Origin of the sequence: Spiroplasma platyhelix PALS-1 (assembly GCF_021496725.1) — a bacterium.
GTDB lineage: Bacteria > Bacillota_I > Bacilli_A > Mycoplasmatales > VBWQ01 > Spiroplasma_D > Spiroplasma_D platyhelix.
The window spans coordinates 519,043-744,499 of sequence record NZ_CP051215.1 but is presented as its reverse complement, the minus strand read 5'-3'; the positions used below and the strand labels follow the sequence as shown (position 1 = coordinate 744,499).

202 protein-coding genes, 9 tRNA genes, 1 pseudogene, 1 riboswitch and 1 other annotated feature (1 of these 214 cut by a window edge) are annotated in these 225,457 nt (G+C 28.4%); of the genes and pseudogenes, 147 read left to right on the top strand and 65 right to left on the bottom strand.

Annotated elements, in window-relative coordinates:
- Positions 1 to 252 precede the first annotated feature (252 nt).
- The 15 genes from SPLAT_RS03530 to metG all read left to right on the top strand — a co-directional run bounded on the left by SPLAT_RS03530 (position 253) and on the right by metG (position 13,501).
- Entirely contained in the window at positions 253 to 1,065 is an 813-nt protein-coding gene (locus SPLAT_RS03530; protein ID WP_168105036.1) for a tRNA (adenine-N1)-methyltransferase, read from the top strand.
- 188 nt (positions 1,066 to 1,253) lie between these two features.
- Positions 1,254 to 1,388, top strand: coding sequence for a 50S ribosomal protein L34 (rpmH, locus tag SPLAT_RS03525; protein WP_168105035.1), 135 nt, complete (start codon positions 1,254 to 1,256; stop codon positions 1,386 to 1,388).
- A 35-nt stretch (positions 1,389 to 1,423) separates the two neighbouring features.
- Entirely contained in the window at positions 1,424 to 1,768 is a 345-nt protein-coding gene (rnpA, locus tag SPLAT_RS03520; RefSeq protein ID WP_168105034.1) for a ribonuclease P protein component, read from the top strand.
- A gap of 1 nt (position 1,769) precedes the next feature.
- On the top strand, positions 1,770 to 2,969 hold the full coding sequence (gene yidC, locus SPLAT_RS03515) for a membrane protein insertase YidC (RefSeq protein WP_168105033.1): 1,200 nt from the start codon (positions 1,770 to 1,772) through the stop codon (positions 2,967 to 2,969).
- 29 nt (positions 2,970 to 2,998) lie between these two features.
- Positions 2,999 to 3,592, top strand: a complete 594-nt coding sequence (locus tag SPLAT_RS03510) for a R3H domain-containing nucleic acid-binding protein (RefSeq protein ID WP_168105032.1) — start codon at positions 2,999 to 3,001, stop codon at positions 3,590 to 3,592.
- A gap of 50 nt (positions 3,593 to 3,642) precedes the next feature.
- Positions 3,643 to 4,989, top strand: coding sequence for a tRNA uridine-5-carboxymethylaminomethyl(34) synthesis GTPase MnmE (gene mnmE, locus SPLAT_RS03505; RefSeq protein ID WP_168105031.1), 1,347 nt, complete (start codon positions 3,643 to 3,645; stop codon positions 4,987 to 4,989).
- A gap of 17 nt (positions 4,990 to 5,006) precedes the next feature.
- Positions 5,007 to 5,828: a TatD family hydrolase gene (locus SPLAT_RS03500; RefSeq protein ID WP_168105030.1), complete on the top strand. Its 822-nt coding sequence runs from the start codon at positions 5,007 to 5,009 to the stop codon at positions 5,826 to 5,828.
- Between the two features lie 18 nt (positions 5,829 to 5,846).
- Positions 5,847 to 6,401, top strand: a complete 555-nt coding sequence (locus SPLAT_RS03495; RefSeq protein WP_168105029.1) for a DJ-1 family glyoxalase III — start codon at positions 5,847 to 5,849, stop codon at positions 6,399 to 6,401.
- A 12-nt stretch (positions 6,402 to 6,413) separates the two neighbouring features.
- A complete protein-coding gene (locus SPLAT_RS03490) occupies positions 6,414 to 6,731 on the top strand; it encodes a hypothetical protein (RefSeq protein WP_168105028.1) in 318 nt (105 codons plus the stop codon).
- Positions 6,732 to 6,757: 26 nt separating this feature from the next.
- Complete coding sequence (rsmA, locus tag SPLAT_RS03485) at positions 6,758 to 7,588, top strand: 16S rRNA (adenine(1518)-N(6)/adenine(1519)-N(6))-dimethyltransferase RsmA (protein WP_168105027.1); 831 nt, start codon at positions 6,758 to 6,760, stop codon at positions 7,586 to 7,588.
- A 95-nt stretch (positions 7,589 to 7,683) separates the two neighbouring features.
- Entirely contained in the window at positions 7,684 to 8,697 is a 1,014-nt protein-coding gene (locus tag SPLAT_RS03480; RefSeq protein WP_168105026.1) for a ribose-phosphate diphosphokinase, read from the top strand.
- 13 nt (positions 8,698 to 8,710) lie between these two features.
- Positions 8,711 to 9,280 (top strand): aminoacyl-tRNA hydrolase, encoded by a 570-nt coding sequence (pth, locus tag SPLAT_RS03475; protein ID WP_168105025.1) that lies wholly within the window; start codon positions 8,711 to 8,713, stop codon positions 9,278 to 9,280.
- Positions 9,281 to 9,305: 25 nt separating this feature from the next.
- Positions 9,306 to 10,601, top strand: coding sequence for an adenylosuccinate synthase (locus SPLAT_RS03470; RefSeq protein ID WP_168105024.1), 1,296 nt, complete (start codon positions 9,306 to 9,308; stop codon positions 10,599 to 10,601).
- Positions 10,602 to 10,612: 11 nt separating this feature from the next.
- Positions 10,613 to 11,908 (top strand): adenylosuccinate lyase, encoded by a 1,296-nt coding sequence (gene purB / locus SPLAT_RS03465; RefSeq protein ID WP_168105023.1) that lies wholly within the window; start codon positions 10,613 to 10,615, stop codon positions 11,906 to 11,908.
- A gap of 15 nt (positions 11,909 to 11,923) precedes the next feature.
- A complete protein-coding gene (gene metG / locus SPLAT_RS03460; protein ID WP_168105022.1) occupies positions 11,924 to 13,501 on the top strand; it encodes a methionine--tRNA ligase in 1,578 nt (525 codons plus the stop codon).
- Between the two features lie 63 nt (positions 13,502 to 13,564).
- On the opposite strand, the gene SPLAT_RS03455 is transcribed toward metG, so the two are convergent.
- The 4 genes from SPLAT_RS03455 to SPLAT_RS03440 form a co-directional block, all read right to left on the bottom strand.
- Positions 13,565 to 14,038 carry an IS3 family transposase gene (locus tag SPLAT_RS03455; RefSeq protein ID WP_268833984.1) on the bottom strand — a complete coding sequence of 158 codons (474 nt, stop codon included), beginning with the start codon at positions 14,036 to 14,038 and terminating at the stop codon, positions 13,565 to 13,567.
- Positions 14,039 to 14,219: 181 nt separating this feature from the next.
- Complete coding sequence (locus SPLAT_RS03450) at positions 14,220 to 14,804, bottom strand: hypothetical protein (RefSeq protein ID WP_168105021.1); 585 nt, start codon at positions 14,802 to 14,804, stop codon at positions 14,220 to 14,222.
- Positions 14,749 to 15,216 (bottom strand): hypothetical protein, encoded by a 468-nt coding sequence (locus SPLAT_RS03445; RefSeq protein ID WP_168105020.1) that lies wholly within the window; start codon positions 15,214 to 15,216, stop codon positions 14,749 to 14,751. The genes SPLAT_RS03450 and SPLAT_RS03445 overlap by 56 nt, the downstream gene beginning before the upstream one ends.
- Positions 15,217 to 15,670: 454 nt before the next feature.
- Complete coding sequence (locus SPLAT_RS03440; protein ID WP_168105283.1) at positions 15,671 to 16,003, bottom strand: DDE-type integrase/transposase/recombinase; 333 nt, start codon at positions 16,001 to 16,003, stop codon at positions 15,671 to 15,673.
- Positions 16,004 to 16,116: 113 nt separating this feature from the next.
- Between SPLAT_RS03440 and SPLAT_RS03435 the strand changes: the two genes are divergently transcribed.
- Positions 16,117 to 16,323 carry a hypothetical protein gene (locus SPLAT_RS03435; protein ID WP_168105019.1) on the top strand — a complete coding sequence of 69 codons (207 nt, stop codon included), beginning with the start codon at positions 16,117 to 16,119 and terminating at the stop codon, positions 16,321 to 16,323.
- 105 nt (positions 16,324 to 16,428) lie between these two features.
- Here SPLAT_RS03435 and SPLAT_RS03430 read toward each other — a convergent pair whose 3' ends face one another.
- Positions 16,429 to 18,969: a vitamin B12-dependent ribonucleotide reductase gene (locus SPLAT_RS03430; RefSeq protein ID WP_168105018.1), complete on the bottom strand. Its 2,541-nt coding sequence runs from the start codon at positions 18,967 to 18,969 to the stop codon at positions 16,429 to 16,431.
- 176 nt (positions 18,970 to 19,145) lie between these two features.
- Between SPLAT_RS03430 and SPLAT_RS03425 the strand changes: the two genes are divergently transcribed.
- The 6 genes from SPLAT_RS03425 to SPLAT_RS03400 all read left to right on the top strand — a co-directional run bounded on the left by SPLAT_RS03425 (position 19,146) and on the right by SPLAT_RS03400 (position 26,458).
- Positions 19,146 to 19,757, top strand: a complete 612-nt coding sequence (locus tag SPLAT_RS03425; RefSeq protein WP_168105017.1) for a deoxynucleoside kinase — start codon at positions 19,146 to 19,148, stop codon at positions 19,755 to 19,757.
- A gap of 125 nt (positions 19,758 to 19,882) precedes the next feature.
- Positions 19,883 to 20,722 (top strand): Pr6Pr family membrane protein, encoded by an 840-nt coding sequence (locus SPLAT_RS03420; protein ID WP_168105016.1) that lies wholly within the window; start codon positions 19,883 to 19,885, stop codon positions 20,720 to 20,722.
- Between the two features lie 51 nt (positions 20,723 to 20,773).
- Positions 20,774 to 21,478: an ABC transporter ATP-binding protein gene (locus SPLAT_RS03415; RefSeq protein ID WP_168105015.1), complete on the top strand. Its 705-nt coding sequence runs from the start codon at positions 20,774 to 20,776 to the stop codon at positions 21,476 to 21,478.
- Entirely contained in the window at positions 21,479 to 22,432 is a 954-nt protein-coding gene (locus tag SPLAT_RS03410) for a hypothetical protein (protein WP_168105014.1), read from the top strand. It abuts the gene before it with no gap.
- 4 nt (positions 22,433 to 22,436) lie between these two features.
- On the top strand, positions 22,437 to 24,998 hold the full coding sequence (locus SPLAT_RS03405) for an endo-beta-N-acetylglucosaminidase (protein ID WP_168105013.1): 2,562 nt from the start codon (positions 22,437 to 22,439) through the stop codon (positions 24,996 to 24,998).
- A 125-nt stretch (positions 24,999 to 25,123) separates the two neighbouring features.
- Positions 25,124 to 26,458, top strand: coding sequence for a hypothetical protein (locus SPLAT_RS03400; protein WP_168105012.1), 1,335 nt, complete (start codon positions 25,124 to 25,126; stop codon positions 26,456 to 26,458).
- A gap of 94 nt (positions 26,459 to 26,552) precedes the next feature.
- On the opposite strand, the gene SPLAT_RS03395 is transcribed toward SPLAT_RS03400, so the two are convergent.
- Positions 26,553 to 27,260, bottom strand: a complete 708-nt coding sequence (locus SPLAT_RS03395) for a hypothetical protein (protein ID WP_168105011.1) — start codon at positions 27,258 to 27,260, stop codon at positions 26,553 to 26,555.
- 79 nt (positions 27,261 to 27,339) lie between these two features.
- Between SPLAT_RS03395 and SPLAT_RS03555 the strand changes: the two genes are divergently transcribed.
- A complete protein-coding gene (locus tag SPLAT_RS03555; RefSeq protein WP_444853130.1) occupies positions 27,340 to 27,489 on the top strand; it encodes a hypothetical protein in 150 nt (49 codons plus the stop codon).
- A gap of 25 nt (positions 27,490 to 27,514) precedes the next feature.
- Here the strand turns inward: SPLAT_RS03555 and SPLAT_RS03390 are convergent, their stop codons facing one another.
- Together SPLAT_RS03390 and SPLAT_RS03385 are read right to left on the bottom strand one after the other, a co-directional pair.
- The gene (locus tag SPLAT_RS03390; RefSeq protein ID WP_168105010.1) at positions 27,515 to 27,721 is read right to left on the bottom strand and encodes a hypothetical protein; all 207 of its coding nucleotides are present in this window, start codon (positions 27,719 to 27,721) and stop codon (positions 27,515 to 27,517) included.
- 171 nt (positions 27,722 to 27,892) lie between these two features.
- The gene (locus SPLAT_RS03385) at positions 27,893 to 28,252 is read right to left on the bottom strand and encodes a hypothetical protein (RefSeq protein ID WP_168105009.1); all 360 of its coding nucleotides are present in this window, start codon (positions 28,250 to 28,252) and stop codon (positions 27,893 to 27,895) included.
- A gap of 768 nt (positions 28,253 to 29,020) precedes the next feature.
- Between SPLAT_RS03385 and rpsF the strand changes: the two genes are divergently transcribed.
- From rpsF to rpsR, 3 genes are read left to right on the top strand one after another with little or no spacing between them, the layout of a single operon-like run.
- Positions 29,021 to 29,545, top strand: coding sequence for a 30S ribosomal protein S6 (rpsF, locus tag SPLAT_RS03380; protein WP_168105008.1), 525 nt, complete (start codon positions 29,021 to 29,023; stop codon positions 29,543 to 29,545).
- 9 nt (positions 29,546 to 29,554) lie between these two features.
- Complete coding sequence (locus SPLAT_RS03375; RefSeq protein WP_168105007.1) at positions 29,555 to 30,040, top strand: single-stranded DNA-binding protein; 486 nt, start codon at positions 29,555 to 29,557, stop codon at positions 30,038 to 30,040.
- 14 nt (positions 30,041 to 30,054) lie between these two features.
- The gene (gene rpsR / locus SPLAT_RS03370; protein WP_168105006.1) at positions 30,055 to 30,279 is read left to right on the top strand and encodes a 30S ribosomal protein S18; all 225 of its coding nucleotides are present in this window, start codon (positions 30,055 to 30,057) and stop codon (positions 30,277 to 30,279) included.
- Positions 30,280 to 30,315: 36 nt separating this feature from the next.
- On the opposite strand, the gene SPLAT_RS03365 is transcribed toward rpsR, so the two are convergent.
- The 3 genes from SPLAT_RS03365 to SPLAT_RS03355 are packed head-to-tail and all read right to left on the bottom strand — an operon-like array spanning position 30,316 to position 32,179.
- On the bottom strand, positions 30,316 to 30,507 hold the full coding sequence (locus tag SPLAT_RS03365) for a hypothetical protein (protein WP_168105005.1): 192 nt from the start codon (positions 30,505 to 30,507) through the stop codon (positions 30,316 to 30,318).
- A 57-nt stretch (positions 30,508 to 30,564) separates the two neighbouring features.
- Positions 30,565 to 31,329 (bottom strand): hypothetical protein, encoded by a 765-nt coding sequence (locus tag SPLAT_RS03360; RefSeq protein WP_168105004.1) that lies wholly within the window; start codon positions 31,327 to 31,329, stop codon positions 30,565 to 30,567.
- Between the two features lies 1 nt (position 31,330).
- A complete protein-coding gene (locus SPLAT_RS03355; RefSeq protein ID WP_168105003.1) occupies positions 31,331 to 32,179 on the bottom strand; it encodes a hypothetical protein in 849 nt (282 codons plus the stop codon).
- 190 nt (positions 32,180 to 32,369) lie between these two features.
- Here SPLAT_RS03355 and SPLAT_RS03350 point away from each other — a divergent pair, with 190 nt between their 5' ends.
- From SPLAT_RS03350 to SPLAT_RS03290, 13 genes are all read left to right on the top strand, one after another.
- Positions 32,370 to 34,367: a DHH family phosphoesterase gene (locus tag SPLAT_RS03350; RefSeq protein ID WP_168105002.1), complete on the top strand. Its 1,998-nt coding sequence runs from the start codon at positions 32,370 to 32,372 to the stop codon at positions 34,365 to 34,367.
- Complete coding sequence (gene rplI, locus SPLAT_RS03345) at positions 34,339 to 34,782, top strand: 50S ribosomal protein L9 (RefSeq protein ID WP_168105001.1); 444 nt, start codon at positions 34,339 to 34,341, stop codon at positions 34,780 to 34,782. The genes SPLAT_RS03350 and rplI overlap by 29 nt, the downstream gene beginning before the upstream one ends.
- Before the next feature lie 11 nt (positions 34,783 to 34,793).
- Positions 34,794 to 36,155 carry a replicative DNA helicase gene (gene dnaB, locus SPLAT_RS03340; RefSeq protein ID WP_168105000.1) on the top strand — a complete coding sequence of 454 codons (1,362 nt, stop codon included), beginning with the start codon at positions 34,794 to 34,796 and terminating at the stop codon, positions 36,153 to 36,155.
- A gap of 116 nt (positions 36,156 to 36,271) precedes the next feature.
- Positions 36,272 to 37,027, top strand: a complete 756-nt coding sequence (locus tag SPLAT_RS03335; RefSeq protein ID WP_168104999.1) for a hypothetical protein — start codon at positions 36,272 to 36,274, stop codon at positions 37,025 to 37,027.
- Positions 37,028 to 37,029: 2 nt separating this feature from the next.
- Positions 37,030 to 37,506, top strand: a complete 477-nt coding sequence (locus SPLAT_RS03330) for a 23S rRNA (pseudouridine(1915)-N(3))-methyltransferase RlmH (RefSeq protein WP_168104998.1) — start codon at positions 37,030 to 37,032, stop codon at positions 37,504 to 37,506.
- A gap of 38 nt (positions 37,507 to 37,544) precedes the next feature.
- A complete protein-coding gene (locus tag SPLAT_RS03325; protein WP_168104997.1) occupies positions 37,545 to 38,231 on the top strand; it encodes a uracil-DNA glycosylase in 687 nt (228 codons plus the stop codon).
- A 95-nt stretch (positions 38,232 to 38,326) separates the two neighbouring features.
- The gene (locus SPLAT_RS03320; protein WP_168104996.1) at positions 38,327 to 39,250 is read left to right on the top strand and encodes a hypothetical protein; all 924 of its coding nucleotides are present in this window, start codon (positions 38,327 to 38,329) and stop codon (positions 39,248 to 39,250) included.
- An 11-nt stretch (positions 39,251 to 39,261) separates the two neighbouring features.
- Positions 39,262 to 40,401 (top strand): bifunctional folylpolyglutamate synthase/dihydrofolate synthase, encoded by a 1,140-nt coding sequence (locus SPLAT_RS03315; protein ID WP_168104995.1) that lies wholly within the window; start codon positions 39,262 to 39,264, stop codon positions 40,399 to 40,401.
- Between the two features lie 3 nt (positions 40,402 to 40,404).
- Entirely contained in the window at positions 40,405 to 41,106 is a 702-nt protein-coding gene (locus tag SPLAT_RS03310; RefSeq protein WP_168104994.1) for a folate family ECF transporter S component, read from the top strand.
- Positions 41,099 to 42,439, top strand: a complete 1,341-nt coding sequence (gene cysS / locus SPLAT_RS03305; protein ID WP_168104993.1) for a cysteine--tRNA ligase — start codon at positions 41,099 to 41,101, stop codon at positions 42,437 to 42,439. The genes SPLAT_RS03310 and cysS overlap by 8 nt, the downstream gene beginning before the upstream one ends.
- 15 nt (positions 42,440 to 42,454) lie before the next feature.
- Complete coding sequence (rlmB, locus tag SPLAT_RS03300) at positions 42,455 to 43,180, top strand: 23S rRNA (guanosine(2251)-2'-O)-methyltransferase RlmB (RefSeq protein ID WP_168104992.1); 726 nt, start codon at positions 42,455 to 42,457, stop codon at positions 43,178 to 43,180.
- An 80-nt stretch (positions 43,181 to 43,260) separates the two neighbouring features.
- Positions 43,261 to 43,821, top strand: a complete 561-nt coding sequence (locus tag SPLAT_RS03295; protein WP_168104991.1) for a hypothetical protein — start codon at positions 43,261 to 43,263, stop codon at positions 43,819 to 43,821.
- A gap of 20 nt (positions 43,822 to 43,841) precedes the next feature.
- The gene (locus SPLAT_RS03290) at positions 43,842 to 45,074 is read left to right on the top strand and encodes a replication-associated recombination protein A (protein ID WP_168104990.1); all 1,233 of its coding nucleotides are present in this window, start codon (positions 43,842 to 43,844) and stop codon (positions 45,072 to 45,074) included.
- A gap of 1 nt (position 45,075) precedes the next feature.
- On the opposite strand, the gene SPLAT_RS03285 is transcribed toward SPLAT_RS03290, so the two are convergent.
- Positions 45,076 to 45,654 (bottom strand): ECF transporter S component, encoded by a 579-nt coding sequence (locus SPLAT_RS03285; RefSeq protein WP_168104989.1) that lies wholly within the window; start codon positions 45,652 to 45,654, stop codon positions 45,076 to 45,078.
- 115 nt (positions 45,655 to 45,769) lie between these two features.
- Between SPLAT_RS03285 and rpmG the strand changes: the two genes are divergently transcribed.
- The 3 genes from rpmG to nusG are packed head-to-tail and all read left to right on the top strand — an operon-like array spanning position 45,770 to position 47,024.
- Entirely contained in the window at positions 45,770 to 45,919 is a 150-nt protein-coding gene (gene rpmG, locus SPLAT_RS03280; RefSeq protein ID WP_168104988.1) for a 50S ribosomal protein L33, read from the top strand.
- 11 nt (positions 45,920 to 45,930) lie between these two features.
- Positions 45,931 to 46,377 (top strand): preprotein translocase subunit SecE, encoded by a 447-nt coding sequence (secE, locus tag SPLAT_RS03275; protein WP_168104987.1) that lies wholly within the window; start codon positions 45,931 to 45,933, stop codon positions 46,375 to 46,377.
- 26 nt (positions 46,378 to 46,403) lie between these two features.
- On the top strand, positions 46,404 to 47,024 hold the full coding sequence (gene nusG, locus SPLAT_RS03270; RefSeq protein WP_168104986.1) for a transcription termination/antitermination protein NusG: 621 nt from the start codon (positions 46,404 to 46,406) through the stop codon (positions 47,022 to 47,024).
- Between the two features lie 206 nt (positions 47,025 to 47,230).
- Here the strand turns inward: nusG and SPLAT_RS03265 are convergent, their stop codons facing one another.
- From SPLAT_RS03265 to guaA, 11 genes are all read right to left on the bottom strand, one after another.
- A complete protein-coding gene (locus SPLAT_RS03265; RefSeq protein ID WP_168104985.1) occupies positions 47,231 to 48,454 on the bottom strand; it encodes an Mbov_0401 family ICE element transposase-like protein in 1,224 nt (407 codons plus the stop codon).
- 129 nt (positions 48,455 to 48,583) lie between these two features.
- Positions 48,584 to 59,200 (bottom strand): beta strand repeat-containing protein, encoded by a 10,617-nt coding sequence (locus tag SPLAT_RS03260; RefSeq protein ID WP_235083222.1) that lies wholly within the window; start codon positions 59,198 to 59,200, stop codon positions 48,584 to 48,586.
- A gap of 90 nt (positions 59,201 to 59,290) precedes the next feature.
- The gene (locus tag SPLAT_RS03255; protein ID WP_168104971.1) at positions 59,291 to 59,944 is read right to left on the bottom strand and encodes a hypothetical protein; all 654 of its coding nucleotides are present in this window, start codon (positions 59,942 to 59,944) and stop codon (positions 59,291 to 59,293) included.
- A 342-nt stretch (positions 59,945 to 60,286) separates the two neighbouring features.
- Positions 60,287 to 60,991: a hypothetical protein gene (locus SPLAT_RS03250; RefSeq protein WP_168104970.1), complete on the bottom strand. Its 705-nt coding sequence runs from the start codon at positions 60,989 to 60,991 to the stop codon at positions 60,287 to 60,289.
- An 89-nt stretch (positions 60,992 to 61,080) separates the two neighbouring features.
- The gene (locus SPLAT_RS03245) at positions 61,081 to 61,314 is read right to left on the bottom strand and encodes a hypothetical protein (RefSeq protein ID WP_168104969.1); all 234 of its coding nucleotides are present in this window, start codon (positions 61,312 to 61,314) and stop codon (positions 61,081 to 61,083) included.
- 179 nt (positions 61,315 to 61,493) lie between these two features.
- Positions 61,494 to 64,535, bottom strand: a complete 3,042-nt coding sequence (locus tag SPLAT_RS03240) for a hypothetical protein (RefSeq protein ID WP_235083221.1) — start codon at positions 64,533 to 64,535, stop codon at positions 61,494 to 61,496.
- A 67-nt stretch (positions 64,536 to 64,602) separates the two neighbouring features.
- Positions 64,603 to 65,289, bottom strand: coding sequence for a hypothetical protein (locus tag SPLAT_RS03235; protein WP_168104967.1), 687 nt, complete (start codon positions 65,287 to 65,289; stop codon positions 64,603 to 64,605).
- A 156-nt stretch (positions 65,290 to 65,445) separates the two neighbouring features.
- The gene (locus SPLAT_RS03230) at positions 65,446 to 66,219 is read right to left on the bottom strand and encodes a hypothetical protein (protein ID WP_168104966.1); all 774 of its coding nucleotides are present in this window, start codon (positions 66,217 to 66,219) and stop codon (positions 65,446 to 65,448) included.
- A 138-nt stretch (positions 66,220 to 66,357) separates the two neighbouring features.
- Complete coding sequence (locus tag SPLAT_RS03225; RefSeq protein ID WP_168104965.1) at positions 66,358 to 66,591, bottom strand: hypothetical protein; 234 nt, start codon at positions 66,589 to 66,591, stop codon at positions 66,358 to 66,360.
- Positions 66,592 to 66,764: 173 nt separating this feature from the next.
- Complete coding sequence (gene guaB, locus SPLAT_RS03220; RefSeq protein ID WP_168104964.1) at positions 66,765 to 68,234, bottom strand: IMP dehydrogenase; 1,470 nt, start codon at positions 68,232 to 68,234, stop codon at positions 66,765 to 66,767.
- Positions 68,235 to 68,244: 10 nt separating this feature from the next.
- A complete protein-coding gene (guaA, locus tag SPLAT_RS03215; RefSeq protein WP_168104963.1) occupies positions 68,245 to 69,783 on the bottom strand; it encodes a glutamine-hydrolyzing GMP synthase in 1,539 nt (512 codons plus the stop codon).
- Between the two features lie 183 nt (positions 69,784 to 69,966).
- Between guaA and SPLAT_RS03210 the strand changes: the two genes are divergently transcribed.
- The 6 genes from SPLAT_RS03210 to SPLAT_RS03185 all read left to right on the top strand — a co-directional run bounded on the left by SPLAT_RS03210 (position 69,967) and on the right by SPLAT_RS03185 (position 75,039).
- Entirely contained in the window at positions 69,967 to 71,103 is a 1,137-nt protein-coding gene (locus SPLAT_RS03210) for an acyltransferase family protein (protein WP_168104962.1), read from the top strand.
- A 147-nt stretch (positions 71,104 to 71,250) separates the two neighbouring features.
- On the top strand, positions 71,251 to 71,688 hold the full coding sequence (gene rplK / locus SPLAT_RS03205; protein ID WP_168104961.1) for a 50S ribosomal protein L11: 438 nt from the start codon (positions 71,251 to 71,253) through the stop codon (positions 71,686 to 71,688).
- Positions 71,689 to 71,699: 11 nt separating this feature from the next.
- The gene (gene rplA / locus SPLAT_RS03200; protein ID WP_168104960.1) at positions 71,700 to 72,383 is read left to right on the top strand and encodes a 50S ribosomal protein L1; all 684 of its coding nucleotides are present in this window, start codon (positions 71,700 to 71,702) and stop codon (positions 72,381 to 72,383) included.
- Between the two features lie 148 nt (positions 72,384 to 72,531).
- A complete protein-coding gene (locus tag SPLAT_RS03195; RefSeq protein WP_168104959.1) occupies positions 72,532 to 72,918 on the top strand; it encodes a hypothetical protein in 387 nt (128 codons plus the stop codon).
- A gap of 15 nt (positions 72,919 to 72,933) precedes the next feature.
- Entirely contained in the window at positions 72,934 to 73,290 is a 357-nt protein-coding gene (locus SPLAT_RS03190) for a hypothetical protein (RefSeq protein ID WP_168104958.1), read from the top strand.
- A gap of 120 nt (positions 73,291 to 73,410) precedes the next feature.
- Positions 73,411 to 75,039 carry an MATE family efflux transporter gene (locus tag SPLAT_RS03185; RefSeq protein ID WP_168104957.1) on the top strand — a complete coding sequence of 543 codons (1,629 nt, stop codon included), beginning with the start codon at positions 73,411 to 73,413 and terminating at the stop codon, positions 75,037 to 75,039.
- A 29-nt stretch (positions 75,040 to 75,068) separates the two neighbouring features.
- Here the strand turns inward: SPLAT_RS03185 and SPLAT_RS03180 are convergent, their stop codons facing one another.
- Entirely contained in the window at positions 75,069 to 75,353 is a 285-nt protein-coding gene (locus SPLAT_RS03180) for an HU family DNA-binding protein (RefSeq protein WP_168104956.1), read from the bottom strand.
- Between the two features lie 247 nt (positions 75,354 to 75,600).
- Here SPLAT_RS03180 and SPLAT_RS03175 point away from each other — a divergent pair, with 247 nt between their 5' ends.
- Positions 75,601 to 77,241: an ABC transporter ATP-binding protein/permease gene (locus tag SPLAT_RS03175; protein ID WP_168104955.1), complete on the top strand. Its 1,641-nt coding sequence runs from the start codon at positions 75,601 to 75,603 to the stop codon at positions 77,239 to 77,241.
- A gap of 51 nt (positions 77,242 to 77,292) precedes the next feature.
- On the opposite strand, the gene SPLAT_RS03170 is transcribed toward SPLAT_RS03175, so the two are convergent.
- Entirely contained in the window at positions 77,293 to 77,841 is a 549-nt protein-coding gene (locus SPLAT_RS03170; protein WP_168104954.1) for a hypothetical protein, read from the bottom strand.
- A gap of 255 nt (positions 77,842 to 78,096) precedes the next feature.
- Between SPLAT_RS03170 and rpsL the strand changes: the two genes are divergently transcribed.
- From rpsL to SPLAT_RS03135, 7 genes are all read left to right on the top strand, one after another.
- The gene (rpsL, locus tag SPLAT_RS03165; protein WP_168104953.1) at positions 78,097 to 78,519 is read left to right on the top strand and encodes a 30S ribosomal protein S12; all 423 of its coding nucleotides are present in this window, start codon (positions 78,097 to 78,099) and stop codon (positions 78,517 to 78,519) included.
- 17 nt (positions 78,520 to 78,536) lie between these two features.
- A complete protein-coding gene (gene rpsG / locus SPLAT_RS03160; RefSeq protein ID WP_168104952.1) occupies positions 78,537 to 79,007 on the top strand; it encodes a 30S ribosomal protein S7 in 471 nt (156 codons plus the stop codon).
- A gap of 13 nt (positions 79,008 to 79,020) precedes the next feature.
- Positions 79,021 to 81,123, top strand: coding sequence for an elongation factor G (gene fusA, locus SPLAT_RS03155; protein WP_168104951.1), 2,103 nt, complete (start codon positions 79,021 to 79,023; stop codon positions 81,121 to 81,123).
- A 140-nt stretch (positions 81,124 to 81,263) separates the two neighbouring features.
- Positions 81,264 to 82,508 carry an elongation factor Tu gene (gene tuf, locus SPLAT_RS03150; protein ID WP_168104950.1) on the top strand — a complete coding sequence of 415 codons (1,245 nt, stop codon included), beginning with the start codon at positions 81,264 to 81,266 and terminating at the stop codon, positions 82,506 to 82,508.
- A gap of 113 nt (positions 82,509 to 82,621) precedes the next feature.
- Positions 82,622 to 83,428, top strand: coding sequence for a hypothetical protein (locus SPLAT_RS03145; RefSeq protein ID WP_168104949.1), 807 nt, complete (start codon positions 82,622 to 82,624; stop codon positions 83,426 to 83,428).
- A 99-nt stretch (positions 83,429 to 83,527) separates the two neighbouring features.
- The gene (locus SPLAT_RS03140; RefSeq protein WP_168104948.1) at positions 83,528 to 84,391 is read left to right on the top strand and encodes an aldo/keto reductase; all 864 of its coding nucleotides are present in this window, start codon (positions 83,528 to 83,530) and stop codon (positions 84,389 to 84,391) included.
- Positions 84,392 to 84,421: 30 nt separating this feature from the next.
- Complete coding sequence (locus tag SPLAT_RS03135) at positions 84,422 to 87,244, top strand: cation-translocating P-type ATPase (RefSeq protein ID WP_168104947.1); 2,823 nt, start codon at positions 84,422 to 84,424, stop codon at positions 87,242 to 87,244.
- Between the two features lie 8 nt (positions 87,245 to 87,252).
- Here the strand turns inward: SPLAT_RS03135 and SPLAT_RS03130 are convergent, their stop codons facing one another.
- Together SPLAT_RS03130 and SPLAT_RS03125 are read right to left on the bottom strand one after the other, a co-directional pair.
- Positions 87,253 to 88,950, bottom strand: a complete 1,698-nt coding sequence (locus SPLAT_RS03130) for a dicarboxylate/amino acid:cation symporter (protein WP_168104946.1) — start codon at positions 88,948 to 88,950, stop codon at positions 87,253 to 87,255.
- Between the two features lie 22 nt (positions 88,951 to 88,972).
- A complete protein-coding gene (locus tag SPLAT_RS03125; RefSeq protein ID WP_168104945.1) occupies positions 88,973 to 90,403 on the bottom strand; it encodes an FAD-dependent oxidoreductase in 1,431 nt (476 codons plus the stop codon).
- Positions 90,404 to 90,680: 277 nt separating this feature from the next.
- Here SPLAT_RS03125 and SPLAT_RS03120 point away from each other — a divergent pair, with 277 nt between their 5' ends.
- Complete coding sequence (locus SPLAT_RS03120; RefSeq protein WP_168104944.1) at positions 90,681 to 92,864, top strand: hypothetical protein; 2,184 nt, start codon at positions 90,681 to 90,683, stop codon at positions 92,862 to 92,864.
- A gap of 54 nt (positions 92,865 to 92,918) precedes the next feature.
- Here SPLAT_RS03120 and SPLAT_RS03115 read toward each other — a convergent pair whose 3' ends face one another.
- From SPLAT_RS03115 to nrdF, 5 genes are all read right to left on the bottom strand, one after another.
- On the bottom strand, positions 92,919 to 93,923 hold the full coding sequence (locus SPLAT_RS03115; protein ID WP_168104943.1) for an alpha/beta hydrolase: 1,005 nt from the start codon (positions 93,921 to 93,923) through the stop codon (positions 92,919 to 92,921).
- Between the two features lie 156 nt (positions 93,924 to 94,079).
- Entirely contained in the window at positions 94,080 to 94,553 is a 474-nt protein-coding gene (locus SPLAT_RS03110; protein ID WP_168104942.1) for a DUF4430 domain-containing protein, read from the bottom strand.
- The gene (locus SPLAT_RS03105; protein ID WP_168104941.1) at positions 94,528 to 95,712 is read right to left on the bottom strand and encodes a hypothetical protein; all 1,185 of its coding nucleotides are present in this window, start codon (positions 95,710 to 95,712) and stop codon (positions 94,528 to 94,530) included. The genes SPLAT_RS03110 and SPLAT_RS03105 overlap by 26 nt, the downstream gene beginning before the upstream one ends.
- Positions 95,713 to 95,776: 64 nt before the next feature.
- Positions 95,777 to 98,389, bottom strand: coding sequence for a class 1b ribonucleoside-diphosphate reductase subunit alpha (gene nrdE, locus SPLAT_RS03100; RefSeq protein ID WP_168104940.1), 2,613 nt, complete (start codon positions 98,387 to 98,389; stop codon positions 95,777 to 95,779).
- Between the two features lie 20 nt (positions 98,390 to 98,409).
- Positions 98,410 to 99,432, bottom strand: coding sequence for a class 1b ribonucleoside-diphosphate reductase subunit beta (nrdF, locus tag SPLAT_RS03095; protein WP_168104939.1), 1,023 nt, complete (start codon positions 99,430 to 99,432; stop codon positions 98,410 to 98,412).
- A gap of 147 nt (positions 99,433 to 99,579) precedes the next feature.
- A riboswitch (cobalamin riboswitch) is annotated at positions 99,580 to 99,746 on the bottom strand.
- 221 nt (positions 99,747 to 99,967) lie between these two features.
- Here nrdF and SPLAT_RS03090 point away from each other — a divergent pair.
- The 9 genes from SPLAT_RS03090 to SPLAT_RS03050 all read left to right on the top strand — a co-directional run bounded on the left by SPLAT_RS03090 (position 99,968) and on the right by SPLAT_RS03050 (position 108,587).
- Complete coding sequence (locus SPLAT_RS03090; protein WP_168104938.1) at positions 99,968 to 101,584, top strand: MATE family efflux transporter; 1,617 nt, start codon at positions 99,968 to 99,970, stop codon at positions 101,582 to 101,584.
- Between the two features lie 130 nt (positions 101,585 to 101,714).
- On the top strand, positions 101,715 to 102,662 hold the full coding sequence (gene hprK / locus SPLAT_RS03085; RefSeq protein WP_168104937.1) for an HPr(Ser) kinase/phosphatase: 948 nt from the start codon (positions 101,715 to 101,717) through the stop codon (positions 102,660 to 102,662).
- Between the two features lie 25 nt (positions 102,663 to 102,687).
- On the top strand, positions 102,688 to 103,893 hold the full coding sequence (locus SPLAT_RS03080) for a prolipoprotein diacylglyceryl transferase (RefSeq protein ID WP_168104936.1): 1,206 nt from the start codon (positions 102,688 to 102,690) through the stop codon (positions 103,891 to 103,893).
- A complete protein-coding gene (gene trxB / locus SPLAT_RS03075; protein WP_168104935.1) occupies positions 103,877 to 104,827 on the top strand; it encodes a thioredoxin-disulfide reductase in 951 nt (316 codons plus the stop codon). The genes SPLAT_RS03080 and trxB overlap by 17 nt, the downstream gene beginning before the upstream one ends.
- A 27-nt stretch (positions 104,828 to 104,854) precedes the next feature.
- The gene (gene whiA, locus SPLAT_RS03070; protein WP_168104934.1) at positions 104,855 to 105,796 is read left to right on the top strand and encodes a DNA-binding protein WhiA; all 942 of its coding nucleotides are present in this window, start codon (positions 104,855 to 104,857) and stop codon (positions 105,794 to 105,796) included.
- Positions 105,797 to 105,809: 13 nt separating this feature from the next.
- Positions 105,810 to 106,079, top strand: a complete 270-nt coding sequence (locus SPLAT_RS03065; protein ID WP_168104933.1) for a helix-turn-helix domain-containing protein — start codon at positions 105,810 to 105,812, stop codon at positions 106,077 to 106,079.
- 117 nt (positions 106,080 to 106,196) lie between these two features.
- Positions 106,197 to 106,661 (top strand): hypothetical protein, encoded by a 465-nt coding sequence (locus SPLAT_RS03060; RefSeq protein WP_168104932.1) that lies wholly within the window; start codon positions 106,197 to 106,199, stop codon positions 106,659 to 106,661.
- Positions 106,662 to 106,679: 18 nt separating this feature from the next.
- Entirely contained in the window at positions 106,680 to 108,287 is a 1,608-nt protein-coding gene (gene tyrS / locus SPLAT_RS03055; RefSeq protein ID WP_168104931.1) for a tyrosine--tRNA ligase, read from the top strand.
- A 144-nt stretch (positions 108,288 to 108,431) separates the two neighbouring features.
- Positions 108,432 to 108,587, top strand: coding sequence for a hypothetical protein (locus SPLAT_RS03050; RefSeq protein ID WP_168104930.1), 156 nt, complete (start codon positions 108,432 to 108,434; stop codon positions 108,585 to 108,587).
- A 58-nt stretch (positions 108,588 to 108,645) separates the two neighbouring features.
- On the opposite strand, the gene rpsD is transcribed toward SPLAT_RS03050, so the two are convergent.
- Positions 108,646 to 109,257 (bottom strand): 30S ribosomal protein S4, encoded by a 612-nt coding sequence (rpsD, locus tag SPLAT_RS03045; RefSeq protein ID WP_168104929.1) that lies wholly within the window; start codon positions 109,255 to 109,257, stop codon positions 108,646 to 108,648.
- A gap of 285 nt (positions 109,258 to 109,542) precedes the next feature.
- Here rpsD and SPLAT_RS03040 point away from each other — a divergent pair, with 285 nt between their 5' ends.
- A complete protein-coding gene (locus SPLAT_RS03040) occupies positions 109,543 to 110,316 on the top strand; it encodes a Pr6Pr family membrane protein (protein WP_168104928.1) in 774 nt (257 codons plus the stop codon).
- 32 nt (positions 110,317 to 110,348) lie between these two features.
- On the opposite strand, the gene SPLAT_RS03035 is transcribed toward SPLAT_RS03040, so the two are convergent.
- Positions 110,349 to 111,533 carry an acyltransferase family protein gene (locus tag SPLAT_RS03035; RefSeq protein ID WP_168104927.1) on the bottom strand — a complete coding sequence of 395 codons (1,185 nt, stop codon included), beginning with the start codon at positions 111,531 to 111,533 and terminating at the stop codon, positions 110,349 to 110,351.
- Between the two features lie 243 nt (positions 111,534 to 111,776).
- Between SPLAT_RS03035 and rplM the strand changes: the two genes are divergently transcribed.
- The 11 genes from rplM to SPLAT_RS02980 all read left to right on the top strand — a co-directional run bounded on the left by rplM (position 111,777) and on the right by SPLAT_RS02980 (position 120,415).
- A complete protein-coding gene (gene rplM, locus SPLAT_RS03030; RefSeq protein WP_168104926.1) occupies positions 111,777 to 112,220 on the top strand; it encodes a 50S ribosomal protein L13 in 444 nt (147 codons plus the stop codon).
- Positions 112,221 to 112,223: 3 nt separating this feature from the next.
- On the top strand, positions 112,224 to 112,634 hold the full coding sequence (gene rpsI / locus SPLAT_RS03025; protein ID WP_168104925.1) for a 30S ribosomal protein S9: 411 nt from the start codon (positions 112,224 to 112,226) through the stop codon (positions 112,632 to 112,634).
- 72 nt (positions 112,635 to 112,706) lie between these two features.
- Positions 112,707 to 113,306, top strand: a complete 600-nt coding sequence (locus SPLAT_RS03020; RefSeq protein ID WP_168104924.1) for an IMPACT family protein — start codon at positions 112,707 to 112,709, stop codon at positions 113,304 to 113,306.
- Positions 113,307 to 113,367: 61 nt separating this feature from the next.
- A tRNA-Ile gene (locus SPLAT_RS03015) sits at positions 113,368 to 113,444 on the top strand.
- Positions 113,445 to 113,591: 147 nt separating this feature from the next.
- Positions 113,592 to 114,674 carry an ABC transporter ATP-binding protein gene (locus SPLAT_RS03010; RefSeq protein WP_168104923.1) on the top strand — a complete coding sequence of 361 codons (1,083 nt, stop codon included), beginning with the start codon at positions 113,592 to 113,594 and terminating at the stop codon, positions 114,672 to 114,674.
- Complete coding sequence (locus SPLAT_RS03005; protein ID WP_168104922.1) at positions 114,674 to 116,080, top strand: ABC transporter permease; 1,407 nt, start codon at positions 114,674 to 114,676, stop codon at positions 116,078 to 116,080. Before SPLAT_RS03010 ends, SPLAT_RS03005 begins: the two co-directional genes overlap by 1 nt.
- An 89-nt stretch (positions 116,081 to 116,169) precedes the next feature.
- A complete protein-coding gene (gene hpf / locus SPLAT_RS03000; protein WP_168104921.1) occupies positions 116,170 to 116,604 on the top strand; it encodes a ribosome hibernation-promoting factor, HPF/YfiA family in 435 nt (144 codons plus the stop codon).
- A gap of 208 nt (positions 116,605 to 116,812) precedes the next feature.
- Positions 116,813 to 117,121, top strand: coding sequence for a hypothetical protein (locus SPLAT_RS02995; protein ID WP_168104920.1), 309 nt, complete (start codon positions 116,813 to 116,815; stop codon positions 117,119 to 117,121).
- 10 nt (positions 117,122 to 117,131) lie between these two features.
- Positions 117,132 to 118,793 carry a DAK2 domain-containing protein gene (locus SPLAT_RS02990; RefSeq protein ID WP_235083220.1) on the top strand — a complete coding sequence of 554 codons (1,662 nt, stop codon included), beginning with the start codon at positions 117,132 to 117,134 and terminating at the stop codon, positions 118,791 to 118,793.
- A gap of 23 nt (positions 118,794 to 118,816) precedes the next feature.
- On the top strand, positions 118,817 to 119,410 hold the full coding sequence (locus tag SPLAT_RS02985) for a Dph6-related ATP pyrophosphatase (protein ID WP_168104919.1): 594 nt from the start codon (positions 118,817 to 118,819) through the stop codon (positions 119,408 to 119,410).
- Positions 119,411 to 119,602: 192 nt separating this feature from the next.
- The gene (locus tag SPLAT_RS02980) at positions 119,603 to 120,415 is read left to right on the top strand and encodes a hypothetical protein (protein ID WP_168104918.1); all 813 of its coding nucleotides are present in this window, start codon (positions 119,603 to 119,605) and stop codon (positions 120,413 to 120,415) included.
- Positions 120,416 to 120,449: 34 nt separating this feature from the next.
- On the opposite strand, the gene SPLAT_RS02975 is transcribed toward SPLAT_RS02980, so the two are convergent.
- From SPLAT_RS02975 to SPLAT_RS02935, 9 genes are all read right to left on the bottom strand, one after another.
- Positions 120,450 to 121,115 (bottom strand): hypothetical protein, encoded by a 666-nt coding sequence (locus SPLAT_RS02975; protein ID WP_168104917.1) that lies wholly within the window; start codon positions 121,113 to 121,115, stop codon positions 120,450 to 120,452.
- Positions 121,115 to 122,308, bottom strand: coding sequence for a phosphoglycerate kinase (locus SPLAT_RS02970; RefSeq protein WP_168104916.1), 1,194 nt, complete (start codon positions 122,306 to 122,308; stop codon positions 121,115 to 121,117). The genes SPLAT_RS02975 and SPLAT_RS02970 overlap by 1 nt, the downstream gene beginning before the upstream one ends.
- 89 nt (positions 122,309 to 122,397) lie before the next feature.
- On the bottom strand, positions 122,398 to 123,402 hold the full coding sequence (gene gap / locus SPLAT_RS02965) for a type I glyceraldehyde-3-phosphate dehydrogenase (RefSeq protein ID WP_168104915.1): 1,005 nt from the start codon (positions 123,400 to 123,402) through the stop codon (positions 122,398 to 122,400).
- A 133-nt stretch (positions 123,403 to 123,535) separates the two neighbouring features.
- Positions 123,536 to 124,402, bottom strand: coding sequence for an ATP-binding protein (locus SPLAT_RS02960; RefSeq protein ID WP_168104914.1), 867 nt, complete (start codon positions 124,400 to 124,402; stop codon positions 123,536 to 123,538).
- Between the two features lie 43 nt (positions 124,403 to 124,445).
- Positions 124,446 to 125,555: a DnaD domain protein gene (locus SPLAT_RS02955; protein ID WP_168104913.1), complete on the bottom strand. Its 1,110-nt coding sequence runs from the start codon at positions 125,553 to 125,555 to the stop codon at positions 124,446 to 124,448.
- A gap of 195 nt (positions 125,556 to 125,750) precedes the next feature.
- A complete protein-coding gene (gene mutM, locus SPLAT_RS02950; protein ID WP_168104912.1) occupies positions 125,751 to 126,581 on the bottom strand; it encodes a DNA-formamidopyrimidine glycosylase in 831 nt (276 codons plus the stop codon).
- A 12-nt stretch (positions 126,582 to 126,593) separates the two neighbouring features.
- Entirely contained in the window at positions 126,594 to 129,215 is a 2,622-nt protein-coding gene (gene polA / locus SPLAT_RS02945; protein ID WP_168104911.1) for a DNA polymerase I, read from the bottom strand.
- 486 nt (positions 129,216 to 129,701) lie between these two features.
- The gene (locus SPLAT_RS02940; RefSeq protein WP_168104910.1) at positions 129,702 to 131,648 is read right to left on the bottom strand and encodes a hypothetical protein; all 1,947 of its coding nucleotides are present in this window, start codon (positions 131,646 to 131,648) and stop codon (positions 129,702 to 129,704) included.
- 145 nt (positions 131,649 to 131,793) lie between these two features.
- Complete coding sequence (locus SPLAT_RS02935) at positions 131,794 to 133,941, bottom strand: hypothetical protein (RefSeq protein ID WP_168104909.1); 2,148 nt, start codon at positions 133,939 to 133,941, stop codon at positions 131,794 to 131,796.
- Positions 133,942 to 134,116: 175 nt separating this feature from the next.
- Between SPLAT_RS02935 and SPLAT_RS02930 the strand changes: the two genes are divergently transcribed.
- The 10 genes from SPLAT_RS02930 to SPLAT_RS02885 all read left to right on the top strand — a co-directional run bounded on the left by SPLAT_RS02930 (position 134,117) and on the right by SPLAT_RS02885 (position 147,348).
- Entirely contained in the window at positions 134,117 to 138,820 is a 4,704-nt protein-coding gene (locus SPLAT_RS02930; RefSeq protein WP_168104908.1) for an ABC transporter permease, read from the top strand.
- A gap of 86 nt (positions 138,821 to 138,906) precedes the next feature.
- Complete coding sequence (ftsY, locus tag SPLAT_RS02925; RefSeq protein ID WP_168104907.1) at positions 138,907 to 139,893, top strand: signal recognition particle-docking protein FtsY; 987 nt, start codon at positions 138,907 to 138,909, stop codon at positions 139,891 to 139,893.
- Positions 139,886 to 140,200: a YlxM family DNA-binding protein gene (gene ylxM / locus SPLAT_RS02920; protein ID WP_168104906.1), complete on the top strand. Its 315-nt coding sequence runs from the start codon at positions 139,886 to 139,888 to the stop codon at positions 140,198 to 140,200. The genes ftsY and ylxM overlap by 8 nt, the downstream gene beginning before the upstream one ends.
- Positions 140,201 to 140,226: 26 nt before the next feature.
- Positions 140,227 to 141,057, top strand: a complete 831-nt coding sequence (locus SPLAT_RS02915) for a TIGR00282 family metallophosphoesterase (RefSeq protein ID WP_168104905.1) — start codon at positions 140,227 to 140,229, stop codon at positions 141,055 to 141,057.
- Between the two features lie 21 nt (positions 141,058 to 141,078).
- The gene (locus tag SPLAT_RS02910; protein ID WP_168104904.1) at positions 141,079 to 142,041 is read left to right on the top strand and encodes an alpha/beta fold hydrolase; all 963 of its coding nucleotides are present in this window, start codon (positions 141,079 to 141,081) and stop codon (positions 142,039 to 142,041) included.
- Positions 142,042 to 142,063: 22 nt separating this feature from the next.
- On the top strand, positions 142,064 to 143,260 hold the full coding sequence (gene metK / locus SPLAT_RS02905; RefSeq protein ID WP_168104903.1) for a methionine adenosyltransferase: 1,197 nt from the start codon (positions 142,064 to 142,066) through the stop codon (positions 143,258 to 143,260).
- A 120-nt stretch (positions 143,261 to 143,380) separates the two neighbouring features.
- Entirely contained in the window at positions 143,381 to 144,004 is a 624-nt protein-coding gene (locus SPLAT_RS02900) for a hypothetical protein (protein ID WP_168104902.1), read from the top strand.
- Positions 144,005 to 144,607, top strand: a complete 603-nt coding sequence (locus SPLAT_RS02895) for a hypothetical protein (RefSeq protein WP_168104901.1) — start codon at positions 144,005 to 144,007, stop codon at positions 144,605 to 144,607.
- An 88-nt stretch (positions 144,608 to 144,695) separates the two neighbouring features.
- Positions 144,696 to 146,393, top strand: coding sequence for a phospho-sugar mutase (locus SPLAT_RS02890; RefSeq protein WP_168104900.1), 1,698 nt, complete (start codon positions 144,696 to 144,698; stop codon positions 146,391 to 146,393).
- A complete protein-coding gene (locus tag SPLAT_RS02885) occupies positions 146,386 to 147,348 on the top strand; it encodes a 3'-5' exoribonuclease YhaM family protein (RefSeq protein WP_168104899.1) in 963 nt (320 codons plus the stop codon). The genes SPLAT_RS02890 and SPLAT_RS02885 overlap by 8 nt, the downstream gene beginning before the upstream one ends.
- A 40-nt stretch (positions 147,349 to 147,388) precedes the next feature.
- On the opposite strand, the gene SPLAT_RS02880 is transcribed toward SPLAT_RS02885, so the two are convergent.
- The 4 genes from SPLAT_RS02880 to SPLAT_RS02865 all read right to left on the bottom strand — a co-directional run bounded on the left by SPLAT_RS02880 (position 147,389) and on the right by SPLAT_RS02865 (position 152,110).
- Positions 147,389 to 147,766, bottom strand: a complete 378-nt coding sequence (locus tag SPLAT_RS02880) for a hypothetical protein (protein ID WP_168104898.1) — start codon at positions 147,764 to 147,766, stop codon at positions 147,389 to 147,391.
- A gap of 7 nt (positions 147,767 to 147,773) precedes the next feature.
- Complete coding sequence (locus SPLAT_RS02875; protein ID WP_168104897.1) at positions 147,774 to 148,208, bottom strand: HIT family protein; 435 nt, start codon at positions 148,206 to 148,208, stop codon at positions 147,774 to 147,776.
- Positions 148,209 to 148,295: 87 nt separating this feature from the next.
- Entirely contained in the window at positions 148,296 to 150,044 is a 1,749-nt protein-coding gene (locus SPLAT_RS02870) for a hypothetical protein (protein ID WP_168104896.1), read from the bottom strand.
- Positions 150,045 to 150,055: 11 nt separating this feature from the next.
- The gene (locus tag SPLAT_RS02865; protein WP_168104895.1) at positions 150,056 to 152,110 is read right to left on the bottom strand and encodes a hypothetical protein; all 2,055 of its coding nucleotides are present in this window, start codon (positions 152,108 to 152,110) and stop codon (positions 150,056 to 150,058) included.
- A gap of 223 nt (positions 152,111 to 152,333) precedes the next feature.
- Between SPLAT_RS02865 and SPLAT_RS02860 the strand changes: the two genes are divergently transcribed.
- The 5 genes from SPLAT_RS02860 to SPLAT_RS02840 all read left to right on the top strand — a co-directional run bounded on the left by SPLAT_RS02860 (position 152,334) and on the right by SPLAT_RS02840 (position 156,533).
- Complete coding sequence (locus SPLAT_RS02860; protein ID WP_168104894.1) at positions 152,334 to 153,614, top strand: aminotransferase class V-fold PLP-dependent enzyme; 1,281 nt, start codon at positions 152,334 to 152,336, stop codon at positions 153,612 to 153,614.
- A complete protein-coding gene (sufU, locus tag SPLAT_RS02855; RefSeq protein WP_168104893.1) occupies positions 153,598 to 154,044 on the top strand; it encodes a Fe-S cluster assembly sulfur transfer protein SufU in 447 nt (148 codons plus the stop codon). Before SPLAT_RS02860 ends, sufU begins: the two co-directional genes overlap by 17 nt.
- Positions 154,044 to 154,604: a 5-formyltetrahydrofolate cyclo-ligase gene (locus tag SPLAT_RS02850; protein WP_168104892.1), complete on the top strand. Its 561-nt coding sequence runs from the start codon at positions 154,044 to 154,046 to the stop codon at positions 154,602 to 154,604. The genes sufU and SPLAT_RS02850 overlap by 1 nt, the downstream gene beginning before the upstream one ends.
- Before the next feature lie 167 nt (positions 154,605 to 154,771).
- On the top strand, positions 154,772 to 155,119 hold the full coding sequence (locus SPLAT_RS02845) for a S1 RNA-binding domain-containing protein (protein WP_168104891.1): 348 nt from the start codon (positions 154,772 to 154,774) through the stop codon (positions 155,117 to 155,119).
- A 106-nt stretch (positions 155,120 to 155,225) separates the two neighbouring features.
- Entirely contained in the window at positions 155,226 to 156,533 is a 1,308-nt protein-coding gene (locus SPLAT_RS02840) for a glucose-6-phosphate isomerase (protein ID WP_168104890.1), read from the top strand.
- A 41-nt stretch (positions 156,534 to 156,574) separates the two neighbouring features.
- Here SPLAT_RS02840 and SPLAT_RS02835 read toward each other — a convergent pair whose 3' ends face one another.
- Positions 156,575 to 156,892: a hypothetical protein gene (locus SPLAT_RS02835; protein WP_168104889.1), complete on the bottom strand. Its 318-nt coding sequence runs from the start codon at positions 156,890 to 156,892 to the stop codon at positions 156,575 to 156,577.
- Between the two features lie 152 nt (positions 156,893 to 157,044).
- On the opposite strand from SPLAT_RS02835, the gene SPLAT_RS02830 reads away from it, so the two are divergent.
- The 7 genes from SPLAT_RS02830 (at position 157,045) to SPLAT_RS02800 (ending at position 157,732) form a co-directional block, all read left to right on the top strand.
- Positions 157,045 to 157,118: transfer RNA gene (locus tag SPLAT_RS02830), tRNA-Val, on the top strand.
- Between the two features lie 22 nt (positions 157,119 to 157,140).
- Positions 157,141 to 157,217: transfer RNA gene (locus SPLAT_RS02825), tRNA-Thr, on the top strand.
- A gap of 1 nt (position 157,218) precedes the next feature.
- A tRNA-Tyr gene (locus SPLAT_RS02820) sits at positions 157,219 to 157,305 on the top strand.
- 11 nt (positions 157,306 to 157,316) lie between these two features.
- Positions 157,317 to 157,391, top strand: a tRNA-Gln gene (locus tag SPLAT_RS02815).
- A 17-nt stretch (positions 157,392 to 157,408) separates the two neighbouring features.
- Positions 157,409 to 157,483 (top strand) — tRNA-Lys (locus SPLAT_RS02810).
- A gap of 20 nt (positions 157,484 to 157,503) precedes the next feature.
- Positions 157,504 to 157,591: transfer RNA gene (locus tag SPLAT_RS02805), tRNA-Leu, on the top strand.
- Positions 157,592 to 157,650: 59 nt separating this feature from the next.
- Positions 157,651 to 157,732 (top strand) — tRNA-Leu (locus SPLAT_RS02800).
- Positions 157,733 to 157,819: 87 nt separating this feature from the next.
- On the opposite strand, the gene SPLAT_RS02795 is transcribed toward SPLAT_RS02800, so the two are convergent.
- Both SPLAT_RS02795 and SPLAT_RS02790 read right to left on the bottom strand, forming a co-directional pair.
- Entirely contained in the window at positions 157,820 to 158,176 is a 357-nt protein-coding gene (locus SPLAT_RS02795; RefSeq protein WP_168104888.1) for a hypothetical protein, read from the bottom strand.
- Positions 158,177 to 158,178: 2 nt separating this feature from the next.
- Positions 158,179 to 158,967 carry a polysaccharide deacetylase family protein gene (locus SPLAT_RS02790; RefSeq protein WP_168104887.1) on the bottom strand — a complete coding sequence of 263 codons (789 nt, stop codon included), beginning with the start codon at positions 158,965 to 158,967 and terminating at the stop codon, positions 158,179 to 158,181.
- A 217-nt stretch (positions 158,968 to 159,184) separates the two neighbouring features.
- Between SPLAT_RS02790 and SPLAT_RS02785 the strand changes: the two genes are divergently transcribed.
- The 5 genes from SPLAT_RS02785 (at position 159,185) to SPLAT_RS02770 (ending at position 162,031) form a co-directional block, all read left to right on the top strand.
- Entirely contained in the window at positions 159,185 to 160,711 is a 1,527-nt protein-coding gene (locus tag SPLAT_RS02785) for a sodium-dependent transporter (RefSeq protein ID WP_168104886.1), read from the top strand.
- A gap of 4 nt (positions 160,712 to 160,715) precedes the next feature.
- The gene (locus SPLAT_RS03545; RefSeq protein WP_268833907.1) at positions 160,716 to 160,844 is read left to right on the top strand and encodes a hypothetical protein; all 129 of its coding nucleotides are present in this window, start codon (positions 160,716 to 160,718) and stop codon (positions 160,842 to 160,844) included.
- A gap of 30 nt (positions 160,845 to 160,874) precedes the next feature.
- Positions 160,875 to 161,330, top strand: coding sequence for a hypothetical protein (locus SPLAT_RS02780; protein WP_168104885.1), 456 nt, complete (start codon positions 160,875 to 160,877; stop codon positions 161,328 to 161,330).
- 73 nt (positions 161,331 to 161,403) lie between these two features.
- A tRNA-Gly gene (locus SPLAT_RS02775) sits at positions 161,404 to 161,478 on the top strand.
- Between the two features lie 97 nt (positions 161,479 to 161,575).
- Entirely contained in the window at positions 161,576 to 162,031 is a 456-nt protein-coding gene (locus SPLAT_RS02770) for a DxFTY motif-containing membrane protein (protein ID WP_168104884.1), read from the top strand.
- A 24-nt stretch (positions 162,032 to 162,055) separates the two neighbouring features.
- On the opposite strand, the gene SPLAT_RS02765 is transcribed toward SPLAT_RS02770, so the two are convergent.
- A complete protein-coding gene (locus SPLAT_RS02765) occupies positions 162,056 to 163,192 on the bottom strand; it encodes a hypothetical protein (protein ID WP_168104883.1) in 1,137 nt (378 codons plus the stop codon).
- A gap of 471 nt (positions 163,193 to 163,663) precedes the next feature.
- Here SPLAT_RS02765 and SPLAT_RS02760 point away from each other — a divergent pair, with 471 nt between their 5' ends.
- The 6 genes from SPLAT_RS02760 to SPLAT_RS02735 all read left to right on the top strand — a co-directional run bounded on the left by SPLAT_RS02760 (position 163,664) and on the right by SPLAT_RS02735 (position 169,627).
- Positions 163,664 to 164,665, top strand: coding sequence for a hypothetical protein (locus tag SPLAT_RS02760; RefSeq protein WP_168104882.1), 1,002 nt, complete (start codon positions 163,664 to 163,666; stop codon positions 164,663 to 164,665).
- Between the two features lie 182 nt (positions 164,666 to 164,847).
- On the top strand, positions 164,848 to 166,398 hold the full coding sequence (locus SPLAT_RS02755) for an OLD family protein (RefSeq protein WP_168104881.1): 1,551 nt from the start codon (positions 164,848 to 164,850) through the stop codon (positions 166,396 to 166,398).
- A 572-nt stretch (positions 166,399 to 166,970) separates the two neighbouring features.
- Positions 166,971 to 167,318 (top strand): hypothetical protein, encoded by a 348-nt coding sequence (locus SPLAT_RS02750; RefSeq protein ID WP_168104880.1) that lies wholly within the window; start codon positions 166,971 to 166,973, stop codon positions 167,316 to 167,318.
- A gap of 19 nt (positions 167,319 to 167,337) precedes the next feature.
- Positions 167,338 to 168,426: a DUF2971 domain-containing protein gene (locus SPLAT_RS02745; RefSeq protein ID WP_168104879.1), complete on the top strand. Its 1,089-nt coding sequence runs from the start codon at positions 167,338 to 167,340 to the stop codon at positions 168,424 to 168,426.
- 270 nt (positions 168,427 to 168,696) lie between these two features.
- Entirely contained in the window at positions 168,697 to 169,146 is a 450-nt protein-coding gene (locus SPLAT_RS02740) for a hypothetical protein (RefSeq protein WP_168104878.1), read from the top strand.
- Positions 169,094 to 169,627, top strand: a complete 534-nt coding sequence (locus SPLAT_RS02735; RefSeq protein WP_168104877.1) for a hypothetical protein — start codon at positions 169,094 to 169,096, stop codon at positions 169,625 to 169,627. Before SPLAT_RS02740 ends, SPLAT_RS02735 begins: the two co-directional genes overlap by 53 nt.
- Here SPLAT_RS02735 and SPLAT_RS02730 read toward each other — a convergent pair.
- Complete coding sequence (locus tag SPLAT_RS02730; protein ID WP_268833983.1) at positions 169,624 to 170,748, bottom strand: type IV secretory system conjugative DNA transfer family protein; 1,125 nt, start codon at positions 170,746 to 170,748, stop codon at positions 169,624 to 169,626. The genes SPLAT_RS02735 and SPLAT_RS02730 overlap by 4 nt on opposite strands.
- A 401-nt stretch (positions 170,749 to 171,149) precedes the next feature.
- Positions 171,150 to 171,225 (top strand) — a sequence feature (ribosomal protein L21 leader region).
- A gap of 7 nt (positions 171,226 to 171,232) precedes the next feature.
- Here SPLAT_RS02730 and rplU point away from each other — a divergent pair.
- The 3 genes and pseudogenes from rplU to rpmA form a co-directional block, all read left to right on the top strand.
- A pseudogene (gene rplU / locus SPLAT_RS02725) lies at positions 171,233 to 171,523 on the top strand (50S ribosomal protein L21); the annotation flags it as partial.
- 187 nt (positions 171,524 to 171,710) lie between these two features.
- Positions 171,711 to 172,025 (top strand): ribosomal-processing cysteine protease Prp, encoded by a 315-nt coding sequence (locus SPLAT_RS02720; protein WP_168104874.1) that lies wholly within the window; start codon positions 171,711 to 171,713, stop codon positions 172,023 to 172,025.
- 1 nt (position 172,026) lies between these two features.
- Entirely contained in the window at positions 172,027 to 172,314 is a 288-nt protein-coding gene (gene rpmA / locus SPLAT_RS02715; protein WP_168104873.1) for a 50S ribosomal protein L27, read from the top strand.
- A gap of 65 nt (positions 172,315 to 172,379) precedes the next feature.
- On the opposite strand, the gene SPLAT_RS02710 is transcribed toward rpmA, so the two are convergent.
- Complete coding sequence (locus SPLAT_RS02710) at positions 172,380 to 173,723, bottom strand: hypothetical protein (protein WP_168104872.1); 1,344 nt, start codon at positions 173,721 to 173,723, stop codon at positions 172,380 to 172,382.
- Between the two features lie 109 nt (positions 173,724 to 173,832).
- Here SPLAT_RS02710 and coaBC point away from each other — a divergent pair, with 109 nt between their 5' ends.
- The 12 genes from coaBC to SPLAT_RS02650 all read left to right on the top strand — a co-directional run bounded on the left by coaBC (position 173,833) and on the right by SPLAT_RS02650 (position 189,556).
- Entirely contained in the window at positions 173,833 to 175,005 is a 1,173-nt protein-coding gene (gene coaBC, locus SPLAT_RS02705) for a bifunctional phosphopantothenoylcysteine decarboxylase/phosphopantothenate--cysteine ligase CoaBC (RefSeq protein WP_168104871.1), read from the top strand.
- 20 nt (positions 175,006 to 175,025) lie between these two features.
- On the top strand, positions 175,026 to 176,315 hold the full coding sequence (gene obgE / locus SPLAT_RS02700) for a GTPase ObgE (RefSeq protein ID WP_168104870.1): 1,290 nt from the start codon (positions 175,026 to 175,028) through the stop codon (positions 176,313 to 176,315).
- Positions 176,316 to 176,328: 13 nt separating this feature from the next.
- Positions 176,329 to 177,072, top strand: coding sequence for an NAD(+) synthase (gene nadE, locus SPLAT_RS02695; protein ID WP_168104869.1), 744 nt, complete (start codon positions 176,329 to 176,331; stop codon positions 177,070 to 177,072).
- An 11-nt stretch (positions 177,073 to 177,083) separates the two neighbouring features.
- The gene (locus tag SPLAT_RS02690; RefSeq protein WP_168104868.1) at positions 177,084 to 177,815 is read left to right on the top strand and encodes a YebC/PmpR family DNA-binding transcriptional regulator; all 732 of its coding nucleotides are present in this window, start codon (positions 177,084 to 177,086) and stop codon (positions 177,813 to 177,815) included.
- A gap of 59 nt (positions 177,816 to 177,874) precedes the next feature.
- Entirely contained in the window at positions 177,875 to 178,264 is a 390-nt protein-coding gene (locus tag SPLAT_RS02685) for a helix-hairpin-helix domain-containing protein (RefSeq protein WP_168104867.1), read from the top strand.
- Between the two features lie 115 nt (positions 178,265 to 178,379).
- Positions 178,380 to 181,343 (top strand): protein translocase subunit SecDF, encoded by a 2,964-nt coding sequence (gene secDF / locus SPLAT_RS02680; RefSeq protein WP_168104866.1) that lies wholly within the window; start codon positions 178,380 to 178,382, stop codon positions 181,341 to 181,343.
- A gap of 43 nt (positions 181,344 to 181,386) precedes the next feature.
- Positions 181,387 to 181,908 carry an adenine phosphoribosyltransferase gene (locus SPLAT_RS02675; protein WP_220190935.1) on the top strand — a complete coding sequence of 174 codons (522 nt, stop codon included), beginning with the start codon at positions 181,387 to 181,389 and terminating at the stop codon, positions 181,906 to 181,908.
- Between the two features lie 4 nt (positions 181,909 to 181,912).
- On the top strand, positions 181,913 to 184,141 hold the full coding sequence (locus tag SPLAT_RS02670; protein WP_168104865.1) for a RelA/SpoT family protein: 2,229 nt from the start codon (positions 181,913 to 181,915) through the stop codon (positions 184,139 to 184,141).
- A 63-nt stretch (positions 184,142 to 184,204) separates the two neighbouring features.
- On the top strand, positions 184,205 to 185,473 hold the full coding sequence (gene hisS, locus SPLAT_RS02665) for a histidine--tRNA ligase (protein WP_168104864.1): 1,269 nt from the start codon (positions 184,205 to 184,207) through the stop codon (positions 185,471 to 185,473).
- Positions 185,474 to 185,486: 13 nt separating this feature from the next.
- On the top strand, positions 185,487 to 187,244 hold the full coding sequence (gene aspS, locus SPLAT_RS02660; protein WP_168104863.1) for an aspartate--tRNA ligase: 1,758 nt from the start codon (positions 185,487 to 185,489) through the stop codon (positions 187,242 to 187,244).
- A 57-nt stretch (positions 187,245 to 187,301) separates the two neighbouring features.
- The gene (tkt, locus tag SPLAT_RS02655; protein WP_168104862.1) at positions 187,302 to 189,323 is read left to right on the top strand and encodes a transketolase; all 2,022 of its coding nucleotides are present in this window, start codon (positions 187,302 to 187,304) and stop codon (positions 189,321 to 189,323) included.
- Positions 189,323 to 189,556 carry a YneF family protein gene (locus SPLAT_RS02650; protein WP_168104861.1) on the top strand — a complete coding sequence of 78 codons (234 nt, stop codon included), beginning with the start codon at positions 189,323 to 189,325 and terminating at the stop codon, positions 189,554 to 189,556. The genes tkt and SPLAT_RS02650 overlap by 1 nt, the downstream gene beginning before the upstream one ends.
- A 16-nt stretch (positions 189,557 to 189,572) precedes the next feature.
- Here the strand turns inward: SPLAT_RS02650 and plsY are convergent, their stop codons facing one another.
- On the bottom strand, positions 189,573 to 190,268 hold the full coding sequence (gene plsY / locus SPLAT_RS02645) for a glycerol-3-phosphate 1-O-acyltransferase PlsY (RefSeq protein WP_168104860.1): 696 nt from the start codon (positions 190,266 to 190,268) through the stop codon (positions 189,573 to 189,575).
- Positions 190,255 to 190,992 carry a SemiSWEET family sugar transporter gene (locus tag SPLAT_RS02640; protein WP_168104859.1) on the bottom strand — a complete coding sequence of 246 codons (738 nt, stop codon included), beginning with the start codon at positions 190,990 to 190,992 and terminating at the stop codon, positions 190,255 to 190,257. Before SPLAT_RS02640 ends, plsY begins: the two co-directional genes overlap by 14 nt.
- 412 nt (positions 190,993 to 191,404) lie before the next feature.
- On the opposite strand from SPLAT_RS02640, the gene parE reads away from it, so the two are divergent.
- The 4 genes from parE to budA all read left to right on the top strand — a co-directional run bounded on the left by parE (position 191,405) and on the right by budA (position 198,190).
- Positions 191,405 to 193,333 (top strand): DNA topoisomerase IV subunit B, encoded by a 1,929-nt coding sequence (gene parE / locus SPLAT_RS02635; protein WP_168104981.1) that lies wholly within the window; start codon positions 191,405 to 191,407, stop codon positions 193,331 to 193,333.
- A 60-nt stretch (positions 193,334 to 193,393) separates the two neighbouring features.
- Entirely contained in the window at positions 193,394 to 195,880 is a 2,487-nt protein-coding gene (gene parC, locus SPLAT_RS02630) for a DNA topoisomerase IV subunit A (RefSeq protein WP_456242939.1), read from the top strand.
- 91 nt (positions 195,881 to 195,971) lie between these two features.
- Positions 195,972 to 197,438, top strand: coding sequence for a sulfite exporter TauE/SafE family protein (locus SPLAT_RS02625; RefSeq protein WP_168104857.1), 1,467 nt, complete (start codon positions 195,972 to 195,974; stop codon positions 197,436 to 197,438).
- 17 nt (positions 197,439 to 197,455) lie between these two features.
- Positions 197,456 to 198,190: an acetolactate decarboxylase gene (budA, locus tag SPLAT_RS02620; RefSeq protein WP_168104856.1), complete on the top strand. Its 735-nt coding sequence runs from the start codon at positions 197,456 to 197,458 to the stop codon at positions 198,188 to 198,190.
- Here budA and SPLAT_RS02615 read toward each other — a convergent pair.
- The 3 genes from SPLAT_RS02615 to SPLAT_RS02605 all read right to left on the bottom strand — a co-directional run bounded on the left by SPLAT_RS02615 (position 198,187) and on the right by SPLAT_RS02605 (position 200,804).
- Positions 198,187 to 198,687 (bottom strand): hypothetical protein, encoded by a 501-nt coding sequence (locus tag SPLAT_RS02615; RefSeq protein ID WP_168104855.1) that lies wholly within the window; start codon positions 198,685 to 198,687, stop codon positions 198,187 to 198,189. The two genes, budA and SPLAT_RS02615, sit on opposite strands and share 4 nt — an antisense overlap.
- A complete protein-coding gene (locus SPLAT_RS02610) occupies positions 198,675 to 199,169 on the bottom strand; it encodes a Panacea domain-containing protein (RefSeq protein ID WP_168104854.1) in 495 nt (164 codons plus the stop codon). The genes SPLAT_RS02615 and SPLAT_RS02610 overlap by 13 nt, the downstream gene beginning before the upstream one ends.
- A 147-nt stretch (positions 199,170 to 199,316) precedes the next feature.
- On the bottom strand, positions 199,317 to 200,804 hold the full coding sequence (locus SPLAT_RS02605; RefSeq protein ID WP_168104853.1) for a YfcC family protein: 1,488 nt from the start codon (positions 200,802 to 200,804) through the stop codon (positions 199,317 to 199,319).
- Positions 200,805 to 201,005: 201 nt separating this feature from the next.
- On the opposite strand from SPLAT_RS02605, the gene SPLAT_RS02600 reads away from it, so the two are divergent.
- The 4 genes from SPLAT_RS02600 (at position 201,006) to SPLAT_RS02585 (ending at position 204,822) form a co-directional block, all read left to right on the top strand.
- Positions 201,006 to 202,769 (top strand): APC family permease, encoded by a 1,764-nt coding sequence (locus SPLAT_RS02600; protein WP_168104852.1) that lies wholly within the window; start codon positions 201,006 to 201,008, stop codon positions 202,767 to 202,769.
- Positions 202,770 to 202,833: 64 nt separating this feature from the next.
- Positions 202,834 to 203,475 (top strand): nitroreductase family protein, encoded by a 642-nt coding sequence (locus SPLAT_RS02595; protein ID WP_168104851.1) that lies wholly within the window; start codon positions 202,834 to 202,836, stop codon positions 203,473 to 203,475.
- 168 nt (positions 203,476 to 203,643) lie between these two features.
- Positions 203,644 to 204,489 carry a hypothetical protein gene (locus tag SPLAT_RS02590; protein WP_168104850.1) on the top strand — a complete coding sequence of 282 codons (846 nt, stop codon included), beginning with the start codon at positions 203,644 to 203,646 and terminating at the stop codon, positions 204,487 to 204,489.
- Positions 204,490 to 204,606: 117 nt separating this feature from the next.
- On the top strand, positions 204,607 to 204,822 hold the full coding sequence (locus SPLAT_RS02585; RefSeq protein WP_168104849.1) for a hypothetical protein: 216 nt from the start codon (positions 204,607 to 204,609) through the stop codon (positions 204,820 to 204,822).
- Between the two features lie 48 nt (positions 204,823 to 204,870).
- On the opposite strand, the gene mnmA is transcribed toward SPLAT_RS02585, so the two are convergent.
- The 6 genes from mnmA to SPLAT_RS02555 form a co-directional block, all read right to left on the bottom strand.
- Positions 204,871 to 205,980, bottom strand: a complete 1,110-nt coding sequence (gene mnmA, locus SPLAT_RS02580) for a tRNA 2-thiouridine(34) synthase MnmA (RefSeq protein ID WP_168104848.1) — start codon at positions 205,978 to 205,980, stop codon at positions 204,871 to 204,873.
- Positions 205,981 to 206,065: 85 nt separating this feature from the next.
- Positions 206,066 to 206,653 (bottom strand): hypothetical protein, encoded by a 588-nt coding sequence (locus tag SPLAT_RS02575; RefSeq protein ID WP_168104847.1) that lies wholly within the window; start codon positions 206,651 to 206,653, stop codon positions 206,066 to 206,068.
- 78 nt (positions 206,654 to 206,731) lie between these two features.
- Complete coding sequence (locus tag SPLAT_RS02570) at positions 206,732 to 207,205, bottom strand: hypothetical protein (RefSeq protein ID WP_168104846.1); 474 nt, start codon at positions 207,203 to 207,205, stop codon at positions 206,732 to 206,734.
- A gap of 82 nt (positions 207,206 to 207,287) precedes the next feature.
- Entirely contained in the window at positions 207,288 to 208,685 is a 1,398-nt protein-coding gene (locus tag SPLAT_RS02565) for a DEAD/DEAH box helicase (RefSeq protein ID WP_168104845.1), read from the bottom strand.
- A 468-nt stretch (positions 208,686 to 209,153) separates the two neighbouring features.
- Positions 209,154 to 209,657, bottom strand: coding sequence for a hypothetical protein (locus SPLAT_RS02560; protein WP_168104844.1), 504 nt, complete (start codon positions 209,655 to 209,657; stop codon positions 209,154 to 209,156).
- Between the two features lie 10 nt (positions 209,658 to 209,667).
- On the bottom strand, positions 209,668 to 211,218 hold the full coding sequence (locus SPLAT_RS02555; protein WP_168104843.1) for an AAA family ATPase: 1,551 nt from the start codon (positions 211,216 to 211,218) through the stop codon (positions 209,668 to 209,670).
- Between the two features lie 189 nt (positions 211,219 to 211,407).
- Between SPLAT_RS02555 and SPLAT_RS02550 the strand changes: the two genes are divergently transcribed.
- The 9 genes from SPLAT_RS02550 to SPLAT_RS02505 all read left to right on the top strand — a co-directional run bounded on the left by SPLAT_RS02550 (position 211,408) and on the right by SPLAT_RS02505 (position 222,977).
- The gene (locus SPLAT_RS02550) at positions 211,408 to 213,558 is read left to right on the top strand and encodes an ATP-dependent Clp protease ATP-binding subunit (RefSeq protein WP_235083219.1); all 2,151 of its coding nucleotides are present in this window, start codon (positions 211,408 to 211,410) and stop codon (positions 213,556 to 213,558) included.
- A gap of 72 nt (positions 213,559 to 213,630) precedes the next feature.
- Positions 213,631 to 214,644, top strand: coding sequence for a heat-inducible transcriptional repressor HrcA (gene hrcA, locus SPLAT_RS02545; protein WP_168104841.1), 1,014 nt, complete (start codon positions 213,631 to 213,633; stop codon positions 214,642 to 214,644).
- A 21-nt stretch (positions 214,645 to 214,665) separates the two neighbouring features.
- A complete protein-coding gene (locus tag SPLAT_RS02540; RefSeq protein WP_168104840.1) occupies positions 214,666 to 215,256 on the top strand; it encodes a nucleotide exchange factor GrpE in 591 nt (196 codons plus the stop codon).
- Positions 215,257 to 215,274: 18 nt separating this feature from the next.
- Positions 215,275 to 217,107 carry a molecular chaperone DnaK gene (gene dnaK, locus SPLAT_RS02535; protein ID WP_168104839.1) on the top strand — a complete coding sequence of 611 codons (1,833 nt, stop codon included), beginning with the start codon at positions 215,275 to 215,277 and terminating at the stop codon, positions 217,105 to 217,107.
- A gap of 14 nt (positions 217,108 to 217,121) precedes the next feature.
- Positions 217,122 to 218,282: a DnaJ C-terminal domain-containing protein gene (locus tag SPLAT_RS02525; RefSeq protein ID WP_168104838.1), complete on the top strand. Its 1,161-nt coding sequence runs from the start codon at positions 217,122 to 217,124 to the stop codon at positions 218,280 to 218,282.
- Positions 218,283 to 218,406: 124 nt separating this feature from the next.
- On the top strand, positions 218,407 to 219,630 hold the full coding sequence (locus tag SPLAT_RS02520; RefSeq protein WP_168104837.1) for a thiamine pyrophosphate-dependent enzyme: 1,224 nt from the start codon (positions 218,407 to 218,409) through the stop codon (positions 219,628 to 219,630).
- Between the two features lie 2 nt (positions 219,631 to 219,632).
- A complete protein-coding gene (locus SPLAT_RS02515) occupies positions 219,633 to 220,670 on the top strand; it encodes an alpha-ketoacid dehydrogenase subunit beta (RefSeq protein ID WP_168104836.1) in 1,038 nt (345 codons plus the stop codon).
- A 38-nt stretch (positions 220,671 to 220,708) separates the two neighbouring features.
- On the top strand, positions 220,709 to 221,968 hold the full coding sequence (locus tag SPLAT_RS02510) for a dihydrolipoamide acetyltransferase family protein (RefSeq protein ID WP_168104835.1): 1,260 nt from the start codon (positions 220,709 to 220,711) through the stop codon (positions 221,966 to 221,968).
- A gap of 10 nt (positions 221,969 to 221,978) precedes the next feature.
- Positions 221,979 to 222,977 (top strand): NAD(P)-dependent oxidoreductase, encoded by a 999-nt coding sequence (locus SPLAT_RS02505; protein WP_220190934.1) that lies wholly within the window; start codon positions 221,979 to 221,981, stop codon positions 222,975 to 222,977.
- A gap of 12 nt (positions 222,978 to 222,989) precedes the next feature.
- Here SPLAT_RS02505 and SPLAT_RS02500 read toward each other — a convergent pair whose 3' ends face one another.
- A complete protein-coding gene (locus SPLAT_RS02500) occupies positions 222,990 to 223,961 on the bottom strand; it encodes a hypothetical protein (protein WP_168104834.1) in 972 nt (323 codons plus the stop codon).
- A gap of 343 nt (positions 223,962 to 224,304) precedes the next feature.
- Between SPLAT_RS02500 and rpsP the strand changes: the two genes are divergently transcribed.
- The 4 genes in view from rpsP to trmD are tightly spaced (at most 20 nt apart) and all read left to right on the top strand, a layout consistent with a single transcriptional unit that may run on beyond the window.
- On the top strand, positions 224,305 to 224,658 hold the full coding sequence (gene rpsP, locus SPLAT_RS02495) for a 30S ribosomal protein S16 (RefSeq protein ID WP_168104833.1): 354 nt from the start codon (positions 224,305 to 224,307) through the stop codon (positions 224,656 to 224,658).
- A gap of 20 nt (positions 224,659 to 224,678) precedes the next feature.
- Entirely contained in the window at positions 224,679 to 224,924 is a 246-nt protein-coding gene (locus SPLAT_RS02490; RefSeq protein WP_168104832.1) for a KH domain-containing protein, read from the top strand.
- 5 nt (positions 224,925 to 224,929) lie between these two features.
- Complete coding sequence (rimM, locus tag SPLAT_RS02485; RefSeq protein ID WP_168104830.1) at positions 224,930 to 225,445, top strand: ribosome maturation factor RimM; 516 nt, start codon at positions 224,930 to 224,932, stop codon at positions 225,443 to 225,445.
- On the top strand, positions 225,438 to 225,457 hold the 5' portion of the coding sequence (trmD, locus tag SPLAT_RS02480; protein ID WP_168104828.1) for a tRNA (guanosine(37)-N1)-methyltransferase TrmD. The gene runs 802 nt beyond the window's last position; only the first 20 of its 822 coding nucleotides appear in the window; the start codon lies at positions 225,438 to 225,440; its stop codon lies off the right edge, out of view. The genes rimM and trmD overlap by 8 nt, the downstream gene beginning before the upstream one ends.

Genomic DNA, 225,457 nt, shown 5'->3' with positions numbered 1-225,457 from the left:
AGGGTACCTCTAACTTAATGTGAATAAAATGTGGATAAATGTTGAAAACTTTTTCTTATTTGAAAATTAATCTTATTATATCTAAATTATTATTAAAGCGTTGAATAAAACTTTTGTATTTTTTTAATTATAAAAAATATTAAGTAATATAGAAAAAGTTATACCAAATAAGAATAATAATTTGTTTTTAATGTGAATAACTGCTTTATTAAATGTTATAATTGATAATATTTGAAATAAAAGAGGAAACTTATGAAAGTTAAAAATAATGAATTAATTATCTTATTTAATCCAAAAATGCAATTTAAAATTATTTTCCAATCAGAAATGGAATTTTCAACTCATAAAGGAATAATAAAATTTCCTAAATTATTAAAGTATGGTCAAATTGTTACAACTAATAGAGATGAAAATTTTATTATTTTACATGCAAACTTGGCAGATAAAATGTTGAAAGTTACTAGATCAACAACAATTGTTTACCCTAAAGATTGAGGAATGATAGTTACTGAGCTTGGTATTAGTTCAGGAAAAAAAATAATTGAAATTGGTACAGGTAGTGGTGCTTTGACTTTTACTTTGGCAAATATTGTTGGAGCTAAAGGAAAAATTGATAGCATTGATATTAGTAAGGAAAAACAAGATCAAGGAAAAAATAATTTTAATTTATATAGTGAATTTAATAATACAACATGACATATTATTGATTTAGCAAAAGAAAAAATTAAACTTAGTCCAGCTGATGCTTTGTTTATTGATATTCCTGAACCATGAACTTTACTTAAAGAAGCACGTATTTTATTAAAAGACGGTCATACTGTTGGTTTACTTTGTCCAACTTTTGAACAAGTGAAAGAAACAGCTAATGCTTTAAATGAGTTTGGATTTACTAGAATTCGTTGTAAAGAATTAATTGAAAGAACAATTTATGTTCGAGAACGAAGTACAAGGCCAGCAGATATTTTTAAAGGTCATACTGCTTTTTATCTTTTTGCAGAAAAAATTGCAGACAAAGAATTAAAAAAAATGAGTAAATTAAAAATTCGTCAAATAATAGAAAGATAGTAAAATTATTTAAAAGTCATTGAATTATTAGGATTATAATTATAAAATTAATTGTAAAATATTTTTAAGAATATACTTTTTTTGGTAAACTTATTATTGATATTATTAAAAATATAATTACTTTAATAGTTCATTAATTTAAGATAAATTATTTTTTAAAAAATGATTATATAAAAAAGGAGAAAAAAATGAAACCAACATATAATCCAAGTAAAATTAAACATAAAAGAACTCACGGATTTTTTGCTCGTATGAGTTCACCAACTGGACAAAATTTAATTAGTAGAAGAAGAAGAAAAGGTCGTAAAAGATTAACAGCTTAATCAATTAAAGTTGATAAAAATAATTAGGTGAAATAATGAAGAAAAAATATCGCTTATTAAAAAATTATCAATTTGAAAAATTGATTGTTAATGGCAAATATGTATCTAATCAGGAATTTTTTATTTATTATTTTTATCGTAATGATAAAGGTACAATTCGAGTTGGAATTTCAGTACCTAAAAAGCGAGTTAATAAAGCTTTTATTCGTAATAAAATTAAACGTCAAATTAAACATATGTTGAATGATGTTAAAAAAGAATGATCAATTGATATTGTGGTTATGGTGAAAAAAAATTATTTAAATAATGATTATAATACTAATAAGATTTCTTTACTTAACCTTTTAAAAAAGGTTTCAATGAAAGAGGAAAATAAATAAAATGAGATATAAGCAATTTTTATTTCCTGAAGAACAAAAGAAAACTCAATGGTTAAAAATAACTTGAAAATGAACAAAAATTGTTTTAGGAACATTTTTGTTAGTTTCAACAATTTGAGGCTGTGGACAAATGATGGGTGACTCTAATGTTGCTACTAGTTCAGTTGTTTCACTTTATGATTTTCAAAAGCATAACATTGCTGCTGTTTTTTTTGAATTATTAATTGGAACTGATGGAGTTTTTAAGCACCATGTATTTCATTTTGAAAATGGCGCAATTTATGAATATTCATTTAATGGAATTAGTACTTGAGGACAAGCTTGAGCTGAAACTAAATCACCATTTTATGGTTTATTTGTTTATCCTATTGCTTGGCTTCTAGTAAATATTGCTCATGGCATGAGTGGTGGTTATACAAATATAGTTAATCCTGTTGCAGTTCTTTTTGCGATATTATTTACAACTTTAATTATTAAAATGATTACTTTAGTGTTTACATTTAAAGCGCAACAAAATCAAGAAAAAATGCAGGCCATCCAATTAAAAACATCTGAAATTCAGGCAAAATATAAATATTCGCGTGATCCCCAAGCAAAACAAAAAATGCAAATGGAATTAATGGGTATTTATAAAAAAGAAGGAATTAATCCAATTGCTTCTTTCATTCCAATGTTTTTATCAATTCCATTTTTAACTGCAATGTTTACTGTGATTAAGTCAACAACATTATTAAAAACAACACAAATTGGATTAATTAAATTAATTGAAACTCCTTGATCAATGATAACTCATGGAGAATGAATTTATTTAGTGATTGTTGTTGTTTACTTACCAATTCAATTAACTTCAATGTTGCTACCAATGTTTTTAAATCGTTCTCGACAAAAAGTAAAAACAAAAGAATCAAAAGCAGCAATGAAAAAGCAAGTTATCATTCAATCAGTATTTATTGTTTTATTTACTGCCTTTGTTTTTGGTACTCCTTCTGGGGTAGGAATTTACTGAATTATTTCTGGTGGAATTCAAATTATTCAAACACTTGGATTCCATTACTATAACAAACAAAAAAGAAATCGTTATAAAAGAAAAGGAACAATTCAAGAATCTTTTAGTACAAAAATTAAAAATCAGTTTAACAAAATTACAAAAATTAATCAGAGACAAAAACCCAAAAAAGCTAAAATTAGTTTAAAATATTAATTAGATTATATTTTGATGTGGGTGAACTAATGGAAGTAAAAATTTTTAAAAAACAAATTGAGTTAGATAATTTTATTAAAGAATTAGATCAAGAAACTTTTTATAAGTTGTTAAGTAGTGAAAAAAGTTTATTTCGTACAACAAGTAAAATTTTAGTTTTTAGTAATAAGGATGTTGAAGAATATTTAGTAGCTCAGTTTCATAAAATTTTAGAAATTTTTGCTATCGAGGATGTTCAACAAAAAATATATTTAAACGATAATCGTTTTTATCTAAAAGTTATTTATGAAAAAGAAAATTCTTTATTATTAAAAAAATACGGCTATGTTATTAGTGCAATTCAAAATTTATTAATTAGTTACATCTTTAGCAAATTTGCTAAATGATATCAAGTTTCAATTAATGTCAACAATCATTTGCACAATCAAAAATATTTTTTAAAGAAACAAATTTATTTTGCAATTAAAAATATTAAAGAAACTGATAAACCATTTCATTTCAAACCAATGCCTAATGATCAAAGAAAAATAGTGCATGAGTTAGTTAAGAGTATTGAAGGTTTTTCAAGTTTCTCACAAGGAAATGGTTTTCTGCGCCATATTGTACTTAAAGCAGAAGAATAATTAGTAATTTAGCCTAAGGAGAACCTTAGGCTTTAATTTGGTGAATCAATATGAAATATATTAACGATACAATTGTTGCAAGTGCTTCAGCTTTAGTCAACCAATCAATTAGCATCATCAGAATTTCTGGTTCTGATACTTATAGTTTAGTTGACAAAGTTTTTAGCAAAGATATTAAGCAACAAAAAGGCTACACTTTAATTAATGGTTATATTCATGATGGAAAAGGTAACAAGATTGATGAAGTAGTTTTAGCGTGTTACAAAGCACCTAAATCTTTTACTGGTGAAGATAGTATTGAAATTAATTGTCATGGTGGGATTTTAGTTACACAAAAAATTATTAAATTATTGCTTAATTTAGGGATGAGAATGGCTGAACGAGGTGAGTTTAGTAAGCGTGCTTATTTAAATAATAAAATTAATTTAGTCCAAGCAGAAGCAATTAATGATTTAATTTTTGCTGAGAACGATGCAACTTTAAAAACAGCAATTAATAGTCTTGGTAGTTTTACAACAAACTTAATCAATAATTTATCAGATGACTTACTAGCTTTGATAGCTCAAGTGAATGTCAACATTGACTATCCTGAGTATAATGATATCGAAGCAGTTACTGATGAAAGTATGACAACTGCAGTAGATCAATTTCTAACAAAAATTAAAACAATTAAAGAACATAGTGAAATTACACAAATTATTAAAAATGGTGTTGAGACAGCAATTATTGGTAAGCCAAATGTTGGTAAGTCTTCTTTACTAAATGCTTTATTGAAAGAAGATAAAGCAATTGTTTCAGAAATTCAAGGTACAACTAGAGATTTAGTTGAAGGAAAAATTAATCTTGGTGACTTTAGTTTGAATTTAATTGATACAGCAGGAATTAGAGAAACAGAAGATCAAATTGAAAAAATTGGTATTGCTAAAAGTAAGGCAATAATTGCTAAGGCACAATTGATAATTTTAGTTGTTGATGGGTCAAAAGAGCTAACAAAAGAAGATTATGATTTATTAAAATTGATTGCAGATAAAAATTATATTATTGCTGTTAATAAAACTGATTTAGGGTTAAAATTACAAATGGAGGGTACTATTAAAATTAGTGCTTTAAAGCAAGACATCAATAATTTAATTCAAGCAATTAAAAATAAAGTTGTGACAACTAAAATTGACTTTAATAATGAGTTACTCTTAACTAACACTAGACAATTAGCATATTTAGATGAGATTGAAAGTAATATCAGTCAAGCTAGTGAAGAATTAAAAAATGGAGTTTCAGTTGATTTAGTTGTTGTTTATTTACAAAAAGCCTGAAATTTATTATTATCAATTCAAGGAAAAGATAACCAAATTAATTTAATTGATGAAATTTTCAAACGATTTTGTTTGGGAAAATAAAATTAAGGGGAGAACTAATGGTAAATAATGGAATTTTTGATACACATTGTCATCTAATGTCAGAGCATTATGAAGAAGAAGATATGATGAATATTTTGAATAATGCTTTTTTTGCTGGTATTGGCAGTATTCTTAATGTTTCTTATGATTTAAAAACTAGTAATCAAGCAGTCAGTCAAGTTTATCAATATAAAGAAGATAAAAATATTCCAAAAATTTATGCTGCAGTTGGAATCCATCCAACAGAAGCTGAAACTTGTGATAAAGAAACAATTAAGCAACTAACAAAATTAGTACAAACAGGGGATGTAATTGCTATTGGTGAGATTGGTTTAGATTATTTTCATAAAAATGCTGATCCTGAAGTGCAAAAAAAATGATTTATTGAACAATTAAAAATAGCAAAAAAATTTGATTTACCAGTTTTATTACATATTCGTAATGCTTTTGATGATGCTTATCAAATTATCAAAACAGAAAAAATTACTAAAGGTATTTTGCATTGTTTCACTGGGACAACTGAGATTGCTCAAAAATTTTTAAAGTTAGGTTTTTATGTTTCTTTTGCTGGTAATGTTACTTATAAAAATGCTAAAGACTTACAAGAAGTAGCAAAACATATTCCTAATAATCGTATTTTAGTTGAAACAGATGCTCCTTATTTAACTCCCGAGCCTCTTAGAGGCAGAAAGCCTGATAAAATGACAGGTCTAACAATTAATTATCCAGTTAACATTGTTTTTACTGTCAGAAAAATTGCAGACTTAAAAAGTCTACCAGAACAAAATATTCGTAAAATAACTAATGAGAATGCGATAACTTTATTTAATTTAAAATAACAAGATAAGGTGAAAATTATGAGTGACATCAAAGCAGCAATATTTCTAGCAACAGGCTATGAAATGGGTGAAGCTATCATCACAATTGATCTTTTAAGAAGAGCAAAAATTACTGTTGACTTAGTTAGTGTTACTGAAGAACTTTTAGTAAAATCAAGTCATAACGTTGAAATTAAATGTGACAAAATAATTCAAACAATTAATTTTTCTGATTACAAGATTTTAATTTTGCCTGGGGGCAGTACAGGAGTAGAAAATTTAAATCAAGTACAACTATTAAAAGATAAATTAGTTGAGTTTAGTAATGATGAAAATAAATTAGTAGCAGCAATTTGTGCAGCACCACAAATTTTAGGCCAATTAAATTTATTAGACAATAAAAAAGTAACTTTTTATCCGGGTTGCGATCAAGGATTAGATAAAGCAATTAAAACTAGTGAACCAGTTGTTGTTAGTGGTAACATTATTACAGGGAAATCAATTGGTTGTGCTTTTCAATTTGCTTTGAAAATTGTTAGCATTTTATTAAATAAAGCAAGTGCTGATGAAGTAAAGCAAGCACTAGAATTTTAGAAGGAAATAGATATGGCAGTAAATGAGAGTTATTTAAGATTTTCAGCAATAATTGGAATGCTTTTTTCAGCAGGTTTTTTTGTGCTTTCAATTATTTATGCATTTATTAGTAACTTATCAATGATGTGGATTACATTTTTAGTTGTGATTGCGTTAATTGAAATTATTGTTTTTTCATTTTCTGTTCTGATGCTGTTGAATCCAAAAAGAAGAATATTTTTTGTTGGGTTGATTGGTTTGTTTGCTGGATTAGTGCCAGGGATTATGATTTTAAGTTTTTATTTTAAAACTAAAAGAGCGTTGATAAAAAATTTTGAGAATAACACTTAAAATTTTTTATTTTTGAGGTTGAATTTATGAAAGAAGTTAAGGCAATTTTAGCAGAAAACAATTTACATCCAATTAAAGGCTTTGGCCAAAATTTTTTATTTGATAAGAACATCATTAAAAAAATTGCTAGTGTGACTGATATTGAAAATAAAAATGTCATTGAGATTGGTACTGGGTTGGGTCATCTAACAAAATTTTTAGTTGCGAAGGCTAAAAAAGTTGTTACAGTAGAAATTGATAAGAAGCTAGGTGCTTATTTAGAGCAAGAATTTAAGGATACTAAAAATTTAACAATTATTAACTATGATTTTTTAAAGTTAAGTTTAGCAGGTTTGATTGAAAATGAATTTGATGGTGATAAGGATATTGTTGTGATTGCAAATTTACCTTACTATCTAACTTCACCAATTATTTTAAAGTTACTAGAAAATATTCAATTTTTTTCTGCGTTTGTTCTGATGATGCAAAAAGAAGTTGCTCAAAGATTAAATGCTGAAATTGGAACAAAAAGTTATAGCAACTTATCTGTTATGTGTCAGTTTTATTGTCAAGTTAAAGTGATGTTTGATGTCAAACCACAATCATTCTTTCCAGCACCTAAAGTTACTAGTAGTGTTGTTTTGTTTGAAGTACGTGATAGTGTTACTTTAGAAAATGAAAAGCAATTTTGATTTTTTGTTCGTTCATGCTTTGCTAGTAAACGAAAAACTTTAATTAATAATCTAACAGCATATCTACCAAAAGATCAAGCTATTGCATTATTGGCTTCATTAAATTGACCACTAACAATTAGAGCTGAGAATCTAACTTTTAAAATGTTTTACGAATTATTTTTAATTTTAAAGGATAAAATCTAATTAAAATAATTTTAATTTAAAAATAATTGTTGTTTTATTAGTATAATGAAATTAGACAAAAAAGTTGATTAGACAAACAAAGAAAGGAATAATTGATGAGTGGTTTAGAAAAAGATAATGTTGTTGTTTTGGGATTAAGTGCAAGTAAAGAATTTAGTGAATTAGTTTGTCAGAAATTAAATATCAAACCAGGAGAAATTGAGGTCAGCCGTTTTGCTGATGGTGAATTTAATATTCAATTAAAAACTTCAGTGCGTGGCAAGGAAGTTTATTTAATTCAATCAACATCACCATCAGTCAACGAAAATTTAATGGAATTATTAATTACAATTGATGCTTTAATGCGAGCATCAGCAGCTAAGATTCATGCTGTCATTCCTTACTTTGGGTATGCACGCCAAGATCGTAAAATGACAGGTCGTCAACCAATTACATGTAAATTAATTGCTAATTTATTAGTTACAGCAGGCATCAATCGTTTGATGACTGTTGATTTACATTCTCCACAAGAGCAAGGATATTTTGATATTCCAGTTGATGATTTAAGAGCAACACAAGATTTAGCTGCTTACATTATTCAACAAAATATGGAAGATTTAGTTGTTGTTTCTCCCGATCATGGTGGTGTTACTCGTGCAAGAAGATTGGGTAATTTTCTTAATTGTGGTTTAGCAGTTATTGATAAAAGAAGAGCAAAGCCAAATGAAAGTACTGTAGAGTTTGTGCTTGGTGATGTCAAGGATAAGAATGCTATCATTATTGATGACATGATTGATACAGGTGGAACAATTATTAATGCAGCAAAAGCAATCAAACAACATGGTGCTAAATCAATTCATATTCTAGCAACGCATGGTCTTTTTAGTGTTGATGCAGCACAAAAGTTTACGCAAGTAATTAAAGAAGGAACAATTAATCAAGTTGTTGTGACAGATACAATTAGTATTGTTAATGAAAAGCAATTTGATGGTTTAAAAGTTATCTCAATTGCTGGGTTTATTGCGGATATGATTAATGCTTCAATTAATAATGAATCACTAACGGCAGTTTATGATGGTAAAACTGAAACTTTAATTACTGAAGTTAAAAAAATAAGTGATAGTAAATAAAGGAATTAAAACAATGAAATTGATTGTTGGATTAGGCAATCCAGGAAAAAAATATGAGTTAACGCGACATAATGCTGGATTTATTGTTCTTGATAGTTTAAGCAAGGAACTAAAGGTTTCACTAAAACAACATAAATTTGATGGTGAGTTTGTTAAGACAAAATATAAAAGTCAAGATGTTATCTTATTAAAGCCTTTAACATTTATGAATTTATCTGGTAGTTGTGTTGTTAGTTTTATGAATTATTTTAAAATTAAATCAGAAGATGTTCTGATTATTCATGATGAGATTGATTTACCTTTTGGTCGCATTCAATTTAAAAATAAAGGATCAGCAGCTGGCCATAATGGTCTTACTGATATTTTTGAAAAAACAAAAGCAAAAGATTTAATGCGTTTGAGAATTGGTGTTGGTAGAAATGCTAAGTTTAGTACTGTTGACTGAGTTCTAAGCAATTTTGATTATCAAGAATTGTTACTTATCAACAATAATGAAAAGTTTTTTGTTGATGCAATTCTAACTTGATTGAAAGATGACAACATTACTAATCTAATGAATAAATTTAACAATCAACAATTTTAAGTAAAAAAATGAAAGAGGAAAAATAATGTTAGAAACAAAATATCAAACAACTGCTGTTATTGGGAGTCAATGGGGTGATGAAGGTAAGGGAAAAATTACAGATTACTTTGCTCAAAATGCTGATGTGATTGTTCGTTGAAGTGGTGGAGATAACGCTGGACACACGATTGTTTTTGACAACAAAAAATTTAAATTGAGTATTATTCCCTCAGGAATTTTTAATCAAAAAGTTACTTGTGTGATAGCTAATGGTTGTGTTGTCAACTTAGAGAAGCTAGTTAGTGAGATCAACTATTTAAAAGAAAATGGCTACAGCTGTGAGAATTTAAAAATTTCTGATCGTGCTCATATTATTTTTCCTTATCATTCTGCCTTAGATGAATGTCAAGAATTAGCTCGAAAAGAGCAAGCAATTGGAACAACAAAAAAAGGGATTGGGCCTTGCTACGCTGATAAGATGAATCGTGTTGGCATCAGAATTGGTGATTTACTTGACAAAGAAGAATTTGTCAAGAAACTAACATTTAATGTTGAACATAAAAATAAGATCTTAAAGTTGGTGTACAACTGTCAAGAAACTTTTGATGTTACAAAAATTACTGATCGTATTTTTAATGAATTACTACCACAATTTCAAAACTATATTACTGATACAAGAGTTTTATTAGATGAAAAAGTAAAAGCAAATCAAATTGTGTTGTTTGAAGGAGCACAAGGAAGTTTACTTGATTTAGATCATGGAACTTATCCATTTGTTACTTCTTCTCATCCAATTGCCAGTTCAATTGCAACAGGTACAGGTTTGTGTTTAAAAGCAGTAACAAACATCATTGGCATTACAAAAGCCTACAATACAAGAGTGGGTGAAGGAGTTTTTCCAACAGAATTTGAAGATGAAATTGCAAGAACAATTCGTGAAGTTGGTAACGAATATGGAACAGTTTCAAAACGTCCAAGAAGAATTGGTTGATTTGATGCTGTGATTTTAAAGTATAGTGCTGAAATTAATGGCTTTACAGGTTTAGCGATTATGTTACTAGATGTACTGTCAGGAATAAAGGAATTAAAGATTTGTACTAGTTACTTATTAAATAATCAAGAAATTAAATACGTTCCTAGTCAAATTAAGAATTTTGCTCAATGTCAGCCGCAATTCATTACTATGCCAGGTTGAACTGAAGACATCACTAAGGTTACTAGTTTTGATCAACTACCAATTAATGCTCAAAACTATTTAAAGAAAATTAGTGAACTTGTTGGTGTGCCAATTACTATGTTTTCAGTTGGACCAAACAGAACCCAAACAATCTTAGTTCAGTAAGGAGGCTAATTATGATTGATCGTTATATTACAGAAGAGATGACAAAGATTTGAAGTAAAGAAAATCGTTTTACTTTATGATTAAAATTTCAAATTGATGTTTGTCAAGCTTTAAAAGAATTAAATATTATTAGCGAAGATGATTTTTCTAAAATTAAAGCAAATACTAAATTAGATTTACCTTTGATGGATAAATTAGAACAACAATTAAAACATGATGTTGTTGCTTTCACAAGAATGTTAAGTGCTAATTTACAAAGTGAAAGTCGTTGAATTCATTATGGCTTGACTTCAACTGATATGGTTGATAGTGTGCAAAATTATCAAATTAAGTTAGCTAATCAAATTATTGATGGTGATTTAGTAGCCTTACAAAAGCAATTAAAAGATTTAGCAATGAAATATAAAGAACAATTAATTATTGGTCGTACCCATGGTATTTTTGCTGAACCTACTAGTTTAGGTTTAAAGTTTGCTTTATGATACGATGAACTTAATCGTCAAATAGCACGTTTTAAATTAGCAAGAGAACAAATTGAAGTAGTGAAGATTACTGGTTCAGTTGGTAATTTTGCTCATGTGTCACCAAAAGTAAGTGAGATAGTTGCTCAAAGTTGAGATATGAAAGTAGATAGTTGTGCCACACAAGTTGTGCAAAGAGACCGTCATGCTTTCTTGTTAGCAACTTTAGCTAACATTGCTTCAACAATTGAAAAGATTGCTTTAGAAATTCGTTTAAGTCAACGTAGTGAAGTCAACGAATTACTAGAGGGATTTTCAAATGAACAAAAAGGTTCAAGTTCCATGCCACATAAAAAAAATCCAATTGCTTCAGAAAATATTATGGGTCTAGCAAGATTAATTCGTAGTTATGTTAGTGTTGGCTATGAAAATAATTTACTATGATACGAACGTGATATCTCGCATAGTTCTAACGAAAGAATCATCTTTCCTGATGTCTATCATAGTCTAGATTTTATTGCTAAGAGGATGACAGAATTGCTAACAAACTTAGTTGTCAACACCCAAGCAATGAATGATAATTTAAAGCAAGCAAATAACATTTATTTTTCTCAACCAGTGTTGCTAGCAATAATTAAAAATAATCCTGAGCTAACAAGAGAAGAAGCTTATGATTTTGTGCAAAAAGTTACGCTAACAGCACAAAAAGAAAATCAGGATTTTAAAATAGTACTAAAAGAAAATGGTGTTGATAAATATTTATCTGACGAACAGTTAAATCAATGTTATAATGAAAAGCAATTTCTAAGTAATGTTGATTACATTTTCAACAAAGTATTTAAATAGAAGAAAGAGTAGAAAATGGCTAAACGTTTTTATGTTACAACTCCAATTTATTATCCTAGCAATATTTTACATTTAGGTCATGCCTACACAACAACGATTGCTGATATTTTGGCGCGTTATAAAAAAAGTCAAGGCTATGAAGTTTTTTTCTTAACTGGTTCAGATGAACATGGTCAAAAAATTGCTAAGTCAGCAGCAGCAAAAAATCTTGAACCAAAAGCATTTGTTGATCAGATTGTTGCTGAGTTTAAAGATTTATGAGCTAAATTAAAAATTGACTATACGCATTTCATTAGAACAACTGATGAAAGCCATATCATTACTGTGCAAAAGATTTTTAGTACCTTACTGAAACAAGGTGACATTTATTTAGACAAGTATCAAGGATGATATTGTGTTTCTGATGAAGAGTTTGTTACTGACTTACAAATTGATAAGGCAACTAACACTTGTAAAAATTGTGGTGGTAAGCTAATTGAGTTAGCAGAAGAATCATATTTCTTTAAGATTAGTGCTTATAGTCAAAAGCTTTTAGCTTACTATCAAGAGCATCCTACTTTTATTTTTCCTGAAAGTAGAAAAAATGAAATGATCAATAATTTCATTAAACCTGGACTAACTGATTTAAGTGTCACTCGTACTAGTTTCACTTGAGGTGTTCCAGTGTTAGAGAATCCTAAGCATGTTGTTTACGTGTGGATTGATGCATTGAGTAACTATTTATCTGCGCTTGGTTACTTGCAAATAGATGATAGCAATTTTCAAAAATTTTGAGTTGATGAAGAATGTGAGATTGTCCAGTTACTTGGTAAGGAGATCACAAGATTTCATACTATTTACTGACCAATCTTATTGATGAGTTTAAATTTAAGACAACCAAACAGTATTTTGTCACATGGATGAATCATCAATGATGAAGGTAAGATGTCAAAGTCAAAAGGTAATATTATTGATCCAAGAATTTTGATTGAACGCTATAGTGCCGATGCTTTACGTTGTTTCTTAATTAAAGAAATTAGTTTTGGTTCAGATGGAAAATATAGTCATGAAGGATTTTTAAATTTTTTCAATGCTTATTTAGTGAATGATTTAGGAAACTTATTGTCTCGTATCCTAACGATGATTAGTAAGTATTCAGATAGTAAAATTCCTAAGTTTGAGAACAAAGAAATTAAAAAGTATCAAAGTGAGTTAATTTTTGATTTCCAAACAACAATCAAAGATTTTCAAATTACTATGGATCAATATCAAGTAACTGATGCAGTTGAAGTTGTTTGAAAGTTGATTGCCAAGTTGAACAAATTGATTGATGACATCAAGCCATGAGATTTATTTAAAAACCAACAAACAGCAGAATTGAATAATGTTCTAAATTTATTTGCTAATGGATTGATGATCATCAGTATTTTACTAGCACCGATTTTAGTTGATGCATCTAGTAAGATGCAAGAGCAATTAGGAGTTCAACCAACTAGCACTTTAAGTCCTGAGTTCGATTTGAATAGCATTGCTGGTAGTCAAGTTGATAAGAAAGAATTATTATTTAAACGTTTAGATGTCCAAGTAGAATTAGATTATTTGAATAGCAAATAAAAAAGTCACTTAGTGTTAAGTGGAGTGCTACCTATAAAGTAGACAAGTAAAATAAAAAGTTAATTATAGTCTAACACGATATGATTGATAAAAGTTTATTCATTCATGAATTAAATTAATCATATCGTGTTTTGTTTTGATAAACTTATTATAGATAGTTTCTTTCTTAAGAATTGAATGGAAACTTTCAATAACTGCATTATCTAATGGTGTTCCTTTTCTTGAATAAGAAGGATTTAGTCCATAAGATTTGCATACATTTTTATATTGAATGGAAGTATACTGAAATCCTTGATTAGAGTGCAGTATTAAACCATTCAATTTTTCTTTATTTGTAAGTAATAGTGCTGATTTTAATGTTTCAATAACTAATTTGATATTATTTTCTTCACTAATTTTGTAAGCAATAATTTCACGATTATATAAATCAATAATTGTGCTTAAATAAAGATATTTTTGTTCATATGGAATTCTAATATATGTAATAGCAGTTACTCGTTTTTCATTTGATTTATTAGCTTTGAAATTTCTTTGTAATAAATTAAAGGTAGAATTTTTTAGAGATTGATAATTAGGGAAGTTGAAGAATATATTGTTCTTCCAAATGAACTAAAAAATTTAAAAATTGGTGAAGCATATTATAAAATACTACTACCGAGTTCTAAACAACTGATTGATAAGATAATTATTAAACAATAAAAAGGCCTTAAGGCCTTTTTTAAACATAAGTTCGATTACCATAATAATTATTTAGTTTATCAAAATGGTGATTATTAAATTCTTTATTAACTTTATTAATTGTTTTTTGATTCGGATTTGGATATTTAATTATGTCATTATGATGATAACTATATTTTTTTATAGTTTCTTCTTTACAATGTTTCTCATTATAATGCTTATCAAATGCATCATAAATTTCTAAAAACACTTCATCTTGAATTTTTTTATCAATTGTAAGAACATATAAAAAAATTCATTTTTTTAAAATTTGTTTATAATAAGGTCTTTCAATAATTTCATTTTCCAATTTTTTAAAATCTATAGGTAATTTTAAATTATACTTTTTTTCGTGTTTAAAATAATCTTCAAAATAAATCTTTTTGTTCAAATTTCCATCAACTATATCTAAAAATTGTATTAATGAATCAAATTGATTAATTATATATTTATTGCTTAATTTATTTTTATCCTTAAACCTTAATTTAACGTACTCAGTAACTAACTTATACAATAAATCAATTTGAAAATTATTCAGTATGCTTTTCTTCAATTTTTCTTGGTTTGTTGTAAAAATTAGTTCCATAGCTTTCCCCTCTACTTACCTCTTTTTCATTCGTACTTTTTGTTTCGTCAATAATATTATCTGTCAACTGTTGTTCTTTGTCATTCATTGTTTGAGATTCATCTTGGTCAAAGTTCATAGAAAATTCTTTATCACCATCTTTTAAATATATACTTTTAACTTTTTGTCATCTTTTAGAATTATTTTGATTGGTTGCAGCTCCCGATCCATCCGCAAGCTCTAAAACAGTATTTCTAAACTCTTTAGATTTTTTAGCATCAGCATCAATTTTTTTTCTAGTAATTACTACTTGTGCTTGATTATCAATTATTTCTTGATGTTTTTTCTTTCTTTTTTCACATCACGACTTAATTGCTTTAAAAATTTTATAAATATTAAAGGGATTAATAACTTTTAAAATTCAATTTCACATACTCTATACCCCCTACCTTGTGATCAATCCCCCTTTTTTAATACTTTTTGATAATGGTAATTAATTGTTAACTCATTTATTTGATTCATTATAACATAAAGCAAATAAAAAAATAAGATCAAATTTTTGTTCATCCCTACCTCCTAATTGAGATTTTTAATTGTGGAATATTCTTAATCTTTAATTACTTTTTCAAAACTTAGTTCTAAATTCATGTGTTTTTCCCAAAAAGTAATCGTTGTAATTTCATTTTCATTTTCATATCTAATATTAAAAATAACCCTTTAAATTCATCTTATTTTTCTTAATTCGTTATCATCTGTTGCAAAGCTAATTAAAAATAAAATTTATTCCACAATTATTTTAGCAGAAGAAAAATTATTTACAATTAAAAAAGTGCATTATGTTCATTGGAGTGCTAGCTATAAAGTAGACAAGTAAAATAAAAAGTTAATTATAGTCTAACACGATATGATTGATAAAAGTTTATTCATTCATGAATTAAATTAATCATATCGTGTTTTGTTTTGATAAACTTATTATAGATAGTTTCTTTCTTAAGAATTGAATGGAAACTTTCAATAACTGTATTATCTAATGGTGTTCCTTTTCTTGAATAAGAAGGATTTAGTCCATAAGATTTGCATACATTTTTATATTGAATGGAAGTATACTGAAATCCTTGATCAGAGTGCAGTATTAAACCATTCAATTTTTCTTTATTTGTAAGTAATAGTGCTGATTTTAATGTTTCAATAACTAATTTGATATTATTTTCTTCACTAATATTCGTTCACTGCTTTTCTTAATAAAAATGATTCAGATTTAGTTAATCGTAGTTTTTTTATTTTTCAAAAAATGATTTGATTTTTTATTTTTTATGTTTCTACTCAAAGTTTTATGACATATTTTAATGCTAAAGGTAAAAATTGAGTTTTGATGTTTCATGCTTTATTGACTAATTTAATTGCTAATATTCCTTTTTTGATTCTTTTTGCAGAAACTGAATTAGTTATTAGTGTAAATGTTATTACATGAGTTTTTTCTTTGACTCAAGTAATTGCTTGGCTTTTAATGATTTTATTTATCTATTTTGAATTTAAATAATATATGATAGCTTAGTAAAAAATGCTTCAGGAAACTTTTTTCTAAAGATTCACACGAAGCATTTTATTATTAAAAGTTGAGTTTTACTATATTAATAAAATAATTTTATAGACCGCATTTAGTTTGCATCCCACAGTTGTTGCAAGTGAAGCATCCTGATGAAAGAACTAGGATACCCTCTTTACACATTTGACATAAGTCTCCTAGATCGGTTCCAATCTTACGATCTTGGCGATCACTTCGTCAGCCTGGCTTGACAGGTTTAGATGTTTCTTCAAATTCCGCAGTTAGTGTTGCTGTTAGACCAAGGTCAATTAAGTTTACTTGTTCTTGCAGTTGGTTGCTTTCATCATCTGATAGTGAAAGCACTTGACTGTCTCTTGAACCATCAACATAAACTGTTCCACCTTTAGCTCCACCAAGGTAGAGATTGTAGTAAATTTTTTCTACTTGCTTTACTGAGTAGCCTTTAGGTGCGTTAACTGTTTTTGAGATTGATGAATCAACTCAGCGTTGAATGATACATTGAACATCAGCATGTTCTTTAGGTTCTAATTGCATTGCTGCGATAAAAATATCAGGAAGTGCTTTTTCTTTGAATTCAGGATGATAGTTCAATCATTCTTTAGCGATGTTAGCCTTAACTTCCATGAATTTTCCTAAACGACCACTTCTAAAATATGAGAAGGCAAAGTAAGGTTCAAGTCCAGTTGAAACACCAACCATAGTTCCTGTTGAACCAGTAGGAGCAACTGTTAGTAAGTGCGAATTACGGATACCATATTTTAAGATATCTGCTCTTATATCTTCAGGCATAGTTTTCATAAAACCTGTGTTGATGAAATCTTCACGACTTGCTAGAAAAGGAAATGAACCTTTTTCTTTTGCAATGGCAATTGAAGCACGATAGGCACTAGTAGAAATTGTTTCAAAAACTTTATTTGTTACTTCATTTGCTTCTTTTGAACCATATTTTAGATTTGCTCAAATTAATAAGTCATGTAGTCCCATTACCCCAAGACCAATTCTTCTTTCACCAAGTGCTTGTTTTTTATTTGGTTCTAAAAAATAAGGAGTTGCATCAATCACATTATCTTGTAAGCGCACACATGTAGTGACACTGTCACTTAATTTTTGATACAGTACTTCATGAGTTTCTTTGTCAACAAAGTTAGCTAAATTAATCGCAGCTAAATTACAAACTGAATAAGGTGCTAGTGGTTGTTCGCCACAAGGGTTAGTTGCAACAACTTTCATGCCATAAGCACGAGCATTAGTCATTTCATTTGCTTTATCAATAAAGAAAATTCCTGGTTCAGCTGAGTAAGTTGCACAGAAGTTAATTAGATCTCATAAGTCACTAGCTTTGATTGTTTTATAAGTTTTAATTGGGTAACCCATTTTTTCTCATTCATGGATGTCACCAATTTTATTTCAGTTCTCATCGTATCCTTGCTTTTGGGTTACTGTGTAGTTTTCAAGATCGGGAAATCTTAATTCTCAATCACCATTATTGCCAACAGCTTGCATAAATTCATCAGAAATAGTTATAGAAATATTAGTTCCTGTTAGGAAGTTTTTTCTTAAAACTTTTCACTCACCGCCTAAAGCTAATTTTTGTTTAGCATTTTCGATGATGTTACCTTTAAATAATTCTTCATGGTTTAAAATTGCTTGATAGGATTCGTGTTCTTCTTCTGACAGTGGTTCAAATTTTAATTTTTTAGTTGCTTCTTGACGAATAATTTCTGATTTTGAGTTTTCTTTCAATCATAGAAGAATTTTTGGATTTTGCATTTTTGAGATGATAAATTCAATGATGTCAGGATGTCAGTCAGCAAGCATGATCATTTGTGCTCCACGACGAGATCCGCCTTGTTCAACTAAATGAGTTAAAGTAGAAAGGTCATTTAATCAAGAAACTGAACCTGATGATTTACCACCAACACTCTTAGCTATAGTTCCTTTTGGTCGTAAAGTAGAGCCATTGGAACCAACTCCACCACCATGAGACATAATTTCCATTACTTGTTGTCTATGGCTTGCAATTCCTTCTCTTGAGTCTTTAATGAAAGGCATGACAAAACAATTAAAGAAAGTAACATCAGAATCGCTACCGGCACCATATAGAACTCTTCCTGCAGGAACAATGTTAAGATTTTTTAATTCATGATAGAAATTATTTAGTTGTGCTTTTTGTTTTTCTTCTGTATCTTCTTGAGCAGATAGACTTTTGCTAACACGATAAGCAATTTGTTCATAAAATAATTCTAATGGTTTTTCTAATTCATATTTTTGCTTATGAACGTATCCAGCTTTACCAGAAAGTTTAATTAAATTAGGGTCAATTGAAAGAGCATATTCTTCTTCAATTTTTACAGCATAAGTTTGCTCATTAATTTGTTCACTTACATATCCAATTGCTCTTGTTGGAAAAACTGGGTCTTCTTTAATTACTGTGATAACTAAATCACCAATTTTTAAAGTATTTAAATTTTTATCTTTTTGTGAATAACGATCAAGCATTACCATTCTTGATACACCTTCGTGGGTAATTTGATAGTTTTTTTCAATTGTTTTTAAGTGCGGAAAGTGTTGCACTAAATCCTTATTTAATTTCTCAACCAATTTCTTATCATATAACATTTCATCTACCTTCTCCGTCTTTCGTAATTAATATACTATCAAATTTTAAGAAAAAAAATTGATAATTTGATAAGAAATTAGAATTAGGTATTTTTTTCTTTTTTTGACATAAAAGAAAATTTTAAAGTGTTGTAAAAATGGTATAATTTAACCGCATTAAAAAAATGGAGGAAGTCATGAAAATTGTTTTAGCAGGTGTTGTTGGTGTTGGTAAAAGTACGATTAGTGATAAGCTAGCACAAAAGTTAAATTTTAAGGTGATGCAAGAACCTGTAGCAGATAATCCGTATTTAGATGATTTTTATGGTAACCCAAAAGAGTTTGCTTTTAAGATGCAAATATTTATGTTGATGGCACGAAGCAAACAATTAAAAGCAGCAATTGATGAAGAGAATGTTATCTTTGATCGTAGCATTTTAGAAGATCCAATTTTTGTTGAAGTTTTAAAAGCACAAAATAATATTAGTGATGTTGACTATCAAGTTTATTATGATTTTTACAATCATGTTGTTGTTTCATCTTTATATTTTGATCCAAAAATCAAACCAGATTTAATTGTTTACTTACAAGTTACAACAGATAACGCGATAAAAAGAATTGTTCAAAGAGGTCGAGAATCAGAGAAGCATGTAGATTCTGGATATTGAGAATTATTGAACCAAAAGTATCAAGAATGATATCAAAAGAATAAGGATAAATTTCCTTTCTTAGTAGTAGATACTAATAGTAAGAATCCAGATGAAATTGTTGAAGAAATTATCACCACAATAAAAAATAGCAGTAGTTAATTATGAAATTAGCTAATGCTATTTTTTATGCTGGGTTATTATAAAAAAACACTCAATGCTTGATGAATGATATAATAAAAAAATTAAAGGGTTATTTTATTGAGGACAAATTAAGGGTTGAGAGAATGAGTAAATTATGACTTTCTATTATTAAAAATAATAAATATTTTTTTAGTATCTTAGCTTTAATTTTAGTTTTTGCAGCTTTTTTGATTAGTGATTTAGTCTTCACAATTTACTATCCTCAAATGTCTGGTTCTTCTAGTTTTATTAGCCCAACAGAAAGATTAAGTATTTATTTTTCTTTTTTTACGACACAAACTAATTATTTAGTTGTCATTTATTTATTTTTTACTTTACTTGCTGAGAGATTAGATAAGAAATTTAAGGTTAACTTTCATTTGCTTTTAGCAATAACTGTTTATATTACTGTAACAATGTTTGTTTTTTGAACAGGCTTGATTGGTGACATTTTAGAAGCAGGAACACAAAATTATTGGTCTCAAGCTTATGCCTGAATCAAAACAATTGTCTTGCATTTCATTATTCCAGTGATTATGATTGTTTATTTTGTACTGATTAGTGGTAAGAATCAAATTTCTTATAAAACATACTACAAATTATATATCTGACTAATTTTGGTTTATCCAGTTTTGTATCTAACAGCTGTGATGATTCGGGGTGACTTACGTTATCAACAAGGCTATCGTGGTTCATCTTGTTTTCCATATTTCTTTTTAAATTATCATCAAAATGGTGTTCTTGTTTTTGGGTTAGCAATTTTCTTGATTTTAATTTTTATTTTGTTGTTGATTCATCTTTATATTTGAGTGAACAATTTTCGCTTTAAACAAATTGCTAACAAAAAACTTTTAGCTCAAAAAGAAGTTGCCGAAGTAACAAATGAACAAGTTTTAATTGAACAAAAAGAGCCTCTTACTAAGACTGAAAAATTGAAAAAATAACGAAATAGTTTAAACTATAAAATTTTAGTTTGATGTTATAATTTAGACATTATGATTAGTGATTGTGTTATTGAAGTTAAAAATCTTCATAAAAAAATAGGAAAGTTATCAATTATTAGTGATGTTAGTTTAAAGATTTTAAAAGGCGAAAGGATAGCAATAATTGGTGCAAATGGTTCAGGAAAAACTACTTTGATTGAACTAATTTGTGGTATCACTAAACCAACTTCAGGAAAAATTTCTATCAACAGTGATGCTATACGGATTAAAAGAATTGGTTTGCAATTTCAAGAAGGTTACTGACCAGCAGGAGTAACTCCTAAAGCAATAATTAAGTATTATGTTGGCAAAAGAGCTAATAGTGAAGAAATTAAAAAATTGATTGATATTTTTGGTATTAAAGCATTTTATAATAAGCATTTAAATAATCTTTCTGGTGGAGAAAAGCAACGCTTCAATGCAATGTTGGCAATTATCAATGATCCCGAAATTTTAATTCTTGATGAATTAATCACTGGTCTGGATTTAAAAATTCAAGTAAAATTAATTAATTTTTTTAAAGAATTTTTAAATGACAAACATAAAACTTTATTAATGATTTCTCATATTCCAGAAGAAGTAGAAAATTTATGTGATCGCTTTATTTTATTAGAAAATGGCAAGGTTATTAATGATCTAAAAGTAAAAGACATTGTTAGTGAATATGGTTCACTTAGAATATTTATGGAAAAATATTATTGGCAAAGTGGTGAATAGATGAAAAAAATAAAAAATAGTTTTATCAATTGGCAGCTTTGATTGAATAAACAAATTAGTAATCTTAAATGAAAAAAAATGAAAAGTAATTCAGAAAATTTTATTTTTTTCTTAAGAAAAAATTTATGATTGCTACTATCATCAGTTTTTAAAAGTTTAAAAATTTATATTTATGTTTTTATTATTCCTTTAGTTTTATTGATTGTAGTTTTTGCTTATCAATCATATGGGGGGGTGAATCAGCCTTTACCACCAATAGTTGCAGGTTATTTATTAATTCCTGGTTTTGGGTTGATATTAGGAATAAATAATTTAATTTCTGAATGAAAAGCTTCAATTTTCTTAAAAAGAATTAATTTGCTTGGAACAAGCAAGTCACAATTTTTGCTGTCAATTTGAATTGTTGGTTATTTATTAGGTTTGATTTCAACAATTTTTTGTGGAGCATTAGTTACTTTATTTGCTCAGGCACTTAATAGTACTAAGAATCCATTTTTAGAAATGTTTGCTTTTTTAAGTTATGGAACTACTCAGGAAGTTGTTAATGCTTGATTAGGATTATTTTTAGGAATTTCGACTGTCATCCTTAGTTCAATTGGCTTAGCAACTTTAATTGCTGGTGCTTTTCGTAATATTGCTTTGATTCAAAGTTTAGGAATTTTAGTAATTATTGTTACTTTTGTTTTTTCTGATTTATTTTTAAATCCAGTGATGCTAGCAAGTGTCAAACCTTTAATAATCTTTAGTTATTTTGTGCCACAAAAATATGGTGCTTGAACAGTTTTTTATGCTGTTTCAGCAGGTAACTTAGATTATTTCTTACCTAATCCTGGGTCAAAGCAAATTACAATTAGTTTTTTAAGTATCACTTGGCCAATTATTAATAGCTTGCTATATTGTTTAGGTTTATTTTTACTTTCTTTAATTACTTTTAAATGAAATAATCGAGGTTAGAGAAGTGAAAAAAATTATTCTTGCTTTCAGCACATTTGTTTTATTTCTACCAATCTTTAATATTTTTCTTTTTGCTTGTAGTTTTAATTTTTTAAATATTGATTTAGCAAATTTAAGTGACTATAATTGAAAAAAAGAAGAGCCTAATTTTCCTGGCTATCAAAGTGTCAGTTTAAGAGATAAAGTGATTACTAATAGTGGTGACTTGTCATATGTGAACAATCAACGCTATCTTGATTATAAAAATTTTAATACTGGGTTTAAAAATTTAGATGCCATTAAAAAACAAGCTGTTACTGGTGTGCCAATGAATAGTGCTTTCAATCCAAATGGTAATTATTTAAAAGATTTTGGTGAATCGCAAAAATCATTGATGTTTCAACAAGTTAACAGTATTTTAGATTGAGATCCAAATATTGATCATGATGCTAAATATAATCAAGGCGACTATTCTTATATTCAAAGTAAGAAAGTAGCAAATAAATGAGTGAATAGTCAAGATGCTAATGTGCAAACGCAAATTTTAGGTTTAGGTGTCAAGGCTACTAGTGCGATGAATAGTGTTGTTGGTTCAAATCGAATTTTTAATTTAAATTTTAATAATTGACAATATAGTGATCGTTTTGTTGCTTGAGCAGGTGCTGAAAGTGAAGGAATTATTGTTCCTCCAGCAGCAGATGAAATCAATGCTGCTCATGTTAATGGCACAAAGATTTATGGTCAAGTTTTTTTAGATGGCTATCATGGCTTGACTAAAGCAATGTTGCGTGATTTTTTAAAACGTGATGATAGTGGTAATTTTCAAATTGTTGATGTCTTAATTAATATGTCTAAATATATGGGGTTTGATGGTTGATTTTGAAATAATGAACCTAATGGTTCATGACAAAATGGTTTAATTATGGATAATCAAATGTCAGTAGAAATCATCAATCAGTTTAATAAGAAAGTGCAAGAAAGTACTGATTCTGAGATTAAGCATTTAGAATTACTTTTATATAAAGATCATGGAATTTTAGGATATTATGAAAATGGTCAACCAATTGATACTTGAGCAAATAAATTAGCTGAAGTTAATCATGGTCAATTTTTGCAAGACTTTTATAGTTATCCAAATGATAGTAACAAATGAAGTCAAAATCACCAACAATTTAATAGTTTTGATATTTATAATATGTATAACCTTGGTGGATGGGTTAATGGTGAAATTTTTTATAATGAAAAAAGAATTGGAACAAGAGATATACGTGAATTAACACAAAGACATTTAGATCAAAATGGTCGAGAATATCAAAATTTGGGTAAGGAACTTACTGATCGTGATAATAATAAATGAACTTTTGATGGTAGAAATCAAAATTCTTTATCAATTTTTCAAGCAACAACAGCATTTGATTTAGCAGGAATTTATCTAGATCGATTAGGACATCAACCAACAATTAGTGATGATGTTTTTGCAACAATGTATGCTAACTACTATGACGATATGATCTACACTGGTCAGCATCGTTATTTAACTAATCAAGATAAAGGAACAACTTCTTGAGATTCAGATTTTTCTATTAAAGATTTGAGTTATGGTGTTGGTAATTTAGTCCAAGAAAATACAATTTTATTTGATGATGCATCTGGGGTTGATAACGTTAGCAATTTTAAAACTAATTTTTCAACTGGTCAGGGTCAAATTTTTGTTAGTGATGATGGTAGTGTTGTTAAAAATTATCCATGAAATAATCGTCGTTTATTTGATACGCAACCAACTTATAAATGAAATATTGAAACAGCAAGTAATAAAATGCCAAGTAGTGATGTGTTTGGCTTTTATGATTATTATCAACCGTATCGTAAAGGAAATTCAATTGCTTTAGGTAGTGGTTTTGATGACAAAGGGAAAGTTCTACCTTTTGGGTTGAAAGAAAAAATTAATTGAAACATTATGGGAACCAACTACAATAAAGCGAATAAAAAAGTAAATTTTAAATATAAAATGACTGATGAAAAGGATAATTGAGAAAATCTTAGCGATAGCATTGGTGTGAAGATTTTAGTTACTTTTGCTGATGGTAGTACAAAAGAAATTGGAGTTGAAGAAGTTCCAGATGTTAATGGCTGAGTTACTATTTCATCTGATTTATCAACAATAGGAGAATTATCTAATAAGATTGCAAAATTGGGATTAAGTATCAATCCACTTAAAGCAGATGCACCAAAAATTAAGTTTAATGTTGGTGAGATGACAGTTAACTTTAATGAGAACAAACAAGATCAATTAGAAAACCAAACTTATATTACAGATTTAACTAGTGAGAACGCTGTTACTAGAGGTAACAAAACTTCTTTAAGACTTAATTGAAACGTTGATAGCAGCTTACATGAGCAAATTGCTTACTATGAAATTTACATCCAAAAAGCTTTTGGTGACACACTTTTTGTTGGACAAACAGTTAACAATAATTATTATCTAAAAAATTTGTTAATTAGTAATAATGACAAAATTATTATCAAAACAATTAATAAATACAATTCTGAAAATTCAAGTTTTCAATCATGAAATTTAAAAAATTAATTTATTAATCGTTTAAGGTACATTTTGTATGAGAAATAAATAAAATACTATCTCCTTAATTTAGCTGTTGATATGTCAATTTAAATATTGGCTTATATAATAACTCAAAAAAGGAGGTAATAATTATGAATTTAAAAGACCAACCATTTAAATGATATTCACCGAAAAACACAGAGGATGGTAGTTTAGATGCGTGAGCAAACGACCCTTGTTCAATCTTATATGATAAGGAACAAAAATTATACTATAGCTGAATGTTATTTAGAAATGGAAGAGATTTTCCATCAGGATGAGTTGAAATGGTTTCATCTGATTTAAATACATGAACTCAAACTGAAATTCGTATTAAAGAAGGAAGAGAATTTTTTCAAATAAGTTATCCACCTGCTGCTATGGGAGGTTCAGTTTGAATTGATGATAATGGACAATTCTTTGATAAAGGAGATGTCGTATTTTTAATCTCAATGCAAGAGTGTAAGATAATGGATAGTCAAACATCAGTAAGAGGAGTTAAAGCAAATCAAGATTATACAGGAGATAGTGGAATTGCTTATTATGTTTCACACGGTTTAGGGAAACCAATTTACAAAGCTGGAGTTTTAGCACCACAAGGCAAGAATCCTACAAGCACTGATTGAAGAGATCCTTACGTATATGAAACAGATAAAGGATTATACTTTGCAATCTCAGCTCATGATCGTGTTGAGTTTTGAAAAATTAACAGCTTTAACACAGATGATATTGAAAAAGTAGATCAATTATATGTTCGTCCTTTTGGAGTTGAAGTGCCAAATGTTATTAGATTTGGAGAAAACACTTGATACATCTGTTGTTCAGTTCAAGATGCTCCAGAAGGTAAACCTTTTCAATCAGCATATTGATATTTATGTAATTTAATTGAAGGAAAGTTTAAAGTTTATGCTCAAGGTCAACATGAATATGGAACTGAGGGCTATGCACAAAGAGTTGCAAATCCATGACAAACAAGAATTGCACCATTTGCAATTTCAAGAACAATGGCTGCCAACTGAGCTTACAATACAGATATTTGAGAATGAAAAGGTGGATGTTTTGGTAGTGAACAGTTAACAATTAAAGATAATAATGCTTTTCTAGCACCTTATGATTGAATTGGAAATTATTCTGATAATGGAACAGCAGTTTATAAATTAAAAGCAAAAGAAATGGTTCAAGGATATCGTTTAAAATTCAATAAAGGAGATTTTATCTTTCATTTAAAATCTAATAAAATCACTTGAAATAATAATGTTAACACTACATTGCTTAAATGAACATCAACTGGTGGACCAGCAAATGAAAATGATGATATTATCATAGTTTGAAATAAAACAACATTAACTTTTTATAACATTACTCAAGGGTGAAATGCACATTTCATGTTACCACAATCAACAACTCATACTCTAAATGCTAATGCTATGGGGCTTATTAATTATTAATTTTTTTATGAAACTTGTTAGACTATTATAATTAAAAAAATAACTCAAACAAAGAGTTATTTTTTTACGTATTAGTAGTTTTAAATTAATTAATTTATCTTATTAAAATTGCTAAAATAGTAGCTAATGTAGATATAGTTGCTAATGTTAAACTTAGAATTGAAATTATTTTAGGGAATTTACTTTCAATATATCTATGACCTTTGTAAGTTAACATTATATCTTCTATTTTAATTTTATATTCAATAAAAAAACCACCAGAAATTATTTTTGCTTCAAAACATTTTCTTTTTTGATTTCAGTTCTCTTTTGTGTTATCTGATTTTAATTTAATTAATTTTTTATTAACTATTTCTTGAATGTAAAAAAGTTCTTCAAGACTAGCATTCATAAAATCATTTTTATAATCTATTAAGTTATTAAGAGTAATTTTTAGATTTTTCTTATAAAAAATTCTGTTGTTTATCTTTTTCATAAGATAACTTTTATAATTTTTATATGCTTTTCATTCTAGTGTTACATCAAAATTATTAGATAATTTTGCTTTATAAATATATTCATCTTTTTCTGAATTACTTTTTATTAATTTTCCTACAATAAAAATTTGTTTAATATACATATTTATATCACTGACTAAAGATACTCTAGTAGGGTAAACAAACTTTTTATATTGAATAATGTAATCAATTATGGCAATTTCATAATTAGAAAGTTCTAATTCTTTATCTTTATTTCTTAATAACAGATTCATATATTTAAGAATTTCTTTTCTTTTAAAAGGTTCTTTTTTAGTTTTTTTCATTTATGTCCTCTTTTAAAAATTTAATATTTTTTATCTTTTTTATAATTACTTGTATAGTAATGATGTGAGTTTTTAGCGACTGCTTCGCAAATTATTCTGGATATGTATAATTCTTCAGATATGTTATTACATTGAATGTCAGGCTATTTTATTTAGCCATCCTTTTATGTTAGTTTTAAGTTTAATTTACATCATTTACTTTATTATCAGTAAAACAATTTATTCATAATCAATAAGTACAAGCCCACATAACATTAATTTCATAATGAAATAACTAAAGATATTATTGATATTATGATTGCAATTGAACTTAGAGTTCATGTTATAAAAGCTCTTTTTCAATTATTTCGTTCTTTATAAGTTTCATGTTGTCTTTCTTCAGCATTTTTTGCTTGATCTTCTTTAATTACTCGATCTAGCTTTTCAGCTGAATTTATATCATTTCTATTGCTTCAATCCATTTTATTATTGCCTTTCTTTAATTACACTCACAGCATCCGTAACATAAATCATATTTATAACAAGAAAATAACTCTCTTAATTCTTTATATGTTGATGCACTTAAATTTATTTCAGATTTAGCACATTTAATTTCTTTTAAAAATGGTTGTTTTTCAAACATTTTTTACTACTTATGATTTAATTGCTTTAATAAGCTCAATAATGAATCAATATGTAAATGGTAATAGTATCATAATTAAAGTTCCTCATCAGGGCATTACTTTAGTAATTGACATTAATATTGTTGTTAGCATTCATATAGCATATATAAGTAAAGCATAAAGTAAAAAATTATCTTGAATATTTTCTAGTATTTTTCTACCAAAACTTTTTTTGCTTTGATCAATTTTGACATCTCCTTTATTGTCAGTAATAGTTATACTATTATTTTTATCAATATTTTTTTCTGTACTACGATTATTTTTATTGTTTCCTATGTCAGTATTATTTGAATTAGTAGTGTTATCATTAATACCTTGTTTGTCTATCATTTTTTATCCTTTCTTTACAAAACAAAGAGGTTACAACTTTATACCCTTTTATAATTCATTATAACTCGATTTCTTTTTTTCGCAACTAAACTGTAGGACGACAAACTTATAAAAATTTTTTAATATTGGTACATTTGCCGAAAGTAATATTTCTATTTTAAAGTCTTTATTTGGTTTTAATAATAAAGCGTTAGGTTAAGTTACTTATAAGAGTTAAGTTTACGTTTAGCTAAAATGAATGGTCTTAATATTTTAGATTTGCTTAAGCAGGAAGTTATCCAGAATAATTTATATACGAAACTTTTTTATCGACGTTCTTATTGGAATAAAGTTGATCGTAATAACCAGGATTATTTTTTGATATTGAGTTACCTTTGTTAAATTTAAAGAGTAGTAACTGAATCAGATGGATTCTTAATTACAAAGATAATTAGTTTAATGACATTTTTTATGATTTTAGGACAAGATATTTTGACATAGTTATTTTTGTGTTATTTGAAATTAGTATTTTACTTGATTTTTTATTTTTTTCTTGTTAAAAATAATAAAGAATATAAAATCTGTTAGCTTAAGTTTAGTTTTTAAATTAAATGTAAGCTCTTTTCCAAAAATAATTTCTTACTCCCTGAAATACTGATATATTGACATACTTAGGGCATAATTATATAATTAATAAACGAGTTAATTAATTAATATTAAATTAAATAGAGATATTGAATCTTTAACTCCTTGCTCACTAGAGCCATAAGTCCAAAAGGAGGTTTCTCAATGCAGGAAACTAAATTCAACAATTATGAAATCATGTATATTGTTGACGATCAAAATCCAGAAAAAGCAAACTTAATTAAAAAAGAGTTTGTTGAAATTCTAACTAAAAATAATGGTAAAATTACAAAAGAAGAAGATTTTATTCGCCAATTCGCTTACAAAATCAATCATAAAAATTCAGGACATTACTTTATTCTTCAATTAAGTACAACACCAGAAAATATTGCTGACTTTAATCGTATTTTTTCAATTAAACAAAAGCAAGGTGATGTAGTTAGAAAATTAGTTATTAATTTAGATGAAGAAAAAATTAATACTTTTAAAGAAAGAAAAGAAAGTCCAAAAAAACCTGAATTTACTCGAGAATACAATCGCGAACCAAGAGTAAAAACTTTAGATACTCCTAAAGCTGAAGTAAAACAAGAATTAGCAAAAACTAATAAAGAAGTTACTGAAGTTAAACAGGAAACACAAGAAAATTCTTCAGAAAAAAGCACAAAAAAAGAAAATACTGAAGAAAAATAGGGGGCACTTATGAATCATGTAACATTAATTGGTCGAATCACACGAAACTTAGAATTAAGAAAAACTAGCACAGGAAAAAATTATGTTTTCTTTAGTGTAGCAGTTGATGATTCAAGTAATAGAACAAATTTTATTAATTGTATTGCTTGAAATCGTGTTGCTGAAAATATGACAAAGTTTGTTGGCAAAGGATCTTTAATTGCAGTAGCAGGTCATATCACAACAAGAAAAGATAATCGAGACCAATATATTACTGAGGTTTCAGCACATAGTGTTTCTTTTCTAGACAGTCGTAGAAGAGATATTATTAATGATAGCGTTAGCAGTAACGCAAATGGTTCAGAATTCCAAAAAAATAATATTGAAAAAACTAATGAAGTAAATATTGATGAAGCAATCAAAAATACTGAAAGTTATGATACAGAAATTAGTTTTGTAAATAATAGTAGCTTAGATAGTAGTGACTCAGATGATGAGGCTATTATTTGAGATTAAAATAAGGAGAAATTATGAATAGAAATCGTGTTCACACAAGAAAAAAATATTGTCAGATTACTAAAAATCAAATTAAATATATCGATTATAAAGATATTGAATTATTAAAGAAATTTATGTCTAACAACAACAAAATTTTACCAGCAAGAGCAACTGGAACAAAACCAAAGTACCAACGTCAAATTGCTACAGCAATTAAACGTGCACAAATCATGGCTTTGTTACCTTACTCAGTTTAGAATCAAATAAAAAGAGAAGAATAATCTTCTCTTTTTTTATTTAATTTTTATTTTCTTAACTAATTTTTTAGTTCCTTTAACACTGTATTTAATAATTACATATAACAACATTAATGGTAGCCCAAGAGTTCACATTATAACCAAAGTTAATGTCCCATATTCAGTTGGTTCAGACATTACTCCATTGATTACTTCACCTACTACATCACGTTTGTTTTCTTTTTCCATAACTTTTCCCCTTACATGTATTGATATCTTAAAAAAAGAAATTTAAAATCTTATTTTTTAGTTTGAAAATTCTTTTTGTGCTTGATTAACGTAAGCAAAGAAATTATTAATTATAATGTCAGGAAAATAAATTGATTGTTCAGAGTTTTCGATGATCACATCATATTTTTCTTTACTAATACGCTTAATAAATATTGCATATATTTTTAAATAATTATTGAATAAGGTGATTAATTTAATATCATATTTTTCTTCATTAGTTTTTTTATTGATTAGTTTTTTTATTTTTCTTTGATAGTTTCGTTGTTGAAATTGAAAAGGATAGTCTTGAATAGTATTTTGACTGTGTCCAATTATTTGAAAGCTTTTTATATTTTTAAATTTAATTTCTGATTGGAATTTTTTAAATGTTTCAACTGCTTCTTTTTTAGAATAAATACCAATTTCTTTTATTTCATTTCAAAATTTTTTAAATAAAATAAAGATTAAAGCATCAGAAAGTAAAAATACAATGATAAAAGGAATAAATAATAAGATATTTTCTCCTTGATATATATCTTTAGTTACATTAAATCAAATTCATAAAAACATTGATAGTGCAAGACAATTAAATAAAGTAAAGAAAACAAATCAACTTACATATTTATATTTATATTCCTTAATAATAAAAGGTAAATTTTTTAATTTAAATATACTAACGCAATTATTTGTGTATTGAACTCACATTTTATGCCCAGGAAAATATGCTCCAGCAACAGATGATCCAACGCAAATTAGAAATAATAAAAATTCTAATAAGAAAAATTCAAGTTGTTCTGACATTTTATTTATAGACACTAATTCAAGTTGATATTGTTGAGATTACTGGAACTAGTGCAAGAACTGCTGGAAATGCTCAACTTGTAGCAGTTACTGTAGTAGCACCTGCAATTAATGTTATATATGCAAATTTATAAAATATATGACCTAAATAATAAATCATACTACCTCAAATAATTGCTTTATCAATTTTACTTAATTCTTTATCATATTCTACTAATGCTCCATTTAATGCAGTTGTTATTCCTCCAGAAACAGTACTAATTGTAGTACATGCTATTGCTCAAGGAATGCTAATACCAAATCATCAAGCTGCTGCTCAAAATCCTGCAGCAGCTATAGCAGAAGTTGCAGTTATAGTTGTAAAGATTGCTTTTTCAATTCTTAAATTTTTAACAAATGTTTCTAATTTAGCAAAATCTTGCGCATCACTAAATGTTGTTACATTAGTTGTTGAACTTATTTGATTATTAATAATATTAGATTGGTTTTGTAAAGATTTATGATAATTTTCTTTAAAATTGCTATTTTCAGTTGAAAGATATTCAATAATTTGATTTAAATCAAAATTTTGATTTTGAAATAATTGAATATATTCATTTGCTTTTTTTTGAGCATATGCAATTATTTCATCAATATTTCTCGCAGAAAAATTTGTTACTTCTGCTTTATGAGTTTCTTTAAAATTTTTAAAATAATCATTATTAATATTTTTAAGTAAACTTCAATCAATGTCTGATTCGCTATTACTTTGATTAATTTTATTTTGATGAGTTTGAACATTAGTAGTTAATAATGTTGTTGCTGTGCCTGTTAAAATAAGCGCACTAAAAATACTTAACCCTTTTTTCATAATAAAAACCCCCTAGATTCTTAAATATAATCTTACCTTATTATTTTTGATTGACATTTAATTTAATGACATTTTAATGACATTTTTGACTTATCATTTCAACAAACTTATTAGATATTATGTTAATCTTAGATATAGTATAATTAAAGAAAGTAAATTAGATAGTACTATTGAATATAGGAAGTGTAATGTGTTTAAATCTCTACGTAATTATCATTTAATTATGATTGTATGATTAATAATTGAAATTTTAATTGGCTTGACTTATTTTATTATCAATATCAATTCAAAAATTGATGTTGTTACTGTTGTCATTATTTTATCTTTAGTGATTGGTAACTTTTTAATTATTTGTCTTTATATTTTTCTTTTTAGTTTGTGAATTAGACAAAGATATATTAGTACTGCTGAAGTTATTAAATTGAATAATACGCAAGCGCTAACTTTTGGTAGTGTTGGGATGATTATCTTAGATCATGATTTAACTATTATGTGAATTAGTGAATTCTTAGAAGATAAAGGATTAGGAAAATTAATTGGAAAATCAATTGTTAAATTATCAAAAGATTTTGAACAATTAATTAACAACAATATTCATAAGATTACTTTAAAGATTGAAAATATGCTTTATGATGCAATTTATTTAACTCAAACAAGAACAATCTTATTGCAAGAAACAACTAAGTATCATTTATTATATGATAAGTTGCAACATGAAAAATTAGTTTTTGGTGTTATCAATGTTGACAATTTTTATAATTCTTTACAAAAGTTAAGAGTAGAAAATCAAATTCGTGTTGAAGCATTTATCAAAACAGAATTAAATAATTTTGCTGCTGATTATTCATGTTTACTATTAGGAAATATTGAAGATGGTTACACAGTGCTGTTGTATCAAAATGAATTTGAAAAAGCAAAAAATGATAACTTTCAGTTGATTAAAAATGTTCGTGAAGGAGTAAAGAAATTTAAAGCTGACATCACGCTATCTGCTGGATTTTCATATGGGAATGCAATTAATAAGGATTTATATGAACTTGCAATTGAAGCTAAGGAATTAGCTGTTTATCGTGGTGGTGATCAAGTAGTTATTCGTGAGTTTGGTGGTAACACAATTTTTATTGGTGGAACAATTGAAGCAAAACAATCTGAATCAAAAATTAACATTAGAATGTTTGCACAATCTTTATACAATGAAATTAAGTTAGCAAAAAATGTTTTAGTTATGGGGCATCAAAATGCTGACTTTGATAGCATTTCATCAGGAGTTGCGATTGTTGAGATTGCGAATAATTTAAATTGTCAGGCTCACTATATTGTTAATCAAAATGAACTAGATTCTAAGACTAAAGAAGTATTGGAACAATTAGTTCCAGAAGAATATATTGACGCTAATTTTGTTAATAGTAAGCAAGCATTAAAATTATTGCATCCAAATACTTTATTAGTTATTGTTGACACCCACAATCCAAAAAGAGTTGATACTCCTGAGGTTTTAAATAAAGCTTCAAAAGTTATTGTGATTGATCATCATCGTGTTTCGGATGAAGTTATTTACAATACTGTAATTTCTTATATTGATGCTGGGACTTCTTCAACTGCTGAATCACTAGCAGAAATTATGTACTACAATGATTTTACTAATATTGAAAATGACTTTTTATGAAATTTAATGTTAGCAGGAATTTTAATTGATACTCATAACTTACAAGTTCGAACAACAAGAAGAACTTTTGAGGCTTGTGGATTATTAATTGAATGAGGAGCTTCAATTGCTAAAGTTAAGGGCTTATTGCAAGATACTTTAAGTGAATTGATTGAAAAATTTGCTTTAATTAGTAAAGCAAAAACAATTAAAAAAGGATTCTTAGCAGTTATTGCTGATGAAAATGAAGAATATCATCCAACATTTTTAGCACAAATTTCAGAAATGTTACTTGATTTAAAAGAATGTCGTGCTGCTTTTACAATTGGCTATGATAAGCAAAAGCGTGCTTGTTTGTCAGCAAGAAGTAATGGTGAGATTAATGTTCAGATTATTTGTGAGAGTTTAGGTGGTGGTGGTCACTTTAGCGCTGCTGCTGTTCAGGATAGTAAATTATCATTAAAAGAGTTGTATAATAAATTAGTCCACGCAATTGAAAGTGAGGTTTATCAAAGTGAAGGTAATACTTTTAAACGAAGTTAAGAATTTAGGTAAGATTAATCAAGTAGTAGAGGTTAGTGATGGTTATGCTAAGAATTATTTGTTTCCTAATAAACTAGCAGTTTCTGCAACTGAAGATGCATTAAAAGTAAACAAAAAAATTAAAGCTGATGAAAAGGAAATGGCTTTAGAAAAGATTAAATATTATCAAAGCATCAAAAGTGATTTAGAAAAACTTACTTTAGAGTTTTATTTAAATAGTAAAGATGGTAAAGTAGCAAATGCAATTTCAGCAAAACAAATTTGTGCCTACTTGCATTTTAATTTTGGGATTGAACTTGATAAGCATAAGTTTGTTAACTTTAAACCAATTAAAGCACTTGGTACAACTGAAGTAACAGTGAAGTTATATTCAGATGTCCTTGCTAAATTTAAAATTAAAGTTAGTGAAAAATAAGGAGTTGATTTATGAGTGAAAATCAAGAGCGAAATCAAGATTTTATTAATGAAGTTGAAGTTAATGTTTTAAGTGCCATGATTCAATCGCCTAAAGCTTGTGAGAGTGCTTTGACTTTACTGAAAGATCAAGATTTTACAGTTAAAAATAATCAAGTGATCTTTCAAACAATTGTTGAATTATTTAAAAATAATAAAGGAATTGATGTTACAACAATTAGTGATACGTTAGTAAAAAAGAACTTTTTAGCAAGAATTGGTGGGATTGATTATTTATCTTATTTAATTCAAAACTATATCAGTGATGCTAATGTTAAAGAGCACATTAATATTTTAGTTGAAAGAACAACAAAACGTCAGTTAGGGCAAGCATTAAAAAAAATTGAAGATGACTTACAAGGTGATAAAAAAATTACTGATATTTTAATTGATGCAGAAGCTGAGATTGTTCAGGTTAGCAGCGAAAGAAATAGTGAAGAATTGTTGCCAATTTCTGAATCAATTGATGATGTTGTTGAAAAAATTGAACAATTGCAAAAGTCAAATCAAAATCTAACTGGTATTACTTCAGGAATTAATAATCTTGATAATTTGACTAGTGGTTTTCAGTCAGGTGATTTTATTATCTTAGCAGCAAGACCTTCAATGGGAAAAACTGCTTTAGCTTTAAATTTTGCTTTAAATGCTGCGAACAGTTTAAAGCAAAAAGATGAAGCAGTGCTAATTTTTTCTTTAGAGATGCCAAAGGATCAATTAATCACAAGAATGATTTCTTGCCAAGGAAATTTTGATGCTCATAAATTACGTAGCAAATTTAAATTCACGCAAGATGATTGAAGAAGAATTAGCAATACAGCAGAACAACTAAAACAAAAGACAATTATTATTGATGATAGTCCAGGATTGCGAATTTTAGAACTGCAAACAAAATTAAGAAAATTAGTTCGTGAGTATGATATTAAGTTAGTGATTATCGATTACTTACAATTGCTAACTGGTTCAACTAGTAGTGAATCAAGACAACAAGAAGTATCAAATATTTCTCGTAGTCTAAAAATTTCTGCTCGAGAATTAAATATTCCAATTATTTGTTTGTCTCAATTATCGCGTTTAGTTGAACGAAGAGAAGAAAAAAGACCTTTGATGTCAGACTTAAGAGAATCAGGTGCAATTGAACAAGATGCTGATTTGATTATGTTTCTCTATCGTGATGATTACTACAAAGAAAAAAATGGTGAGGACTCAACAAAAGAGACACAAGAAAATCACGTAGCAGAAATTATCATCTCTAAGCATCGTAATGGTCCAACCGGTAAAGTTGAAACAGTATTTATTCCTAAATGAGGTAAATTTGAAAACTATCAAAACTCATAAGTTTCTTAAATAGACTTATGAGTTTTTCTTTTTTAATTTTTGCTTTTTTAGTTAAAATAAGTTAAAATTGACAATAGCAAACTTTTTAAAATTAAAGGAGAATTAAATAAAATAATATGAAAAAAATACTTGCCTTTTTCTCAGCAGTTGCATTTTTAGGAAGTACAACTTTAGCAGTTAGTGCTTGTGGTGTTTCTAAAGGTGATAATATTGAGGTAGTAATTAAAGAGGCTCCCAAAAAAGCTGAAAATAATCAAGATCCACTTACTGAGTATGTATACAATAATCAATATAATTATAGTGGTGTGAATGCTAACTATCTTATAGCACTAGCAGGACAAACAGCAACAGATAAGATTTATAATTTTAAACAACCTGGAACAGAATGAGAAGAATTTTATTCATCTGAAGTATGACAACGTAAATCTTTTTCAAGTTTTCATTATGAACCTACTGGTTCAGAAGATGCATTTTCTTTTAGAGGTCAGGGTGGTCAAGAATTTATTGTTCAATTAAAAAATAATGATGCAAGTGATGATACAAATAAAGTAATGTCATATTGATTTATTACTAGTGCTAACCCAGGAGATGACCCAGAAAAAGATAATATTGTTGTTCCAAATTCATCTGAATTTAATGATGATACAAAAATAATTACTAGATCTGGTTGAATTCATTTATTTTTAGTAATTGGTGATTTTCAAATTGATTTTAATGCTGAGATTAATTTCAATTTTACTAAAATTACTGATGTAAACAATCAACCAGTTGTGATGTTGGATATTACTACTTTTACTAAACCACTTGGTGATGCTAGCTTTGAGAATCCACCGTATGATAGAATTGCTAACCTTGCGCTAACAAAAGTTTAATTATGTTAGATATTGTTATTATTTGTGTGGGCAAAATTGATAAGCAATATTGAAAATCAGCTTATCAAGAATACTATCAGAGATTACAAAATAATGCTAAAGTAAAAGTTCATATCATTGATGAAATTAATCTTGATAAAAATATTAATGTTAATTTAAAATTAGAATCTGAAAAAATTAATGATTTATTATTTAAGTATACAGACTATCAATCGTTCTTATTAGACTTAACAGGGCAATTAATTAGTAGTGAAGAACTAGCAGAAATGATTATTAAAAATCAAAACTATTATCAAGGAAAATTATTATTTATTATTGGAGGTAGTAATGGAGTGAGCCAAGAATTAAAAAATAATCAAAAAATTAAAAAATTAGCTTTTGGCAGAATTACTTTATTACATCAATTAGCACAAGTTATTTTATTAGAGCAATTGTATCGAGCATTGCAAATTATTAATCATAAGCCTTATCATAAGTAAATTACAGTGGTTATATTAATAAAGAAGGAGAAATAATGATGGCTCAAAAATTATTAGTAGATAGTTCGTGAAGTGATTTTTTTATTCTTGAACAAAAGAAGCCTTACTTTCAAGAGTTATTAGTTAACATAAAAAATGAATATCAAAAGTATCAATGTTTTCCAAAATGAGATAATATATTTCAGGTATTTTCGCTAACTCCTTTAGATAAAGTAAAAGTTGTTATCTTAGGTCAAGATCCTTATCATCAACCAAATCAAGCTCATGGGTTGGCTTTTAGTGTTTTGCCAGGTATTACACTACCTTCAAGTTTAAGAAATATTTTTCAAGAATTAAAAGATGACTTACAAATTGATAATCAAGAAACTGGTTATTTAATTGATTGAGCAAAAGAAGGAGTCTTTTTACTAAACACTGCATTAACAGTTCGTTATAATTCTGCTAATAGTCACAGTCACTACAACTGGAATGTTTTTACTGATAATGTTCTATCTTATTTAAATGAAAAGAAAGAGCGCTTAGTTTTTATTTTATGAGGCAACAATGCTAGACAAAAGAAAGAATTAATTGACACTACTAAACATTTAATTGTTGAGAGTCCTCATCCTTCATTTTTTAGTGCTAACAAAGGTTTCTTTGGTTCAAAACCATTTAGCAAAACAAATGATTGATTAGCAGCAAATAATCAAATTCCAATTAATTGAAAGTTAGCAAAAAGTAAATAGCACTAAGCAAAATATAAATAAAGTATTATAGCAATCTTAAGTAATGATATGATATACTTGACAAAATAAAGTGAAATAGTGAATGGCGGTCGAAAATGATTTTTAAACTTAACGCAAATGATAACTTTTCTCTCTTTAGTGGTAAGACTGCTATTTATTTAATTATTGCTTTTAGTTTCATTATCTTGACTTATATTTTAGTAAACGTTTTTTGAAGATGATTGAAAAAAGATAAATATAAGGGGCCACGTTTTACAACAAAAAATATTGCTTACATTACCATGCTTACTTCAGTTTCGGTTGTTGCAACAATTGTTGTTTCATTGACAATCCCAATTACTGTTTTGCCTCCGGTTCGGTTGGCAATTGAAGGGTTGATGATTAAAATTTCTGGTTACATGTTTGGACCTGTAATTGGAATTATTTCAGCAACAATTACCGATATTTTAGTTATGTTGTTTGTTCCTTCCTACATCAATCCGGTTTATATTTTTTGTATTATTTTAATGGGATTTCTTGCTGGGGTTGCTGGAGTTTTAAAAATTAAATTAAAGAAACATCCTTGAGTAATTTTTCTTTTAATTAATGTATTTATGTTGTTTTTTGCTGGTGGTGGAGCTTATTTTGCTTTACAGTATCCAGAAGAGAGCATTCCGCTATCAGCTGGCATCACAATGAATAAGTATGCTGTTGTTGGCGTTATTGCTGGTGGTGGACTTCTTACTTTATTAGTTATTTATATTTGATTATTTTTTTATTGAAAAAATAGTGAGAAGCAAAAAATTTATGATATCTTGCCAATTATTCTTTTAGCGGTTGTTTCTGAGTATGCTGTTACAGTTTTGATTGCATCATATGCAGATATGAGTTTCTTATCGGCTTCAGCAGCAAAAGATTATGGGTTGACCATGATTCCGAGAATTGTCATGGCACCATTAAAAATTATTATCAATTCTATTATCATTTACATAACTTGAAAAACTGTTAATCCTTTAATTACTATTGATAATCTTAATTAAAGAGGTTTAATGTGACTGATAAATTTTGAACTTGATTGGCAAAATATCCATCAAATGATAGTTTTAAAAAATTAAAAATTTTAAAAGAAAAATATTTAATTTCTGATCAGCAAATTAAATATATCCATGTGACTGGAACAAATGGTAAGGGATCAGTAGCTCGTTATTTATATGCAGTTTTAAGTCAAGGATTAAAGTTAAAAGTTGGTTTGTTTACTTCACCTCATATTTTAATTGTCAACGAAAGAATTATTGTTGATGATGAAATGATTAGTGATGAAGATTTATTAAGAATTAAAAATTTAATAAGTGATGATGTAGAAAAGTATCAATTAGGTTTTTTTGCAATTTTAACTTTAATTGCTTTAATTTATTTTCAAGAGCAAAAGGTAGATTGAGCAATTATTGAAGTTGGTATTGGTGGTCTATTTGATGCAACAAATATCATTCGTAGTGACTATGCTATTTTAACATCAATTGCTAGAGATCATAGTGAAGTTTTAGGTCATAGTTTGTTAGCAATTTTAAAACAAAAAATAGGAATTGTTAAATTAACAACTAAAAAATTTTTTGTTTTTGGAAACATTAGCGTTAATTTGAAGCGTAGTCTTACTGATCAATTATTGAAATTTCCAAACACTGAAATTTATTTTGCTAAAAAAGTTATCAATCAAGGTTACATTTTAGAAAATCAAACACTGGCAGTTGTAGTTATTCAAACTTTATTTCCTACTTTTGATTCAAAACTACTTTGAAAAATTATTAAAAGAACAAAAGTTAATTTGCGTTTTCAAGTAGTGAAGATTCTTGATAAGATAATTTATTTTGATGCTGCTCATAATTTAGCAGGCATTCAAGCATTAATTAAAATGATGGAACTAAATAATATTAAAATTGATCAAATTATTTTTTCTGCTTTAGCAAATAAAAGACCAAATACTTTGATTAAAAAATTAACTAATAATTTAACCTCTAATATTTTTGTTTGTCAAAATAATCATCCATTAAGCATTAGAGCTCAAAAATTTACTTTTGACAAAATGATTTTAGAGCAAAAGCAAAATAGTACAATATTAGTAACAGGTTCTTGTTACTTTGCAGCATTAGTTTATAAAGAGTTTTTGTTGAAAAAGAAAGAATATGAGGATTAATCAATGGTTTTTTTATGGTTGAATCTTGCTTCAGGGTTGATAATCTTATTTATTTTTCTTTTAATTATCATTTTGGATCATAAAAATTTTAGATCTGACTTACAAAACATTAAATCAATTGTGTTAGCAGCAATCTTAGTTGCTATAGCAGTTGCTTTAAATACAATAACAAAAGTTTTTTTACATTCAGTTATCTTTGAAATTAAGCTTGGAAACTTTGCTCTAGTTTTAATTGGTTTTTTTGCTGGAGGAGCATTAGGATTTTTAGCAGGAATTGCAGCAGATTTTTTAGGACTAATTATTTTTAGTTCAGGAGCAACAATTTTATTTTTTACTCTAACAAGTATTCTTTGATGTATCTTACCTTATTATCTTGTTAGATTGCTTAGTAAAATTTATACTAGTAAGTGAACAACTTATTTTTATTTAGTTCTAACATATGCTTTTACATTATTATTAATTACCGGAATTAATCCAATTGTTCTAAAATATATGTATAACTTAAATGATGGATGATGAGTATTATATTTGCCAAGAATTATTAAATATCCACTTGATCTTACAGTTAATGGGTTGGCATTAGTGGTTGTATATCGTATATTTACTAATAGCATTAGTTTAAATACTAAGATTTATCAGCCAGAAAGAAAAAAAGATAAAAATTTAAATTTACAAATAGAACAAGAAGGAGACATGAATGATTAAAATTTTTGATAGTATGTCAAAAACAAAAAAAGAATTAACAACTAATAAAATTGTTGATTTATATTTATGTGGACCAACTGTTTACAATTATATCCACATTGGAAATATTAGACCGGTTTTAGTGTTGGATGTTTTGCATCGTTTGTTACTTCATCAAGAGTTTCAAGTTAACTATGTTCATAATATTACTGATATTGATGATAAGATTATCCATCAAGCAGAAAAAGAGCAAGTAACAGAATCAGAATTAAGTGAAAAATATTTGCAAGCTTATTTAGCAGATTTAAAAATGCTAAATATTCTAATTCCAAAAAAAATGCCTAAAGTAACTGATTTTATTCCTGAGAATATTAAATTTATTGAAGAACTGGTTACTAAAAAATATGCTTATGTTGCAGGTAGTGATGTTTACTTTCAAGTTGATAAGATTTCAAGTTATGGTACTTTATCTAATAAAAATCCAAATGAATTGATGCCTAATGCTAGAATTAGTAACAAAGAAAATAAAGTTTCAGCTTTTGATTTTGCTTTATGAAAAGATACTAAAGTTGGAATAAATTGAGAAAGTCCTTGAGGTAAGGGTCGACCAGGTTGGCACACAGAATGTGTGGTGTTCATCAATAAAGAATTTGCTGGTAAGACAATTAACTTACATGGAGGAGGAATTGATTTAAAATTTCCTCATCATGAAAATGAAAGAGCACAATTTTTAGCTGCTACTAATCAAGAATTAGCAAATATTTGATGACATAATGGTCATATAAATTTAGCAAGTGAAAAAATGTCAAAATCATTAAACAATGTTATTTTAGTTAAGGATTTTTGTCAGCAGTATCATCCTTTTGTTTTACGTTACTTAATTTTAAACCATGATCATCAGCAACCGATTGACTTTACTGAACAGTTAATTATTGAAGCAGTTAGCACAATTAAAAAATATCATGGATTTTTACAATTATGAAGTTATAATACTTTTGTTAGTGAAATTGAAATTCAACAAAAACAATATCATGAATCTTACTACCAATCAATAGTTACATATTTAAGTGATAATATTAACACAACTAATACTTTTGCAGTAATTAGTAATATGATTAAAGATTTAAATCAAGCATTAAATAAGAAAGATTTTAGCACTGACAATCAAAATATTTTCAGTACTTTAGTTTTTGCTTTGGAAATTTTAGGATTCAATTTTGAATTTGGCAACTATTCAGAAGAAATCAAAGCAAAAATTAAAGAATGAGAAGAATTAAAAGTTAAAAAGGATTTCAAAAAAGCCGACTTAGTTCGTTCTGAGTTACAAAATTTAGGAATTCTACCAAAAAATTAATTAAAGGAAAAAAATATGTTCTCATATATCTATGGCTATCATCCAGTTTTAATGTCTTTAGAAAAAGATTCATTAGTGAAAGCAAAAAAAGTTTTGCTTGTTGCAAAGAAGCATTCAGAATTACTTGTAAAATTAAAAAAATTAAATATTCCTTTTGAATATATTAGTTTAGAAAAAATGAATAATTTATTAAAAACAACAAAACATCAAAATATTTGTTTGCAAGTTGCAGACTATCGTTACTTTGAACTTGATGAAATTTTCAATCGAGCACCAAAGCATAAATTTTATCGTTTTTTAGTTTGTGACAAAATTACTGATCCTCATAATTTTGGATCAATGTTGCGAATTGCAGCAGGTAATGATTTCGATTGTGTTGTAATTTTAAGTCGCAATCAAGTGCAAGTCAATAGTACAGTTGCTAAGGCAGCAGCAGGTGCATTAAGTGTTGTTCCAATTTGTCAAGTTAGTAATCTTAGCAACACAATTAATTTCTTACAACAAAAGCATTTTTGAATGCTAGCAGCAGATAAGAATGATCAAGCGGTGAACTATCAAGATTTAAAATACGATCATCACTTAGCATTAATTATTGGTAGCGAAGGTGAAGGTGTAAGCAATAACATTTTAAAAAAAGCTGATTATGTTGTTGCAATTCCAATGAGTGAAAAAATTGAATCTTTTAATGCTAGTGTAGCTTGTGGGATTATTGCTAATAATATTTATTTAAAAACAAAATAATCATACAAATATTTGATAAAAATCAAAAATTTTTGCTTTCTGGTTTATCTTAATTATTAAGATAGAAAGGAAGTAAGATTATGAGTGATGAAGAATTACTTTATTTGTATCTTATTGCTCAGAATCAATGAGCATTTAATTTTTTGTATCAAAAGTATCAAAATATTATCTTGGTTCTGACAAGAAAAACCTTTAGGAAATTTTTTTCTGTACCTTTAGAATTAAGTGATTTAGAAAGTGTTACTTATTTGATTTTTTATCAAAGTGTTTTTAATTTTCAAGTTAAGAAAAATAAAAGTTTTAAAAATTTTTTGTTAACTAATTTAAATTGAGGGATATTAAAATATTTAAAAAAGTATTTAAATAAGAATCATCAAATTTTAAACACAGCACTAACCGACCAAGATTATTTTTTCAATAGGAATTTAAGTTTTCAAAATCATTTCATTCAAGATGATTATTCGAATTTAATTAACGATAGCAATTTAAAATTAAGTTTTTATGAGCAAAATGTTTTACAATTAAAATATCAAGGCTATTCTAATCAAGAAATTATGGCAAAATTAAATTTAACTTATAAACAGATTGATAATGCTTTTCAAAGAGCAACTTGAAAATTAAAAAATCTTAATAGGATATAAAGATAAGTAGGAGTAGAAAAATGTTAGAACCATTAGCAACAATTTTAAGACCAAAAACTTTAACTGATGTCATTGGTCAAACTCATTTGGTTAATTCAGAAAATGGTGTGATTTTTAAAATTATTGAAAAACAATTTTTACCATCATTAGTTTTACATGGTTTACCAGGAACAGGAAAAACTTCTCTAGCACAAGTGATTGCGCAAGAACTAAAAATTCCTTTTGCTGTTTTTAATGCTGCAATTGATAAGAAGCAAGACTTAGAAAAAATCTTTAACTTAGCAAAGAAAGAAAAAAATTATTTATTAATTATTGAAGAAATTCAAAGAATGAATCGTGATCGTCAAGATTTGCTTTTGCAATATTTAGAGCAAGGAACTTTTACTTTAATTGCATGTACTAGTGAGAATCCTTATTTTGTTGTTAACCCTGCTTTAAGAAGTCGATGTTTAATTGTAGAATTAAAACCAATTAGTGATGGTGAAATGTTTATTGGATTAAAAAGAGTAATTAAAGAAAATAAAATTTTTAAACTTAACATCACTGATCAAGCTTTAAAAATGATTTGTACTTTAGCTAGTGGAGATTTACGTGTAGCAATCAATATTTTAGAACTAAGTAATAACTTATATCCAAAAACTAAAATTGACATTAAATTAATTAGTAATATTGTTCCAAAAGCTAGTTCTTGAAACTTTAAAGAAGGCAACGAGCATCATGACTTGAAATCAGCATTGCAGAAATCAATTCGTGGTAGCGATGTTGATGCAGCTATTTATTATCTAGCAAGATTGTTAGCTAGTGGTGATTATGAAGCATTGTTAAGAAGAATGCTAATTATTGCTTATGAAGATATTGCTTTGGGTAATCCTGCTGTTTGTTTGAGAGTACAAGGAGCTATTGCTGCGTTTAGACAAATTGGCATGCCTGAAGGAATAATTCCTTTAGGTCTTGCAGTTGTTGAAATGGCATTAAGTGAAAAATCAAATAGTACTAATCAAGCAATTCAAAAAGCCTATCAAGATGTTTTAGATGGTAAAATTTATCCAATTCCAGATTATTTAAGAAGTGGTGTTTCAATAAGTAAGAAAAAGAATTACAAGTATCCGCCAAACTTTAAAAATTCATATGTTAAGCAACAATATCTACCAGATGAGTTAGTGAATGTTAGTTATTATGTGCCTAAAGATACTAGTCTTTATGAGAAAAAAATTAATCAATTGTATCAGCAGTTTACTAATAAAATAAATTAATTTAATAAATTCTTTTTAGCGCTAAGGCAATTGGAGGAAATATTAAAGCAGTAAGAATTAATTCTGGCAAATAATTAGTAAGTAAAATCATTCAACTAAATATTTCAAAGAGTTCGTTTTGATCAGAATAAATTATTGGTCCAAGATTGTAAACAAAAAGAAAAACAAATAATGTATTGAAAGTTGTAGCAATAAAACATAAAAAAAACTTTTCGATTAACGAATTAAAATTGACATTTTTAATGCTAAAAGCAATCAACCCAGTAATAGTACCCATTAAAATTCTTGGAACAATTGAAAATAAAGGGTTGATGAAAATAAACGCCGTAGCAGATGGATATAAAACTGATTGGATTAAAGAAGAAAGACCAAATAAAAAACCATATAAAATTCCACAACTAATTAAATTTGTTTTTGTTGTTAAATTAAAAACTTCTAGACTGACTAAAAATAAGATTGGCATTAAAGTAATTTTAAATATTCCAAGTGGCAAATACCCTAATCATGGCACTAAAGTGAAAAGTAAAAAGATGCTAAGTAAGAAACTATTGATAGTAAGAGTATGAATATTTATTTTCATTAGTGTTGCCTTTTTATTTTTCTTTTATTATAATAGGTTTTTCTAATTAAATATAATTAAATTGACAGTTATTTTAATTAATAATATAATTAAAAAGTGATTTTTAGGAGCAAAAATGAGTGATAAAGTAATTTTAATTTGTACAGTTTGTTTGAATAGAAACTATCATAATTATAAAAATAAACTCAATCATAAGACAAGATTAGAATTGATGAAATTTTGTCCTCATTGCAAGAAGCATACTTTGCATAAGGAATCTAGATAGGAGGGTTTATTGTGGGGAAAAAATCAAAGGATAACGAAGAAGTTAAAGAAGAAAAACCACAAATAAATCAAGAGAAGATTGAATTACTAAAAAATAAATTTAATTTTTTAAGAAAAGTTAAACCTTTAAAATTTAGAAAATCTAGATCTAATTATGAAAAATTTGATCCTAGCAAAATTGACAAAACTAAAATTGTTGATATGAATGCAATATGAGAAAAACAAAAAAAAGAACGAACAGCAGAAGAAAAATATTTTTATCGTAAAGAAGCAAAAACTTATCATAAGTATTTCTTCTTATATTTGTCTAGAGAAGTTAGAAGAACTAGATGAACACCAAGAAAAGAATTAAATAGAAAATTTTGAATTACAGTTTTATTTATTGCTTTTTTTGCAGGCTTATTTGCTTTACTTGATTGAGGGTTAATAGAACTGTTTAGAATTGCTAGAATTACTTAAATTAAAAATGGAGATGTTTACAAATAATGAACAAAAAAGATGAAGATATCAAAGATATTGATAATTCTCAAGAATTAGAAGAATTAAAACAACACGCACAATGATATGTTATTAACTGTAACAAAGGTCATGAAAGAAGAGTTTATGAAGATTTAAAGCAAAAAATTGAAACTTTAAATCTGAAAGACAAAATTTTTGACATCAAAATCGTTGAAGAAGTAATACTTAATAAAGATAAAAAACCAGAAACAAAAAATGTTTTCCCAGGTTACATTTTTATTAATATGATTATGACTGATGAAACTTGATACGATGTTCGTAATACTCCGGGGGTAACTGGATTTATTGGATCTAGTGGCCGAGGAATTAAGCCACTTCCACTCTCAGAAAAAGAAGTTAACACAATGTTGTATCGTGATAACAAACAAGTTAAAAAAGAACCTATTGTTAAGAAAGATAAAAGTGAAGAACGTGATTTTGACTTGAATGATTATGTTCATATTATTTCAGGAGCTTTAAAAGGTCATGAAGGTCAAGTTGGTCAATTAGATGATGATAAGGGTGTAGCTACAGTTAATATCGATTTCTTTGGTCGTTCTACACCAGTAAAAGTAGAATACGTTTGTTGCAAAAAAGTTTCTTCTTAATTGCTGATTGAAAACCTTTTTAATTTTTAATTAAAAAGGTTTTTTTATTATGTTTTTTATTCATGGAAATAAATATTAGATAATTTTTAAGATAACGATAGGCTTTTTATTTTGGTAGATAAGAATAATTTTTCTTAAGCCTTAAATTCTCTTACATTATAATACTAATTATTTTTTTGTCATGTAAAATGATAATTTAAAATATTTTAATTAATAAAGTTTTCTTTTAGCAGCTCATTTATGTTGATTCCATTAAAGTCAGCAATATGTAAAGTTAGGATTTTCAAATAAGTATTCTTACTAAATGCTTTTGATCCATAACCTAATAATGATTTAACATGATGAGATATTGTACTTTCAATATTACACCCAATATTAAAATTCTGATTCTGATTACTGATTCCTTGACTTTTTTCATTATTAATTAGATAGTATTTTAATTGTTTTAATTTTAAATTTTTATAGTTATCATGAAATCATAAGTCAGATAAAGTTTGAATCATTGCCTGGTAGTCACCATTAAAAAATAGAAATCTTAAAGTTTCATAAATTGGTTGCAAATTTCGGTTGTTAGGATTAAATAATTGTCTTATTTTTCTAACTGTGTGGAACCGATCAAGAATGTAGACACTATTAGGCCAATATTTTTGAGAATTCCTAATTCAAGGGGCACCATCACCACTGATGATTACTTTAGTTTGTTTGCTATTGCTGTAAAAATTGCTAGCAATTTTTTGAATTTTTTCAAAAAATGCTTTTGTGTTGATTCGTTCTTCTTTTTTAGTAAGAAAAACATATATTTTTGAATTCTTTAAAATTTTTTTATTATCTTTTGATTTTTCTAGATCATAACCAGTATGAAACAAAACAACTCTAATTCGAAATTGTTGTTTTTTGTTGTTTTCTTTTAAATTTAAAAATGTATCATCAATATTTACATATAAGTATTTGTCTAATTTAATTGGTGTGACTTTTTTAGCAATGATTTCGTCTAAAGAATCAATTTTAGTGCGATTGATGAGGTTACTGATAGTATTGATGGTAAGATTTGCTGTTGGAAAGCAATCTAAAATATCTTGATAGCGTTTTCCTTGAGCGATTAAGGAAAGAATTTTAATATGTAGGTGAGTAGTTACTCTTTGATACTTTTTAATTCCAAGAGCGATGTCAGAAAGATAAGTAAACTGATAGTGATTTTTATTTCAAATTAAGTAACGATGTCGCTTGTATGTTACTTTTCCAAAAATTGTTATCAGCGTTCTTTTTCTTACACCATGTGGAATATAGCCATTTTCTTTTCTTCAATTTGAGTTAAAAATTTCTTTATCTTTATTTTCATATTCTTGTTTTAATTGTAATAGTGCATAGTTAAAGATTTTCTTATTTTGTTTTTCATAAAAGTTAAGATGATTTTCAATAATTGAACTCATTTTATCCCCTCTCTTTACTCCCTTCCATATATATAAGCATAAATTAGTTTTAAAATAAAGCGTCATTGGAGTGGCCAATGACGCTTTTAGTTTATTTATTTAGTTTAAAATATTTTATTTATTAATAAATTAAAATCTTTCTTCTAGACTTATAATTCTACCAACTTTTGAAGAACCAGCTTTATCATGAATTGTGATTCCTGTATTTGTAGCTGTAAGTTGAATGATATTAGCATTGCCTAGTCCTGGATTTGTTTCATTAAAACCATCAAAATATGTTTCTAAAGGCATATCAGTTCCTGTTCATATAAATTCTTTATAAATTTTACTTGTAGTATCATCAACAGAATTTCAATGGAAACTAACTCGATATTTTTGATTATTTGCTAAGTCATATTTAAAGAATCTTGAACTTTGGCTGAATCCCACATTTGTTCATCTTGAAATATTTGTTTTAATTTCGTTGATAGCTCCAACAATAGTTTTATTATTTGTTGTTAATCCTTTATCAGTTTTAGTTTGTTTACTTTCTAAACTATTGTTTGTTATGGTTTCATACTGTATGACACTTTCTTGAAAAATTGAGAAATCATCATAATTTACTTTTTTAGCGTTTATTTCATTTATGGCTCCAACAATAGTTAGATCTTCTGTTCCTAAATTATCATCTGTGACATTTTGTTTTTCATTCACCTCAGATGATTTAACATAGTCTGATTTAATATCAGTTAGATCTTTAGTATTTTGTTCGATTGCTGTAGTTTGTTTGTCGCTGTTTGATTTAACTTCGTTGATGGCTCCTACAACTGTTTTAATTGTTGTGTTTAATGCATTGTCAGTTTTGTTTTGTTTTATGTCTAGTTGGTTACCTAGATCAGAACCTTTAACATAGTCTGTTTTGATTTCATTAATATCACTAGTGTTTTTAGTAATATTGGTTGTGTTTTGGTTGATGTTTGTTGTGTTTTGTTCGATTGCTGTAGTTTGTTTGTCGCTGTTTGATTTAATTTCGTTGATGGCTCCTACAACTGTTTTAATTGTTGTGTTTAATGCATTGTCAGTTTTGTTTTGTTTTATGTCTAGTTGGTTGCCTAGGTCAGAACCTTTAACATAGTCTGTTTTGATTTGATTAATGTCATTAGTGTTTTGGTTAATATTAACTGTATTTTGATTAATGTTAGTTGTGTTTTGTTCGATTGCTGTAGTTTGTTTGTCGCTGTTTGATTTAACTTCATTGATAGCTCCTACAACTGTTTTAATTGTTGTGTTTAATGCATTGTCAGTTTTGTTTTGTTTTATGTCTAGTTGGTTGCCTAGGTCAGAACCTTTAACATAGTCTGTTTTGATTTGATTAATGTCATTAGTGTTTTGGTTAATATTAACTGTATTTTGATTAATGTTAGTTGTGTTTTGGTTGATGTTTGTTGTATTTTGTTGAATATTTTTTGTGTTTTCACTAATGTTAGTTGTGTTTTGTTCGATTGCTGTAGTTTGTTTGTCGCTGTTTGATTTAACTTCATTGATAGCTCCGACAACGGTTTTGGTTGTTGTGTTTAGTCCATTATCAGTTTTGTCTTGTTTTGCTTCAACGTCAACACTTTCAAGGTAATTTTCTTTAATGTATTCAATGTCAGTTGTTTGAGTGTCATTGATTGATTTAATTTCGTTGATGGCTCCTACAACTGTTTTAATTGTTGTGTTTAATGCATTGTCAGTTTTGTTTTGTTTTATGTCTAGTTGGTTACCTAGATCAGAACCTTTAACATAGTCTGTTTTGATTTGATTAATGTCATTAGTGTTTTGGTTAATATTAACTGTATTTTGATTAATGTTAGTTGTGTTTTGGTTGATGTTTGTTGTATTTTGTTGAATATTTTTTGTGTTTTCACTAATGTTAGATGTGTTTTGTTCGATTGCTGTAGTTTGTTTGTCGCTGTTTGATTTAATTTCGTTGATAGCTCCGACAACGGTTTTGGTTGTTGTGTTTAGTCCATTATCAGTTTTGTCTTGTTTTGCTTCAACATTAGCGCTTTCAAGATAGTTTTCTTTAATGTATTCAATGTCACTAGTGTTTTTAGTAATATTGCTTGTGTTTTGTTCGATTGTTGTAGTTTGTTTGTCGCTGTTTGATTTAATTTCGTTGATAGCTCCGACAACGGTTTTGGTTGTTGTGTTTAATGCATTGTCAGTTTTGTTTTGTTTTATGTCTAGTTGGTTACCTAGGTCAGAACCTTTAACATAGTCTGTTTTGATTTGATTAATGTCATTAGTGTTTTGGTTAATATTAACTGTATTTTGATTAATGTTAGTTGTGTTTTGTTCGATTGCTGTAGTTTGTTTGTCGCTGTTTGATTTAACTTCATTGATAGCTCCGACAACGGTTTTGGTTGTTGTGTTTAGTCCATTATCAGTTTTGTCTTGTTTTGCTTCAACGTCAACACTTTCAAGGTAATTTTCTTTAATGTATTCAATGTCACTTGTTTGAGTGTCATTGATTGATTTAATTTCGTTGATGGCTCCTACAACTGTTTTAATTGTTGTGTTTAATGCATTGTCAGTTTTGTTTTGTTTTATGTCTAGTTGGTTACCTAGATCAGAACCTTTAACATAGTCTGTTTTGATTTGATTAATGTCATTAGTGTTTTGGTTAATATTAACTGTATTTTGATTAATGTTAGTTGTGTTTTGGTTGATGTTTGTTGTATTTTGTTGAATATTTTTTGTGTTTTCACTAATGTTAGTTGTGTTTTGTTCGATTGCTGTAGTTTGTTTGTCGCTGTTTGATTTAATTTCGTTGATAGCTCCGACAACGGTTTTGGTTGTTGTGTTTAATGCATTGTCAGTTTTGTTTTGTTTTATGTCTAGTTGGTTACCTAGGTCAGAACCTTTAACATAGTCTGTTTTGATTTGATTAATGTCATTAGTGTTTTGGTTAATATTAACTGTATTTTGATTAATGTTAGTTGTGTTTTGTTCGATTGCTGTAGTTTGTTTGTCGCTGTTTGATTTAACTTCATTGATAGCTCCTACAACGGTTTTGGTTGTTGTGTTTAGTCCATTATCAGTTTTGTCTTGTTTTGCTTCAACGTCAACACTTTCAAGGTAATTTTCTTTAATGTATTCAATGTCACTTGTTTGAGTGTCATTGATTGATTTAATTTCGTTGATGGCTCCTACAACTGTTTTAATTGTTGTGTTTAATGCATTGTCAGTTTTGTTTTGTTTTATGTCTAGTTGGTTACCTAGATCAGAACCTTTAACATAGTCTGTTTTGATTTGATTAATGTCATTAGTGTTTTGGTTAATATTAACTGTATTTTGATTAATGTTAGTTGTGTTTTGGTTGATGTTTGTTGTATTTTGTTGAATATTTTTTGTGTTTTCACTAATGTTAGTTGTGTTTTGTTCGATTGCTGTAGTTTGTTTGTCGCTGTTTGATTTAATTTCGTTGATAGCTCCGACAACGGTTTTGGTTGTTGTGTTTAGTCCATTATCAGTTTTGTCTTGTTTTGCTTCAACATCAGCGCTTTCAAGATAGTTTTCTTTAATGTATTCAATGTCACTAGTGTTTTTAGTAATATTGCTTGTGTTTTGTTCGATTGTTGTAGTTTGTTTGTCGCTGTTTGATTTAATTTCGTTGATAGCTCCGACAACGGTTTTGGTTGTTGTGTTTAATGCATTGTCAGTTTTGTTTTGTTTTATGTCTAGTTGGTTGCCTAGGTCAGAACCTTTAACATAGTCTGTTTTGATTTGATTAATGTCATTAGTGTTTTGGTTAATATTAACTGTATTTTGATTAATGTTAGTTGTGTTTTGTTCGATTGCTGTAGTTTGTTTGTCGCTGTTTGATTTAATTTCGTTGATAGCTCCGACAACGGTTTTGGTTGTTGTGTTTAGTCCATTATCAGTTTTGTCTTGTTTTGCTTCAACGTCAACACTTTCAAGGTAATTTTCTTTAATGTATTCAATGTCACTTGTTTGAGTGTCATTGATTGATTTAATTTCGTTGATGGCTCCTACAACTGTTTTAATTGTTGTGTTTAATGCATTGTCAGTTTTGTTTTGTTTTATGTCTAGTTGGTTACCTAGATCAGAACCTTTAACATAGTCTGTTTTGATTTGATTAATGTCATTAGTGTTTTGGTTAATATTAACTGTATTTTGATTAATGTTAGTTGTGTTTTGGTTGATGTTTGTTGTATTTTGTTGAATATTTTTTGTGTTTTCACTAATGTTAGTTGTGTTTTGTTCGATTGTTGTAGTTTGTTTGTCGCTGTTTGATTTAATTTCGTTGATAGCTCCGACAACGGTTTTGGTTGTTGTGTTTAGTCCATTGTCAGTTTTGTCTTGTTTTGCTTCAACATCAGCGCTTTCAAGGTAATTTTCTTTAATGTATTCAATGTCACTTGTTTGAGTGTCATTGATTGATTTAATTTCGTTGATGGCTCCTACAACTGTTTTAATTGTTGTGTTTAATGCATTGTCAGTTTTGTTTTGTTTTATGTCTAGTTGGTTACCTAGATCAGAACCTTTAACATAGTCTGTTTTGATTTGATTAATGTCATTAGTGTTTTGGTTAATATTAACTGTATTTTGATTAATGTTAGTTGTGTTTTGGTTGATGTTTGTTGTATTTTGTTGAATATTTTTTGTGTTTTCACTAATGTTAGTTGTGTTTTGTTCGATTGTTGTAGTTTGTTTGTCGCTGTTTGATTTAATTTCGTTGATAGCTCCGACAACGGTTTTGGTTGTTGTGTTTAGTCCATTGTCAGTTTTGTCTTGTTTTGCTTCAACATCAGCGCTTTCAAGATAGTTTTCTTTAATGTATTCAATGTCACTAGTGTTTTTAGTAATATTGCTTGTGTTTTGTTCGATTGTTGTAGTTTGTTTGTCGCTGTTTGATTTAACTTCGTTGATGGCTCCGACAACGGTTTTGATTGTTGTGTTTAGTCCATTGTCAGTTTTGTCTTGTTTTGCTTCAACATCAGCGCTTTCAAGATAGTTTTCTTTAATGTATTCAATGTCACTAGTGTTTTTAGTAATATTGCTTGTGTTTTGTTCGATTGTTGTAGTTTGTTTGTCGCTGTTTGATTTAACTTCGTTGATGGCTCCGACAACGGTTTTGATTGTTGTGTTTAGTCCATTGTCAGTTTTGTCTTGTTTTGCTTCAACGTCAACACTTTCAAGGTAATTTTCTTTAATGTATTCAATGTCACTTGTTTGAGCGTCATTGATTGATTTAATTTCGTTGATGGCTCCTACAACTGTTTTAATTGTTGTGTTTAATGCATTGTCAGTTTTGTTTTGTTTTATGTCTAGTTGGTTGCCTAGGTCAGAACCTTTAACATAGTCTGTTTTGATTTGATTAATGTCATTAGTGTTTTGGTTAATATTAACTGTATTTTGATTAATGTTAGTTGTGTTTTGTTCGATTGTTGTAGTTTGTTTGTCGCTGTTTGATTTAACTTCGTTGATAGCTCCTACAATAGTTATATCTACAGTTGTTAAATTAGCATCAGTTTTGTCTTGTTTGTTATTTAAAGAATTATTTGTAATATTTTGATATTGAAGAACACTTTCTTGGAAACTTGTAAAGTCAATATCATTTACTTTAGAAGTATTTAGTTCATTGATGGCTCCGACAACGGTTTTGGTTGTTGTGTTTAGTCCATTGTCAGTTTTGTCTTGTTTTGAATTTATTTGACTGATTAAGTCAGAACCTTTAATATGGTCTTCTTTAATTGTGTTAATATCATTTTTATTTTGTTCGATGCTTTCAGTTAGTTTAGATCCTTCAATATAGTCTTCTTTAATTGAATCAATATCATCTCTATTTTGTTTAATTCTTGAAGTTAGTTCAGAACCTTTAACATAGTCTGTTTTGATTTGATTAATGTCACTTGTGTTTTGTTCGATTGCTGTAGTTTGTTTGTCACTGTTTGATTTAATTTCGTTGATGGCTCCGACAACGGTTTTGGTTGTTGTGTTTAGTCCATTATCAGTTTTGTCTTGTTTTGCTTCAACATCAGCGCTTTCAAGATAGTTTTCTTTAATGTATTCAATGTCACTAGTGTTTTTAGTAATATTGCTTGTGTTTTGTTCGATTGTTGTAGTTTGTTTGTCGCTGTTTGATTTAACTTCGTTGATAGCTCCAACAATAGTTATATCTACAGTTGTTAAATTAGCATCAGTTTTGTCTTGTTTGTTATTTAAAGAATTATTTGTAATATTTTGATATTGAAGAACACTTTCTTGGAAACTTGTAAAGTCAATATCATTTACTTTAGAAGTATTTAGTTCATTGATGGCTCCGACAACGGTTTTGGTTGTTGTGTTTAGTCCATTGTCAGTTTTGTCTTGTTTTATGTCTAGTTGGTTACCTAGATCAGAACTTTTAACATAGTCTGTTTTGATTTGATTAATGTCATTGCTGTTTTGGTTAATATTGGTTGTGTTTTGGTTAATATTAACTGTATTTTGATTAATGTTAGTTGTGTTTTGTTCGATTGCTGTAGTTTGTTTGTCACTGTTTGATTTAACTTCGTTGATGGCTCCAACGACGGTTTTGATTGTTGTTTTTAATCCATCATCAGTTTTGTCTTGTTTTATGCTTATCATATTATTTACATCAGATGAATTAACATAATCTAGTTTAATTTCAGCTAGGTCTTTTGTGTTTTGTACGATGTTTGCGATTTGTTTGTCGCTACTTGTTTTAATTTCGTTGATGGCTCCGACAACGGTTTTGATTGTTGTGTTTAGTCCACTATCAGCTCTGTCTTGTTTTGCTTCAACATCAGCGCTTTCAAGATAGTTTTCTTTAATGTATTCAATTTCACTAGTGTTTTGACTAATCTTAGATGTATTTTGTTGAATGTTTTTTGTGTTTTGTTCGATTGCTGTAGTTTGTTTGTCACTGTTTGATTTAACTTCGTTGATGGCTCCAACGACGGTTTTGATTGTTGTTTTTAATCCATCATCAGTTTTGTCTTGTTTTATGCTTATCATATTATTTACATCAGATGAATTAACATAATCTAGTTTAATTTCAGCTAGGTCTTTTGTGTTTTGTACGATGTTTGCGATTTGTTTGTCGCTACTTGTTTTAATTTCGTTGATGGCTCCGACAACGGTTTTGATTGTTGTGTTTAGTCCATCATCAGTTTTGTCTTGTTTTGCTTCAACGTCAGCGCTTTCAAGATAGTTTTCTTTAATGTATTCAATGTCACTAGTGTTTTGACTAATCTTAGATGTATTTTGTTGAATATTTTTTATGTTTTGTTCGATTGCTGTAGTTTGTTTGTCGCTGTTTGATTTAACTTCGTTGATGGCTCCGACAACGGTTTTGGTTGTTGTTTTTAATCCATAATCAGTTTTGTCTTGTTTTATGCTTATCATATTATTTACATCAGATGAATTAACATAATTTAGTTTAATTTCAACTAGGTCTTTTGTGTTTTGTATGATGTTTGCGATTTGTTTGTCGCTACTTGTTTTAATTTCGTTGATGGCTCCGACAACGGTTTTGATTGTTGTGTTTAGTCCATTGTCAGTTTTGTCTTGTTTTGCTTCAACATCAGCGCTTTCAAGGTAATTTTCTTTAATGTATTCAATGTCAGTTGTTTGAGTGTCATTGATTGATTTAATTTCGTTGATGGCTCCTACAACTGTTTTAATTGTTGTGTTTAATGCATTGTCAGTTTTGTTTTGTTTTATGTCTAGTTGGTTACCTAGATCAGAACCTTTAACATAGTCTGTTTTGATTTCATTAATATCACTAGTGTTTTTAGTAATATTGGTTGTGTTTTGGTTGATGTTTGTTGTATTTTGTTGAATGTTTTTTGTGTTTTGTTCGATTGCTGTAGTTTGTTTGTCGCTGTTTGATTTAACTTCGTTGATAGCTCCTACAACGGTTTTGGTTGTTGTTTTTAATCCATCATCAGTTTTGTCTTGTTTTGAATTTATTTGACTGATTAAGTCAGAACCTTTAATATGGTCTTCTTTAATTGTGTTAATATCATTTTTATTTTGTTCGATGCTTTCAGTTAGTTTAGATCCTTCAATATAGTCTTCTTTAATTGAATCAATATCATCTCTATTTTGTTTAATTCTTGAAGTTAGTTCAGAACCTTTAACATAGTCTGTTTTGATTTCATTAATATCACTAGTGTTTTTAGTAATATTAGTTGTGTTTTGTTCGATTGCTGTAGTTTGTTTGTCGCTGTTTGATTTAATTTCGTTGATAGCTCCTACAACGGTTTTGGTTGTTGTTTTTAATCCATAATCAGTTTTGTCTTGTTTTGCTTCAACGTCAACACTTTCAAGGTAATTTTCTTTAATGTATTCAATGTCAGTTGTTTGAGTGTCATTGATTGATTTAACTTCATTGATAGCTCCAACGACGGTTTTGGTTGTTGTGTTTAGTCCATTGTCAGTTTTGTTTTGTTTTATGTCTAGTTGGTTACCTAGATCAGAACCTTTAACATAGTCTGTTTTGATTTCATTAATATCACTAGTGTTTTTAGTAATATTGGTTGTGTTTTGGTTGATGTTTGTTGTGTTTTGTTGAATATTTTTTGTGTTTTCACTAATGTTAGTTGTGTTTTGTTCGATTGCTGTAGTTTGTTTGTCGCTGTTTGATTTAACTTCGTTGATAGCTCCAACGACGGTTTTGGTTGTTGTATTTAGTCCATTATCAGTTTTGTCTTGTTTTGCTTCAACGTCAGCACTTTCCAGGTAATTTTCTTTAATGTATTCAATGTCAGTTGTTTGAGTGTCATTGATTGATTTAATTTCGTTGATGGCTCCTACAACTGTTTTAATTGTTGTGTTTAATGCATTGTCAGTTTTGTTTTGTTTTATGTCTAGTTGGTTGCCTAGGTCAGAACCTTTAACATAGTCTGTTTTGATTTGATTAATGTCATTAGTGTTTTGGTTAATATTAACTGTATTTTGATTAATGTTAGTTGTGTTTTGGTTGATGTTTGTTGTATTTTGTTGAATATTTTTTGTGTTTTCACTAATGTTAGTTGTGTTTTGTTCGATTGCTGTAGTTTGTTTGTCGCTGTTTGATTTAATTTCGTTGATAGCTCCGACAACTGTTTTAATTGTTGTGTTTAATGCATTGTCAGTTTTGTTTTGTTTTATGTCTAATTGGTTACCTAGATCAGAACCTTTAACATAGTCTGTTTTGATTTCATTGATATCACTAGTGTTTTTAGTAATATTGGTTGTGTTTTGGTTGATGTTTGTTGTATTTTGTTGAATGTTTTTTGTGTTTTCACTAATGTTAGTTGTGTTTAGTTCGATTGCTGTAGTTTGTTTGTCGCTGTTTGATTTAACTTCGTTGATGGCTCCGACAACGGTTTTGGTTGTTGTATTTAGTCCATTATCAGTTTTGTCTTGTTTTGCTTCAACGTCAGCACTTTCCAGGTAATTTTCTTTAATGTATTCAATGTCAGTTGTTTGAGTGTCATTGATTGATTTAATTTCGTTGATGGCTCCTACAACTGTTTTAATTGTTGTGTTTAATGCATTGTCAGTTTTGTTTTGTTTTATGTCTAGTTGGTTACCTAGATCAGAACCTTTAACATAGTCTGTTTTGATTTCATTAATATCACTAGTGTTTTTAGTAATATTGGTTGTGTTTTGGTTGATGTTTGTTGTATTTTGTTGAATATTTTTTGTGTTTTCACTAATGTTAATTGTGTTTTGTTCGATTGCTGTAGTTTGTTTGTCGCTGTTTGATTTAATTTCGTTGATAGCTCCGACAACGGTTTTGGTTGTTGTGTTTAGTCCATTGTCAGTTTTGTTTTGTTTTATGTCTAGTTGGTTACCTAGGTCAGAACCTTTAACATAGTCTGTTTTGATTTCATTAATATCACTAGTGTTTTTAGTAATATTGGTTGTATTTTGGTTGATGTTTGTTGTATTTTGTTGAATGTTTTTTGTGTTTTCACTAATGTTAGTTGTATTTTGTTCGATTGCTGTAGTTTGTTTGTCGCTGTTTGATTTAACTTCGTTGATAGCTCCGACAACGGTTTTGGTTGTTGTGTTTAATTCATTGTCAGTTTTGTTTTGTTTTATGTTTAGTTGGTTACCTAGGTCAGAACCTTTAACATAGTCTGTTTTGATTTCATTAATATCACTAGTGTTTTTAGTAATATTGGTTGTGTTTTGGTTGATGTTTGTTGTATTTTGTTGAATGTTTTTTGTGTTTTCACTAATGTTAGTTGTGTTTTGTTCGATTGCTGTAGTTTGTTTGTCGCTGTTTGATTTAACTTCGTTGATGGATCCAACAATAGTTTTGATTGTTGTATTTAATCCATTGTCAGTTTTGTTTTGTTTTATGTCTAGTTGGTTGCCTAAATCAGAACCTTTAACATAGTCTGTTTTGATTTCATCAATATCAGTTTTATTTTTAGTAATAATTATATTTTGTTTGTCGCTGTTTGATTTAACTTCATTGATAGCTCCTACAACAGTTTTATTTATGGTATTTAAGTCATCATGAGATGAATCTTGTTTTGAATCCAAAATATCATTAGTTATTAATTTGTATGCTTCATAATCACTTGATAGAAGACTAACACTATTTATAATGATAGTATCGTTGTTTGCACGTGCTCTTGCTTCTGCATTTAATTGATCTACTGTAGCAAACGCAGCAAAAATATCTTCTTCTAGATTAGTAGTTTCTGGAATATTATCTTCTAAGGTTTTTACTTTATTAGGTTTTTCTTTCATTTTTTTTCTCTCCTCTTTAATTAAATAGAGAAAAAAACAATCATAAAAATAAGAAAAGTAATATTGAAATTAAATTATTTTAATATAGATTTATTCTGTTAGGGTGAAAATAATTGAGAATGATCCTTCTAACTGAATTGAAATGCCTATAACACTTAATTGAGTATTATAATCTGCAAATTTTGCTCCAGCTTGAATTAACCCAAGATTATTAATTTTGTAATCAACATCTTTTTCATTCATTTGACCTTCATTTAAAGTGCTATCGACAGACAATATTATTTGATTTTGAATATTATTTGCCTTAATTGCACTCAATCCATTTGCTTCATTTGCATTTATTGCAATAGATTGAATTGAACGATCATTAATATTTTCTTGTGAATTTATTCTTATTGTAAAATTTCCTGTAGCTTTTGTACTAGTAGATAAACTATCAATAGTAATATGAATATTATCTAAACTAGCACCTTGTTTTATAGTGTCTAAATTATTTATTTTATAATCAACATTTTCATCTAGATTTAAACTAGTCATTTTATTATTTATGTTTGCTTGAATATCGCTTTTTATTTTTATTGCTTCTTGCTCTTTTATTGATTTCATATGTTCTACTTTTGCTAAATAATTAAGGCTTTGTTCATTTAAATTAATTTTTTGTGAATTATTTTTTTGTTGGCCTATAGTAAAATATAGTATTATTGGGATACTTAAACATCCAACTATTGTTATGATTAAAATCATTACTTTCATCGTATTTTTTTTCAGGTTGTTCGTCTCCTATATTTTATAAATATAATTTAAGTAAGGTAGTATTTGAACTAATTATAATATATTTAGTTTTAGAAATTATGTAAATAGATATTTAATAAAATTTGATTTTTTAATAAAAGTGAACGGAATTTAGTTTTAAATTATTCATCAATTTCATTTTTTATATTTTTAATGTTATTAGGTGTTTTTTCAATTGTTTTATAATTGTGAACTGTTTTATTGCTGAAATAACTAATAATAATCCCTAATGTGCAGATTATTATATTAACTATTAGAATAATCAACATTGATTTTTTCTCCTTATCAGTTATTTTAAATTTTCTTTCTGTATATAGTTATTTTGATTATTTTTCTACGTGCTTCAAGTCAATTTTTTATTTCTAAAATTTTTTTTGAAGCTGTAAATATTAAATTTAGTGAAGATGTAGCAGAATAGTCTAAAACTACATTATGACTAGGTATTTCAGAATTTAGATGACTTGGTCTTTCTAATACTCCAATAATCTTTGCTTTAGTAATTGTTTCAAATTCAAAAACAAAGAGATGTCAGTAAGTTTCATCATAGTCATCAAAGAAATACCAGTCATTATTAATAGTTACTTCTTTAAATTTAGTATATATTTTTGCTTCTAATTGATCTATCATTTTAGTAATTGATTCAATAAAAATATTAATATTATTTTGTAAAATTTTATGTTGTTCATCTAAATAGGATTTATCAACAGTAGTAATAATTTGTGCATTAATTTCATTAATAGCTTCTACAATAACTTTAGATGATGTTGCTAATGAAGTATCAATTTTACTTTGCTTATTATTTAATATAGGATCATTTGTAGTTTTATAATCTTGATAATCTTTTGATAAGAGATTAATACTATTATTTAGTAAGATATCGGTATTTGCACGCAATTTTGATTCATTATTTAATTGTTCTATTGTAGCATAGGCAACAAGATTAGAATTTTCTAGAGTATTGTGTTTTAAGGTTTTTATTTTTTTAGCTTTTTCTTTCATTTTTGCTCCTCTTTTAATTTGCTAGAAAAAGCAAATATCAAAAGTAAAAATTAGTATTAAGTTTATTTTTTGTCTTTGTTAGTTTTCTTTTATGAAATAGGAAATTTATATCAGATTCCGTGCGCACTTCTGCGATACCCATCTTTTCTTGCTGCTTGCGTGTAAGACGCAATGATTGAATTTTTTGCAATTTTGTATTTTTGATGATTTTTTTGATAACCATAAACTTTTAGTATTGCTTCTTCAATAGTTTCATAAACTCCAAGACAATGATCAGTTTTACTATCATATCTTGCAAAAAAATAATTTTTACTCTCTTTCATGTTTTTAAACCTCCAAAATTTATAAAAACTTAATATTTATTTCTCCTTTCTTATCAAGTTATTTTGAATTTAAAATTTAAGTGGTTTTTATCTACCAATTATTAAAGTCAACCCGTACTAAAAATAAGGCACTATTAGATATCTAATAGTGCTTTATTATTTACTTAGTTAGAAAGAGATTAAGAGGCTTGTTCTAACGCAATAATTCGTCCAATTGTTGAACTACCTATTTTAGTACTAATTTGAATTCCTGTGCTTGTTGCTATTAATTCAACAACATTTGCACTACCTAATAGAGTAAGGTTAAGTAGTTGAATGTATATAGAAGGAAATGTGTCACTATAAGTTTCAAGTGAGATATTAGTTCCAGTTCATGTAAATTCTTTGTAGATTTTACTTGTAGTGTCACTTGCACTTCAATTGTAAGCAATTCGATATTTTTTATTGGTTGTTAAATTGTAATTTCATGTTCTTGCATTTACACTTGTTCCAACAGCAGTTCAAATTTGAGCACTTGTTTTAATTTCATTGATGGCTCCAACAATAGTCTTATTTGTTGTGTTTAGAGCGTTATCAGTGATATTTTGTTTTAAAGCTAAAGCACTATTTGCAGTAGAAGTTTTCATATAGTTTGTTTGAATGTTATTTATATCATTAGTGTTAGTATTGATGCTTGTTGTTTGGTTATCAGAAATTATTTTTAATTCATTGATAGCTCCAACAACAGTTATATCTGAAGTTGTTAAATCAACATCATATTTATCTTGCTTGTTGTTTAAAGCGTTATTTGTAATATTTTGATATTGAAGAACACTTTCTTGGAAGCTTTCAAAGTCAATGTCGCTTACTTTAATAGTATTTAGTTCATTGATAGCACCAACAACAGTTTTATTAGATGTTGCTAATGAAGTATCGTTTTTGTCTTGTTTAGTATCTAGTTCGTTTCCTAGATCAGATCCTTTAACATAGTCTGTTTTGATTTGATTAATGTCATTAGTGTTTTGGCTAATGTTAGTAGTATTTTGGTTGATGTTTGTTGTTTGAGTGTCGTTGACTGATTTGATTTCGTTGATAGCTCCAACGACGGTTTTGTTGGTTGTGTTTAGTTCATTGTCAGTTTTGTCTTGTTTAGTATCTAGTTCGTTTCCTAGATCAGAACTTTTAACATAGTCTGTTTTGATTTGATTAATGTCATTAGTGTTTTGGGTAATGTTAGTAGTGTTTTGGTTGATGTTTGTTGTTTGAGTGTCGTTGACTGATTTGATTTCGTTGATGGCTCCAACGACGGTTTTGTTGGTTGTGTTTAGTTCATTGTCAGTTTTGTCTTGTTTAGTATCTAGTTCGTTTCCTAGATCAGAACTTTTAACATAGTCTGTTTTGATTTGATTAATGTCATTAGTGTTTTGGCTAATGTTAGTAGTATTTTGGTTGATGTTTGTTGTTTGAGTGTCGTTGACTGATTTGATTTCGTTGATGGCTCCAACGACGGTTTTGTCGGTCGTGTTTAGGCCATCATCAGTTTTGTCTTGTTTAGTATCTAGTTCGTTTCCTAGATCAGAACTTTTAACATAGTCTGTTTTGATTTGATTAATGTCATTAGTGTTTTGGGTAATGTTAGTAGTGTTTTGGTTGATGTTTGTTGTTTGAGTGTCGTTGACTGATTTGATTTCGTTGATGGCTCCAACGACGGTTTTGTTGGTTGTGTTTAGTTCATTGTCAGTTTTGTCTTGTTTAGTATCTAGTTCGTTTCCTAGATCAGAACTTTTAACATAGTCTGTTTTGATTTGATTAATGTCATTAGTGTTTTGGCTAATGTTAGTAGTATTTTGGTTGATGTTTGTTGTTTGAGTGTCGTTGACTGATTTGATTTCGTTGATGGCTCCAACGACGGTTTTGTCGGTCGTGTTTAGGCCATCATCAGTTTTGTTTTGTTTTATGTCTAGTTGGTTACCTAGATCAGAACCTTTAACATAGTCTGTTTTGATTTCAGTTATATCGGCAGTGTTTTGGTTGATGTTTGTTGTTTGAGTGTCGTTGACTGATTTGATTTCGTTGATAGCTCCAACGACGGTTTTGTCGGTCGTGTTTAGGCCATCATCAGTTTTGTCTTGTTTAGTATCTAGTTCGTTTCCTAGATCAGAACTTTTAACATAGTCTGTTTTGATTTCAGTTATATCGGCAGTGTTTTGGTTGATGTTTGTTGTTTGAGTGTCGTTGACTGATTTGATTTCGTTGATGGCTCCTACAACTGTTTTAATTGTTGTGTTTAGGCCATCATCAGTTTTGTTTTGTTTTATGTCTAGTTGGTTACCTAGATCAGATCCTTTAACATAGTCTGTTTTGATTTGATTAATGTCATTAGTGTTTTGGCTAATGTTAGTAGTATTTTGGTTGATGTTTGTTGTTTGAGTGTCGTTGACTGATTTGATTTCGTTGATAGCTCCAACGACGGTTTTGTTGGTTGTGTTTAGTTCATTGTCAGTTTTGTCTTGTTTAGTATCTAGTTCGTTTCCTAGATCAGAACTTTTAACATAGTCTGTTTTGATTTGATTAATGTCATTAGTGTTTTGGCTAATGTTAGTAGTATTTTGGTTGATGTTTGTTGTTTGAGTGTCGTTGACTGATTTGATTTCGTTGATGGCTCCAACGACGGTTTTGTCGGTCGTGTTTAGGCCATCATCAGTTTTGTTTTGTTTTATGTCTAGTTGGTTACCTAGATCAGAACCTTTAACATAGTCTGTTTTGATTTCAGTTATATCGGCAGTGTTTTGGTTGATGTTTGTTGTTTGAGTGTCGTTGACTGATTTGATTTCGTTGATGGCTCCAACGACGGTTTTGTCGGTCGTGTTTAGGCCATCATCAGTTTTGTCTTGTTTAGTATCTAGTTCGTTTCCTAGATCACTTGCTTTAATATAGTCTGATTTAATATTATTGATGTCACCAGTATTTTGATTGATGTTTGTTGTTTGAGTGTCGTTGACTGATTTTAATTCATTGATGGCTCCGACAACAGTTTTATTAGTTGTAATTAATGTATTATCATTTTTATTTTGTTTATTATTTAATGTAGCATTAGTCGTACTTTTAAAACTTTGATAGTCGTTTGATAAAAGATTAAGACTATTATTTATCAAACCATCATTGTTTGCACGGGTTCTTGCTTCATTATTTAAATCATCTATTGTTGCATAGACAACATAGGGTTCTATTTTTTCTTTCATTTTTTCTCCTTTTTTGAGAAAAAGCAATGGTTAAAAATAAAAAAGCAATATTAAGTTTATTTTTTATTTATTGTAGTTGGAAATTAATTGAAAATGTTCCTGTTAAATGTTTGCTAGATGTAATAGGTCTAACACTTATTTGAGTGCTGTAGTCACTAAATTTTGCTCCACTTACAATTAAGCTTAAATTAACAATTTCATAGTCTATGTTTAGGCGATTTGTTTGACCTTCATTTAGAGCATCATCAACACCAACTATAATATTACGTTGAATATTATCTGCAGTCATTGCTCCTAAGTTTTCTGATTCATCAGTAGGAACATTAATAGTTGAAATTGAACGATCACTCATATTTTCTCTAATATTTAAAGTTACTATTAAACTTCCTATAACTTTTGTGCTAGAGCTAACACTATTAACATTGACAGAAACATTGGTTAAGTTAACTCCACTTTTAATAGTATCTATATTGCTAACTGTGTAGTCAGTTTCTGCTTCTAGACCTAAGCTAGTCATTTTAGTACTTATTTTTGATTGAATATCACTTTTTATTGTATTTGCTTCTTGCTCTGTTATTGAAATGGCATGTTGAACATCTGCTAGAGAAGTAACATTTTGTTCTTGTAGATTAATTTTGGTTGTAGTACTAGTATCTTTTTGTCCAATAGTAAAGTATAAAATTATTGGGATGCTTATACAGGCAAGAATTGCTGAACTTAAAAGTGTTATTTTAAGTATTTTATTTTTATTCAAGATTAGTCTCCTACATCTTATATTTTTTATTTTCTTTAATTAAAGTACGATTATATGCTAATTATAATATAATTTAAATTTAAAAATTGGATAATAGATACTTAGAAATAAAGGTAAAATTAATATAATTTTATGTTTGATTTCTTTTATTGAAAACTACTTCTTTCTATATATAGTTATCTTGCTTATCTTTCTACGTGTTTCGAGTCAATTTTTAATTTCTAATGTTTTTTGTGAAGCTGTAAATATTAAATTTAATGAAGATGTAGCAGAATAATCTAAAACTACATTATGACTAGGTATTTCAGAGTTTAGATTACTGGGTCTTTCTAATACTCCAATAATTTTCTTTTTAGTAATTGTTTCAAATTCAAAAACAAAGAGATGTCAGTAAGTTTCATCATACTCATCAAAAAGATATTTATCGTCATTAACATTTGCTTCTTTAAATTTAGTATATATTTTTGTTTCGAATTGATTTATCATTTTAGTAATTGATTCGTCTATATAAGATTTATCAACAACACTTGCCATTTGTACACTAAGTTCATTGATATTATTTTTATTTTGTTCGATGCTTTCAGTTAGTTTAGATCCTTTAATATAGTCTTCTTTAATTTCATTAATGTCATCTCTATTTTCTTTAATTCCTGAAGTTAGTTCAGAGCCTTTAATGTAGTCGGAGTTGATTTCATTGATGGCTCCAACAATAGTTTTGTCTGTAGTATTTAGAGAGTTATCAGTTCTATCTTGTTTATTATTTAAGATTATAGTACTTGTTTTTTTATAGTTTTCATAATTTGTGGATAGACTATTAACAGTATTTATTATTACAGTATCATTATTTGCACGAGTTTTTATTTCTTTATTTAATTGATCTATTGTGGCATATGTATCATTAGCTTGTGTTAGATTTGATTTTTCTTGCATTTTTTATCTCCTTTTTAATTTTTATGAGTGATAAGTATTTAACAATAAAAATAGAATTGATAAAGTTTTGATTTTTAAGTTTTTGTTTGATAAAAGAGTGTGCGAACTTTTTTCAATAAAAATAGATTTTAATTTTTTTTATGAAATAGGAAATTTGTATCAAATTCCATGTGCACTTCTACGGTAGCCATCTTTTCTTGCTGCTTGCGTGTAGGACGCAATGATTGAATTTTTTGCAATTTTATATTTTTGATGATTTTTTTGATAACCATAAACTTTTAGTATCGCTTCTTCAATAGTTTCATAAACTCCAAGACAATAATCAGTTTTACTATCATATCTTGCAAAGAAATAGTTTTTGCTTGCTTTCATATTAAAACCTCCAAATTTTTATCAAAACTTAATTAATCTTTTTTCCTTTCTAACAGAGTTAATTTGAATTTAAAATTTAAGTGGTTTTTATCTACCAATTATTAAAGTCAACCCGTTGAAATAAAAAAAGAACGATGTTTATCGTTCTTTTTTTGAATATTTTTTAGTTTACTTTATTTATTGTAATTTGGAGCTTCTTTGACTAGTTCAACATCATGAGGATGTGATTCTTTTAAGCTAGCATTGGTAATTTTGACAAATTTTGTTTTATTTCTTAGATCTTCAATATTTTTGCTTCCGGTGTAACCCATACCACTTTTTAAGCCACCAATTAATTGAAAGACAACATCTTTTACTTTTCCTTTGAATGGTACTCTTGCTTCAATGCCTTCTGGTACAAGTTTGTTAGCTGATTTTTGGAAATAGCGATCGCTACTTCCTCTTTTCATTGCGGCAATAGAACCCATACCGACATATGTCTTATATTTCTTACCATTAGCAATGATTTCTTCTCCTGGTGATTCTTCTGTTCCAGCAAAGATGTTTCCAAGCATCACTGAGTGTGCTCCAGCAGCTATTGCTTTGACAATGTCACCAGAATATTTAATTCCACCATCAGCTATCAATGTTACATCCTTATCTTTTGCTCAATTGTAAACTTCATTAATAGCAGTGATTTGTGGAACACCAACTCCAGCAACAACACGGGTTGTGCAAATACTTCCTGGTCCAACTCCTACCTTAATACAATTAGCTCCAACTTCAGTTAATGCTTGCGCACCTTCTGCTGTACAAATATTTCCAGCAATGATGTCAATATCTTGATATTTTTGTCTAATTGCTTTAACAGTATCTAGAATACCTTTACTATGACCATGAGCTGAGTCAACAACTAAAGCGTCAACTTCAGCTTTAATTAAAGCATCAACTCTTGCCATAGTGTCTTCTGCAACCCCAACAGCAGCAGCAACTCTTAATCGTCCTCTTTGATCCTTACAAGCATTAGGATGATCAATAGCCTTATCAATATCTTTTGTTGTGATTAAGCCGGTTAGAGTGTTTGTATTATCAACAATTGGTAGTTTTTCAATCTTATTTTTTAACATGATTTGTTTTGCTTGATCAAGAGTTGTTTCTGGTGTTCCTGTGATTAAGTTTTCTTTTGTCATGATAGTATCAACTGTTTCAGAAAAGTTTTCAAAATATTTCAAATCACGATTAGTTACAATCCCAATTAACTTTTTATTTTCATCAACAATGGGTAGTCCAGAAATTTTATATGTTGCCATGATTTTATTTGCTTCACTTACGGTTGTTGAAGATTTTATAGTAATTGGATCTTTGATAAAACCTGATTCATTACGTTTAACTTTTTGTACTTCTAAAGCTTGTTCTTCAATTGTTAGGTTTTTATGAATTACTCCTATTCCTCCCGCACGTGCAATTTCAATTGCAAGAGCAGATTCAGTTACTGTATCCATTGCAGCAGATAAAATTGGAATATTTAATTCAATATTTTTTGTTAGTTTTGTTTTTAAGTTAACTTCATTTGGTAGGACATCAGAATAAGCAGGAACTAATAACACATCATCAAATGTGATTCCTTCATTTATTATTTTGCCATTTAAATTATTGTTTTCCATTTTTTTCCTCCTATTCTCATTCTATTGTTCCGGGTGGTTTAGAAGTAATATCATAAACTACACGGTTTACTTTTTTTACTTTATTAATTATTTCATTGACAACTTCTTCTAGAAATTCTCAAGGTAGATGAGTTGTTGTTGCTGTCATGAAGTCAATTGTGTTGACACATCTTAGAGCAACAACATAATCATATGTACGATTGTCCCCCATGACGCCAACAGTTTTGACTGGTAGTAAAGTAACAAATGCTTGTGATGTTTTATTGTACCAATCTTCTTTAATTAGTTTTTTGATGAAGATATCATCTACTTCTCTTAAGATATCACATTTTTCTTTTGTAACTTCACCAATAACTCTAATACCAAGTCCTGGTCCAGGAAAAGGATGACGATTAATCATGACATCAGGAATTCCTAGTTCTCTACCTACTTTTCTTACTTCATCTTTAAATAAGTTTCTTAAAGGTTCAAGTAGACTAAATTTTAAATCTTCAGGTAGTCCACCAACATTATGATGTGACTTAATTGTTTTTGAGTTATGTTCTTCTGATGAAGATTCAATCACATCAGGATAAATTGTTCCTTGTGCTAAAAATTTAGCGTTGTTCAATTCTTGCGCTTGTTTGTTGAAGACTTCAATAAAATTATGTCCAATGATTTTTCTTTTTTCTTCTGGATCAGTAATTCCTTTTAGAGCATTATAAAATTGTTCTTGTGCATCAATTAATTTGATATTGATATCAAATTCTTTTGCATAGATATTCATTACATTTTCAGCTTCATTTTTTCTTAATAAACCTGTATCAACAAAAATACATGTTAGTTGTTTGCCAATTGCTTTTGAAAGCAGGACAGCAGCAACACTAGAATCAACTCCACCAGATAGCCCTAAAATTACTTGTTCACTACCAACAGTTGTTTTAATCTCTTGAATTTTTTCTTTAATAAATTCTTGCATTGTTCAATCTTTGTTACAATTAGCAATTTTAAATAAAAAGTTTTCAATCATTTGGATACCATATTCTGATTGAGTAACCTCAGCATGAAATTGGATGCCATAGATATTTTTATTTAAATTTGCAATAGCAGCAACACTACTATCAGAATAAGCTAATTGTACAAATTCTTTTGGCATTTGAGTTAGATGGTCAGCATGGCTCATTCATACTTGGCAATCATTTTTCACATTTTCAAATAATTTATTTTCTTGTTTATCTAAATGTAAAATGGCTTTGCCAAACTCTTGACTATTAGCTAGTTCAACTTTGCCACCAAAAATTTCAGTAATTAATTGCATGCCATAGCAAACACCAAGAATTGGTAAGTTTAAATTAAAAATTTCTTGATCAATACTATAAGCATCATTAGCATAAACACTTGAAGGACCACCTGATAAAATAATCCCTTTTAGATTTTGATATTTTTTTAAATCGTTTGCGGTTGTGTTAAATGATACAACTTCAGCGTAAACATTCAATTCTCTTATTCTTCTTGCTAGTAATTGTGTGTATTGGCTTCCATAATCTAAAATAATTATTTGGGTATTCATTTAGTTCTCCTTGATATGTTAAAAGAAATTATAGTTAATATAAGTATAATTTAATTTTAAATATTTTACTCTTATCGTCACTTATTGTAAACATTTTAGCGATTTTTAAAAAAAGTATTTTAAAAAAGTATAATAGTCAATATAATTAAATTAGTAAGGATGAAATAGAGTTGAAGGGGTTTAATGATAGATTTTTTTGATATAAAACAAAATAGTGCTATTAAGACACGCGAAAGTGGTATTGAATTATTAAGAATTTTATCAATCTTTTTTGTTGTTGTCATTCATGAAATTCCTACTTTTTTGCCTTATGACAATTTATTTGTTCTTATGGGTCGAATTATTAGTTGACCAGCAATTTTTTCATTTGCCTTTATTACTGGATATTTTTTAATTCTTAGAAATAATGGTGGGAATAAAGTTAAGCGTTTTTTATGATTATCTTTAGAGATTGTTATTTGAAGAATATTGATTGCTTCAATTTATTTAATTGTTACTTCAATTGTTGAAGGTTACACGATTAATCAATTTTTTAACAATTTTTTTGGTGAAATTATTTTAGATTTATTTTCGATTAGATTTTGATATTTTTGAGGAATTATTTTTATTTATTTAGTCTTTCCATTTTTTGCTAGTTATTTAGAAAGTAATTATGAGACTGGTAAGAAGTTACTAAAATGAATTTTAATATTTTTCTTTTTAATTACTATTATGGCGACAATTGGTTCACTTTTAATTAAAGTACTGAGCTATAATTTTTCACTTTATGATGATGAATATACTTTTGGTGTGGTGTTATTTGCTGCTATTTTGGGTGGATATTGACACTTAATAGAAAAAGAAAAACGATTGCAATATAATTGAAAAACACAATTATTTGCTTTAGCAGGACTTATCATTGTTTATTTAATTAATTTTTCATTTGCATGATGATTAAATGATAGTGATTCAGCATTAACATACTTAAATACTTTATGATATTTAGCTGGAGGATTTTATTTTTTAATATTTAAAGGATTTAAATTTCATAGTAATTTTATTAATTGATGATCAGGTTTAAGTTGATGAATTTATGTGCTTCATAATGGTACATATTTGCCAAGAGGATGAGCTTTAGCAATAATGCGTACTACTAGTCTTGATCTTTATAGTTGTACAATTTTATCAATTTTACTTTGTTATTTTATTACTTTAGTTTTGGTGCTAGCAACACAAAATTTTGATCGTTTTGTTTTTAAGCCTTATATTTGATTAAGTTGAAAAACTTTTTGAGTAAAAATCTGAAAATATAATAAAAGTCCCAATAAAATTAAAAAATAATTTCAGTCAATAAATGGTTATTTAATTAAGAAAATATTGCAGATTTGTTAGATTAATGTTATTATTTACCAGTACTATTTTAATAGTGCCGTGTGGAAGATTTAATCGTTATTACCACAGTGAGAACTAAAAAGGAGAAGGTTGCTCATGGCTCAAGTTAAAGATCCAAATATTAACCGAATTGCTACAATTCAATTACCTGCTGGGTTAGCAAAACCTGGTGCTAGTTTAGCTTCTTTTGGGATTGATATGCCAAAGTTTTGTCGTGAATTTAATGACAAAACTAAAGATCAAAAAGATGAAACTAATCCAGTTCCAATTCCAGTTAAAATTATTGCTTTCAAAAACAAGGATTTTAAGTTCGAAATTAAAACTCCACCAACAACTTTTTTAATTAAAAAATTATTAAAATTAGAAAAAGGAAGTTCTAATGCTAAGTTAACAAAAGTTGGCAAAATAACTAAAGAACAAATTACTGAAATTGCTAAAATTAAAATGCCTGATTTAAATGCTTATGATTTAGAGGCTGCAATTAAAATTGTTGCAGGTACTGCTAAAAACATGGGTATTAATGTTGAAGAATAAGGTGAATTAAAATGATTAAAAAAAGTAAAAGATTTCAAGAATTAGCAAAATTAGTAGATAGAACAACAGTTTATTCTTTAGAACAAGCAATTAGTTTAGCAAAACAAACATCAACTTTAAAATTTGATGCAACAGTGGAAGCTGTTTTCCGTTTAAATCTTGACCCAAAAAAAGCAGAACAAATGCTTAGAGGATCAATTGTTTTACCAGAGGGAACAGGAAAAACTCAAAAGGTATTAGTACTTACAACTACAAAAGAAAAAGAAGCAATTGCTGCAGGAGCAGATCTTGTAGGAGATAAAGAAATGATTACTAAGATTCAAGGTGGTTTCCTTGACTTTGATATCATTGTTGCAACTCCAGAAATTATGTCAGAATTAGGTAAGATTGGTAAGATTTTAGGACCAAAAGGTTTAATGCCAACTGCTAAATTAGGAACAGTAACAACAGATGTTGCTAAGGCAATTAATGATATTCGTAAAGGTAAGATTGAATATCGTGTTGATAAAAATGGTAACATTCATGTTATTTTAGGAAAAGTTTCTTTTTCAGAAAATCAATTGAAAGCAAACTATCAAACAATTTTAAATACTTTAAGAAAAGCAAAACCTGCTACTGTTAAGGGTGCATATATTAAAAATATTAGTATCAGCACAACAATGGGACCAGGAATTAAAGTAACAATTGAAGACTAAAAAAATCACCATTTAGGTGATTTTTTTATTTATCAAAATTAATAAATTTAAGTTTATTGAAATTTTCTTTTCTTTTCAGAATGGTTTTTTGTATAATTTATATGTTATTAAGTTTGAGACAAGTTATTTAAAAGAAAGGAAGAGATCAATGCGTTTTTTAAAATGATTTAAGAAACAAAATTGAGGGATTAAAGTTGGCTACATTGCATTGGTAGTTAGTTTTGTTGCTTTAGTATTAGGACTAATTTTAATTGGCACAGCTAATTTTGTTCCAAAAGATTCTGCTGCAACAAGTCCTAATTTAATTGGAAATGGATTTGAGATGATGTATAAAAATGGTGTTTCGCCTTTTCTAACTAGTCAAGGGTATGCTGATTTTAAAAATTCCTTTTCAGCAGGTGCTGGTTTTGTTTCTGCACCTTTAATTCAATTAATATTTGGGATTGTTTTCTTAATAATTCTGCTGCCAACTTTTGGTGGTATTTGTATTTTGGCATTAGCATTTGGTTACTTTAAAAGATGATTATATACTTAAAAATTTGGTTAGTTGATGAAAGAGAACAATAAAGTTTCTTTATTAGATTGAAGATTTAAATTTGGAATTTTTCTTTTAGTTCTAACTTTTCTTTTAATAGTTATTGCCTTAATATTATTGCCAACAGCAAAATTTACTAATCGTTTTGATTCTTATCTAGGAAACGGGTTTTGAGCACTAAATCATTACAGTTTGAAAGATTTATTATTTAATTGAACTAGTCTTGATGACCAAGCAGTGGTAGATGCTTATTTGACTCATCCTTTTTCTCAAGTTTTTGTTGCTTTATTATTTCTTTTAGTCTTAGCACCAATCTTGATAATTTTAGGATTTGCCTTAGTTGTAAGATGATGAATTAAAACCAGAATTTAATAAAAAGATAATAAAAATTAATCAATTTTTTTGATTAGTTTTTATTTTAATGAAAATTTGAATAAAGAAATACAAAGAATTATATAATTAAGTTGATTTAGAAACAGAATGGAAAAAAGTATGAGTTTATTCAAAAAATCAAATGAGCAGATAAAGCTACAAAAAATAGAAGCTAAAAAAACTAAAAGTCTTGATGCAAAATTTAAAAGACAAAATATTTTTACTAATTATAATCCATGAAGTGCCATTTTTATTATGGTGACCCCAACTATTATCTCAATGGTGATTTTTTCAACTTATCAAATTTTTGATAAGTGGATTGCTACACAATGAGGTGGGGGAGATGTTATTGGCCGTTATCGAGATCTTATTGATATTCCTCCAAGTGAAGCTTTAAAAATAATCAATATTGCAACGACTTATGCTGCAGTTCCTGCTTCAATTGCTATTGCTTTTTCAGTGTTAGTTTCAATTGGAACTTCAGTTAAGTTTTCAATTGCTTATGGTAAGAACAATAGTGATAAAATGTCTAATTATGTTGGGAATGGTTTTGTAACTTCAGTTATCATTTCTGCATTTTTTACACTTGGAATGTATTTTCTTATTCCTTTAATTATTAATTTTCAATCTGGAGGTAGTGGTACTGCTGTTGATCCAATTATTAAGGATATCATCAACAAAGAAGCAATTAGATTTTCTCGAATTCTAGTTTTAGGTTCACCATTATTATTTATCAGTAACTTTTGATTGAATTTATTAAGAAGTGAGGGACGAGTAATTGCAAATATTGTCATCATTTTGATTTCTTGTTTGACTAATATTATGCTTGACTTTATTTTTGTTATCCCAGGTAACTTAGGAATGGCAGGAACAGCATATGCAACAATTATTTCTTGATTCTTAATTATTGTCATGGCACTCTTGCTAATTTATTATAGTGGTTCTAATTTACGATTTAAGTTTAATAACTTAAAGTTAAAAAAGGCATTAGTATTTGGAATTTTATTAATTGGAATTAGTGCTTTATTAGAAAGTGCTGCTCAAAGTATGTTAGCTATGTTCACAACAAAAATTCTTAATACTATTCCTGCACCAACTGACTATCCTAATGATTCTAATATTCCAATTTATGTTCAACTTTATGGTGGGATTATGCCTTGATTGATTTTAATTAATGCACCAATTATTGGTGTCAGTCAAGGAGCAAGAAGTTTGGTTGGTTATGTTTATGGAACAAAGAATTACTATCGTGTCTGACAAATCATTTGAAGATTAATTATTTTATTGTTAGTTCTTTTAACTATATCTTTACTATTAGTTATTACAGCAGGACAATATATGATGCATGCTTTTGGAGTTGATTTGGCAATGGCTAAGCATTTCAAGAGTTACATAATCATGCAATTTGCCTTTTATCCATTAGCAACTTTACATTTTATTGCTATCATCTTTTTTCAAGGAAGCAATCATGGCAGAGTTGCGTTATTTGCCAGCTTACAAAAAACAGTGATTATGCCAACATTATGTTTGGGATTAGGATACTTAATTGCTAATTCTACAAGTAATGGATTTTATTTCTATATGATGGTTGGGTTGATTGATTTATTTGCTGCTCTTGTGTTGCTACCGCTTCTGCTTTATACCTTTAGTAAAGTACGAAGGTTTATCAAAAAACCTGCAGAAGAAGAAATTTCAAATCCTGAAACTGAAAATCGTGAGGTTGAAGTTTTAAGAATCAAACAGAAATAAAAAATGCTTAGTTAACTAAGCATTTTTTTCTATGACTCAAATTTTTGAACTTCAGTTTTTAGGTCTTTTGCAACGTTTAATTTAATAACTCTTTTAGCAGGGATACGAATACTTTCTCCAGTTTTTGGGTTTCTTCCATTTCTTGCTTTATAGTTTGTTATTTTAAATGTTCCAAATCCTCTAATTTTTACATTTTCACCTTTGATTAGTGAATCAGAAATACTACTAAAAATTTTATTAATTACTTCTTGATATTGTTTATCAGTCATATTTAATTCTTTTTTAGTTTGTTCAAAAAAATCATTTTTTTTCATTAATACTCAACCCTTTCCTTTCGTTTTATTGAAGATAATTTAATATTTAAATCACATTTTTATTATAGCAAAATTAATATAAATGTTGGTTTTAAAGCATATCAGAGTACTTTAAATATACTTAGGATTTAAATAACAATGCAAAATTGTTTTTTCTTTAATTAAATTAAATAATTTCGCAAACATTTTATTTAAATGATAAAATATGTCAGACAATCATTTTATTATTTATGAAGGGAAAAAATTAATGCCAAAATTAGCAACAAAAACAGGTTTAAAAAGAAAACCATTTGATAAAAAGAAACCCTTAGTTGAACTAAAGAATGTTACTAAAAAGTATAAGAATAAAGTTGCTTTAGATGGGATTGATTTTGTTATTAAGTCAGGTGATCGTATTGGTATTATTGGGGCTAATGGTTCTGGTAAATCAACTATGAGTGAAATTATTGGTGGCATTAGACAACCTACTTCAGGAGAAGTTATTCGCCAAGATAATTTAGTTATTGGTTTGCAATTTCAAGATTCAAAGTATCCAATCGGAATTTCTGTTATGGATATGATTAAATATTATCTTCATACCTTTAGTATTGAAATGTCAGAGTCACAATTAAAAGAACTGTTAAGAACTTATCAAATTAATGGCTTTGAAAATAAATTTATTGAAGGTCTATCAGGAGGACAGCAACAACGTTTAAATATTTTATTAAGTGTGATTCATGATCCTGATTTGGTTATTTTAGATGAAGTTTCGACAGGATTAGATATTGAAGTTCGTGCACAAATTTTTGATTTCTTAAAACAAAATATTGTTAAGAAAAAGAAAGCAATGATTCTGGTAACTCATATGATGAGTGAAGTTGAAGATTTTTGTGAAAAATATATTTATGTTCATAATGGTGTTATCAAAGATGCTGGAAAAGTTAAGGATTTAATCAAAGAGTATGGTTCAGTTCATGAGTATACTTGAAAAATGTTTGAAGAAAACAAGAAAGCTGATTTAAAGAAACAATACGAAGAAGAAGAAAAGCAAGCTAAAGAAAAAGCAGATAAAGCATCAAATAAGAAAAAGAAAAACAAAGTTGATCACTTAATTAGTGAAAATAAAGATTATGGCAAGAATTGACCATTAATTTCTTTAATGTTGAAGTACTACTATAAAGGTTTCTTTGTACCATTCTTCTTATTAGCTTACCCAATCTTGATTTTATTCTTACAAGGATTTGCTTTTAGTACTATGGATGCTGATCCTAATACTGGAATTCTGCCAATTCATAGTTTGGTCGGTTCAATTAGTATGGTGCAGGCTATGTCGGTAGGAATCTTTATTATTCCTCAGACAATATTAGAATTTAAAAATAGTGTTCTGATGAAAAGAATTGGTGCAACAAATATCAAACCAGTATTCTTTGTTATCTCAGTTATCTTTATTGGATTTATTTTTATTATGATAGCATTTCTATGAACATTATTATGAGCAGGGATTTTCTTTGGTCATAAATTTGGATGAAATGTAGTAGCTTTACCAAGTGACATTCTACCAACAATTCCTTTTTTAATAATTTTAATCATCACTTCAATCAGTTTGGGAATGATGTTTGCTTCAATTTTCAAATCAACAACATCTTTTATTGCAGTTTCTAATGTTTTCTATCTACCAGTAGCCTTTTTAAGTGGAGGTTTTGTTCCAATTGAAATGATTACTAATAGTGAAATTTTAAAATATGTTACTTACATTAACCCATTCAAATACTGTTTGGATCCATTCTTAGCAGCTTGAAATGGTAAGTTTGTTTTCCAAAGTATTTATTATGCATATATTCCAATATCACTTGCTATCATTGCAGTGTGTATTGGATTTGCAGGATGAAAACTACGTTGACAAGCATAATTTCATTTTAAAAAAACTTCTTAATTTAATTAAGAAGTTTTTTTTATTAATTTATAAAGTTCAATTATATATAAATTCAAAGTTTGATTGCATTTGTTCTTGTTTTAAAGGTAGAATTTCTGATTGGTAGTTAATTAATTCAAGACTTTTAGAGATACCTAAAATTTCATAGTTAAGATTTAATGTAATTAGTTTTTGAGTTCCTGATATATTCATTAAAATGTTTTCAAATTGAACAAAATCTGAATTAATTAATTCTACAAGAGTAAAGCTTGATTCAAAGAGTCATCCAACACCAAAAATATCTGAGTTATCAGCTATAAAATTTCATCTTGGAAATCTGTCAAATTCTAAGTTTGCTTTCTTTTCTTTGTGTTCTTTTTTTAAGTTTTTTAGTAAAGGTAATAAATCGTTTAATTGAAAACTTTGAGTGCTACCATTTGATACATCATATTTTAAAATATTTGTTGAGTATTTAATTTCTTGACTAGTAGGATTTATATTTATCTTTAAATTATTTTTTTGAGTGTTGATGGCGTTAGCAATTGTTCCAAATCCAAGTCCAATAATGCTTGATAGAATCACTAGATGTTTTTTCATTATTTCCCCCTTTTTATATCTTAGATACATTTTAAGTCTATAAATTTTTAATACAACTGCTAATGAGATTAATTTATAAAAAAATGAGTTTAAATATTAAATTTTTTTATTTAAAAATAATGAAATATTTTAGTAGATTTTGGTTGACTATTATAGTATTTATCGGTATTATATCTATTGGACTGTTTTTATGATACACACGGAGTTGTGTATATAATAATATGTAAAAAATTTATAATTAAGGAGATTTAATTAATGCCTACAATTAATCAATTAGTACGTAATGGTCGAAAAATCAAAAAGTATAAATCAAAATCTCCAGCTTTAAATGTTGGATATAATACTTTAGAAAAACGTGTAACTAAGATTAGTGCTCCTCAAAAACGTGGAGTAGCTGTTCGTGTTGGAACTATGACACCTAAGAAACCTAACTCAGCTTTAAGAAAATATGCTCGTGTGCGTTTAAGTAACTCAATGGAAGTAACTGCTTACATTGGTGGTGAAGGACATAACCTGCAAGAACACTCAATTATTTTAATTCGTGGAGGAAGAGTAAAAGACCTTCCTGGGGTTAGATATCATGTTGTTCGTGGAACTTTTGATACTGCTGGTGTTGCCAACCGTAATCAAAGTCGCTCATTATATGGGACAAAAAAACCTAAGAGTAGTAAGGCTTAAGAAGGAGTGTTTATAAAATGAGTAGAAAAAATCAAGCAATCAAGCGTGAATTAGTTCTTGATCCAGTTTACGAATCAAAATTGATAACTCAATTAGTTAACTCAATTATGGTATCTGGAAAGAAAAGTTTAGCACGAAAAATCGTTTACAAAGCTTTAGACATCGTTAAGGAAAAAGCTAATGATGAACCTTTAAAGGTTTTTGAAAAAGCAATTGAAAATATCAAACCACAATTAGAAGTTAAAACAAGAAGAATTGGTGGAGCAAACTACCAAGTTCCAATTGAAGTAAGTGAAGCACGAAAAACTACATTAGCAATTCGCTGATTAGTTTCTTATGCAAGAATAAGAAATGGTAGAACTATGGAAGATAAGTTAGCATTAGAAATTTTTGATGCTGCTCAAGGAAATGGTTCTGCAGTTAAGAAACGTGATGAAATCCATCGTGCAGCAGAAGCAAATAAAGCTTTTGCTCACTATAAATGATAATTAAGGAGAAATTATGGCCCGAGAATATTCGCTAAATAATACAAGAAACATTGGTATTATGGCTCATATTGATGCAGGAAAGACAACAACAACAGAAAGAATCCTTTTCCACACTGGTAAGATTCATAAAATTGGTGAGGTCCACGAAGGAGCAGCTACTATGGACTGAATGGTTCAAGAGCAAGAACGTGGGATCACTATTACATCTGCTGCAACAACTGCATTTTGAACTCATGATAGCAATAAATATCGAATTAATATTATTGATACTCCAGGTCACGTTGATTTTACTGTTGAAGTTGAACGCTCTTTAAGAGTGTTAGATGGAGCTGTAGCAGTATTAGATGCTCAATCAGGAGTAGAACCTCAAACTGAAACAGTTTGAAGACAAGCAACAAAATATAAAGTACCAAGAATTGTTTTCGCAAACAAAATGGATAAGATTGGTGCAAACTTTGCAAACTCAGTTGCAACATTACATTCTCGTTTGGGTGCAAGAGCATTTGCGATTCAATGACCAATTGGTGCAGAGAATGATTTTGTGGGAATCATTGATTTGGTTACTTTAAAGGCGTATAGTTTTGATGGTAAGCCACAAGAAATCTATCAAGAGATTGCTATCCCAGATCATTTAAAAGCAGAAGTTGATCAAAGAAGAGCAATGCTAATTGAAGAATTAGCTCATCACAATGATGAATTATTAGAAAAATATCTTGAAGGACAAGAAATCTCAGTTCCTGAGATTAAAAAAGTAATTCGTGAACTAACAATTCAAGCAGAATTCTTTCCAGTTTTATGTGGAAGCGCCTTTAAAAATAAAGGTGTTAAGCTGATGTTAGACGCTGTTGTGGATTATCTACCATCACCACTTGAGGTTCCTGCAATTAAAGGAATTCTACCAAATGGCGAAGAAGTAGAAAGACATTCATCAGATGATGAACCATTCTCTGCTCTAGCATTTAAAGTGATGACTGACCCTTATGTTGGAAGACTAACTTTTATTAGAGTTTATTCTGGAACATTAAAATCAAGTTCTTATGTCTTAAATTCAACTAAAGATAACAAAGAACGTGTTGGAAGAATCTTACAAATGCATGCCAATCATCGTGAAGATATTGATCAACTTTATGCTGGTGATATTGCCGCGATTGTTGGATTGAAGTCAACAACAACAGGTGATACTTTATGTGATGACAAGAATGAAATTATTTTAGAAGCAATGGTTTTCCCTGAACCAGTTATCTCATTAGCTTTAGAACCAAGAACTAAAGCTGACCAAGAAAAAATGAGTTTAGCATTAGGAAAACTAGCAGAAGAAGATCCAACTTTCAGAGTAAGTTCAGATCATGAAACTGGTCAGACAATTATTTCTGGGATGGGTGAATTACACTTAGATATTCTAGTTGATCGTCTATCAAGAGAGTTTAATGTTCAAACTAACACAGGTAACCCACAAGTTGCTTATCGTGAAACAATCAAAGCAATTTGCGATCGTGCTGAAGGAAAATATATTCACCAATCAGGTGGACGTGGTCAGTATGGTCATGTAATCATGAAACTTGAACCAAATCCAAACAAAGGATTTGAATTTGTTGATAAAATTGTTGGTGGAAAAATTCCAAGAGAATATATTAAACCAGTACAAGAAGGTCTAGAAGAATCATTAGAAAATGGATTGATTGCCGGTTATCCTGTGATTGATGTTAAGGCAACTTTATATGATGGTTCATTCCACCCAGTTGACTCATCAGAACGTGCTTTCAACATTGCTGCTTCAAAAGCATTGCAAGACAATAAAGATAAAATCAAACCTGTTCTATTAGAACCGATTATGGATGTTGAAGTTGTTGTTCCTGGTGACTATTATGGAGCTGTTGTTGGAAAGATTTCTGGAAAACGAGGAACAATTGAAAATGATGAAACTCGTGGAGATGCTTCAGTAATCAAATGTAAAGTTCCATTAGGAGAAATGTTTGGTTACGCTACAGAACTACGTTCAATGACTCAAGGAAGAGGAACATACACTATGAGTTTCTCTCACTATGCTGAAGCACCAAAATCAGTTACTGAGGAAATTGTTGGTAAGTATGAAAAATCAAGAATCTCAAAAAAGTAAGATAAATATTGCATATTAAATAAAATTACTTTAAAATTATTTTAGTTTCTTAGTTAGGAAAATAGATACTAAAAGCTAATTAATAAGGAAAAAAACTAATCAAAACAAAAAGAAACATTTTAGAAATTTAGGAGGAAGAAATGGCTGAAATTAAAAAACCTACAACAGGCGCAAAAGAAGAATTTATCCGTGATAAAACACACGTTAATGTTGGAACAATTGGTCACGTTGACCATGGAAAAACAACTTTAACTGCTGCTATCACTAAATTCTGTCATGATCATATAAGTGAAGGATATAAAGGAACTTATGTTGCTTACGATAACATTGATCGTGCCCCAGAAGAAAGAAAACGTGGTATTACAATTAATACTGCTCACGTAGAATACGAAACACCAAAACGTCATTATGCTCACGTTGACTGTCCAGGTCACGCTGACTATATTAAAAATATGATTACAGGTGCTGCACAAATGGATGGATCAATCTTAGTTGTTTCTGCAACAGATGGACCAATGCCACAAACTCGTGAACATTTACTATTAGCTCACCAAGTAGGAGTTAAAGACATTGTTGTATTTTTAAATAAATGTGACATGGTTGATGATCCAGAATTGATTGAACTAATTGATGTTGAAGTTCGCGAATTATTATCAGAATACGGATTTGATGGAGACAATGCAAGTATTATCCAAGGTAGTGCTAAAGGTGCTCTTGATGGAAAATCAGAATGAGTAGAAAAAATTCGTGAATTATTAGACGCAGTTGATACAAAAATTCCTGATCCTGTTAGAGATACAGAAAAACCATTGCTATTAGCTATTGAAGATGTTTTCAGTATTTCAGGAAGAGGAACAGTTGTTACTGGAAGAATTGAAAGAGGAAGAATTAAGACTGGTGAAGAAGTTGAAATTATTGGTTTAGATAAACAAACAATTAAAACAATCGTAACTGGTGTTGAAATGTTTAAAAAAATCTTACCTCAAGCTCAAGCCGGAGATAACGTTGGATTACTATTAAGAGGAGTTAAACGTGAAGACGTTGAACGTGGACAAATTGTTGTTGCACCAGGCAGTGTAAAATCTTACAAAGACTTTAAAGCAACAATTTATGTTCTTAAAAAAGAAGAAGGTGGAAGACACACTCCATTCTTTGCTAACTATCGTCCTCAATTTTACTTCCGTACTACTGATGTTACTGGAGAAGTTCATGGCATTACTGACATGGATGATAAGAACAAAGTAGAAATGGTACAACCTGGAGATACTGTAACAATTGATGTTAAGTTATTAAAAAATGTTGCTCTTGAAGATGGAACAGAATTCTCAATTCGAGAAGGTGGAAAAACTGTCGGAGCAGGTACTGTTACTAAGATTATCGCTTAATCAACAGTAAAAAATAAAAAGAATGAAAGTTAACTTTCATTCTTTTTTTAGTAGCATAATTCGTAATTGGTTTATAATTAACAATAGATTAGGGTTTAGAAAGAAAGGAATATATGAAGGAATTTGAAATAAATGGCATTCAATTGGAGATTGATCAAAAGGTAGTTAGCAAGTTTCTTAAGCAAATTAGTTATCCAATTGCAATTATTGATTTTGAAACTTTCCGTACTTTTCAAAAAAATAATTTTCCAGCCCAAGCAAAAAAAGACTTTCTTGAGAAAATTTTTTCGGTTGCTTTTTTAATTATCAACAAACCTGAAGATTTAACACCAGCTAAATTAGCTAGTAAAAAATTACGCTTATTTTCAAAGACACAGCTACCAAAAGAAAAAAAGTTTGCTGATTTTAATAATTTGTTAGAATTTCAAATGATTTTTTATCGTTTTCTAATCAACAAATTATTAAAGTATCATGTCAAGTCACTAGTCTTTTTAGGTTCAAGAACAGAAGTCAACTTATTGAAAAATTATCTCTCTTATTCTTTTGATGATAAAAAATATAAAGATAAGCTTAGTTACTTTTTTCAACGCAATAAAATTTTTGATGTTTACGATATCTGAAATAATGATGCTGTGGTCAATTTACCGCAATACAAAGATAAGAAAAATAAAAACAATCGCATTGGTGCTACAAAGAAAACAATGTTTCTCATTAAAAATGATGATGCTTATTGAAAAGTTTTAAAGCCAGAATCTGTCATCTCAAACAATGATATCGGAAGAACAATCGATCAATATTTTAGTGACAAACTTGCTTTATTAGATAATTTTTTACCCTATGTTGCTGACCACAATCAAAATGATGTCTTGGTTGGAGCAACAATTTTATCTTTTCTTTATGCTTATTGTCAGAAAAAGTAGGCTATCTTCTTTTATTCTAAGACTTAGCATGATTAATTTAGTATAATAATATTATCAAATAATTTAGGTTGAATCGCCTTGAAAGAAAGGAAGATTTTTATGACAAGAGAAGAAATTCTAACACACAAAATTAAATTAAATAATGGAGTTCTGATGCCACAATTTGGTCTAGGAACTTATTTAATGAATAAACAAGATGAAGCCTATCAAGCAGTACTTGTTGCTTTAGAGAATGGCTATCGTCATATTGATACTGCACAATATTATAAAAATGAAACAGAAATTGGACGAGCATTGAAAGATTTTCTAGCAAAACATCCAGAAGTAAAAAGAGCAGATATTTTCATTACATCAAAAATTTGAAATGATGATCATGAGTATGAAAAAGCTAAACAAGCTTTTAGTGAAATTTTAAAAAGGTTAGATGTTGAATATTTAGACTTATGTTTAGTGCACTGACCAACTAAAAATCGCTATCAATGTTGAAAATTTTTAGAAGAAGCCTATCAAGCAGGTAAGGTTAGAGCAATTGGTGTTTCTAATTTTAAAGTTCATCATTTAGAAGACTTTTTAAAGCAAGTGAAAATTAAGCCAATGGTCAACCAAATTGAAACTCATCCTGGGTTCAATCAATTAGATGTTGTTGAATTTTGTCAGAAAAATGATATTGTAGTGACATCTTGAAGAACTATGATGGGTGGTAAAACAGATGAAATACCACTATTAGTTGATTTAGCAAAGAAGTATCAAACTTCAACAACTCAGATTGCTTTAAAGTGAGCTTGACAATTAAATGAAATTATTATTCCAAAATCTGTCACACCAAAAAGGATTATTGATAATCCTAATATTGGCAGTTTCACACTAACAGAAGAAGAAATTACAGCAATTAATAATTTGCCACAAAAAAGAATTGGTGCAGATCCTGATGATAAGAGTGTCTGAAAGAATTTAATTGATTAGTAATTATAATAATTAGAGAGGATATGATCTATGTTTTGAAATGAAGATATTAACAAAATTAAAGAGAACTTAAATACTGACTTAGAAAAAGGTCTAACAGATAAGCAAGCATTTAATTTATTAAAGCAAAATGGTCCTAATGCTTTGCCAACTAGTAAAAAGAAATCAATTTTTACAATGTGTGTTGAACATTTGATTGAACCTTTTACTTTTGTTTTGATTGCACTTTTAATTATTGCAGCAGTGTTAAATAAATGAGCTGAAGTAATTGTTATTTCTTTGATTGTTGTTTTAGAAATGGTTCTAAGTATCTATCAAGAACGAAAAGCAATGAATTCTTTAGACTCTTTAAAAAAATTAGTTAAAGAAAATGCAGTTGTGATTCGAGAAGGAAAGAAGTTTACTATTGATGTCAAGAATTTAGTTGTTGGCGATTTAGTTTATTTAGAAGCAGGAATGTTTCTTCCTGCTGATGTTCGAATTATTCAATCTTTTAATTTGAGGGTTAATGAATCGCTACTAACTGGAGAATCAAATTTAATCATGAAAACAATTGATCCAATTGCTAAAGAAAACTTATCAATTGGTGATCGTACTAATATGGCTTTTATGTCAACAATGATTGCTGCAGGTAGTGGATTAGGGATTGTTGTTGCAACAGGAAAAAATACTGAAATTGGTAAGATTACTAAATTGTTGCAAGATGAAGAAGAACCTAAATCACCTTTAAGTAGACAAATTACTTTTATTGTTAGAACTATTTGTCTTTTTGCTTTAGCATTAGGAATTTTTATTTTCTGTATCCAATATCTTGTTTCAGGGAATAGTTGAGTAGATGCCTTAGTCTTTACAATTGCTTTGGTTGTTGCTGTTATCCCAGAAGGTCTGAGTGTTATTGTTACAGTTTCTTTATCTTTAGGAAGCAGAAGAATGGCTAAGCACAATGCCATTGTTAAGCGTTTGAATGCTGTTGAGACATTAGGACAAGTTAACGTTATTTGTTCTGATAAGACAGGGACACTAACAGAAAACCGTATGACAGTTACTAAATATTTTGTCAAAGATGAAGTTGAAGAAGAAAAGACTTTAAAACTATCAACATTGCAACGAAAATTATTCTTACAATGTTTAGTTTTAGATAACAATAGTTCAGTTGCTGATAAGAAAATTACTGGTGACCCAACTGAAATTGCGTTATTAAAGTGAGCAGAAGACTTAAAACTTAATTCAAATAGTATTCAAAAAAGTTATCCAAGAGTTCATGAGTTACCTTTTGATTCAGAAAGAAAATTGATGTCTACAGTTAATAAATATGATGCTAAGCAATATTTATTTGTTAAGGGTGCAGCAGATAACTTATTAAAGCGCTGCACACATTATTTAATTGATGATAAGAAGTTTAAAATGACTGAGGAATTTAAAACAAACTTGATTGCTAAGTTACAAGAAATGTCAGATCAAGCTTTAAGAGTTCTTGGTGCAGCTTATAAAGAAATTGCTACAAAAAAACCTAATTTTAATAATATTGAACAAATGGAAAAGAATTTAATTTTCTTAGGTTTAGTTGGGATGATTGATCCACCAAGAAGAGAAATTAAGGAAGTTTTAGTTCACACAAGAGAAGCTGGGATCGACACTAAGATGATTACTGGCGATCATTTAAATACTGCAGTTGCAATTGGTAAAGAACTAACAATTTTAGATAATAAAGAACAAGCGCTAAGTGGTGAACAAATTGATAAATTAAGTGATAGAGTTTTAAAGCGTGATATTCATAAGTATCAAGTCTTTGCTCGTGTGTCACCACAACATAAAGTTCGTATCATTAAAGCTTTACAAGCAAATGGGAATATTGTTTCAATGACTGGGGATGGTGTCAACGATGCACCAAGTTTAAAAGCTGCCAACATTGGTGTTGCGATGGGAGTCACAGGAACGGATGTAGCAAAAGAAGCTTCACAAGTTGTTTTGACTGATGACAACTTCCTAACAATTGTTGATGCAATTGAAGAAGGAAGAAATATCTACAATAAATTAAAAAGAATAATTTGTTTCATCATCATTACTAATTTAGCTCAGGTTCTTGCCATTACAATTGGGATATTTCTTAATTGAGGAGACTTGCTGTCAGCACTACAAGTTTTATGAATCAACTTAATTGTTGAATCATTTTTAGCAATTACTATGTCAATGGGGCCAAATAACCCAAGGTTGATGAAAGAGAAGCCGATTGCTAAAAAGGAGAATATTTTACGGGGCAGTTGGAAGTTTATTATTTATGTCAGTTTAATCACAGCTACACTTTTGATCGTAACTTATAAATTCCTACCATTAGGTTTAGAAACTAGTGTTGATGTTGAAGGCTATATCTATGCTTTTGTTTTCATGTCTAATGCGCCAGTTTTTTATTCAATGTCTTTTGCTGTTGGTAGAAATGACTTTATGCTTAATAAGATGTTGCTACAAAATCGACCATTTTTAATTTCAGTCTTGATTGCATTCATAATTAATGTTGGGATTGTTTTCATCCCAGGAGTTAACACTGCTTTTGGAGTTGAAGGAAGTATTAACTTTGTTGAATGAATTTGCTGTTTTGCAATTGCTATTGTGCCAACAATTTTATTAGAATTATTTAAAGGATTTCTAGTTTTGATTAAACCGAAAGTAGATAAAAAAATGGAAGAAGAATTTCCTGAATTTGCTGCTAAGCAAAAAGCAAAAGCAGAAAAGAAAAGAAAAACTGAAGATAAAATTCTAGCAAAAAAAGAAAAGCATGATGAAGAAGTAGATAAGAAAATTGAAAAAACAAAAGCCAAAATTGATAAGAAGAAAAAAAAGAAAAATAAAAAATAGCCTTAAGGCTATTTTTTATTTGTTTTGATTACTTTAATTTTATTTCTTAATTCAAGTTTTAGTTTTTTAATTTCAACAGTTTTATGTTCATTGTTTTTTAGTTTTATTTCGTTGATTTTTACTTGATACTCGCTTCTTAAATCATTGATTGATTTTTGTTTAGCTTTTCTTTTTTCAATTTTCTTACCATATTTTTTATTTAATAGATAGAGTGGTTTGAAAGGATAATTTTTTAAATTGAGTTTGTCGTCATCAATCATATCATTTTGCCGTGCAACAATTGACGTTGCTTGCAGGCCTCCAGAAATATTAACAGCAGTTCTTCCCATATCAAATAAACCATCTAAAGCACCAATAATTCCATAAACTGAGGCATAATAGCCTCCAAATCCTAACCCACCAAGTACACCAGCAGTAACAACAGCAGCAGTTCCAGGTACACCAGCAATTCCCAATGAAGCAATTAAAGTAATGATTAACCCATTAATAAATAATAAGGCAATAGTTCATTGTGGAAAGTCACCTTGATTGATGACTGAGAATCATAAGAAAGATAAAATAATTCCAGCTTGAACACCAGCACAACCACTAAGACCAATTGTTGTTGAAAGTGGCATAATCGTGTCGCTTACTTCTTCTTCTACTTTTAAATCATTTTTTAAAGAGTCAAGCGCAATTGGTAGAGCAGCATTTGATGATTGTGATGTGAACCCAGTAACAATTGGTCTTTGTGCTTTTTTCAATCACTCTCAAGGATTTACACCAAAGAGGTATAGTGTTAGTAAGTGTCAAATGAAAGTAATAACTAATGCTAAGTAGGCAACACCAATGATAATACCAATATCACCTAATCGGGCAATTGGTTGATTTATAATAGCACTAGCAAGCATACTCATAACAGCAAATGGCATTATTTTAATAAACATTGTTAGAATTGAGATAATAATTTTTCACATGATTTCTAGACTGTTACGAGCTTTATCCATTTGTGCTTCATTTCTTTTTGTTAGTTTTTTAATTGCATAACCAACTAAAGCACCAAGGATAATAACTGGAATGATTAGAAATTGCGTAAAGATGCCAATAAAACTATTAGGGATATATCCAGCAATTAAAGCTGGTAACCCAATGGTACTTGTTTTGTCATAGCTACCTTCAGCACTTAATTGAAAATTTTGACCAATTTTAAAAACCATTCCTAAACCAAAAGCAATACAGAAAGCAACAGCAACATTAACTAATAAAATTGCAATTCCTGAAATAGACATTTTAACTAATTTATTAGTAGCTGCTAATTTTTTAGCACTAATTCGTGCAATAGCTAAAAAGACAATTGGTACTGTTAGCATTGTGATTCCAGTGATGAAAATATTTTTAATTAATTCTACTCAACGAGCAGTTTGGCCAGCTCATTCAATATAGTTGGGGTTATCAACTGGTGGATCAACATTTCCTGGTAGAATTGGATTTGTAATATTATTGTTGTTAAAGCCAGTAATAGCTTGAATTGAAATTCCAAAAACTAATCCTAAACTAAGTCCAATAAAAATCCGAATGGGAAATTTAATTTTTGTTTTTTTAATAAAAATTGATAACGCAGTGATAATAGCAAAGAAAATTATAATTGCTACTACACTTTCTCAATGCGAGATTCCGAGAAAATCCCGTAGTAGATCAATGTTATCATTATCAGCATTAAGATACATGATTGATGTTTCCTTTCTAATTTTATTTTATTTTTCTAGCAGCAATCTGGATAATATCAGTAGTTGTTGCAAAAGGGGGTGCGTAAACTAGATCAAGATACTGTAAGTCTCTTACATCCATCTTATTTCAAATTGCTGTTGATAAAGCATCAATTCTTAAAACTGCTTTATTGTATCCAGCCATTTCAGCGCCAAGGATTTGATAAGAAACCTTATCATAAAATAGTTTTAAATATAATGGTTTTGAAGAAGGAAAATAAGTTGGAGTATCAGTGTTTTTTATGAAGATACTAGCAATGTTTTCTGGTTTTCAGTAATCATCTTTAATTCCTACTCTTGCAAGTTCTAAATGTTTGACTCTAATGATACTAGCACCAAGTGTTCCTGGTCAAACTTCTTTTTTATAAGGGTACATAATATTATTAGCAATTATACGTGCAATTTTGTTTGCACTAGTTGCTAGAGGTAAATAGTTATTAGTTTGATTAGTTTGATTGATAATTGTTGCACAATCTCCGCCACTAAAAATGTTTTCATAAGCAATTTTTCTGACATTTTTATCTTTACTGTCAGTATTATCAATTAAAACTTCTCCATATTCATTGATAACTATAGCATTATTTTTTGCTAGTTTGATATTGTTTTTTGTTAGAAAACTAGTGTTAGGAGTGAAACCTGATGCTAATAGTACTAAGTCACAATCAATTTGTTTACTATTATTAGTTTCTAAACTTATAATAACATTATCTTTAACATTTAACTTATTAACTGTTGTATTAAGAAGAACTTTAGCATAATGTTCTGATTTTTTTGGTTTGTTCTCAACTTTGTTTGTACCAGTTATTTCATTATAAATTAATGGACTAAATTCTTGATCAAAAACATTGGCCATTAACCGGTCTTTAACTTCAATAATTGTGACAGATTTTTTTAATTTAAGACATGTTTCAGCCATTTCTAGTCCAATAAAACTACCACCAATGATAGCAATTTTTTGAGCATTTTTAATCATTGCTTTAATATTAATGGCGTCTTCTTTATTGATAACAGTAAAGAGGTTTTTTGGTTGGGATTGTAGATCAAAAGGAGAGAAGACATTAGGTTTTGCTCCTGTTGCAATTACTAGATATTTATATTTAAAAGTTTTTTGTTCTTTCTTTTTATTTTCATAAGTAAGTTCATTTTTTTCTGGGTTAATATTGTTAACATTATGATTTAAATGAAAATGAATTTTGCTTTTGTACTGTTCATTTTTAAAATCTTTTACTGTTCTAGCATTTAGCAATGCTTGTTTTTTAAAATCATTAGCAATAAAGTATGGAATTCCACATGCACCAAGTGATATATAGTTATGATTTTGAAAAACATGAATATTTAGTTTTTCGTGTTCTCTAGATAATTTACTAGCGACTCCCATCCCAGCTGCACCAGCACCAATAATTGCTATTTTCATATTACTTCCAACCCTTTCTTTATTTTGATTTTATGTATTATTAATTTTAATCAAAAAATGAAAAATAGTTAAGAGAAAGTTATTTTTTTCAAGATAAAAATTAGCAATTAGTTTGCTTAATTAATTGCTTTTAGATACTTTTTTAATATTTTTTTCTTTTTTGTTCTTAGTTTATTAAGATAAAGCATACTTCTTATTGTTGCTAATATGACAATAAAAAAATCCATATATATAATCAATGTGTAAAAAAAGAAATTATACCAAAGGAGGGTTTAATATGAGCCGCTTAATAAAAGTATCTGGAGATGCACCTTATTCTAAACAATATATTGAAGATGGAAGAAGAATGAATGAAACTGATGACCTTAATGGAATGGTAGGTAAACTTGATTTAGTAGTTTCTAAACTTGATCAAATGATTACTGGAGTTGACGATTATCAAATCGTAGATGATAGTACTAATGAAATGTGTAAAGTAATTGACAAACTTACTAAGGTAGTTAATACTCTTGTTCAATCTGGTTGTGAAAACGAAAATGACAAAAATAAAAAAGATTGCGAAGCTACTTGTGATATTAATAAAGCAGTTGACAAACTTGGTAAGATAATTTGTAATCTTATTAAACTTGTTGATGAAAATGATAGTTGTAAAAAAGATTGTGATAGCAAATGTGATATTAGCGAAATTAGTAAATTAGTTGATAAAACTAGCAAAGTAGTATGTACTCTTGCTAAAATTGTTGAAAAAATTAGTTGCAGACAAGAATATAACACTGAAAAAATTCTTGAGGAAGTAGAAAAAATTGGGCAAGATCAAGCTTTATTACTTGAAAAAGTTGCTAAACTTGACAAACTAGATAAGCTTGACAAACTTGATGGAATGGCAGATTCAATTGCTAAGGTTGAAGCAGGTCAAGCAACGATGGGTGAGAAAGTAGATGCGGCTAAGGCTTCAGTGGATGGTATGGCGGATTCAATTACTAAGATTGAAGAAGGTCAAGCAACGATGGGTGAGAAAGTAGATGCGGCTAAGGCTTCAGTGGATGGTATGGCGGATTCAATTACTAAGATTGAAGAAGGTCAAGCAACGATGGGTGAGAAAGTAGATGCGGCTAAGGCTTCAGTGGATGGTATGGCGGATTCAATTACTAAGATTGAAGAAGGTCAAGCAACGATGGGTGAGAAAGTAGATGCAGCTAAGGCTTCAGTGGATGGTATGGCGGATTCAATTACTAAGATTGAAGAAGGTCAAGCAACGATGGGTGAGAAAGTAGATGCAGCTAAGGCTTCAGTGGATGGTATGGCGGATTCAATTACTAAGATTGAAGAAGGTCAAGCAACGATGGGTGAGAAAGTAGATGCAGCTAAGGCTTCAGTGGATGGTATGGCGGATTCAATCACTAAGATTGAGGAAGGTCAAGCAACGATGGGTGAGAAAGTAGATGCAGCTAAGGCTTCAGTGGATGGTATGGCGGATTCAATTACTAAGATTGAAGAAGGTCAAGCAACGATGGGTGAGAAAGTAGATGCGGCTAAGGCTTCAGTGGATGGTATGGCGGATTCAATTACTAAGATTGAAGAAGGTCAAGCAACGATGGGTGAGAAAGTAGATGCAGCTAAGGCTTCAGTGGATGGTATGGCGGATTCAATTACTAAGATTGAAGAAGGTCAAGCAACGATGGGTGAGAAAGTAGATGCGGCTAAGGCTTCAGTGGATGGTATGGCGGATTCAATTACTAAGATTGAAGAAGGTCAAGCAACGATGGGTGAGAAAGTAGATGCAGCTAAGGCTTCAGTGGATGGAATGGCGGATTCAATCACTAAGATTGAGGAAGGTCAAACAGCATTGACAGAAACTCTTGGACAAGTATCAGATAAAGTGGATGCAAATACTACTGCTGTGCAAGGTATGGCGGATTCAATCACTAAGATTGAGGAAGGTCAAACAGCATTGAATGATAAAATTGATGCAAATCAAGCAGCATTGACAGAAACTCTTGGACAAATATCAGATAAATTGGATGCAAATACTACTGCTGTGCAAGGTATGGCGGATTCAATCACTAAGATTGAGGAAGGTCAAACAGCATTGACAGAAACTCTTGGACAAGTATCAGATAAAGTGGATGCAAATACTACTGCTGTGCAAGGTATGGCGGATTCAATTGCTAAGATTGAACAAGCTCAAGCAGCATTGACAGAAACTCTTGGACAAGTATCAGATAAAGTGGATGCAAATACTACTGCTGTGCAAGGTATGGCGGATTCAATTGCTAAGATTGAGGAAGGTCAAACAGCATTAATTGGGAAAATTGATGCTAATCAAGCAGCATTAATTGCAAAAATTGATGCTAATCAAACTGCTGTAAATGATAAACTTACATCAATGGATGAAAAATTAGATAAACTTATTCCAACTAATCCAGAACAACCAGGCGAAGGAGAAAATCCATCTGCCTAAAACTTAAATATTAAAAAATAAAACTATGAATTACTATTCATAGTTTTATTTTTTTTAAACTAATTGTTGATCAATGTAAGTTAGAACTAATGTACTAAGTGGTTCTTTATGCTTTTGATTGAATTCATCATAAATAGTGACACCATTGTCGCCAAGTAAAAAGCTTTGACCATGGAGTGCTTTATCAATTAAATACATTTTACTTTTTACTGGTTGTTCATAGCGAATTTTTTCATGATAGAGTTCTTCAGTATTAGTGTAACTAACAAAATTATCAGCCTTGCCATGTAAGAATAACGCTGGGATATTAGGAATATATTTTAAATATTTAATTGGTTTCAATACCGTTAGATCAGAGATGCCAGTTGTTTTTTTAATAGTTTTACGGAAAATATTAACCATAAAATTAGTTGGGACAAAAGTATGATTATGAATTTTATCGATATAAGCTTGTTCTAATTCTGCAAAAGTTGAATCACAAATTACTAATCTAACTTTTTCATTGCTAGGAAATTTATTATATAGTTCACTTCACATTACTACAGATGCAGAACCTAAAGAGAAGCCATAAAGGATGATATTTTCAGGATGATACTTATCAGTAATTAAATTAATGACATCTTGTAAATCATGAGACTCTTTTTTACCAAATGTTGTTGGTGCAGCATTGCTTTGCCCATGATTTCTAGCATCATATCAAACAACATTGTAACCTGCTTCTAAAAAGATATAAGCTTGTTTGAAAATTCAGTATCTTGTGTTAGTAACTCCATGAAGTAAGAATATTACTCGATTGTTGTTAGCATTTTTAACTGGTGATTCAATATAGTCTCCAACTAAGATTAGTTTATCAATTGTTGTTTTAACTTTAAAGTTAGTAATTTTTTCATTCTTGACTAGTGAATTTCAATAGGCAAGATATATTGGTCATTTGTTTAGTTCTTTACCAATAATTGGTTGAAATTTTGCATTATAAGTTAAACAAGCTTGAAACATATCAATTGAATCAATATCAACATTACTTTTTAATTTGAAGATATTAATATTTGTGTTTTTCATTTGTTTTCTCCTTGTTTTTTTAATAGTTAAATAAATTATAATATCAAGGAGCGATTTTTTGTAGATAAATGATTAATAATTAAGCATTTCATAATTTTATAAAATTAGTTAGATTTATGTAAAATTTTCTAAGATTATCATATAAAAATTCATTTATTAATAATGTTGGTAACGTAATTCTATTTTATCACCGTTATGGATAAGCAAGTCAGCAATTCCAACACCAGATATCTCACCATTATTGTAAACCATTCAATAATAAGGATCTTTTGATGCGATGGTTTGTTTTTCTTGATTATTATAATAACTAATTGCGTCAAGTCATGTCCCATTGTGAGTTAAATAAAAAGTTTTGGAATCTTGTATCATTAAATTAGCTAATGTTTTTTGAGTTGTTTGATATATATAAGTAAATAATTTAGTACTACCATTTTCTTCGTTATAAGCAGAAACATTAATATTTAGTAATTGATTTTTTTCTAGTTCATTTTGATTTTTTAGAACAAAGTATTTTGGTAAATAAGCAATATTAATTATTGCTGAAGTACCAAATAAAATTAGAAATAAACTACCTGCAACTCATCTTCAAAAATTTTTTTTATTTTTAAATTGATTTTTTTCTTTTTTCATTATTTAGCTCCTGAGATGTGTTTTTTCTTCTGTTGATTAAATATTTACTTGAATAATTTAAAGAAAATATAAATAAGAATAGAATTAATAGTGATGAAATTATTACAAAAATAGAATGAATATTTAAAGATTGATAGTTTTTATAACCAGTTAAATAGTTATTTGTAAACTTAGTAGTTTCTTGACTGTTAAATGAAAAGTATTTTTTTTGGTTTAGATAATTATTAATAACTTCTTCTTTAAAAGAATTTTTTAAATTAATTATTTGTGGTGTTCTAAAAAGAGTATTTCCATCATTAATAATTTTTAGAGTGAAACCTCAATGAGGAGTAAAGATATTTTTTAGATTTCCATTCTTATCGTTTCAAACTTGATTTATTGTGCTTTGAAACAGAAAAAGATGATTAATTTTAGTTTGCTGTAAAGTAAAAGAATTTTTTTCAATCAAACTTAATGGAACATTCATGCCAATAACAGATTGATTAATTCATCTGTTGTATAAATCTAATTGAGAAAATTTTTGATTTTTATCTTTAACTCAACTTGATTCAAGATTTTTTTCTGTTGAAAGGTTTTTTTCTCATTGATTAGTATTTCATCAATCTTGACTTTTTCCTTGTCTTGAAGAAGGTAAACTGCCATATTGCTTAAACATTTCTTTTTCTTGCGTTGTTAGAGAATCTCATTTGTTACTATTTATAATTTCTTTAAATTTGTCATTTTCCATTAAAGCAATGTTAGCTACAGAAGTATCTTGAGTAATAAATCTATTATTAGTATAAGTTGTGTTATTAATTTTTGTTCAAGTAATTGGTGTTTCAATTCCAACAGTTCAAGTTTTTGCACTATCATCAACTACCACATTTTGAATTGCTTCATCAATACTATTTGCTTCTGGTAAGTAGAGATAAAGGTTTTTGTTTTGATTAAAATCCATTCAATCTTTTTGTTGAAAATAGTCTTGCTTGTCTTGATGTTTGTTAACTAATAAGTAATGATCATAGCCAACACTAATTTCATTTGGATTGCCTTGAATCATTTGATTGATTCAAGGCGGTACTTCATTTTTTTGATTATTTTCTAAAATGTAAGTTGCAGCAGAAATTGTTCCTGTTGAACCTAATGTAATAGATGTTAGTAAACTAAATAGTTTGATCATTCTTAATCCTCTTTTCTGAAACTTGTTCTATCAACTAATTTTTTACTTAAATATATTTTATAAATTATATAACACAAGCATCACATTGATAATTTTCACTATTTTCTAAAACTTCTTGTCTAACGCGAACATAATAAATTGATGAGCAGCCTTGCTTAAAAGCTTTAATATAAGCTTTATTTAAATCACGTGTAGTTGTTTTGTCTGTCATAAAGAGAGTTAATGATATTGCTTGATCAACATGTTGTTGTGCTGCTGCAGCGATATCAATAATTGGATTAGGTCCAATTTCATATGCTCCAGACAAATAATAAGGTAAATTATCAACATTAATTTTGTAAGCTGGAACATATACTCTTCCTAATTTGCCTTCTTTACGAACTTCAACTGGAGATACAATTGGTTGTAAACTTGGAGTACATGCAGATAAATAACTAATTGAACCAGTTGGTGCTACTGCCATTAAATGAGAATTAGCGATTCCTATTGTTTTAATTTTTGTTACTAATTTTTTTCAATCATTTTGTGTGGGAATTTCAATTTGATATTTATCAAATAATTCTTTAATTTTTTTTGTAGCTGGTTTTCATTTCTCCTTATCACATTGAGTATATTTATCAAAATAAGAACCATCAGCAAATTTTGAATTTTTAAATTCAACAAATGAACCAAAATGCTCTGCTAATTTATTTGAAGCTTTAAAAGCATGATAAGCCATAGTGTAAAAGAAAATATTAGTAAAATCAACGGCTTCTTTAGAGTTATAAAAAATATGATTTGTTGCTAAAAAACCATGTAAATTCATTGCTCCTAGACCAAGAGCATGATTGTTTTTATTGCCTTCTTTAATTGAGGGTGCAGTAGATAAGTTACTATTTCTAGAAACATGATCTAAAGCATAAATTGCTTCTTCAATTGATTGGGAAAATTCACTACCACTTTCCATCATTTTAGCGATATTAACACTTCCTAAATTACAAGAAATATCTTGGCCAATATGCTTAAAGCTTAAATCATTATTATATTTGCTAGCTGTGCTAACTTGAATAATTTCACTACATAAGTTGCTCATAACAATTCTACCTGGATGAGCATTACGATTATTTACTGTATCATCAAATAATAAATAGGGATAGCCACTTTCAAAATGTAATTCTGCAATTGTTTGAAATAATTTTCTTGCACTAATAAAAGTTTTTTTAATTTTTGGATTATTCAACATCTTGTAATATTCTTGAGTGACAGAAATATCAGTCATTGATTTTTTATAAACTTTTTTAATATCATAAGGACTAAAAAGTGCCATATCTTTATTATCTTTTGCTAATTCAAAAGTGATATTTGGAATTACTATTCCTAAAGATAAAGATTTAATCCTAATTTTTTCATCAGCATTTTCTCTTTTTGTATCTAAAAATGACATAATATCTGGATGATGAGCATTTAAATAAACTGCACCTGCTCCTTGTCTTTGTCCTAATTGATTAGCATAAGAGAATGAGTCTTCTAAAATTTTCATCACTGGAATTACACCTGTAGCTTGATTAGCAATATTTTTAATTGGTGCACCACATTCTCTTAGATTTGTTAAACATAAAGCTACCCCGCCACCAGATTTTGAAAGTTGCAAAGAAGTTGAAATACCACGAGCGATTGATTCCATGTTATCTTCAATGCGTAAAAGATAACAAGAAACATATTCACCACGTTGTTTTTTGCCAGCATTTAAGAAGGTTGGTGTAGCTGGTTGGAATCTACCTAACATTATTTCATTTAAGATTTTTTTTGCTTTACTAATTTTGCCATCACCAAAGAATAACGCATTCATGATAACTCGATCTTCATAATTTTCTAAATATTCTTTTCCATCAAAACTTTTTAAAGCATAAGCATTGAAAAATTTTAAAGCAGATACAAAAGTTGGAAAATAATGATTGTAACTATAAGCTTGGTTTGTTAAATTTTCAATTTTAGCAATTGAATATTTATTTATTATTTTTTCATCATAATATTTATTTTTAACTAAATATTCAATTCGTTCTTTGGTACTATTAAATTTTTTTGAATTAGGGATAATGTGATTTTTTAGATAAGATTTTGCTGCAGCAAAATCTAGTTTAAAATTATCTTTATCTCAATCAAATAATTTTGTTTTTGCATTTAGAGTAATATATTCATCAGATTCAAAATTACCTGATAGAGTTGAAATTTTTTTATTTTCAGGTTTTATTCAAAAATCTACTAAAATATTTTTTATTGTTTCTACATCATTTTTAGTTCCTAATAATTCAAATTGATAGAGTAGGGGTACATTTAATTTTTTTGAAAGAATTGGGCCTGCCATCGCAAATGTATTACCAAAATTTGTGTTTCCAGAAGCCATTATTCCACGACAAAGATCACGATTTTGTTTTTTATTTAAAAAATTAATTACTTGCTTTGGAACAGCGCCACTTTTAAATTCACCACCACCGCTATAAGTTGGTGTAATGAGTACATACTCTTGATCAACTAAGATTTCTTCTTTTATGTCATAAGGAATTCTTGAATTTTTTACTTCTAATTTTTGAATAAATCTATGAGTATTGTTAGAAGTTGATGAAAAGTAAACAATATAAATTTTTCCTTGAGGTTTTACTATTTTTTCATTTGTAACTTTGATTACATCATTATGCATTTTTTATTTTTCTCCTTAAATTAAAATTCTCAATCTTCATCTTCAGTTTCTTCACTAATTCCCATAACATAAGATGAACCATTTCCTGAAAAAAAGTCATGATTTTCATCTGCTCGTGCAGATAGTTGAGTAAAAATTTCTGGTGCAATTCTTGTTTCTTCTTCAGTAAAAGGTGAATCATAACCCAAATTTTGTAAGAATTTTCCAGCATTATATAAACTAAATCTAATTGCATCTTCTGCTAAATTAAAACCTTGATAAAGTTCTGTTAGATATTTCTTTTCTAAATCAATTAATTGATTTAGTAATTCAAAAACAAACTTTTTCATTTCTAGTTGCTTTTCTATTGAAAGTTTTTTAACTTTTCTTTGATATTTATAACCACTATAGTAGTTATGAATTACTTTATCTCTTAAAATTAATCGAATAATATCAGAAGTGTTTGATAACTTACCACGAGCTGATAAATAAAATGGTAAATAAAATCCCCCATATAATAAAAATCCTGGCATAAGTGCAGCAGCAACTTTTGATTTTAATGGATCTTTATTAGAATAATAAGGAATTAATGCGCGTGCTCGATTTTGTAAACTTTCTGTATTGATAACTCATTCATGAGCTTCTTCAATTTGTTCACTAGAACATAAAGTTGAAAAAATTGTTCCATATGCACGAGCATGAACAGCAACCATAAAAGCAAAATTAGCATAAATAACTTGTTCATGGTCAGTTAAGGAATGAGGAATTTGTGCTGTATCACAAACAGTTGCTTGGATTGTATCTAATAGTGTTAAACCTGTAAATGTTCTTGTAACTAATTGTTGTCATTCAAAAGTTAAACTTTTTCATGAAGTTAAATCATTTGATACTGGAATTTTTTCTGGTAGTCAGAAGTTTTGTGTTACACGAGTTCAGACTTCTAAATCTTTATCATCATTAATGAAGTTTCAGTTTACTGAACGCATTTTGCCTTTAAATCCATTGTTAGCATATTCCAATGGTGAAAGAGATTTTTGATAATAATTGTTTTTATTTTCTATCATTATTTTCCTCCATTTTTTTTACTAACTAAAAAATGCCTATAGGAGGCATTCGTTGAAATTAAAATTATTTTATTTTTTCATTATTTTTAAAATTAAAAAGATAATGAAAATTATTTAAAATAATTAAATATTCACCCCCAGGAATAGTAACTTTGTGAAAATTAGACCGGTCTACTGGCTTGGCTTCATTTTACTAGTTAGCCTTCTCAAAACAATTGTTTCAATGGTATATCTAACGTTCATCAGCTTTACAGTTGCTGGGACAGCAAAGAATTCTCATCTTTTTCCCGAACATCTAATTTTCATTTTTTAGTTGTAAGGTTATTTTACTTTTAATATTTATATTTGTAAAATGATTTAATTTTTTTGTCAAAATTTAGTTTGTTTAATCACTAATTTTTTGTTATAAATAAAGTAAGAAATTTATTCTAGTTTATAATTAAATTGAATAGTAAATAAGAAAAAATTTTCATGAAAAAATTTTAATTATTTTCATGATATTTTATTTTGATGAAGTAAGAAATAGGGTAGTGATATGAATCTATTAACAGAACGTGAGAAAAAATTACGTTATGGCAAACCATGGCTAACAATTTTATATTTTTGTATCCCAACTGTTCTGATTATGTTTATTCAAGGATTTTATAATATTATTGATAAGACATTAGCTTTACAATTTGCTGCTGGAGATTTAAGTTCAGATCCATTTTATGTTGCATTATATAATCAAATGAAAAGTACAACAGTAGATATCATCCCTCTTAAAGAAATGAAGATTTTTATTAATGTTGCAACGCAATATGCAACTCAAACTTATAATTTACTGTTTGCTTTTGCAGTTATGGCAGGTATGGGTTGTGCTATGAATTTTTCAATTGCTTTTGGACAAAGAAATGAAAAAAAGATGCATGAGATTACTGGGAATGGTTTTTCGTTTACAATTATCTTTTCAATTTTTATCTCTTTTATGATATTTTGTTTGATTTTTCCTGGCTTTAATTCCGTCTTTATCAGGAGTCAGATGGGTGGAATTTATAACCCAATTACTAATTATTTAGCTTGAGACTACTCATTTTTAATGTTGCTTGCAGCACCTTTAATGTTCTTAAGTTACTATTTTGTTTCTTTACTACGTAGTGAAGGAAGAATGGGTTGAATTGTTCTGATTATGGTTACTTCAGTTTTAATCAATAGTGGAGCAGCAATCTTTTTTATGAAAGTATGTCATTTAAAGATGCAAGGAGCAATGCTTGGAACTGTTTTTTCATGATTAGTACAAGTAATTTGAGGATTTATCATTGTTTTTCGTTTTAGAACTAGTTACACAAGATTTAGTTGATCAAATTTAATTCATTTAAAATTTGAAAATATTTGATTGTTTTTAAAAGCAGGACTACCTAACTTTATTGCTGGAGTTTCTTTTGTTGTGGTTTCTTTCCTTTCTACGAGTCTGGTCGTCAATTTACCTAATCAGAAAATTGATAATAACGTTTCAATTTTACAAGAATTGATGTCGTCTATTTCACCATGAATGGGGTTGATATTTTCTGCTGCAACAGGAATCTCTCAAGGTGCTCGAGCAGTGATTGCTTATAATTTTGGCGCCAAAAAATACAATCGAATTTGACAAATTTTAAAGCGTAGTAGTATTTTATTCTTTGTTTGATTTATTTTTGTCTTGATTATGTTGGCATCTGTTGGTGACAAGATGATGTTGATGTTTGCTTTTCCAGAAGAATATGTCCAACAATATCGTTGATGATTGCTTTTAAGTTTTGCTTCTTATCCTTTTGCATCCTTTACTTTAATTTGTTTTACTTTGTATCAAGGAATTAATAAGTCACTTTTAGCATCCTTTACTAATAGTTTACGAGCATTTACTATTGCTCTACCAATGATTGGATTAGGCTATCTTGTAGCGACTTTAACTGGTAATTCAATTTTCTATTTCCTTTTCTTTGGCTTGATTGATTTTGTTTCGTCCTTAATTTTAATTCCAATTTTGATTCAGAGTTGAATTAAATATAAAGATAAATTAATTGATGTTCCTGATAACTTTAAAATTCATAAAGAGCATGGTGAAACTGTTACTGAAAAGAAAGAACCATCAAAGAAATCAACAGTAAAATTAAAAGCAAAAAAACACTCTTAGACTGAAAATAATAGTGAATTAGCAAGAATATATGTTATAATTAAATCCTTGATTATTTTAATAATAAAGGATACTTTTGACCTTATTTTAAAGTATAATTTAGTTATTATAATAGTCGTTAGGTGAAGAGATGAAAAATTTTACAATCAAAAATATTATTCAAAAATTTGATTTAAAAGTTTTATATCAAAATAAAAATATAGATTTAAATAAGATATTAATTACTATCCCAGGTGTAAATCGTGGTGGTTTACAATTGATGGGTTTTAAAAGCAAGAGAGTTTCAATTTTAAGAAGAGTAATCCTATTAAGCAGTACAGAAAGTGAGTATCTTGATACTTTAAGTTCAGATACTTATGAAAGTCATTTTAAAAATATTTTACAAGATCATATTCCTGCCATTTTTGTGACACCAAATTTTAAGCATACTCAAAAATTATGTAAGATTGCTGAAAAACTAGAAAGTAAAGTAGTAATTATTCAATTTTTTGGTGACAGCTCTGAGTTTGCAAATACTGTTACTTTATATATTGCTGAAAATTTAGCTCCGGGTACTCGTATACATGGAACTTTAGTTAATATTTTTGGTCATGGTGTTTTAATTACGGGAGCTAGTGGGATTGGTAAGTCAGAAACAACTTTGGAATTAATCCGTAATGGTCATTTATTTATTGGAGATGACAGTATTGAAATCTTAAAAATTAACAATAAGATTATTGGTCGCAGTAATGAGATGGTTAAAAATTTAATTGAGATTAGAGGAATTGGTATTTTAGATGTTACAAAAATGTATGGATATCATGTTGTTCTACCTGAAAGTCAAATTCAACTGATTATTAAATTAGCTGGTGCTAATAGTAGCACTTTAAATAAAATTGATCGTTTAGGAACTAATTTAAAGTTTCAACAATATTTTAATGTTAAGATTCCAACTATTAAACTTCCTGTTACTTCAGGAAGAAATTTAGCTGACTTAATTACATCTGCTGTTATCAGTATGAAATTAAAAGAAGCTGGCGAAGATAGTGCAGTGCAATTTGAACAAGAAGTTGTTGAAAATTTAAAAAATGGTAAGTAAAAATTAAGAATATAGGTGTTAAATAGTGCATATTTTTTCAGGATATAACGATTCAATTGCGAATATTCCTGGAACTTCAATTCATATTTATTCAATTTTAATGGGAATTGCAGTTTTAGTAGTGCTTTTTTCTTCATGATTTAAAATGTATCGTAGAAATATTCCAACACGAACACTTGAAGGATCTGTTTTTATCATTATTCCTTGTGGCTTGTTAGGTGCGAGACTTTGGTATGTTTTAAATCATACAGATATGGTTCATGGCTTTATTGATGTGATTGCTGTATGACAAGGTGGAATGGCAATTCAAGGTGGTATTTTTGCTGGCTTGATTGTTGGATTAATTATTTTTTATCGAGCATCTTTAAAATATAAGATTTCAATGTGAGTTTATCTTGATTGTATTTTACCTAATATCTTGTTAGGACAAGCAATTGGAAGATGAGGTAATTTTTTTAATCAAGAAATTTTAGGTTGAGATACTGGTCAAGCTTTTCCATGACTACCATCATGAATTAATGATCATTTGCATTATCCTAATGATCATGTTGAAGTTTATCGACATCCATTATTCTTATATGAATCAATTGCTTCTTTAGTTGGATGAGTATTTTTAATTTTTGTTCTTCCTAAGATAGGATTTTGATTTAGTAAGAAACCTTGAAAGATTGAAGCAGAAAAATATCAACCATTATGAATTAAAGAACCAATTGTTAAGAGTGACTACTATCAACCTTGAAAGGTTGTAAAAAAACTTCATTCTTATCGTAAATGAAAGAAATCATGTTGAGAAAAAGCTTATTATGATTTTGAACCAGAAAAGTCTTTGATTAAAGATACTAAGTTGAGAACTTTTAAAGCAATTAAAGTTACTCCAACAATGAATGGTGTACAAAAGATTTTTGTTAGTCAAAAGAATTTTTTCAGAAAGATAACTAACAAGTTCTATCAAGATGCTTCACCTTTAAATCAAAGTTACAATCCTAATCAGTACAAGTTAACTTATACAGGTGCTATGGGAGCAGGATACTTTATTTTTTATGGTATTATTAGGGTAATCTTAGAACCTTTTCGTTATGCAAGTGATATCATGATGATTGGTTCAGTACGAACTTCTATTTTAGTGTCAGTTTTATGAATTATTTTAGGAATCGTGTTACTAGTATTTGCACAATTTATTGCAAGCAAAAAATTTAGAAAAAAGGGATGATTATATGAAAAGCAATATTAAAGCAACAGATAATTATGATTTAATTATCATTGGTGCTGGTCCAGCAGGAATGACAGCAGCAATTTATGCTCAAAGAGCTAATTTGAAAACAGTTATTATTGAAAAAGCTTTACCTGGTGGAAAAATGACAAGAACTTCAGAAGTTGAAAACTATCCAGGATTTGATTTTATTGATGGTCAAACTTTAGCTTCAAAGATGCATGAGCAAATTGAAAAATTAAATGTTGAAGTTATTTATGATGAAGTTGTTAGCATTGACGATGATATTAATCATACTAGCAAGACAGTCAATTTACTGGGCAACAAAAAATTAACAGCCAAAGCAGTGATTGTTGCTACAGGTACTGTTGAAAAGAAAATTGGTGTTCCTGGTGAAGATGAATACTATGGTAAGGGTGTTTCTTATTGTGGTGTTTGCGATGGTTTTTTATTTAAAGATAAAACAATCACTGTTGTTGGAGGCGGATATGCTGCTTGTGAGGAATCATTATATCTAACAAGAATGACTAATAATTTAAATTTAATTCACCGTCGTGAAGGTTTTCGTGCAGACGATAAGACAGTTGCAAGAGTAAAAAATCATCCTAATATTAATATGCATGTCAATTATCGTGTTGTTGAAGTACTGGGTGACCTTGATAAAGTGGTTGGATTAAAAATTGAAAACACAGAAACTAAAGAAGTTAGTGAAATCAAAACTGATGCTTTATTCCCTTATATTGGTAGTGATCCAATTAGTGAGTTTGTAAGACATTTAGGTGTTTGTGATGAGGAAGGTTATATTTTAGTTGATGATACTTGTCAAACGAAAATTCCTGGTTTATTTGCTGCAGGAGATGTCATAAAAAAGAATTTACGACAAATCGTAACTGCAACAAATGATGGAGCCATTGCTGCACAATATATCATTAACTATATTGATAATGTGAACTAATAAAGGTAAAATAAAGAGGTGATACTAATGTCATCGTTTACTATGATGATAAAAGACGAAATTTGTCAAAAGTCTTTTGCAGATTGCTGCCAAAAATCGTTGCTTTCAGCTTTTATTAGTTTAAATAAAATACGTAATAATGGTCGTGAAAATTTAATTAAGATTGCTAGTTTTCATAAACCAACAATTAAATTAATTGCTACCTTGTTGAAAAATCAATTTCAAGAAAGTAATATTAGAATAAAAACAATTAAATATCAAAAAACTAATCGTTACCTGATTGAAGTATTAGATTTAACTAATAAAATAACTGATGAGTTATGTTTGCAAGATGAAAGTTTTGATTTTGCAAATAAAATTATAAAAAAACATTGTATTAGAGCATATATCGCTGGAATTTTTTTAGTATCTGGAAGTATCAATTCACCAAAAACTTCTAATTATCATTTGGAGTTACAATTTGATAGCATGAATTTTGCCAGATTAGTTCAAAAATTATTGGCAAAAAACTTTAAATTAAATTTTAAGTTTATTAAACGTAGAAATAAATTTGTTCTTTATTTAAAAAGATCTAATGATATTTCTGATTTCTTGAAATTATTAGATTGTCCACAAGCAGTTTTTAATTTTGAAGAAAAAAGAATTACTAGAGAGTTGCTGAATACGATTAATCGTTTTAACAATATTGATATTTCTAATCAACAAAAAGCTTTTAACGCTAGTTTAAAGCAAATTGCAATGATTAATAAAATAAAAGAGCTTAATGGGTTTAATGAATTATCTGATAAATGTCAAATTCTAGCTAATATTAGATTAGCTAATCAAGATGCTTCATTAAATGAATTGAGTGAAGAGTTCTATCAAAAAACTGGAGAAATGATTACAAAATCAGGGGTTAATCATTTAATGAGGGAATTAAGGAAAAAGTATCACGAAATTGTTAGCAATCTAACTTCTGATGCTTTTTAAAAAGAGGTGTAGAATGATTAATATTATTAATAGAGAGTTTGAAAATAAAGATTTACAAAGAAAAGATTTTTTAGTAGCATTTGGCAGAAGAATGAAACAGTTACGTCATCAAAAAGGTAAAAAATTTTCGCAAGAAAAATTAAGTGAAGTAAGTGGACTGCATCGAAATTACATTTCAGATGCAGAAAGAGGAACAAGAAATGTTTCATTAGTAGCAATTTTTAAAATTATTCATGGGTTGGATGTAACAATTGCGGAATTCTTTGCTGAAGGATTCGAGTAGAATATTTAAAAAAAGAATGTCTTATTTAGAGACATTCTTTTTTTAATTGTCCTTAATAAAAATCGTAAAGTGTTATAATAAGTAATAAAGTTGATTAAATTAAAGAGGTGAACTATAGTGGATATCAATAATAATAACAATCAAAAAAAATCTGATCAATTTTTAGATGAAGTTATCTCACCAATGTTTGGTCATGAATATCAAAATCGTGTTGTTCCTGGAAAGAATGAAGAAAAAAAAGTAGATGATGAATGTCTGACAGAAACAAATTATTTAGAAAAGCAAATTGAAGAAGAACTAGAAGCTCAAACTAAGATAGATAAAGCAAAACAATATCAAGAAAGTTCAAAAACAGATACAGATGTTTTACGACAATATCACAAGCAAAAAGAAAATGAAGAGATTAAAGCTGCATTACCTTCTAATTATTTAAATTTTCGTGACAATTTAGAAAAAACTTCTGATCTATCAACTATTTCTGATTTTGATCTTAGTGTTGTAGAAGATTTGAATTATGAATCTAGTAACACTAATGCTACTAGCACTGTTTCAGAAATTCTTGATGAAATTTTTGATAAATAGAACTAACTAGGAGTAAAAATGACAAATAATATTATTGATGAATTAAAATGACGCAATCTCGTGAAGGACATTAGTAATTCAGACAAGATTTTAAATGCGCAAAAATTACAAAAAGGAATTTATTGCGGTTTTGACCCAACAAATGATTCTTTACATTTAGGAAATTTAATGCAAATTATCTTATTAAGAAGATTTGCTTTATTTGGTTTTCAAGCAATTGCTCTTGTTGGAGGCGCAACTGGGATGATTGGTGATCCAAGTGGTAAGAGTCAAGAGCGTAACTTATTAGATACTGAACAATTAGCAAATAATCTTAAATCAATTAGTAAGCAACTAACAAGTTTGGTTAACCATAAAGCTACTAGTGATTTTAATGCTTTAGAATTAATTCGTGAGTTTAATTTGTTGAATAATAATGACTATGAAATGTTAGATATGGTTTTTAAAAGTATCAATCCTAATGCACAATATCAAAATAGTTTAATTGCAGTTTTAAAAAAATTACCTTTACCACTGCAAGAAGTTGGATTATCTAATCAAGAGTTGAATGAATTCTATCAAATTTTAAAATTAGATCCCAACTATTTAAAGCAACAAGAAAATTTAGCAAATTTAAATTTCTCAGACTTACTAGGTTACATCAAAGTTTGAACTCAAGCTTGAGTTCAGTTTTCTGAACTAACATGAGGCCACAGCGCAACTAATGCCATTAAGAATATTAAAGTGCTAAATAATAATGACTGATTGGGACAAATTAATATTATTAATTTTTTAAGAGATGTTGGAAAGGATTTCAACATCAATCAAATGTTGGGCAAAGAAATGGTTGCTAAACGTTTAGAAACTGGGATTTCTTATACTGAATTTTCTTATATGGTGCTACAAAGTTATGATTTTTATCACTTATATACTAAAGAAGAATGTTTCTTACAATCTGGAGGAAGTGATCAATGAGGCAACATCACTACTGGCCTTGAGTTGATTAGAAAAAAAGTTGGTGAGAGTTCACAAGCAGCAGGGCTAACAATTAATTTACTAACTAAAGCTAACGGTGAAAAATTTGGTAAGAGTGAACAAGGAGCAATCTTTCTAGCAGCAGAAAAAACTTCAACTTATGATTTCTATCAATTTCTTTTCAATCAAGAAGATAGTGATTTAAAGAAACTACTAGCTGCGCTAACTTTCTTTGAAGAAGATCAAATTGCTTTCATTTTGAATTTACATCAAAAAAATCCTAAGTTAAGAATTGGTCAAAAAATTCTAGCAGCTGTGGTGACAATTTTTATTCATAAGTTACCCGGATACTTTCAAGCGCTAAAAATTACTAATGCATTATTTAAAGATGAAATCAAACAACTAACAGCACAAGAAATTTTAGCAATATTTAAAGATGTGCCAATTATCAAACAAGTTAGTGATCAAAATCTTGCAACGCTTTTAGTTGATAATAAAATTTGTCAGTCAAAAAGACAAGTGAAGGATTTACTTAATGATGGAGCTATTAGTGTCAACGGTGAAAAAATGACTGATGAGAATGTTGTTATTAGTAAAAAAGCAGCAATTAATCAACAAATAACACTAATTAAAAAAGGAAAGCGTCACTATTATCTTGTGTTCCATGAATAGTGGATGTTATTAAGTATTTGGTTTTTAAAATTCTTATTTAATAAACATGTCAAATATAAAAAGAGATGCAATAATTAAATTGCTTAAACTAAAGGGTAAATAGTTTAAAGTATTTTATTTATAAATTTTGAAAGAGGTACATTAATGGGGAATGAAACTAAAAAATCAGATACTTTTGTTACTTATGCAACATTAGAGCAATTAAATGCAGAAGCAAGAGTGAGAGCAAATAATGATCAAATCGTCATCAATACAATTAATGTTTTAGAAGATAGAATTAAAGCATTAGAAAATAAATAAAGTATATAAAAAAATAAAAAAATCGTTGTTAGTTAACTAACAACGATTTTTAGTTTTCTTAAGCACGACCATATGATTCAATTACAAGTGCTTCTTGTAAGTCAGAGTTTAATTCTTCTCTGATTGGTGCTCTTAAATACTTACCAGTGAATGTTTTTTTATCAAATTCAACAAATGGTAGAGTTGAAGCATTTACTTGTAAAGCTTCTACAATCTTAACATTTTTCTTTGATTTTTCATCAATAGTAATAATATCATTAATTTTTACTTGGTATGAAGGAATATCAATTCTCTTCCCATTAACTAATACATGTCCATGATTTACTAATTGTCTTGCACCATTTCTTGTTAGAGTTAACCCAAAACGATAAACAATATTGTCTAATCTTGATTCTAAAATAGTTAATAAATTAGTACCAGTAACACCATGTTGCATTTTAGCTTTGTTAAATGCATTTTTTAATTGTCTAGCATTTAAACCGTAAGTAAAACGAATTTTTTGTTTTTCTTGTAGTTGTTGACCATAAGTAGAAAGTTTAACTTTTTTTGCTCCGTGTTGACCTGGAGCGTAAGTACGTTTCTTACCTTTAGTAAATTCCTTACCTGATTCTAAAACAGAAAAACTTAATCTTCTTGATTTCTTAAACATTGGTCCTGTATATCTTGCCATAAAAAAACCTCCTTATGTGCGTAAACAAACACAAAGAGACTTTAATAAATCCTTATTAAGAGAGTTTTTCTTTCGTCTGAACAGCTCAGATTACTTTCAATCAATTAGAACAAAATATAAATTGAAAAACTTTTTTAGACTTAATAATATTTATTTGCTGCTTTTGTGAATTGCTAATTAATTATAGTAGATATGTAGATATTTGTCAAATTGACAGCATGAAAGTAAGAATTAATTTTTGCTTTGTTATAATTTAGTTAATTTAGGTTAAAGGAGATATATATTTTGCAAGTTTTTAAATCTTATCTAACAGATTGAAAGTTTTATTTTAAGCTTATTTTTAGTTTATTTTTCATTGCAACATTATTGTATAATTGATTAAATCCGCTAATTAATGGAATTACAGTTTCTGATGCTGAGAAAGAAATAGCACCAAATTGAGAATGATTTATTCAAGATAAAGGAGACTACACCTTAAATTTCTTTTCTTACTTTACAATTCAAACTAATATTTTTGTTGCTTTATGATTTCTTCTTTCTGCAATCTTTCATAGTCAAGAAGGTAAGAAAACGAGTAAGTGATTTGGTCCATATATGGCATTAGGAGTAACAACATTCATTACCATTACAGGACTTATTTATAATACTATGTTGCTTCCAACACAAATAAATATTACAGGTTTCTCTTTTTGATTTACTAGTGTTGTTGAACATATGATTGTTCCCATTGTGATGATTGTTTACTTCTTAGCTTTTATGAATAAAGAAAAAGGATCAGTTTTAGAAACTAAAAAATTCTTAAAAGAAAAACTTGTTATATTTTATGTTTATCCAATTGTTTGATTAGTTACGATGTTGATTCGTGGTGAGTTTCGTTATAATGCTGGTAAGGCATTTGCTTATCAATATTTCTTTATCAATATTCATACCAAATCTTATGGTCTAGCAGGTTGAGCTTGATTGATTATTGCTTTAGTTTTAATTGGTTTAATTGTCTTGGGATTTACAACCTTATATAATTGAATTATTTATAAGCAACAAGGTAAAAATAAAAAATAGTTCTAAGGATTCTTAGAACTATTTTTTATTTGCTATAATTTAATTTTTTTATTGCTTTTGCTATCTTCAACATTAACTTTTTTGTTTTTAAAAACAAAATCTTTAGATTTATTGATAACATAATGAGTTAATGAGACACCTTTAGCAACACCATATTCTACTGGATAAATAATAACGCTTGAAAAAGCGATAGTGATCACTGCAATTAATAAAGTTGATAAAATACCTTTTATTTCAGCATTAGCAATTCCGCCAAAAATATTTGGTGCAATTGTATCATTAACAATATTCATAAATGCAAAATGATAAAGAAAAATTGGTACTGATAGTTTTCCTAAGAAGTTAAAAAATCAGTTATAGTTTCATTTTAAATTTTGAAAAATAATGAATATTGCTAAAGCAGAAATAATAGTGAATGGTTGACTTGTATCTTTATTAGCAAAAGTTGCAGGTACTTCTGCTACGCTATCATATCCTCCAACAACTCAATTAGCCGCCATAGTAAATAATGAAACTTTTAAAGTAGCAAATAAAATTAAGTTGATTACTTCAATTGTAACTAAAGTAGTAATTGCAATTTTTAGTGTCAGATTTTTTGGTTTTGGTTGTGCACCATAAAGTTTTCATCATGCACCAAGCATATAAATAATCATAAAGAAAATAATTTGTCCAGCAGCTACTAATCTTTGTGGATAGACAATTATATTCATTGTAAAGAATCAGATGAAATAAAAAATAATAATAAATGTTAATGAATATCATTTATTAACTGATTTTAGACCAAAATTAAGAAAGGGTGCTAGTAAGTATAAGATTGGAATTGTTCAAAAATATCATCATGGTCCTCATCCAAATGCTAGTACTCATTCTCAACTAACACGATAACGAGCATTTTCATGAATTAAATCATATTTAAAGAAAAAGAAAGAAATGAAAATATTTATTAAATAAAATATTAATAACATTCATAAATATTTTAGAATCTTTGCTTTGCTACTATTAGCTAAGAAAAAGCCACTTAAAATGATAAATAATGGTACTGGTACGACTAAAAAAATATTAAACACTGATCATGTTCAAGTATACTTGCTACCTAAACAATGAAATGCTAGAACAAAGAAAGCACCTAAAAAACGCAATAGTTCATATTTACTTGTTCTTTGAGTTTTAACTTTATTTTTTTCAGCAACTAATGGTTCAATTGTTTTTTGATTCATAAAATTTACCCCCTTTTTATAATCAAAATTTTATTAATTTACCCCTTTCTTAATTAATTGTATTTTACATAAAAAAAATTTAAAAAATAGGTTTTCAAACTAATTTTTAAAAAATAATTTTTTTATAAAAAAATGTGACTTTAATTAAGTTATGGTTGCTTTAATTAATAATATTGAGTATAATTACTAATGCTTTAAGCAATTGTAGCCCCGGTAAAGTTACAATTCAAGGAGAAGCAAATTATGCGTCAAACAACTATGAAATTCGATAACATTGAAAAAAAATGATATGTTATTGATGCTACTGGAATTGTTTTAGGGCGTTTAGCAAGTGAAGTTGCTAAAAAATTACGTGGTAAAGATAAAGCTATCTTTACTCCATATATTGACTGTGGTGATTTTGTTATTATTATTAACGCTGACAAAATTAAACTAACAGGCAAAAAGCTGCAAGACAAGAAGTATTACAATCACTCACAATATCCAGGTGGATTAAGAGTGCGTAAAGCTCAAGACATGTTAAATAAAAATGCTGCAGAAGTAATTGAAATTGCTATTAAAGGAATGCTTCCAAGCACAACTTTAGGTAGAAAACAATTAACTCATTTACATGTTTATAATTCTGATCAACATCAACATCAAGCTCAAAACCCTGAAGTTTGAGTGTTAGATCAAAAGAAGGAGTAACCAATGGCAACAACTAATAAATTAACTACATATAGTAGTTCTGGTGGAAGAAAAAGTTCAGTTGCACGTGTTCATTTAACAAATGCTGCTGCAAAAGGTAGTGTTTTAGTGAATGGTGTAGAACCAATGACTTTCTTTGCCCAAGAATTGTTAGTTAAAGATATGTTACTACCTTTAAATGTAACTGATACTTTAACAAAATTTGATGTTCGTATTAATGTTGATGGTGGTGGAAAATCTGGTCAAGCAGGAGCAGCACGTTTAGCTATTGCTAAAGCTTTAATGAAAGTATCTAAAGAATATCGTGATGTGTTACGCGCTAATGCATTACTAACTAGAGATGCTAGAATTAAAGAACGTAAAAAATATGGATTAAAAGCAGCACGTAAAGCGCCACAATTCTCAAAGCGTTAGAAAGAGTTTTTTTATTAAAACTCTTTTTTCTTTTTCTAGTAAATAAATAATTTAATAAGGTAGGCGAAAGTATTGAAAACTGTTGCTCAGAAGTTATGATCTAAATCGTACACAATTAAAAATTCTAAATTTGAAGTTTCTATCAATCAAATAACTAATGTTGCTGAAGCTGAAACTTTTTTGCAGGAACATCAAGATCAAAAAGCAACACATAATTGTTACGCTTATATTGTTGGGTTTCCAGAACAAATTAAAAGATTCAATGATGATGGTGAACCAAATAAATCAGCAGGATTTGCAATTTTAAAAATTCTAGAAGAAAAGCAACTAACTAATATTATTGTTTTAGTTAGACGCTATTTTCAACCACCAAAATTAGGAGTAGGGCATCTTATGAGAGGCTATCAGCAAGGATTATTAAATTATCTAGCAGTAGCAAAATTACTAGCGATTGTTCCAAGTAAGGAGTATCAAATTGTTGTTCCAGTTGCTCTAATCAATTTAATTTATCAGTGACAAAAAATTTATCATTTTTTAATTTTAAAGCAAACAAGTGATGATTTAAAAGTAACTTTTATTATCAATCTTGCAAAAGAAAAAGATACTCTACCCTATCATTCTGAAGTTGATGTTACTTACCTTAAAGATAGTTTTTTAATTAGTGCCAATTAATTTTAAGAAAAGATTGCATTACTAAAATATTGCATATATAATATTTTTGTTGCTTTTCTATGGGGCTATAGCTCAGCTGGTTAGAGCGCACGCTTGATAAGCGTGAGGTCGTTGGTTCAAGTCCAATTAGCCCCACCATTATTTAAATATTGGAAATAAAATAAACTTTAAGTAAAGTTTATTTTTTTTATTGAAAAATTTAAACCATAAAAAAATATTTTTTTGCTGAGATATTAGGGTAAAATTAGAAAATATATAACAGTAAAAAAGAAAGGGTAGAAATAAATGGTAGAACAATCAAATCAACTTGTTAGTAAACAGGTAATTAAAAATAAAGCGTCCACCCTTACTACTGCACAAAAGAGTGAAAAAGTTTCTTTTAAAGAAAAAATCAGCAAAATTTTTAATGCTCATAAAACTAAAAAAGTTAATAAAGAATATGCAGATTACGCAATTTACATTAAAGATTTCACTAAAAAATTTAAAAAATTTGTTGCTGTTGATAATGCAACAATTAAAGTTAAAAAGGGAACAATTCATGGATTTATTGGTCCAAATGGTAGTGGAAAAACAACAACAATTAAATGTTTAATTAGTGCAATGATTCCAACTTCAGGACAGTTATTAGTTCATGGTCAAGATTCATGAACAGTAGCGGCAAAGAAACATATTGGTTACATCCCAGAAGCAGCAAGATTTCCCAAACGAATTAGCACTTATGACTACTTAGTATCAATGGGAGAAGTTAGTGGTTTAAGTACCAAACAAGCAAAAAAGAAAAGTGAAGAAATTTTAAAAGATTTAAATCTATGAAAATTTAAAAAACGTAATCCTAACGCTTATTCTTCAGGAATGAAGAAAAAGGTTCTTCTTGCTCAATCATTACTAAATAATCCAGATATTTTAATTTTGGATGAACCAGCAGCGAATTTAGATCCAACTGCTCGAACAGAATTATTTAATGATTTAAGAAAATTGCGTAAGCAAGGAAAGTCAGTTTTGATTTCTTCGCATATTCTTTCAGAATTACAAGCTTTAGCTGATGAGGTAACTATTTTAAATTATAGTAAGGTTGTTTATCATGGATCAGTTAAGCAAGATAAAGCTAAGTATGAACTTAATACTAGTGATAATGCTAAATTAATAAAACTTTTAGAAGCAAAAGAGTTTCAGGTTGAAAAATATGAAAAGCATTTATTAGTAGATATTAAAAAAGATGAAGAGATTAATCAAGTTATCTCAATTGCTTTAAAGGCAAAGATAACTATTAAATTATTAAAGCCTTACATTCTTGATTTACAGTCAATGTATGAAAAGATTGTTATGGAAAATAATCCTAATAAACCGCAAAAGAAAGGGAAACAATAATGCCAATATTTCGTTATACTTTGAAGAAAATTTTAGTTTCTCCTTCAACTTGAGTAATTTTTGCTCTTACTTTAGCAGTCTTAGGTTTAAGTTGATCACTACCAGTTGCTTTACTTACTAGTAGTGGTCAAAAAATTGATTGAACAAAGGATTTAGTCTTATCAATGTTTTTACCAGCTTGAAAAATATTATCTTTTACTGTATTTATTAGTTTAATGTTGCTAATCTTTATTGGTGTCAAAGCAACACAAATTTTTCGTGATGAGATTGATGATGGAACTTTATTAATCTTAGTTTCAAAACCAATTAGTAGAAATCGTATTTGAGCAGAAAAATGATTATCTTTTCAAGTAACAATTGTTTCTTTTCTTTTCTTTAATATTCTTCTAGGAGGGTTGCTATTAGCTATACCAGGAATTGGTGGTTCAGTTGTTTATTTAACTTTACTTCCTTACATGGGAATTTTATTTGGTATTGGTTTACTATTTGATTTAATTTTTACTTCAATTGTTTTATTGATGTCTTTAGTTTTAAATAGTAAAGCAACAATTGCAATTACTGTTGGTTTTGCTGCTTTAATTAATGTTTTTTCACAAGCAATTGAACCTTTAGTTGTTATTCCGTCTACTTATTTTGAATTATCACATGCAACAGCAGTCTATCATGATTTTGAGAAGAAAGTTACTAGTGACGATATTACTTGGTTTGAAGGACAACTAAATAATTCAAATTACAAATCAGATATTTCAACAATTATGAAAAAAGTTTATAGCACTAATATTCCTGATGTTCCTGCTTATCCTAGTTATTATGATCCAGTGAGAGAACAAGAAGAAGTACATAAAATTATTGCTAAGCCTGCAGATTATCCTGCATATTCTGATGAAGAAGTTGCTTTACTTAAACATATTGATAGTTTTTCTAATGCTTTTCGCCAATGAAAAGAACAAAGTTATGAAGAATTAATGACTTCAAATTATGTAGGAAGAGGTAATGGTACAGGAGGAATAGTAATAGCTCCAAAAAATTATGTTGATTATAGTGTTTATAATGTTATTGAAGCCTTGAATTTGACAATTAGTCAAAATGAATTAGATAATTTTAATACTAAGATTACTCAAAAAAGAGTTATGCGTTATTTCAATATTTTTTATCAGCTATCTTATTTATGAAGTGGAGCATGAGGAGAAAATAATGCTTTATATATTTCTAACTTAGAGTATCAAAATTCTGGTGATCCTTATTTAATTGCTTTTGATAAGGATGATAATAATTATAAAGTTGATACTAGTAGTGGCACTACTAAGATTATTAATTTCCCAGCTTTAATTACTGTTTATTTACTTTTAGGGGTAGGACTACTGGGCACTAGTTGATATGTCTTCAATCGTCGTGATTTTAGTTAATTAATTTTATTTGGTTTTATAAAATGCTTTTTTATGAGAAAATATTAGTAGGAAATTTATTTAATACTTTTAAGTAAAGGGGTGTAGCAATGATTATCACTATTCATGGTAAAAATCTTGAAGTTACTGAAACAATCAGTAAGGCTATTGAAAAGAGCTTGGCACGTTTAGAAAGATTTAAAAAGTTTATTAAACCTGATACTAGAGCAAAAGTAGAAATTCGTAGTTATCCTGATAGAACTTATAAAATTACTGTTAATATTAGTTTGCCATTTAACAAACATTTGCAATCACAAATAAAAGATTATGATTTATATGTTGCGATTAAGCAAATAGTTAATCCGTTATCTCAGCAGTTAAATCACCTTAAGACACAAATTGAAAATAAGAGTGTTGTTAGTACGGGTGAAGCAATTTTAGAAAATGATCAAAAAATAAGTTCTGATTACACAATTGAAGAACTTGATGAATCAAATTTATCATCAGTGAATGATGAATATAATGATTATGACAATAAAGTCTAATATTTAAAAATTTTAGAAATTGATAAAAAAAGAACCTAGCATTGTGAAAATGCTAGGTTCTTTTTTAATATTATCTATTTTAATTTACAATAGTTAATGTAGTATAATGCATGTATAAAAATTGACTAATTATCAATTTGATTCTATTTTATTAAGGTAAATATTACGGTATAATATAATATGGCTTGAATGATTGAGGTGTAATCAAGTGGAAGATTTTAATCAAAAGGAACATGAAAAAATATATCAAACTTTGAAACAGAGTGTTTTGGCTGTTCCAGGAGTTGCCTCAATTGCTAAAAATAAAAATGATAATTTAAAGATTGATATTAATAAAAATAATTTAGGTTGAATTGTTAATATTAATATTAATTGTTTTTCTTATGTTAATATCTGATCAGTAATGCGTCAGGTGCAAAATCAAGCTAAATATATTATTGAAAAAATTAGTAAGCATAAAGAAAACGTTGAAATTAATGTTAATGTTTTTGATTTAATTGAAGAAGATATTTATTAGGTGGTAGTGAATGAAAAAGATTGATATTCAAATCTTAAAAATGATGTTGATTAGTGGTGCAAATAATTTATATAATCACCACTATGAAGTTGATAAATTAAATGTTTTTCCTGTGCCTGATGGTGATACTGGAACAAACATGAATTTAACAATGATGAATGGTATTAAAGAGTTAAATGGTAAGGAATATAAAAGTTTTAAAGAATTTGGTATGACTTTTACTCGTGGCTTAATTATGGGTGCTAGAGGAAATTCAGGGGTAATTTTATCGCAGATTTTTCGAGGATTTTTTCATGATTTCATTCATGACAAAGCTTATGCAGATGCTGAGGTTCTTAGGCCTGCTGATATCTTAAAAGCGTTATTAAATGCCAAAGAGTTTGCTTATAAAGCAGTTATGAAACCAGTTGAAGGAACAATCTTAACAGTGATTAATGATGGTGCAACTAAAGTTAATGAAGTTTGTGCTAAAGAAAAAGATTTAATTGTTATTTTTGAGAAATTGTTGCAGTTAATGCAAGAATCATTAAAAACTACTCCTGACTTATTACCAATTTTAAAAAAAGTTGGTGTTGTAGATTCAGGTGGAGCTGGATTAGTAATTATCTTTGAAGGAATGTTGCATGGCTTAACACGTAATAAACCAATTACTCTAAATAAGAAATTGTCAGCAGCAGGTGCTAATAAGTTTGATTTTTCAGTCAAACAAGAAGAATTTGGTTACTGTACAGAAGTAATTATTAAATTAAATAAAGTAAACGAAAGTGATTTTGAGTTAGCTAAAACAAGAACTGATTTAGAAACAATGGATGGTCAATCAATAGTTGTTGTTGAAGATCAAGGTTTAATTAAAGTTCATGTGCACACATTAAAGCCAGGTCAAATGTTAGATTACTTGCAAAAGTATGGTGAGTTTCTAACAGTTAAAATTGAAAACATGACTGAACAAGCAAAAGCTCATGCTCCAACAATTACTGTACCAAGAAAGTTAAACAACGAGTATGCGCTTGTTGCTTGTGTTCCTGGTAAAGGGATTGAGGACTTTTTTAAAGAAGAATTAAATGTGACAGCGACGATTTTTTATTCTAATCGTGTCAACCCTTCAACTGATGATTTTTTAAAGGTAATTGAGAATGTTGATGCTAAAGTAGTGTACATTATGCCAAATGATAGTAACTTGCTTTTAGCAGCTGAACAAGCAAAAAAATTAGAAAAGAAATCAAAGATTTTTGTTCTACCAACAAAGAATGTTGCGCAAGGAATGCGTGCAGCGTTAAATTTTAATCAAAGTCTAAATAGCAAAGAAAATAATAAAAATATGACAAGCGAAATTAAAAATGTTTCTTATGGGTATGTTTCAGTTGCTGATCGAGATGTTGAGATTGATGATGTTAAGATTAAGAAAAATACCTATATGACAGCAGGTTCATTAAGAAAAGATGCTAAGATTAAAATTTATGCTTCAAATAAAAATCTAACAATAACAGTGAAGAAGTTATTTGATGCAATTATTTGAAATTCAGCAGAAATTATCACAATCTTTAAAGGTAAGAATGTTACTTCAGAAGAGATTTATAATATCACTAAAATTCTTGATGAAAACTATGATATTGAGTATGAATTTGTTAATGGTCAACAAGATGTTTACAATTTTTTATTTGCTGTTGAATAAAATAAATAACAGGGGTGAATGAAATGGCAAAAAATAAAAAAGCACTATTGTGAACAGGTGGCAAAGATTGCTGCTTGGTGTTGCATCTACTTGAAAAGAAAGTTGATTATTTAGTAACATTAGTTCCAAAGGATTTTGATGATTATTCTTTTAAAGCACATCCCATTTATATTATTAAAGAACAAGCAAAGAAGTTAAATCTTCCATTGTTGTTTATTGAAGTTGAAGAACCTTATGAAGAAGGTTACAAGCAAGCTTTTTTAAATTTAAAAGAAAAGCATCACATCAAAACAATTTATAGTGGTGACATTGAATATATTGGGTATTCAAATAATATTATCGAGAATTCTTGTAAGAATAATGAATTAAAATTTATTCGGCCATTATGAAAAAAAGAACGTATGAATTTAATGAATAAATTACTATCTTATAAAATCCAAGCTCAGATTACTTGAAGTAACAATCCAGACTATCAAAATCTTTTAGTAGGAAAAGTGATCGATAAACAATTGATTGAAGAATTGAAGCAGCTACCAATTGATTTATCTGGTGAAGCAGGTGAGTATCATACAATGGTTGTTGAATGTGCACTCTTTAATGAAAAATCAGCTAATTAATTAGCTGATTTTTCATTTTTCTTTCATTATTAGTTACTTTCTCACCCGATATTAGGAATTATTTCAAAAATTTCAATTCAACAACTACTTCCATTATTTCGGTTATTTTTCATGATTGTTTTTTCTTTTGCAGGGCTATATTATATAATTATAATATTAACTCTTTTAAGAGTTGGGAAGGATGTAACATATATGAACTTAGCTGATTTTAACCCTAATAATCCACAAACATGAAGTACGGGTTTGATAGTTTTTGCTTCAGTTGTTGGTGTTGTTGGGTTGATTTTATCTCTTGTAACAATAATTTGATTTATTACTTGAATTAAATATTCTTGATTTCAACGTGATAATAGTGCTAACTTAACAGGAGGACAACTTTCACAAATGTATTTAGAACGATACGGTGTGAATGCAAAAAGAATTAAGTTTCGTGGTACAGGTGATGGTTCAATTAACCGAGTAAATGTTGAATCAAGATACTTTTATTTAAATCCTTATCTTATTCGTCAAAACACTCTAACATTGAGATTATTACCTTGAACTTATCATCGTAGTTCAATCTATAGCTTAGCAATGGCAATGGAAAGTACTTGATCAATTAGTAGTTCAAAAAGTACACGATTTAATAGTTTTTGATGAGATTTTTCAAGAAAAATTTCTTTAATCTTTGTTTTGCTACCATTAGTATTTGCTGCAATTTTTGCTTTAGCACCGTATCTTAATTGATCGGGATTTATTAGTGGTAACTCTAATGTTATTGTGATTATTTTTTCAATTTTTGGAGCCTTATTCTTAATTCTTTATTCACTATCACAGTTAGTTTTTTATAGTAAATCAAGAAAAGAAATTACTGAGAATTTAAAAGGGATTTTACTACCAAATGAAATTAGAGCAATTGGTTGAATTTTCCAGGTTAAGTTTATTTACTACTTAGTTAGAACAATTTATGAAGTATTGCGATTTATTTTACAAATTATTATTTTGATTCAAAGCGAAAAAAAATAAAGCAGAGTTAGTTATATTTAACTCTGCTTTTTACTTATAATAATAATTCGGAACTAGGAAATAGTGTTTTATAAGCGCTAATTTTTTTTATTGCTTTTGTTAGGTTCGGAATTTCTAATGTATCAGTTAATTCAATTAGTTCTTTTCTTACTTTTTCATAAGTCATAGTTCACACTAATCAACTTAAAACTATTGTCATTAAAGTGATGAAACTAAAAATACTTAGCAAGGTAGTGTTGATAGTATCAAGTGTTCCATGTTCAAGATTGATGTAATAAATTAAAGTGCAAACTAGTGTCATAACAACACTAAGATAGAAAATTAAAGTGCTAGCAATTAAGGTTAGGTGTGTTTTATGATTAGCTTTTTTTCATCTGACCATCAGAACACTAATTAGATTTTGATAGCAATTTCAAATTGTTTTTTCTTCAAAATCATTTACCTTTAATTTGAGACAATTAGTTTTTTTATCATAGTTGTTGAATTTAGAAGTTAATTTTACTTTTTTAATTGAACCATCATATTGTTCTTTTTTAAGTAAGATTTGATAGGATTTATTAGCACTTTTTGAAACTTTACTTTTTTTAAGACCAAAAGTAATAGTTGCTCAAATAATTAGTTGGATAACTAACATTAGTCCAACTACTGCTAAAAGAAATAAACTAACAATAATGAAGATGCTGTTGCTATCGGAGTTCATTATAATTTATTCTTAATTGCTTCAATCCCAGGAAGAGGTTTACCTTCAACATATTCTAATGAAGCTCCTCCTCCAGTAGAGATAAAGCTTACTTTATCTTCATAGTGGAACTTTCCAACAGCAGCAGCACTATCGCCACCACCAACTAAAGTAAAGGCATCTTTTAAGTTAGCAATAGTTTCACAAATTGCTTCTGTTCCTCTAGCAAAGTTGTTCATTTCAAAAACCCCAACAGGGCCGTTTCAAAAGACAGTTTTTGCTGTTTGTAGTTTAGCATTAAATAATTTTACTGTTTCAATTCCAATATCAAGCCCCATTTGATTGTCTGCGATATTGCAATCTTTAGTGTTAGTTCCTGGAATGTCTTTAAATTCACTTACTGTTACATAGTCAATTGGTAGGACTAATTTTTCTTTTCCTAATTCAATTAGTTCTTTTGCTAAGTCAATTTTATCGTTTTCTACTAGTGAGTTACCAATACTGTAACCTAGAGCTTTCATAAAAGTGTAAGCCATTGCACCACCAATAATAACAGTGTCAGCTTTATTTAATAGTTGCTTGATGACATCAATCTTATCTGAAACTTTCGCTCCTCCTAAAACTGCAACAAATGGTCTACTTGGATTAAGAACAATTTTGTTTAGCATTGTTAGTTCTTTTTCAATTAAGAAACCAACGCAGCTATCACCAATATAAGTGGCAATCCCAACATTAGATGCATGGGCACGATGAGCAGTTCCAAAAGCATCGTTGACAAATACTTCTGCTAGACTTGCTCAATATGTCCCTAGTTCAGGATCATTACCTGATTCTTTCTTACCATTTAAATCTTCAAAGCGAGTGTTTTCAATTAGTAGTAAGTCTTTTGCTTTTAAATTATTGATTGCTGCTTCTAGTTTTTTGCCTCTAGTTTCATCAATAAAAGTAACAGGATAATTAGCTAATTCTGCCAGTTTCTTAGCAATTGGTGCAAGAGTTTTCTTCTGCTTGTCTTCTTCTGTTTTCACTCTTCCTAAGTGAGAAAGCATGATGATTTTTGCATTGTGATCTTGAAGATATTTAATTGTTGCTAGAGTTGCTTTAATTCTTTTATCATCAGTGATTGTGCCATCAGAAATTGGAACGTTAAAGTCAAAGCGAACAATCACTTTTTTATTTTCAAAATTGATGTCTTTTAATGTTTTTTTATTCATGTTTTTTTGCTCCTTGAAATAAGATTGTAAATAAGGAAAATGCACCCTAATAAAAAATTAAGATGCACTTTTTAAGGTTGATGTTTTGCTTATAAGTTAGCAAAGTACATTATTGTTCTTACAAGTTGAGAAACATAAGACATTTCGTTATCGTATCAAGAAAATACCTTAACAAATTGTTTGCCGTCAACAGTCATCACTTTAGTTAGAGTTGCATCAAAAATTGAACCAAAACTTGAACCGATAATATCTGTTGAAACAATTGGGTCAGTATTATAAGCAAATGATTCATTTTTACCTTGATTCATTACTTGATTGATTTCATCAACTGTTACTTCTTTTTTTAATTCAATTGTTAAGTCAACAAGTGAACCAGTGATTACAGGAACACGAATAGCTGAACCATCTAATTTTCCTTTAACACTTGGAACTACTAAACCAATAGCTGCTGCTGCTCCTGTTGAAGCTGGAACAAGGTTAACTAAAGCACTTCTTCCTCTTCTGAAATCAGAGTGTTCAAGGTCTAATAGACGTTGGTCATTAGTTGCAGCATGAACTGTTGTCATTCATCCCTTAACAATGCCATATTCTTTTTCTAAAATATTAATTACTGGTGCTAAACAGTTAGTTGTACATGATGCTGCTGAAATAATAGTATCACTTTGATCTAAAGTTTCATGGTTAACATTGTAAACAACAGTTTTTAAATCTCCTTTAGCAGGTGCAGAGATAACAACTTTTTTAGCTCCTGCTTCAATGTGAGCTTGAGCTTTATCTTTCTCTGTAAATCTTCCAGTTGATTCAATAACAAGATCAATTCCTAAATCTTTTCATGGAAGTGATTTTGGATCTGTTTCTTTGAATACTTTAATTGTCTTTCCATTGACAATGATTATATTCTTTTCTTTATCAGCTTTAATGTTATCAACATTTCATTCTCTATGTGCTGAATCATATTTTAATAAATAAGCTAGGGCTTCGACGTTTCCTAAATCATTAATTGCAACAATTTCAATGTTGTCTTGTTCAAATAATTTACGGAAAGTTAATCTTCCGATTCTACCAAAACCATTTATAGCAATTTTAACTGCCATTTTAATGCATCTCCTTTTATTTTTTAATTAACAAAAAAATAGTCAATTAATTATATTATAGCAATATATCTTATTTTTTGAATGTTTTTTCACTAAAATTTTGAGATTTTCTTTTTACTGAGAATAAGAAAAATTAATTTTTAAAATCTGTTAGCTCAATTGGTTTGGTTAATTTTTTAATTCGTTCAATTAAACGCTTAACTTTGGTATCTTCAATTTTATTTGCTTGTGGTCTGTAGCAACGTGCTAAGTCACTTAGATTGTAGCTTGAACTAATAAAAGTAGTTTTTAAAGGTAGAACTCTGGCATTAAGAATTGAGAATAGTAATTCATCACGTTCTCAAGGACTAATTGATTCACTACCTAAGTCATCAATAAATAAAAAGTCACAATTTTTAATTTGCTCAAGTTTTTTAATATTGTCATTTTTATTTTCAAAGTTTGATTTGAATTCAGTGACGAATTGTGGTCAAGAAATAAAAGAAACAGTATGCTTTTTTTGAATTAATTTATTTGCTAGTAAAATGAAGATGTAAGTTTTTCCAACACCTGTATCACCATATAAATATAAGCCCTGAGCGCTAGTTTTTAGTTGAAATGTTTTTAAATAACTAATAACTTCTTGACGACCTCGACCAGCAGTAATAAATTCTTTACTTCATGAAAGTGATAGTAAAGCATCATCATAATGACGAATTAAAAATTTATCATTAAGTTCTTTTTGCTTTAAATTACTTATTGTATGAGAACATTCAGTTAAAAAACTTATAACTTTTTGATTGGTATTGATATTTAATTTCAAACGGTAACCTTGAATTTTTTGTTGGCATTTAACAATATTTTCATTTTTTTTACATAAGTTACAACTAGTAACATATTCTTGAAAAAGATCATAATATTCAATAAATAACTGATCATTAATTTTATTATCAGCAATAAAATTAATTAATTCTTTATTGCCTTCATTTTCTTTTAGGAATTGCTCTAAATTACTTTTCATAAAATACTCCTATAGTAAGTAATTTGACTATTAATATTTTAAATTAAAAGTTATCAAATTCCTCTAAAATTTTTGTAATTTCTTTTTCACTCATTAAATTTTCAGCGTTGGTACTTTTTGGTTTTTTTAAATCAAATTCGTAGTTATCATTAGTTCATAGAACATCTTGTTGATATTTCTTTGTTGAATAAGGATTTTTCTTACCTTTTTGAAAAGCTAATTTTAAATGATTTACAGCATCGCTGACATTGTCAATTGCTTTTTCGTTAAAAGTCTTAGCGATTTTTAAGATATAATTAGGTTCAATTCTCTGGTTGTTTTTAAATCAAACGTATTCAATTAAACAGTTAATAACTTCAGGATTCAAATGATAGTTAAAAGTTAATTGATGCAAAATATTTTTTAATTTTGTATCAAGTGGTTTTTCAGTTAGACTAATTAGATATTCTTCAGGAGTTTTCACTTGCATTGAAGAAATTTGATTCAAAATATCTTTATTAGCAATATTATTAATATTTACTGTTAGTGGTGTTTCTAAGTTAGCTTTTAATTGGGCAAAATTACTTGTTGATTTAATTATTGGATTGATTTCAGGTAGTTTTGCTTGAGCTTTATTTAAATTAGTCATTAGTTCTTGTAAGTTAATTTTATTTGTTGTTTGTACTTCTTGATTAACAATAATTTCATTTTCAGTGATGTTGATAAAATCTTGTGTGATTGCTGGTTGATATTTTGAAAAATAGTATTTTTGTCTTTCAAATTGTAAAGTACCAATTTGTGCAATTAATTTTTCTGCTAATTTTTCATCAGCAAAAAAGTTCGGGGCATTCATTGGTTTTTTTATGTGATAAATATAAGTTGCTTTTGAAGGATAGTAGTAACTAACAAGAAGTTGATAAGCTTCTAAAATTTTAAATGCTTCTAATAATTCAATTGAATTGATATCTAACAGCACCATCAATCTTTTGTGATTAAAATCTAAATTAATGCGATCAGTTAAATGCTTTTCTTGCAATAGGGTCAGATATAAATTTGTTGCTTGAATGCCAATGATTGGCTGGTACAACATAAAAAGATATTGATAGTCTTGACTGTCAATATTTTCCTTCACTAGTAATTGAAAAGTATCTGATTCTTTAATTATACGTTGCATTTATTTTGCCCCTATCACTTCAAAAAATTGGCTTTAATTAAACCTTATGAATAAATTATATTGATAATAAAATAGAAATAAAAAAATATGATTATTTTATTAGTTTATCCACATTTTTTCCCCATAAGAAATTATATTTAAGTCTTATTTTTTCTTTATTATTGATTTTTCCACAAGTATTAAAAAATAATCAAGTTATTTTTTAATTTGGCAATGAGCACAGAAGTATGTACCACGATTGTTTACTTTGATTTTTTGAATTTTGTTCAAACAAACAAAACAAGTTTGATTTGCTCTTGTATGAACTTGCAAATGATTTTGAAATGTTCCTGAAACACCTAGACTAGATGTATAAGTAGCAATTGTTGAACCGCCTAACTGAACAGAAAGTTCTAGTATTTTGATGGCATTTTTGATGATAGATTCAAGTTCTTGTTCATTTAGATTACTGACAATTGTTTCAGGATGGATTTTTGCTGCAAATAAAGTTTCATCAACATAAATATTTCCTAAGCCACTAATAGTGCTTTGATCTAAAAGAGCAGTCTTGACTTTTTGTTTTTTATTTTTTCATTTATTTTTTAAATAATTAGTTGTCACTAATTCATCTCAAGGTTCAGGACCAATATTGATGTAAGGCTTTGAATCTTGATATTTTTCTTTTGCTTGTAAGTGAAAAGTTCCAAATCTTCTTGTATCATGATAGCATAGTTGGTAGCCATTGTCTAAATCAAAAACGATGAGAACATGCTTTCAATCAATCGATTCGCTTGCTTTTTTATAATAATATTTTCCTTCCATTCTTAAATGACTTAGTAAAACATCATCATCCAAGACAAAAATTAGCAGTTTTGCTTTTCTTCTCACTTCGCGGAAGGTTTGATTAAGAATTTTTGATTTAAATTTTAAAACATCAGGATCTTTGATAATCTTATTAAGAAAAATTTTGACATTAACAATTTTACTGTCAACTAAAAGTGGTGCTAAGGTTTTTCTTACTACTTCAACTTCAGGTAATTCAGGCATATTTATCTTCCTTTATTTTAAATCATATCAGTTATTACCAGAAACACCATTAATTATTAATGGTACTTTTAATTTAACAACATGACTCATAATCTCATTAATTTTTGTCATTTCTGTATTTAAATCATTGCTATCAATCTCAAAAATTAATTCATCATGAATTTGAGCAATTAAATTAGCTTTAATTTTCTTTTCTTTAATTGCAGTGTCAATTTTAATCATCGCAAGTTTGATAATATCAGCAGCAGTCCCTTGAATTGGCATATTCATAGCAATTCTTTGTCCGAATTCTCTAATAATTTTGTTGTTGTTGTTAATTTCTGGAACAGCTCTGCGACGATTGAAAAGACTTTCAACATAACCATTTTTTTGACAATATTTGATTGTGTCATTAATATACTCTTTAATTTTTGGAAATACAACAAAATATTTATCAATAAATTCTTGTGATTCTTTTATACTAATTTTTAATTGTTGACTGAGACCAAAACTTGAGATGCCGTAGATGATGCCAAAGTTGACAGCCTTAGCTCTAGTTCTTTGTTCTTTTGTAACTTGATCTAAACTAACATTAAAAATTTTACTTGCTGTTTCAGCATGGATATCATGATTTTTTAAGAAAGCATTGATTAAATTTGTATCACCACTGATGTCAGCTAAGATTCTTAATTCAATTTGCGAATAGTCACATGAAACAATTTTTAAGTTTTCAGCACTGGCAATAAATATTCTTCTTACTTCTCTTTGTTCATCATCACGAATGGTAATATTTTGCATATTAGGTTCAGTTGAAGAAATTCTTCCTGTACTTGCTTGAACTTGATTGTAAATTGTATGAATTTTGTGATCAGGGAATATATATTTTTCTAGGCCATTAAGATAAGTAGCATAAAGCTTTTGAACTTTTCGATATTCTAACAAAACAGGAATAATTGGATGAGCAGATTTTAAAGTAATCAATACTTCGTAGGCAGTACTACCTTTTTTAGGATTTGCTAGTTTTAATTCTTCAAAAAGATACTGACTAATTTGTTTTGGTGAGTTAGGGTTAAGAGTTTTTTGAGCAATTTGATTAAGTTCTTTTTCTAATTTGTCTAAAGTAATTTTTGTATTTTCAGTCATAGTTTTTAATTGTTTTGTATCAACTGCAATACCATTAATTTCCATAGTTATTAAAGAGTAGACAGTGGGTAATTCAATCTTTTCATATAATTCTCAATTATCGTTAGTTTTTAATTTTTCAATTAAAATTGGATAAGTTTCGACTAAAAAGTTTAATTTTAATTCTAAATATTGAGCAATTAAAGTTTCAGATTCTGGAATATGCTTTTTACTTGCTCGGCCATAAAATTCACCATCATCTAAATCTTCATTATTTTTTACTTGCAAAATGTTAGCAATATTTTCTAAATTAATATTTTCATTGGCATATAGTAGGTAACTAGCTAGCATATGATCAAAAATAAAGCCATCAGCATTAATGTTAAAATTTTTTTTAATTGAAACGATAGTTTTTTTAATGTCTCAAGTAATTTTTTGGTATTTTTTATCAACTAAAAAAGTTTGCAATTCTTTAGAATTTGCAATCATATTTTTTCGACAATAAAAAGTACCAAATTCATTTTTAATAGCAATTGCTAGTAGCGGATCACGATGGTAGTTGTCTCAACAAATTTCTGTTCACACATAGTTGAGTTTTGCATTAAATTTTGCATCTCACGATTCTAAAACTTTAATAGTGCTATCTTTAAATTCAATAATTTTTTTTTGTGAGACAATTAAACTTTTCATATCATATTTTTTGTAGAAATTTTGTAATTCGGGTTTATCTAACAACTTAATATCGTAGTGACAATCATTTAATTCTTTTTTTAATGGTGTATCTAATTTAATAGTTGCTAGTTCTTTAGTTAGCAAACCTATTGCACTATTTTCTTTAATTAATGAACTTTCTTTGCTTGTTAGTTTATCAACATTAGCGATAACATTTTCTAATGTTTGATATTTTTGCAGCAGTTTAATTGCTGTTTTGGGTCCAATGCCTTTAATTCCTGGTAAGTTATCAGAATTGTCACCCATTAAACCTTTTAAATCAGGAATTTGTTTCGGTTCTAAATGATATTCTACTTTTAATTGATTTTTATCCATTACTTTAAGATCACTTAAACCTTTTTGAGGTTGTAAGATTTTAATGTTGTCATCTAATAATTGAAATAAGTCTTTGTCACTACTGATGATATTTATTTCGTAATCTTTAGCTACTTTATTTTTGCTAATTGTACCAATTAGATCATCAGCTTCATAATTAGTTTCTTGACTTCAAGGAATCTCGGCTAAGTCTAAGTATTGCTTAACTAGATCAATTTGTAATAGTAGTTCTTGTGGCGCAGACTTACGAGTAGCTTTATACTTATCATAGCGTTGAGTTCTGAAAGTATTTTTTCCTGCATCAAAGGCAACAAATAAAGCATCATAATTATTTGAGGTAATAAATTTATTGATCATTCTGATGAAAGCATATAATGCATTGGTTGGAACTCCTTGTAGAGAATGTAAACTTGCTCCATGCTTTGCTGTTGCATAGTATGCTTTAAAAATTAAATTATTGCCATCAATAATCAATGCTTTTTTCATTTATTCACCAATATCTATCTTATTTTGTCTTAATTATAACAAACAATATTTTAATTTATTCTTAATGCAAAGATAATTTGCAGAAAGTTTTGAAATAAAAAAAACAAGAGTCATTTCTGACTCTTGTGATACAAGAATATCTAAGGCAATATGGATTATAAAAAAAGGGGGGGTTATTTATTTTTTATAAATAAAACTTAAGGTTATTGGGGTATAGAGTTTAAATTAGGGGTTTTTAGATTAATTTTTTAAATTAATTATATATTGTTATCTATTCAAGTATTCTTAAAAAGTTACATATTACCTTATAAAAGGACTTATGCATAAGCTTAAATCCTTATAAGAATTGTAACAAATAAAATTTAAAAAGCAAGGAAATTTTTTATTCTTTTTTTAAAAAATAAATATATTTTTCTGTTTTTAAAGAAAAATCTTGTTTCTTTATGAAAAGAGACAAGATTTAAGATTTTTAATCCTAGGATTAAATTATTTTGCTTCAGTTAATGATTTTAATCAAACTTGTTTTGTATCTGCATCTAATAAAGGAGTATCAGCGTTACCTTTAACAACAACAGTTACTTTGTAAGTTTTGCTTGTTTCTTGAGTTTTATCAATTAAATTATAAGAAATTGTTGTTTCATCAAGATTAGCATCATAACTAAATGTTGCTGCATCAGTTGATCATAAGTTTTTATTATCAAAGTCAAGATTACTTGTAGTTTCTTTTTCAATAATAGTATCAAAGCTATCTGTAATAAATGTAGTACTTGCTTCTAATACATTGGTTACATTTTTCAAGAAATTTGGATTAGATACTAAGAATTTCTTCAATTGGTCAAGAACTGAATCTTTAATAAAATCTGTTTCTCCATTACCTTGTAGACCAAGAGTAGTTCATAAGTTTGTTCAGTCTGCTAACATTGCTTCTTTAGTTTCATAAGTTGTTATTTTTTCAAGGAAAGGTCAAATACCAGTAAGAACATTTAAAATTTCTTGAAATTGACTTAATTCAAATTCAAAGTCTGTTGTTAGATTTTCTAAATCTTCTTTAATTTTCTTAAGGATATCTGCAACATAAGAATTTTTCATTGCTGGTTCAATTACTTGTGTGTAAAAATCATTTAAGTTAGTGTTTATTTTGTCTTTAATTGGTAATAATGTTTCACTTAAAGTTTTGTTGCTCTTACAAGTAAAGTCAAAAGTAACATAATTTTCTAAATTAAATTGTCCTTCTGATTGAGGTAGGAATATTTTTGCAATAAAATTAGTAAATCCATCTTTTGATAGTAGTATGTCTTCAACAATTTTTAGAATATCTTTAACGTTAATAATTCCTTTTGTTGCATTTGTTGGCTCTTTAGTTGTAATTTTTGTTAATGTTGTTGTTGGATTAATCCCAAAAAATTGATATTTAATCACTGGAATTAAACTTGAAATTAAATTGATAATATTTTCAGGAGTTAAAGCTACAATTGATTGAAATTCAGTAGCAAATTTATTTAAATCAAAATCAGTTGCTTTTTCGCCATCATATGTAATCGCATTATTAAATATGTCGCCAAATGTTGTTTGCTTATCACTTAAATTGTAAATAAGTCCATTTAAATCAACACTAGTTTTAAATAAAGCAACTTGATCTCAATTTGTGAAATTTTGTGGTTTTAAAATTGAACTTTGTTTTGCTACAGCATCACTACTAAAACCTGTACTTGTTTGATAGTGGGCTAATCAACCATTATTATTTTCACCAAATAAAGATTTTTCAATTTCTTTTTCACCTTTAAAATCTTCACCAAGAACGTTTTCTGGATCAAAAGCAGCAAAATTATTAATTAAATTTGTGATTAATGGAACTAAACCTTTAATCATATCAAGAGTTTCTGGGTTTTCGTTAAGACCTCAAAGCATATTACTAAAAGTATCTTTTAATGCGCCATTAATTAATGAAGCTAAAAGTTTATTAGTAATCATAGCAGGAGGTAAAATAGAAATTAACTTAAGTTGACTTTGAATTTCATTTATAGTTCCAGTAATTTCAGTTTTAGTTGCAAATTGAGTGTTATCAATTGTTTCATCACTATCGTTATTAAAATCTGCTTTTGTTACACCTGCAATATTATTTTTGTATCCTCAAATGCTTTTAAAGGTTTCATAGCTTGTACCGCTATTGTTATTGCTATTTTTTTCAATATTATTTTCAGTACTATTTAAAGCTGTATTTAATAAGCGATTAGTATTAAAATTACCATTTTTACTTAAAATAAATGATTTAGCGATATTACTTGTTTGGTTACTTCATAATTTAATATTTTCTGTTGCTGGTTTTCCTGGTATAGGAGTTGGACCATTTTCAGGATTTCCACATGCAACAACAGTTAGACTGCTTGTTGCACCAAGTGCGAGTGCACCAATTAAACTTATATATTTCTTCATATTTTATCCTCCTTATGTAAGTAGACCTTATTAAAATAAATTCGTTTATTTTAATCTTGTTTATTATAATTGTTTCAAAGCAAAAAATCCAATTATTTACTTTATTGTTGCCAGTATTAAAAAAGCTTAGTAGATTCTACTAAGCTTAGTTTGTTCTTATTTCTTTTAATTGAATATCAGTGAAATAAAAGTTTTTTGTTCCAATAAAGTTATCATTAAAGTCCAAAGACTTGCATCTAACTCAGAAATAATAAGTTTTATTATTAATTTTATAAGCAAAGTTATATGTTAGAGTGTTTGAAGTTTGAACTCCATCATCACTAACTGTCATTATCTGATTATAGACATGACCTTTTGATTTATTAGTAACATCAAAGAAATTTGTATAGTTATCTGCAAGTCATTGATTGTTACTTTCAATAACAAATGAGAAAAGACCAGCATTATCATCAGAACTATTACCTAAAAGAATTAAACTTAGTTGACCTAGTGGAATATCAGGGTTGCTGATATTACTTTTTAAAAGATCTAATATTGAATCAGTTCTGAAACTTAATGGTGCAAGTTCATTACCATTTGGTAGTTGTCCTCCAAGTTTTTGATAAAATTCAAAGTATGTCTCATCAGTAACTGGGTCTGCAGTTGTCATTATATTATATAAAATTGGCATTAAGTCTCTATTAATAATTGTTATTAGTCCATTAGTATCATTTAATAAGAAATCTTTTAATTGTGTTAAATCAAAATTAATTCCAGTATTCTTATCATCATATTGCTTAATTCATTGATTATAAATATTTAAAATATTGTTGACAGCATTTTTTACATCAGGAGTCTCAAGTAAACTTTTAATTGTATTAATGATATTTTCAACAATACTAGGGTCTATTGCACTAACTAATTTAAGCAATACTGGTAAAGGAACTTCTTGACCAAGAAGTTCAATTTTAACTTTAATATCATAAGCAAATGATTTTCCTATTGGACTATCATTATTTTCATTAATATTAAGTAAATTTCGCACAATTTCGATAATTTTATCGGGATTAAAAATAAGATCTTTAATTGTATCTAAAATATCAGCGACATTAAAAGAATTTGTATTTTTATTAGTTGGAAAAATTTTACCAAATGTCAAGTTTTTTGCTCCTTGAGTGATATCATTCATTTCCAATATTCATTGCTTAATTATTGGTACTACTGCTTCTACTAAAGTAATAATATATGATGGATCTTCTAATAGATGCGGGAGATATTGTTGGATATCAGGCATTAAATATTCATCTAAACCAATAGGTGACATACTAATATGGTCACCAATAATAGTTCCTAGATAACGATCTTTATAAGCAGCAGGATCTTGTCCTTCTGCAGGAGGTTTAGGATTAATGATTTGATAGTCTTTACCAATTTGATAAAAAAGATGATTAATCAAAACGCCACTACGATAAAAATTATAATCAGTTGGTGTTCAAGTTTCATAAACATCTTGATCTAGTTCTCATCCATTATCAGTATTTCATTGACTGTAAGCATGACCATTTGGATCTTTTCAATTATCCATGAAAGATTTAAAAGCATTCTTATCTGTCGGAGTAGAATCAGTTGCAGTTCATTTTCCATCAACTAAGTAATTTAAAAGCGAAGTTAAAGGGTTGGTGATAGTTTTTGTGAAAGCTTGATTATCAGGAGCGGTTCAATCTTTTCCAATAACCATATTTTTTAATAAAATTGTAATAGTATCCATTTCATTTTTATCGGTTTTTTTTGTGCCATTTAAAAAATTTACAATTGTATTTTTAATATCACCAGATTTAATTAAATTATAAACAATACGATTATTAGCAACATTCAAACCAGAAACTAAACCAATTTGATTAAGTACAGTGTTTACAGTTTTGTAAGTGTTAACTTGTTGAGTTAGTGATCCTGAGCCTGTGGCACGAAAATAATTTTCTTCATTAGGATTAAAGCCAGTAAGGTTGATGTTTTTATTAAATCCTCAACGATCAACAAATTCTTGTCATGTATTTAAACTAGTATCAAGAGTTTGATTTTTTATACTAGAATTAGGGTAACCTGAAAGCATATCTTGAATAGTTTGTGCTGTATCAGTGCTTTTTTCTTTTCCTAACACTAAAGATTTAATAACAGCAGAGCTTTGATCAGCAAAACTTTTAACTACTGTACTAGTAGCTGAGTTAACGTAAAAATTGTAAACACAAGCAGTTAACGGTAAGGTTAAGCTACTAGTTGCTAAAATGATTGCTAGTTTGTTAAAGATTTTTTTCATAATTTTTTCCTTCAATTCGCAGATTATAAATATTTTACTTGAATTATTAATTTTTACAGAATAAAAAATAATTTAATGATAAAATTTAATGACAAAATAATCAAGACTCTTTTAAAAAATAAAATATGTTATTATGTAAAATAGATTATCTAGTTGGTTTTAAAAGGAGCATATTATGGCAAAAAATAAAAGTGATAATGAACAAAATATTCTCCTTAATCAAGAAGAAAATAACATTACTAATAATATTAAAAAAAAGAATAAATGACGTTTTTGAGAACATTCTTTACTTTTAAAGCAAACTTTAATTACAGCGTGAAAAACTAAACTACAGTTAGTAATTTTATTATTACTAACTGCTTTTGCGACTTCTTTAGTTACAGGTTCTTGGATTTCTTATCAAAGAATTGTTGAGGGACAAAACACTTTACAACTATCTGATGCAAATTTTGATGCTGTATTGCCTACTACTTATAGTAAGGCTAGTCAACCTGTTAGTCAAATTGCAAATCAAGCTTTTAGTTTAAAACTTGGAAGACTTTACTATCAAGAAGTAGATTCTGAAGATTCAGTTGCTGTTTATTTTGACAACACGATTATTGGTCAAGAACTTCAACCTTTAAGTAATAGAGATTTAAAAATAACTTATATTAGAGATAGCAACAATCATATTACTGGGATTGAAACCTTTCAATGAGATAATCTTAGTCAACCATTAGAATTTAATCTTAATAATGCTAATGTTAAGGGTAGTATGTATGGCCAGTTAATGCTTAAAGCTAGTCAAACTAATAATAAAGAATTAAAGAATAATTATTTAAGAGCTGCTTCAGATTTATATAACAGCTTATTTGTTAATTATTCTGCTGGACAAATTTTAGCTTCAGTACGACTTTATTTTGAACAATGAATTACAAAATATAGTACTGATACTATTTTGGATCAATCTGATGATGAATTTACAACTTTTTTATTAATGAATAAGATTAATTATCGTGGTTCTGCTGATCCAAATAGAGATTTAAGAATTCCTAATGAAGTAAATCTTGCAACAGACACTACTAATGTTTTAAGAGATAAAATTGTTCAAGAAACTGACGATAATCCAAGGCTAACAGAAAGAGGCAGTGAAGATTTTGGGATGAATGGTCAATGAATGATTATTTATCGTAATTTTGCTATGAATCCACAACCAAATTCTGATGTCATTAAAGATTTTGCTAATCAATACAAGTCACCAAGCAATTATAATTTGCTTAATGATGGTAATGATCCTAGTGTCTACTCAGTTTTTTTTGCTCGAGGTGCAGCTGCTTTACAAAATCGAGAAATTAATGTTGTTAATCAATTTGTAACAACATCTGGAGTTGAAGCAAACACAGGTAAATCGCTTAGTGTTAAGGTTGTTAACTTAGGATTAAAAAAAATTCATAATGATGTTAACTTGAAAATTTTTGAAGGAATTTATCCATCAAGTAGTAATGAAATAGCAATTTCTCCACAATATGCTAGAACTTATGGTATTAAACCAGGAGATACTATCAACATTAGTAATCGACCTTTTATTGTTAGCGGAATTGGGGGAGATGCTTATAATATTTACCCACTTATTAATTCGCTTGATCCAATTCCTAATACAAGAAATGAATTTATTGCTTATGTTCGACCAGATTCATTTTATGATAGTACTTGAATTGAAGCTAAGGATAAGACTGATGTTAGTTTAATGTATTTTCTTCCTTGAAAAAATGTTCCTGTACCAGGATTTGATACTAATTATTTTAATGATTACTATCAAAGAACAATTTTTTCTGATAACAAACTTAATGACCGTTCTCAATATGATTATGATCAATATTTAATTGAGAAATATATTAGAAACAATCCAGACTATCAAAGTAAGTATCAACTTAATGCTAATTTAGTAGTTGTTCAAGGTGATAGTCAATTTGATGTTTATGCAAGAGGAAGAACAATGCTTAGTTCAGTTTTACTTGGCTTTAAGTATCTTGTGTACATTGGTGTAGTCTTTTTAGTGCTAATTGTTATCTTTATTACTTATTTGATTATTAAAAAAGCAATTCAAAAAGGTCAGGTTTCAATGGGAATCTTGAAATCTTCTGGTTATTCAACTTGAAGTATTATTGTTTCTTATTTGGCTTATCCACTTGTTGTTCTTTTTATTGCGATTCCAATTGGTTGATTTGTTGGTCTAGCAATTCAGATTTATTTTACTGAGATTTTTAATACTCTTTTTATCTTGCCTTATAATGTTTTAAATTTTAATATTGTGCCTTTATTCATTTCAATTGCTCTTATTTGTGGCTTTGTGCTGATCACTACTTTAATTACTGGTTACAAAATGTTGCAAAAAGAACCATTGATTTTAATGAAAAAAGATAGTGATATTGAAGTAAGTAATAAAAATAAAATTGGTTGATTGCAAGAGAAATTTAAAGATAAATTTAAATCTCGCTTTATTTTATCGCTATCACGAACTAGTTGAAAAAAAATTACAATAACCTCAGTAGTAATAGCAGTGGCTACTTTAGCAATTACTGCTACTGTTTCAGTTCCTGCAACGATTAATAGTATGAGTGCTAATTATTTTAAGACTCAAAAATATAAAAATTACTATCAGTATCAAACGCCAGTTTCTAATATGCCATTAAGCAAGTACGGTCTGTATGCTTGAAATAATTTTAATAAACCAACTGATGAACCTTACTATCCTGTTTCAGGAGGTATGCCTTGGCCTGAAGATGTCATCATAAATGGTTCTGATGGTACTAATTTAGCTTGATACAATCCATTAGAGTATCAAAAAACAGGAAATAGCAACAATTTTGCTGAAATTGTTAAGTTTTTTACTTCCGATACAGCTGAAAGAACTAAAATTATTAATCAAGTAGGAGAAGCAATATCAAAAACTGGTGCACTAGATATGAACTTTTTAAGTTGATCTTATAGTTGAATGGGAGGTAGAGTTTTTAGCAATGCTTTGATTAAGGATTTAGCTGAATTAGATTTAAGTGATGATAAGAGTTTTTCTAATAGTTTGATTACTTTTGCTACTCTTGTCCTACCAGGAATTCTTGGAGTTTCTAATCCAGGAGTTCCACCAAGTCCAGATGCAATTGTTGAAATTTTAAAGCAAACCCTACCAGGATTTATGCGTCAAGTGTTAGATAGTAAAGGTCCTAATGCTTATGATTATTTTGCTATTGGTCATAATTCAATTGCTTATAATCCAAATTATAGTACTGAAGTTGCAGGCCCAGAAGAAGAACTAGTAACTCAGTTTCAATTAGCGTCAGCAGATAGTAATTTAGTTAATCGAGGTTTGCTTGATATTGAAGGTATTAATCCAGAAACAAAAATGTTAGTTATGAAATCAGGTTTAGCGCAAAATTTAAAATATGCTAGTACAGCCAACACTATTCCAATGGTCATCAATCGTTCTTTTGCAGCAAGATTTAATTTAGGTGTTGGTGATCAGTTTAACGGTCATCCAAAAGTTAAAACATTGTACTATAAGAATAATCAAGGAAAATTACGTCCAATTCCAAAAAATAATTGATACTATGGTGCCAATCCAGTTGGTGCATCAGATGATGGCGCAAAATCAATTTGAAATAAGTCTGCCAATAAATGAAATGCTCGTGGTAGAAAAAATATTGAAGATACTGACTATTCTGATACTTATGGCTATCAATACAATGGTGTTTACAATAACAAAGGGGAAAGAGAATTAGATGATGATCCAACAGATTGAAATAATACTAATAATGTTTGATTAAAACTTCCTGCTGATATTACTGGAGCTGTTAAATCAGGAACACTTAGAAGTTCTGATACATCAAAAAATTTACCATTTAAAGTTTCTAATATTGGCGTTCAAGATGGAGATACATGATGAGTTCAACCTTTTTCTTATCATGTTGCTGATGAATATTTCAATGAAGACATTGATCCAACTAGTTTACTACTTACTAGAATTCCTGAATGATATGGTGCAATGTTAGATCAAGAAAATTTAGTGGTGGACTATAATTTACATGATAATTTTGCTTCAGAGATTGAAACTAATATGCCAGAATGATGATCAAGTATTGTTGGTTCAAATCCAGTTACTAATTATCGTGTGATTGGAATTCAAGATTCTTATGACACACCAAAAGCATATATTGATCAAAAGTGAGCTAATTTAATTGCTGGTTACAGTTACTATGATGTTCGTACTGAAGCAAAAGATCCAATGTATGCTCCAGGAATCTATCAATGATTTAGTGGTAAACTTAGTGCTTCAGATGATATTTATGATATTGTAGGAAGGATGGCTTTTAAACGGAATGCTGATGACTATAGTATTTATTCAATGTCTGGACTTAGAGGTAACGTTGAAGAGCCAATTGTTGCTAATAGTGACTTGCTACTAAGAAAAAAAGAAATGCTAAATAAGATGGCAGAGATTGCTTTAAGTGCGAGTTTACTGTTTATTGTCACGACTGTTATTTGTGCAATTCTAATTGTCATAATGATTACTGATTCATTCACTGATCAATTTCGTATCTTTATGGCTAGAATGAAAGCAGAAGGTTACACTAATAAAGAAATTAACTCCTTTACTTTAGGTATCTTTACTCCATGAGCTTTTGTTGGCTATGTAGTTGGGTATGGATTAGGATTCTTATCAGTCTTTGGATTCATTCAAATCATTACGCGATTTGCTGGATTGGCATTTCCTTTTTCATTCATTTGATGAATTATTCCTTTAAGTTTTGGAATCATCGCTCTGATTTATTTTTCAACATATATCATTAATAATCATCAATTGAACAAAATGAATCTGATTGGTTTATTGAAGTCAGATGAATAAAAAAACATCTAATTAAAGATGTTTTTTTATTTTTTCTATTTATTGTATAATTATGTTTATTGATGTAGTACATGTAGGTGAATAAAATGGCAATTTTTGCAAAATTAAAAGCAAAACTATTTGGTGTGAAAAATGATAAGTATGATCAAGGATTAAAAAAATCTCGTTTGTCGTTTACCCAAAAATTAAAAGCTTTATCTTCTAAACATAAAATAGTTAATCAAGAATATTTTGATGAGTTAGAAGAAATTTTAATTAGTGCTGATGTTGGTCATAAGATGGCTTCAAAAATTGTGAGTGAAATTAATCAAGAAGCTAGAAAAAGAAAAATTAGTCAATCAGCAGAAATTAACAACATCATCATAGATAAAATATTTGCAATTTATACTGATGAAGAAGTTGTTTCAACAAAACTTAATTTTAATGATAAAGGGCTAACATGCTTTTTAATTGTTGGCGTGAATGGTAGTGGTAAGACAACTACACTAGCAAAATTAGCTTATAAATTAAAAGATTTAGGTAAGAAACCATTATTAGTTGCAGCAGATACGTTTCGTGCTGGTGCAGTTGAACAATTAAAGTTATGATCTGAAAAATTAGATGTAGCAATTCAAATGCCAATAAAACCACAGCAAGATCCAGGAAGTGTAGTTTTTCAAGGACTTGAGCAAGCATTAAAAAATAATTATGATGTTGTGCTAATTGATACAGCAGGGCGATTAGAAAATAAAGTTAATTTAATGCAAGAATTAAATAAAATTAATAAAATTATCAAGCAAAAGTTAGGTCATGAACCTGATGAAGTACTTTTAGTTTTGGATGCAACAACAGGTCAGAATGGTATCATTCAAGCGCAAGAGTTTGAAAAAATTGTTCCTGTTTCAGCAATTGTTCTAACAAAAATGGATGGAACAGCCAAAGGTGGAATTATCTTAGCAATTAAAGAATATTTAGATTTACCTGTTAAGTTAGTTGGTCTTGGAGAACAAGCTACTGATTTAGAAGAATTTGATTTAGAGCAGTACCTTTACAATCTAACAAGAGATTTATTTACTGGAGCAGATGATGAATAGTTTACATTTAGAAAAAGTTGAGCATTACTACAGCCTTTTTGCTCTTTATCACCCGCTACTAACTGACAAACAACAAAAATATTTTCGTGAGTATTTTTTAAATAACCTTTCTTTACAAGAAATAGCAAAGTCGCTTAAAGTATCAAGGAATGCTGTTTCAGATAGTTTACAAAAAACAATGAAGTTGTTAGATGAGTATGAAAAAAAACTACATTTATATAAAAAATATCAAGCTCGAAAAAAGATTTATGATAAACATTTAGATTCTCAATTTGTACTTAAACTACAAGAAATTGATAAAATATAATCATATATATATAGAAAGGAGCAACTATGAAATTTTTAATTATTGGTGACATTTATAGTGCTGAAGGCAGAACAATGGTTAAGCAATGAATTCCTGAGATTAAGGACTACTTAGCTCAACAAAATCAAACGCTTGATTTTATTATTGCTAACGGAGAAAACATCACTCATGGTAAGTCAATCTCTTTGCAACACTATAAAGAATTAAAAAAACTTGGTGTTGATGTGATTACTTCTGGAAACCATATTTTTGCTCCAACAACTAATGTTGTTAGTTATATTGATGATCATAAAGATCTTTTACGACCATTAAATTACAATCCCTACCAGCCAGGAAATGGAACAGTTTTAGTTACTAAGAATAAGAAAAAGATTCGTGTTACTAATATGATTGGTCGCACTTTTATGGATCGTTCTGATAATCCTTATTTTGCGTTAGAGACACTATTAGACTTAGAAAAAAATAATAAAAAAGAACGCAGTGATATTCATATTATTGATTTTCATGCTGAAGCAACAGCAGAAAAGATAGCTTATGCTTGATATTTTGATGGTAAAATTAGTTGTCTTGTTGGGACACATACTCATGTGCAAACAGCAGATAATCGTTTACTGCCAAAAGGAACTGCGTTCATTAGTGATATTGGGATGACAGGAGTTTACGATTCAATTATTGGAGCTAAGCCTGAAGAAGTAATTTATCGTGAAAGAACTGCTCTTCCAGCTAAATTTCAACCTGCTTCAGGTAAAGGGCAGTTTTGTGCAGTAGTACTAACAATTGATGATACAACTAACAAAGCACTAAAATTAGAACGAATTTTTATTAAGCCAGATAGCAATCAAATAGTATTGTATTAATTAGATTTAGGTGATTTTCAAATGAAAGATTTTTTTCTTGCTAACAATGGATTATATTTAATTATTTTTGCAGTAATTTTAGTAGTACTGCTTTTTACTTTGCGTTTTGTTCAAATCAAAAAAATTCCCAAAGATAAAGTTGAAGTTGTTCAAGCAGCAGAGTTACGTGATAAATTTGTTTTGACTAGAGATCAATATGAATTAAAAATCTATAAAGAAATAAATCAACAAAGTTCAATCATCTTAGTTGGTGTTCATAACTTACAAGGCCAAAAAGATGATTTTAAATTATTAAGTAAACTTTGTAAGCAAGAGCAATGATCTTTAATTGCTTTTGATCGTCGTGGTGTTGGAAAGAATCGTGATGAATGAAAGTTTCGTTCATTAAATACTGACATCAATGATACAAAAGATGTTGTTGCTGCAATTAGAGCAAAGTATCCTAATCATAAAATTATTTTATTTGGTGAAGCAATTGGAGCAGCAATTGCTAGTTATGCAAGTAAGAACAACAAAAATGTTGACGGATTGATTATTAGTAACTTAATCACTAAAAGTAATTTGTATCCAATTTCTTTAGGTTTATATATTCGTTTTTTAATTGGTTTTTTGTTTACTAGTAACATCAAATTGCCATTTGATATTGATCCAGAAGATATTTCAAGTAATCAGGCTTATCTAACTAATATGAATCAAAGATACACTTTAAAGCAAGATTGATCATTAAAATTTTTAAGTCAATTAAAACAAATCAATAAAAAAGCACCAAAAGTTATTCGTAATTTAAAGCAACCAACTTTAATTTTACAAAGTGGCGATGATGTTTTTAGTGATTTTCATCAATTAAAAGTTTTAAATAAAAAATGGAAGTCACATCAAAAATATCACTTTATTTTTAGTGGCAAACATGCTTTAATTAATGAACCGGAAATAAAAGATGTTTTTACTCAAGAGATTCAACCATGAGTAAAAAATTTACTTTAAACAAAGAAAGGTTTTAAAAAAAATGACAGTAAAAGAAAATCTCAATCATCATTTATTTACTAGTGAGTCAGTTGCTCCTGGTCACCCAGATAAGATTTGTGATCAAATTTCAGATGGTATTTTAGATGCAATTTTAGCAATTGATCGCAATGCTAAAGTTGCATGTGAAGCTTTTATCACAACAAATTTTCTTTTAATTGGTGGTGAAGTTCATAGCACCAAATTAGCAACAATCAATATTAAAGAACTAGCAGAAAAAACTGCTAAAGCAATTTTAATTGAGTTGGGTTACGACAATGATGAAATTGGCTTTAATGCTAACACTTGTGAAATTAAAGTTTTAATTCATGAGCAATCACCAGAAATTCTTCATGCAGTAGAACAAGCTAATCATCAAATTGGTGCTGGAGACCAAGGAATTATGTTTGGCTATGCATGTTTAGAAACTAAAAACTATATGCCTTTAGCAATTGTTTTAGCACATGAATTACTAATTAGAGCTAATGAATTAAGAAAAAAAGGATTATTTAAATATGCCAGAGTTGACATGAAAGCTCAAGTAACAATTGATCAAGAAGATAAGAATAATTTACAAATTCATACAATGTTGATGAGTGTTCAACATACTCCTGATTGCCATAAAGAAGAATTTGAAAAATTTATTAAAGAAGAAATTATGTTTTTTGTTGCTAAGAAATATCAATTGAACCTTGATTTTAATATTTTAATCAATCCAACGGGGAAGTTTGTTATTGGTGGTCCAACTGGAGATACGGGGCTTACAGGAAGAAAAATTATTGTTGATACATATGGTGGTAAGGCACCTCATGGTGGTGGTGCTTTCTCTGGAAAAGATCCAACCAAGGTTGATCGTAGTGGCGCTTATTTTGCTAGATATATTGCTAAGAATATTGTTGCTGCAGAACTAGCTAAGGTTTGTGAGGTTCAACTTGCTTATGCGATTGGAATGCCTAACCCAATATCGGTTTTTGTTGACACTTCTGGTACAGTTGCGCAAGGGTTAACTGAAAAAGATTTAATCAAAATAATCTGTGAGAATTTTGATTGTAGTATTAAAGGTATTATTGATCACTTGCAACTTTTAGATCAAAAGTATCAGCCACTAGCAGTTTTTGGTCATTTTGGTCGTGAAGATTTAAATTTAGCTTGAGAGAAACTAGATAAAGTTGAAACTTTAAAAAGATATTTAATCAAATAAGTTTTTCAATTTAAAATTATAATTTTAAAACGAAATGGAATTTTAATTAAAATTCCATTTTTTATATTTAACTTAATATTTCTTTGATATCATTTATTAATATAAAGGGAGTTGTTGATAATGAAAAAAATTGAAGAATTAATAGATTTTAAATTAAATGAAAAACAAGATTATGATAAATATTCTCAAATTAGAGGACAGCAATTATATTTATTCATAGGCAAATATTTATACAAAGAAGATATTAAACTTAACTATTGTTATGTAAAAGATTTGATTAGATATGATAAAAGATTAAAAGATAATTTATATGTTTATTTAGGTACTTTTGAAGATTATTTAAAAACTTTAATTTATGAAAAAACAAATTATTCTGTTAATAAAAAATTTCAATTAAGTGAAGAAATTGATCATAGTTCATTTATAGAAATTAATACTAAAGAAAGTTATGATTTAGCAAAATTAATTATAATTTTGGAAGAAATAGAAGGGGCTAAAAAAGAAGAAATTAAGGATTTTAGAAAAATTAAGGATTTTAGAAATAAAGTTATGCATCATAATTTTTTATTGCTTAAATATGAAGAAAAAAAGAAAATTCAATCTAGAATTGTTTGATTAAAAGATAACATTTTAATGTTAAAAAAATATTTGCCAAAAGATTATCAAAACAATTTCATTAAAGATATTAATAATTGTAAGAAAAAACTTTTATTAGAAAAATCTTATAAATTGGAGGAATTATAAATGCAATTGAAATATTTAGTTAAAAAAGAAACTAAATTATATAAAAAAGAATTTATTGATAAAGCAAATGAAATAATAAAACTGGCAAGAAATGATTTCTCTATTTGTTTTACTTTGGTTGGTAGTAGTAAAAGAAATATGATTTTAATTAGAGAAGATATTCCAAATCCTTCTTTTGATTTTGATTATCAACTTTTAATCACTAATAATAAAGATAATAAAAGTGCTAAAGAAATAAAAGATTATTTCATGAAATTATTTCAAAAAAAATTTGAAACTAAAAATTGAAAAGTTCAAGATTCAACTTCAGCAATAACTATTAAAAAGAAAAATAATAATTATTCTTATGATGTTGCTATTGTACAACAAAATCTTAAAACTTTAAAAGCAGATATACTAAAACATTATAAAACAAATAATGAACACAAATATTCTTGAGAAACAATTCGTGAGTATAAAACTTATAGACAAAATTTGAAAAAAATAAAAGGTGTTGATTTGTGAAATGAATTAAGAGAAATTTATAAAGATAAAAAGACAAATAATAATGAAACTAAATCATATTTACTTTTTATTCAATCTGTTAATGAACTTGTAAAATAATAATTATTAATAATTAAAATAATAGATAATTTATTCTTGCTAAGAACTTAGATATAATTAATATAGTAGTTATGGAAGGAAAATAATAATGGATTTGCCTGAAAATTATCTAATTTGAAAAAAACAAATGCTACCAAAACATTTAGCAGAACAACTAGCACAAATGAGTCGAGAAGAAATTATTGAAGCCTTCACTAGTAATTTAGAATTTGGTACAGCAGGTATGCGAGGTACAGTTGGTCCAGGAACAAGTAGAATTAATGAGGTTACAATTATTAAGGCAACTACTGCTGTGGTTGAGTATTTAAAAACACAATTTTCAAAAGAAGAACTGAAAGAACGAGGTGTTGTAATTGCTCATGATAATCGTCATTTCTCAAAAGAATTTGCTTTGTTGACAGCACAAATTTTAGCGCATCAAGGTGTCTTAGCTTATTTATTTAAAGATAACGATTTGCGTCCAACGCCAGTGCTATCATATAGCATTAGAAAAATAAATGCGGTTACTGGGATTGTCATCACAGCCAGTCACAATCCACCAGAATATAATGGCTATAAAATTTATGATCAAAATGGTTGTCAGTTTCTACCAGATGTAACTAATATTATTGCTGATAATATGTTGAAATTAAAAGATCAATTTGAGTTTAATTTTAGTTATGATGAGACTTTAATTAAAGAAGTGCCGCTAGCAATTGAAGAACAATACCGTAATGATATTAAAAGTTTACAATTTTATCCTAATGAAAAGCGTAACATCAAAATTGTTTTTTCTAACTTACATGGAACATCAAGAGAATGGGTGCTACCAATTTTAAAAGAGTGTGGGTATGAAGTAATCATAGTCAAAGAACAAGCGGATTATGATCCTGATTTTAAAGGAGTTGTTTCGCCAAATCCTGAAATAAAAGCAACTTTTGGGTTAGCAATTAAATATGCTAAAGAGAATGATGCTGATTTAGTAATTTTAAACGATCCTGATGCTGATCGAATTGGAATTGCCGTTAAACATCAAGGAAAGTATGTTTTATTAAATGGTAATGAAACAGCACCAATCTTATTAGAATATCTTTTAAGTCACTATCAAAAAAGCAACACTATGCCTAAAAATCCTGTAATGTATAATACTTTTGTTACTGGAACGCTATCAGATCAAGTTGCTAAGAGTTATGATTGTCAAGTAATTAAAACTCTAACGGGATTTAAATGAATTGGTGCAGAAATTTTAAAAGAAAAGCAACGAGGAATCAACTTTGTTTTTGGGTTTGAAGAAGCTTATGGTTATGTGATTAAAGATATCACTAGAGATAAAGATGGAATTCAAGCAGCAATGGTTCTAGCAGAAGCTTGTTGATACTATTTGCAGCAATCTAAGACTTTAATTGATGTTTTAACTTGAATTTATCAGAAATTTGGTTATTATTATTGCTATACAGTTAATTTAGTTTTAAAAGGTCAAAGTGGTCAAAAACAAATTGCTAGTATGATTGATATTTTAAGAAAAGAAGATATTAAATCACTAGCACAGAATGTTTTAGAAAAAAAAGAAGACTATTTAAATGGTCTCTATAATATGCCAGGGCAAAACTTATTAAAATTTTATTTTCAAGATGGTTCATGATTTGCTGTTCGACCTAGTGGAACAGAACCAAAAATTAAGTTCTATTTTGTTTGTATTGATAACAGTATTGCCCAAGCAAAAGCTAAGATGCATAATATGTATCATGATTTAGCAGAAAATTATTTAAAACTTACTGTGACAAAGGAGCAGTTAAACGATGATTAAAGATATTATTGCCAACACCACCAACATAAAACTAACAGTAATTATTAGACGTGCCTTACAAGGAGTAGCAAGTAATAATAATCCCTATCTTACTTTAATTTTACAAGATAATACAGGAATTATTAATGCAAGGTTATGAGATGTTTCAGCTACTGATATCGAAGCATTAGTTGCTGGACAAGTTGTGACTATTAGTGCTAATAGTTTACTTTATAATAATGAGTTACAATTAAAAATTAATGACTATCAAGTGCTATCAGGAAAAGAAGCCGAGAAGCACTATCAAAATTTAGTTATCAGTGCTCCAATTAATGTTGAAAAAGAATGAAAAGATTTACTTAAAACTGTTGAAGATTTTGATGATGCAATTTTAAAGAAAGTTGTTCTACATTTATTAAAGCAAAATGAAAAAGATTTCACTACTAGACCTGCTGCAGTTAGAATGCATCATAATGTTAGAAGTGGATTGTTATGACACACAGCAACAATGTTGAAAACAGCAAAAGAAATTGTCAAGGTCTATCATGATCGTGAGATTAATCAAGACTTGCTCTATGCAGGAGTGATTATGCATGATTTTGGCAAGATTTGAGAATTAAGTTCACAGTTGATTACTAACTTCACCTTACAAGGAAATATGCAAGGACATATTGTTTTGGGCAGTGAGCAAATTGGTTTAGCTTGTCGAACATTAAAAATTAACGAGCAAGAGCCAATTATTCTTTTATTGCAACATTTAGTGCTAGCAAGTCATGGTAAGTATGAGTTTGGTTCACCTGTGCTACCAAAGGTTTTAGAAGCTGAGATTCTCCATCAACTTGATAATTTAGATGCTAAGATCACTATTATTGATGATGCTTTGAAACCGCTTAACTCTGGAATGGCAACTAATCGTCTACTAGCTTTAGAAGGTCGTATTTTCTACAAGCATGAAGGTGAAAAGAAAAAAAAGTAAAAAAAATGATGATTTTAATTCATCATTTTTTTATTTCTAACTAACCTTGAAGGATTCAGAAGATTGATCCAATGGCCATTAAAATATGAGGCAGTGGATTTAGATATGTTCAAGCTGACTTGTAGTCGACTCCTTCTCCCACAAAAAACCCAATAACAATAATAAGTGATAGTGCAGCAAGGCAAATAGCTCATATTCTTGATCATCAACCTGGCATTGTTGAAAATGGAATTAAAATGTAGAATAGACCAATTAAAATCAATAATTGTCAAGAAGCATTTCATCCATAAATTTTATTGTCGATAACTTTAGAAGCAACAAGGATACCATAGATGATAATTCATAAAGCTCCGATAGCCATTAATATTTTAGAAATTGTAAATTGTTTTTTTAATCAATTTTTTGTACCTGATTTCATAATTTATTTATTCCTTTCTATTTAAATTTTCTTGTAGTAGTTTTCTTGTTTCTGATAGATTTTTTATTTCATTTTCATTTTTTATATGTTTGACTTGAAATCCTTGATCAACATTAAACTTTGGGATGACATGGATATGAAAATGAAAAACCATTTGGTTAGCTGCTTTACCATTGTTGATAATGATATTGAATCCTTTGATTTGATTAGAGAAGATTGTCAGTAGTTTTTTAGCTATTTTTTGTGCAGTAATGTTAGTTGCACAAATGTCTGTCTCACTAGTTTCAATTCAGGTGTCAGAATGGTTTTTTGGTACTACGAGAATATGAGCTTTTTCTACCGGGAAGATATCAAGAAAAGCTGCTGTGTTTTCATCTTGATAGATTAGATCTCGATTATCTTTAATAATTTGACAAAAAAGGCAATCAGCTTTTTCTTGCATATTTTACACCTCGTTCTAATTATAACTTATTTAAAAAAAATCTAATTATAAGTAAATAAAAGACATGTGTTCCATGTCTTTTTAGCTTTAATAGTATTCCTTCACTGCGTTTCAGAAATCGATATTGTAGATATTTTCTTTTCTAATAAATTTTGGATAAAGAACTTTGGCAGCTAAAGTAAAGTTAGTTGCTGCAACTTCTTTATTAGGATTTGTTTCTGCTTGTGAAGCAAGGAAATAAATCATTTGTCAGAAAGTATTTCATTTCATATTTTGATAGTATTCATAGTTTGGATCAGCGTCTGGATTAGTTGCTGTTACATCTGGACCACGCATGTATTTTGAGAAATTAGAACTTGAAATCTTACTATTTTCTCCAATATTTCAGTATTGAATAAAGCTCCCATAATCTTCATCTTTATTGATAGTAAGAGATTCATCAGTTGAACTATAGTAATTGAAGTCAAGATTTTGAACAACATCAATTCAATAAATTGGTGCTGAATAAGCAAAGCTACCGCGATTATTTTTAGATCAATAGTGGGTATCATCATTAGTGTTAATTCTTCATCCACTGATTTTATTGTTACTTTTATCATCGGTATTTGTAACTGCGCCGTTGTAATCTTTGCTGCTAGTGTCGCTAACATAGGCATTAAGTCCTAAGATTGGATCAACAGTATTTTTTATTTTTTGATCACTACCTGCTAATCTAGTTAAGAAAAGTGGATTTAAAGTTAGTGGGTCACTTGCACTTGTTCCACCTGTGATTAATTCAGGTAATGAAGGTGTAGCACTAGTTCATGCACTTTCAAGATTTTGAGCATTACTTATACTAGTAGTGTAATCTCATACTAGTTTATAGTTTGAATTTCAAACAGAATTTGGACCTCAATTTTGTAGTTGAGCAGCATACTTTGTGTTATCAATTTGAATAGTAGCAGAATTACTATTGTTATTAATTTTTAAAATTGAATTTAAGATATTTGCCATTGTAAATAGTGTTTCATTTAATTGTGGCAAAATTTGTGAATAGTAGTATTGTTGGTATCTAAAACGTAATCATCATTTAAAACGTTCTAAACTTTTTTGATATTTAACAACATTGTTGTTTTCTAATGTTGGTGGTAGTTGTTCTTCTGGTCCTGGATTATCTCAGATTGGATTTCCATTAGTTAAATAGTTAAGTTCTTTATTATAATTTTCATCAGCATGTTTAGCAATTCTTTGAATTTGCTCATCAATTTTAGGGTTAGCTAAATTTTCGTCTGAATATAAATGAGTTGAAGTAAAGACTTCGTCTGGATTATTCACTAAGTCAGGGTTGCCATCGGGACTATCTTGACTGTAGAATGGACTCTTGCTATAGTCAAATTTTGTTGTGCCCATTTGATGTCAGTTATTTGTTTGGAAAATTAATTTATTAGTGTAAACTTTACGATCAAAACTTTGGCCACTGTTGACAGTATTAAAATAATCAGCAGCTAAAAGATTAAGTCCAAGATTATCTTTAATTCTAGTGAAGGCTGCGTTAGCATCGGCTTCAGAATAATTTAATTTCTCACGGAAGAAATTATAAAATTCTTGTTGAGCCATAATTCCTTCAACTTCTTTTTTAATAAAATCCATCCCTTGTTTGAAAGCACTACTAAATTGTGACTTAGCGCTAACACTATAGTTTACACCAACGAAATCAAAAAGAATTCGATCTTGAAGGTCATTTGATAGATCTGCTTGATAGCGACTAATTTCAGTAGTACAAGCTGCTACTAATATTGCTGGTCCTGAAAATAAGGCGATTGAAGCTAGTAGTGGTAAAAATTTATTTTTTTTCATTATTTCACCTTCTATCTTTGAATACTATTTGGATCGTAATATCAAATAGTTTGAGCAGCAACATTATTTAAATAAATTTTGATATCTTCTGGGTCTAATCGAGCAGCAGGACCATTAGCATAATCTTTGCCTTCTCAAGTTTCATTTAGATCGGTAATATTTTTTATTAAAGTATCGTTGCTAACAATTCCTTGTTGTAGACTTCATCGTCTTTTGTATGTTGATGAGAATCATGTTTTCATTGAATCAATAAATTGGTAAATTCGATCATCTGAAGCATTAATATCATCATCTAATAGAACTGATACATTTCAATGGATGTTGTCGATATTGTTGTTGAAGTACAAAATGTAATCTCATCAAATGTCACTAGAGATGTCACTTGAACCACTGGTAAATTTATTTAAACTTTCATTTAAATCAAAGAAAGTTGTTAGACCTTTAGTATTTCATAATAAGTATTGTGTTTGTAAGTAATCAAGATAAGGAGTATTAGTAAGTCCGCCAGGTCTGTCAGCTAATTTTTTAACATCATCTCAAGTCGCATTTTCTCTTTTAATTGGATCTGAAAGTAATTGAGTATAGTCAGTGATTATGTCTTGTATTGGCGTTGTTGTTTCTACTGTTGAGCTATAAGTAATACCAGGCGTTTGAACAAAATGGATTCCATCTGTATCAATAAACACTGCTACTTTATTTCCATCACTACCACTATGTAAATTAGTATCTGGATCAGCATCTTTCATTCAGACTAGGTCTTTGTAGTTACTTGTATGTGTAGCTGTTGATTCAGTTGTAGTTCTATCAATCACATCAATTAGTGTTTGTAAATTGTTAGCATCAGCAGTGTATTCAGATAAATTATATTGAAGAGTTGTTGCACTTTGTTGACCAACACCTTGAGCACTTGTTACGTAGCGATATAAGTAGTATGAAAAAGAAGGTTTAATGCTTGCAGGGTCACTATTTAATGTAACTAATCCTAAGTCACCAGTTGTTGAAGAAGTAGTAACACTTTTAATTTCATCCATTTGTTCTCTTAATGCGCCTTGAAAACCAAGGCTAGGATTATTAATATTTTTAATAACTGTTGATAGTTCAGTTTCATTAAAGTTGCTTAGTTCGATTTTATCTTTTAAAGCATTATTTTTTTCTGTATCTTTAAAAGGAACAACAATTTGTCTAGTTCAAATTGGGCCTTGATTTTTCATTCATACTTGAGCAATTTTTGCTTGTTGATTACTTAATAAACCTTGGATTGTACTTGAAGGGTCAACTAAATAATCATCGCCAGGTTGCTTTGGTTCATCATTTTTAGTTTTTGCAACTTTAAAAGCTAACTTAATATTACTTGGAGTTGAAGATTCTCTAATTGCTGTTTGTAAAAGTGCAAAAGGTGCTAGATCAGTTTGATTAAAACTTTTAGCTACGATTCATACTTTATCGCCATAAGTTCCAGTATTTATATATTCAGCTAATTCTCCACCAGGATGAACAAATTTATAAATGTCATTTAATCAGATAGTTATCTCAGTAGTATTATAGTATTCGTAGTTATGATAGTTATCACCAACATAATATTGGCTTACGATTGTGTTTGCTTTACCTTTTAAGAGCACATCAAAATAGCGTTGGTAACTACCAGTTGCACCATCTCCACCTTGTGCTGGATCTTTTAAGAAGTTTTTTCATTGTGTTTCTCAACTGCGACCATATTTAGATCTTAAAGAATCTTGAATGTTTTTAATTTGATTTTCTACTGATTGCTTAGCAAATTCATAGTCTTCTGCAAAAGTAGAATTAGTTTTTAAAATTGAAAGACTAATATAATCAACAATATCTTTATATAAAGATTGTCCAATTCCGGTATCAGTATTATCTAATAAGAATTTGTACATATCATCGGCTGTTTTATTTTGTTCACCGTTGATAACGCCATTTCAATCAAAAATAACTACTGTTGTTTGGTCGGCTGTTCCACAAGCTACAGCAGTAACTGCTGATGAGGTCGACAATGTGAAAGCCGCAAGTAAGGCTAGTAAATTGCGCACTTTTTTCACTTCCATTCGCAAAAATCTTTGTTATAAAACAATTTTACTAAATTATATTAACATAAAAAAATTATTAATGAAGATACTTTTTTGATATTTTTGGATTATTTTGTTAAAATAATTTCCTTATGTATCAACTTAAAATTTTTCTAATTTAGTAGTTTTTATTAATGATAGCTTAAGAATGAATTATAATTTTTATATACAAATTATTAATTAATAGTAGGAGCAATGTTTTATGAATAATAACAAGACTTTTTCTGACATTAAGTCTGAATTTCCTTTTTTTAAAAAAAATCGTAACTTAGTCTTTTTTGATAGTGCAGCAACTAGTTTGAAACCGAAAGTGGTAATTGATGCAGTTAACAAATACTATCAAAATTATAGTACTAATACTCATAATCTTGATTTTCCTTTAGCAATTGAAACAAAAGATATTTATGAAAGTTGTCGTCAAGATGTAGCAGATTTTATTCATAGTCAAAAAAATGAAGTAATTTTTTGTCCATCAACAACTTTTGCTTTAAATCAAATTGCTTATAGTTTAGGTCAATATTTAAAAGAAGGTGATGAAGTTGTGTTGACAACTTGTGAGCACAGTTCTTTGTTGTTGCCTTTTTATCGTTTAGCGCAAGAAAAAAAAATAATACTAAAATTTATTGATGTTAGCACTGATGGCTTAATCACAATTACAAATTTAAAAAAAATTCTAACAAAAAAAACACGTATTGTTGCTTTTGCTAGTATGAATAATTCATTAGGAACAATTAATAATGTTAGAGAATTAGCAAAGATAGTTAAGAATTTTAAAATTGAAAAAAAATCACAAGCAGACTGACCATTTGAAAAAGTTTTAGTTTTAATTGATGGAGCTCAATCAATCAGTCATAGTATGACAAATGTTAGTCAATGAGATATTGATTTCTTTACTTTTTCAGCTCATAAACTATTTGGACCAACAGGTATAGCTGTTTGATGAGCAAAAGCAAAATGATTGGATTTGATGCAACCATTAATTTTAGGTGGAGGGATGAATGGTCGTATTTATAAGGATGGAAAATTTACTTTATTAGATCCACCCGATCGTTTTGAAGCAGGTACTCCTAATCTTGCTGGAATTTTTGGATTGCAAGCAGCAATTAAATATGTTAGGGAAATAGGCATAGAAAATATTGCTCAATATGAAAGAGAGTTAAAAAAATATGCTCTTGAGCAATTTAAAAAACATTTAGGTGATAAAGTTGTTGTTTACAATGAAAATCAAGAATCAGGAATTTTATTATTTAATGTTCTTAATGTTGCTGCAGAAGATGTTGCTAATTATTTAGGACATCAAAAAATTGCTTTAAGAAGTGGTAATTTTTGTGCTAAATTACTTTCTGAAGTAATCAATTGTGCTTCAAGTTTGCGAGTTAGTTTTTCAATTTATAACAATAAGCAAGATGTTGATCATTTGATTGCTGCATTGCAAAAAGGATTTAACGATGGTGGTGATTTTTTAAATGAATTCTTTAATTAAAGACAACAATTACTATCGTCAAATAATTGTTGATCATTATAGTAACCCAATTAATAAAGGAATATTAAAAACTAAAGAGAGTTTGACTTTTCATCATTATAGTAATTCATGTGTTGATGATTTTTATTTTGAGATAACATTTAATAAAAATGTAGTTGCTAATGCAAAATTTGAAGGAATAGGTTGCGCAATCTCAACTGCATCAATTGACATTTTTGCTTCATTAATTATTAATAAAACTATTGCTGAAGTACTAACAATTAATGAAAATTATCAAAATATGCTAGCAGCAAAAAAATATCAAGAAAATATTCTTGAAGATTTGCTTGCTTTTAAAAATGTTTTAAAGCAACCTAATAGAATTAGATGTGCTTTAATTATTAGTGAATCAATTAATGAGATTTTGTTAGTTAAGCAAGGTAAGAAATAATGAGTAGTGAAATAAAACAACAATTAAGAATGCAATATCTAAAAATTTTAAAAAATATTGATAGCAAACAAAAAGAACAATGAGATGGAAGTATTTTGCAACAATTTATTAATAGTAAGTACTTTCATGAAGCTAACACAATTGCTTTATATTTTTCTTTGCCTTATGAAGTTGAAACAACTAAAATTATTAAAATTTTGTTAGAGAATAAGAAAAAAGTTGCTTTGCCAAGAATGACAGAACAAAACTTAGTATTTTATTACATCAATAGTCTTGATGAGTTAGTAGTTGATAATCAATGAGAAATTCATCAGCCTAAAGATACTAATCAAGTTGTTGAAACTAAGGATTTGGACTTAATTATTTTGCCTTTATTAGGCTTTAATAAAAAAAATTATCGTCTTGGTCACGGTCGAGGTTATTATGATCGTTTTTTAAGCACTCCTAATTTTAAAGCTTTAAAATTAGCATTGGCTTATAAAATTCAAGAAATTCAACTTGATGTTTTTTTTGTTGATAATTGAGATGTTACTTTTGATGCTCTTATCACTAATAGTTAGCATAAAAATCATTTAGTTTATTCAAGCCAGTAAAATTAAATCCTAAATTTAAAAATAATTCTTAAAATTAGATATTTTTAAAATTAATAAGATGGTATAATAAAATCAAGTATTAATTTAATAATTAATAGTTATATTTTTATCAAAAGAAAGAGGAAAAAATCATTATGATTAAAAATAACGATAACTCTGTTGACGGTAATACAACAGATAATTCAATGACTGATGTTATTGAAGAAAACAACACAAAACCAGTTAGCTTTTCTGTAAATCAAGAAATTGAGGTTACACCTACTGGATTTAAAGAATATGGTGTTTTTTGTGACTGTGGAAACGGTTATACTGGATTAGTACACATTAGTAGAATTACTACTAAGTTTGTAAAGAACGTTTCTGAATACTTTACAATTGGAAAACCTTTTACTGCTAAAGTTATTGAAGTTCACGAAAAAACTAAGAAGTTAAGTTTGAGTACAAAAGAATTTGACTTAGAATCAAATAATTCACAAAATTAGGGTAAAGTAATAAATAAAGTTAAATTCTTAAATAAACAGCAACTAATAGAAAGTTGCTGTTTCTTACAATAATTAATAATTTGTTAAAAAGGAGATAGTAAAATTAATGATACAAGTTGATTTAAAAAATGCTCAGATTAAAGATGAAGAATTATTAAAGTATCAAGAACAAGTAACTTTAATTCATCAAAAATTAGATGCTAATTTAATTCACGAAGATGAATTTTGTGGTTGAATTGATATGCCTTTAAAATATGAAAGAGATTTAAATTATCAAGCTGCTTGACAAACAATGAACACTGTTGCTTCAAGAATTCAAAAAGAAGTTGATGTTTTGTTAGTTATTGGGATCGGGGGATCTTACTTAGGAGCAAGAGCAGCTGTTGATATGGTTCAAGGGTTTTATAATAAAAAATCACCAGTAGAAGTTATTTATGCAGGTAATACTTTAAGTTCAACTTACACTGCACAATTGTTAGATTATTTAGAAAATAAGGAATTTGCAATTAATGTCATCTCAAAATCTGGCACAACTACTGAACCAGCAATTGCTTTTCGTTTATTTAGAAATTTATTAATTAAACAAAAAAAATCAAAAGAAGTTGTGAAGAATCGTATTATCGTTACTACAGATAGTGCAGAAGGAATCTTACATGATTTAGCTAAAGAAGAAGGATATCAAACTTTTGTCATTCCTAATGATATTGGTGGCAGATATTCAGTGCTAACACCAGTTGGACTTTTTCCAATGCTTGTTTCAGGGATTGATGTAGAAAAAGTTTTGATTGGTGCACAAAAGGCCTATCAAGAATGTAAGACTGATAAGATTTTAGTTAATCCAGCTTATAAATATGCAGTTAGTCGCTATCATTTATATCAAGAAAAAAATAAAAGTATTGAAGTGCTAGCAACTTATGAATTGCAACTACAAATGTTTTGCGAGTGATGAAAGCAACTATTTGGTGAGTCAGAAGGCAAAGATAATAAAGCCTTATTTCCAGCAAGTGTTGTTTTCACAACTGACTTACATTCAATGGGACAATTCATTCAAGAAGGATCAAAGATTTTCTTTGAAACTGTAATCTCAGTTAAGAAACCTAATCATGATGTGCCAATTCCTGAGTTAGAAGATGATGAAGATAAGATAAACTACTTAACAAAATATTCCTTACATGATATCAATCTTAAAGCATGTGAAGCAACGATTGCTGCTCATAGTGGCTATCAATTGGGAAATGTTCCTAACATTGTGTTGCAATGAGAAACAATGGATAGTGAAATGTTTGGTTTTGCAGCTTACTTCTTTATGCGTGCTTGTGCAATGAGTGCTAGTTTACTGCAAGTTAATCCATTTAATCAACCAGGTGTTGAAGTTTACAAAAAGAATATGTTTGAATTATTAGGAAAAAAATAGCAAGTAAAATTGCTATTTTTTTATAATAATTTCTTTATTTTTTAAAAGAATAAACGATTGATGATGAATCAAATGATACTAGTTCCTGAAATTACAGGCATTAAGAAGATCACTAGAATAATGCCCATTTTCATAAAGATTAAATTAGCAAGATTGTTAGATTCATAAAATTTTAAACTTTCAATCACACCAATATTACCAACTAAATTAAAGCCATTGAAGATAGTATTAACTCTAACAGTAAGCAGCATAATTGTTCCAGCAATTAAAAAAACTAATCCAATTAAAAATAAAATAATCATTGCTTTTTCTGAAGTTGGAAATTTGCTTCAATTGCTTTTTAATTTTATTGTCTTCATTATCTATTTTCACCATACCTAATTAATATAATTAATTATATCACTATCATCTTTAAGATATTTTTTAAAATCTTACTTAAAAATAATTGTAAAACTAAAAAATATCTATTATAATGAATAAGGTTTTTAAACTACAAGGCTAAAAATCTTTTGGAGCATTAGTTTAATGGTAAAACTCTTGCCTTACAAGCAAGTATTAGCGGTTCAATTCCGTTATGCTCCACCATTTTAAGTTTAAAATTAAATAGGCTGGCGTGGCTCAACTCGGCAGAGCACCTGATTTGTAATCAGGGGGTTGCAGGTTCGATTCCTGTCGCCAGCACCATGGAGGGGTAGCAAAGCCTGGCTAACTGCACCTGACTGTAGATCAGATCTCTTTGAGTTCGGGGGTTCGAATCCCTCCCCCTCCACCATTATTTATGATTGGGGTGTAGCCAAGCGGTAAGGCATAGGACTTTGACTCCTACATGCGATGGTTCAATCCCATCCACCCCAGCCATTTTAAATAAATATTATGCCCTCGTAGCTCAGTGGTAGAGCACCCGGCTTTTAATCGGGGTGTCGCAAGTTCGAGCCTTGCCGGGGGCACCATTAATTTAATCAATAAGTTTGCCCAGATGGTGAAATGGTAGACACGCCGGGCTTAAGATCCGGTAGCTTTTAACGGCTGTGCGAGTTCGAGTCTCGCTCTGGGCACCATTAGTAACTTTTGATATTTAAGAAAGAGAAATTTAATCTTTCTTTTTTTCTAAAGAAATACCCGGATGGCGAAATGGTAGACGCAGCAGATTCAAAACCTGCCGAGAAATCATGTGGGTTCAAGTCCCACTCTGGGTACCAAATTATCTTATTGTAAGAATTTAAAATTAAATTTGCTTTCTTACAATAAGATAATTTATTAAATCATACATAGAAAAAGAACTGAATTTAATTCAGTTCTTTTTTTACTAACTTTGAATTAGTACTGGTGTTCTTTGTTTGTAGAGGTAGAAAAATTAGTATGATGATAGCTAAGATTAAAGCAATAAAGGCAATTCAATTTGCAAGAGTGATTTCTAGATGATAGAGATCAGTAGCAAGGCTAAAAGAGAGAATCTTAAAAACAAATGCAACTAAAATTAGAAATTCATCAAAGAAAATTAAGCAGATGAAAATTCAAAATAAATTTTTTTCGATTGTTTGGTCTTTTAGGATTTTAGCAAGTAAAAAGCCATTAAAACTAGAAAGAATAATAAAAGCTAGAAAAATTAAAATTGTGTAAGTAAGTTCTCATCCTGAAAGCATAATTAAGGCACCAACTTTCCAAAGTTTTTATAGTAACTAGGACTAGCAGGATTAAAAGAAGCAAATTTATAGCCCTTATCTTTTAATGTATGGATTAGTTCACCAAGTCACTCTTGAGCATAATTTCTTGTATGACAAACAAAAATTTGACCAGATTTTAAATGTGACAAATATTCAGAAAGAATTTTTTTCTTTCCTGTTTCTTCTTCTTTATAGTCATGTCCTAAATAGCCACGAATAAAATATTTATTGTTAGTTTTTTCACTAATGTAGTCCATGCCATTAAAATATTGTAAGTATGAAAGACGAGTTGGAACTAATTCTTGATTGATTGAAAGATCTAAAATATCTTGATAGATTTTTTCTAATATTGCGTGTGTTTTATTTAATTCTGCTACTGCTAGTTTTTGTTTGTTGACATAGCGATTGTGAGAATAGGTGTGATTTCCAATTCAAGAAAATGATGGTCCTGTAAGAATTCTTTTTTCTAAACTTAAAAATTCATCGCTTACTGCTTGATTAAAATTATTTAGTCCTTCTTCAATTGTTTTTCCAACTTGAAAAAATGTCCCACTAACATTTTCTGCTTCTAAAATATCTAGAATTTGGTTGTCTGCAGTAGTTTGAGGACCATCATCAAATGTCAGCATCACAACTTTTTCATTGGTACTTATTTTGTTAACTTGATAGTGATAGATAATGCGAGTGCTAACAAAAATATTGAGAATTAATAAAAAAAAGGAAAATAGTACTAGTGATAAGAGTAATAATTTTTTTGTTTTTATTTTCATAAAAAAATAATCCACCATTTCTTGCATTTTTATTAATTATACTAGTTATATTGAGATAATAAGTAAAAAAGTAATTTATAAAAAAGCTTAAAAAACCTGATTGAATCTATTTTATTTTTGTTGTTTTTATTAATATCATTGTCAAAAAAATAAAAAATAGTTTATGATATTAATAATATTAAAATTTAATAGCAAAATTTATGAAGGAGGATCTACTATGGAAACAAAATCGAGGAAAACAATAAATAAATTTGGTTTTCTTGTCTCAGTGATTGGTGCAACAGTTGGTCTTGGTGGAATTTGAGGATTTCCCACACAAGTATATTTACACCGTGGGGCCTTTTTTATTCCTTTTATTATTTCAATGATCATTTGTGCAATTCCAGTACTATTTATTGAAATGACAATTGGAAACAAGTCAAGAAAAAATCATATTGAATTTTTTACTGAACAAGCTGGTAAGAAAGGAGCTTTCTTTGCTTGATTGCAATCAAGTACAGTTCTAATTTTAAGTACATATTATAGTGTCTTAATTGGTTGATGTTTAATTAACATCATTATCAGTTTTACTTCTGGTTTGAATCAAAATAATTTCTTTTATGATCAAATTTTAAATGTTACTAATGAAAATCCTACTAGTTTTCTAGCATTAGGTAACTTAAATTGAAAAGTTTTACTATCTACATTAGTGGTATGAATTATTTTAATTGTAATCTTATTAGGTGGTGTTGATAAAGGAATTGATAAGGCAAATAAGGTTTTTATTCCATCTTTATTTGTGATGATTCTATTTTTAGTAATCTACACTAGTACACTAGCGGGAGCTGGTACGGGATTAAATCGTATGATGCAGTTTGATGCAAAAGAGATGTTGAAACCAGGTTTATGAAAAGATGCTTTTGGTCAGGCTTTCTTTATGCTCTCTACATGTACAGGAACAATTTATATTTATTCAGCTCATGCACCAAAAAATCAAGATAGTACTAATCATGCCTTTGTTGTTGGATTAGGAACTAGTCTTGTAGGAATACTTACAGCAATGATTGTTTTCAGTGCTATTGGTAATATTGCTCATGCGCAAGGGAAGGATTTTGATGAGGTTTTTGGTAGTGGAGGACCAGCATTAATTTTCCAAGTGTTCCCACAACTATTTGCAATTATTAATCAAACTGCTCCTGGCTTTGGGAATGTTGTTGCAGTCGTCTTTTTCTTAACGTTATTTTTTGCCGGAATGTCGTCGTTAATTGGCCAAGTAGAGTCGATGGTTAATGGTTTAGAATATGATGTTAATATCCCAAGAATTGCAGCTTTACTGCTTTCTGCAGGCTTTGCAATGATTCTATCAATCCTATTTACTTTCAATAACTCACCTGCGTTAATTAATGGGGTTGGGAATTGAATTGCTCAAATTTGGTTACTAATTATCGGACTAGGTCTACTAGCAGGAATTGGTCCTTTAGGTTGAAAACTCTATCCTAGTTTAAAAGAATATAATAATAAATATTCCTGAATTAAATGAAAAAAAGTGTTTGGATGCTTTATCTTAATTGTTGCACCAATTCTTATTTTTGTTAATATTATTGCAGCATTTTATGATGTTGGTGTTGGTATTTCAAACAATGCCTTTATTCATGGTTTGATTGGCTTGATTGTTGGATTCTTAATTCCATTAATTGTAGCTGTAATCTTGATGTTTCATAAGGAAATTCGCCTTTTATTCAACAAGAAGAAGAAAGTAGGGTAAAATAATGTCAGTTGGTTCTATTATCTATTTAATAGTGTTATTACTATTCTTTATTGGTGGCTTTATTTTCTTCATTATCATGGATGTCAAGAAAGATCAAAACTACAAACCAAAAGTAAAGAAAAGAAAATAAAAATCTTTTTATCCAGAGGCTTGATGTAATATGAAAAAATCAATTAAAGCAAGATGAAAAAAAATTAATCCTAAAAGTTTAATTATGTTTGATCGTATTACCATTACAGTTTCTGGAACTTTATTATTTTTAATTTGATTGATGTTTCTTACAAAGAACTTTTATCCTAAATCAGATGACAATTTAGCAGCAGTCATTATGAATTGGCCATTGCAAGCTTCAATTTGGCCGATTAGTTTGATGTTGCTTTTTGTTTTCATTATGCCAGTGTGAGTTACTAATAGTTTTGAATTATTGTCAATTTTCTTATTCTTATCATTGTTGTTTATTTTATTAAGTTTAGTATTTTTAGTTTTCTTAAATGTTAATAGTTTATGAATTTTATGACTGATTGTTAACTTACTAGCACTTTGCAATGTCATGTTTGCTTTGTTTAGTATTTATTATCTTAATAAAACTAATGTCAAAAAAAATAAATCAAATTAAAATGTTTAGTAGCAATTGATAAATTGATATTGACTTTAAATCTAATAATTGATATAAATATCTTTGTCTGAATGCGGGTGTCGTATAGTGGCTATTATTACAGCCTTCCAAGCTGAAGACGTGGGTTCGATTCCCATCACCCGCTCCATATTATTAAGTAACTGATGTTTTTGTAAACATCTTTTTTATTTTTTGATGAATGTTATAATAAGTTGATTGATAAAACTAGTAAGGTGTAGAAAATAATGAATGAAAATAATGTTGAACTAGTGACAGAAAATAGTAATTTTGAATCGCAACCTTTAAAGAGAACTAATTTTTTTGTTAGTTTTTGTTACTTAATTGGTCAAGTGTTGGTTCCAGGCTTACTACTTTTTTTCTTGACATCAAAAGACTTTAATTTTACTTTTAAACTACCATTATGATTGATGGTTGTTTTATCACTTGCTTTATTGTTGTTTGCTCTTAGCACAACTTTTGTTACTTATAAACTTAAGTTACATCAATTAGATCAATTTACATATATTATTCCTTTTGCTTGCTTTATTATCGGATTGTATCTAACTAGTTACTGGTTGGACTATCATTACTTTTTAATTCGCTTTATCATTGCATTTGCTTGTGCTGTTGTTGGGATATTTTTAGCAAGTATGGTATTGTTGATTGTTGTTCGTGGTAAGAAAAAGATAAAAAAAGATTAGCACAGATACGCTAATCTTTTTTTGTTACTTATGTTTTTTTGACTTTGATTTAACATGCTTTAGGTACCAACTATAAATGTCTTCGTTGAAGGTTACAATAAATAAACTCAGCAAGATTAGTCCTGCTCACAGTCAGTAGAATCATTGCAATCTATCAGTATGAATTTCTGGGATTCATAAGTTTCCAAGAATTTGAAAGACTGGTGTTCAGATTAACATTGTTAGTTGGGTTGCTAGAGCATATGTTCCTGATGCTAGTTTAACAGTTTCAAAGTAAAGTAAGCGGCCAGTACCCATAGTGATTCCAGATGCATATACTAGAAGTGCTTGTCAGCCGTAGGCATCAAAACTAGTTTTGAAAATTGTTCAGCCATTATATAAAGGTTGAGAATCAATTGCTGAAGCAACTGGTAGAGCAATAATTAGCATAATTCAAAAGCTAACAAACGATTTAACTGTTACGATTTCATAATTTGTTAGATGAAGTTTGTTGTTGTGAAGAAAATAATCGCTAACAGTTCCTTCAATTGCATATGCTAGAGCAGCAATGAAAGAAAGGCCAACTCCAAGAATTGCTTTTCAATCAATTGTGTCTTTGATAAAGAAAAAATTAAACAACATTCCAAAAGTAAGTAAACTAGTGATGATGATACCAATCAGCCCAACATTGTTAATTTTGTCTTTTAAAACAAAGCGACTTAAAATCATACAATAAATTGGAGCAGTGTTTAAAATAACATTATTTAAAGTTCCATCATTTAAATATAAAGCTGCGATCATCAATAGTGACATTGAGATTGGTCCAGCAAGTACGCCTACTGCTGCCATAATTCAGACACGGCCATTTTTTAATTTATTTATTAAATCAAGAAAGTTACTGTAGATTCCAACACCAAACATATAGCCAAAAGGAATTAAAAGTGTATAGTTCATTCAATAGGTTTTTGGCGTTTGAATTTCTTTTCAGTGATAAAATCCGATGACAATTCCGACAAGAATGAAAGACATGAATTCTTGAATTGTTGCCAAAAATATTGCATAAGTTATCGGCAATGAACTGCTTGCAAAGAAAAACACAAATAATGGAGTTAGTGAATAGAACATTGCTGCACTTATTCCAAATCCACCAGCAATTAAAAAATTGGTATTTTTTTTGAGCATCCAAAGCCTCGTTTCTTTTTATTAAGACTATCACAAAGATAACAATTGGATAGATAATTTTGTTCTATTAAAAAAACTTTTATAAAATAATTTTATAGACATTATCAGATAAATGTTAGATTTTTATTATTAAGTTATTTAAATGAAGAATTAAATTGTTGTGATTTATAAAAAAAGAGTCCTGAAAGGGTTCTAATTTGTTGTGTTTAGTTTAATAAACTGGACAATTTTATTTTAATTAGCAGTTTATTTTATCCGTAGATTGGATCATTCTAGTTGCTATTTTTTTTAATCTTCTCCTTATAATTTAAAGATCGTTAAATTAAGAAATGTAAGTTGAATAATATTTTTCACCACACAATATAGCAAATAATTCTTTCAATCTATCTAAATTATTTGCTTTTTTTATTAAAAAAAGTACAATTCAATATTATAAAATTTATTATTTTAAAATAATAAAAGGAGAAAAAAATGGCATACAATAACAATGATTATAACCATTATAATAACCCAAATAACGCTAATGGCTATAATCCTTATAGCGCTGTTCCCAGAAATTGATTGGTAATGGCTCAAATTTTTGGAACTGTTTTTTCAGTAATTGGATTAATAGTATATATATCTTATATGAACGATATATATAATGCTTTAGCTAGTGATGATTTAACAAATAAAGCAATTGTGTCTCTGATGTTAGCACTGATTATTTATTTTGTTTGAAGAAGCATTTATACGGCATTAATTATCATTCGCTTAGCAAAAAGATCTTCAGATGAAGAGTTATGTGCTAATCGTTATATTATTTCAGCATTAAGTTTAGGAGTTGGTGGCTTTTTTACACCATTTTTGGTGACAGCATTCCCGAATGTTGCAACAACTTCAACTATTAAACCACGTTACTTTCTATCAAAAACTATGGCAATTTGTACAATGGTTGGTTTTCCCATCTTTGCTCTTTCTTATTTCTTACCATTACTTGTTGGAACAAATGCAATTGCCAATAAAAATTATATTTTTGATGCAAGTTCTACAATGGGCGTAATTTCAATTATAGTTTTAACAATTAGCGTCAGTGTATTTGCTTTGGGGTTAATGACATGAACTTTATTTCTACCCTACAAAATACAAAATGATTTTGATAACAATAGTAATTCAAAATTATTTAAATTAATCTCAACAATCTGAATGAGCATTCTAACAATCGAATTAGTATTTATTCTTATTTTTTCATTCTTTCGTTTAATCGCCGCTTTCTCTGATTTCTTAAGAGCTGGTGAAAGAGGTGGATTATTTAGAATGATGTTTGCTTTATTAAATCTAGTAGTCACAATCACATATGTTGGTATGGTTATTTATATTACTACTAAAACAATGGCAGGGTTATGATCAGTTGATGGAACGGTAACAATTGGAAAATATGAGCATACTAGTACCGCAAAAAATCGTCTAGCAGAAACTAATATGAATGTTTAAAAATTAACGCAATTTAAATTGACTTAATTAAACAAGAAATCATTAAGTAAATTAAAAAATAAATATTTTAGTATGATTTCATTTTCAATGATATAATTAATTTGTACAAACAACAGAAATCCTATTGGAAGGGTTTCTGTTGTTTTTCCATTTTATCGGGTATAATAATTTTGGTGATTATTGTGGATAGTTTTAAAATAGATGAAAATGATTTAATTGATAAAATTTCTGATGTTAGTTTTGATAGATTAGTTATTATTGGTAAAAATGGTGTAGGAAAAACTACCTTTACTCAAAAAATAACAGAAAAATTAGAATCTAAAGGTATAAAATCTTATTTTATTAAAGCGGACTTGAATATAGATAAAGAATTAAAAAATGCAAAAGATAATAATTTACAAAAAATTGGTTTATTATTAAATGAATTAACTAATTTTGTATATAAAATTAATGAAGATGATTTATCTAAATATTTTAAAGAAAATCAAAGCTTTAAAGAATTTTGTGAAAAAAGTGAATTAAATTTAACTAAAGTTCAAGAATGAATGGATAACAATTTTATTGATAAAAAGTTACAAGTTGATGAAACAGATCCAGATTTAAAATGAATTAATGTTAATAGACCTAAATTTGTTAACAATAATATTTTTGAATTAAATTATCATAAAAAAATAAATATGGGTAGTATATTTAATTCAATATCAGAAGATGCTGGAACTGGTCAATATTTCTATACAATTCTAAAACTTATTAATAAAATATTGGAATTTTGTTCAGAAACTAAAGGAAATTATTTATATCTTATAATTGATGAACCAGAAAATTTGTGTCATCCAGAATTAATAATAAAAATTGCAAATTCGCTTAAGTCTATTGATAATAAAATTATAAAAATAATTTGCATAAGTCATTCTGCTGTTTTTGTTAATAATTTTATAAATAATTTAAGTGAGATAGTTTTAATGAAAGCCTTTCATGAATTTTGACAGTATAATGAAAAGTTATTTTTAAATGTATCAAATCCTATTTTCAATAAAATGATAGAGATTACTACAAAATTCAATTTTTCAACAGAAAATAAAATAAAAGAACGTTCTGTCAGCTTAAATCAACTAATGAATATTTATGAGCAAGGGATAAGCAAATGATTTCATCATTGACCTATAAAAAATGAATTTATGAATTCATTATTTTATAACAAAATAATAATTTGCGAGGGACTTAATGATGAATACATTTTAAATTCTTTATTTTTAGAAACTAATGTATTTATTCTAAAAAGTTTTGGAAAATTTGAAATTCCATTTTTACTGACTTTATTAAGACTATTTAATAAAAAAATATATACAGTGTATGATAGTGATATTAGTTCATCAAAAACAAAGAAGAATAATGAATGAAATAGTTTTTGAAATCAAATTAACTCATTATTAAGTAATGAATGTTTATTAAATGATTTTAATTCTTTTCAATTTAAACCAAATTTAGAATATAAATTGAATTTAAATAAAAATAATAAACAATATATGACAAGAATGAATTTATTTATTAATAACAGTAATACTGATCCTTCTAATAAACCAGTACTATCTAATTTAGATAGTTTGCAGAAAACTTTGAAATCTAATATTGAAAATTATTTTAGTGTTAAAAATACATTGAAAGAAAAAGATATCAATGAAGAAAAAGAAATAAATAATTATATTGACTCATCAGTAAATGAAATAAATTAGAATTATTTCCCAAATTATTAAAATTATTAATATATAGTAAAATAAGAGAAGAAATTAAAAGCAGTCCTTATCTTTTAGATTATTGATTTTCCCAAATAATTGTAACTAGTGCTGAAAGTAGAATTGATTATATAAATATTATTTCATGAGAAGATTTAAATAAAGCACCTGACCCTAATTCTAATCATCTTCAGCAGCATTAGGTTCAATAATCATTATTGCAGTATCTATTTATTTAAGACATCATCATAAGAAAAAGGGTATTGTTGGATTAAAAAGAAATATAAAACCCAAAAGTGTAAAATAAAGATGATATTTACTTGTTTTTTATTCTTTATAAAAAATATAATTTTATTATTGAATAGCGGAGTAATGGATTTAAATAAAGGCTCACAAGCAGAAAATAATAATATTTAATAACTAAAGCGTAAAAATATCAAAAGAAAATATTAATGACATTTGAACTAATGAAAATGATCATATCATTTGAAATAACTAAATTATTGTTTATTTTAATAACTGGCGTCTAAACCATGCTTCTAGTAAAAAATTATTTAAAATGAGGATTTAAAATGACAAAATTTTTAAAAATAAAAGATAAAGGTTTTCTTATTGTTAATGAAAATTATAAAACCAAAATAAAAAATCATATTTGTAAAAATAAAATAATTAATGAAGAAACTGGAGAAGAATTTGAGTGTATGTTTCCTCTCAGCTTTGCAAAAATATTAGAAGATAAAGGCTCTATTTGTGAACAACATTGAGAACACTATGATTTTTTATATGGTTTATATAGTAATGGAATGGTAGAAATTAAAAATATGTGTTTACACTGTGTTACTTGTACTTGCAAAACTTGTGATGATAAATATTATGGCGGATTACCATGTAGTATTTGTGGAGAATACAAATTTAATTAATAAATTAAGGAGTAGTAAAATGATTGTAGACAAAACAAAAATTAATGAAATAATTGAAAAAGAATTAAATGGTTTAAATTTATCTTGAGAAGAAAATAGTGAATTTAATAGTTTTGTAATTTTAGGAAACTTAGATATTGTTGATCCAAAATGAAAAGAGTATATGGTTAATAAAAGAGAATGGGCAAATTGAGAAAATGATCATATTTCTAAATCTGAACCTAGATGGGGCAATCATTCAAAATGTCCGGAATGTTTTGTACTTAAGATGAAATCATGTACAGATGAATGTTTAAGTAAAAAAACAGAAGAAATTTGATTTCGAACAACCTCTTCCGAAGAAAAAAATATAAATGTATGTGTTGAGCATAAAATTTTACTATTAGATAAATTAAGTAAAGCTCATGCAAAAGATATTACAAAAATAAAAAAGGAGTATACGGAAGCTTTAAATGATAGAACAAAAATACCTAAAAAGGTTTATAAATATTGTCCTATAAATAAATATACTTTGGAAAATTTAACAAAAAATCAAATTTATTTTAATAATGCAAAGAAACTCAATGATATGTTTGAGTTATATCCACCTATAGACTATCGTAAAATTACCAAACCATTACTTTTTCCACCTAGAGTTTTAAGAGAAGTAATTCATATTGCTTGTTTTTCAGAAATTAATGACTCTGCTTCTATGTGGGCTCATTATGCCAAGTTAGGTCAAGGAATATGTATAGAATATGTGACTAATGAGGAATCTCCTTTTTTTAAAGTCCACTACTTAGAAGAAAGGCCTAAAATTATTTCAAATGATAAACTTGATTTTCTTCCCCTTTGTGCAAAATCAAAACATTGAAATTATGAGAAAGAGTGAAGAATATTTTATATGCCTGAAAATGAATCATCTGATAAGTTTTTAAGTACAAAAGATTTAGGGTTAAAGGTTTCAGGAATTTATTTTGGTAATAATTGTAGCCCAAGTAATATTAAAAAAATTACTAGTCTATTTCCTAACGAAGATGTAAAGTTTTCATATGCAAGCCCTGATCGTCATACTTATGAAATATTATTTACTAATATGCCTTTTGAAGAAGATTTTTGAATTGATTAATACTTGTAATTTTTTATTAATTTGTGTTTATACTCCGTTAATCTTTTAACATATAATTTTTTATGCTTAATACTTTTTTAATTGTAAATAGTTTTTTATTTGCTACAATAATTGTGGAATAAGTTTTATTTTTAATTAGTTTTGCAACACATTAAAGCAAATTAAAAAAATATGATGAAATTAGGGCGAAGTTTTGAAAATTAATTAAAGATTAGAAATGTTCCAGAAATTAAAAATCTCAATTAGGAGGTAGAATAGGGGACATAAAACGTGAAAAAATGATGCAAGAAAAAAATTGAAGAAACGAAAAAGTGATTTGATAAGTGACTCAAAAATAGAGTTGAGTATAAAATTAATGAGGAAAATAATAAACATGATTCTCAGTCAGCAAAAGAGTTTGATGATAGATCTATGAATTTTTTAAGTGAAGTTTTTGGAGACGACTTAATTAAAAAAAATTCAGCTGCATATAAAAGAAAAAAAGCAGAGTATCAAAATGATTCAACCACAAGAAAAGTTGTTGTTGAAGTTGAAACAGTAGATCAAGTTACAAAATTGCATATAGATGACAAATTTGTAAAAATTGATAAAATTGAAACAACAAATAATGATAAAATAGAAGATACAGAAGAAGAGCGAGAAATTAAAAGAATCGAGAACGAGACAGATGAAACTAATTTTTACAAGGAAGCAAGAGGAACAGAAGAAAAAGATAATTAATAATGTTCAAACTGATTTATTGTATAAGTTAGTTATTAACTATCTTGATTTAAAATTAAAGGATAAAAATCAAGTTGAAAATAAATATATAATTAATCAGTTTGATTCATTAGAAAAAATATTAGACATTATTGACGAAGTAAACAATGATAAACTTAATCAAATTGAAGCAAATAACAAAATAAGTAACATAGGATTTCCATCAGATTTTAAGGAAATGAGTAAGTTTTTAGAACAAAAACCATATTATAAACCAATATTTGATATTTATGTTTTGTTTATAGGATTAAGTGTTAATGAAGAAGTTAAAAATCTTTGTTTTGTAGAACTTTATGACTATTATGAAAAAGAGAATAGAAAAAATATTAAGCATAAAAAACAAAATACGAATACAAATAGTTTAATTAAAAAGTTAATAAAACAGACAAATAATATTTTAAATTTGAATGATATAGGAAAGTATAAAAAGGCCTACTACTAGGCCTTTTTATCTTCTTTAATAATTATCTTATAGATCAGTTGTTTAGAACTTGGTAGTAGTATTTTACAATACGCCTCGCCAATTTTTAAGTTCTTTAGTTCGTTAGGATGAACTATGTATTCTTCAACTTCCCTGGTTGATCCCTTACCTGTTTTTTCTGTTTTATCAGTTTGCTTTGTTTGCTTATCTGTTGTTTGAGTACCAAAAACTTTAGCAATATATTCAGCAGAATTAGGGTCTTTTAGATTGTGGGCAATAATGTTGCCACAGTTACCAAAGATGGTATCAGTTAAATTAGTGCGATTGATTTTTAGATCATTTAAAGTTTGAAAACACAAGAAGACTTGATAGTTAAAGCTTCGAGTTTTATTAATTAAATTGATGATAGTGTCAGAAGCAAAAACATTAAATTCATCAAGAATTACGTTGATTCGTTGCTCTTTAGGTTTAAGACTAGCAAATTCTTTTAAATCTTGTACGATAAGTTTTCCTACATTACTTGCTAGTTGTGGATAATTTAAGGAATTCAAACTAAATAAGATTATTTTATGATTATTAACTAAAGAACTTAATGAGTTATTTTTTCCTACACTTGTTCCTAAGTTTTGCATATACACGCTAAGTCGATGCATTAAACCATTAATATCTTTTTCATTATTAGTGAAGCTTAAATAATGATCATATTCAATACTATCTTTTTTGATTATTTTTTTTAAAGAACTTAAAGAAAAATATTTAACAATGTTATGAAACGTTGTTGGAATTTTAGCATTTTGTAAACTCTTAACAATTAGTAATAAATAATTGTGTGCAATAGCTTCATAATGAGCTTCAGAAAAATTAAATAAAGACATTATCTTATCAACTAAAATAACGCTATTATCTGTAGCAAGAGGATTGTATTCTTTAATTCCTCTAATCGTTCAAATAAAAGCATTTGAATCAATCAGTTTTATTTTATCGATTAAGTCATGATCACCCTTACCATCAATAATAATAACTGTTTGATTTAAACGTTCAATTAATTGTTTTACGATTAATAAGGCTGTTGTTGTCTTGCCACTACCTGTAGCACCAATTAACAAAGTATGTTGATTTAATTTGTTTTTTACTAGGCCAATATTTTTATTTAATAGTACTAACTCATCTTTTTATTTGCTTGTGGATTTTTATATTTAAATCAAATTCAAGTAAGACATAATCTAATCAATAAAATAGTGCTTAAAGCAAAAGTGTAACTAACCACATTGTTTTCTTTTAAAGCTAATCAAAATTTTGTATGTCTTCAAAAACAAAAAAAGAATAAATCAAAGCAACGGCAAAATAACTAATCAAAGTTAAAGCTAAATAAATTAGAATAATAAATATAATAATACTTAAAAGAATTTAAAGCTCGTTAAATTCAGTTATCCAAACTGAATAATATTTTTTACCACACAATCTACCAAAAAATTCTTTCTATCATTGCTGAAACAATACTTGATTTTTAATATCTTTATCTTTATAATTACTAAGACTGTTTATGCAGTTTCAACCGCACTTCTTATGGGTACGAAAGTGATGATAAATCCACCTACGAGGCGAGTCTAAACTGGAGGTGTTATGATGTTTGCAATTATTGCAACAGGCGGTAAACAAATTAATGTTGAAGTTGGTAAAGAATACTTTGTTGAAAAGTTAGCTGGTGAAGCTAATGGCAATGTTATCTTTGATCAAGTATTAATGATTGATGGAACAGTGGGTCAACCTTTAATTAAAGGTGCTGAAGTTCATGCAACAATTATTAAGCAAGACAAGGCTAAGAAAGTTATTGTTTTCAAATATAGACCAAAGAAAAACTCTAAATCTAAGTATGGTCATCGTCAACCTTATACAAAGGTTAAAATTACTGATATCTTTTTAAGTGCTAAAGATAAAGCACAAAAAGAAGCAGCAATTAAGAAAGATGAAAAACCAACAACAACAGAAGTAAATAAAGAAATAGAGAAGGTAGCAAAGCCTACTTCATCAACCAATGAAAAAACAACAGTAAACAATCTTGAAGAAAAAATAGTAGAAACTACAACAAAGAAATAATTTAATTATGGTAAAAGTTAGTTTTTATTATCAAACAAACAATATTGTTAGAGCTGAAGTTGAAGGTCATAGTAATTTTGATCAAGTTGGAAAAGATATTGTTTGTGCAGGAATCTCTGCAGTTGTGTTTGGCAGTTTAAATGCGCTTGATAACTTAGTTAGTCAAGCAGAAGTTAAAATTGCTCAATCAGATGGTAGAATAGTTATTACTGTTCTAAAACCAACAAATGATAACCAAATGATTTTAAAAACAATGTTATGACAGTTAAAAACTATTAGTGATCAATATGTTAAAAATATTTCAATCAAGGAGGTTTACTAAAATGCGTTTTCAATTAAATTTACAATTCTTTGCTTCTAAAAAAGGAGTTGGGTCAACTCGTAATGGTAGAGACTCTCATTCTAAACGTTTAGGAGCAAAAGCAAGTGATGGACAATTAATTCATGAAGGTTCAATCATTTATCGTCAACGAGGAACAAAAGTTCATCCTGGAACTAATGTTGGTCGTGGTGGTGATGATACTTTATTTGCTTTAAAAACTGGAATTGTTAAGTATGTTAAATTTGCTAAGAATAAAACTAAAGTTGAAATTCTAGAAGCAAAAAATTAATTGCTTAATAATTAATAGTAAAAAAAGTTCTATTTAAAAAATAGAACTTTTTTTGTTGATTAGTTTTAGTATTTGAAGTGTTCTTTACTTTTAGCATCTTTATCAGTAGTGAAAATAATTGAGAATAAATATTCTAAATAATTTAATTGAAAGAAATTGATGTCAACATCTCGTTCGTCGATGATGTTCTCATCTTTATTTTCACTAATAGTTTCAGCAATTTTAAGACCATTTTTTTGTAATGAGGCTGTAATCATTCGTAGAGCAAAACGATTTTGATATCTAATGACAATGTTGATTAGTTGGTTGTATTCTGTTTCTAGTTCTTTTGCATTATAGTCATTGTTGAAATAGATATATTCATTAGTAGTGTGAAATAAAATTTTATGAACTTTTTGGATTTGATTTGCTAGTTTAGTCATATATTTTGATTTTTTAATTAATTTTAGTTGCTCATCTTTATTAATTGCATAGTGAAGAAATAGTAGTCAACTAAATTGATTCAAGTAAGAAGATAAAGTAAGATAGTATTTTCAATTTTCTAATTCTTGAATGTATTGTTCTTCTTTGATTTCAGAAATTAAAAGTGACTGATAGAAGTAAAGTGGTAGAAAGTCAATAAAGCGATATTTTAATTTTTGCGAATCAACTTTTTTGATTTCGTTGACATTTAAGAAAACTTTAAAGTTGTAAAGTTTAGTCTTGATTCCTTGATATTTTTCTTCAAATTTTGCTGGAGCATTGATGATGTTGCTTACCATAAATCCAAAGACAGCAGATAAAACTAGCGAGATAACATTTGATAGTAAACCAAATAAATATAATCATGATGTTGAAACTGCGATAACATTTAATTGTGTTAATCCAACAAAAATAAAGTTGAAAACAATAAACAAAACAACAATAATAATTGTGTAAAGTAGTAATTTTGAAGCTGCTGTTTTATAGCGTTTAATTTTATTAAGATTTCCTTTTTCCATATATTTTTTAACTGAGATTTCTGGTTCTTGAATTAAAAAAGAAGTAACAATAGGAAAGACAGCATCTCTTTCAATATCTTTTGTGATTGCTTTAAAAATTAAACGAAATGCAATGGCAATTGCTCCTCAGTAAAGAATAAAAATAACAAAAGGAATTAAAGCAATTATTGTTAGTACAGTGTATGTTAAAGTGATTTGACCTTTATTTTTCAGCATGAAAAAAGTAATAAACATTGCTACTGAAACAAGAAAGGCTGCTCCTAATGAGATTCAAATTCATTTGTTTAATAAGATATTTGCGTTAATATTGATGTTTTTTCTTTTAAGATGTAGTTTCTTAATGATTGGTTTTTTGATTAATTTTCTTTTTGATTTTTTGATCTCTTTTTTTCTTGATTTTTTAATGTGTTTTTTTCTTTTTTTTGCCATTAACTTTACCCCAATGAATTAATAATTTCTATCTTTATTATATAGAAAAAATGATATATGTTTTATTATTAGACTTTTCAAGGTATGATTTATTTTGAAGGTGACACTTATGAAAAAAGTAATTTTAATTATCACAGGAAGTATTGCTGCGCCAAAGGCCTTAGAATTGTATAATTTATTAAAGCAAAGTTATGAGGTTACAGTTTTAGTAACTCCTAGTGCAAAAAAGTTTGTTAGATTTCCAGAAAATATAAAAGTTCATGATGATTTTTTAGATCAAGAGTTCTATCAAAGAGAAGATAAAATTAATCATATTGAGTTTGCTTATAGTCATGATTTGATTGTTGTTTATCCAGCAACTATGACTTTCATTAGTAAAGCAGCTTTAGCAATTTGTGACAACTTACCCCTAGCAACATTTTTTGCAAGTAAAGCTAACAAGATTATTTTTCCAGCTATGAATCATAATATGTATCACAATCAAGCAATGCAAAGAAATTTAGCGCTTTTAGCTCAAGATGCCAGTGTGAGCGTTACTCAGCCAGATTATGGTTTGCTTGCTACTAGAATTAGTGGTGATGGTAGACTTAAAGAACCAGATGTTGCTTTTAAGATGATTCAAGAGTTCATAAAAGAAAGCACAGAACTAACTAATAAAACAGTGTTGATTAATTATGGAGCAACAAGATCTTATCTTGATGACATGCGTTATCTAACAAATAATTCATCAGGAAAAATGGGGCAAGCATTAGCTCAAGCATTTTTAGCTAAAAATGCTAAGGTGATTGCTGTTGTTGGTGATGTTAGCATTCCATTAATTAAAGATCCAAACTTAACAATTATCAGAGCCAATACTAATCAAACGGTTTTTGCAGGAATGAATAAATATTTTGCTCAAGCAGATATTGTTGTTTGTGTGGCTGCTTTAAATGACTATCAAATAGCAGAACAATGAAAAGGTAAAATTAGCAAGTCACAAAATGAAACTCTTAAACTAAATTTAATTGCTAATTTAGATGTTCTTGCAAGTTTAGGAGCTCAAAAAACAAAGCAATTATTAATTGGATTTAGTGCTCAAGATAGTCAAGATGCAATAATTGCAAAAGAAAAAATGATTAAAAAAAATTGTGATGGTATTGTTATGAATAACATTAGTGTCATGAATCAAGAGCAAACAGAAGTAGAATTTTATTTTAAAAATAATAGTTATCAGTTTAAGGGTAGTAAAATAGAAGTAGCAAAAGAAATTGTGCAAATTCTTAGCAAAAATTTAGTGAAATAAAATTATTAAGGAAAATTCAAATGAAATTTATTGATTTAATTAAGTTAAAAGTAAAAGCAGGCAAAGGTGGTGATGGGATCATCGCTTTTCGTCGTGAGTTATATGTTCCAAAAGGTGGCCCAAGTGGTGGTGATGGTGGTAACGGTGGTAGTGTTGTCTTTGTTGGTGATGAAGGATTAAATACTTTATTAGACTTAAGAAAGACTAGAGAGATTACTGCTAAAGCAGGCGAAAATGGTAAACCAAAGAATATGCATGGTAAAAATGGAACAAGTGTTTTGATTAAAGTACCCTTAGGAACAATTGTGAAGAATGCTAAAACTAATGAAGTAATTGCTGACATTATTAAGCATAAGCAAGAAGCAGTTATTGCTAAAGGTGGAATTGGTGGTCGAGGGAATGCAAAATTTGCTTCATCAACTAATCGAGTGCCAAAAATTTCTGAGAATGGTACTTTAGGAGAAGAATTTGAGATTATTTGTGAGTTGAAGTTGTTGGCTAATGCTGGTTTAATTGGTCTACCTAATGCTGGAAAATCAACTTTCTTATCAGTAGTTTCTGCTGCTAAGCCTGTTATTGCTGATTATCCATTTACAACTTTAGATCCACAATTAGCAGTAGTTAAAGTGCATGATGATAGTTTTGTGATTGCTGACTTACCAGGTTTAATTGCTGGAGCAAGTGATGGTAAGGGATTAGGATTACAGTTTTTAAAACATATTGAACGTTGTCAGGTTTTAGTTCATATGATTGATGTTAGCGATAATTCTAGTGATCATTTTTTAACTTATCAATTAATTATTCAAGAGTTAAGTAAGTATAATAAAAATATTTTAAAGAAACCAGAAATTATTGTAGCTAATAAAATTGATAAAATTTCTGATTCATCAATTGTTAAAAAATTAGAAAAGCAACTAAAAAAACCAGTTTTTGCAATTTCTGCCTTGAACAAAACTGATTTAAAACCTTTGCTTGAAGAAATTAATCGCTTAGTGAAGCAAGCAGATATTGATAAAGAAGAAATAGCCCAAGAAATGCAAGAGCATACTTTATATAAGTATCAAACAAAAGATAAATCAGAATTAGAAGTAGTTGTTAAAAAAGTTGCTGCTCATGAGTGAGAAGTTACTGGTGCAACAATTAAAAAAATGGCACAAAAAAATCCTTTAAATACTCATCAAAATATTTTATTGTTTCAAATTAAATTACAAGATTTAGGAGTTTTTCAAGAACTAAGAAAAAAAGGAATAAAAAAAGGTGACAGTGTCAAGATATTTAATTATGATATGATTTGAGAAGAAGAAAATTAGAGGATAGAATGATATGAAATTAGAACAGTATTTAGAAGAAATAATTAAATTCTTACAAGATGAAGTGAAGAAAGCTAATGCTAAGGGGTTAATTGTTGGCTTGAGTGGGGGAATTGATTCAGCAGTTGTTGCTTTATTAATTAAAAAAGCTTTTCCCAATAACTATCTAACTTTAGTCATGCCTTGTTTTTCACCACAAATTGATTTAGATTATGCAGCAAAATTAGTACAAAAACATAACTTAAAATCAGAAGTAGTTAACTTAGATGATGCTTTTATTAGTTTTAAAAAAATATTAGATCAAGATCTTAAGCCAGAAAAATCAAAAATAGTGCTTGGAAATTTAAAAGCAAGATTAAGAATGAATACACTTTATGCTTATGGCCAAAATCATGATTACTTAGTTGTTGGTACAGATAATGCAGATGAATGACATATTGGTTACTTTACTAAGTATGGTGATGGTGGCGTTGATTTACTCCCAATTGTTCATTTATTAAAGCAAGATGTTTTTGCTGCAGCAAAAATTTTAGCAGTTAATGATGAGATTATTGTTCGAACACCAACTGCTAGTTTATGAGAAGGTCAAACTGATGAGCAAGAAATGCAATTTAGCTATCAAGAATTAGATCAATATTTATTAGGCAATACTGAGCATCTTTCACATAAAGTGCAAGAAAGAATTAAAAATTTAAATCAAGCAACAGAACATAAACGTAATTTAGTTCCTCAAGCACCAAAATGAAATCGTAGTTAGGACAAGAGCACATGTCAGGTCATTCACAATTTGCCAATATTAAGCATCGTAAAGATGCACAAGATAATAAGCGTGGCAAAATTTTTCAAAAAATTTCACGAGAAATTTATGTTTCTGTTAAGTTATCAGGTCCTAATATTGAAAACAATCCAAAATTAAGAACAATCTTAGAAAAAGCTCGTAGTTTGAATATGCCAAAAGAAAATATCAATCGAGCAATTAAAAAGGCAAGCAGTCAAGGTGACACAACTAATTATGAAGAAATAACTTATGAGGGTTATGGACCAGGAACAATTGCGATTATTGTTCATTGTCTAACTGACAATAAAAATCGTACTGCAAGTAACATTAGAAGTTACTTTAATAAATGTAATGCTAAGTTGGGGACAACAAATTCAGTGCAATATCTTTTTTCAAAAGTAGGAGTGATTGAATTTGTTAGTGATTTAAGTGCCGATGAAGTGTTGGAGTTAGTACTTGAATTTGATGTTCACCAGGTAACAAAAAATGAAGATGTTGTGCATTTAGAAGTTGATGTCAAAGATTTATTGAATGTTACTAATATACTAAGCCAAGCTGGATTTGAAAACTTCATCACTAACGAGATTAGAAATATTCCTTTAGAATATATCACAGCTGATGATGTCAACAGTGATAGTGATTTGAATTTATTTCAAAAACTTTTTGATTTATTAGAAGAAGATGAAGATGTGCAATTAGTTGAAACTAATTTAAAGTCATAAAGGAATTTATAGTTTTCTTTGCTAATTAAAAGTAGCGATTTTAATATAGGAGGAAGACTATGGATGAATATTTAATTGGTGTTGTTAGACAATATCAATCAGAAAGAATTATTTTTGAATCTAATAATCGTGGTTTTATTTTTCAAGGTGTTCATTTGGAGTTACTACCGTTAAATCAAGAAATAAAACTATATATTTATTTTTATCAACGATTACCGATTAGTGAATATTTTGCTTTTTTGAATCAAGAAACTAAACAATATTTTTTAGAATTAATTAGCATTAGCTATGTTGGTCCAAAACTTAGTTTAAGAATTCTTAATTTTTTTAGTATGGCAGAATTTAAAATTTTGCTTCAAAATTGTGATGTTAGCATGTTAGCAAAAGTTAAAGGGATCACAAATAAATTAGCATCTGCCATTTTTAAACATTTTAAAAATAGTTGCTAGCAAAATACTAAAAAACATAGTAAGCATGTTATTAAAAAAATTAATTGTTTTTTATGCTTTTTATTGATATTCTTATAACAGATATTTTTAAAGTTTTAGGAAGTGATTTTTAATAATGAAAAAATCATCATCAACTATAAAAAACAAGAAAAAAGCAAAAAACTTATCATTTTTTACTAGAGTGACTACCTTATTTATCTTAGCTGCAACGATTATCATTAGTGCAGTTTTTAGTATTAATTATTTAGATAGCAATAGCAATTTAAGTATTGAGTTTGCTGGGGGCTATCAAGCGCAGGTTAAGTATGAAGGTGTTTATGAAGAGAATTCTAAAACTCACAATGTTGTTGATTTATTAGAAAATCGTGTTGATCCTTTAGGAACAAGTAATATCAATATTGAAAAAAGTACTCGAACAGGTAACTATTATAATGTTTCAATTAGTAAGTCTGCTGGTGTGGATTGATCAATTTTTGTTAATAATATTGCTCGTCGTGGCTATGTTTATTTATTAGATGAGCAAGGTCATGATTTGTTAGCAAATAATTTTAGTGATGATAAAAACTGAACAGCTAAAGAAGAAAGACTAACTACAAATGAAGCTTTTAGTAGTATTTATCATTCTACTAATTTTAATTCTGGTCAACCAGAAGTAATTTTTGATACTAGTTCAGAACTAATAACTACTATCCAAAAAATTATGCAAGAAACAAATGAAGCAATTTATTTTTATTCTGATATTGGGGGACTGTTAAATTATATTCGTAATACTTGAACTGGTTTGCAAGAATTAATTGATGTGATAGATAAAGAAACTGATTCAGCAAAGCAACTAGGTTTGAAAGCTTTATTAGCAAATAATACAGCAGGTCTAGATGATGATTCTGGTAAAAAAATGTATGCTGCTGTTAAATCATCAAATCGAGAACTAATTAATCTCTTGAATCAATCAAGAAATGGTGTTTACATGATTAATTGAAAGTACAATGATAATGTAGATAGTATTTTTCCTTTGTCTGTTGATACTAATGATAAGGCAAGTGTTTTTGATCCAGCTAACCCTTTTGATCCAACTAAAGATAAAAGTTCACCAATGAATGCCTGATTACCTCACATCAAAGATTTAATTATTTTGCCTGAAATTTCAAACGTTTTAGAGACATCAATTATCAACTATAAATATGCACCATATTATATCGGAACTGCAGGTATTAGCAGTAATACTCAAATTACTATTAACGATGAAACTTTTAATAAAGAAAAAGTTCAACAAATTGTTAATGTTCTTAATGCTGGATTGCAAAAAAATAATTTTACTGTTGAAGCAATTTTAAATATTGATCCGACTTTAGGAGCACAATCTTTAAAAGTAGCGATGATTGGCTTACTAGTTGCATTGATCTTTTTAGCTATTGCCATGATTTTTAATTATCGTTTACTTGGTCTGAGTGCAGTATTCATCATTATCTTATTTTTAGTTGCAACTTTAGTTGCCTTTAGCTTCTTAAATAATGTTGTGGCTCCAGAGACAGGAATTGCTTTAATTATTGGGTTTGCATTATTGTTAGATACTATTGTTGGATTATTCAATGCAATTCAAAAAGAATATAAAACAGGTAAGACTGTGTTTGATGCATTTAAATCAGCTAATAAAAAATCATTAGTTTCTGCATTTGATTGTAGTGTTATTGTTTTAATTGTTAGTCTAACAATCTTTTGATTTGGTTCACGTTCAATTAGAGGATTTGCCATCATGACTTCAATTTCAACTTTTGGTGTTATGCTTTTAGGAATTTTATTTTTAAGATTAATTATTTACTTAATGTTGAAAAATAATACTTTTGAAAGCAAACCGGAATTATTATCTTTAACTCAAGATAAGACTAGAAGTAGTGTTCAAGTGCAAATGGCAGACCTTGAAGTAATGCCTGAACAAAATCTTGTTGCTCAAAAGAAAACAAGTAAGACTAAGAAGATTAAGGTTAAGTTAGCTGTAATCAAACAAACTTTTGTTCAAAAAATAAAGTTAGACAAAAAACCTAATTTTTGACATATTAGTCAATGAAATTTCTGATACAAAACAACAAAATGAATTATGGCTGGGTTTGGAGTAATTTTACTTTCATCTGGTGTTGTATACTTAGCAACGGGTTCAAATTTTGGAGCTGGATTTGATAGTAGAATTGATTTTACTGGTGAAACAGCAGCAGAAGGTACTCCTAGTGATCCTAACTTTAATTTGTGACAACAAGCTGATAAGAAGAAAAGTGAAGTTGTTCAAGCTTTAGAAGATGCTAATAAATCATATGAAAAAGTTTATGCTTCATTAATTCTTGATTCACTTGGAGCAAGTAAAAATGTGATTAGAATCATTGTTCAAACTAATGTCAAAGATTCTGCAGCACTTGAGTTTCGTGAGTTTTTAGAATTTCAAGTTCCGTCACTATCATGATTTTCTTCAAATATTAATGGACTTTCAGGAAATCAATTATTTAAAGATATGTTGATTGTTATTGCAATTTCTTTAATTACAATTTTCCTTTATGTGATTGTTAGATTCCAAATGACTTTTACAATTCCGTTGATTGCTGCGATTGTGTTTGCTGTTAGTTTAACATTAGCTTTACTTGCTTTATTGCAAATTACAATCTCAACTATGACAATTGGCGTGATTCTGGCCTTAGTGATTTTAGTGCTAATTAATAGTGTTGTTATTTTTGACAACATTAAAGAAATTAAATTAAATAATCATGAAAAGCGAGATAAGTTAGAAAAAGCTGAAATTATTGCGATTAGTAATGATGGAGTTAAAAAATCATTATCAAGAACATTAGCAGTGAATAGTATTATAATTGTAACAGCCTTGGTTGTTTTATGTTTCCTTCCAAGTTTTTGATCAGTTAGTTTAGCGCTGATTCTTGGAACAATTGTAACTTTTCTTGCAACTCATTTTGTTGCTCCTTGATTGTGAACTTTCTTTGAAAAAAGAAGAATTAAACGTTATCAAAAACGTGCCGAAAAAATTAAAAAACATTTTGTTGGTCCAGATGAATATATCATTGAAGGAATTAACGATTAGTTCCTATTAGTGAATTGATTCAAAAAGGAAGGATGAAAAAAGAATGAATTTAGATAGTATCAAAGCAATGATTCGTAATATCCCAGATTTTCCTAAACCAGGAATTCAATTTAAAGATATCACACCAGTTTTAAGTGACCCAGAAGCATTTCATTATCTGATAGAAACTTTTGCCGAGTTTGCTAAGAAGCAGCAAGTTACAGCAATTTTAGCACCTGAATCACGCGGATTTATGTTAGGTTCTGCGTTAGCTTTTCATTTAGATGTTAAGTTCATACCAGCAAGAAAAGCAGGGAAGTTACCTTTTAAAACTTTTCAAGTTGAGTACAAATTAGAATATGGCACAGCAGTACTTGAGATGCATCAAGATGCTCTTGTTCCAACAGATCGAGTTCTTATTATTGATGATTTAATTGCTACAGCAGGTACAATTCATGCTTGCATTGAATTGGTTCAATGTGCTAAAGCACAAGTTGCTGGAATTGCGTCACTAATATCGCTGTCAGAATTTAAAGATCATCAAAACTTTAATGATGTTCCTTATTTAAATTTAATTGAGATTTAAAATTATGATTAAAATTACTTGTAAAGATTTTAATGAAGTACTAGCTGAAGCAAAAACTTACATTGGCAGTGAAATACTTTTAAATAAAATTGAAAAAGCTTATCAATATGCAAAAACTAAACATGAAGGTCAACTTCGTAAGAATGGTGATCCTTATTTGTATCACTTGCTATCAACTGCATACAACTTAACTTTATGACATTTAGATCCTGCAACAATTCAAGCAGGACTTTTGCATGATATCTTAGAAGACACACCAACTACTTATGAAGAACTAACAAAAGAATTTGATGAAGAGATTGCTGGGTTGGTTCTTGCAGTAACAAAAGTTAGTCATTTTGCAAAAGAAAATCGTGAAGAAATTAAATCAGACTACTTAAGAAAATTGTATCTTAGTTTAGCTCATGATATTCGAGTTATTATCATTAAGATGGCTGATCGTTTGCACAACATCAGAACAATTGAATTCTTGCAACCTGAAAAGCAAAGAATTATCGCCAAAGAAACATTAGAAGTTTATGCTTCAATTGCTCATCGTTTGGGGATGCGAGAATTGCAATCAGAGTTAGAAGATCGTTCTTTTTCTGTGCTCTATCCAGTTGAGTATCAAAAAATTAGTATGATTATCAAAAAAGATCAAGACAAAAGAGAAAATTTAGTTAACAACACAATTAAAGAAATCAGTAAAACATTAGTTAAGCATGAAAATTTAAAATTCCGTATTTATGGTCGTAGTAAGAATTTATTTTCGATTTATCGCAAAATGTACTATTTTGGGAAGGATTTAGAAGACATTCATGATATCTTAGCAATTAGAATCATTAGTCAATCAGTTGATGATTGTTACGCTATCTTAGGTTACATTCATCAAAGATTCACTCCACTACCAGGACGATTTAAAGACTATATTGCGACACCAAAAAATAATATGTATCAATCGTTGCATACTTCAATTGTTTTCAAAAATGAAATTTATGAATTGCAAATCCGTACGGAAGAAATGGAAATATATGCTGAAGTTGGAGCTGCTGCACATTGACGCTATAAAGATGGTGAAGAAGTAAGCGCAAAAAAGAAACAAGAAGAGATTGATGAAAAACTAAATATTTTTCAAACAATTTTAGATTTGAATAGCAGCAACAATTTTAATGATGATGAAAAAAATAGTAATTTAGAAGCTGAGATTAAGCAAGATTTATTTAGTGAGTTGATTTATGTTCTTACTCCAAACGGTAAGGTGCTAACACTGCCATTAGGAGCAACAGTGCTAGATTTTGCTTATAAAGTTCACACTGAGATTGGTGAAACAGCAATGGGAGCAAGAATTAACGGAACTTATTCTGCTTTGAATACTGTTTTAAAAACTGGTGATGTCGTTGAAATCAAAACTGCCAAAACTGTCAAACCAAATTATGATTGGTTGACAATTGCTAAGACAAATTTTGCTCGCCACAAAATTAAAAAATATTTAAACAAACAAAATGAAACTCCTGAAACAAAAACAAAAACTTCAGAGAACGAAAAGAAAATTCAAATAACAAAAGAAAAAATTGATAAGTATATTCAAGATAATAAATTACGTTGAAGAATTGCTAGCACTGCTGTCATCTTACAACGCTTGAAGTTCTTAAAATACAGCACATATGATGATTTTTGCTTAGATATTGCAAATGGAACTTATTCAATTGAAGATGCTGTTAGTTCAATTTTATTTAGTGATTCACCAAAATTCAAATCTTTAAAGCCAAATAAAAAACATTCTTTAGCACATGCTCATGTTTCAAATGATGCGATTGCTGAAAATTCACCATCAATTAAAACACAATTAGCACGTTGTTGTTTGCCAATTCCTGATGAACCAATTATTGGTTACATTAGCAAAGGGCAAGGAATTAGAGTTCATCGCATTGATTGTCCTAATGTTGTCAACGAGCAAAGAAAAGAAAGAACTTTAGAAACAGTTTGAAATGTAACAGCAACAGAAAATAAACTTTATAACTCAGCCGTTAAAATTTACTATCTTGATCGTCCAGCATTGCTAGCAGACATCATCAATCTTTTAAATCACTTAAAAACACCAATTCAAAATATTGATGCCAACAATCAATTAATTAATCATCAAGGAACATTAAAACTAATTATTAAAGTTCCAAGCATTGAACGTTTGAATCAAATTATGTCTTCTTTAAAAAAAGTGCCTGATATCATTGAGATAACAAGAATAATCATGTAAGATTTTAAAGTATATCAAAGTATTTTGTTGGAAATATTTGTAAAATATAATTAAGGTGAGAAAATGAAATTTCAGCGACCTAAAGGTACAGAAGATTTATATAATCAGCAAGTAGTACTTTACAGCAATATCATCAATCGTTTAATAGCGGTTGCAAAAAAATTTAACTATCAAGAAATTATTACTCCTGTGATTGAATCAGCAGAGTTATTTTTGCGTAGCATTGGTAGCACAACTAATATTGTTGAAAAAGAAATTTATCAATTTTTAGATAAAGGTAATCGTATGTTAGCTTTAAGACCTGAAGGAACAGCAGGAGTGATTAGAGCAGTTGTTGAGAACAAATTGTATACTAATCAAAAGCAAACGCAAAAGTATTTTTATTATGGAACGATGTATCGTTATGAAAATCCTCAAAAAGGTCGTAATCGTGAATTTCATCAATTTGGAGTTGAAGTTTTAGCAACAAAGAGTCCTTTGTTAGATGTTGAAGTAATTTTATTAGCAAATACAATGCTTGAAGAACTAACAATTAAAGATGCAGATTTACATTTAAATTACTTTGGTTCTGAAGTAACTAAGAAAAAGTTTAATGATGCCCTTTTGACTGTCTTAATGAAAGAGAAAAATAAGTTATGTGCTGATTGTCAGAAAAGAATTGAAAAAAATCCATTAAGAGTACTGGATTGTCAGACTTGTCAAAAATTAGATTTAAACTTACCATTAATTGAACAATTCTATAGCACAGAAGAAAAGCAATATTTTCAAGAGCTTAGCATAGCCTTAACTAAGTTAGAAATTAATTTTAAAGTTGATCCTTATTTAGTTCGTGGTCTAGATTACTACAATGGTGTTATTTTTGAGTTTATGAGTGATAGCTCTGTGTTAGGAAAAAGTCAGAACACTTTAATTGGTGGTGGTAGATACGATAACTTATCACAAGATTTAGGAGTACCTTATCAGTATCCAGCAATTGGGTTTGCTTTTGGGATTGAAAGATTGATGTTACTTTTAGAAAAGCAACCAGAATTTAATTTAATTCAACCATTAGATTTATTTGTTGCTTCTATCTATCAAGCAGGACTAGCAGAGATTTTAGTGTTAGTAAGTAATTTGAGAAAAACAAAATATTTTGTTGATGGAATTTTTGATTTGTTTAACGATAAGCAAAAAAGTAATTTAATTAAAAATCTTAAAAATTGTAACAACCTTTTAATTTTAGAAAAACAAGGACAAGCATCTTTATATCAATTAACTAAAGAGCAAAAGGTTACAGTTAGTTATCAAAGTGAAGCAGAATTGTTACAAAAAGTTGTTAAACTTTTAGGTTAAGAAAGGACTAACAATGTTAAATAAATATCGTAGCCACAATTGTGGCAATTTAAATAAAAAACATTTGAATCAAATTGTCACTTTAAGTGGCTGAGTGCACGACATTAGAATAAAAAAGTTTGCTATATTTCTTGATTTGCGTGATAGTTATGGTCTAACACAAATTATTGTTAAGAAAGAGGATGCAAATTTTGATACTTTAAAAACAATTAAGAATGAATCAGTAATTCAAGTTACTGGTCTTGTTGTTGAAAGAAAGGTTGCTAACTTAAAAATTCAAACAGGAGAAATTGAAGTTGTTGGCCAAGCAGTGAAAGTTTTAAGTGTTGCTAAGGCAATTCCTTTTGTGATCAATGATGAGAACAATTTTACTGCGTTAGAAGATTTACGTTTAAAATATCGCTATTTAGATTTAAGAAGAAAGCAAATGTTTGATCGTATCAAATTCAAACATCAAGTGATCAGTAGTGTTCGCAATTTTTTAAATAGTGAAGAATTTTTAGAAATAGATACACCTGTGCTGACAAAATCAACTCCAGAAGGAGCAAGAGACTTTTTAGTTCCATCAAGAATTAAAAAGAATGCTTTTTATGCTTTACCTCAGTCACCACAACTTTATAAGCAATTACTTATGATTAGTGGAATTGATAAGTACTATCAAATTGCTAAATGTTTTCGTGATGAAGATTTTCGTGCTGATCGCCAACCTGAATTCCAACAATTAGATATGGAAATGGCATTTGTTAGCCAAGATGATGTGATGCAGTTAGTAGAAAAAATGCTAGAACAATTATGAAAAGATTTAAAACTAGAAAAAATTGATTTTCCACTAGCAAGATTAAAGTATCAAGAAGCAATTGCTAAATATGGTAGTGATAAGCCTGATTTGCGTTGTTCATGTAAGATTGATACTTTGTTTAGTGATGAAGATTTAACTTTAAGAGGATTTTGAGTTAGTGATAAATTTAATGATAAGACAAAGAAAGCAGTTTTAAGACTTGTTGAACAGCATCAAGGCAAGAATTTTTTAGTGTATTCAAAAGAAAAAGGCAAAATTATTTTTAGCAGTAATGCTAAGATTACATTTTCTGATTTTCAAATTGCTGCAATTAGCAATTCTGCACCAAAAGAAAAGGATTTATGTTACTTAACTTATGAAGCAAATGATAGTGGAGCAATTGCTTTAGGTGCAATTAGAACTTACTATATTTTAGATTCAGAAAAGCAACAAAACCATCAAGACTTTTTAGTTAACATCAATAAATATAAATTGCTCTGAATTGTTGATTGACCAATGTTTGAATCAGTTGATGGTAAGATTTCTGCTGCCCATCATCCTTTCACAAGTCCAACAAACCCTGAAGAAGTTTTAAAACTTAAAGTTAGCGATACAGAAAAATTACTAGCAGTACAGTCAGCAGCTTATGATTTAGTGATGAATGGCTATGAAGTTGCAGGAGGAAGTGTTCGTATTTTTAATAAAGCGTTGCAAGCAAAAATTTTTCAAATTCTTAAGCTTGATGCAAGTACTGTTGATGCACAATTTGGTTTCTTTTTAGAAGCTTTTGAATATGGAATTCCACCTCATGCAGGAATTGCCTTTGGGTTGGATCGTTTTGTGATGAATTTAACTAATGGTAGTTCAATTAGAGATACAATTGCATTTCCAAAAAATAATAGTGGTGTTGATTTACTAACAAATGCACCAAGTTCAGTTGATCTTAAGCAGTTAGAAGAATTAGGACTAAAAATCTTAAATGATAAAAATTAACTTCATTTAAATTAGAAAAAATATTAAGATATTAAGGGAGATATGTTGGAGGAAGACATGGCAAAAAATATTGATCAATTAACAATTAATTCTATTAGAATGCTCGGGATTCAAGCAGTTAACGCAGCGAATAGTGGTCATCCAGGAATTGTCTTGGGTGCTGCACCAATGGCTTATGCGTTATTTAAAGACCATTTAAAATTTAATCCAAAGAATCCACGTTGATTCAATCGTGATCGCTTTGTCTTGTCAGCAGGACATGGTAGTGCATTGTTGTATTCAATGTTGTATCATGTGGGCTACAATTACAAGATGCAAGACTTAAAAGATTTTCGTCAGTTAGATAGTGTTACACCAGGTCATCCTGAATACGATCTTGATTTAGGGGTTGAGATGGCTACTGGTCCTTTAGGACAAGGTCTAGCAACAGCAGTTGGAATGGCTTTAGCAGAAAGTTTTCTAGCAGCAAAATATAATCAAGAAAATCAAAAAATAATTGATCACTATACTTATGTTTTATGTGGTGATGGTGACTTACAAGAAGGTATCGCACAAGAAGCATTAAGTTTTGCTGGACATTTCAAATTAAATAAATTAATTGTGCTTTATGATTCTAATGATGTGCAATTAGACTCAAAAACTGAATTAGTTTTTTCAGAAAATATTGCTAGTCGATTTAAAGCAGTAGAATGAAATTATTTAAAAGTGAGTGATGGCACAAACTATCAAGCAATTAGTGAAGCAATTGCTAAGGCCAAACAAAGTGACAAGCCAACTTTAATTGAAGTGAAGACAGTAATTGGTTATGGTGCAACAAAGCAAGGAACACCAGCAGTGCATGGTGCACCATTGATGAATGATATTGCAACGGTACAAAAGTTTCTTGAGTGAGAATCTGATGAAGAGTTCTTTGTTCCTGAAGCAGTACTTAATCATATTCAAAAACCAAAAATTGATGAAGGTCAAGAATTAGAAAAAAAATGAAATGTTAGTGTCAAAGAGTATCAATCAAAATATCCAAATTTATATCAAGATATTGCTTCTGCTTTACAAGGAGAAACTTTTGGACATAATTTTCTTTTCAACAAGATTGATTGAACAAGTATCATCAGCAATGAAGCAATGGCAACAAGAGTTGCTTCTGGTAAGGTTTTAAAACTACTATCAAATCAGTATCCTACTTTAATTGGAGGAAGTGCAGATTTAGCAGGTTCAACCAAAGCAATGGTGTTTGATCAAGATTACACAAAAGATAATCCAAGTGGTCGTCATATTCATTTTGGAGTAAGAGAATTTGCTATGGCAGCCATGGTTAATGGTCTTACTTTACATCAAGGAGTGATTGGGTTTGGTTCAACTTTCTTAGTTTTTAGTGACTATCAAAAGCCAGCTTTAAGACTAGCTGCTTTAATGAAAATCCCTTCATTGTTTATTTTCACTCATGATTCAATTGCTGTTGGAGAAGATGGACCAACTCATGAGCCAGTAGAACATTTATTGATGTTGCGAACAATTCTAAACTTTAATTTAATTCGTCCTGCGGATCTAAAAGAAACAATTGGTGCTTATAAAGTTGCACTAACAGCAAAAGACTATCCTAATGCGATTGTTCTGACAAGACAAGATCTGCCACAATTAGCAGCCAGCACAATTGATGCTGTCAGCAAAGGTGCTTATATTATTAGTCAAGAAACAGCAGAATCAAAGTTAGATTTAGTTTTAATTGCAACCGGCAGTGAAGTTCATTTAGCAATTGAAGTGCAAAAAATGTTGCGAAAAGATAAAATTAATGCTAGAGTTGTTTCTATGCCTTCAACTTATCTTTTTGATCAACAAGATGAAAAATATCGTGCAGAAATTCTGCCCAAAGATGTAGTTAGAGTTGCTGTTGAATTAGCTGTTAGCGATTCATGATACAAATATGTTGGTCTTGAAGGATTAATTATTGGTGTCAACAAATATGGAGCTTCAGGAAATTTGCAAGCAATTTTGGATAAGTATGGGTTCACAAGTGAAAAAATTTATCGTAAGGTTCTTGATTACATAAAAAATAATCAAAAAAATAAGGAGGTCAAATAATGGCTTGATGAGGAATTCTTTTAATTGCGATTGCTGGAGCATTAGTTGGTGGAGGAATTGGATTTTTAATCACAAAAAGATTTTTTGAAAAACAATTAGAAAAAAATCCTCCAATTAATGAGAATATGATTCGTGCGATGTACCAACAAATGGGTCGTAAGCCTAGTGAGGCACAAATTAAGTCAGTAATCCAAGCAATGAAACGCCAACAACGAATGACAAAGAAAAAATAGCTTCTTTTAAAAGAAGCTATTTTTTCTTTTTGCGATCAAAGATTGTTACTTTTCTTTCAGTACCTCGAGCAATACGAATTAGATTGCTACTGTGACGAAGAACAACAATTAATCAAGTTAGGAAAATGATGATGTTGATGATGCAGTATTGATCATCATGAGGTCAGACATATGCATTTAGTGGCATATTAGGAATTCATGAGATGACAAAGGCAAACCCAACCATCAGAACAGATGATAGTGAAGCCATTCTTCAAAGATAAAGTAGTATTCATCAACTAGCCAAGGCAACTGCAAAGTAGATTGGATTGATGATTAGTAGCAAGCCTAATGAAGATGCTGCACCTTTACCGCCACGAAAGCCAAAGTATATTGGTCAACAATGACCAATAACAGCAGCTAAACCACTAAAGTAAATGTATGACTCAGAAAATAAATTATGATAGTCAGGGTTAGCAATAGTGATAAAAGTAAAGCCTCAAGCAATCAAGACAGTAATTATTGGTTTAAAACCATCAATCACAACAACAACGGCACCTCATTTTTTACCCATAACTCTAGTTGAATTAGTAGCACCAGCATTTTTAGAGTAGTGCTGTCGAACATCAGTTTTGAATCTTTTGCGACTGATTATAATTGCGGGTGAAATTGATCCAATTAAGTAACCAATAACGATAAGAATAAAAGTTCCTAAAATATTAATGTGCGGCATTTCCTGCTCCATTTTTAACTTTTTGTTTGTTTTTGTTTCCCTTGTGATTGTCATCACGATTTTGATACAAATTATAACAAATTAAAAATAGTAAACAGAAATTAACAACCCAACCAAAAATATTTCCTAATAATAATGGATAATTAATTGGATTACTTAAACTAGCATAAATAATAAATAATGTTAGACCAAGATGATAAACCAATGTAGTGATTAAAGATAATCCCTTAGTATTTTTTGTTTTGAATAGTTTATATGTTTGTGGTAGAAAAGCTACTGAAATTAAGATTGCTCCACTATAACCCATAACATCATTATAAGTTTTTAATGTGCCATTTTTTAGTGCAAAACCAATCCCAATTAAAAGCCCACAACATATTAGCAAAGCAATAGGTAAGATAAATGTCTTACTTAATGTTTCAATTTTTGAAACACTAGATTTATTTTTTTTCATTATAACAACATTGTAGATTGTTAAACTTAGAATTGTTATAGCAAATAAACCGTTGATTGTTTGACAAATAATCATTGGGATATCCATTTTTGGTGTTTTAAAGACTGCAAAAGTTAAGAAAGTAATGATTCCAATAAAATAAATCGTATAGGCTGGAATTGATATCCCTTTAGTTTCACGAGTTTTAATAATTTTAATAGTTTGTGGTAGAAAAGCTAGTGGAATAAAGATGCTGGCTAGATAACCAACAACTAGAACAGGTGTTGACAAGATTGAATCCTCCTTATTTGTTTCTTAATTTGAATTATAATTTATTAGCATTAATTTAGCAAATTACAAGATTTAAAAAACTCATGTTTAATTAAACATGAGCTTAAAATGTTACTTTTTAGGTTTTGGGTCAGATTCTTTTGTAATTGTTTCTTTAGTAACTTTTTCTTTTTTATCTTCTTTTTTACTTCAAAATTTTCAATTCATATTTTTTCCCTTTCTGTCTTTAAAAAATTAATTTCATATATTATTATAGCAAAAGTTTTAGCAAGTGATTTAATTAATTGAAATTTTTGCTTTGAATGAATCTTGATCGATGCTAATTATTCTTTAAAACAGTACTTAATAATACTTTGTGATAAAATGATTAAGACGGAAAAAAGAAATCATTTTGGCATTATGAAAGGGTACTATGGCGCAACAAAATACTAATATTTATAATGAAGCATCAATTCAAATTTTAGAAGGTTTAGAAGCTGTTAGAAAACGTCCTGCGATGTATATTGGTTCAACTGATAATCATGGAATGCATCATTTAGCTTGAGAAATTGTTGATAATGCAATTGATGAAGCACTTGCAGGATTTTGTTCTCAAATCACTGTGACAATTAATAAAGATCGTTCTGTAACAATTGAAGATAACGGTCGAGGAGTACCAATTGGAAAACATAAATCAGGAAAATCAACTCCTGAGGTTATTTATACTGTTTTGCATGCTGGTGGAAAATTTGATGGTAATAGTTACAAAACTTCTGGAGGCCTTCATGGTGTTGGAGCTTCAGTTGTGAATGCTTTAAGTAAGCATTTGGATGTGACAATTTATCGTGATAAGAAAATTAGTGAAATTAAATTTATTAATGGTGGGAAAGTAAGTAAACCATTAAAAGCAAAAGGAACAACAAAAAAAACTGGAACAGTTGTGACTTTTTTACCTGACTTTGAAAAAATCTTTTATGGATGTGATTGAAACTATCATTCATTTGAACAACATTTAAGAGAAAGTGCCTTTTTGATTAACAATTTAGTTATCAAATTAATTGATAAGCGAACTAATAAAGAAGCAGAATTTCATTATGATAATGGACTGACTGCTTTTATTGAATACTTAAATGAAAAAAAGACTAAGATTTCGCCAATTGTTAGTTTAAAAGGCAAACAAAATCAAATTGATGTTGATATTGTGATGCAATATTGTGAAGACTATAATGATACAATTCTTGGCTTTGCTAATAATGTCAAGACAAGTGATGGTGGAAGTCATTTAGTTGGATTTAAAAGTGGGCTAACAAAAGCAATTAATGAATATGCTAGAAAGCAAGAATTATTGAAACCAAAAGATAAGAATCTTGAAGGAAATGATTTAAGAGAAGGTTTAGTAGCAATTGTTTCTTTAAGAGTTCCTGAAAATTTAATTCAATATGAAGGTCAAACTAAATCAAAATTAGGAACACCAGAAGCAAGAGTAGCAGTAGAAACTATTGTTAGTGAACGCTTATCTTTTTGATTGCATGAGCAAGCAGAAGTTGCTGAAAAGATTATTGCTAAGGCAATCAAAGCACGAGATATTAGAGCTGCGTTGAGAAAGACAAAAGAAAACTTACGTAATAAAACAAAAGAAGCGCAAAGATTTTTAATTACTAAACTAACACCACCACAAAAACATAATCCCCAAAGAAATGAATTATTTTTAGTTGAAGGAGATTCAGCTGGAGGTAGTGCCAAGACAGCTAGAAATCGTCAGTTTCAAGCAATTCTTTCTTTAAAAGGAAAAGTTATTAATGCTTTAAAAAGTAACACTGAGTCTTTATTTAACAATGATGAAATTAATATGATTATCGCAGCAGTTGGTGCAGGAGTAGGAAATGAATTTAATTTAGAAGACATCAATTATCATAAAGTGATTATTATGACCGATGCTGATAGCGATGGAGCACATATTCAATTGTTGCTGCTAACTTTCTTTTATCGTTTTATGCGTGATTTGATTACTTCAGGAAATTTATATCTAGCGCTACCACCTTTATTTAAAATTACTTATGAAAATACTAAAGGTGAACATGAATACTTCTGAACAGAGAATGATTTAAAGATTCGTTTAGAAAGTAGTAACTTAAAAAAAGTTAGATACAATATTCAACGTTATAAAGGATTGGGAGAAATGAATTCTGATCAATTATGAGAAACAACAATGAACCCTGAAACAAGAAAATTAATTAAAGTTCAAATTGAAGATGCAGTAGCTGCAGAAGAAGAATTTAAAATTTTAATGGGTGACAATGTAGAATTAAGAAAAGCTTGAATTGAAAAGAATATTTCTTTTGAAGCAGAAGATCTTAACTAAAGGAGGAGAAATAAAATGAGTCATGTTACAAAAGATTTAACTAATCATGATGATGAACAATTATTAGTTTATTCAATTTCTTATTTACTAGGAAATCTTTTTAGTCGTTATTCAAAATATATCATTTTAGATCGTGCCTTACCTGATGTTCGAGATGGGTTGAAGCCAGTTCAAAGACGAGTATTGTATGCAATGCATGATTTAGATTTGACTTTTGATAAGCCGTATAAGAAGTCTGCTCGTGTTGTTGGAGAGGTAATTGGGAAGTATCATCCTCATGGTGATGCCCCAGTTTATGGAGCTGTTGTCAGAATGGCACAACCATGAAAGTCTTATCTACCTTTAGTAGACATGCAAGGAAATAAAGGTTCAATTGATGGAGATAGTCCAGCAGCGATGCGTTACACTGAGTTGCGATTAAGTGCAACAGCACATCTTTTGTTACAAGATTTAAAAAAAGATGTGGTTGATTTTATTCCAAACTTTGATTCATCTGAAAAAGAACCAGTTGTTCTGCCTTCATACTTTCCTAATTTATTAGTTAACGGAGCAACAGGAATTGCTGTTGGTATGGCAACTAATATGCCACCGCATAACTTACATGAAGTGTTAGATGCAATTATTTTTCGTATCAACAATCCTGAGTCAACACTATCTGAAATTATGAAAAATGGGTTTAAAGGACCAGATTTTCCAACTGGAGGAATCATTCAAGGAATTTCAGGCATTAAATCAGCTTATCGTACTGGTAAGGGAAGAATTGCAATTCGTTCTAAAACAACAGTTGAAATCAAAGAAAAAGCTAAAAAAGAACAAAGAATTATTATTGATGAGATTCCATTTGAAGTTTTAAAGCATGATTTAGTTAAGAAAATTGATGATGTTCGTGTTTTAAATAAAATTCATGGGATTAAAGAAGTAAGAGATGAAACTGATCGTGAAGGTTTAAGAATTGTCATTGATTTAACTAGTGATGGCAATGCTGATGAGATTTTAAATTACTTATTTAAAAATACTAACTTACAAGTATATTACAATTTAAACTTAGTTGCGATTGCTAACCATAAGCCACAAGTGTTGTCACTAGTAAAGTTGTTAGATTTTTATATTGGTCATCAAGTTGAAGTTATCACAAGAAAAAGTAAATATGAATTAAAGCAACTAACGCAAAGATTAGAAATTATTGAAGGGTTAGTTATTGCTTTAAAAGATATTGATCAAGTCGTGAAATTAATTCGTCATTCAAAAAATAAAAGTGAAGCGCAAGCTAATTTAGTTGCAAAATTTGATTTAACAAATCGTCAGTCGGAAGCAATTGTTAGTTTACGTTTGTATCGTTTGAGTGCTGCTGATGTGGATGCTTTAGTTAGTGAAAAAGAAGCAATTAAAAAAGAAATTATTAAATTGAAAAAAATTCTACATGATAGAAAAACTTTAAATCAAAATCTAATTGAACATTTTACAAAATTAAAAGCAATTTACCCTGCGAAGCGAAAATCAGTTATTAGCGGTGAGATTGCAGAAATTGTGATTGATGAAAAAGCTACTTTAAAGCATTCAGAATTATTTGTCACAGTTAGCTATGATGGTTGAATTAAAACAATTAATCGTAAGATATTAGCTCAAGGGACAGAAGATTATAAAGAATTTGGTAGAAAGCCAACAGATATTATTGTTAGTCAAGGTATGATCAACAATTTAGATAATTTATTATTGCTAACTAGCAAAGGAAATTACATTATTATTCCTGGTCACAAGTTAGAAGAAAATAAATGAAAAGATGTTGGCACACATATCAATACAATAGTTAAGTTAGAGTCTTCAGAAAAAGTTATTGCTAGTGCAGTAGTGAATAATTTTGAGCATGATGATATTTATGTAGTTTTAGTTACGCAATTAGGATTAATTAAAAGAGTTAGTTTAAAAGAGTTAGCAACAACTCGTTTTAATCGGACAATTAGATGTATGTCTTTAGCTCTTGGTGATAAATTAGTTAGTGCTAGTTTTACTAATGGTAAGGAATGAATTGTTTTGAGTACTAAAGATGGCTTTACTTTAAAATATTTAGAAAGTAATGTTAATATTTTAGGGCTTGGTGCAAAAGGAATTAAATCTTCAAAATTAGGATTTGAAGATAAAGTAGTTGGTGCAGCAACAGGAAATAGCAGTGACATTTATGCTGTTGTCACATCAGCAGGACATGTTAAACGAATTAACTTTAGTAGTTTAGAACAAACTGTTAGAACAACTAAGGGACAAAGACTTTTAAAACAACCAAAGAAAAAAGGTGTGACTTTAGTTGCTAGTTTTAAAGCAAATGATAATGATAGAGTTAACTTGCTAACTGGTAAAGAGAAGTGACACCTACTAGAAGCTACTAAAATTCCAGTTTCACGAACAAGTGAAGGAGCAGGTAAGGCAGTAGCAGAAAGTATCATTAGTGCTGATAAGATTTGTTTATGAGATTTAAGAAATAAAAATCAAGCTGATTCAGCAACCTTAAGTTTAGATCAAACTCAAGAGTATCAAAATGATGAGCAGAAGTAAGCTATAATAGTAAATAATTTGTCATATATTTTTTTCTTTTTTTAAAGTATACTTATAACGAATAAATATCCTAGTTAGGAGAGTGATGAGTATGAAAGATAACTTTCAAAAAATTGATGGTGAATTAGAAACTATTGAGATGCAAGTTAAAAATGATTTTTCAATAATTGAGAAATTTAACAAAGAAAAAAGTCATTTTATGAAAAAGTTGCATGAAGATAAAAAAGATCAAAAAATTACTAAAGAACAGTATCTTGAATATAGCAAAGAAGCAAAAAAGATATTTAAGCAAGATTTAAATAATTTAAATAATGATTTAAATACTGACTTAGCAAAATTTAAAGTTAAGTATGATCAAAGTTTGGAATTAAACAACAAAGCAGTAAAAGAAGGAAAAAAGAAGTTTTATCAAATCACTCCTAAAGCTTTTACTATTATTGCTTTGCTCTTAATTCCAACTTTTATGATAATTGGACTACTATTAAATTATTTATTAGTTGCTCCAGTTAATTTTTCAGATAGAAATTCAGTGATTGGATTTTCAATATCAATGTTTATTATTGTTGTTGATTTAATTTTCTTATTTTTTATTTGTAAGAATTCAACTAAAAAAATGATGTTAGATCGCTATAATAATGCTGCAAAGATTTTTCCAATTGGTTTTATTGCAAATTTTTGTGATGTTTTAGGAATTGGTTCTTTTGCAACAAATACAAATTTATTAAAAGTAACTAAATCTATTAAAGATGATAAAAATTTGCCAGGAACTTTAAATACTGGAATGGCAATTAGTAATTTATTTACTGGTTGTTTGTTTATTGGTGCTGTTCAAGTAGAAATGACAACATTAATTCCTTTTGTTGTTGCAGCTGTTATTGGATCATTTATTGGTTCAATGATTGTAAACAAAGTAAACACTAGAGTAGTACAACTTATTATGGGTATTGTTTTAGCATGCACAGCAGTTATTATGTTAATGACAGTTAAAGGGATAGCAGTTTTACCTTCGGGAACATTAAAAGGTGTTTTTCATATTTGATGAAAGTTTATTATTGGTTGTTTAGCTTTTGTTGTTTTAGGAATTTTTATGAGTTTTGGTGTCGGATTATATGCGCCAGCGATGGCAATTATTTCTTTATTAGGAATTGACTTTTTAGTAGTTTTTCCAATTATGACTGTTAGTGCGGGTCTTACAATGCATGTTAATGGTTATCGTTATTCTCGTGACAATAATTATTTACCAAAAACAAGTTTCTGTATGACTTTAGGGGGAATAGTTGGAGTTATTGCTTCATTTAGCTTAATTTTTGTTGGTTTAGGCAAAGGATTAGGAGTGAGCACAAATGATATTAAAGCAATATTTCAATGAATTAGTGTTCCTGTTATTGCTTATGCATCATTCCTATTATTATGAAGTTACTATAAAGCAACAAAAAAACTTAAAAAGGAACCACAAAAGAAAGTTGGTTCTCAAACAATAGCAACAATTGACTATAATAATTTTAATGTTTTTGTAAACAATTGATCTGCTAATTTAACAAAACAAATGACAAAATAAAATATTAGAGGTGCGTAATGAAAATTAATGGTCATAGTTTCTATCAACATTCATTATTTTCTGCTTTAATGGCAGCTGATTTTTATGGTTCAATTACTTTTGCAGAACTATTGCAACATGGTAATTTTGGTTTAGGAACTTTTCATGCTGCTGATGGCGAATTAATTGTTCTTGATGGTCAAGCTTATCAAATGTTAGCAACTGGAGAAGTTAAGCTTGTGACTAAAGAAATGACTACACCATTTGCTAGTTTAACTAATTTTGTTAGCGATTTGAAATTAGAATTTAATGATATTTCTTTTCAAGAATTAGAAAAAGAATTAGTAGCAAAGTTTCCTTCGCTAAATATTTTTTATGCCATTAAAATAAGTGGTGATTTTAAAGAAATTAGTACTAGAACGCTAACTAAACAAACAGAACCATTTGTTGTATTAAAAGAAGCAGCTAAAGAGCAGAAAGAATTAACTTTAGCAAATATCTCTGGAGATATAGTTGTTTTTTGAACACCAAAGTTTGCGAACAATATCATAGTTGATGGGTTTCATGCGCATTTTATTAGTAGTGATCGTAAAGTTGGAGGTCATGTGTTTAATTTTCAAGCTAAGCATCTGAATGTTGAGATTTCTTATTTAACTAATATGGATTTACATCTACCGCAAACAGAAAGTTATTTAAGTCATCGAATAGACAGTAGTAGTTTGCTAGCAGATATCAAACAAGTTGAATCGCAAAGAAAAAAAGTAGCAGATTAGTCTGCTACTTTTTCATTAGTACATTTAGTTTTTCAACAAATTAAACAAGTATTAAAAATTTTTTGAAAACGAGGATTATTATAAATTACATGATTTATATCTAAAAATAATGGTTTTATAATTATTATTTTTTCTTTCTTGGTTATTTCTTTATTTTCAAGAATAAAAAATAATCTTCTTTCGCTTTTAGTTTTTGTTTGATAGATAGAAGCATTACCAATTTTTTGATCAATAAATTCGTCTTTATAACCAAAATCTTTAAATATGTCGATGATAAGATTTCTTTTTTCTAATGACTTAACTTCATGGTCATTTTTTTTATTAAATAAAGTTTTCAAGATAGTATTAGTTTCACTAATTTGTTTTAAGAAATCAAAAAGTTCTTGATTAATTTTTTTAACTGAATTTTCATCAGTTTTATAAGTAAAAATTTCACTGCCTTTGTTAGATTTTATACATTTATATTGAAATAAACTAAAATCAATTAAGGCTTTCATGTCTTAACAAAAATTTCTATATCTTTAAATTTTATTATTTCAGTTGATATTTGACTATTTGCTAAGCCCTTTCTAGCCTTAATTCAAGGTTGAGTTTTGTGGGCTTCATCAACTAAATCAAAAGTATTTTTATTTTTGTATTTTTTAATTTTTTTGTCGATAAAATCAGAGATTTTTTTATCTTTTAAAGGAGTGTTTTTAGTTAAAGTATATTTGTCTTTTGCAGAATCAAAACTTTCGTATTCATTAAAATTTAATCCTACATATTTTAAATGATTATACACACTTCTTAATACAGGACCATAAACTCAAGCTTCAAATTCATCATCAAAAAGTTTTTCATTAGTTTCTTTTAAATATTCTAAATATAGAAAATATAGTATTTTTTGAAGTTTAACTGGCTCAGTGATTTTATGTTCTTGAATTAGATAACTTGTTATAGAAAACAATTTGTTTTGTGTTTCTATTTTTTCTTTTTTCATGATGCTCGGTTCCCTTCTATATAAATAATTATATCTTACCCAAAATTATAATGATATCTAATGAGAAGATTTTTTTGTTAGTTTTTTATTACATATAGAGTAATTATAATTATTTACTTATTTTAACTCAGATATTTAGTAAGTAATTTAAAAAATACTTCCAGGTAGTAGTGAACCAACAACTAACATTGTTACGCAGAAGACTGCACTAGCAATGGCATAAGGCCATATTGCTTTATAGAAACTTGTTAGTGGGACTTTAGCAATTGCTAAGCCTGCCATCATAATTCCGGCACTTGGAGCAAAGAGATTAATTCAGCCACTTGCCATCGCAAATGCTGTGATCATTCCTGTTTGTAGACCAACTTCGGCAACTAAACTAGAAATAATTGGAAAAGCTGCTGCTGCTAGACCTGATGTTGAGGGGATAAAGAATGCTAAGATTAAGAACATAAAGAAGCCAATAACAATTAAAGCTGTTTTTGGAGTTCCTTCAATTGCACCTTTTAAGCCATTCAGAACAACATTTTGCATATGAGATTCTTTTAAAGTTCAACCAATCCCAGATGCAACTGCGATTACAACTGCAACCCCAAGTAGTTCTGATGAACCGCTAACAAAATCTTTGATGTAGTTTGCTTCACCTTTTCAATCAATTAAGGCTGTGATGAAAGAAACAAAGAAGAAAAAGAATGCTAGTGTAATGATTGATCAATTCCCAAAGGCAGGGATTCGACCAGTGATGTAAGGGAAGTGAACTCTTAGTCATTGATTGAATTGTTCAAAGATTCCACCTTCATCACCATAAATTAATTTATCTCATGGGATGATACATAGAATCATGACTAAGAATGTTGTACCAAATAAAGCTAGGATAATTTTTCTTTTTTTAGTGAACTCTGGTAGTTCTTCAGTATTTAAGAATTCATCGTGATGTTCACCTTGTAAGTGGTAGACAACTGATTTTTCTGGATTACGCTTTACTTTTAAAGCATATCATGTCACAAAGCCAATTGTTCCTGCTGTTCCAAGGAATCAGCAAACTAATCTTCAAATGATGCCATCGCCAGCGTTGACACCACTAATAGCACTTGCTGTACCAATGGCAAAAGGATTTAGAGTAGAGAACATAACTCCAACTCCTGCTCCTAATAGGATTACTAAAACACCAGTAACAACATCGAATCCTGCTGCTAAAAGTGCTGGAATGATAACTAAATAATAAGGAATTGTTTCTTCACACATTCCTTCAACTGTTCCTCCAATTGAAAGAATGATCATAATGCTAGGAATAATTCAAATTTCTTTTCCATTTAATCGTTTGACTAAACGACCGATTCCTGCATCTAAAGCTTTTGATTTCATAACAATCCCAAGATAGCCACCAATTACTAGAACAAAGATGATTACTTCAGCATTAGCAGCAAAGCCTTGAATAGGAGCATTAAATAAATCTAATAAACCTAAAGGCCCACCTTCAATACTTCCATCAGGGTTAGTGATTTTTTCAGTTGTGCCAGGAATTCAAGAAACTAAAATAATTAATAAAATAATTGAGAATAGAATCGTGATTGCAGTTGGCATCTTAAATGGAAATAATTTAAATTTTTTTCCTTTTTTAGAATGAAAACCCATTATTTTTTCCCTTTCTCTATTGTATTTTCTCTGTATCAATTCAGATTTATAAGTAATTATGATACACTATGTTTTTAAGTAATAAAAGTTGTATTAAAGAAAAAACCAAATAATTATATATTTTTTATTAAAATTAGATATATAATTTCTTTTCTTTAATGTAGAATTATGAGTAATTAAAATTATGAAAGGAGAAATTTTGTGTTTAAAAAAATTAATTGGAATTTTTTTAAAAAAACAGGTACTAAATCTTCTGAGAAGTTGTCCTTACCAGAATTAGTATGGTTTGGTTTTAACTATACAGTTGGTGTTAGTTTTACTGCTGTTTTTGCAACCTTACTATATAGTGAAGTTGGTGCTAATTTAGGAACACATATGATTTGAATCTTTTTAATTGAAGGTTTAATTGCTGGTACTTGTGCCTGAGCTTTTGCTAAACTCTCACGAGTTCATCCAGGAAGTAATGGGGCTGCTTACATTTATACTAGAAGTACTTATGGACGATTCTGAGGATGAATGATTGCTTTTATTCAATATTCAACATTACCAGTAATCATCACAGCACAAATTGTGTCAATGATTAGAATTAATTTTACCAATGGTGATTTCTTACAAGCTCATTGAGGAGTCTGAACTAATTTTGGGTTGGATTTAATTGGAATTGTAGCTTATGTTTTGATTTCAGGAATTTTATTTTTAGGAATGAAAGCATTTAAAAGATTTGTCAATATTTCAGGTTACATTAAATGAGTTACAACATTTTTATTAATTATTGCTGTAATTGCTTTATTTATTATGTCAGGGACAAGTAATTATGAAAAAATTATTGATAGTCAAACTTTGACTGCTAGTTCTTTTTCAAAAGCGTTTACTTCTTGCTTTTTCTTTTTCTTAGGGTTTGAAACTTATTCAACGATTGGTAAGAATGTCAAGAATCCGCAAAAAAATATTAGTCGATCAATTGTGATTGTGATGAGTTTAGCAACTTTATTTTATGTATTAGTTACTGTTTTTATGATTGGAGCAATGTCAACTTACTTTAGTGACAATCCTAATTTACAAATCTTTACACTTTTAGGTCTGAAGTTGAATGCTGAATGATTAGGAATTATTGGTGCTTTAATTATGCTAATTTGTACTATCTCATTGAAAGCAAACTCACAAATTCAAAATGCTTTATATGGTGGCGCAATTTTAGAACCTTTAGCAATTGAAGGTTATATTTCTCCAAAATTTACGCAATTAAATAAAGATAAGATGCCTTATCGTGCAGCAAAATTAAATCTTGTTATCTCATTAGTTTTTAGTTTTATCTGATTGATTATTCCAGATTTGGTGCAAGCTATTACTGATGGTGCTAAGGGTCTTTCTACACCAAGCACAGTAATTGATTTTAGTACGATGACTGGTGAAGTGTCACTAATTATGATTGTGATTTATATTTGTGTCATGACAGTTGCTTTAAAACTTTCATGAGAAAAGAAATTACGTCATAATAAATTTGAATTTTTAATTTGAATGGTTGCTTTGGTGTTTCTAGTTTGACAATTAATTATGTGATTTGTGAACTTAGTAAACGGTTTCATAACAGCAGTTGACAATATCAATTCAAGTGATGTTGCAACGAATTCAGCGGGAGTTACTGCTCTTGTTTCAAATGTTATACAAATTTTATATCTTGTTGGAATTCTTATCTTTGCTATTGTTTGATATCGTGTCTACTATCAACCAAAATTAAGAGTGCGTTTAGTTAACAAGACACAAGCAAAATATGATCAAGAATTTTTCTTACAAGATGACTGACCATTTGTTGCTAAGAATCTTCAAAGTGAGATTGAAAACTATTTAGAACGTAATGTTCTGATTAATGGTGACAAGAATAATAAAAATTATGACTTTGCTAGGCAAGTAAGGAAAGAACTTCTTGCTTCTGAAGGTGAATGAAAAGAAAAAGAAGACAAGTAGACATTTATTTGCAAAAGATTTACAATTAGTATCTATTGATAAATAGATACTAAAGGAGATAAATATGAAAACAGTAGAAAATGCGATTAAGTTTCGCCGTTCAATGCAAGAATTTGATACAAATAAAAAAATAGACACTAAAGATTTAACAACAATTTTAAATGCTGGTAGATTGGCACCAAGTGGACTTGGATCTGAACCAACAAGAGTTTTAGTTATTAGAGATAATGAAATTAAAAAAGAAATTACTGAAGATGCTTTTAATCAATTAAATTGAAATAAAATCAAAACAGCAGATACTTTAATACTTTTTGTTTCTCTAAAAGAAGATACTTTTAAAAGTAGAGAATTTGTTAGCACTAGACTACAAAGATGAGGGCTAAACGAAGCAGATTTAGCAGATAGAACTGATGCTTATGTTGATTATTTAAGTACGATTGATGCTGCTACTTATTCTAGTAATCAAGCATATATTGCTATGTCTTATATGAGTTTACAAGCAGCTTCATTAGACATTGAATCTGTGATTATGCAAGGTTTTGCATTTGATAAATTAAATGATTTATTAGATAAAAAAGGTTACATCAATAAAGAAAAAGAAGCAGTTCATATTTCAATGGCTGTTGGTTACAGCAATGAACAAATAAGAGCTAAACTTTATCCTCAAATTCGTATATCATTAGATGAATTTTGTGATTATATTTAGATTGATTAAAATCTATCAATAATAGTTGTACAAACGTTCCTAAATTTAGGAACGTTTTTTATTTTTTTAAATTTAAGCAAGTTATTAGAAAAACTAACTTTAAATTTTTTAATAATTCTATATAATAAATTAATGTGAACAAAATTAGAAATTAGGAGGAAATTTTATATGAAAAATATGAAAAAATTACTTAGTGCTTTAACTGCGTTAAGTTTTGTAACTGTTGCTGGAGTAAGTACAGTAGCTTGTGGACCAAATGATAGCCCAACACCTGAAGCTAAAATGGATACTAAAGTTTTAGCGGATTTAGGACTTTATAATGCAGAAGGTGCTTCTTTAATAGAAGCAACAATCAAAAATGCTGAATGAAATACTGCTAAATTAGCAGGAATTGATGCAAGTAAATTGTTAGCTGCTGATGGAAAAGCATTAAGTGAAGAATCAAAAACTTTTTTAACAGCAATTTTAAAATTAGAAGCAAAAGATGATAAATTTGTTGCAGCAGATGCAGCAAAAATTAAACTAAGTGTTGGTGAAATTAAACCAACTTTAGAAAAAATTAAAGATGATTTTGCTATTAAAGAAGGAACTGTAGCTGTTCAATGAAAAGATGCTTCAGTAGCAAATCTTGGTAGTGCATATACTCTTAATTTAAAAGGTGATAGTACTAAAGGTGTTATTGCTAGCGCTCTGCCTGCAGCAGATAAAATGACATTAGCAGACTTTGATACAACAAAAGCTCCACTTGATAAATTTAAAGTTGGAGAAAAAAAAGACAGTGTTCAAATTGGTGAAATTACAAATACTTTAAAAGCTGATGCTGCAGTTGTTAAAGAACTTCAATCTCTTGCTAAGTTTGTAAATCAAGGTGATTTAAAAGTAACAATCACAGCAGTAAATGTTAAAGGTGATAATTTTGCTAATGGGGATAGTCTAACAGTTAAAGTTAACTTTGGTGGCACACAATTTAGTACTGCATATACACTAACATTGGTAGAATCATTTTACTGATAAAATATAGAATTAAATAAAAAATAAGCTTAAGAATTCTTAAGCTTATTTTTTTTAGTACTCATTGATTAAGTTTTAATTATTGATTATAATCCAAAATATATAGAAGGAGAAAATTAAATGGTAGTTTTTTTGTATATTTGTTATATTGTTGCTTTTTTAGCAAGTTTATATTTTTTATATTGATTTGTTCAATTAATTATGGCTCTGGTAAGATGATTTAACACTAAGTCAGATAAGAACGAAGTTGAAACAGCATTATTAAATTATAAATTTAAAAATATTGAATATGAATATGAAGATCATGATTCTGAGTATGAAGAAAATAAAATATAATTATGGAAATTTAAAAAATAAGTTTAAGAATTCTTAAACTTATTTTTTTTAGTATACTTTAGTGATTGTTCCTGAACCTAAGCAAACATCATTTAGATAGAAGACTGCTTCTTGACCAAGAGTGATTGCTCTAACTGATTTTAAAGTTTCAACCTTAATTTCATCATCTGAAACAAATGTGATTCGAACTGGGATGTCAGGTTGACGGTATCTAAACTTAGCAAAGCAATTAAGATTTGTTGGCTTATCTTTTGCAATTCAATTAATTTGGTTGACTTCACAATTATTGTGCATTAGTCAGCCATTTTCATTTTCGTTAGCAACATACAAGATGTTAGCTGCAACATCCTTATCAACAACAAAGTAAGGGTTTTTAAATCCTGAAAGGTTTAGGCCTTTTCTTTGCCCGATTGTGTAGTAGTAGACTCCATAATGATCACCAATAACTTCTTTAGTTTTGATGTCAACAGTCTTACCTGGTTTAGCAGGGATATAGTTAGTTAGGAAGTCTTTAAAGTTTCTTTCACCAATGAAACAAATTCCTGTTGAGTCTTTTTTAGTTGCAACAGCAAGATTAAGTTTTTTTGCAATATCTCTTACTTCAGGCTTTGTTAGTTGACCAATTGGAAAGATAGTGTATTTTAATTGATCTTGATTTAATTGTGATAGAAAGTAACTTTGATCTTTATTAACATCACTACCTTTTAGTAGTTGATACTCTTTTGTACTTTCATCAAATCTTACTTGAGCATAGTGACCCATAGCAATGTAGTCAGCATTTAGTTCTTTTAAGGCGTAATCTAAGAAAGCAGAGAACTTTATATATTTGTTACAAAAGATGTCAGGATTAGGAGTACGACTAGCTTTAAATTCATCGATGAAATGTTTGAAAACATAATCTCAATACTCTTTCACAAAATCTTTACGATATAGTTCAATTCCAAGTTCTTGAGCAACTTTTTGCGCATCAGCATAGTCTTGCTCTTGCGGACAAATATAGTCTGTTGGATTATTTAATTCATTGTTTAGTAGTGAGTCTCAATTACGCATAAAAAGACCAACAACTTCATGGCCTTGTTCTTTTAAAAGATAAGCGCTAATAGCAGAGTCAACTCCACCGCTAAGTCCGACAACAATTCTTTTTTTCTTGCTTTGCATAATAAATTCTCCTACTTTAAATAAATAAAAATGCTTATTTATTGTAAACAAATTTTACAAAATAAGCAAATTTTTAATTAATAATTTAGTATTTAATCACAACTGATTTAGCTACTGCACTAACTACTGCTTGATTACTTCCTAAAGTAACATGACCGTAAACACCTCAGACAAAAAAGATTTTGCCAGTGTTAGGATTTTTTGTTAGACCTACTGCTAGTTCACCAGTATATCTAGTTACACCTTCTCAAAGAGTATCAGAATAAAGATTAGTTGTATGTTCATAAAATGCTTTATCATCTCAGTAACTTGGATCTGCTAGAGTTGAAGATTCAAAAACAACACTATCTTTGCTTAGAGAATCAAAATATTTTGTGTGAATTTCAGTTTGACGATTATCAAAATTAATTTTATTTAAAGATATATTAGCATTTTTAATATTTGTATTTGTAATTCTTTTAGTAATATCAAGATAATGAAAAGATGCGTTAGGTCTTTCTGGTTCATAGAAAGATCTAACAGAATCTTTATCATAATTTTTTAAATACATTGTGAGTTCATTTGATTCTTTGATTATAGAATTACTATTTTGACTAACATTGATTGTCATTAATGGTATAGCTGAAGTAAGTCCTAAAGTAATTGTTGCTAAAGAAACTAAAAGTGATTTCATAATATATAACCCCCTCTTATTATGATTCCAAAGTATCTTATCATAAGAATTTTAATTCTTATATCTTTTATTAAAAGTTTAGAACAAATAGAAACTATCGCTAATTTTTTTATAAATCATAGTTTTGCAGTCATCTTCTAGATAACCATTAAAAGCAAAGACTCCAACAAAGTGGTAGCCTATTCCTTTTGCTTTTTCATTTAGTTTTGCAAAAGTAATTAATTGAATTTTATCTTCAATAAGCTTTTTACCTAATTTTTTTCTTTTTTCAATATCTTTAGTACCATCAAATTGATAAATATAATCTCAATTTTTTGACATATAATTTGCGTAGCCTTTTTTGATATTTAATTCTTTTTGATGATCGGGGGTAATGTTTGGAAATCAAATTTGTTGTTGATCATTTATTTTGTAACCAGATTTTAATGATGATATATGGTTTTCATCAGTAAAAAGTGCACTTAAAACATCAAAAATAGTTCTAAAAATTATTTTGTCAGTTATAGTTATTTCTTTTTTAGCTAAAATTTTTTGTAACACTTCATTGTTCATATTAAAAAGCACCTTATCAATAAATATATCATAATATTTATGTAAATAAGGTGCTTTGATGTTATTAATTATTTTTAATTAATTAATTATATCTTTTGCTATAGTTTCTTGAATTATTGTTTTTAAATTTTTTAAAGTCTTTAAATTTTCTAGGTTCTCTAGAGTCTTTATTGTTTCTAGTGTCTCTAGAATCTCTATTGCCTCTATATTCACTATTGCTTCTAGGTTCTCTGTTACCACGATATTCGCTGTTACTTCTAGAATCTCTATTGCCTCTATATTCGCTGTTGCTTCTATATTCTCGATTGCCTCTAGGTTCTCTAGTGTCTCTATTTTCTTTGTATTCTTTAAAATCTAATAAATTTGATTCAATTTCTAATTTATTGATTGGTTGATCTTGTAACTTTTCAATATTTTTAAGTTCAAAATAATCATTTTTATTTCTAACCAAAGTGATTGCAGTACCAGTAGCTCCAGCTCTTGCTGTTCTACCAATACGGTGAGTATAGTATTCTTTTTCTCTTGGAATATCAAAGTTGAAAATGTAATCAATCCCATCAACGTGGATTCCACGAGCTACTAAGTCAGTAGCAATTAAAACATTAACCTTACCAGATTTAAATTGTTTCATTGCTAGTTCACGTTCTCTTTGTCGCTTGTCACCAGTGATAGTTACAGAATCAATGCCATTTTGCTTTAATAAGTCTTGTAACTTGTTAGTGTAGGCTTTAGTATTTGAAAAGATGATACTTAATTTTGGGTTTAATTCTTTGTATAAAGCGATTAAAGCTTTTTCTTTGTGGTTATTTTTAGTATCAAAATAAAATTGTTTGATATTTTTATCCTCTTGAGTTTGTAACTCGTTATTAAGGTTAATTGCTACAGGATTAGTTTGATAGTCAGCAGTAATCTTTAAAATAGGTTTAGAGATAGTTGCAGAGAATAATACTGTTTGGGTATTATCTGGTGCAGCGCTAAAGATTTCATCAATCTTTTCTTTGAATCCCATTTTTAGCATTTCATCAGCTTCATCTAAAACAATAGTTTTTAAAAATCCTAGTTTTAAAGTTCTACGATTGATGTGATCAACAATTCTTCCTGGTGTTCCAACAACAATGTTGCTACTTCTTAAATCACTTAGTTGTCTACTCATACTAGATCCACCAACTAATAAAGCGATTCTTACATTTTTTAAATACATCGCATATTTTTTAATTTCTTGATAGATTTGAATTGATAGGTCTCTAGTTGGACAAACAATTAAAGTTTGGTTTTTAAATACGTTAGTATCTAACATATTTAAAATTGGTAGCACAAAAGCAGCAGTTTTTCCTGTTCCTGTGTGACTCTTACCAAAGATATCTCTATTTTGTAAAATTACAGGAATAGAAAGGTTTTGGATTGGAGTTGGTGTAGTGTGTCCTAAATTAGCAATAGCTAAGTTTAGTTCTTTTTTTAGGTTTAGTTCATTAAAATTCATATGTTCTCCTTTTTTCTTTAATAAAATAAATTTTTAATTTAAAGAAAATTTAGCATATGAAAAAAAATCATTATCTAATTGAAATTTTTAGTTCTTAACGGATTTAATTTAAGATCAATTTTCTTTAAAACGGTCGTAGAATAATTTTTATTTGTAAAACTTTTTCATTTACAAACTTAATCATTTCTTTTCAAAGTAAAGAAAATTGTAAATTAAAAAACAACTCTCTAATCTTACATTAATAAAGTGGAGAAGTCAAATATTAGTTTTATTGAGATTGAAAAAATAGCTAAATAAAAATGCTCATTAAGTCTAATAAGCATTTTTTTAATTTAATTAATATTTTAATAGTTGTAAAAAATCTTTTTCTTTTTCTGGAATTATTTCAATATCATTTTTTTCATTAATAATATAAATATTTGAATTCATAAGTAAAACTCCTTTTACTTTCTTTAAATTATAACATTTTTAAAATAGAATGTCATTAGTTTTAATTTTGTTTAAAATGTCATTAGAATTATGAATAATTGGGAGTCAGTTTTGATTTAAATAAGAAAAACGATTTGATACAATTTTATTTTTGAGTTTTTTGTCGTCAGTAAATAGAATTTTTACACAACATTTATACGAAATAAATATAATTCCTGCATCTGTTCCGCGTTTATTTAGCTTTTCTTTTTTGGCAAATATATCAATTTCTAAGTTCATTTTTTCATCATCTTTGATATCTATTTTGGGTGAAGTAGCATTACTTGTGGAATAAAGCAATAGATCTAGTAAACTTGTATTTTGTTTATTACAAGTAAGCTCTTTAATCATAGTTTTACCACCAAAAATAATTGTATAATGTAAACCTCCAAATTGTAAAAAATCATTTAATTTTTGTGATATTACTGGATTTTTTGTTTTTTCTAAATATTGTATCAAAATATTTGTGTCAAATATTAAATTTGTTACTTCAGTATTTTTCATTATTATTCTATTATTTAATCTTTAAAATTTTTATAGATTCTTCAATAAAGAAATCATTAATTTTATTTGACTTACCAACATATTTTCCAGATTCATTTATTAAAATATTATAAATTTTAGTTTTATCATTTAAATTTTCAAAAAATCAAATTACAGGTGATTCATATTGTTTTATTTTTTTTGAATTTGCAAAAATATTATATCTAAAATTATTTATTAAAAACATAGAATGGGTTTCTATAAAACCTTGTTTTAAAAATCTTGATTCATTTAAATTTTTTTCTAATGCATTAGAAAAAAATTTAAAAAACAATGTTCCTAAAGAAGATTGAGCTCTAGGATGCAAATGTATTTCAGGTTGTTCTATAAAAATTTTATCTGTTTTTCTTTGAAAAATATTGATTAATATTGGTAAAACTTGAGAAACTCCAGTACCTGATATATAAAGATTCATTTCTTTTTTATTTTTTTTATATTTAGGAACAATGATTCTTGTACCAATAATTTCATTATCTTCTATAGTAATTTCATCAAGCATTTTAGATTCTTTGAAAAAATTATTTATTTCTTTAGATAAAGCTGTATTTTTTTCAAATATTTCAAAAGAACTTTCATCTGAAATTTTTTCATTACCAGAATAAAATTTTTTAAATAATTTTCGTATAGGATTTACATATTTTGTTTCATAAGGATACTCAAAAAATCTTGTATTACCACGCATTCTATAAAATTGATGATTATTTATTTCATTTTTATCTTTAGATATATATCTTAAAAAATAAGAATAAAGTAAACTAATATCTAAAAAACTTGCTGATCTTGAAAAAAAGTTATATTCTAATAATATTTTATCATTTTTTAATCAAAAATTTTCAAGATTTTTTTCTGTTTTCATTTCTTTTTCTTTGTCATTAGAAGAGTGATCAACATCTTTTGCTAATGTTGCATATTCTTTTTGAATTTGGAACATTTTTTCAGATAATGAGGTTATATATTCTTCAGTGAAAGTAAGTGTTTCAAATTTTTCTATTATATTAACTTTATTATTTATATGCTTATTTAATTTATCACATAAATTTAAATTTTCTTTAAACTCAGTTATATCTTCAAAAATATTTTTAGTAGTATATGATTCAATCTCAGAAAGAAATTTTCTTCTAGAATTTTTAAATTTATTATATTTTAAATTAAAAACGCAAATTTCTAATTTTGGGTTTAGAGTCACAATTTTTGTTATTATTGGTTCAACATCATCTTTAGAATTATTAATTTTATTTATTTCAAGATATTCAAATATAAGTTCTTTCTTAGTATTTTCTTTATTTGTTTGTTGTCAACCTGCATATAAAACTTGAATGGGTTTTGTTTTATTTAATTTTAATTCATTAATAGAATAGTCTGCTAAATATGTCTTATTAAAATTAAGAGTTTCATTTTTATAAAGACTTTCAATAAATTTTAATATAGAAGTTTTTCCAGTATTATTATCTCCTATTAGAAAATTTATACTACTAAAAAGAAATTCAGAATTTTGTATTGATCTATAATTTTTTAAATGCATATACCGCATATTAATCCCTCCATTATCACTTAATTTTATTCTTTTAAAATAAATAAAACAACTAAGTAATAAAAGAAATTCTATTTTTTAAAAATTTAGCAATCATATCTTGCAACTGCTAATTTTAGTGCTATAATTAGGATATATAAAAATTAGCAATTAGATAACATGACTGCTAAGGAGGTCAATATGGCATTTAATTTTGCAGAAATTCCAAATTATAGTAACGATCCAAAAGTATTAGAAAAGTTTGGTCGTAACTTAGTAGCCGCTGCTAAATCAGGAAAAATCGACCCAATTATTGGTCGAGATGAAGACATTAGAAAAGTTGAAGAAATCCTATCAAGAAAAACTAAGAATAATCCAGTTCTAATTGGTCTACCTGGTGTTGGTAAGACAGCAATTATTGAAGGACTTGCACAACGTATTGTACGAGGAGATGTTCCTAGTAATTTAAAAGATAAAATCATTTATGAATTAGATATGGGAGCTTTAATTGCTGGAGCGAAGTATCAAGGAGAATTTGAAGAACGTTTAAAAGCAGTGATCAATAAAGTTAGAGATTCTAACGGAAAGATTATTATGTTCATTGATGAGTTACATTTAATTGTTGGTGCAGGTAGAACTCAAGGATCAATGGATGCTTCTAATTTATTGAAACCAATGTTAGCTCGTGGTGAGTTGCGTTGTATAGGTGCAACAACACTAGCAGAGTATCGTGAGTATATTGAAAAAGATGCAGCATTAGAAAGAAGATTTCGTAAGATGATCATCACTGAACCAAATGTTGATGATACACTAGCAATCTTGCGTGGTTTAAAAGAACGATTTGAAGCTTATCATGGTGTGAAGATTCATGATAGTGCTTTAAGAGCAGCAGCATTGCTATCAGATAAGTACATTACAGATCGATATCTACCTGATAAAGCAATTGATTTAGTTGATGAAGCTTGTGCTGGAATTAAAATTGCCATTGCATCAGTACCTGCTTCTTTAGATGAATTAAGAAGAAGGGTAATGCAATTAGAAATTGAAAAAGCTGCATTAAGTAAAGAAAAAGATCAAGCCTCAATTACTCGTTTGCAAGAACTTGAAAAAGAATTAAAAGATAAAAAAGTAGTACTTGCTGAATTAGAGCAAGAATGATTAAAAGAAAAAGCAGCGATTGATCACATTCAAACATTAAAAACAAATTTAGAACTAGCAAAAGCACAATTAGAACAATATCAGCTAGCAGGAGATTGAGATAAAGCATCAAAGTTACAATATAGTACTCTTCCTAAATTAGAAAAAGACTTGCAAAATAGTGAGAAAATAAAGAAAAGTGAACGCTTATTAAAAGAAGATGTTAAGAATGATGATATTGCAACAGTTGTAGCAAAGTGAACGGGGATTCCTGTTGATCGCTTGCTAGCAAGCGAAAAAGATAAACTATTAAATTTACCATTAATTTTAAGTACAAGAGTTAAGGGACAAAGTTTAGCTTTAAAACTAGTTAGTGATGCGTTAATGCGTTCACGAAGTGGCATCAAAGATCCTAATCGACCAATTGGTTCATTTATCTTTATGGGACCAACTGGAGTTGGAAAAACTGAAGTTGCTCGAACTTTAGCTGATGCCTTATTTGATTCAGAAAAGCATATGGTTCGTATGGATATGTCAGAATTTATGGAAAAGAGTTCTGTTAGCAAGTTAATTGGTTCACCACCAGGATATATTGGCTTTGAATTAGGTGGCCAACTAACTGAAAAAATTAGAAGAAATCCTTATAGTATTGTCTTGTTTGATGAGATTGAAAAAGCTCATCCTGAAGTTTTAAATGTTTTATTGCAAATTCTTGATGAAGGAAGAATCACTGATAGTCAGGGTCACTTAGTTGATTTTAAAAATACAATTATCATTATGACTTCAAATTTAGGTTCACAAGAACTACTAACGCAACAAGAAAATTCACAAGATCAAGCTTTAACAATTTTAAAGAAACGTTTCCGTCCAGAATTTATTAATCGTGTTGACGAGATTGTTACATTTAATCCGTTAAATAAAAATGTCATTAAAGAAATTATCAAAAAAGAATTAGACAATTTATTAGCAAGAGTTAATAATGAAAAAGAATATCAAATCACTTATGATAATGAGATTGTTGAGAAAATTTTAAAAGAAGCTTATGATGAAGAATTTGGTGCACGACCAATTAAACGTTACATTCAACATAATATTGAAACACTAATTGCTCAAGCAATCTTAAAAGATCAATTAACGATTAACAAAAGATTTGCCATTGTTGAAGATGCCAAAGCTCAAGAATTTGTTTTGTCAAGCAAATTAAAATTAAATTAGCACTTGATATTAATAAGTGCTTAAAGTTATAATTAGGTTGAAAAAACCTTTAAATAGAGCGGAGGTGTTGAAATGTTGACAAAAAGACAAGAGCAAATTTTAAAAATAATTGTTGAACAATATATTAAAACTGGCGTTCCTGTTGGTAGTAAAACAATTTTAACAACTGACGATCTTAATTGTTCTAGTGCAACAGTTCGTAATGAATGTGTTGAATTAGAAACTCAAGGTCTATTAGAAAAAACTCATAGTTCTAGTGGCAGAGTTCCAGCAACTAAAGGTTATCGTTACTATGTTGATAAGTTAATGACACAAAGTGATCAAACTGATGTCTTAATCTTAAAAAAAAGAATTGAAGAAATTTTTAATACTAGAGACTTAGAAGTTAATGAAATTATTGAACAAACAAGTAACATTCTAAGTGAAATGACAAAATTAATTAGTATTGTTGTTGGCCCGAGTGTTAAAGAAGATACACTAAAAAGAATTGAATTACTATCACTTAATAGTGATAGTGTACTAGCAATTATTATTACTGATAATGGTCATGTTGAGAATAAGATTTTCAATATTAAAGAAGCTTCTTTACAAGACTTAACTTTAGCAACAGATATCTTTAATCAAAGATTGATTGGAACAAGAATTAGTGAGATGAGTGAAAAAGTAACACTATTGAAACCAATTCTTTCTAAGCAAGTTAAGCAAGCCGAATATATCATACAAGGTTTTATTAACGCTTTAATTAATTTTTCTAAGCCATTGTCTTCAACTCATGGTGTGCAATATATGTTAGAAAATCCTGAGTTTAATGATATTAAAAAAGTAAAAACGCTATTAAACTTTATTGAATCACAATCACCTTGAACTTATTTTGATAAATTAAATCAACAACAAAATGTTCAAGTGAAGATTGGTGAAGAATTAGGCGAAGCAAATAACAATATGGCAATGATCACAACAACATTTAAAATTCATGATAGTGATCAAGGTCAAATTGCCGTAGTTGGTCCAAAAAGATTAGAGTATGAAAAAGTGACTGAGATTCTTAATTGGATTAATGAAACAATCAAAGATAAATTTGGTTAGAAAAATAACGAGGTGAAAGAAATGTCAGAAAAAGTAGAAGACAGTATTAAAGAAAGTGAACATCAAGCAGATGTTCAAGAGATTGATTTAGTGAAAGTAAATAAATCATTGCATGAAGAAGTACAAGAATTAAAGCTTGCTCTTAGCAAACTAAAAGATGAGCAAAACAAATTAATTCTCGCAACTAAGGTGAACACCTTAAAAGAACAAGAAATTCGTAATGATGATTTTAAAAAGTATGCTAATCAAAAAGTTATTAAAGAAACTATTATTCCACTACTATTAGAATTTGAAAGAGCTTTAAATTTTAAAACAGAAAATAAAGATGTTAAGAATTTCTTAATTGGGTTCAATCACATCTTCAACAACTTTAAAGCAAATTTAAAGTCAGAAGGATTAGAACAAATAACTGAAAAAGTTGGCAGTCCATTTGATAGTAGTAGAAACAATGTAACAGAAAAAATTGAGATCTTAGAAGAAACAAAAGATCAAAAAGATAGTATGATTGCTGAAGTAGTATTAAGTGGTTATAAATTACATGACAGGGTTGTTAGCCCAGTGCAAGTAAAAATTTATCAACTTCAAACTGAAAACAAAAACAGAAAAAATTAGAAAGAGGAGAATAGTAAAATGAAAGAAGTAATTATTGGTATTGACTTAGGAACAACAAATTCATGTGTATCAATTATGGAAGGTGACAAACCTAAAGTTATTGAAAACGAAAGTGGAGGAAGAACAACTCCTTCTGTTGTGACTTATAAAGATAAAGAAATTTTAGTTGGAGATGCAGCTAAAAGACAAGCGATTACCAACCCAGATCACACAATTAGTTCAGTAAAAAGAGATATGGGAACAACAAAGAAATTTAAAATTGAAAACAAAGATCTAACACCAGAACAAATTTCTGCTGAAGTTCTACGTTTCATTAAGAATTTTGTTGAAGCAAAATTAGGTAGACCAGTTAGAAAAGCTGTTATTACAGTTCCTGCTTATTTTAATGATCAACAAAGAAAAGCAACAAAAGATGCTGGAATTATTGCTGGATTAGAAGTTGAAAGAATTATCAATGAACCAACTGCAGCAGCGATTGCTTATGGTTTTGATAAAACTGATAAAGAACACAAAATCTTAGTGTTTGACTTAGGTGGAGGAACTTTTGACGTTTCAATTCTTGAACTAGCAGATGGTACTTTTGAAGTGCTTTCAACTAATGGTGACAATCATCTTGGTGGTGATGATTTTGATCAAAAAATTATTGACCATTTAGTAAAGAAATTTAAAGCATCAACTAGTGTTGATTTATCAAAAGATAAGATGGCTTTACAACGTTTAAAAGAAGCAGCAGAAAAAGCTAAAAAAGATCTATCAGGTTCAAATGAAACAACAATTTCATTACCATTTATTTCAATGGATAGCAATGGACCAGTTCACTTAGAAGAAAAACTAACTCGTGCTGAGTTTGAAAATTTAACACAAGACTTAGTAGACAGAACAATTGAACCAGTTCGTAAAGCATTGAAAGATGCTAACTTAACAAAAGAAAATATTGATGAAGTGTTGTTAGTTGGAGGTTCAACAAGAATTCCAGCGGTACAAAAAATTATCAAAGAATTATTAGGAAAAGAACCAAATAAAACAGTTAACCCTGATGAAGTTGTTGCTTGTGGTGCTGCTATTCAAGGTGGAATTCTATCAGGTGATGTGAAGGACTTACTATTATTAGATGTAACACCCCTATCATTAGGAATTGAGACTTTAGGTGGTGTTATGACACCATTAATTAAACGTAACACAACAATCCCAACAAGAAAATCACAAGTGTTCTCAACTGCGGAAGACAATCAACCTGCTGTAGATATTCATGTGCTACAAGGTGAAAGAGCTATGGCAAGAGACAATCATAGTTTAGGAAGATTCCAACTATCAGGAATTGATTCAGCACCAAAAGGTGTACCACAAATTGAAGTTGGATTTGATATTGATGCGAACGGAATTGTTTCAGTTACAGCTAAAGATTTAAAAACAAATAAAGAACAAAAAATTACTATCTCAGGCAATGGCAGTTTAGATCAAACTCAAATTGATAAGATGGTGAAAGAAGCGCAAGAAAATCAAGCAGCTGATGAAAAGCATAAAGAAGAAATTGATCTAACAAATCAAGCTCAAGCTTACATTTACGACATTGACAAAATGCTAGCAGAAGGTGCTAAAGAAGAAAACGCAGAAGTAGCACCACAAGTTGCGGAAATGAAAAACTTACGTGATGACTTGCAAAAATCTTTAGATGAAAAGAATTTTGAAGAATTAAAAACGAAATTAGAACAACTAAAGCAAGCATTTGCAGCAGCACAACAATTTATGCAACAACAAGAAACTGAAAATAAAGAAAATATTGATGAAGTAATTGACAAAGATAATAAAAATTCTGATGATGTTATTGACGTTGAAGCTGAAGCAAATTAAAGGAGTAAGAAACTATGCCAACAGCACGTAGTCAAAAAGAAGATTATTATCAAGTTTTGGGTGTTAGTAGAAATAGTAGTCAAGATGAAATTAAACGTGCTTTTCGTAGTCTTGCTAAACAAAAACACCCAGATATTACTAAAAATGCTGCTGATGCAGAAGAATTTAAAAAGATTTCTGAAGCTTATGAAGTTTTAAGTGATCCACAAAAAAGACAAATTTATGATAGTTATGGTCATGATGGGATTAATGCAAGTCAACAAGGCGGTGGCTTTGGTGGTTTTAATTCATCAGCCTTTACTGATATTAATGATTTGTTTGGTGACTTGTTTGGTGACTTGTTTGGTGGTGGTTCATCAAGAGGACAATCTCAAGCACAAGGAACAAATCGTAATGGTCCAGGGCCAAACTATTTAAAAAATATTGTTATTAGTTTAGCTGATGCAGTTCTTGGTAAGAAACAAACACTTAACCTTAACATTGAAGTAGCATGTGATGCTTGTAACCAAACAGGTGCTAAGACACCACAAGACTATGTTACTTGTAACCAATGTCAGGGTAAGGGAAGCAAAGTTGTTACTGGTAGTTCAATTTTTGGTGGATCTTATCGCCAACAAGTTGTTTGCAACAATTGTCAGGGTATGGGCAAAGTTATCTTACAAAAATGTTTAAAATGTAAAGGTAACCGCTTCTATTTAGATAATCAAAAATTAGAATTCAATATTCCTCCTTCAGTTTCAACTGGAGATAGCTTAAGAATTAAAGCTAAAGGTGGAATTAGTAAATTTAATGGTCCGCAAGGTGATTTAATTATTAGAGTGACTGTTAGAGATGATCCTTTCTTTATTAGAAAAGGCCATGATTTATTAATTGATATTCCAGTTTCTTATCTTGATGTTTTATTAGGGAATGCAATCACAATTCCAACAATTGATGGATTATTGCTAAAGCAACAATTAAAACCAGGAATGCAAAATGATGATGAAATCGTTATTCCTCAACAAGGAGTATTCTATGGTAAGAATCATCGTGGTAGATTAATTGCAACAATAAAAATTAAAATGCCAACTAAAGTTAATAAGAATGATCGTGAAAAATTCTGAAGTATCAACAATGAAAGTAAGTTTATGCCTAATAGTGAATTTATTAAAAAATTTGATAAAGAACATTCATAAGATAAACTATAAATTTATTTTAAAAAAGCAACAAAAATTGTTGCTTTTTTATTAAGAAGATTTTTTTATCGAAAAAGAAGCAGTATAATAAATATGAAAAATAAGTAAAGGAGAAAGAGTTTAAATGTGAATTGAGAAATTTGATAATCCACAAAAAGAAGTTTTTCAAATTTTAAATGAAAAGCAAGAAGTTAACCCAGACTATGCCGATTATTTAAAGAAATTTGATGCAAAAATTTTATTACAGGCTTATCAATGAATGACATTATCAAGATTGCAAGAAAAAATGCAGTTAGAAATGAATTATGCAAAAGATGACAAAGGTCAACCAATTTTAATTAATGGTCAACCAAAAGTAATGGGGAAAGTAATTAATTTTTTAGGTTCAAGTGGTCAAGAAGCAACTGAAGTTGGGTATGCCATTAATATTAGGAAAGGAATCGATTGATTAGTTCCAGCATATCGTAACAACGCTGCTTGAATTACAGCAGGTTATCCCATCGAAAAAATTATTCAATATTGATTAGGAAACGAAATGGGAAGTCAAATTCCAAAAGGCATAAATATTTTGCCTGTCAACATTCCAATTGGAACACAATATTCTCATGCAGCAGGAATTGCTTTAGCAGAGAAATATAAAAAAGGCAAAGGAGTTATTTTCACTACGATTGGTGATGGTGGTACAAGTGAAGGAGAATTTTTTGAAGCAATGAATTTTGCTGCACTTCATAAGCTACCAATTGTTTTCTTTATTGAAAACAATCAATGATCATTAGATACACCGACAACCAAAGCAACTATGAGTCCAACATTTGCCCAAAAAGGAACAGCAGTTGGAATTCCTAATATTAGAGTTGATGGTAATGATTTCTTTTCTGTTTACCATGTAACTAACACAGCAATTGAAAGAGCAAAAAATCATCAAGGACCTTCTTTAATTGAAGCTGTTACTTATCGTCAACTATCTCATTCAGCGTTTGATATTAAAAAAGATTATTTTACTGAAGAAGACTTTAAGAATGAACAAGAATGATTTAAAAAAGATCCAATTATTAGAATGAAAACTTATTTAGAAAAAAATAAGTTGTGAGATGAAGCAAAAGAAAAAGAATTAGTTAGTGCTAACACTAAGAAAATTAATGAAGCAATTGCTTGAGCGCAAAAGAATAGTGCTGTTCCAATTGATGAAATTTTTGATTACACTTATGAAAAACTGACACCAAAACTAGCAGAACAAAAAGCAGAGGCTAAAAGTTACTTTACTACTAGTGACAATCTAATATCAGAAATGCAAAAACCAACAATAGAAGCTAAAAGTTATTTTGGTGATAGAGAGGAAGCTAAATAATCATGAAACGAAATAATGTTCAAGCTATTAGTTTAGCTTTAGATTTAGCAATGCAAAAGCATGACAATGTAGTAATTTATGGTGAAGATGTTGGGAATGTAGGAGGAGTTTTTCGAGCAACTAGAGGTTTACAAAAGAAGTTTGGTGCCGAAAGATGTTTTGATGCACCTATTGCAGAAGCAGTGATTGCAGGAACTGCTGTTGGAGCAAGTATTAATGGTTTAAGACCAGTTGTTGAGATGCAATTTTCTGGCTTTGCTTTTCCAGCAATGCAACAATTGTTTGCTCATGCAGCAAGAATGCGTAATCGTTCAAGAGGAAGATATCATTGTCCGATTGTTGTTAGAATGCCTTCTTATGATTGAAATAATGGTGCAAATGGTGCATTAGAGCATCACTCTGAAGCGATTGAAGCATTATTCTGTCACATCCCAGGCTTGAAAGTTGTGATGACTTCAAAACCTAATGATACAAAAAAATTACTACTAGCAGCAATTGAAGATAACGATCCAGTTATTTTCTTAGAATGTTTGGGAACTTATTTTAATAGTTATAAGGAAAATGAATATAGTTACAATGTTCAAGAAGAAGTTAGTGATGATTATGAAGTAGCAGAATTAGGAAAAGCAAAAGTACTAAAATCCTATCAAGAATCTGAGAACCCTGATCTAACAATTGTGACTTATGGAGCAAAAGTTTATGATTGTGAGTATGCTGTAAAATCTCTAGAAGAACAAGGATTTAAAGTTGAGTTGATTGACTTACAAACTTTACAACCATGAGATGAAACTACAATCATTGAATCTGTTAAGAAAACAGGTCGTATCTTAGTAGTTCAAGAAGCCGTTAAGTCGTTCTCAGTTGCTTCAGAAATTGTTACAGTTGTGAATGAAAAATGTTTTGAATATCTAAAATGTCCACCAACTAGAATTGCTGGTTACGATATCACAGTGCCGCTTTCAAAAGGAGAAAAATGATTTTTAATTACTCCAGATAAAATTATTGCAAAAGCAACAGAAATGATTAAATATCCTGTTTAGTTAAGCAGAAACTAATAAAAAAGAAAGGAAAACAAATTATGCAAGAATTTAAATTTGCGGGCATGGATGGGATTGATGAAGTTACCATTAGTTCAATTCATATCAAAGTTGGTCAAGAAGTAAAAAAAGGTGACACACTTTTTGATGTTGAAGCAGATAAAGCTGCAGATTCAATCAATTCACCATTTGATGGCAAAGTATCAAAGATTAATTTTAAGTCAGGAGATACAATCAAAACAGGGGATATCATTGTTGAATTTGGTGGTAGCAATGCACAAGCATCTGATGTTATTGACAAAGAACTAAAGTCAGAATCTGAAACTCAAAAAGTTCAATCAGAGTCAGCAAAAGAAACAAAAACAAATGACAAAGTTTTAGCTACGCCACTAGCAAGAAGAATTGCTCGTGAGTTAGGGATTGATATAGTGACTATCAAAGGTACAGGTCCTAATGGTCGTGTTTTAAAAACTGATATTGAGAATTCTAGCAGTAGCAGTACTGTAGCTACTGAAAGCAAACAAGTTAGTCATACAATACCAACAAGTAGTTCTCAAGCAATTAATGTTGCTAAGATGGAAAGCTTTGGTCCAATCGAACATATGCCACTAACAGCAATTAGAAAATCAGTAGCAAATGCCATGGTTACTTCAATGTATACAGCGCCACATGTTACTTTAATGTTAGATGTTGATGCAACTAATTTAATTAACTTAAGAGCAACTTTAAAGCAAGAAGCAATTAAAGCTGAGAATGGTGCGATTAAATTAACATTTATGCCTTTTTTTATTAAAGCAGTAGCTAAGGCACTAGCAGAAGATAGTTTTAAATTATTAAATTCAACATTTAACTTACCAGGCAATGAAATTTTAGTTAAGAAGTACTACAATATTGGTATGGCAGCTGATACTGATAAAGGGCTATTAGTTCCAGTAGTTAAAAGTGCTGATAAATTAGCAATCTTTGATATTGCTAAGGAAGTTAATCAATTAGCAGATAAAGCTCGTAAAGGAACGTTAAGTGCAGCAGAAATGCAAGGTGGTACTTTTACAATTACTAACTTTGGTTCAGCAGGATTAAAAGTTGGTACACCAATTATTAATTATCCTGAAGTTGCAATTTTAGGTATTGGAATATTGGAATCAAAAGCAGTTTTAGTAAATGATAATATTGCTTTCCATAATTTCTTTCCCCTGTCAATTTCAATTGATCATCGTGTTATTGATGGAGCACCTGCTGGGCATTTTATGCAAAGAGTTAAATATTTATTAGAAAATCCAGCACTATTATTACTAGATTAGAAAGGAAAAAATGAAAATAAAAGTTATGAATTTTGGTGTTAATCATGTTGAAATTCAATATTATGAAAAATTAAATCAAGATTTTAATTATGATTTAAGTTTTGAATCAAGATTATTAGATACAGATACAGTTGCTGAAGCAAAAGGTTTTGAAGTAGTAACTGTTAGTGTCAATTGTAAAGTTACAAAAGAAAATTTAGATAAGTTAAAGGCTTTAGGTGTTAAGTATCTATTTACAAGAACAGTAGGAGTTAACCATATTGATGTTGACTATGCTAAGCAATTAGGATTTAAAATGGCACGAGTACCATTTTATTCAGCTAATTCAGTAAGTGAGTTAGCAGTAAGTTTGTCACTGGGATTGTTAAGAAATACTTTCTATATGGCAGAAAACATGAGAAAGAAAAATTTTAAAGTTGATGATTTCATGTTTGCTAAGGAAATTAGAAATTCAGTTATCGGTGTGATTGGAACTGGTAGAATTGGAATGGAAGCTGCTAAGGCTTTTAAAGGAATGGGCGCTAAAGTTTTGGGATATGATATTTATCCTAATGATGCTAATAAAGCAATTTTAGATTATGTTTCGTTAGATGAATTACTTGCACAAAGTGATTTAATTACTATTCATTCTCCTTATATCCCAGGAGAAAATGACAACATGATTAACAAAGATACAATTGCAAAAATGAAAAAAGGTGCATTCTTTGTTAATGTTGCAAGAGGTAGTTTAGTTAACTATGACGATTTATATGAAGCAATTGAATCACAACACCTTAGAGGTGCAGCGGTAGATTCAGTACAAAATGAAACCCAAATTTTCTTAAAAGATTTTGCAGGTAAGCCACTGCCAATTGAAACATATGAAAAACTTCATAGTTTGTATCCACGAGTTATCTTCACTCCACATATTGGTTACTATACTGATTTGGCGTTAGAAGATATCATCACAACAACATTTGAAAATATTCGCGATCTACAATCAGTTGAAAAAATAGCAAATTCAATTTAAAATAGCAGTCTGTTAGACTGCTATTTTTTTTCCTATTTTATTTATTAGTTTGTACTTATGGAGCACGATTCAGTATTTTTCTTCATCAATGATGTTTTTTAGCACTAAATCTTCATAAATTTGTTGATTGTTGTATCCTTGAACAAAATAAGTTTCATAGGCAAATAAGTGCATAATTAATTTGCTAGTTTTTTCGTCAACATGATTATTTTTTCAAATTTCGTGGTAGAAATCAATGTTGTTGTCTTTTAGCATTTTATACATACTTATTTTTATTTTTTTAGGTTGGATAAAAATTAAACTTGAGATTTTTTTGTCAACATCTTTAAAATCAAATGATTCTTGAAAAATGTCGTCTAATTTGTAGATAAAATTTATTAGCTGAATTTGTTTAATTTTGTTAAAAAATTTTTCATTTTCTTTCAAAATTAAATTAATTAGCAAAGTTTCTTTATTAGATTTTTTGCATAGCACTTTTGTTTTGCAAATTTTGGTAAATGTTGTAACAGTTTCTTTTAGTTTGCTTTTAAAGAGATAGCCTAAATGATAGTGGACAGCATAAATTAAAGTTTGAAAATTCTTAATAAAGTTAGTTTCAAGTTCAATATTGTAAAATTTGATAGTATCAATTATTTTTTTGCTAAAGGTATTGATAGTTTTAATAGTTTGTTTTGTTGAATAATCAAGAAAAAATGTTTGCAGTTGTTGGAGTGAAAAATCTTTTTTATAAAAAAAATTAGCAGTTTTAAACTCTTGCAAAGCATTTTTGTAATAAAGCGGTACAAAAGAAAAATTTAATTTTTCTTCTAAAGCATTAACTTGTTTCTGATTATTATTAACAGCATCTTGAAAGTCAAAGAAGCAAGTAAGTCATTTAGTAAGTGCTTGCTTTTGTGTTAAAGAAAGACTTGGATCAACAAAACATTTTAATAAAACTGATGCATTTTCAACAATGCATTCATCAGCAGTTTTATTGATGTTCATTTTTTTCTACTTCCTTTATTGTGTCAATTTTTAGTTTTTTTCCTAACTTAAAAATTAATATTTTAATAAATGTTTAGATTCATAAAATATATTTAAAATATATTTTAATTCTTTATTTTTATGAAAATAGAAACCCTACAATAATTTTATAGTAAAAAATCACTTTTTATAAATGTTTTTTAAAGAAAGTCTAGTTCTAATAAATATTTTTGCTTGTTGTGATTAGAATTTTTAATTAAAATAGTGTCAAGTAAAATAACTTGACAATAGCAAAAAATTTAGTTAAAATTCATTATATTCATTTTTTAATAATGAAATATTACAATATATAAGGAGGAACTATATGGTTAAATTAAGATTGATACCAACAGGAAAATCAGTACAACCAAGTTTTAGAGTTGTAGCAATTGATGCTAGAGCAAAATTAAATGGTAGATATATTGATATTCTTGGATTTTATGACCCAATTAAAAAGGTTACAAAGATCAACGAAGAATTAACTTTAAAGTTTTTATTAACAGGTGCTCAACCTACTGAAACTGTTCGTAGCTTGCTATCAAAACAAGGAATTATGGAAAAGTTTCACAACATGAAAATTGAGCAAAAAAAAGCAGTAGTAAAAGAAGTAAAGGTAAAAAAAGTTTCACCAAGTTCTTCTAAAGTAGCAAAAAAATCTGAAACAAATGAACAAAAATAAGTGAAATTAATAGGTGAGATATGTATATTAAAATTATTGAACAACTAATTGAACCAATTTTGTTAGAAGATATTGATCAAGTTGAAATTCGCGAAATTAGCAAAAATGAAAATGAAGTTGAAGTAATAATTTTAGCACCAAGAGCATTCTTTAAAAAACTAATTGGAAAGAATGGTAACATCATTCAAGCTTTATCAACATTAGTAAATCTTAAAGCAGAAATGAATAATCAAAAGGTTAAAGTTACTGTTAACGAATTAAGTTAGAAGATATGCAATATTTAGAAATTGCTAAAATTATTAATACTCATGGTCTTTTAGGAGAAGTTAAGGTTTTATGTAACTATTATGGTAAGAATTTTACGAATTGAAAACCAAAGCAAGTAATCTACTTGAAAAATGATGATGACTATCAACCTTTAACTATTACTAAGGTTAGAGCACATAAGAATTTTCTTTTAGTAACTTTTGAGAATTATCAAACCATTGAGTTGGTACTATTTATGAAAAATAAATCATTAGTAGTTATCAGTGATGAAAAAAGTGACAATAGTAACTTTTCATTTGAGAATTTAATTGATTATCAAGTTCTTGATAGTGATGAAGAAAAAATTCTTGGAAAAGTTGTTGGGTTAATTGATAATAATCATAGTGGTTTATGAGAAGTAAAAAATGATCAAGGTGCAACCTTTTATGTGCCAAATAATCAGTTTTTTATTATCAAAGTTGATAAGGATAACAAAAAAGTTTATCTTAATTTAATTCCGGGAATGTTTGATTATGAGTAAGAAAAAATTTAC